The following is a 226,419-nucleotide window of genomic DNA, read 5'->3' as shown; positions in this document are numbered from 1 at the left end:
GGCTCAGTTCCATGAACGGGCGCTCCTTACCCCCAGATTCGCAACAAGCCTAACGAAGCTAACAGTGTGATATGAATCAGACAAGTGCTGGCGATATGAATTTTCCTCCTGAGGCAGCGGCGAGCTTTATGCCGCCGCGCGCCCTGCGCAATCCGCATCTGCAGACGGTGCTGCCGCGTCTGGTGCGCCGTCGCCTGCTGCTACGTCCGCACTGGCAGCGCCTCGACCTGCCGGACGGCGACTTCGTCGATCTCGCCTGGAGCGAAGAGCCGCAGCAGGCGAGCCATAAGCCGCGCGTGGTGCTGTTTCACGGCCTTGAAGGCAACTTCCATAGTCCTTACGCTCACGGGCTGATGCACGCCTGCCAGCGTCAGGGCTGGCTCGGCGTGGTGATGCACTTTCGCGGCTGCAGCGGCGAGCCGAATCGCCTGCATCGCATCTATCACTCCGGCGAAACCGAAGACGCCGCCTTTTTTCTGCGCTGGCTGAAAACGCGCTGGGGCGATGTGCCAACCGCTGCGGTGGGCGTCTCGCTCGGCGGCAATATGCTGGGCTGCCTGCTCGGCAGGCTGGGCGACGCCGCGCCGCTCGACGCCGGGGTCATCGTCTCGGCGCCGCTGCTGCTGGAGCCGTGCAGCCTGAAGCTGGAACAGGGCTTTTCACGCTTTTATCAGCGCTATCTGCTCGATCAGCTGAAAAAGAACGCCGAGCGCAAGCTGCGCGTCTGGCCGGGCACGCTGCCGGTGGATCTGTCGCAGCTCAGGGCGCTGCGTCGCCTGCGCGACTTTGACGACGCCATTACCGCCCGCGCCCACGGCTTTCTTGACGCGGGCGACTACTACCGTCGCGCCAGCGCCATGCCGCTGCTGAAAAATGTGCGCAAACCCTTGCTGATCATCCACGCGAAAGACGATCCTTTTATGACTGACGAGGTGATCCCACAGCCGGATCGGCTCTCAGCCAGTACCACCTATCAACTCACGCCCTATGGCGGACACGTTGGCTTTGTCGGCGGCACGCTGCGTCAACCGCAGATGTGGCTCGAGCAGCGTGTGCCGCAGTGGCTTACACAGTGGCTCTCATCATGATTATTCCCTGGCAACAGCTCGATCCCGATACCCTGACCAACCTGATTGAAGCCTTTGTGCTGCGTGAAGGCACCGACTATGGCGAGCAGGAGCGCAGCCTGGCGCAAAAGGTGGCGGACGTGCGCCGCCAGCTGGAGCGCGGCGACGTGGTGCTGGTCTGGTCGGAACTGCATGAAACCATCAACATCATGCCGCGCAGCGAATTCCGCGGCTGATGCGCCAACGCGCTTTTCGTGTTAACAATGCTCATCGCCCGACTTCACAGGGAGCTTTTCCATGTCAGCACGACACCCGATTATTGCGGTAACCGGCTCCAGCGGTGCCGGCACCACCACCACCAGCCTGGCGTTTCGTAAAATTTTCCAGCAGCTCAATCTGCACGCCGCCGAGCTGGAGGGCGACAGCTTCCACCGCTATACGCGGCCGGAAATGGATATGGCTATCCGCAAGGCGCGTGATTTAGGGCGCCACGTTAGCTATTTCGGCCCGGAAGCCAACGACTTTGGCCTGCTTGAACAGACCTTTATCGACTACGGCAATACGGGCAAAGGCCAGTCGCGCAAATATCTGCACACCTACGACGAAGCGGTGCCCTGGAATCAGGTGCCGGGCACGTTTACGCCGTGGCAGCCGCTGCCGGACAATACCGACGTGCTGTTTTACGAAGGGCTACACGGCGGCGTGGTGACGCAGCAGCATAACGTGGCGGAAAAAGTCGATCTGCTGGTGGGTGTGGTGCCGATCGTCAACCTGGAGTGGATCCAGAAGCTGGTGCGCGACACCAGCGAGCGCGGCCACTCGCGCGAGGCGGTGATGGACTCGGTGGTGCGCTCAATGGAGGATTACATTAACTTCATTACGCCGCAGTTTTCGCGCACCCATCTTAACTTCCAGCGCGTCCCGACCGTGGATACCTCCAATCCGTTCGCCGCGCGCGAAATCCCGTCGCTGGACGAGAGCTTCGTGGTCATTCACTTTCGCGGGCTGGAGAATATCGACTTCCCTTACCTGCTGGCGATGCTGCAGGGCTCCTTTATTTCGCATATCAATACGCTGGTGGTGCCGGGCGGCAAGATGGGGCTGGCGATGGAGCTGATTATGGCGCCGCTGGTGCAGCGGCTGATGGAAGGCAAACAGATCGCCTGACCAAACAATGAGTAGACGGCTCATAAGCGTAAAACGCGGGCGAGATGGGCAGAAGAGCAAAGCGTCCCGCGACAGGGATGTCGCGGGCCGAGCGAGCATGGATGCCTTGAGCGACGTTGCGATCGGCCCCTCTCACCCGCGTGAGCACCTTGCCAAAAAGTTTACGTTTTACAGCGCGACCACTTCGTAGCTGTGGGTCATCTCTACGCCCTTGCCCAGCATTAACGCCACCGAACAGTACTTCTCCGCCGAGAGATCCACCGCGCGCGCCACCGCTTTATCGCTCAGCGCCTTGCCGGTCACCACGAAATGCAGATTGATATGGGTAAACAGGCGCGGCGCCTCTTCACGACGCTCCGAGGTGAGTTTCACCTCGCAGTCCACCACATCGTTACGGCCTTTTTGCAAAATAGAGACCACGTCGATGGCGCTGCAGCCGCCCGCGGCCATCAGCACCATCTCCATCGGACTGGGCGCTTTATCGCCCGAGTTGCCGTCCATCAGGATCTGATGCCCTGACGACGACTCACCGAGAAAGGTTAATCCTTCGACCCACTTCACTCTTGCCTGCATGTTTCCACCTCAAGAATAGCCCGTTTGCCGCCAGAGTACGCGTTCGCCTGACAAACAGCAATCCAGAGTAATCCCCCCTCTGCTGAAGCGAGACAACAGAAGACAGTCGGCAAAAGCTGTGCTACAAACAGTGCTGAAAATAGTTCGTTCTGTTAAGGACGAAGACGGGACACATCAAGCGCCTGGCGCAAAATAAGGCCCGAATAATCTCCTTCAGGAGAAACGCTTGAAGCTTTCATCGCCTGGCAGGGATTAATCCCCCCGCGTTTTGGGCACGATTACAATAGAGGATAATAGCGAATGGTTCTCGGCAAACCGCAAACAGACCCTACACTCGAATGGTTCCTGTCCCATTGCCATATTCACAAATATCCATCCAAAAGTACGCTGATTCATCAGGGTGAGAAGGCTGAAACCCTCTACTACATCGTGAAAGGTTCCGTTGCGGTGCTGATCAAAGATGAAGAGGGCAAAGAGATGATCCTCTCTTACCTGAATCAGGGTGATTTTATCGGTGAGCTTGGCCTGTTTGAAGAAGGTCAGGAGCGCAGCGCCTGGGTACGTGCGAAAACCGCGTGCGAAGTAGCGGAAATTTCCTACAAGAAATTCCGCCAGCTTATCCAGGTGAATCCGGATATTTTAATGCGTCTCTCTTCGCAGATGGCGCGCCGTCTGCAGGTTACATCGGAAAAAGTGGGCAATTTAGCTTTCCTCGACGTGACCGGACGTATTGCACAAACCCTGCTTAACCTGGCGAAGCAGCCAGACGCCATGACGCATCCCGACGGCATGCAAATCAAAATTACTCGTCAGGAAATTGGCCAAATCGTTGGTTGCTCGCGCGAAACCGTGGGCCGCATTTTGAAAATGTTGGAAGACCAGAATCTGATTTCCGCACACGGCAAAACCATTGTCGTTTACGGCACCCGCTGATTTCCTCTCATACACGGCGTGATGTCACCGTTACGCCGCTACTGCTTTTAGTGAAGTGATGTGGCGCCGAATCATCTATCACCCCGAAGTTAACTATGCCCTGCGGCAGACGCTGGTGCTCTGCATTCCGGTGGCGCTCGGCTGGTTATTCGGCGATCTGCAAAAAGGGCTGCTCTTCTCTCTGGTTCCCGCCTGCTGCAACGTGGCGGGCCTGGATACGCCCCATAAACGCTTCTTCAAACGTCTGATCGTCGGCGGCTCGCTGTTCGCGCTCGGCAGCTTTCTCATCCAGCTATTAACCCTGAAAGGGGTACCGCTGCCTGCGGTGCTCTTTGCCCTGCCGCTGCTGCTGGGCGTCACCGGCGAAATCAGCCCGCTGCACGGCCGTCTGCTCTCCGGCACGCTGGTGGCGGCCATCTTTACCCTGAGCCTGATCGGCCGCATGCCAATCTATGTGCCACCGCTGCTCTATATCGGCGGCACGCTCTGGTACGGACTCTTTAACTGGTTCTGGTTCTGGCTCTGGAAAGAGCAGCCGATGCGCGAAACCCTGAGCCTGATCTACCGCGAGCTGGCGGACTACTGCGACGCGAAATATACCCTGCTGACCCAGCTTACCGACCCGGAAAAGGCGCTGCCGCCGCTGCTGGCGCGCCAGCAGAAAGCGGTCGATCTGATCAATACCTGTTATCAGCAGATGCATATGCTCTCCGCCAGCCGCGACAACAGCCATAAACGTCTGACGCGCGCGTTCCAGGTGGCGCTCGACCTGCAGGAGCATATCTCCGTCAGCCTGCATCAGCCGGAAGAGGTGCAGAAGCTGGTAGAGCGCAGCCATGCGGAAGCGGTGATCCGCTGGAACGCCAAAATCATCTCGGCGCGGCTGCGCGCGCTGGCCGACGCCATTCTCTACCATCAGTTGCCGAGTCGATTCGATATGGATAAGCCGCTCGGCGCGCTGGAGAAGATCGCCCGCCAGCATCCCGACAATCCCGTGGGCCACTTCTGCTCCTACCACTTCAGCCGCATCGCGCGCGTGCTGCGCACGCAAAAACCGCTCTATCAGCGTGACCTGATGACCGATCGCCAGCGCCGCCTGCCGCTGCTGCCCGCGCTGCGCAGCTATCTTTCGCTGAAGTCCGCCGCGCTGCGCACCGCGGCGCGCTTCGCCGTGATGCTGATGTTCGGCAGCGCGCTGGCGCTGCTGTTCGATATTCCCAAACCCTACTGGATCCTGATGACCATTATGTTCGTCAGCCAGAACGGCTACAGCGCCACGCGGGTGCGCATCCAGCACCGGGCGCTGGGTACCTTTGCCGGCCTGGCGATCGCCGCCGCCTCGCTGCGTTTCGCGGTGCCGGAATCGCTGGTGCTGCTGTTTATGCTGATAGTGACGCTGGTGAGTTATCTGGTGACGCGTAAATATTACGGCTGGTCGATGATCGGCTTTACCGTGACGGCGGTTTATTCGCTGCAGCTATTGTCGCTGAACGGCGCGCAGTTCTTGCTGCCGCGTCTGATGGACACGCTAATGGGCTGCCTGATCGCCTTCGGCGGTATGCTGTGGCTGTGGCCGCAGTGGCAAAGCGGGCTGCTGCGTCAAAACGCCCACGACGCGCTGGAAACCTATCAGGATGCGCTGCGGCTGCTGCTGGGGCCGGAGCAGGAGGCGAAGAAGCTGGCCTGGCAGCGCATGCAGGTCAATCAGGCGCATAACGCGCTCTTCAACTCGCTCAACCAGGCGATGCAGGAGCCGGGCTTCAACGCCCAGTACCTGAAAGATATGCGCCTGTGGGTGACGCACAGCCAGTTTATCGTCGAGCATATCAACGCCATGACCATCCTCGCCCGCGAGCACACCATGCTGACGCCGGACCTGGCGCAGCGCTATCTGCAGTCGTGTGAAGTGGCGCTGCAGCGCTGCCAGCAGCGGCTGGAGTATGACGGACCGGGATCGCAAACTAACGTGATGGCGGGCGTAGAGAACCTGGATGAAGGGCCGACGACGATTCTGGAGCAGCATGTGAAGCGCATTCTGGAGCATCTTAACGTGATGCATACCATCTCGTCGCTGGCGTGGAGCCAGCGGCCGCACCATGGCCGCTGGCTCATCAGACATTTGCGGAAAGGATAGTCAGGCGGTCAACGCGCGTTCTACCGCACGGGCGAAGCGCGCCATGCCCTCTTCGATATCGGTGGGCTCAATCACCAGCGACGGCGCGAAACGGATCACGTCGGTGCCCGCCACCAGCACCATCACGCCTTCCGCCGCGGCGGCGTTAAGGATGTCGCGCGCCTTACCGGCGTGCTGCGGCTTTAGCGCCGCGCCGATCAGCAGCCCTTTGCCGCGAATCTCCGAAAAGAGATCCCGCTTCGCGTCGAGCGCCTTTAGCGCGGCGACGAACTGCTCGCGACGCGCCTGAACGCCTTCCAGCACCTCCGGCGTATTGATCACGTCCAGCGCCGCTTCCGCAACCGCGCAGGCGAGTGGATTGCCGCCATAGGTGGTGCCGTGTACGCCCGGCGACATGGTTGAGGCGATCTCGTGAGTGGTCAGCATGGCGCTGACCGGGAAACCGCCGCCCAGCGCTTTGGCGGTGGTAAGAATATCCGGCGTCACGCCGTAGTGCTCACAGGCGAAGAGCTTGCCGCTGCGCCCCATGCCGCTCTGCACCTCGTCCAGCACCAGCAGCGCCTGATGCTTATCGCACAGCGCGCGCAGCCCCTGCATAAACTCTGGCGTCGCGGGCATTACGCCGCCCTCGCCCTGAATCGGCTCGACCACAATGGCGCAGGTATGATCGTCGATAACCGCTTTTACCGCCTCAAGATCGTTGAAAGGAACGTGCACGATATCCGCCGGTTTTGGCCCAAAGCCGTCAGAATATTTCGGCTGTCCGCCGACGGAAACGGTAAACAGCGTGCGGCCGTGAAACGCATTGTGGAAGGCGATAATTTTGCTTTTGAACGGGCTGTGGCGCTGGCAGGCGTAGTAGCGCGCCAGCTTGAAAGCCGCCTCGTTCGCTTCCGCGCCGGAGTTGGCGAAGAAGACGCGATCGGCGAAGGTGGCGGCGATAAGCTTGCTGGCAAGGCGCAGCGCAGGCTCGTTGGTGAAAACGTTACTCAGATGCCACAGGGTTTCGCCCTGCGTTTTCAGCGCCTCGACCAGCGCCGGATGACAGTGTCCCAGCGCCGTAACGGCGATGCCGCCGGAAAAGTCGATATACTCTTTGCCCTGCTGATCCCAGACGCGGCTGCCCTTGCCTTTGACCGGCACGAACTGCGCGGGTGCATAAACAGGCAAAATGACGTTATCGAACGTTTCCCGAGTTACCGCAATTTTCTCCGCTGCCATCGACGACCACCTTTGATTATTTATTGAGCCAAAGTGAAATAATAGTCATAAAATATGCATAATAAATCATCTGAAGGCAAACATAACTTCAGGATTCAAGAAAATTACGCAGCAGCTGGTGCCCTTGCTCGCTCAGAATGCTTTCCGGATGAAACTGCACCCCTTCCAGCGCCATTTCACGATGGCGAAAGCCCATGATCTCATCCGGTTCGCCCTCTCTCAGGCTCCAGGCGGTGATCTCGAACGCGTCAGGCAGTGAGTCCCACGCCACGATCAGAGAGTGGTAGCGCGTCACGGTCAGGGGATGGTTAAGGTTGCGGAACACACCGCGCTGGTTGTGGGCAATTGCAGAGGTTTTGCCGTGCATCGCCTGGCGGGCGCGCACGATGCTTGCGCCATAGGCCTGGGCGATCGCCTGGTGGCCCAGGCAGACGCCGAGCACCGGAATGCGCCCGGCAAAGTGGCGGATCGCCGCCATCGAAATGCCTGACTCGTCGGGCGTACAGGGCCCTGGCGAAATCACCAGATGCGACAGCGGCAGCGCCGCCATCTCTTCCAGCGTGATGGCGTCGTTGCGTACTACGCGCACCTGCGCGCCAAGCTCGCAGAAGTATTGATAAAGATTCCAGGTAAAGGAATCATAGTTGTCGATAAGCAGCAGCATAGTCCGTCCTGACTGAGAAAACCGCTGCTATTCTACGCGTTTTACAGGCTGGCGCGACTCACGACGCGGGCAAAGAGCGCCTCCAGCGGCGCCAGATCGCCGTCTGCACCCGCCTGACTGGCCTGGTGCCACTCTGCTGGCTCAACCTTCTGCCAGTCGAGAAAATAGCCGGCATGCAGCGCCAGCTGCTCGAAGAAGATGCGCTGGGTGCGACCGTTGCCTTCGCGGAACGGATGCAGCATCGCGATTTCGCAGTAGTAGTGCGCGATACGCGCCGCGAAATCCGCCTCTTCCAGATTGCGCAACCCCTCCTCCTCTTCCAGCGCGTCCATCAGCGCATTGCCCTCTTTTTCGATGTACTCGAAGTGGCAAAACGGCGTGTCGTCGCGCCAGATATCAATAGTGCGCAGCTCGCCCGCCCAGGCGTAGACATCCTGGAACAGCGTGCGGTGAATATGGCGCAGGAAAGGCAGGCCGATGGTGGCCGGTCCTAGTTCAAGCGTGGCGAGGCGCGCGGCGCTGAACGCCAGCTCCGCCTTGCGCAGTTGCGCGGCGTCGTGAATATCCAGACGGTTTTTTAGCACGTCGTCGTTCTGCCACAGATAGGGATCGCGGGCAACGCTGCTATTCGGCACCATACTGCCTCCTCAGCGAATCGAGTCGCGCTTCGGCCGCGTTAGCCTGTTCGTAAGCGCTGGCAGGCTCCGCCAGGGTTAAGCCATCCAGCCGACAGCTGGCCTGATAGCTGGCGATGCGTCGCTGCTGCCAGAGCGTATTTTTCTGTTTATCGGTGAGTTTGTTTGCCATGCCGCCTCCTGCTCAGGGTTGTCCACACTCTCGAAGCTGAGTATAGGAGCAAATTTTCCCTTTGCCGGAGACGGGCAAGGCGAGGCCGCCAGGGGATAGCGGCGCTAAAGGTCAGGGCAAGACTTTGGCGGAAAGGATAACTACAGGTTTTACCGGCACATTTTGATAAGGGCCGACATCTTTAGTCGGGACCTGGGCGATTTTATCCGCCACGTCCATTCCTTTCACAATTTTACCAAATACCGCGTAGCCAAAGTCGCGCTGGCCATGATCAAGGAAAGCGTTATCGGCGACATTCAGAAAGAACTGGCTGGTAGCGCTGTCTTTATCGGCGGTGCGCGCCATAGAGATGGTGCCGCGCAGGTTGCGCAGGCCGTTATCCGCTTCGTTTTTGATTGGCGCATTGGTCTGTTTCTGCTGCATATCAGCGGTAAAACCGCCGCCCTGCACCATAAAGCCCGGTATTACGCGGTGAAAAATCGTATTGTTATAAAAACCGCTGTTGACGTAGTCGACGAAGTTTTTCACCGAAACCGGCGCTTTTTGATTATTGAGTTCGAGTTCGATATTACCGGCGGACGTGGTGAACAGGACGTGCGTATCGCCCTTAGCAGCCAGCGCCGAGGCGGAAACGGATGAGAGCGCAAACAGGGCGACCGCCGCTGTAAGAGTACGTTTAAGCATGAATGAGTCCTTACCTTGGAGAGCAGCTTTTAACGACACTGATTGTAAAGAGCATAAAATACAAGAGCTAGCCTTTTACCGTTATTTACGCACGGGTTGCTCAAGCTGGCACTCTCGCCCGCGCAAACGTTTACGTGACGCAAATCACATTATGAATGAAATATGAAAACTGATTTTCAGTCTTTATTTATTAAGATCACAGTTCCGTTTACACTTTCTGACAGTTTTACGCCGCCCTCTCTGTTTTCCACAGGTTCAAAACATGACAAATCGTAATCGTATCGGGCTTACCTGGATAAGCTTTTTCTCGTACGCGCTGACCGGCGCGCTGGTGATCGTCACCGGCATGGTCATGGGCGACATCGCGAAGGATTTTCAGCTGCCGATTGAGAGCATGGGAAATACCTTTACCTTCCTTAACGCTGGCATTCTGGTCTCGGTCTTTCTGAACGCCTGGCTGATGGTTATCGTGCCGCTGAAGCGCCAGCTGATTTTCGGCTTTATTCTGATGGTGCTGGCGGTGCTGGGCCTGATGACCAGCCGCGATCTCTCTGTCTTCTCGCTCTGCATGTTTGTGCTGGGCGTCGTCAGCGGCATCACCATGTCGATCGGCACCTTCCTGATCACCCATCTGTATGAAGGCCGTCAGCGCGGTTCGCGTCTGCTGTTCACCGACTCCTTCTTCAGCATGGCCGGCACGCTCTTTCCAGTGCTGGCTGGCATCCTGCTGGCGCGCGCGCTGCCATGGTATTGGGTCTATGTCTGCATCGGGATTATCTACGTCGCCATTTTCATTCTGACGCTGTGCGTCGAGTTCCCGGTGCTGCGCAAACCGGAAAACAGCCCGACGGTGGAGAGAGAGAAATGGGGCGTCGGCGTGCTGTTTCTCGCCGTGGCCGCGCTCTGCTACATCCTGGGCCAGCTCGGTTTTATCTCCTGGGTGCCGGAGTACGCCACCAAAACCATGGGCATGGATATCGCCAGCGCGGGCCAGCTGGTCGGCAACTTCTGGACCGCCTATATGGTCGGCATGTGGGTCTTTAGCTTCCTGCTGCGCTTCTTCGATCTGCAACGCATCCTGATGGTGCTGGCCGGTCTGGCGACGCTGCTGATGTACTGGTTCGTCAGTACCACAGACGCCAGCATGCTGCGCTGGGTGATCATGATTCTGGGCTTCAGCTCCAGCGCCATCTACACCACCATTATTACGCTCGGCTCGCTGCAGACCAGAGTCTCCTCGCCGAAGCTGGTGAACTTTATTCTTACCTGCGGCACGGTCGGCACCATGCTGACCTTCGTGGTGACCAGCCCGATTGTGAAGCAAGGCGGCGTCCATGCCGCGCTGCTGACGGCGAACGGTCTCTACGCCGTGGTGTTCGTGATGTGTGTGCTGCTGGGCTTTGTTACCCGACACCGCCAGCATGGCCACGTGATGCACTGATGAAGAGGGCGGCGCAGGCCGCCCTTTTTTTAGTAAATCGAATAACTTACAAAAAATGCTTCATAAACAGCAATATACCTCAAAATAGGTATACGGAAACGCGCTTGATGTATATCAATATGGGCTAAAAACGGCGCGCTATTGTAGCCTCAATTCCCGCAATTTTGAGGCAAGCATGAGCAAGCACAATGTCGTCGTTATCGGTAACGGCATGGTTGGGCATCGCTTTATTGAGGAGCTAATCGACAAAGCCGACCCCGGCCAGTTTGCATTAACCGTCTTCTGTGAAGAGCCCCGCGTCGCCTATGACCGCGTTCACCTTTCCGCCTACTTCTCTCACCATACCGCCGAAGAACTCTCTCTGGTTCGCGAAGGCTACTATGAAAAACATCAGGTCAATCTGCTGCTGGGCGAGCGCGCCATCACCATCAACCGCGAAGAGAAGCTGATCCACTCCAATACCGGCCGCGCGGTGCGTTATGACACGCTGATTTTCGCCACGGGATCCTACCCCTGGATCCCGCCGATTAAGGGCGCGGAAGGGGCCGACTGCTTCGTCTATCGCACCATCGAAGATCTCAACGCCATCGAAGCCTGCGCGCGCCGCAGCAAACGCGGCGCGGTAATCGGCGGCGGCCTGCTCGGCCTCGAAGCGGCGGGCGCGCTGAAAAATCTTGGCGTGGAAACCCACGTGATCGAGTTCGCGCCGGTGCTGATGGCGGAGCAGCTTGACGTCCAGGGTGGCGAGCAGCTGCGTCGTAAAATCGAAGAGATGGGCGTGCAGGTGCACACCAGCAAAAATACCCGTCAGATCGTGCACCACGCCGCGGGCGGCAAAACGCTGGCGTTCGCCGACGACAGCGCGCTCGACGTGGACTTTATCGTCTTCTCCACCGGCATACGTCCGCAGGACAAGCTGGCGAAGCAGTGCGGTCTGGCGCTCGGCCAGCGCGGCGGCATCGCCGTGGACGACCGCTGCCGCACCAGCGATCCGGCGATCTACGCCATCGGCGAGTGCGCCGCCTGGCAGGATCGCGTCTTCGGCCTGGTGGCGCCGGGCTATAAGATGGCGCAGGTGGCGAGCGACGTCTTAACCGGCCGCGACAGCACCTTTCAGGGCGCCGACATGAGCGCCAAACTCAAGCTGCTCGGCGTGGACGTCGGCGGCATCGGCGATGCGCACGGTCGTACGCCGGGCGCGCGCAGCTACGTCTGGCTGGATGAGAGCCGTTCCATCTACAAACGCCTGATCGTCAGCAAAGATAACAAAACCCTGCTCGGCGCGGTGCTGGTGGGCGATACCCGCGACTACGGTAATCTGCTGCAGCTGGTACTCAACGCCATTCCGCTGCCGGAAAATCCAGAGGGGCTTATCCTGCCTGCCGGCAGCGGCGAGAAGCCGGTAATAGGGGTCGATTCGCTGCCGGATAGCGCGCAGATCTGCTCCTGCTTTGACGTCAGCAAAGGCGACATTATCAAAGCGGTTCAGGGCGGCTGCCATACCGTCGCCGCGCTGAAGAGCGAAACCCGCGCCGGTACCGGCTGCGGCGGCTGCCTTCCGCTGGTGACGCAGGTGCTTAACGCCGAGCTGAGCCGTCAGGGCATTGAGGTCAACAACCACCTCTGCGCTCACTTCCCCTACTCGCGTCAGGAGCTTTATCACCTGATCCGCGTCGAGGAGATCAAAACCTTCGACGCGCTGCTGGCGAAGTATGGTACCGGCTACGGCTGCGAAGTCTGTAAACCTACGGTGGCGTCACTGCTGGCGTCATGCTGGAACGACTTTGTGCTGGCGCCGCAGCATACGCCGCTGCAGGACAGCAACGATCTCTTCCTCGGCAACATCCAGAAAGACGGCACCTACTCGGTGATCCCGCGTTCGCCCGGCGGAGAAATCACGCCGCAGGGCCTGAAGGTGATTGGCGAGATCGCCGAACGCTACAACCTCTACACCAAAATTACCGGCTCGCAGCGCATCGGCCTGTTCGGCGCGCAGAAAGACGATCTGCCCGCTATCTGGTCGCAGCTTATCGCCGCGGGCTTTGAAACCGGCCAGGCCTACGCCAAAGCGCTGCGCATGGCGAAAACCTGCGTTGGCAGCGCCTGGTGTCGCTACGGCGTCGGCGACAGCCTTGGCTTCGGCATCGCGCTGGAGAATCGCTACAAAGGCATCCGTACGCCGCACAAAATGAAGTTCGGCGTCTCGGGCTGCACGCGCGAATGCGCCGAGGCGCAGGGCAAAGATGTCGGCATTATCGCCACGGAAAAAGGCTGGAACCTTTACGTCTGCGGCAACGGCGGCATGAAGCCGCGCCACGCCGATCTGCTGGCGGCCGACCTCGATAGCGATACGCTGATCGCCTACCTTGACCGCTTTATGATGTTCTACATCCGCACCGGCGATCGGCTGCAGCGCACCTCGCTGTGGCTGGAGAGCATGGAAGGCGGTATCGGCTATCTGCGCAGCGTGATCGTTGACGACAAGCTGGGCATCAACAGCAAGCTGGAGGCGGAGCTGAGCGAATTGCGCGCCCAGGCGCGGTGTGAATGGAAAGAAGCGGTAGACGATCCCGCACAGCAGGCGCGCTTCGCGCACTTTATCAACGCGCCGCTGCGCGACCCCAACGTGCAGATGGTGGCCGAACGCAGTCAGCATCGTCCGGCGCGGCCGGAAGAGCGCATCGCCGTCACCCTGATCGAGGAGAGCGAAGTATGAGCCAGTGGACGCCCGTCTGCGATCTGCAGCAAATTTTGCCCGCTACCGGCGTATGCGCGCTGGTAAATAACCAGCAAATCGCCATTTTTCGGCCGCGCGACGATGGCGAGCTGTTCGCCATCAGCAATATCGATCCCTTTGCCCAGGCCAGCGTGCTGTCGCGTGGCATTATCGCCGAGCATGAGGGCAGCCTCTGGGTGGCCAGTCCCCTGAAGAAACAGCGTTTTCGCCTCAGCGACGGCTGCTGTATGGAGGATGCGTCGCGCTCGGTCGCCGCTTACCCCGTTCGCGTCAACGCGGGCAAGGTCGAGGTTTGCGCCTGATCCTCTTCTCGCCCTGATGTAGGCTACGCCGCCGACGCCCCGCGCGTCGGCGCCCTGCCCCTCTTCTCGCTTTCAGGATGCGCTATGGACTACTTTCCCCTTTTTTGTCGCCTGCAGGGCAAACGCTGTCTGCTGGTAGGCGGCGGCGACGTCGCCGAACGCAAAGCGCGGCTGCTGCTGGCCGCCGGCGCCGATCTGCATGTCGGCGCACTGCACTTTTCCCCAGCGTTCCAGCAGTGGGCCGAGCGCGGCGAGCTGATGCTGATGCCGGGGGCATTCAACGACGCCTGGCTGGATGCGTGCTGGCTGGTGGTCGCCGCTACCGATGATGACGCCGTGAATCAGCAGGTGGCGCAGGCTGCTGACGCGCGCCGTATTTTCTGTAATCTGGTGGACGCGCCGGAGCAGGCCAGCGCCATTATGCCGTCGATTATCGACCGTTCGCCGCTGATGGTGGCGGTCTCCTCCGGCGGCTGCGCACCGGTGCTGGCCCGCCTGCTGCGCGAAAAAATCGAGGCGATGCTGCCGCAGCACCTCGGCCAGCTGGCGTCGCTGGCGGACACGCTGCGCGCGCGCGTTAAGCAGCGTTTCGCCTCGATGGCGCAGCGACGCTTTTTCTGGGAGCGCTTTTTCACCAGCGATCGGCTGGCGCAGACGCTGGCCAACGGCGACGGCGCGCGCGCGGAGCAGCTGGTCGACGGGTTATTCAGCGAGGCGCTGCCCGCTCGGGGCGAGGTGACGCTGGTCGGCGCCGGGCCGGGCGACGCGGGGCTGCTGACGCTGAAAGGACTGCAGCAGATCCAGCAGGCGGACGTCATTGTCTACGACCGGCTGGTCTCCGAGGAGATCCTTAACCTGGTGCGCCGCGACGCGGAGCGCATTTTCGTCGGCAAGCGCGCCGGACACCACTGCGTGCCGCAGGCGCAGATTAATCAGCTGCTGCTGGAGCAGGCGCAGCGCGGCAGGCGCGTCGTGCGGCTAAAGGGCGGCGATCCCTTTATTTTCGGCCGCGGCGGCGAGGAGCTGGAGGCGCTGGCAGCGCATCATATTCCGTTCAGCGTGGTGCCAGGCGTCACGGCGGCGTCAGGCTGCTCGGCCTACAGCGGCATTCCGCTGACGCATCGCGATCATGCCCAGAGCGTGCGGCTGGTGACCGGACATTTGCAGCAGAAGAGTTCGCTGGAGTGGGAGAAGCTGGCCGCTGAGCAGCAGACGCTGGTGTTCTATATGGGGCTGTCACAGGCGCCGCATATTCAGCAGCAGCTGATGCGTCACGGCATGCGCGGGGATATGCCGGCGGCGCTGATTGAGAACGGCACCAGCACGCGACAGCGCGTGGTGACCGGCACGCTGGATCGGCTCAGCGAGCTGGCGCAGCAGGTCGAGAGTCCGTCGCTGATGATTATCGGCAGCGTGGTGTCGCTGCGCGATCGGCTGCGCTGGTTTTAAGCCGGCTGCGGAAAGCAGAAATAAAAACGGCGGGTTCAAACCCGCCGTTTATGTCAGTCACCTTCGCTACCGTTTCAGGGCGCGGCAACAAAGCCAATCGCTTCGTACACCTTCTTCAGCGTCTCCTGCGCACGCTCACGCGCTTTCTGCGCGCCGTCGCGCATCACCTGCTCGAGGAAGGCTTCATCGTTGCGATAGCGGTTGTAGCGCTCCTGAAGCTCAGTGAGCATGCCCGATACCGCATCCGCCACCGCGCCTTTCAGGTGGCCATACATCTTGCCTTCGAACTCCGCTTCCAGCTCGGCGATGGTTTTGCCGGTAACGCCGGAAAGGATATCCAGCAGGTTCGAGACGCCCGCTTTCTCTTTGACGTCGTAACGCACCACCGGCGGCTCTTCGGAGTCGGTCACGGCGCGCTTGATCTTCTTCACCACCGACTTCGGATCTTCCAGCAGGCCGATAACGTTATTGCGGTTATCGTCCGATTTGGACATCTTGCGCGTCGGCTCCAGCAGCGACATCACGCGCGCGCCCGATTTTGGAATAAACGGCTCAGGTACGCGGAAAATATCGCCGTAGAGCGCGTTAAAGCGCTGCGCGATATCGCGGCTCAGCTCAAGGTGCTGCTTCTGATCTTCGCCTACCGGCACCTGATTGGTCTGGTAGAGCAGAATATCTGCTGCCATCAGCACCGGATAATCGAACAGGCCTGCGTTAATATTCTCTTCATAGCGCGCCGACTTATCTTTGAACTGCGTCATGCGGCTCAGCTCGCCGAAATAAGCGTAACAGTTCAGCACCCAGCTCAGCTGAGCATGTTCCGGCACGTGCGACTGCACGAAGATCGTGCTCTTGCTGGGATCGATGCCGCAGGCGAGATAGAGCGCCAGCGTATCCAGCGTCGCCTTGCGCAGCGCCGCCGGATCCTGACGAACGGTGATAGCGTGCAGATCGACGATGCAGTAAATGCAGTGGAAATCGTCCTGCATCTGCACCCACTGACGCAGCGCACCCATATAGTTGCCAATGGTAAGTTCGCCGGACGGCTGTGCGCCGCTGAAAACAATGGGTTTGCTCATACTTGTGTCCTGATTAGTGCAGCCCGAGGAGGGGCAAAAGTTCATCAAAAGAGTCGAGGGTCAGGTCAGGCTTGCTGTCGGCGATCGGTTCGCCGTAGTTGTAGCCGTAGGTCATGGCGACATTGGGTACGCCAGCGGCCTGCGCCGCCTGAATGTCATTGCGTGAATCGCCGACGAACAGCAGCTGATTCGGCAGCACGCCGAAGCGGCCCAGCACCAGAAAAATCGCGGCCGGATGCGGTTTCTTCACGATAACGTCATCGCCGCCGACAACCAGCGTAAACGCCTCGGCGATGCCGAGCGATTCCAGCAGCGGCGCGACGAACGGCGTCGGTTTGTTGGTGACGATCGCCAGCGGCAGCCCTTTGGCATGCAGCGCCAGCAGCGTCTCTTTCACCTGCGGAAACAGCGTGCTGCCCGCCTCTACCGTCGCGGCGTAGTGTTTGTCGAACAGGGCGCGCGCGTCGCGCTGTTGATCGGGCTGCGGCTCCCGACCCAGCGCCCAGGTCAGCGCGCGCGACATCATCACGTCTGCGCCGTTGCCGATCCAGGTCGAGGCACGCTCCACGCCTGCCGGCGGCAGCTGCAAGTCAGCCAGCGCAAGGTCAATCGCCTGCGACAGGCCGGGCGCGCTGTGCACCAGGGTTCCGTCGAGATCGAACGCCAGCGCGCGTATATCAGTGAAATGAGCCATTAACCTTCTCCAGTTCGTGACGCATTTCATCAATCACTTTCTTGTAGTCGGGATGGCCGAAAATCGCCGAACCGGCGACGAACATATCGGCACCGGCGGCGGCAATCTGCGCGATGTTGTCAATTTTGACGCCGCCGTCCACTTCCAGACGAATGTTGTAGCCGCCGTGATCGATGCGCCTGCGCGCTTCGCGCAGCTTATCGAGCGTGCCGGGAATAAAGGACTGGCCGCCGAAGCCCGGATTGACCGACATAATCAAAATCACGTCGAGCTTATCCATCACATAATCGAGATAGCTCAGCGGCGTTGCCGGATTGAATACCAGGCCCGCTTTGCAGCCGTGCTCTTTGATCAACTGCAGCGTGCGGTCAACGTGCTCGCTCGCTTCGGGATGAAAGGTGATATAGCTGGCGCCGGCTTTGGCGAAGTCCGGGATCAGCGCATCGACCGGCTTAACCATCAGATGTACGTCAATCGGCGCGGTAATGCCGTAGTCGCGCAGCGCTTTCAACACCATCGGCCCCATTGTCAGATTGGGAACGTAGTGATTGTCCATCACGTCGAAATGCACCACGTCGCCGCCGGCGGCTAACGCTTTTGCGGTATCTTCACCCAGGCGGGCAAAATCCGCCGACAGGATTGAAGGGGCCAGCAAATATTGTTTCATCCGATTCTCCCAATGTTGTGCGCCAGCCTTGCGGCTGACGTAATGCCTGGTCGCGGACGAAACAGACTAGCAGTAAAGTGCCAGCAGTTCGTCAACCTGTGTGCGACCCGTTATGCTTCGGCTGATAGAACGCCGCGCTTTCACCACGTGTAATACTGCATCCTGATACCAGAGACGCGTCAGAGCGGTATCGTGATTAGAGATCAGAACCGGTATGCGGCTCTCAACCGCCAGTCGTGACGCCAGCTCCGCCAGATGCTGCTGCTCGCGCATACTAAAGCTGTTGGTATGATAAGCCGTAAAATTGGCCGTCGCCGACAGCGGCGCGTAGGGCGGATCGCAATAGACCACCGAACCCGCCTGCGCATTGGTCAGGGTAACATCGTACGATTCGCAGACAAAGGTCGCCTTTTGCGCGCGCTCGGCGAACCACAGCAGTTCCGCTTCTGGAAAATAAGGTTTGCGATAGCGGCCGAAAGGCACATTGAACTCGCCGCGCAGATTATAGCGACATAAGCCGTTGTAGCCGTGACGGTTGAGATAGAGAAACAGCAGCGCGCGCTCGTAGGGGTCGCGGCTGGCGTTAAAGGCGATGCGGCGCTGGTAGTAGCACTCCGACGTATTGCCTTCCGGCGAAAAAAGTCGACGCGCATCCTCAATAAAGGCCGCGCTGCGGTGCTTAACGATGTTGTAGAGATTGATCAGGTCGCTGTTGATATCCGCCAGATGGTAGCGCTCATAGTCGGTGTTAAGAAACACCGAACCCGCGCCGACAAAAGGCTCAATCAGACAGTCGCCTTGCGGCAGATGACGACGGATATCCTCCATCAGAGGATATTTGCCTCCTGCCCATTTCAGGAAAGCGCGATTTTTCTTCATGCTGTCGTGGTTATACATCTTATTGTGGAGCTGTGGCGGACCGACAGCAGAACGGCGCTTATCAACGGGGCCGGCTTAACCGGCCCCACATAGTTTACTGGCTGGCTTCTTTCTTAACCTGACTTACGGGCTTCACCCAGGGGTTCTGCGCGCGAACTTCTGCGGGCAGCGAGGCAACGGCGCGTCGTGCATCTGCCGAGGTGGCATAAGAGCCGCTCACCAGCACGTACCACGGCTGGCCGTTGCGAGTGGTTTTATAGACGTGATAGCCGCTGAGATTCTGTTTCTTTGCCCAGGCGTTCAGGCTCTCCGCGCGCGAGGCGCCGCTCAGCTGCAGCGTGTAGTTGCCGCCTGGCACCGATTTCGCTGCCGCGCCGTTGCCGGTCGTGCTGCTGGCTGCCGTGCCGCCGCCTGTCGCACCGTTAAGAGCAGGACGCGCTGGCGTGGTATGGGTGCGGCTTTCGCTGGCCGTCGGACGGCTGGCGGTCGACGATTTATGTGCCGGTTCGCGCGACGTGTGCGTCGCGGGACGCTGCGTGGTCGGGCGCGTCGCCGCAGGCGCGCTAATGCTGCCGTTGCCGGCGCTGCCGCTGACGGTTGCAGGCGCGGTCGGCAGCGAACTGCCGCCCTGCGCGGCGCTGTCGACCTGCTGCTGCTGATTGGTCAGCGCGCTGTTGAGATCGCCTGGCAGGGTGACGCGCTGCTGGCTGGCTGGCGCTTCTGCCGGCGCCGCCTGGGTCGGTGTAGAGGAGACTGGGGGCATAGAGACGTCGCGCGACGTCGTACTATCGGTCGGCGCGCTGTTTGCGGTCGCGCCTTCAGCCGGCGCCGTCTGGCCGCCGCTCATTGGCGTCGAGCCGGAAAGATCGATGCTTTTTTCGCCGCTGCTACCGCCGGATGCCGGCGCGTTAGCCGCCTCTTTGCCTGCCGCCGGTTTGCTTCCGTCCGGACCTTTCAGTGCCGATCCAATGCCGAGCACCAACAGCAGCAGCACCAGAATGCCGATACCCATCATCATATGCTGGCGCGAAACCGGCACTTTAGGGGCGGAAGCCGTCTTACGCGGGCGCGAGGGACGGCGGTCGCTGGCGTCAGGTTTTAACTCGTCTTCCGGTTTAAACTCATCCATTTTGCCTCCTCCGTAAAGCGGCATTCGGCCATGCGCACCCCGCGCGCCGCGTCACCACTTAACTGCTTATGTTCAGGGTTTCTGACAGTCGTTAATCGCAGCCAGCACCATATCATGCGCCACGCCGCCACGCACTTCGGAGCGGCCTAACGCCAGCGGCAGCACCAGCCGCAGCTCGCCTGCCAGCACCTTTTTGTCGCGCAGCATATGCGGCAGATACGCTTCCGCCGTCATGCTTTCCGGGCCGTGCACCGGCAGACCCGCGCGCTGCAGCAGTGTGATAATCCGCTGCGTGTCGGCCTCGCTGAACTGGCCCAGACGCTGCGCCGTGCGCGCCGCCATGACCATGCCCGCCGCGACCGCTTCGCCGTGCAGCCAGTTGCCGTAGCCCATATGCGCTTCGATAGCATGGCCGAAGGTATGCCCCAGGTTCAGCAGCGCGCGCAGACCATGTTCGTGCTCGTCGGCCGCGACAACCTCCGCTTTAAGCTCGCAGCAGCGGCGAATGCACCAGGCAGTCGCCTGTTCATCCAGCGCCAGCAGCGCATCGAGATTTTGCTCCAGCCAGCTAAAGAACTCGCCGTCCAGAATAATGCCGTATTTGATCACTTCCGCCAGACCTGAAGCAAGCTCGCGCGGCGGCAGCGTGCGCAGACAGTCGGTATCGATCACCACCGAAGCAGGCTGGTAGAAGGCGCCGATCATGTTTTTGCCTAACGGATGGTTGACGGCCGTTTTGCCGCCAACCGAAGAATCGACCTGCGACAGCAGCGTGGTGGGCACCTGAATAAAGCGCACGCCGCGCTGATAGCTGGCGGCCGCAAAGCCGGTAAGATCGCCGATCACGCCGCCACCCAGCGCGATAAGCGTGGTGTCGCGACCGTGCGGCTTTTGTAGCAACGCGGTAAAGACATCATCCATCACGGCCAGCGTTTTGTACTGCTCGCCGTCGGGTAGAATCACCTGGTCCACTTTAACGCCTGCGGCCGTTAGCCGCGCCGAAAGCCGATCAAGATAGAGCGGCTCCAGCGTCTGGTTGGTGACCAGCATTGCATTATCGCCCGCTTTTAGCGGCCAAAAAGAAGCCGGATCCTTGAACAGTCCGGCGGCAATGGTGATGGGATAGCTACGCTCTCCCAGTGAGACGGTGATCTTCTCCATGATGCTCGATACCTGTTACTGAGCCTTTCGGCGTTAGATCAGTTTTTTTCCAACATGTGGATAATCTGGTTGGCCACCACTTTCGCACTTTGATCGTCAGTACGAATGGTGACATCCGCGATCTCTTCATAGAGCGGGTTGCGCTCGCCCGCCAGCGCTTCAAGCACTTCACGCGGCGGCGAATCAACCTGCAGCAGCGGACGCTTTTTATCGCGTTGCGTGCGTGCCAGCTGTTTCTCAATGGTGGTTTCAAGATAGACCACGACGCCGCGGGCGGAGAGACGATTGCGTGTTTCTCGAGATTTGACGGAACCGCCGCCGGTCGCCAGGACAATGCCCTGCTTTTCGGTCAGCTCGTTAATGATTTTTTCTTCGCGGTCACGAAATCCAGCTTCGCCCTCGACGTCAAATACCCAGCCCACATCCGCTCCGGTACGTCGCTCAATTTCCTGATCGGAATCGAAAAATTCCATATTGAGTTGCTGAGCTAACTGACGACCAATAGTGCTTTTGCCGGCACCCATCGGCCCAACCAGAAAGATATTGCGTTTCTCTGCCATTTTGTCGGTATTACTAAGAATTCGTTGATGATACCCCGCGTTCAGCGATATTGCTGGCGGGACAGGAACTGAGACCTCATGAGCGTTAGCAAGAGTCAGACGAAAAATTATCTCAACACTCAAGGGCGTTTGGCAACCGAATAAATCGCCCTCCGGCATTCCCCTCGCGGGGCCGGTGTGCGATATGCGAAACGATGCGCATTAGCGCTGCGCTTTTTACGCGCCGCCTACAGAAGAGATATCTGACCCTGACGGATACGCGCCGTCGGGACGGTTACAGCGTTCTAAAAATCGCTAAACCTTGTAAGCTAATTCCTGTCCTGCGTCAACGCAGTTGGCACTGGGGAGCGCATTTTCCGGTTTATCCGGCGGAAAGCGCTGCTTCCCTGACCAATCGCGGCGTAATGAAGATGACCAGCTCGCGTTTTTTATTTTCCGCGGTCTGATGGCGAAACAGCGCGCCCAGCAGTGGGATTTGACCCAGCACCGGCACGCGACTTTCGCCCTGGCTGCGCTGCTGCTGAAAAATGCCGCCCAGCGCCAGCGTTTCGCCATCTTTCAGCGTGACCTGGGTTTCCATCTCCTGCTTATCAATAGAGAGGACGCTGCTGTCGCCGCTCTGCACCACGCGGCCCGGCACGTTCTGGCTGATGCGGATTTTTAACTGGATACGCCCGTTGCCCAGCACATTGGGCGTGACTTCCATGCCCAGCACCGCCTCTTTAAATTCGATCGTGGTTGCGCCACTGTTACCCGCCGACACCTCATAGGGAATTTCGCTGCCCTGTTTGATCATCGCTTTCTGCTGGTGCGAGGTGAAGAGACGCGGGCTGGCGATAATCTCGACCTGGTTCTCCTGCTCCAGCGCGCTGAGTTCCAGATCGAGCAGCCGACCGCCGACCCGCGCCAGCGTCACGCCTGCGGTGATCCCCGGCGAACTGACCGCCAGCGGAATCGCCAGCCGGGGATTGCGCAGCGCGTCGGTTACGGCGTCCGCCCCTGCTGGCAGGTTCCAGTTCACGCCGAGCTCCCGCAGCGTCTCTTCGCTGATGGTGACGATATGCGCCGCCAGCTCTACCTGTTCGAGCGGCACATCCAGCGCCCGCAGCCAGCGTTCGGCATCGCTGAGCGCCGCTGGCGTATCGCGCAGCAGCAGCGCGTTGGCGCGCGCGTCGAGGGTGACGCTGCCGCGCGGCGTCATCAGCGCCTGCCGCTCGCCCTGAAAGCTGCGGTAAACCTCCGTCGCACTGGCGTAGCGCAGCGTGACGGCGCGCAGCGCCAGCGGCTCCTGCTGCGCGCTGACCGCCTGCGCCTGCTGCTCTTTTAGCTGGCGCCAGCTGTCAGGGTAAACCAGCAGCACATTCTCCTCTTCCACCACGGTAAGCTCTGCCAGCCGCGTCACCAGCGACAGCGCCTGCCGCCAGGGCAGGTCGTCGAGGCGCAGCGACAGCCGGCCCTCCACGCCTGGCGCGATTAACAGATTCACATGCTGATAATCCGCCAGCGCCTGCAGAATACGCTCGACCGGCGCGTCGTCGAAGTTGAGGCTGAGCCGCTGGCCCTCTCTATCGTCGTTGAGATTGTCAGTGGCCTGGACGGGCGCGAGCCAAAGGCTCGCCAGCAGTAAGAGTGTCATCCTGAGCATGGGCGCTTCCTTTAAGAGAAAGAGTGACGAACTGCGGCGCACAGCCGCTGCCTGCGGTGAGCGTCAGGCTGCGAGGCGCCATCGCGCTCAGTCGCCAGCCTGGCAGCGGAAGGCGCTCCGCTGCCGCAATTTTGATGATCTCCCCCTGTGGGGAGGTCAGCCAGGCACGCAGGCGCGGCGCACGCCCCAGCACCCCCTGCAGCCGCCAGCCGGTTAGCGCGGCTGGCGGCTCACACCGGATCTCCGGCGGCGGCTGAAACGGATCGCGCGGCGCGGCATAAAGCGTGGCCGCCGCCAGCCAGAGCAGCAGCCACTTAGCGCGCATCGTCGCTCTCCAGCCAGAGCGTTGCCTGCACCTTTCCCTGCCGCGCCTCCAGCAGAAAACGTGTCGGAAACGAGACGGTGGTGCGCGCCAGCTCGGCAAACAGCGGCAGGAACTGCTCCCACGCCAGCAGCAGCGTCAGGGTGCGCGGCTCTGTTTCGGGCTGCCATGCCAGCAGCTGGCTGCCGCGCGCCGCCAGAACGGCGTCAAGCGGCACGGCGCGGAAGGACGTCTCAGACTGACGCGCGCTATCGGCCAGCTGCGCGCGCAGCAACGCCTCATCAGGCAGCGCATTAAGCTGCGCCTGCTGCTGCTGATACTTCTGCTCAAGCCGGGCAATATCGGCGCGCAGCGCCTGTTGCGCTAACTGCTGCGGCCGCAAAAGCAGTAGCCAGAGCGCCAGCGTCGCTGCGGCAAAGCACGCCGCTACTATGCCGATCTGTTGGCGCAGCGGCAGATGCAGCCAGCGCTCCAGCGCGCTATTCATCCGCCATCTCCTCAAGATGCGCGTACAGCGTAAAGCGATAGACGCCGTTCGGCTGGCGCTCAACGTTGCCCTGCCGCACCCTGGCGACGAGCGCCGCCTCGTTAAGACGCCGCCGCAGTTCGCCTATCGCCCGCACCTCCTGCGCGCGCCCCTCAATGCGCAGCTGCGTCGGCATTTTCTCTACGCGCTCCAGCCAGACCGGCTGCGGCAAAAGCAGCGGCAGCGCCTGCCAGAACCGGTGCCAGCGCATCAGGTCGTCGACGTGACGCTGCGCGCGCCGCCACGTTGCCTGCTGCACCGCCAGCTGCTGCTGCAGTTCGCGCCGCTGGCTAATCCGCTGCGCCATCGCCGTCAGCGCGTGATGCGTCTCGCTCTGGGCGCTGAGCAGATGCTGGCTGACGCGCTCAAGACGCCATCGCGCGAATGCCGCCGTCAGCGTCAGCGCCAGCAGCAGCGTCGCCGTCAGCGCCAGCACGGCGCGCCGCTGGCGGCGCAGACGCGCATACCGCCACGGCAGCATATTCACCGCGATCATCAGCTATCCTCTGGACGCAGCGCCAGCCCGGCGGCAATGCAAAACGCCGCTTCCTGCTGGGGCAGCGGCGGCTGGCGATAAGCGAACAGGCTAAACGGTGAAAAAGAGAAGAAGGCCTCGGGCAGCAGACAGGGCGACGGCGCGCAGCCGAACAGCGCGCTGGCCTGCGGGAAACAGCGCTGCCTCACCTCCTCGGGCGCGGTCTCTATACTGGCGCTGCCGACCACGTTCTCGCTGGCGCGGCTGTACCAGAGCCACTGCGCGTCGTGACCGATCAGCAGCGCGGCGTCATCATTCAAGCCTGCGGCGCGCGCCGCGAGCGCCAGCGCATGGGTCGTGAGCTCAAAAACCGCCGGTCGCAGCGCGCTCTGCCGCAGCGGCGTCAGCCATCGGGTGATGACCTCTTGCCGGGCGGCGGTCACGTAAAGCTGGCGGTCCGCTTCGCTGGCGCGATAGTCGAGCGCCAGCGCTTCCGGCTCGACCGGAAAGAGCCGCTGCGCCGCCGCCGTTACGTAACGTCCCAGCGCAGGCTCCTGCAGATGCTGGCTCGGTAGCGCCAGCGGCCGCTGCAGCACCAGCTGCGCAGGCAGACCGACGCGCAGCGAATAGCGCTGCGGCAGCTGCTTTTGCAACGTGCGCAGCGCCACCTGTAATTCAGGCGAAGATTGCAGCACGCCGTTTCTTAACGTATCTTGCGGCAGCCCTTGCTGCCACCAGCGGCACAGCTGCCAGCCGCCGCGCCGGCGCTGTATAGCGAGAGCGCAGAGCTGCGTATTCTGAATATCCAGTCCGACTTGCCATGTCTGAAAAGCCATGCGCGCGATCTCCTTATCTACAGGGGTAAAAGGACATATCAAAGCGTCTGGCTTGCCTTTATACTACCGCGCGGTTGTTTATAAACTGCTCAAACGACAACAGATGGGAAACTCCAGGTGAAGTTCGTAAAGTATTTATTAATCCTTGCAGTGTGTTGCATCTTGCTGGGAGCTGGCTCGATTTATGGTTTGTACAAATATATAGAGCCGCAGCTCCCCGACGTTAACACGCTGAAAGATGTGCGCCTGCAGACGCCCATGCAGGTCTACAGCGCGGATGGTGAACTGATCGCCCAGTACGGCGAGAAGCGTCGTATTCCGCTGACGCTGCAGCAGATGCCACCCGAGCTGATCAAAGCCTTTATCGCTACGGAAGACAGCCGTTTCTATGAGCATCACGGCGTCGATCCGGTGGGCATTTTCCGCGCCGCCAGCATCGCGCTGATGTCCGGCCATGCTTCTCAGGGCGCGAGCACCATTACGCAGCAGCTGGCGCGTAACTTCTTCCTGAGCCCTGAGCGCACGCTGATGCGCAAGATCAAGGAGGCATTTCTCGCCATTCGCATTGAGCAGCTGCTGAATAAAGATGAGATCCTCGAGCTCTACCTGAACAAGATTTATCTCGGCTATCGCGCCTATGGCGTCGGCGCCGCCGCACAGGTTTACTTCGGCAAGCCGGTAGACCAGCTTTCGCTGAGCGAAATGGCGATGATCGCCGGTCTGCCGAAAGCCCCCTCTACCTTTAACCCGCTCTACTCCCACAGCCGCGCGCTGGCGCGTCGCAATGTCGTGCTGTCGCGCATGCTGGATCAGGGCTACATCACCCAGCAGCAGTTTGATGAAGCGCGCAGCGCGCCGCTGGAAGCGAGCTATCACGGCCCGGAAATCGCCTTCTCGTCACCTTATCTGAGTGAAATGGTGCGCCAGGAGATGGTGAAGCGCTACGGCGACGGCGCCTACAACGACGGCTACAAGGTCTATACCACCGTGACGCGTCGTCTCCAGCAGGCGGCGCAGGAGGCGGTACGCAACAACGTGCTGGCCTACGATATGCGTCACGGCTACCGCGGGCCGACCAGCGTGCTGTGGAAAGTGGGCGAGCCCGCCTGGAGTCAGGAGCAGATCCTGAAAGCGCTGAAACCGCTGCCGGTTTACGGGCCTTTGTTGCCTGCCGTTGTTACGCAGGCCAGCAGCGACGAGGCGACCGCGATGCTGAAAGATGGCACCAGCGTCTCGCTGGGCCTCGCTGGCGTACGCTGGGCGCGCGCGTTCAAGTCAGATACCGTGCAGGGCCCAACGCCGAGAAGCGTGACGCAGGTAGTACAGACGGGTCAGCAGATTTGGGTGCGTAAAGTCGGTGACGGCTGGTGGCTGGCGCAGGTGCCGGACGTCAACTCCGCACTGGTGTCGCTCGATCCGCAGACCGGCGCGGTGCGCGCGCTGGTCGGCGGCTTCGACTTTAATCAGAGCATGTTCAACCGCGCCACCCAGGCGCTGCGTCAGGTCGGCTCGAACATCAAGCCGTTCCTCTACACCGCGGCGATGGACCGCGGTCTGACGCTGGCCTCGATCCTGAACGACGTGCCGATTTCGCGCTGGGATGCGGGCGCGGGCGCCGACTGGCGACCGAAAAACTCGCCGCCTACCTATGATGGTCCGATTCGTCTGCGTCAGGGATTAGGTCAGTCGAAAAACGTGGTGATGGTGCGCGCCATGCGTGCCATGGGCGTCGATTACGCGGCAGAATATCTGCAGCGCTTCGGCTTCCCGGCGCAGAATATCGTGCATACCGAATCGCTGGCGCTCGGCGCAGCGTCGTTTACGCCGATGCAGGTGGCGCGCGGCTACTCCGTGATGGCGAACGGCGGCTTTTTGGTCGACCCGTACTTCATCAGCAAGATCGAGAACGAGCAAGGCGGCGTTATTTTCGAAGCGAAACCGCGCATCGCCTGCCCGCAGTGCAATCTGCCGGTGATCTACGGCGAAACCCGCAAGGCGCTGGCGCTGAACGAGGAGAGCGTAGAAAACGTCGCGACCTCCGATCAGAACCAGAACCAGCCAGCGCCGCAGCCCGCGCTGGAGCAGGTTCCTGCTCAGCCGCAGCCCGATGGACAGGAGTATGCGCCGCATGTGATCAACACGCCGCTGTCGTTCCTGATCAAGAGCGCGCTTAACTCTAACATCTTTGGCGAACCGGGCTGGATGGGCACCGGCTGGCGTGCGTCGCGCGATCTGAAGCGCAACGATATCGGCGGTAAAACCGGCACCACCAACAGTTCTAAAGACGCCTGGTTCTCCGGCTACGGTCCCGGCGTAGTGACCTCGGTGTGGATTGGCTTTGACGACGCGCGCCGCGATTTGGGCCGCAGCACGCTGTCGGGCGCGATCCCTGACCAGATTTCCGGTTATGAAGGCGGCGCAAAAAGCGCGCAGCCGGCGTGGGATGACTATATGAAGAGCGCGCTGGAGGGCGTGCCGGAGCAGCCGCTGACGCCGCCGGACGGCATCGTCACGGTGACCATCGACCGCAGCACCGGCAAGCTGGCCAACGGCGGCGGCAATACGCGCCAGGAGTACTTCATCAACGGCACGCAGCCGACGGAATACTCGGTGCACGACGTCGGCACTACCATTATGGATAACGGCGAGAGCCACGAGCTGTTTTAAGCCCTGCCGTAAGTAGCAAAAAAGGCCGACATCGCTGTCGGCCTTTTTATTTTGGAATGTGCTAACGCGGGTGAGATGGCCCGATCGCAAAGACGCAAAAAGCGGCATCCCTGCCAGCTCGTCCCGCGACATCCCTGTCGCGGGACGCTTTGCTCTTCGGTCCATCTCACCCGCTTGCGAGCTTTAGAGCTGTCTGTAAAAGTCAAAGCCCTGCCAGTTTCAGGCAATGTCGTACCCGTTAGTAACGCAGTCGCCCCTGCTGCACCAGCCACTCGCGCACCAGGAAGAGCGCGCTGACGTTGCGCGCCTCGCGGAAATCGGGCTCCTGCAGCAGCGCCAGCAGGTTCTCCAGCGGCCAGCGATGCTCGATAAGCGGCTCCGGCTCGTCGCCCTCCAGCCGTTCAGGATAAAGCCCTTCCGCCACCACGATATTCATCTTGCTGGAGAAGTAGGAAGGCGCCATGGTCAGCTTGCTGAGAAACTCCAGCTTCTCCGCGCCGAAGCCGACCTCTTCTTTTAGTTCACGGTTTGCCGCCTCGAAAACGGTCTCGCCGGGATCGATCAATCCTTTAGGAAAGCCCAGCTCATAGCTCTCCAGCCCAACCGCGTACTCCTGAATCAGCACAACCTCATTATCGATAATCGGAACAATCATCACCGCTTCGCGCTCAGAGGGCTTCATGCGCTCGTAAACGCGGTGCGCGCCGTTGCTAAAAGCGAGATCGACGGATTCAACGGTAAACAGCCGCGAGCGCGCCACGGTTTCCACTTTGAGGATGTCGGGTTTCTTTAACGGGTTCTTCATATCAGCCTCAGACGTTCAACGCCGCGCGGTGCGGTAAAAAATTTAGCTTACCTGACCACAGCCGTTTGTGCGACAGCGAGTTTAGCGCTGGCCGCGGACGCCGCGCCCAGTCAGGCCTTCTCAGATGCGGCTGCGCTAGTTAACGCTTTTGCAATAAGTCAACGCCACGCGGTAAAATTCAGAAAAGACCGATGTTTAATTCAGATTCTGCCGGTTAACATTCGGACAAGGAATGCTGCATTAACTTCTAATTTAATGATTTTGCGCGTTATTTCCTCTGGCATTTAGCTTGTCAGAACAGTTTATTCCCGCCAAAATTGTCTTAAATAACAGTTCTATCTGGGAGCATTAGTCCAAAGTGAAGGCAGGATTTTGGCTGCATTGAACAACGCATGAGCACAATCCTTATTGTACTGGTCATCGTGCTGGTCTGCTCAGGTCTGGCAGGTATCGGCTTTTGGTACGCTATGCGGCATCGTCCGCCATTGGCGAAACCGCTGCCCTTTATTAGCCCGCCCTGCCGCAAACTCACCGACGACGAACGTCGCGCGGTGGAAAAATACGTCGCCTCGCTTGCGAAGCAGTCGCGTCCTGCCGTACCCGGTGAAAAACATCCCATTTTCGACAATCTGACGCTCACCGCGCAGAGCAACAACGTCTATCCCGTCACGCGCGCCATTACCCGCTATGGCCTGTCGACCGACGATGCCCACAAGTGGCGCTACTACCTTGACGAAGTAGAAGTGCATCTGCCGCCGCACTGGGAACAGTATATAACCGATGAGAATTACGTTGAGCTGATCCGTACCCAGACGATTCCGCTGGTGATCTCGCTTAACGGCCACTCGCTGGTCAACTATGGCACCGACCAGCCGTCGCTGCCGGCGCTGGTCCATCCCGGCTCGACCAACGCCTCGATACGCAAAGAAGAGAGCGAAAACGTCGAGCTGCTGCAGGTGCGCAAGGAGACGCTGGAAGAGTATCAGCTGACGCGGCCGGACGGCACGCGCGAGGCGGTGACCATCACCTTCGCCTTTCTGCTCTTTTTTATCTGCCTGCTGGTACCCGCCGCGCTGATGGGATGGCTGGCGCTGCTGGGCTGCGCCATGATCGGTGCCAGCGTCTGGTCACTGTTTCACATTCCCGCGCAAAAGCGCATGCGTGACATACACTGCCTGCGCGGCGCGCCCAAGCGCTGGGGCCTGTTCGGCGAGTCGAACCAGGAGCAGAGCAATATCACGCTGGGCATTATCGATCTCGCCTATCCGCCGCACTGGCTACCCTATGTGGCGCACGATCTCGGCCAGACCACCGATGTCGAAATCTACCTCAACCGCCAGGTGGTGCGTCAGGGCCGCTTTTTATCGCTGCAGGACGAAGTACGTAACTTTCCTATCCAGCGCTGGCGCAAAAACGTTGTGCTGTCCTGCGGCTCGCTGTTGGTGATGGCGCTGCTGATTAGCTGGATCCCGCTCAGCATGCCAATCAAGCTGAGCCTGGCCTGGATCAAGGGCACCGAGAGCCTTGAGGTGAACGAGGTAGATAAGCTGGCGGCGCAGCCGCTGCACGTCGGCGATATTTTGAAAGTGAACGGCACCGGCATGTGCGCCGTTCCCGATAACTACCAGAGCAACCGCAGCTACGCCTATATGCCGTTCGACTGTTCGGCCGTCTACTGGAACAACGCCTCGCCGCTGCCCCAGCCGCAGTCCGATATCATCGATAAAGCCTCGGCGCTGCTGGAGGCGACCACGCGCCAGCTGCATCCGGAAACCAATACCGATCCCAAGCTCAACCCGCAGCTCGCCTCGGCGATTCAAAAATCGGGCATGATCCTGCTGGACGATTTTGCCGACCTGGTGCTGAAAACGCAGGATCTCTGTAGCCAGCAGCAGGACTGCGTGCGGCTCAAAAACGCGCTGGTGAATCTCGGCAACGCTAAAGACTGGGATACGCTGGTGCGCCGCGCCGACTCCGGGCAGCTGAACGGCATGAACGTGCTGCTGCGGCCGGTCAGCGCCGAAGCGCTGGAAAACCTGGTCAATACCGCGACCTCCAGCTTCTTCTACCGCGAGACGCGCCGCGCCGCCGAAAACCTCAACAGCCCGCCGCCGGGCGGATTCCTTATCGTTAGCGACGAAGGGCGCCAGCTGGTGAATCAGCCGCAGCCGACGGTCTCGCTGTTCGATCTTGATGCGCCATCGCAATGGCGCGAACTACAGCGCCTCTCCGGCATGCTGCTGCACACGCCATTCAGCGCCAGCGGCATTATCACCGGCCTGTCGGTAGACGCCAACGGTACGCACCATATCGCGCTGCACAACGAGCCGGATGCGATGGCGATGTGGCGCTACCTCGGCACCACCCTGCTACTGGCGGTGCTGCTGACCTGCTCGCTGGTAAACGCCCTGCTTGCACTGCGCCGTATCCATCGCAACCGTCAGCGCATGGCGAATATCCAGCAGTACTACGACAAGTGCTTCAACCATAATCTCAGCACCATGCAGAGCGTGCGCTCGATGTTCTGACGCCGCGACGCCGCCCGGCCCGTTCCGCCAGCGCCCTGCCCTCTCCCGCCTCTTTCTGTGCTACCCTGTCGCCCGCTTTTTATCGGAGAACCTGCCTGATGACGCTGAACTGGGCGCAAATCGATACCGTGCTGCTGGATATGGACGGCACGCTGCTGGACCTGGCGTTCGACCGCCATTTTTGGCTGGAGCATGTGCCGCTAACGCTGAGCGAAACGCGCGGCATTACACTGGCGGAGGCAGAGGCGCTGATCGCCGGAAAGTACCAGGCGGTGGCGCATACGCTAAACTGGTATTGTCTGGACTACTGGGCGGCGGAGCTGGCGCTGGATATTCGCGCCATGACCTATGCGAAGCGTAGCCTGGCGGCGATGCGCGAAGATACGGTGCCCTTTTTGCAGGCGCTGCGTCGGGCGGGAAAACGCACCATTCTGCTGACCAACGCCCATCCCTATAACCTGGATATCAAACTGGCGCAGACCGGCCTTGCGCCGCACCTTGATTTATTACTTTCCACCCATACCTTTGGGTATCCGAAAGAGGACCCGCGCTTGTGGCAGGCGGTGGAGCAGCATACCGGATTTGATCGTCCGCGAACGCTGTTTATTGATGACAACGAGACCATTCTCGACGCGGCGAAAAGCTGGGGCATCGGCTGGTGTTTAGGCGTCAGCAACCCCGACTCCGGGCGTCCCGATCAGGTCTTCCAGCGTCACGCGGCGGTCCGCGACTATCGCACCCTGTGCAGCGCGCTGGCGTAAACGGGAGCAGCAATGAAAGAGAAAAGCAGCGAAGGCGTGCGCCTCGACAAATGGCTCTGGGCGGCGCGCTTCTACAAAACGCGCTCGCTGGCGCGCGACATGATTGAAGGCGGCAAAGTGCACTACAACGGCCAGCGCAGCAAGCCGAGCAAGCTGGTCGAGATCGAGGCGGAGCTGACGCTGCGCCAGGGCAACGACGAGCGCACCGTGATCGTCACCGCGCTCAGCGATAAGCGCGGTCCGGCCGAGGTGGCGCAGCAGCTCTACAGCGAAACCGCCGCCAGTATTGAAAAACGGGAAAAGGTGGCGCTGGCGCGTAAAATGAACGCGCTCACCATGCCGCATCCCGATCGCCGCCCCGATAAAAAAGAGCGCCGCGATTTGATGAAATTTAAATTAACGGGCGACGACCAGGCCTAGCCCCAACGAGAGAAAATTTATGTCTGTACAAGATCAACTGCATCGTTACCTGTTTGAGAATGTGGCCGTGCGCGGCGAGTTGGTGAATGTCAGCCACACCTGGCAGGAAATCATCAAAAACCATGACTATCCGGCCCCGGTGCAGACGCTGCTCGGCGAGCTGCTGGTCGCGACCAGCCTGCTGACCGCCACGCTGAAATTCGACGGCGACATCACGGTGCAGCTGCAGGGCGACGGCCCGCTCTCGCTGGCGGTCATCAACGGCAATAACCGTCAGGAGCTGCGCGGCGTCGCGCGCGTGAAGGGCGAGATTCCAGCGGACGCCACCCTGAAAAGCATGGTCGGCACCGGCTATCTGGCGATCACCATTTCGCCAGAGAAAGGCGAGCGCTATCAGGGCGTGGTAGGCCTGGAAGGCGAAACGCTGGCCGCCTGCCTGGAAGACTATTTTATGCGCTCCGAGCAGCTGCCGACCCGTCTGTTTATTCGCACCAATGAAAAAGGCGCCGCGGGCATTCTGCTGCAGGTGCTGCCGGCGCAGGATACCCAGACCGAAGACTTCAACCACCTGGCAACGCTGACCGAAACCGTGAAGAGCGAGGAGCTGATCGACCTGCCGGCGACCGACGTCCTGTGGCGCCTCTATCATCAGGAAGAGGCGACGGTATTTGACCCGCAGCCGGTAAGCTTTAAGTGCACCTGCTCGCGCGAACGCTGCGGCGAAGTGCTGAAAACCCTGCCTCAGCACGAGGTCGACGAGATCATCGAAGAGGATGGCCAGGTCGATATGCACTGCGACTACTGCGGCACGCACTACGTCTACGACGCGGTCGATATTGCGGCGATCCGCAAAGGCGGCGCGGAAGGCGAAAACAGCGACAGCATCCACTGATTTATCTCCGGGCGGCCTCGCCGCCCTTTTCCCTCCCCGCGATATCCCCTTAATTTACAAAGTAAAATAACTCTTTTTCGCTAACTTTAGTTTCAAAAGCGGCACTTTTTACTGCTTAACGCGCTCTGGTTCGCATTTCTGACGGACAACGCTTTTTCCATCGGCTCAGAAGAGTACACTGCGCGCGATCGTGCATCCGCCCAGCAGCACGCAGACGGCTTGCGCGGCACCTATAACTATTCGCCTGTGCAGTACCAAAACGATTTAAGGAGCAGTCACATGCGCGTTACCGGCCTGACCTCGCAAGATCTTGCCGCTTTGGGCATCGAGGGCACCACCGAAGTGGTCCACAACCCCGATTTCGATACGCTGTTTACCGAAGAACTCCGTCCCGAGCTGGAAGGTTATGCGCGCGGCACCCTGACGCAAAGCGGCGCGGTGGCGGTCGATACCGGCATTTTTACCGGTCGCTCGCCCAAGGATAAATATATCGTCCGCGACGACACCACCCGCGACACGCTGTGGTGGAACGATCAAGGAACAGGCAAAAACGACAACCAGCCGCTCTCCCAGGAGACCTGGCAGCAGCTAAAAGCCTGCGTAACCGAGCAGCTTTCCGGCAAGCGCCTGTTTGTGGTCGACGCGTTCTGCGGCGCTAACGCCGATTCACGCCTCAGCGTGCGCTTCGTCACCGAAGTGGCCTGGCAGGCGCATTTCGTCAAAAACATGTTTATTCAGCCGAGCGAAAGCGAGCTGGCCGCCTTTAAGCCTGACTTTGTGGTGCTGAACGGGGCGAAATGCACTAACCCCAACTGGCAGGCGCAGGGGCTGCATTCGGAAAACTTTGTGGCGTTCAACCTGACCGAAGGGATGCAGCTGATCGGCGGCACCTGGTACGGCGGCGAGATGAAGAAAGGGCTGTTCGCCGTGATGAACTACCTGCTGCCGCTGCGCGGCATCGCCTCGATGCACTGCTCGGCCAACGTTGGCAAAGCGGGCGACGTGGCGGTGTTCTTCGGTCTCTCCGGCACCGGCAAAACCACGCTTTCCACCGATCCGGAACGCCAGCTGATTGGCGACGACGAGCACGGCTGGGACGACGACGGCGTTTTCAACTTCGAAGGTGGCTGCTACGCCAAAACCATCAAACTCTCTAAGCAGGCCGAGCCGGAAATCTACCGCGCTATCCGTCGCAATGCGCTGCTGGAGAACGTCGTGGTGCGTGAAGACGGCAGCGTCGATTATGACGACGACAGCAAGACCGAGAACACCCGCGTCTCCTACCCGATCGATCATATCGACAATATCGTCCGTCCGGTGTCGAAAGCGGGCCACGCGAAGAAAGTGATTTTCCTGACCGCTGACGCCTTCGGCGTGCTGCCGCCGGTGTCGCGCCTGACGCCTGAGCAGACGCAGTATCACTTCCTCTCAGGCTTTACCGCCAAGCTGGCGGGCACCGAACGCGGCGTGACCGCGCCGACCCCGACCTTCTCTGCCTGCTTCGGCGCCGCGTTCCTGACGCTGCACCCGACGCAGTATGCCGAGGTGCTGGTGAAGCGCATGCAGGCCGCGGGCGCGCAGGCGTATCTGGTCAATACCGGCTGGAACGGCAGCGGCAAACGTATTTCGCTGAAGGATACGCGCGCCATTATCAATGCGATTCTGGCGGGTGAACTGGACGACGCTGAAACCGAGACGCTGCCGGTGTTTAACCTGCAGGTGCCGAAGGCGCTGGGGCAGCTCGACGCCGCCACGCTCGATCCGCGCAGCAGCTGGGAAAGCGACGAGAAGTGGCTGGGAGCGGCGCGCGATCTGGCGCAGCGCTTCATCACCAATTTCGAGAAGTATACCGACAATGCGGCGGGCGCCGCGCTGGTTAAAGCTGGTCCGGTACTGTAAGCCTTCGGGCGCGGCGATTGCCGCGCCCGCTTGCTGTTCAGCTCTGCGCCGCGCCGTTACTGCTCGGCGCACTCTGCTCTATAAGCGGCAGCCAGGCGCGAATGCGCAGTCCACCGCGCTCGCTCTCGCCAATCTCCAGCGATCCCTGATGCGCATCGATAATGCGCTGCACAATCGCCAGCCCAAGGCCGGTGCCGCTGGTGCTGCGCGCGCTGTCGCCGCGGACAAAGGGCTGTAGCAGATGCGTCAGCTGTTCTGGCTTGATGCCCGGACCGTCATCCTCGACCTGAAACCACGCGCGATGCAGTTCGCGCCCGCTGCTCACTTTGATCCAGCCGTTGCCGTAGCGCGCCGCGTTCACCACCAAATTCGCCACCGCACGCTTGATCGACAGCGGATTGATATCCAGCATCAGCTCTTCCGGCATGACGGCGTTCTCAATCTCGCGCTCGTAGCCGCTTTCGGCCGCCACCACTTCGCCCAGCACGCTGTTGAGATCGGCGCGCTCGGTCTGCATCTCCTGGCCGGTGCGCAGATAGTCGATGAACTGCTCAATGATGGCGTTGCACTCTTCGATATCTTTATTAATCGACTCGGCAAGGTAGCCATCCTCTTCGCCCATCATCTCGGTGGCCAGACGAATGCGCGTCAGCGGCGTGCGCAGATCGTGGCTAACGCCCGCCATGAGCAGCGTGCGGTCGTCCGCCAGCTGCTTCACGCCAGCGGCCATCTGGTTAAAGGCGCGCGTCACCGAACGCACCTCCGAGGCGCCATACTCGCGCAGCGGCGGTGGAATGATGCCCTTGCCGACCTGCAGCGCCGCGTGCTCCAGATCCACCAGCGGCCGGTTCTGAATGCGGATAAACAGCCAGGCGCCGCCAATCGCCAGCAGCATAATCGCCAGCGTGTAGCGGAACAGCGGCGAGAAGTCGCCCTGATGAATTTCCGTCAGCGGCACGCGCACCCAGATATCAGGCGACAGCCAGGTTTTCAGCCAGACCACCGGCGAGTTTTTATTCACCTCGACGCGCACGTCGGTCGGCCCGCCAAGCTGCTGGCCCATCTGCTCGCTCAGGAACTCATAGTGCTGCGCCCAGCGCAACCCGCTCTCTTCGGCTGCCGCGTTGGTATAAAGCGAAATCCCCAGCTCGCGGTAGATCTCACGGCGAAACGCGGGCGGCACTTCCAGCTGCGTGCCATCTTCCAGCTGCAGCCGGTCGGTCATCAACATGCGCACTTCATACGCCAGCACCTTGTTGAACTGCTGCAGGCTGGGAAGAATGGCGAAGTTGAGCACCACCAGATAGGTCGTTACCAGACTGACGAACAGCAGGGTCACGATCAACAGCAGGGTGCGGGCAAACGAACTGCGAGGCGAGAAGCGCAGTCGCCTCATGCTTTAGAACCGTCCGGCACAAATACGTAGCCCAGGCCCCAGACCGTCTGGATATAGCGCGGATGCGCCGGGTCCTCTTCCACCATGCGGCGCAGGCGCGAGATCTGCACGTCGATAGAGCGCTCCATTGCGCTGTATTCGCGTCCGCGCGCGAGGTTCATCAGCTTGTCGCGCGACAGCGGTTCGCGCGGGTGGCTGACCAGCGCCTTCAGCACGGCGAACTCGCCGCTGGTGAGCGGCATCGGCTCATCTTCGCGGAACATCTCGCGCGTGCCGAGGTTCAGCTTGAACTTGCCGAAGGCGATTACCGCCTCTTCCTGCGAAGGGGCGCCCGGCAGCTCGTTGGCCTGACGACGCAGCACGGCGCGAATGCGCGCCAAAAGCTCGCGTGGGTTGAACGGCTTAGGAATATAGTCGTCGGCGCCGATCTCCAGCCCAACGATACGATCGACCTCTTCGCCTTTCGCCGTCACCATAATGATCGGCATCGGATTGCTCTGGCTGCGCAGACGACGGCAAATCGACAGGCCGTCTTCGCCCGGCAGCATCAGATCCAGCACCATCAGGTGAAAGGATTCACGGGTCAGCAGACGATCCATCTGCTCGGCGTTGGCGACGCTGCGCACCTGAAAGCCCTGCTCGGTGAGATAGCGTTCCAGCAGCGCACGCAAACGCATATCGTCATCAACGACCAGAATTTTGTAGTTCTCTTGCATTTTCTACTCCCAAAGGCGCCATTGCCTGAGCCGATATTGTTAAAAAAAGTTGTCTGTCTGTGACAGTCATTAATGGTTTATATTCTAGCCGAAATTGTTACAAAGCATATTAAACAGGAGCTTATCTTTAATTTTATCGCTGCCTTCTGGGCAAAAGCACATTCTTAAGCGGTGTTTGATACCGTTACGGCAAATCTGAAAGTCAGACGTTTTTTCTTGTCACTGGCGGCCGCAAAATGACGGCCAGGATGAATCAAACTTGCAGATCAACCAGTTAACGCGCAATTTGACTTTAGCGCCATTCGCCGCCTGACATAGCGGCCACAATTGCAGCCAGCCCAGCTGAGCGACAGCATAAAATATCCTCTTTTGCGCGCCGCGCCGCAGGCTTCTCTCGGATTTGCGCTATTTTTTTCTTCATTCAGGCCATTTAAAAATAAAGCCTCATAAATCAATCAGTAAAGCTACCTTTCCGCTTTATGTGAATTGCACCACACTGCTTTCACTCGCTTCACTACAGGGAAAGCAATAATGAAAAAAACGTTGTTAGTGCTGGGTGCGCTGGCCACCCTCGTTCTGAATCCGGCGTTTGCGGCGACCGCAACTGGCGAAGCTGCTGGCGCGCAGGCGTCGACCACCGCGCAGGGCAACTCTAACGCTATCGGCGTCGGCGCCGTGGCTGCGCTGCTGGGCGTAGCGCTGGCGACCGCTGGCGGCGGCGACAAAGGCACCTCCTCTTCCACCACCACCTCAACCGTGGCGGGAAAATAACGATTTAGGCCATTTTCTCTTTCTGTACCTGCCCCTTTCGCCACCGGGGAACGACACAAAGGGTTTTCACCGTTGAAAACCTGTTCCCCGACTCTTTTTTGCCGCGCCTGCTTTGCTTTACACTGCCTGCTTTTACGCTTCCGAGTCGCTACGCATGAAAACCCGACTGATCACCCGTGAAGGCTTTGACAAGCTGAAGGCCGAGCTCGACTATCTCTGGCGCGAAGAGCGTCCTGAAGTGACGAAGAAAGTAACCTGGGCCGCCAGCCTCGGCGATCGCAGCGAAAACGCCGACTACCAGTACAACAAAAAACGCCTGCGCGAAATCGATCGCCGCGTACGTTATCTGACAAAAAGCCTTGAGTCGCTGCGCATCGTCGACTATTCGCCGCAGCAGGACGGCAAGGTTTTCTTCGGCGCCTGGGTAGAGGTAGAAAATGACGAGGGCGAGGTCAAACGCTTTCGCATCGTCGGCTATGACGAGATTTTCGGCCGCAAAGACTATATCTCTATCGACTCGCCGATGGCGCGAGCGCTGCTGAAAAAAGAGCCGGGCGACGCCGTGACGGTAGAGACGCCGCTGGGCCCCGCGCTCTGGTACGTCAATGAAATTTCCTATCCTGACGCCTGATTCAGAATATCGCTGAAAGCCAGCCCCATCGCTGGCAATTTCACTTTCCAGTCCGTATAACTGTCCCCTGATTTTTAACCCTGTAAGCAAGACAGAATCGATGATGAAAGATCTCAGCCACATTATTGCCAGTGAGCTGCAGGCGCGTGCGGAGCAAGTTGAAGCCGCCGTGCGTCTGCTGGACGAAGGGAACACCGTGCCGTTTATCGCACGCTATCGTAAAGAGGTGACCGGCGGTCTGGACGACACCCAACTGCGCCAGCTGGAGACGCGTCTCGGCTACCTGCGCGAACTGGAAGATCGCCGCCAGTCGATTCTGAAGTCCATTGACGATCAGGGCAAACTCACCGACGAACTCGCCAGCGCCATTAATGCCACGCTGAGCAAAACCGAACTCGAAGACCTCTACCTGCCCTATAAAGTCAAGCGCCGCACCCGCGGCCAGATCGCCATTGAAGCCGGCCTGCAACCGCTGGCCGAGAGCCTGTGGCAGGATGCGTCGCAGGATCCCGAACAGCTGGCTGCGCAGTATGTCGATGCCGATAAAGGCGTCGCCGACGTGCGCGCCGCGCTGGACGGCGCGCGCTATATCCTGATGGAGCGCTTCGCCGAAGACGCCGCGCTGCTGGCAAAGGTGCGCGACTACCTGTGGAAAAACGCGCATCTGGTGTCGCGCGTGGTGGAAGGCAAAGAGCAGGAAGGGGCGAAATTCCGCGACTACTTCGATCACCACGAGGCGCTGCACAGCGTGCCGTCGCACCGTGCGCTGGCGATGCTGCGCGGCCGTAACGAGGGCGTGCTGCAGCTCTCCCTGAATGCCGATCCGCAGTTCGACGAGCCGCCGCGCGAAAGCTACGGCGAAACGCTGATCGCCGAGCATCTCAACCTGCGCCTCAACGGCGCGCCGGCCGACGCCTGGCGCAAGGCGGTGGTGAGCTGGACCTGGCGCATCAAGGTGATGCTGCACCTGGAGACGGAGCTGATGGGCACGGTGCGCGAGCGCGCCGAAGACGAAGCGATCAACGTATTCGCCCGCAACCTGCACGATCTGCTGATGGCGGCGCCGGCGGGCATGCGCGCCACCATGGGCCTCGATCCCGGCCTGCGCACCGGCGTGAAGGTTGCGGTGGTGGACGCCACCGGCAAGCTGGTCGCGACCGATACCATCTATCCACATACCGGCCAGGCGGCGAAAGCCGCTACCGTGGTCGCCGCGCTCTGCGCGAAACACCAGGTCGAACTGGTGGCGATCGGCAACGGCACCGCCTCGCGCGAGACCGAACGCTTTTTCCTCGACGTGCAGAAACAGTATCCGCACGTGACAGCACAGAAAGTGATCGTCAGCGAAGCGGGCGCGTCGGTCTATTCCGCCTCGGAGCTGGCGGCGCTGGAGTTTCCGAACCTCGACGTCTCGCTGCGCGGCGCGGTCTCTATCGCACGACGCCTGCAGGATCCGCTGGCGGAGCTGGTGAAAATCGATCCGAAATCGATCGGCGTCGGCCAGTATCAGCACGACGTCAGTCAGAGCCAGCTGGCGAAGAAGCTGGACGCGGTGGTGGAAGACTGCGTAAACGCCGTCGGCGTCGATCTCAATACCGCCTCGGTGCCGCTGCTGACGCGCGTCGCCGGTCTGACGCGCATGATGGCGCAGAATATTGTGAGCTGGCGCGACGAAAACGGCCGCTTCCAGAATCGCCAGCAGCTGCTCAAGGTGAGCCGTCTCGGCCCCAAAGCCTTTGAACAGTGCGCGGGCTTCCTGCGCATTAACCACGGCGACAATCCGCTCGACGCCTCGACGGTACACCCGGAGGCCTACCCGGTGGTGGAGCGCATCCTGGCGGCGACCGAGCAGGCGTTACAGGATCTGATGGGCAACCCCTCCAGCCTGCGCAACGTTAAGGCGGTCGACTTTACCGACGACCGCTTCGGCCTGCCGACCGTCACCGACATTATCAAAGAGCTGGAAAAACCGGGCCGCGACCCGCGTCCTGAGTTTAAAACCGCGCAGTTCGCCGAAGGGGTTGAAACCCTTAACGATCTGCTGCCGGGCATGGTGCTGGAGGGCGCAGTGACCAACGTCACCAACTTCGGCGCCTTTGTCGATATCGGCGTGCATCAGGATGGTCTGGTGCATATCTCCTCGCTGTCGGACAAGTTTGTCGAGGATCCGCATCAGGTGGTGAAGGCGGGCGATATCGTGAAGGTGAAAGTGCTGGAGGTCGACCTGCCGCGCAAACGTATCGCGCTCACCATGCGTCTGGATGAGCAGCCGGGCGAGGGCAACGCGCGCAGCAGCGCCCGCAGCGCGCCGCGCGACGGTGCACGTCCGGCCAGCGGCGCGAAGCCGCGCGCGCGTCAGAACAGCCAGCCCGCAGGCAACAGCGCGATGGGCGATGCGCTGGCGGCGGCGTTCGGTAAAAAACGCTAAACCCTGCGCGCGCCCGACCGATTCCGGGTCGGGCGCGCGTAGCCTGCTCTGTAAAGTTGAAAATCCCTCTCTTAACGCTACGCTGAAAACACGCCTGCATAAAAAACAACCCGGGACGTGGCACCCAATTCGCGATGGAAACGATCACAGCGCTGCTCGATAAAATCTATGCCGATACCTTTCCTCAGGCGGCGCGTGCGCGTCTGCTGAGCCATATCGCCGCCGCGCGCGACGCGATTAAGCTGCCGCGCAAGGCGCACTGGGATGAACAGGACGTGGTGCTGATCACCTATGCCGATCAGTTCCGCGAAGCGGAGGTGCCGACGCTGCAAAGCTTCTCCCGCTTTTACCAGCAGCATCTGCAGTCCACCTTTCCGCTGGTGCATCTGCTGCCCTTTTTCCCCTACTCGTCCGACGACGGCTTTTCCGTCATCGATTACCATCAGGTCAACCCGCTGTGCGGCGACTGGCCGGATGTCGCCAGGCTGCATCAGGAAACGCGCCTGATGTTCGACTTCGTCTGCAACCATATGTCGGCGCACAGCGCCTGGTTCAAACACTATCTGGCGCGCGATCCCGGCTGGGACGACTTCTTTATCAGCATGCCCCCCGCCACCGATCTCAGCGGCGTAACGCGGCCGCGCACCTCGCCGCTGCTGACGCCGTTCGAGATGGCGAACGGCGAAATGCGCTTTATCTGGACCACCTTCAGCGCCGATCAGATCGATCTTAACTTCGGCAACCCCGAGGTGCTGATCCGCATGGTAGAGGTGCTGCTCGACTACCTGCAAAAAGGGGCGGACTATGTGCGCCTTGACGCCGTCGGCTATATGTGGAAAACGCCCGGCACGCGCTGCATCCATCTGGAAAAAACCCATTTGCTGGTGAAGCTGTTCCGCGCCATTGCCGACCTGGTCGCGCCCGGCACGGTGATCATCACGGAAACCAACGTGCCGCATAAAGACAACGTCAGTTATTTCGGCGACGGGCATGACGAAGCGCAGATGGTCTATCAGTTTTCCCTGCCGCCGCTGGTGCTGCACGCTATCCATTCCGGTTCCGGACGCGCGCTGCGCCAGTGGGCGGGCGCGCTGGAGCATGGCAACGGCACCACCACCTTCTTTAACTTTCTCGCATCGCACGACGGCATCGGGCTCAATCCGGCGCGCGGCATTCTCTCCGAGGTGGAGATTGTGGCGCTGGTGCGCGATCTGGCGCTGGAAGGCGCGCTGGTCTCCTATAAAAACAATCCCGACGGCACCACCAGCCCCTATGAGATCAACGTTACCTATCTCGACGCCCTCAATCATCAGAACGACGATGACGACACGCGCCTGCGCCGCTTTCTGCTGGCGCACGCAATCCTGCTCGCCTTCCCCGGCGTGCCCGCTATCTATATTCAGAGCATCCTCGGCTCGCGCAACGACTACGAAGGGGTAAAAGCCGCGGGCCACAACCGCGCCATCAACCGCCAGAAATTCGACCTGAAGATGATTGAGGCGGCGCTGGCAGACGGCGACAGCCTGCGCCATGCCATCTATACCCACCTCAGCAGGCTCATCCAGCTGCGCACGCGCCAGCCCGCTTTTCATCCCGATAACCCGATGAGGCTCTACGACAGCGACAACGCGCTACTGGTGATGAGGCGTCACGATCCGCAGCAGGAGGATGGCGGCCTGCTGTGCGTGTTTAATCTGAGCGCAAAAACGGTGGAGATGACGCTGCCGGAAGCGCGCCTTTTTCAGGATGTGATTACGGATAAGAAAATTGATGGCACCCAGCCACTTACGCTGGATGCCTGGCAGTTTGTCTGGCTGCGTAGCTGATTACTTATAAACTTCCGCGGTGGCGCTGAATTTGCCGTGTTCACGGCCCGCGATCACCAGGAAGTATTTGCCTCCTTTTTCATCAGCCTGCTTAGAAAGCTCGCGTTTGGCGTCCATCGGCGAGGTGGTTTCCGCCGTGGTATTCACCGTACCGATCTTCTGGAGATTCATTTTTTTCACTTCTTCTTTGGTCACTTCCTTGGCCGCAACCGCCGAAAACGACACTGCGCCCATTACCATTGAAGCGACAACCCATTTCATCACCTTCATTACAGTACCCCTCATTTATTTCCGTTATGTGAGATGTAAGCAGACGCTGGATGCGTCAGGCGAGATGGAACGGCATCATCCTCTCCCTGGACAATTCACATCATTAAGCGGCCATGCCTACCCGAAAAGTATTGTCGCTGATAAAAAAATTGCCAGCCTTGTGCCCGGTTTAGCGGCAAAACTCCTGTCTGAAATCAAGAATATGCTGGCAGAAGGCGTCCGGATGCGAAATAAAGGGCGCGTGCGCGGCTTTTTCCATCACTATGGAAGGCGAAGCGGGCAGCGCGGCGTCGAGCAACGAGGCGACATGACGCGGTACCAGACCGTCCAGCGCGCCATAGAGACGAAGAAAGGGTACCGCAAGCTGCGGCAGTCGATCGCGCAGGTCGACCTCGCGCAGGATCGCCAGCCCGCCGTCCAGCACCGCCACGGGCGGCATCGGCTGCGCCAGCACCACCTCTTTCAAGCGGCGCGCGTCCTGCCGCGCGCTGTCGGTGCCCAGCGTCTGCAGCGCCAGGAAGCGCTCGACGGTGCGCTGGAAATCGCTGTTAAGCTGCGCGCGAAAGGTTGCCAGGGTCTCTGGCTTGATGCCTGGCCACGCCTCGCCAGCGGTAAAACAGGGCGAAGAGGCGACGCTTATCACGCCTGCTATCCTCTGCGGCGCCAGCAGCGCCAGCTCGGTCGCCACCAGCCCGCCCAGCGACCAGCCCAGCAGCAGCGCGCGCGGCGGCAAATGCGGCAGCAGCCGCTGCGCCATCTCCGCCAGCGAAAGCGCGCCAAACCCCTGACTGCGTCCATAGCCCGGCAGATCGACCAGGTGCAGGCGAAAATGAGGGCTGAGTCGCGGCACGATGCTTTGCCACACTTCGGCGTTCAGGCCCCATCCGTGCAGCAGCACAAGATCGACATTCCCTTCTCCGCAGGTGTGCCAGTAGAGCGAGGTCATCAGTTACTATCCCGTAAAAAATTAAGGAGGTGGCTATGCTACCAATGCCCGCCCTCTGTTGGCTATGCCATCTGCCGCTGCACATCGCGGTGCATGGATTATGCAGCGTCTGCCTGCGCGCGCTGCCGCCGCTGCCAGTGCTCTGTCCGCGCTGCGGCCTGCCGGCCGGATCGCCCCGCGTTGCCTGCGGCCGCTGTCAGCGCTCGCCGCCCGCCTGGCAGGCGCTGGTCTGCGTCAGCGGCTACCAGCCGCCGCTGCGCCGCTGGGTGCATCAACTGAAGTTTTCCCGCATAACCGCACTCAGGGTGATGCTGGCGCGTCTGCTTTTGCTAAGCTGGCTGAACGCTCGCCGCACGCGCGGGCTGGTACGCCCCGATTTGCTGCTCTGCGTGCCGCTGCATAAAAGTCGTGCCTGCCGACGCGGCTACAACCAGGCGGCGCTGCTGGCGCAGCCGCTGGCGCACTGGCTGGGCTGCGAATTCCGCGACGGCATCCGCCGCAGGCGACGCGGCGCGCTGCAGCACCGGCTGCGCGCCTCGCAGCGTCGCAGCAACGTGCGTGGCGCCTTCCGCCTTGAAATGGCCGTGCGCGGGCGCCATATCGCACTCATAGACGATGTGGTGACAACGGGCCATACCGTGGGAGAGATCGGCCGCATTTTGCTGGCGCACGGCGCGGCCAGCGTACAAATCTGGTGCCTGTGCCGTACCTTGTAGAGCGTCGGTGATGGGCGTATTATAACCAACTAAATTAGTCAACTATTGAGCAATTGCCATGATCCGAATTACAGACTCTGCCCAGGAGCACTTCGCTAAACTGCTGTCAAAACAGGAAGATGGCACCCAGATTCGCGTATTCGTCATTAACCCGGGTACGCCAACCGCCGAGTGCGGCGTCTCTTACTGCCCGCCGGATGCGGTAGAAGCGACCGACACGGAGCTGAAGTTCGAGAAGCTTTCAGCCTACGTTGACGAACTGAGCGCCCCTTACCTCGAAGACGCCGAAATCGACTTCGTTACCGACAATCTCGGTTCGCAGCTGACGCTGAAAGCGCCGAACGCCAAAATGCGCAAAGTCTCCGATGATGCGCCACTGGCGGAGCGCGTTGAGTATCTGCTTCAGGCGCAGATTAACCCGCAGCTGGCCGGTCACGGCGGTCGCGTGTCGCTGATGGAGATTACCGACGACGGTTTCGCCATCCTGCAGTTCGGCGGCGGCTGTAACGGCTGCTCCATGATCGACGTCACCCTGAAGGACGGCATCGAGAAAGAGCTGCTGGCCGCTTTCCCGGACCTGAAAGGCGTGCGCGATATCACCGAGCACCAGCGCGGCGAGCACTCCTACTATTAATCGCCCGGCGCGCGACAGTGAGCGACTGTCGCGCGCCGTTCGCTACTTCCCTTTACGCGTCTGACTCACCGCCTTCAATAGCTTTATCACCGCTTTATCCGTAAAGATCGCCTCCAGCGGCTGCGCCAGCTTGCGTCGCCAGTTAGGATATTGATCAACGGTGCCCGGCACGTTTACCGGTGTGGTCATGCCTGTCCAGTCTTCGGGCTGCAGCCCCAGTAGTGCGCTGCCGGTTGCCGCGAGAAATTTATGCATCGCCAGATTAAGCGCGGGCGTCATCGCCAGCTTGTCCGCCTGACGTGCGCTGCGCGCCGGCATTGCGCCCGCCTGATGCAGCGCATCCAGTAGCGCCTGTTTCTGTTTCGCGCGCTGCTCATGCAGCGATTTCAGCACCGCTTTGCTGGGATAGAGCTTGAGCTTTTCGCCTAACGCGAAGTCGCCTGCGTCCCAGAAGCCGGCCAGCGTCGGCAGATCGTGCGTGCTGGCGCTGGCGATCGACTGACGCGGGTAGTCGCCGGGCAGGCGATAACTGCCGTCGCGCTGCTGCTCGAACCACATCACCTTCCATGAGAAAACGCCGCTGGCGCGCAGCAGGCCGACGATTTCCGGCGGCACCGTGCCGAGATCTTCGCCGATAACCATGCAGCGATGCCGCTGGCTCTCCAGCGCCAGAATGCCCAGCAGGTCATGCACCGGGTAGCTGACGTAGGCGCCTTTATCGGCCGTCTCCCCTTTTGGCACCCACCATAGCCGCAGCAGCGCCATCACGTGGTCAATGCGCAGCGCGCCGCAGTCGCGCATATTGGCGCGCAGCATGTCGATAAAAGGCTGATAGCCGCGCGCGCGCATCACGTGCGGATCCATGGGCGGCAGGCCCCAGTTCTGTCCCAGCGGTCCGAGGCGATCCGGCGGCGCGCCAACCGACGCCTCCAGCCGGTAGAGCTCAGGATCGTGCCAGGTCTCCGCGCTACCTTCCGCCACGCCCACCGCCAGATCGCGATAGAGCCCCACCGTCATCTTCAGCGCCTGGCTGCGCGCCCAGCACTGCGCGAACTGGGTTTGCGCCAGCCACTGCAGCCACTGCCAGAAGGCGATCTCTTCTTCATGCGTTTCGCACCAGCGCTGCACGTCAGGCGTCTGGCTGTTGCGCCAGCTTTCCGGCCAGGCGGGCCAGCCCCAGGCGTCTGCATCTTCGGCGCTCCGCTCCGCCTGCAGGCCGTCGTACGCCGCCTGATAGCGCAGGCTGTCGCCGCCGTCGCGCACAAACGTGGCGAACGCCTGCCGCGGCGCCTCATCTTCTGCGCGCAGGCTGAACTGCGCCCAGGCGTGACGCAATGCGGCGAGCTTTAGCGCCATCACCGTCGCGTAATCGACAAACTCGCTCTCGCGCGCTTTTGCCAGCGCGCGCTGCGTTTTCGCCGCTTTCCACCACTTTTGCGCCGCCGCGCTCTGCTGGAAATCTTCCAGCTGCGCCACGCTGATATAGATAATGTTCAGCCAGCGGCGCGACGAGGGACTGTAAGGACTGGCGAAATCGGGCGTCGCGGGATAGAGCGCATGCAGCGGATTGAGCCCGACAAAGTCACCGCCCTGCTGCGCCACCTGCTCCAGAAGCTGCTGCAGATCGCCAAAGTCGCCGATGCCCCAGTTATCGGCGGATCGCACGGTATAGAGCTGCACCAGCGCTCCCCAGCGCTTCTCACCGTTGCGCAGCGGCACAGGTAGCCAGCAGCGGCGCGGCGTCAGAATGATGCGTGTCTGCCACTCTTTTTTGCCTTTGCTCAGCGTCAGCTGGTGATAGCCGTGCCCGAGCGGCGACGGCAGCATAAAAGGCTCGCCTGCCTCCAGTTCGCCGCTAAACTCGCGGCCCTTTTCGCTGCGCAGGCGCCACTGATAGCGGCCGCGTCCTTCCGGGTTAAGCTGGCGCGTTGTGCCGCCGCTAAAGACCTGCACCGGGGGCAGCGGCGCGCCCTTCTCTTTTCTGGCGTCGCCCATGACCGCCAGCAGCGCCGTTTTAGTTTCGTCGCTGATGGCTTCCGGTTCGCCTTTGGCGTTGGTGTAGGTGAGGGATATTCCGGCGGCGACTGCCGCGCGATCCAGTGCGCTCTCTTTCATGCTCTCCCCTTAGCGTCTTGATGCAAAGCCGTTGAGTTGCGGTGTGATAACGGTTTGCCCACAGGCAAACTGAGCATTAAGTAAAGACGGCAGTGGGGAAAAAATCGACAGGAAACAAAGAAAAAGGCGGGTTTTGAAATCAGCGAGCGCTATAGCCTTAGTTAAGGCGATACCGCTCGCGACAGCTTAAAGATTAACGGTGCTCACTCAGCAGAGTTCGAGTTGAACCTCGTGCTGTTCGATCACTTTCATAATGCTGGCGGGCGGCTGCTTGTCGGTATAGAGCTGGTCGATAAGCCCCATATTGCCGAGATTGACCATCGCGTTGCGGCCGAACTTAGAATGGTCGACCACCAGCATCACGCAGCGTGAATTTTCGATAATGGCGCGCTTGGTGCGCACCTCGTGATAGTCAAACTCCAGCAGCGACCCGTCCATATCAATGCCGCTGATGCCGAGAATGCCGTAATCGAGGCGGAACTGAGAGATAAAGTCGAGCGTCGCTTCGCCCATAATGCCGCCGTCGCGCGTGCGCACCTCGCCGCCAGCGATGATCAGTCGAAAATCGGGCTTGCTCATCAACAGCGTCGCCACATTGATATTGTTGGTCACCACGCGCAAGTTTTTATGATTCAGCAGCGCATAGGCCACCGCTTCTGGCGTGGTGCCGATATCGATAAATAAGGTTGCGCCGTCTGGAATTTCACTGGCGACGCGTTCGGCGATGCGCGCTTTCTCCGCCGACCACATCATCTTACGCTCCTGCCAGGCGGTATTTTCAGAGCTGGAAGGCAGCGCCGCGCCGCCGTGATGACGCTGAATTTTATTCTGATCGGCGAGGTCGTTAAGATCGCGGCGGATGGTTTGCGGGCTTACCTCAAAATGTTCTACCAGCTCTTCGGTACTGACATATCCCTGACGCCGGACCAGATCGATAATGGCGTCATGACGTTGCGTCTGCTTCACATTACTCTCCTGTTTTCTTTTTTTATCCGGCGCTAACGGCGCCGCACTGCACGGGTATCGACAAACGCCATCGCCAGCCCGACCAGCAGACCGGCGACGTGAGCGCCATTGGCAATAGCGAGCCCGAACGCGCCATACCAGCCGATCACCAGCCACACGATAGCAAAACCAATCAGTCCGCGTTCCAGATAGACGCCGCTCTCAGGGTCACGCTCGCCGCGCAGCCAGCAGTAGCCCATCAGCGCATACACCACGCCCGACAAACCGCCAAACCAGATGCCGCTGAATTTCGCCTGTACGAAGCCACTGAGCAGCGCTGAAATCAGCATAATCACAAACAGCTTGCCGCTGCCGAGCCGCTTCTCTACCGCGCCGCCGAGATACCACCACCACATCAGGTTAAACAGGATATGCAGCAGTGAAAAGTGGAGCAGCGCATGGCTGAACCAGCGCCAGGCCTGAAAATACTGGCCTGGGCCATCCGGCCAGCTCAGCCACAGCAGCACCCTTTGATCGCCAAAGATCTGCATCAGGATAAACACTGCGATACAGGCGAAAAGCACGGTCATGGTAAGCGGGCCAGCGCGATCGCGAATATTGCCCCACAGATTGCTGCGCTCGTAGCGCAGGCCACTTTTGGTGTCGCCGGTATGCCAGCTGGCGGCCTGATAGCGAGGGTGGTCCGGCTGGCGCACAAACTGTTGAAGTTCGTTTTCGACCATTTCAAGTCGGCTCTCGTCATCGAGCAGAATGACGTAGTGACCATCCTGCTCGATGCGCAGCGCGACGCCGCGCGTCGCCATATAGTCGACGAACGCCTGCGCCATGCGCGGGTTAGTAAACTGGGTAATGCGCACCATTAATCACTCTCCTTGTTCATCGGGCGCGGCTCACTCGCCGCCGGCGACAACCTGGGTCGGAAACGCGGCGCGCCAGGCGTCGAAGCCGCCGTCGATGCTGTAGGCGGCGCTGAAGCCCTGGCTCAGCAGATACTGTGCGGCGCCTTTGCTGCTGTTGCCGTGGTAGCACATCACCAGTACCGGCAGCTCCCGGCTGGCGCTGGCCAGAAAGTCGTTGAGGTTGCCGTTGCTCAGGTGCAGCGCGTTTTCCGCATGGCCGAGCGCAAAGCTCTGCGGATCGCGGATATCGACCAGCTGCGCGCCTTGCGCCAGATGCTCGCTGGCCTGCTGAACGTTAATGCATTCGAAGGTTTCCATGATTCTCTCGTTAGGACGACACAATTAGCGCCTAGTGTAACCCGATAAGCAGCCTCAATAACCTGACAAAGTATCCGGGTTTGTATTTATTTCTCAGCAGGAATGTTAGCTATATCACGCAAAAATGTTTTTAGCGCGTTAAACACTGGCATCAATGTTGGTTTGCGACTATGATTATGCTCGAAAACGAACATTAATGAACTATTCCGAACATCGGAGGAGATGACGTGGAAACCAAAGACCTGATCGTGATCGGCGGCGGCATCAACGGTGCCGGCATTGCAGCAGACGCTGCAGGACGCGGCCTGTCAGTGCTGATGCTGGAGGCGCGGGACCTGGCTTGCGCGACCTCTTCCGCCAGTTCAAAGCTGATTCACGGTGGCCTGCGCTACCTCGAACACTATGAATTCCGTCTGGTCAGTGAAGCGCTGGCCGAACGTGAAGTGCTGCTGAAGATGGCGCCGCATATCGCTTTCCCGATGCGCTTTCGTCTGCCGCACCGCCCGCATCTGCGCCCGGCATGGATGATTCGCGCCGGCCTGTTTTTATATGACCATCTGGGCAAGCGCACCAGCCTGCCGGGGAGCAAAAGCCTGCGCTTTGGCGCGGATTCAGCCCTCAAGCCGGAGATTACGCGCGGATTCGAATATTCTGACTGCTGGGTAGATGATGCTCGCCTGGTGGTATTGAACGCGCAGGAAGTGGTAAAGCGCGGCGGCGACGTGCGCACTCGCACTCGCGTAACGCGCGCCTGGCGTGAAAACAACCTGTGGACGGTGGAAGCGGAAGATGTCGACAGCGGCAAAACCTATACCTGGCGCGCCAAAGCGCTGGTGAACGCGGCGGGCCCGTGGGTGAAACAGCTGTTTGACGACGGCCTGAAGCTGAAATCGCCGTACGGCATTCGCCTGATCAAAGGCAGCCATATCGTGGTGCCGCGCGTACACAACGAGAAGCAGTCCTACATCCTGCAGAACGAAGATAACCGTATCGTGTTTGTTATTCCCTGGATGGATGACTTCTCGATTATCGGCACCACTGACGTCGAGTACAAAGGCGATCCGAAGAACGTCAAAATTGACGACAGCGAGATCGACTATCTGCTCAAAATCTACAACAGCCATTTTAAAAAGCAGCTGGTGCGTGACGATGTGGTCTGGAGTTATTCTGGCGTGCGCCCGCTGTGCGATGACGAATCCGATTCGCCGCAGGCGATCACCCGCGACTACACGCTAGACGTGCGCGACGACAACGGCCAGGCGCCGCTGCTGTCGGTGTTTGGCGGCAAGCTGACCACCTACCGCAAGCTGGCAGAGCATGCGCTGGAGAAGCTGGTGAAGTATTTCCCCAACGCTGGTCCGGCATGGACGAAAAATTGCGTGCTGCCGGGCGGCGATATCGCCGGTACGCGTGAAGATTACGCCGCCAGCCTGCGTCGTCGTTATCCGTTTATTACCGAAGGCATGGCGCGTCACTTCGCCCGCACCTACGGCAGCAGCACCGAGACGCTGCTCGACGGCGCGACGCGTATTGAGGATCTGGGTGAGAACTTCGGCCACGACTTTTATGAAGCCGAGCTGCGCTATCTGGTGCAGAACGAGTGGGTGCGCGAGCTGGATGACGCTATCTGGCGCCGCACCAAGCAAGGCATGTGGCTGAACGAGGCGCAGCAGGCGCGCGTAGCAGAGTGGCTGGCGACGCACAGTCAGAAGCCCAGCCTGTCGCTGGCGAGCTAAATAAGTTTAACGGGGCCTCGGCCCCGTTTTTTTTTGCCTGCTGCGCAGGCAGGGCGCTGAGTGGGTTCCGCCCGCCAGACGGGTTGGCCTGCTGCGCAGGCGGGGCGCTGAGCGGGTTCCGCCCGCCAGACGGCTCAGGTTCGCTGCGCGAACTTGCTCTGAGCGGGTTCCGCCCGCCAGGCGGGTTAGCCTGCTGCGCAGGCGGGGCGCTGAGCGGGTTCCGCCCGCCAGACGGTTCAGGTTCGCTGCGCGAACGTGCTCTGAGCGGGTTCCGCCCGCCAGGCGGCTCAGGTTCGCTGCGCGAACGTGCTCTGAGCGGGTTCCGCCCGCCAGACGGCAGGGAGTTTCAGCCGCTCCGCTGCTGGCGTGCGTGTTAAGGGGCTCGCCAGCCCCTTAACAATCCCCGCTTCCGGCAGCCTCCACGCCGCGCTTCGCGCGGTGCCTTCGTTGCTTACGTCGGCCGCACGGACCGCGCGCGCCTCAGCGTGTCGGATGCCTCTGACACTGCCCCGCCTGTGGTTTCCTTATTTTTTTATTAACGACTGCGTCGTCTGAGCACATGACCCATGCTTTCAGCGACAAAGTTGCGCCTTTAAGAATCAGAACGTGCAGCAGGGGTTTTGGGGGCCATCGCAGCCGCTGAGCGGAGGAAGGATTTCAGGACGAGCGGCAGGGATGCCGCGAAGAGGCTGGCATGAGCCATGGATGGCGAATCCAGCCGGTCCGTCAGAAATCCTGCCGGAGCGAAGGGACCCGCGCAGCGGGCGGGTGAGCTGGCCCGGGGCGCGGGTGCAGGGCCGGCGCCCACCGGCCCTGCTCGGTCGCCCGCTGCGGGCGAAATGAAACTGTCCGCCTGTCAGGCGAACGAAACCCGCGCCTCAGCCAGGCAAACAAAACCCGCACCGCCGCCAGGCGAATTAACCTGCGCAGCAGGCAGCCCCGCCTTCGGGCGGAAGCCCGCTCAAAGCCTCACAGGCTTAATATGCCAAATCTCATCCGCATACTCCTGGATGGTTCGGTCAGAAGAGAAATACCCCATATTGGCGATATTCAGCGCCGCGCGGCGCTGCCACTCTTCCGGCTTGCGATAGAGCTCATCCACCTCATCCTGGGTATCCACATAGCTGCGGTAATCTGCCAGCAGCTGATAGTGGTCGCCAAAGTTCACCAGCGAATCGAACAGATTGCGGTAGCGGCCGGGCTCCTGCGGACTAAAAACGCCGGAGGCGATCTGCGTCAGCACCTGATGCAGCTCAGCATCCTCTTCGTAATATTTACGCGGGTTGTAGCCGCCGCTGCGCAGCGCTTCTACCTGCGGCGTAGTATTGCCAAAAATAAAAATATTCTCCTCGCCGACATGCTCCAGCATCTCGACGTTGGCGCCGTCCAGCGTACCGATGGTCAGCGCGCCATTGAGTGCGAACTTCATATTGCTGGTACCGGATGCCTCGGTGCCGGCCGTGGAGATCTGTTCAGAAAGATCCGCCGCCGGAATAATGATCTGCGCCAGGCTAACGCTGTAATTCGGAATAAACACCACCTTCAGCTTGTTCTTCACCTGCGGATCGTTGTTGATCACGTTCGCTACGTCGTTGATCAGGTGAATAATATGCTTAGCGGTGGTGTAGGCCGATGCCGCTTTGCCGGCGAAGATATTGACGCGCGGCACCCAGTCGCGGCCGGGATCGGCTTTGATGCGGTTATAGCGCGTAATCACATGCAGCACGTTCAGCAGCTGACGCTTATATTCATGGATGCGTTTGATCTGCACGTCGAACAGCGCGTGCGGGTCCAGCACGATATCCATGTTTTTCGCCACCCAGTCCGCCAGTCGTCGCTTGTTGTCGAACTTGGCATCAGCCACCTTCTCGATAAACGCCGGATAGTCGATCTGCTGGTTGAGCTCGGCAAGCTGACTAAGATCGGTGCGCCAGGTGCGGCCAATCTCTTCGTCCAGCAGCTCCGACAGCGCCGGGTTGGCCAGCGCCAGCCAGCGACGCGGTGTCACGCCGTTGGTCTTGTTGCAGAACCGACCAGGAAACAGACGTGCGAAATCCGCGAACAGCGACTGCACCATCAGGTTGGAGTGGAGTTCGGAGACGCCGTTGACTTTGTGGCTTACCACTACCGCCAGCCACGCCATGCGAATGCGGCGCCCGTTATTCTCGTCAATGATCGAGATGCGCGACAACAGATCCCAGTCGTCCGGGTAGTACTCCTGAATGGTCTTCAGGAAGTAGTCGTTAATCTCGAAAATAATGCCGAGATGGCGTGGCAGGATCTTGCCGATCATCTCCACCGGCCAGGTTTCCAGCGCCTCGCTCATCAGCGTATGGTTGGTATAAGAGAAAACCTGGCAGGTCACTTCGAACGCATCGTCCCAGGTGAATTTGTGCTCGTCGATTAACAGACGCATCAGCTCTGGAATCGCCAGCACCGGGTGGGTGTCGTTAAGGTGGATAGCGATCTTGTCCGCCAGATTGGACCAGGTTTTGTGCATCTGCCAGTGGCGGTTGAGGATATCCTGCACCGTGGCGGAGACCAGGAAATACTCCTGACGCAGACGGAGCTCGCGTCCCGAATAGGTGGAATCGTCGGGATAGAGCACGCGCGAGACGTTTTCCGAATGGTTTTTATCCTCTACCGCGGCAAAGTAGTCCCCCTGGTTGAATTTGCCCAGGTTGATTGCGTTACTCGCCTGCGCGCCCCACAGGCGCAGCGTATTCGTGGCGTCGGTGTCGAAGCCGGGGATGATTTGATCGTACGCCATGGCGACAATCTCTTCGGTTTCCAGCCAGCTAACCTTCGCGCCTTCATGCTGGATGCGGCCGCCAAAGCGGACTTTATAGCGCGTGTTGTAGCGCTGGAACTCCCAGGGATTGCCATATTCCAGCCAGTAATCGGGCGACTCTTTCTGCTCGCCGTCGATGATATTTTGACGGAACATGCCGTAATCGTAACGGATGCCGTACCCGCGTCCCGGCAGGCCCAGCGTAGCGAGTGAATCGAGAAAACAGGCAGCCAGGCGTCCGAGGCCGCCATTGCCAAGGCCGGGATCGTTCTCTTCTTCCATCAGGTCGGCCAGATTTAATCCCATCTCGTCCAGCGCCTGATTGAGATCGTCATAAATGCCCATCGCCATCAATGCGTTGCCTAACGTCCGGCCCAGCAGAAACTCCATCGACAGGTAGTAGACCTGACGGACATCCTGCGACAGCTGCGCGCGGCTGGAGCGCAGCCAGCGCTCCACCATGCGGTCGCGCACCGCCAGCAGCGATGCGTTGAGCCAGTCATGCTGGTTCGCCACGGAGGGATCCTTGCCGATGGTGAACATCAGCTTATAGGCAATCGAGTGTTTCAGCGCTTCGACCGTTAGTGTCGGCGACGTATAGGTGAAAGGAGCATTCATATCAGTTATCCCAGTCTCTGATTACAGCAAACGTTGGTAAAGATCGCGGTAGGCCTGCGCGGCCACTTGCCAACTGAAATCCATTCCCATCGCCTGTCGCTGAACGTAACGCCAGAGAGAAGGCCGCGACCACAAGACAAAAGCACGCCGAATCGCCCGCAGCAGCGACCAGGCGTTGCTGTCTTCAAAACTGAATCCGCTGGCGATGCCGTCAGCCAGGTTCTCCAGCGAGCTGTCGTTAACCGTATCGGCCAGGCCGCCCGTGCGGCGCACCAGCGGCAGCGTGCCATATTTTAGGCCGTAGAGCTGCGTCAGACCGCAGGGCTCAAAGCGGCTCGGCACCATAATGACGTCCGCGCCGCCGACGATGCGGTGCGAGAAGGCCTCGTGATAGCCAATCTGCACGCCGACGCTGCCGGGATGCTCCGCCGCAGCGGCGAGAAAGCCCTGCTGCAGCTCGGCGTCACCCTGTCCGAGAAGCACCAGCTGACCGCCCTGCGCCAGCAGGCCAGGCAGCGCCTCCAGCACCAGGTCCAGCCCTTTTTGCCGCGTCAGACGGCTGATGACGGCGAAAACAGGGACGCTGTCGTCGACCTTCAGCCCCATGGCGATTTGCAGCTGCCGTTTGTTCTCGGCCTTAGCTTCCAGCGTGTCGCGGTTATAGCGCGCGCTGAGCAGCAGGTCGTGCGCCGGATCCCAGATGCCGGGATCGACACCGTTCAGAATGCCGCTGAGACGCCCTTCGCGCAGCCGCTGCTCCAGCAGCGACTCCATGCCATAGCCGAACTCCGGGCGCGTAATCTCATGCGCGTAGGTCGGGCTGACGGCAGTGACGTGATCGGCGTAAAAGAGGCCCGCTTTCAGGTAGGAAATCTGCCCATAGAACTCCAGCCCGTGCATGGCGAAGAAATCTCTCGGCAGCTGGATTTCGTCCAGATGGCGCGCGTTGAACAGCCCCTGATAGGCCAGGTTGTGGACGGTAAACACCGACTTTGCCGGACGTCCGCGCGCCTCCAGATAGGCGCAGGTCAGACCCGCATGCCAGTCGTGCGCATGAACGATATCGGGCCGCCAGTAAGCGTCCAGCCCGCTGGCGATTTCACACCCCATCCAGCCCAGCAGCGCGAAGCGCAGATAGTTATCTACATAGGCGAACTGCGACGTATCGTGATACGGGCTGCCGGGTCGATCGTAGAGCGACGGCACGTCGATCAGATAGATGCCGACGCCGTTGAAATGACCAAACAGCAACCGCGTTGGACCGGCGAAAGTCTGCAGCTCGGCCACCACCTCCGTTTCGGGGATCCCTTTAAGCAGATCGGGAAAAGCGGGCAGCAACACCCGCGTGTCCGTACCATCCGCAATCTGCGCCTGCGGCAATGCCCCAACAACATCAGCCAACCCGCCGGTTTTTAGCAGCGGAAAAAGTTCTGAACAGACATGTAAAACCTGCATCCTCGGCCTCTTAATAAGTGATCGGGCGCGATCCTCGCGTCGATTATATGGTGCTTTTTATCGTTGACGGCTACGCGCTGGCCAGCCTGGCAAGCATGGCGCGTGTGACCAGAACGATCCCCTCTTCTGAACGGTAAAACCGACGACTGTCCTCGTCAGGATTCTCTCCTATCACCATGCCTTCTGGCAGCACGCAGGCGCGGTCAATCACGCAACGACGCAGGCGGCAGGATCGTCCCACCACCACGTCCGGCAGCAGTACGGCGGAATCGATATTGCAAAACGAGTTAACGCGCACGCGTGGAAACAGTACCGAGTTCACCACGACCGAGCCGGAGATGATAGTGCCGCCAGAAATCAGCGAATTCATCGTCATGCCATGGCTGCCCGAACGGTCCTGCACGAACTTAGCGGGCGGCAGCGGCTCCATATGGGTGCGGATCGGCCAGGTATGGTCATACATATCCAGCTCCGGCGTCACCGACGCGAGATCAAGGTTTGCGCGCCAGTAGGCTTCCAGCGTCCCTACATCACGCCAGTAGGGCGTCGAACTTTCATCCTGCTGTACGCAGGAGAGCGTAAACGAATGGGCATACCCTTCGCCGCTCGCCACCACTTTCGGCAGAATATCCTTGCCGAAGTCGTGGTTAGAATTAGGCGCCTGCAAATCTTCTTCCAGCAGCTGATAGAGATAATCGGCGTTAAAGACGTAAATCCCCATACTGGCCAGCGCCTGCGTATCGTCGCCGGGCATGGCGGGCGGCTGCGGCGGCTTCTCTACAAAGTCGATCACTTTATTGTTTTCATCCACGGCCATCACGCCAAAGGCGGTCGCTTCATGCAGCGGCACCGGCAGGCAGGCGATGGTGCACTTCGCGTTAGCATCGACGTGGTCGAGCAGCATGCGCGAATAGTCCATTTTATAAATATGATCCCCAGCCAGAATCACGATGTACTGCGCCTGATAGCGGCGAATAATGTCAAGGTTCTGGGTCACGGCGTCTGCGGTACCGCGATACCAGTGTTCAGTGGACGTGCGCTGCTGCGCCGGCAGCAAATCCACAAATTCGTTCATCTCTTCGTTGAAGATAGACCAGCCGCGCTGAACGTGCTGCGTTAGCGTGTGCGACTGGTACTGCGTTATCACGCCGATGCGGCGGATACCTGAGTTAATGCAGTTTGAAAGCGCAAAGTCGATGATGCGAAACTTGCCGCCGAAATGCACCGCTGGCTTAGCGCGTTTGGCGGTCAGGTCTTTCAGGCGCGTACCTCTTCCCCCGGCGAGGATCAGCGCAACCGTCTGTGTAGGGAGCTGGCGGGCCAGCATCAGGTGATCGGTTCTGTCTAACTTAACCATGTCTGACTCCTTATGATTGCTTCTGGAACACGCACACGCCGTGTGCGGGACCATGCCAGACAGTCGACAAAATGGGGTTGTCATCCCCGGCGAAAGGAGGAACGGCACGCCATTCTCCGTCTGGTAAGGCGATGTCACTCACCGAATCCGTGGCGTTTATTGTTATTAACCAGCGGCCGGAGAGCAGAATCTGCATTCTGTGCGCCTTCTGCTCCCACTCCTCTCGCTGCAGTGGTCTGCCGCTGGCATTGAACCACTGCACATTGCCGTCGCCCTCTTGCCACCAGCGATCGGCGGTTAACGCCGGGATCTGCTGACGCAAACGGATAAGGGCGGCGGTAAAATCCACCAGGCTGCTCTCTTCTTCCTGCCAGTCAAGCCAGGTCAGGATGTTGTCCTGACAGTAGGCGTTGTTGTTGCCGTGCTGGCTGTGCCCGCGCTCGTCGCCAGCAAGCAGCATCGGCGTGCCCTGCGCCAGCAGCAGCGACGCCAGCAGCGCATGCGTGCTCAGGCGACGGCGTTCAATTACGTCGAAGCTGGCGCGCAGCCCTTCTACGCCGTGGTTGTCGCTAAAATTGCTGCTGCTGCCGTCGCGGTTATCCTCGCCGTTGGCCTGGTTATGCTTATGGTTAAAGCTCACCACGTCGCGCAGCGTAAAGCCGTCGTGCGCGGTGATCAGATTAACCGCGGCGTGCGGCAGGCGGCCGTCGCGCTGGAACAGATCGCTGGAGGCGGCAAAGCGGCGCGCGAACGCGCCGTTGCTGACGTCGCGATGCAGCCAGAAGCGCCGCATATCGTCGCGAAAATGGTCGTTCCACTCGGCGAACAGCGGCGGAAAGTTGCCGACCTGATAGCCGCCTGGCCCAATATCCCAGGGTTCAGCGATCAGCTTGACCTGCGAGAGCAGCGGGCAGGCTTTAATCGCCTCGAACAGCGGCGCGTGCGCTGAAAAATCGGGCGTGCGCCCCAGCACCGGCGCCAGATCGAAGCGAAAACCGTCGACGTGGCAGACGCGCACCCAGTAGCGCAGCGCCTCCAGCGCCCAGTTCATCACCTCAGGATCGCTGAGATTCAGGGTATTACCGCAGCCGGTCCAGTTTTCATATTCGCCCTGCGGGCTCAGCCAGTAGTAGCTGGCGTTATCGACGCCGCGCTGCGACAGCGTCGGGCCGATCTCCTCCAGCTCGGCGGTGTGGTTGAACACCACGTCCAGCAGCACTTCGATGCCCGCCGCGTGCAGGTCTTTCACCGCCTGCTGAAACTCCTGCAGAGGCGACGCGCCCTCCTGACCTGAGGCGTAGCGCGGATCGACGGCCCAGAGCGCAAAGGGGTTGTAGCCCCAGTAGTTGCTTAAGCCGAGGCGCTGCAGGCGCGGCTCGCTGGCAAAATGGGCCACCGGCAGCAGCTCCAGCGCGGTGACGCCGAGATGGCGCAGGTAATTCACCATAACAGGATGGCCGAGGGCGGCGTAAGTCCCGCGCAGCGATTCCGGAATTTCCGGATGCCGCTGCGTCAGCCCACGCACGTGCGCCTCGTAAATAACCGTGTTGCCCCAGGGCGTGCGCGGGGCGATATCGCCTTCCCAGTCGAACTCCTCCGCCACGACCAGCGATTTAGGCGCCACGGCGGCGCTGTCCTGCTCGTCAGGCTGCGCAATGCCGCCGTAGAGACGCGGGTCGTCTGTTACCTCGCCCTCAACCGCGCGGGCGCAGGGATCGACCAGCAGCTTGGCGGGATTAAAGCGGTGCCCGCGCTCTGGTGCCCAGGGACCGTGAACGCGAAAGCCGTAGCGCTGGCCCGGTTTGAGCGCGGCCACGTAGCCGTGCCAGATATCGCCGGTACGCGCCGGAAGATCGTAGCGTCGCTCTTTGCCCTGGTCGAACAGGCAAAGCTCAACGCGCGCGGCATGCCGGGAGAAGAGCGTAAAGTTAACGCCCTTGCCGTCGTAACTGGCGCCTGGCGGCTCAGCACGTCCCGGAAGCAGCGTCATTCCGCCTCCTTCACCAGCCAGATTGTCGCCAGGGGCGGCAGCGTCAGCGACAGCGACTGCGGTCGGTTGTGGCTGGCGATCTCATCGGTATGCACCACCGGATTGCGCGTATCGCTGCCGTGATAGCTGTGCTGGTCGGTGTTGATCACTTCGCGCCAGTTCCCCGCCTGATTCACGCCGAAGCGATAGTTGTGGCGCGGCACCGGCGTAAAGTTGCTGGCGACAATAATCTCGTTGCCGTCGCGGTCGCGGCGCACAAAGACGAAGACCGAATTTTCGCGATCGTCGACCACCAGCCACTCAAAGCCGGCCGGGTCGAAATCGAGCTGATGCATCGGCGCATAGTGCCGATAGGTGTGGTTAAGGTCGCGCACCAGCCGCTGCACGCCGTGGTGCCAGTTATCGGCACCCTCCAGCAGATGCCAGTCAAGGCTGACGTCGTGATTCCACTCTTTGCCCTGCGCGAACTCGCCGCCCATAAACATCAGTTTTTTGCCGGGGAAGGCCCACATCCAGCCGTAGTAGGCGCGCAGGTTGGCGAACTTCTGCCAGGGGTCGCCCGGCATACGATCAAGCAGCGACTTCTTGCCGTGCACCACTTCGTCGTGCGAGAGCGGCAGCACGAAGTTTTCGGTGTAGTTGTACATCATGCCGAAGCTCATCAGGTCGTGATGATGGCTGCGGTAGACCGGATCGAGCTTCATGTAGTCCAGGGTGTCGTGCATCCAGCCCAGGTTCCACTTATACCAGAAGCCGAGGCCGCCCGATTCTGGCGGGCGCGACACGCCGTCGAAATCGGTGGACTCTTCGGCGATGGTGACGGTGCCTGGCGCGGCGCGTCCCAGCGTGCGGTTGGTGTAGCGCAGGAAGGCGATAGCTTCGAGATTCTCGCGGCCGCCGTAGTGGTTCGGCACCCACTCGCCCTCGGCGCGGCTGTAGTCACGGTAGATCATCGAGGCCACGGCATCGACGCGCAAACCATCGATGCCGCAGCGCTCCAGCCAGTAGAGCGCGTTGCCCGCCAGGTAGTTGCTCACTTCGCGGCGGCCATAGTTGTAGATCAGGGTATTCCAGTCCTGATGATAACCTTCACGCGGATCGCTGTGCTCGTAGAGCTCGGTGCCGTCGAACTTCGCCAGACCGAAATCATCGCTGGGGAAGTGGCCCGGCACCCAGTCGAGCAGCACGTTCAGGCCCGCTTCGTGCGCGGCGTTGATGAAATAGAGGAATTCATCGCGCGTGCCGAAACGGCGCGTCGGCGCATACATGCCGAGCGGCTGATAGCCCCAGCTGCCGTCGAAGGGGTGTTCATTGATCGGCAGCAGCTCGATATGGGTGAAGCCCATCTCTTTAACGTAGGGCACCAGCTGCTCCGCCAGCTCTTTGTAGCTGAGCCAGAAGTTGTTCTCGGTGTGGCGGCGCCATGAGCCGAGATGCACCTCATAAACAGATATCGGCGCGTCAAACGCGTTGCGCGCCTTACGCTCTTCGGCCATCTCGACCTTCGGCGGCAGGCCGCAGATCATCGAGGCGGTTTGCGGCCGCATCTGCGCCTCAAAGGCGTAAGGGTCCGCTTTAATACGCAGCTGGCCGCTGTTATCGACGATTTCAAATTTATAGAGCTGGCCGTTATAGGCGCCCGGCACAAACAGCTCCCAGATGCCCATTTCGCGGCGGAAGCGCATGGGATGGCGGCGGCCATCCCAGAAGTTAAAATCGCCGACCACCGAGACGCGCTGCGCGTTAGGCGCCCAGACGCTAAAGCGCGTGCCGTGCACGTCGTCAATCACCGCACCGTGCGCGCCCAGGGTTTCGTAGGGGCGCAAATGGGTGCCTTCCGCCAGCAGCCAGGCGTCCATCTCCTGCAGCAGCGGCCCGAAGCGATAAGCGTCGTCGATGAGATTCTGCTGCCCGTGCCAGTTCACCGCCAGCTGATAGCGAAACATATTCTTGCGGCGCGGCACCACCGCGCTGAAAAAGCCGCGCGGATCGAGACATTTCAACTGGGCGACTTTGCGCCCGGTGTTGGTTTCAATTACCCATACTTCCGAAGCGTCGGGCAGCAGCGCCCTGACTTCCAGCCCGTTGGCTGTCTGGTGCATCCCCAGCAAAGCGAAGGGATCGGCGTAATTCCCCGCAAACAGGGCGTTGATCGCCAGGCGATCGGGAAGCTCTGACATGACTTTCTTCCTGTGATTATGTGGCAGGCGAAATGAACGCGGCTATGCCACGCATCAGGTGCGCTGCTCTTCATTGAGCCATGCGTACAACGGCAGAGAAAGGAAACCGCTCCGTGGTAAATAACTTTGCCGTGTACAACAACTATTCAGTGCGAAATGCAAAACAGTCAACAACCGGCACATCATTGTTAAATCATAGCTTGGGCTTGCAGGTTGCCAGCCCGGAAAGCGAAAAATTATTGGCGGGGAGGTAAAAAAGGGAAGCCGATCACTTACAGACGGTAAGTTGTTTGACTTATTTCAGAATAATCAGGCAAAAGGCCGGGAAGATCCCGGCCTCGCTTAGTTTTTTCTGTTAGTCGACCAGCAGTCGCAGCATGCGGCGCAGCGGCTCGGCGGCGCCCCATAGCAGCTGATCGCCCACGGTAAAGGCGGAGAGATAGTCCGGGCCCATATTGAGCTTGCGCAGGCGGCCGACCGGCGTGGTCAGCGTGCCGGTCACCGCCGCAGGCGTCAGCTCACGCATGGTCAGCTCGCGGTCGTTAGGCACCACTTTCACCCACTCGTTGTGGGACGCCAGCAGCTGTTCGATTTCCGCCAGCGGCACATCTTTTTTCAGCTTGAGGGTAAACGCCTGGCTGTGGCAGCGCAGTGCGCCGACGCGCACGCAGAGGCCGTCGACCGGAATCGTTTTTTGCGTGCCGAGGATCTTGTTGGTTTCCGCCTGGCCCTTCCACTCTTCGCGGCTCTGGCCATTGTCGAGCTGCTTGTCGATCCACGGGATCAGGCTGCCGGCCAGCGGCACGCCGAAGTTATCGGTCGGCAGCGTGCCGGAGCGGGTCAGATCGGTGACGCTGCGTTCGATGTCGAGAATGGCAGACGCCGGATCCTGCAGCGAAATGGCGACGTGGTTATGCAGCATGCCCATCTGGGTCAGCAGTTCGCGCATATGGCGCGCGCCGCCGCCGGATGCCGCCTGGTAGGTGGCGACAGAGGCCCACTCCACCAGATCCTGAGCAAACAGGCCGCCCAGCGACATCAGCATCAGGCTGACGGTGCAGTTGCCGCCAACAAAGGTGTTGATGCCTTTGTCGAGGCCCTGACGAATCACCTGGTGGTTCACCGGATCGAGAATAATGATGGCGTCGTCTTTCATGCGCAGCGTTGAGGCCGCGTCAATCCAGTAGCCCTGCCAGCCGCTGGCGCGCAGCTTCGGGTAGACTTCACTGGTATAGTCGCCGCCCTGACAGGTAATAATGATATCCAGCGCCTTGAGCGCTTCGATATCAAAGGCATCCTGCAGCGCACCGGTGGACTTGCCGCCAAACGTCGGCGCAGCCTGTCCCAGCTGCGAAGTGGAGAAGAAGACCGGATTAATAACGTCAAAATCGCGCTCTTCGCTCATGCGCGACATCAGCACAGAGCCGACCATACCGCGCCAACCAATAAAACCTACATTCTTCATTTTCTGTCCATCTCAGTCAGCGATAGCGGCCGACCTGCTTACCGAAGGGAAGAACGGAATGGGTTTTCACTCCGCTCTGCGTCATAAATGGATTTACCTGTGACCAACAACTCTACAAAATGCAGCTTTTCTGGCAAGTGAATTAATTCGATTGTGCCAACTTTTTCAGCAGCGTGGCTAATAACCTCGCGTCGGGATGAAAGGAATAACCACAAAAATGACTGAAATGATCTCTGCGACCATTTTACTGCTGCTCATCATGGATCCGCTGGGCAACCTGCCAATTTTTATGTCGGTGCTCAGGCATCTGGAGCCAAAGCGGCGGCGCGTGGTGCTGATCCGCGAAATGCTGATCGCGCTGGTGCTGATGCTGCTGTTTCTCTTTGCGGGCGAACGCATTCTGACGTTTCTTAATCTGCGCACCGAAACCGTCTCGATTTCTGGCGGCATCATCCTGTTTCTTATCGCCATCCGCATGATTTTCCCATCGGGCGAAAGCAGCACCAGCGGCCTGCCCGCGGGCGAAGAGCCCTTTCTGGTGCCGCTGGCGATCCCGCTGGTCGCCGGCCCGTCACTGCTCGCCACGCTAATGCTGCTGTCGCATCAGTATCCTAATCAGATGGGGCATCTGGTCGGCGCGCTGCTGATCGCCTGGGGCGTTACGGTAACGATTCTGCTGCTGTCGGGGCTGTTTTTACGCCTGCTGGGCGACAAGGGCGTCAACGCGTTAGAGCGTCTGATGGGGCTAATTTTGATTATGCTGGCGACGCAGATGTTCCTGGACGGCATCCGCGTCTATCTGAAATTATGATGTAGCGCAAAGCGCGGGCGGGTTAACAGACCTGTTCTTTATGTGGTTTTGTCTTGATTAACTTTCAGCTTCGTATTCTTGCGCGGCTACGAATGACTTCATACCAGGACAACACCATGAAAAACAACCCACCCGCCCAGCCTTCGCGCCGCGCTATTTTGAAAAAGACGCTGGCGGTTTCCGCGCTGTCGGTGACCGGCGTCGGCACGCTGGCGCTGCCAACCCTCTCTTTCGCCGCTTCGCTCAGCAAAGAGCAGCGCGACGCCATGACGCCGGATGCGGTCATCGCCCATTTCAAACAGGGCAACCTGCGCTTTCGTGAAAACCGCCCGGTAAAGCATGACTACCTGGCGCAGAAGCGCAACAGCATTGCCGGACAGTATCCGGCGGCAGTGATCCTGAGCTGCATCGATTCGCGCGCGCCCGCTGAGATAGTGCTGGACGCCGGTATCGGCGAAACCTTCAACGCGCGCGTCGCCGGTAATATCAGCAACCGCGATATGCTCGGCAGCATGGAATTCGCCTGCGCCGTTGCTGGCGCGAAGGTGGTGCTGGTGATGGGACATACGCGCTGCGGTGCGGTGCGGGGTGCGATCGATAACGCAGAGCTGGGCAACCTGACCGGCCTGCTGGAGGAGATTAAGCCGGCCATTGAGAAAACCGTCTACAGCGGCGAACGTAGCGGCAGCAACGACGCGTTCGTCGACGCCGTAGCGCGGAAAAACGTTGAGCTGACCATCGACAGCATTCGTAATAACAGCCCGGTGCTGAAGCAGCTGGAAGAGCAAAAAAAAATCAAAATTGTCGGCAGCATGTACCACCTGGCGGGCGGCAAAGTTGAGTTTTTCGAGGCGTAAGCGAGAAGCCGTCACGCAGGCGTGACGGCGTTGATTTTACGACAGCAGCTGGAAGGCGATCATGCCGACAAGGGCACCGACGGTGCCGAGGATGGTCTCCATCAGCGTCCAGGTCTTCAGGGTTTCGCCTTCGGTGGCGCCGGTAAAGCGGCCGAACAGCCAGAAGCCCGCATCGTTAACGTGGCTGATGATGATGGAGCCGCCGCCGATGCAGACAGAGAGCGCCGCCAGCTGCGCGCCGCTGTAGTGCAGCGGCTCGATAACCGGCATCACCAGCCCGACCGTGGTGAGGCAGGCAACCGTGGCCGACCCCTGGATGACGCGCACCGCGCCGGACAGGATAAAGCAGGCCAGCGCGACGGGGAGCCCCGCGCCGGTCAGCGCATGGCCCAGCACCGGGCCGACGCCAGAATCGACCAGCACCTGCTTGAACACCCCGCCCGCGCCGATCACCAGCAGAATAATGCCCGCAGGCTGCAGCGCGCTGCCGCACACCTGCATCACCTTCTCTTTGTCCATGCCCTGGCGGTAGGCCAGCCCGTAAATCGCCACCAGACAGGCGATAAGGATCGCCGTAAAGGGATGGCCGATAAACTCCAGCCACTCGTACAGCGAGGAGCCCTGCTCGGTAACGCGCGCGCCGATGGTTTTCAGCCCCACCAGCATCAGCGGAAACAGGATCAGCGCCAGGCTGAAGCCAAACGACGGCAGCTTCGCCGCGTCAACGTCCGGCTGGTTATCTTCTGGCGGCGCGCTAAAGGTCACGTGACGCGCAATCAGCGAACCGAACAGCGGACCGGCGATCAGCATGCCGGGAATAGCGGCGCACAGGCCGAGCAGGATCATCCAGCCAAAGTCGGCATGCATCTGCGAGGCGAGCAGCATCGGCGCCGGGCCCGGCAGCAGAAAGGCCGCCGACGCCGCCACGCCGGCAAACAGCGGGATCACCAGCTTCACCAGGTTATCGTGGGTGCGGCGCGCCACGGCGAAGGCGATGCTGATCAACAGCACCACCGCCACCTCGAAGAAGAGCGGCAGCGCACAGATCAGGCCGGCGATGCCCATCGCGTAGTGGGCGCGGCTTTCGCCAAAGGTTTTCAGCATACGGATGGCAATCTGATCCACCGCGCCCGTCTCATGCAGAATTTTGCCGAACATCGCGCCCAGCGCGACGACGATAGCGAGGAAGCCCAGCGTACCGCCCATGCCTTTCTGCATGGTGTCCGCGATCTTGTCCAGCGGCATGCCGGAGCAGAGGCCTGCGCCGATCGACACCAGCATCAGCGCGACGAAGGCGTGCATACGCGCTTTCATCACCAAAAAAAGCAGCAGCAGGACAGAGCCTGCTGCGGTTAAAACCAGTGTTGCGGTACTCATGACTAACCCTTGTTGATGGCTTTCCCGATAGCCGCAACCGTAGCCGCAACAACGTCGTCAACTGAATGATTGATATCAACCGCCAGTACGTCCGGCTCGTCTGCGCCGGGCTCTTCCAGCGTGGCAAACTGCGTCACCAGCATCTGCGGTTTAAAGAAATGGCCTTTGCGCGCCTTCAGACGCGATTCGATGGTGTCGAAATCGCCCTTGAGGTAGATAAAGCGCAGGTTATCGTTGCCCTGGCGCAGAATATCGCGGTAACGCTTTTTCAGCGCGGAACAGACGATAATAGAGATCGCCTGGGTACGCTGCATGGCGAACGCGGCGTCGTTGAGAGCCTGTAGCCACGGCTGACGATCGTTGTCATCCAGCGGATGGCCGTCGGCCATCTTTAAAATATTGGCGCGCGGATGAAGAAAATCGCCGTCGAGAAAGGCGGTATTGAGCTGGTGGGAGACCTGGTTAGCGACAACGGACTTTCCGCTGCCTGAAACGCCCATCAGAATAAAGACGTGATGCGACGAGGATTGAGTAGTCATTTTTCTGCTCCGGCAGGTAAATTCGCCAATGTTACCGATAACAATGCTGGTTGCCATTGTGTGAAGCCCACTACAGGCTGGCAACCCTGTTTAGCCGAAAAAGCACGAAAGTGTGAACTGACTCATAAAAATGCCCGATTCAGATGCTGCCGCCTTCGCTGATGTCGAAGCCGATATCCAGCGGCGCGGAGACGCTGAAATCGCCGCTGATACGTGCCAGCAGCATGGTGGCCGCTTCGCGTCCCATGCGTTCGCGCGGCGTCAGGACGGTCGCCAGCTGCGGCGTCACAACCTGACTAATATCATGGCCGTGAAAGCCAGCGATCGCCATTTGCGACGGGACTTTTAATCCCTGGCGCTGGCATTCGAACATCGCGCCGACCGCCAGGTCGTCATTGGTACAGAACAGGCTGTCGGTTTGCGGATAGCGACGCTGCGCCTCGCACAGCAGCATCCCGCCTGCGCTGAAGGAAGAAGCCTCTTCCATCATTACGCTGCGCGGCTCCAGCCCCGCTTCGCGCATCGCTTTTTCGTAGCCCTGCTGCTTCTGCAGGGTGCGCTCATCAAGACGCGCGCCCAGGTAAACCGTATGGCGATGCCCTTTGCGCAGGATAGCGTGCGTCATCTGCCGCGCCGCCTCAACGTTATCGAAGCCCACCGCCATATCGAGGCACGGCGAAACGCTGTCCATCATCTCAATTACCGGAATGCCCGCCACTTCCAGCATGCGCAGCGTCGCGGGCGTATGGGTACGCTCGGTGAGAATGACGCCGTCGATGTTCCAGCCCAGCAGCGAACGCAGCTGCAGCTCCTCTTTTTGCGGGCTGTAGCCGAAGTGAGCAACCAGCGTCTGATAGCCCGCCTCATCGGTCACCGCTTCAATACCGCGCAGCACGTCGGCGAACACCTGGTTGGTCAGCGAGGGGAGCAGCACGCCGATGGCGCGGCTGGTGGCGTTGGAGAGCATATCCGGCGCGCGGTTGGGGATATAGCCCAGCTCATCAAGCGCGACGGCAATCTTGTCGCGCAGCGCCGCGGAAACCTGCTCAGGATTGCGCAGATAGCGGCTGACGGTCATTTTCGTTACGCCGACACGATCGGCAACGTCCTGTAATACCGGTCTTTTTTTCTTCATCGTATGCGCCCAGGGTCACAATTACGACGAGTCTATCACTATTCAGCGGGAGAATTGTAAACCGGGCGCGACTGTGCGCGCCCCGTCACCGCTTAAACCGGCGGCAGATCGAACAGCAGCACTTCGGCGTCGCTGCTGGCTTCAATCGTCAGGCTCGCCTCATCCCAGACGGCAAACGCGTCGCTGGTGCGGGCAGTTTCGCCGTTAACGCGGATCTCGCCTTTGACCACCTGCACCCAGACGCGGCGGCCGGTTTCGATAGCGACCTCATCTTTTTCGCCCGCGCTGAAGACCCAGCGCGACAGCGTCATATCCTGATAGACCTTAAGCGATCCTTCACGGGCGTCCGGCGTCAGCACAAACTGACGTCCTTTTACGTCCGGGAAGCGGCGCTGGGCGTAACGCGGTTCGATGCCGGTACGCTCTGGAATAATCCAGATCTGGTAAAGATGCAGCGGGTCGCTGCTGCTGGCGTTGTATTCAGAGTGGCGCACGCCGGTGCCCGCGCTCATGATCTGAAATTCGCCCGCCGGAATCTGCTCTTTATTCCCCATGCTGTCCTGATGCTCGACGGTGCCGGAGAGCACATAGGTCAGGATCTCCATATCTTTGTGCGGGTGCGTGCCGAAGCCCTGCCCGGCCGCGACGATATCTTCGTTAATGACGCGCAGCGCTGAAAAGCCCATAAAATTTGCGTCGTGATAGCTGGCGAAAGAGAAGGTGTGCCAGCTTTCCAGCCAGCCGTGGTTCGCGTGGCCGCGTTCGTCTGCTTTGCGTAGGTAGATCATGTTCAGTTCTCCTCAATGTTTTAGAACAGTCTGAACCTGAGGCGAACCTATTGATAGCTGAAAAACTTCACGCCTCTGTTCAAAAAAGATGAACAAGCGCCTCACGCATGATGAGCAGAGCTGAAGAATGCGGCAGGTAAAAAAAAAGCCAGCACCCGAGCTGGCTAAGTCATACTGGAAGCAATGTGAGCAATGTCGTGCTTTCCGGTTTGTCTGAGGACGCCCCGAGAACGCATCGCAATAATAATCATTATCATTCGCGTCTGTAAAGCCTTTTGTGATCTTTTCTGTTGATTATTAATAAGATTTCCTTGATGTTTGAAAGGGTTTTCCCGTCAACGCAAGGAGAAGGATGATGAGCGAGATTGTGGTGCGACACGTTACGCCTGAAGATGCTGCCGCCTTAATGCATATTTACAGCCAGCCGGACACCATGGCGAATACGCTACATCTGCCGCTGCCTTCGCTGCAAAAATGGCAGCAGCGGCTAAGCAACCTCTCTCCAGCGGGACATTCGCTGGTCGCCTGCATTGAAGGAAAAGTGGTTGGCCAGCTGACGCTGGAGGTTCTCGCGCCTGCGCGCCGTCGCCACTGCGCCACGCTGGGCATGGGCGTCGATGAAGCGTATCGCAACCGCGGCGTCGGCAAAGCGCTGCTCGGCGCGGCGGTCGATCTTTGCGACAACTGGCTGCAGGTCACGCGCATGGAGCTAACGGTATTCGCCGACAATCCCGCCGCCATTGCCCTCTACCGCCATTTTGGCTTTGAAGTAGAAGGCACGGCGAAGGCTTTTGCTATGCGACAGGGCGAGATGATCGATACGCACTATATGGCGCGGCTGAAATAGCAAACGGGGCCAGCCTGGCCCCGAAATGTTAATATCCCGCGCTCAAATCCCCTGGCGTACGCGGATCCGATGCGCCATAAAGCGTGCCGTCCGGCCCAATCATAATGCTCTGCGTGCTGCCCATCGCTGGCAATACCTTCACATGCTGCCCCTTATTCTCCAGCAGGCGCAGCGTGTCCGGGCTGAACCCCTTCTCAACGCGCAGCTGATCCGGCAGCCACTGATGGTGGAAGCGCGGCGCATTGGTCGCCTCTGCGACGTTCATCCCGAAATCGACGCTGTTTACCACCATTTGCAGCACGGTGGTAATAATGCGGCTACCGCCCGGACTGCCGGTCACCAGCCAGGTTTTGCCCCCTTTCGCCACGATAGTCGGCGACATTGAGGAGAGCGGACGCTTGGCGGGCTGTACCGCATTCGCTTCACCGCCGACCAGTCCGTAGACATTCGGCGTGCCCGGCTTGGCGGAGAAATCATCCATCTCGTTGTTCAGCAGGATGCCGCTGTTGCCTGCGACGATGCCGCTGCCGAAATTGGTGTTCAGGGTATAGGTCACCGCGACCGCCGTGCCCTGCTTGTCGACGACCGAAAAGTGCGTGGTCTGGTTGCTCTCATAGGGCTCCAGCTTGCCGGGCTTAATCTCGCTCGACGGACGCGCTTTCGCCACGTCAATCTGCTGCGCGATCGACTTCGCGTAGGCTTTGCTGGTGAGCGCCTGCCACGGCACTTTGACAAAATCGGGATCGCCAAGGTACTCCGAGCGGTCGGCATAGGCGTATTTTTCCGCTTCGGCGATCACCTGCATCGCGTCGGCACTGCCAAAGCCCATTTTCGCCAGATCGAAGTTTTCCAGAATATTCAGGATCTGCACGATATGGATCCCGCCGGATGAGGGGGGCGGCATGGAAAAGACCTCATAACCGCGATAGGTGCCGCTGATTGGTTTACGCTCGACGGCGCGGTAGGCCGCCAGATCCGCTTTGCCGATCAGGCCGCCGTGCTGCGCCATCTCGCTGGCGATCTCGTCGGCGATTTCGCCTTTATAGAAAGCGTCCGGCCCCTGCTGCGCAATCAGCTGCAGGCTGTGGGCGAGATTCTTCTGCACCAGGCGATCGCCCTTCTGCCACGGCGTGCCGTCGGGCTTAAAGAAGATTGCCTTGCTGTTGGGATGCGCCAGCAGCACCTCCTTGCCATAGGTTTTCAGATCGTCTGCCAGCGCGTCGTTGACCAGATAGCCTTCGCGCGCCAGCTTAATTGCTGGCGCCAGCAGCGTGCTGAGCGGCAGCGTGCCATATTTTTGCGCCGCCAGCGCAAAGCCTGCCACGCTGCCGGGCGTGCCCGAGGCGAGATGCGAGGTGAGCGACAGCTTGCTGTCAGCGTTGCCCTGTTTATCGAGGAACATATCGCGCGAGGCGCGGCCCGGCGCCATTTCGCGGAAGTCGATAGAGGTGGCGCGGCCGGATGCGGTGCGCAGCAGCATAAAGCCGCCTCCGCCCAGGTTGCCCGCCTGCGGATGCGTCACCGCCAGCGCGAAGCCGACGGCGACGGCGGCATCCACCGCGTTGCCGCCCTGGCGCAGAATATCCACGCCAACCTGCGTCGCCAGCGCATCCACCGAGGCGACCATGCCGTTCTGCGCCCTGACGGGATGAAAGGTATCATCCTCAACGCCATAAGAGACGGGCGGCGCGCTGGCGGGCGCGGCGGCGTCAGCGGCGCTGACAACCGTTAAACTCATCATTACCGCCCAGCCAAGCTGGCGTATATTTCCTCGCATCATCATCCACCCTTTTCAGTTGTTTACATTTGTTATTACGCAGGCAAGTGTTTACATATACAGCAAAAAAATAACATCTAAGTCAAATTCGGTGCGTTCCTGGGGGAGAAGTTTGTGAGGTTGCTAAACTTAAAGAAGTTGCGGCCGGGCGCATCAGACGATGGCGAGGCCGCCTTGACGGAGGAAGTCACATGAAAAAATGGTTAATCGTCTTTGCCGCGCTGCTGCCACTCAGCAGCATGGCCAATATGCTGAACAACACGAATCAGCCTAATCAGCCGGGCTACAACCCAAGCCAGCAGCGCATGCAGACGCAGATGCAGATCCGGCAGCAGCAGCAGCAGAGCAAACTGCAGCAGGATCAGCAGCAGCAGACGCAGCAGATACAACGCAAAATGCAGGAACAGCGCAGCAGCGCCCAGCAGCGCGTTATCAACACGCAGCCGGGTCAGCAGCAGAACCGTAATTAACGAAAGTCGGGGCCGATAATGTCGATGCGATCGGTACAGATGGCGTCGACGCCCCATTTCAGCAGGGTACGCGCCCGCTCTGGGTCGTTTACCGTGTAGACGAGAATATGCAGGCCGGCGGCCTTCAGCGCCGCGACGCGTTCGGCGTCGAGCAGTTTATGGTTAAGGTGAATCGAGACGCACGCCAGCGCAGCGGTTTTGCGTTGCCACGCCTCATCCCATTCATCAAGCAGCAGGCCGCGCGGCAGATCCGGCTCCGCCTGCATCGCCGCCTCCAGCGCCACGTAAGAGAACGACGACAGCAGCGGCGCGGTCATCTCCTGCCACAGCGTTTTCGCCGCATGGGCGATGGCGCGACCGGTTTCCGCCTCGCTGCCGGTAGTGGGTTTGATTTCGATATTCGCCATCATGCCGTACCGGCGACAGCGCGCCGCCACGTCGGGAAGCCGCGCCAGCGGTTCGCCGTCGAACGCCTTGCCGAACCAGCCGCCCGCATCGAGCTGCGCCAGTTTTTCCCACGGCAGCTCACCCGCGACGCCCCAGCCGCTGCTGGTGCGATCCAGCGTGTCGTCGTGCAGCAGAAAAATCTGCTTATCCTGCGACAGCTTCGCGTCGAACTCGATCATGGTATGGCCCCACTTCGCGCCGACGTCGATCGCCGCCAGGGTATTTTCCGGGGCCAGTTTGCCGCCGCCGCGGTGGGCAACGATATGAGGATAGGGCCAGTTGTATGTGCTCATTCCAGACGCTTTCCGGTCGTTGAATCGAAATAGTGTAACGCATCCGACGGCAGATGCAGCCACAGCGTGCTGCCCGCCTGCGGGCGTTCGCTGTGCGGCAGACGCACCACCAGCGGCGTCTCGCCGATGCGCCCGTGCGCCAGGTTGTCCGCGCCGAGCAGCTCCAGCGTCTCGACGCGCTGCGGAATGCCCTCGCGCTCGCGCGGGCTGATGCGCACATGTTCGGGACGGATGCCGAGCGTCACGGCACGATTCGCCCACTTCGCCTTGATCTCGCCGAGCGGCAGAGAGTAGGAGTGGTCGATATTGAAGCGCGTGCCGTCGCTGCCGATCTGGCCGTCAATCAGGTTCATCGCCGGCGCGCCGATAAAGGAAGCGACGAACTGGCTGGCGGGACGCTCGTAAATCTCTACCGGCGTGCCGATCTGCTCGACAAAGCCCTTGTTCAATACCATCACGCGCTGCGCCAGCGTCATCGCTTCGACCTGATCGTGCGTGACGTAAAGGCTGGTGGTTTGCAGGCGACGGTGCAGCTGCTGCAGCTCCAGTCGCATCTGCACACGCAGCCGCGCGTCCAGGTTGGAGAGCGGCTCGTCGAACAGAAACACCGAGGGCTCGCGCACGATGGCGCGGCCCATCGCCACGCGCTGGCGCTGGCCGCCGGAAAGCTCGCGTGGACGGCGGCTCAGCAGCTGATCCAGCTCCAGGCTGCGCGCCGCCTCCAGCACGCGCAGGCGGATATGCTCTTTGCTCATGCCGCGGATCTTCAGCCCATAGGCCATATTCTCCTCGACCGTCATATGCGGATAGAGCGCGTAGTTCTGAAACACCATCGCGATGCCGCGATCTTTCGGCTCCAGCTGGGTGACGCGTCTGTCATCGATATAGATATCGCCGGAGGTGACGCGCTCCAGCCCGGCCACCATGCGCAGCAGCGTCGATTTTCCGCAGCCGGAGGGGCCGACCATCACCATAAATTCGCCGTCGTTGACGGTGACGTTGAGCGGCTGAATGATTTGATTCTTGCCGTCGTAGGACTTGGTTACCGCCTGAAGGGTTACGCCTGCCATGCTTATTTCTCGCTCTCGACCAGGCCACGCACGAAGGCACGCTGCATGACCAGCACCACCACTACCGGTGGGATCAGGGTTAATAACATTGCCGCCATCACTTCGTTCCACTGCGTCGGCGATCCGCTGGTGGAGATCATACTTTTGATCCCCGCCACTGCGGTGCTGAGCGAGGCGTCGTTGACGATCAGCAGCGGCCAGAGATACTGGTTCCAGCCGTAGATAAAGGTGATGACGAACAGCGCCGCGAGGTTGGTTTTCGACAGCGGCAGCACGATGTCCCAGAAGAAGCGCAGCGCGCTGGCGCCGTCGATGCGCGCCGCCTCGATCAGCTCATCCGGCAGCGACATAAAGAACTGGCGGAACAGAAAGGTCGCCGTGGCCGATGCCATCAGCGGCAGCGTCAGGCCGCTGTAGCTGTCGAGCATATTGAGATCGGCGATCACCTGCACGGTAGGGAAAATACGCACCTCGACCGGCAGCATCAGCGTAATGAAAATCAGCCAGAAAAAGAGCGTGCGCAGCGGAAAGCGAAACCAGACCAGCGCAAAGGCGGAGAGCATCGACACCGTAATTTTGCCGACGGTAATACCGAACGCCATAATCAGGCTGTTGAGCAGCATCAGGCTAAACGCCGGGCCGCTGCCGTTAACCCCCTGGGTCCAGATGCGCGAGACGTTCTCCCACAGGTGGGTGCCAGGTATGAGGGTCATCGGCACCTGATAGACCGCCTCGTTATCCAGCGTGGCGGCAACGAAGGCGACGTAGAGCGGAAAAAGAATGGTGAGCACGCCCAGCACCAGCAGCGTGTGGCTGAAGATATCCAGCCCGCGACGGTTTTCAATCATTGGTACTGCACCTTACGCTCAACGAAGCGGAACTGAATCACGGTCAGGCCAATCACCAGCAGCATCAGCACCACCGACTGCGCCGCCGATGAAGAGAGATCCAGTCCGGTAAAGCCTTCGCGATAGATTTTGTAGATCAGCGTGGTGGTGGCCTGCACCGGCCCGCCGCCGGTCGCGGCGTCGATAACCGGAAAGGTATCGAAGAAGGCGTAGATCAGGTTCACCACCAGCAGGAAAAAGCTCACCGGCGTAATCAGCGGCAGCGACAGATTGAAGAAGCGGCGCACCGGCCCGGCGCCGTCGATCGCTGCGGCCTCCACCAGCGATTTCGGAATCGACTGCAGCGCGGCGAAAAAGAAGAGAAAGTTGTAGCTCATCTGCTGCCAGATCGAGGCGACGACAATCAGGAACATCGCCTGGCCGCTGTTCTGGGCATAGTTCCAGCTATAGCCAAGCTGGTTGAGAAAGTGGCTAATCAGGCCGAGGCCGGGATTGAACAGAAACATCCACATCACCGCCGCAACCACCGGCGCCACCGCGTAGGGCAGCAGCAGCAGCGTCTGGTAGAGCTTGCGCAGCCGGATAACGTAATCCACCAGCGCCGCCAGCAGCAGCGACAGCACCATGCCGCACACCGTGACCAGCGTGCTGAACACGATGGTGGTCCAGAAGGCGTCGAGATAGTAGCTGTCCTGAAACAGGCGCCTGAAATTGTCCAGGCCGACAAAGGTGCTGGAGAGGCCGAAGGGATCGAGGTTTTGCAGCGAATACCACAGCGCTTCGCCCGCGGGCCAGAGGAAAAAGATAGCGGTAATCAGCAGCTGCGGCAGCACCAGCAGATAGGGCAACAGACTGGTGCGAAACACCGGGCGAGATGAAGACATAGCGTACTCTGTCTGAGAAAGAGAACAGGGCCAGCAGCGCCGGCCCTTTTAACGTCACAGGTTACTTCACCTGCTGTTCAAAGCGGCGCAGCAGTTCATTGCCGCGTTTCACCGCGCTATCCAGCGCGGCCTGCGGCGTCTGCTTGCCGGTCCAGACGCCTTCCAGCTCTTCGTCAACGATGGTGCGAATCTGCGGCATATTGCCCAGGCGCATACCTTTGGTGAACGGCAGCGGATCTTTGTTCAGCATCTGACGTGTTGCGATATCCGCGCCAGGGTTCTTGTCGTAGAAGCCCTGCTGCTTGCTCAGCTCGTAGGCGGCGGTGGTAATCGGCAGGTAGCCGGTTTTCTGATGCCATTCAGCGGCGATTTCCGGCTGCGCGAGGAACTGCATAAATTCCGCGACGCCCTTGTAGGTGTTGGCGTCTTTGCCTTTCATTACCCACAGGCTGGCACCGCCGATAATGGCGTTCTGCGGCGCGTTCGGCACCGTATCGTCATAGGGCATCATGCCGACGCCGAAGTTAAATTTGGCGTAGTGTTTGATATCCGCCAGCGAACCTGAAGAGGCGGTGGTGATGCCGCAGTCGCCGTTATAGAACTTGGCGGTGGATTCGTCTTTACGGCCGAAGTAGGTGAAGTCGCCTTTCTTGTTCATCTCCTCCAGCATCTGGATATGACGCACCTGCACCGGCTTGTTGAACTCCAGCACCGCATCGGTGCCGTCGAAGCCGTTGTTTTTGCTGGCGACCGGCAAGGCGTGCCAGGCACTGAAGTTTTCGATCTGGATCCAGCCCTGCCAGCCGCTGGCGTAGCCGCAGCTCATGCCTGCCTTACGCAGCGCGTCGGCATCTTTCGCCAGCGCCTGCCAGGTTTTCGGTGGCTGATCCGGGTTCAGGCCCGCTTTTTTAAAGGCGTCTTTGTTGTAGTAGAGCACCGGCGTGGAGCTGTTGAACGGCTGAGAGATCAGATGGCCGCTGGCGTCGCTGTAGTAGCCCGCCACGGTCGGCACAAACTGTTTTTCATCGAAGGGAATGCCCGCGTCCTGGAAGACCTGATGCACCGGCACGATCGCCTTCGACGCCATCATGGTGGCGGTGCCGACTTCATAAACCTGCAAAATGGCCGGCGCTTTGCCGGTACGCACCGCTGCGATGCCTGCCGCGAGGCTCTGCTCGTAGTTGCCTTTATAGGTCGGCACGATTTTATAGTCGGGATGCGCCTGGTTGAAACGTTGCGCCAGCGAGTCGACCTCTTTGCCTAACTCGCCCTCCATTGAGTGCCAGAAAGGAATTTCAGTGGCGGCCAGCGCGTTGCCGCTGATGGCCAGGCCCAGAACCGCACTCATCAGGCTTTTTTTATAAGTAAAGACAGACATAGAGTTTTCCTGTGCAGGTAGGTACGCGCGATATCACGCATTTTTTGTTCGCGAAGTAACATGACACGGGAAAATGACGGATTAATAACAGCGAGATGACAGCCGGATGACGGCCAGATGAAGGAGGTTTTATCTAAATTGTGTTATCGCACCACAGCCAAAGGCCGTCGGCGGCGCAGCCAGTTCGGCACCGGCCAGCGCGCACCATCCGGAGCGTACTAAAGTACGTGAGGAATGCGAGCACTGCCCGGCGTCGAAATGGCAAGTAAGCCAGGCCTAAGCACCCAAATAAGCGCTGCGGACGGCTTCGTTGGAGAGCAGAGCTTCCCCCGTATCTTCCAGCACCACGTGCCCGTTCTCCAGCACATAGCCGCGATCCGCCAGCTTCAGCGCCTGGTTAGCGTTCTGCTCCACCAGAAAGATGGTCATCCCCTCTTTGCGCAGCTGCTCGATGGTATCGAAGATCTGCTGGATAATAATCGGCGCCAGCCCCAGGGAGGGCTCGTCCAGCAGCAGCAGACGCGGCTGGCTCATCAGCGCGCGGCCGATCGCCAGCATCTGCTGCTCGCCGCCGGACATGGTGCCCGCGCGCTGGATTTTACGCTCCGCCAGACGCGGAAAGAGCGCATAAACGCGCGCGATGCGCGTCTGATACTCCTGACGGCTGGCGAAAAAGCCGCCCATCGCCAGGTTCTCCTCTACCGTCATGCGCGAAAACACCCGGCGCCCCTCCGGCACGATAGCGATCGCCTCGCGCATGATGCGCGCGGTTTGCCAGTCGGTAATGATTTTGCCGTCGAAGGTAATGCTGCCCTGGGTGGCGCGCGGCTCGCCGCACAGCGTGCCGAGCAGCGTGGTTTTCCCCGCGCCATTGGCGCCGATCAGCGTGACGATTTCGCCCTGGCTGATATGCAGGCTGACGTTGTGCAGCGCCTGGATCTTGCCGTAGTGCGCGCTAACGTTGTTAACGGATAACATTGGATTTGCCATGTTACGCCTCTCCTAAATAGGCTCGGATCACATCCGGATTATTACGCACCTCTTCCGGCGTGCCGTTGGCCAGCGGCGTACCCTGGTTCACCACATAGATTCGGTCGGAAATGCCCATCACCAGCTTCATATCATGTTCTATCAGCAGGACGGACACCTTGTGCTCGCCGCGCAGTTCGGCGATCAGCTCATCCAGCTCGTGCGTCTCTTTCGGATTCAGCCCGGCCGCCGGTTCGTCCAGCATCAGGATCTCCGGACGCGTCACCATGCAGCGCGCAATCTCCAGACGGCGCTGCTGACCGTAGGCCAGATTGCCCGCCTGGCGATTGGCCAGATCGAGCAGCCCGATACGCTCCAGCCAGGTGGCGGCGCGATCCAGCGCCTCGCTCTCGCCGCGACGAAACGCCGGGGTTTTGAACAGGCCTGAGAAGAGGCCGCTTTTCAGATGCTGATGCTGCGCCACCAGCAGGTTCTCGATGACCGTCATCTCACGGAACAGGCGAACGTGCTGAAAGGTGCGCACCACGCCCATGCGGGCGATCTGCTGGCCGGGCATGCCTTCCAGATGCTGCTCGCGCAGCTTAATGGTGCCGCCGGTCGGCTTGTAGAAGCCGGTCAGGCAGTTGAAGACGGTGGTCTTTCCCGCGCCGTTGGGACCGATCAGCGAGACGATCTCCTGCGGGCGCAGCTCCAGCGCCACGTTATTGACCGCCAGCAGGCCGCCGAAGCGCATCATCAGGCCTTCAACGGCTAATAAAGGCTGACTCATGCCTGCTCTCCTTGTTTCTGCTTCAGTTTCAGGTGCGGACGCTTCATCGGCAGCAGCCCCTGCGGACGCCAGATCATCATCAGCACCATCAGGCCGCCCAGCACCAGCATGCTGTATTCGTTCAGATCGCGCATCAGCTCGCGCGACACCACCAGCAGGATAGCGGCGAGGATCACGGCGAACTGCGAGCCCATGCCGCCCAGCACCACAATCGCCAGCACGAAGGCGGATTCGACAAAGGTAAAGGATTCCGGGCTGACAAAGCCCTGGCGCGCGGCGAACAGCGTGCCGGCGAAGCCAGCGAACGCGGCGCTAATGGTAAAGGCGGTCAGCTTGATGCGCGTCGGGCTCAGGCCGAGCGAGCGGCAGGCGATCTCATCTTCACGCAGCGCTTCCCACGCGCGGCCCAGCGGCATGCGCAGCAGGCGGTTAATCACGAACAGCGTCAGCGCCACCAGCAGCAGCGCCACCAGATAGAGGAAAATCACGCGGTCGCTGGGGTCATATTTCAGGCCGAAAAATTCGTGGAAGGTGCTCCAGCCGCCCTCGGAGACTTTACGGCCGAACTCGAGGCCAAACAGCGACGGCTTAGGGATCTGCGCGATGCCGTTGGGACCGCCGGTCAGCGCAGTGTTGTTCAGCAGCAAAATGCGCACGATTTCGCCGAAGCCGAGCGTGACGATCGCCAGATAGTCGCCGCGCAGGCGCAGCACCGGGAAGCCCAACAGCAGCCCGAACAGCGCCGAGACGATGCCCGCCAGCGGCAGACACTCCCAGAAGCCGAGGCCGAAGTAGTGATTCAGCAGCGCGAAGGTGTAGGCGCCGATAGCGTAGAAGCCGCCGTAACCAAGCACCAGCAAACCTGACAGGCCGACCACCACGTTGAGCCCGAGGCCGAGCATCACGTAGATCAGCGTCAGCGTGGCGATGTCCACCGCACCGCGCGAGACGAAAAAGGGCCAGGCGACCGCGACGACGATCAGCGCCAGCATAAACAGCTTCTGCTTCGGCGTGGAGCCGTCGATGCCGGGCAGCACCAGCGCCGGACCGGAGATCTTTTTCAGGCCGCGCTGCCAGAACGGGCGCAGCAGCTGAAAGAGAAAGACCACGCCGCAGCCGACGAAAATCCAGTTCCAGCGCACGTCGCCAGCGCTCTGCACCACCAGACGCGTGCCGTCGAGGCCGAGACGCATGCCCATAAAAAAGCTGGCCAGCACCAGCAGCATCAGGGAGGAGAGCAGCGCATTGATAAAGGAAGATTTCATACTTTCTCAACCTCCGGGCGGCCCAGAATGCCGGTCGGCATCACCAGCAGCACCACGATCAGCAGCGCAAAAGAGACCACGTCTTTATATTCGGTGCTGAGATAGGCAGAAGTCAGCGCTTCGGCGATGCCGAGCACCAGGCCGCCAATCATCGCGCCGGGAATGCTGCCGATACCGCCCAGCACCGCGGCGGTAAAGGCCTTCATGCCGGCCATAAAGCCGATAAAGGGGTTAATTGAGCCGTAGAACTGGCCGAGCAGCACGCCCGCCACCGCCGCCATCGCCGCGCCAATCACGAAGGTGAGCGAAATCACGCGGTCGGTATTGATGCCGAGCAGGCTCGCCATTTTCAGATCTTCGGCGCAGGCGCGGCAGGCGCGGCCCATACGCGAATAGCGGATAAACAGCGTCAGCGCCAGCATCGCCAGGAAGGTCACCAGCCAGATGACGATCTGCATGGTGGAGACGGTGGCGGCAAAGCCGTTGCTCTCGCCCAGCGTCCACTGGCCGGTAATCAGGCTCGGCAGCGCGAGGTCGCGCGAGCCCTGCGTCAGGCTGACGTAGTTCTGCAGGAAGATCGACATACCGATGGCGGAGATCAGCGCGATCAGGCGCTTCGACGATCGCACCGGCTTATAGGCGACGCGCTCGATGCTCCAGCCGTAGGCGCTGGAGATCAGGATCGCCATCACGAAGCCGGCGGCAATCATCAGCCAGCCGGTGTCGATGCCCATCATCATCAGGGCGGCAATCACGATAAAGGAGACATAGCTGCCGATCATATAGACCTCGCCGTGGGCGAAGTTGATCATGCCGATGATGCCGTAAACCATGGTGTAACCGATGGCGATCAGCGCATAGGTGCTGCCGAGGGTGACCCCGTTAAGCATCTGCTGTGTGAAATAAAGAAACTGCTCGGACATAGTGAAGACCTGCATAAGAACGGGAAAATCCCCTGCCGACGCGGCAAGGGATTGGTCTGTCGATGGAACATTACTTAACTGCGGTTGAAGAACCGTCTTTGTGCCATTTGAATACGCCGAACTCGAAGCCTTTCAGATCGCCTTTCTGATCCCAGCTCAGGTTGCCCATCACTGTCGGCACCGGCTCGCCGCCCTTCAGGTTTTTCGCAATCTCTTCCGGCTCGTCGCTCTTGCTGCGCTCAATGCCAGCCGCCAGCGACTGGATCGCCGCATAGGTGGTCCAGACGAACGGACCGGTCGGATCCTTGCGGTTCTGCGCGCTGTTGGTCTTGATAGCATCGACAATCGCCTTGTTCTCCGGCAGCTGGTCATAGCGCTTCGGCAGCGTTACATAGATGCCTTCCGAGGCGTCGCCCGCGATATTGGAGAGCGAGGCGTTGCCCACGCCTTCCGGTCCCATAAAGCCGGCGTTCAGGCCAGCCGCTTTCGCCTGGCGCAGAATCTGGCCCATTTCCGGGTAGTAACCGCCGTAGTAAACGAAGTCGACGTTCTCTTTCTTCAGGCGCGCGATCAGCGTAGAGAAGTCTTTATCACCCGCGGTAATGCCTTCAAACAGCACCACGTTGCCGCCTTTCGCCTTCAGGGTTTTCTGCACCGATTCCGCCAGGCCCTGGCCGTACTGCTGCTTGTCATGCACCACGGCGATACGTTTAGGCTTGATTTGGTCGAGAATATAGTTTGCCGCGGTCGGCCCCTGATCGGAGTCCAGGCCGGTGGTGCGCATAATGGTTTCGTAACCGCGGGCGGTCAGCTCCGGCGCGGTAGCGGCCGGGGTAATCATCAGCACGCCTTCGTCGTTATAGATGTCGGACGCAGGCTGAGTAGAAGAGGAGCAAAGATGGCCGATAACGTACTTGATGCCGTCGTTGACGACCTTGTTCGCCACCGCCACCGCCTGTTTCGGGTCGCAGGCGTCGTCATACTCCACGCCCACCAGCTTATTGCCGTTTACGCCGCCTTTGGCGTTGATATCCTTAATCGCCTGCGCGGCGCCGGTGAACTGCATATCGCCATACTGCGCGACCGGGCCGGTTACGGCACCGACGATAGCGATTTTGATGTCGTCAGCCAGAGCGGCGTGGCTCATCGCCAACGCAACGCAACCCGCCAGTAATGCGCGGCCTTTACTCATTTTCATGCGGACTTCCCCATCTTGTTGTGTCTGTGATTTGTGGTTTGCTTTTGCTACCGGATAAAGCTGAAAAATGATGTTTATGAATGATTTAGCGAACTTTTCCGGTATTTTTTGGTAATAAGGCTTTATTTTTCAGGTTATTAAACAGGAAGTTTCTTCTGTAAATCAACTGACACATTGGGAAATAGCCAGCTGAAACAGCATAATCATCTGGTTGTTATGCAGGCTCATCCGCTATTTCTCCAGCGCGTTATGCTGGCTTTTACGCCGCTTATTGTTCTTTATCTCCTCTATCCTGGCATCCAGACCATCTTTTGACCTGTTTTCAACTTAAAAAAGTGACGGCGCTCTGACTGTCTAAATTCGCTACACTATGCCCTTTCGACTAGTACAGGTGTTTGTTATGAAACTCACTATTCTGCGCCTGACCACGCTGAGCGCGCAGGACCGCATCGACCTTGCGAAAATCTGGCCAGATGAGGAGATCGCTGCGCTGGAGAGCAGCCTGAACGAAAATGTTCGCCTTTATGCCGCCCGTTTTAATGCGCGGCTGCTGGGTGCCTTAAAGCTGACGCTCGTGGGAACCCAGGGGACTATTTCACAGCTGGAGGTGCGCGAGGTGACGCGCCGTCGCGGCGTAGGGCGTTATCTGTTGGAAGAGACGCTTGCACAAAATGGCTCGGTCTCAAGCTGGTGGGTGGCGGACGAAGGCAGCGCGAATCAGGGCGAGCGCGCGGCGTTTATGCAGGCCTGCGGTTTTCGCGCGCAGGCGGATGGCTGGGTGAAATAGCGGGCAAAAAAAAGGGCGACTCGCGTCGCCCGTTTTTGCCGTTCCGTTATGCCTCAATTGCCATGCGGAGTTTTTTCATGGCATTTTTTTCCAGCTGCCGTACGCGTTCGGCCGACACGCCGTAGCGATCTGCCAGTTCCTGCAGCGTGGTTTTGTTATCTTCATCCAGCCAGCGGGCGCGGATGATATGTTGGCTACGCTCGTCGAGGCCCTGCATCGCATCGCTCAGCTTATCCGCCGCGTGCGATTCCCAGTTATCCTCTTCGATGCCGTCGGCAAAGTCTGACGTTTTATCCTGCAGATAGAGCACCGGCGCCATCGCTTTGCCTTCGCCGCTCTCATCGTCGGCAGACATATCGAAGGTCATATCCTGCGCAGCCATACGCGATTCCATTTCACGCACGTCTTTGCTGCTTACGCCCAGTTCACGCGCCACCATCTCGACTTCGTCCTGATTGAACCAGCCCAGACGCTGCTTGGTTTTACGCAGGTTAAAGAACAGCTTGCGCTGTGCTTTTGTGGTAGCGACCTTCACGATACGCCAGTTGCGCAGCACGTATTCGTGAATCTCGGCTTTAATCCAGTGCACGGCGAAAGAGACCAGGCGCACGCCCACTTCAGGATTAAAGCGACGCACCGCCTTCATCAGGCCGATGTTCCCTTCCTGAATCAGGTCCGCCTGAGGCAGGCCGTAACCGGAATAATTACGAGCGATATGAACTACAAAGCGCAGGTGAGACAGGATCAGCGTTTTAGCCGCATCCAGATCGCCCTGGTAATGCAGCCGTTCAGCCAGCGCTTTTTCCTCTTCTGCCGACAGCATCGGCCAGACGTTGGCGGCCCGAACATAAGATTCCAGGTTGCCAAGAGGAGCAATAGCTAAAGTTTGCATTTCTTTGGTCATTCAAACCCTCACAATGATGATTAAGTTGCTGCGTCTTCCCTTTGAGCAGACGTTACCTTAAGTCAACGCCGGGGAAAATCCGAAAGCAATCTGTGCTACTTAGAGTAGCCAAGTTATCCACAAGTTCAATTATAGCAGTGAATATTTTACACACAGATGACGAGACGGGAAGAGAGGGAAGTTCCTCTGCGCCCGGATCGTCGGCAGCAGAGGAACATTATACCAAAAAAACGTTGCAGGCGGTTACTGGGGCGTAAAACGACGTAAATGTTGCACCGTCGCCAGCCAGGCGGCGATCCAGCCGATGATCGCGGCGATCAGCAGTAGCAGCACCCCTTCGTCCCACGAGAAGCCTTCCAGCGAGAAGGTGGTGCCAAACACCTGCGCTACCTGTGCCACCACCGACTGCAGACGCAGCACCAGCACCTCAGAGAGGATCAGCGACAGCACCGCCCCGCTTAAGCCAAGCAGCGCGCCGCCGTAGAGGAACGGGCGCAGAATAAAGCCGTCGGTGGCACCAATCAGCTTCTGTACGTTAATGGTATCGCGCCGCGCGAAGATGCTAAGCCGCACGCTGTTGCCGATCACCAGGAACACCGCGACAATCATCAAAATGCCGATCATCGACGCGACCTGGCCCACCAGCCCGGTCAGCGCCGCCAGTCGGGCAAACCAGCTGTCGTCCATGCGCACTTCGTCGACGCCCTGCACTTTCGCGACGCTGTCGCGCAGGTTCTGCATGGTGTCAGAATTCTGGAAGTTAAGCTTCGGCGTAATAATCGCCACCGCCGGCAGCGGATTCTGCTCCAGCATATCCATCGCGCCGCCAAAGCCCGACCAGTTGCGGAACTCGTTCAGCGCCTCTTCTCGCGTCAGGTAGTTGACGTTATCCACGCCGTCGACCTGCTTGAGCTGCGCCACCACGTTTTCCGCGGCGGTATCGTCCAGCGTTTTCGACAGATAAACCGTCAGCTGCGGCGCGGGATACCACTGCGTCGCCGCCTGGCTGACGTTTTTCCACACCATATAGCAGACGCTGGGCAGCGTCAGCGAGATGGCGATCACCATCACCGTCAGGAGCGTCGCCAGCGGCTGGCGATACATATCTGACAGAGTGCCGCGCCACGCGTAGCGCCACTGTTCCTGCCAGCCGCCCTTCAGCGCTTTGCTTTTAGACGGCGCTTTCGCTTTAGGCGCAGCGGGGCGCTTGTTGCGTTTATTGACCATCGTGGCCTCCATGCAGGCGTCCCTGATTGAGCGTCATGACGCGATAGCGTCGCCGCGCGATCAGCCCGCTGTCGTGCGTCGCCATCAGTACGGTGACGCCTACGCGGTTAAACTCTTCGAACAGACGCAGGATATCTTCCGACAGCGCGTCGTCCAGGTTGCCGGTCGGTTCGTCCGCCAGCAGCACGGCGGGCTTGTTCACCACGGCGCGCGCAATGCCGACACGCTGCTGTTCGCCGCCGGAGAGCTGAATCGGAAAGCTTTTCGCTTTATCAAGCAGGCCAACTTTATCCAGCGCCGCTGAGACGCGGCGGCGAATATCTTCGCCGCTGGCGCCGGAAATAATCAGCGGGATGGCGACATTGTCGTAAACCGAACGATCCATCAGCAGGTGGTGATCCTGAAAGATCATGCCGATCTGGCGACGGAGGAACGGCACCTCGCTGTGGCGCAGCCGTGAAATATCGTGACCGCTGAACCAGATTTGGCCCGCGCTCGGCCGCTCGATGCCACAAATCAGCTTCAGCAGGGTACTCTTACCGGCGCCGGAATGGCCGGTCAGGAACGCCATTTCGCCCGGCCGCAGATGAAAATCTACCCCCTGCAGCGCCTGACGCCCGCCGAGATATGCCTTACTGACCTCTTCAAAGCGAATCATCCCAATTAGTCCTCTCGGGCAAACAGTGCCTCAATAAAATCTTCGGCCTTGAAGGGCCGTAAATCTTCTATGCCTTCCCCGACGCCGATATAGCGAATCGGGATGCCGAACTGATCGGCCACCGAGAAGATCACGCCGCCTTTCGCCGTACCGTCCAGCTTGGTCAGGGTAATACCGCTCAGGCCGACCGCTTCATGGAAGAGTTTCGCCTGGCTGATGGCGTTCTGGCCGGTGCTGGCGTCGAGGGTCAGCATCACTTCGTGCGGCGCCTCCTCGTCCAGTTTTTTCATCACGCGGGTGATTTTCTTCAGCTCTTCCATCAGGTGCGATTTGTTCTGCAGACGACCAGCGGTATCGGCGATCAGTACGTCAACGCCGCGCGCTTTCGCCGCCTGAATGGCGTCGAAGATCACCGAGGCGGAATCCGCGCCGGTATGCTGCGCCACCACCGGAATATGATTGCGTTCGCCCCACACCTGCAGCTGCTCCACGGCCGCCGCGCGGAAAGTATCGCCCGCCGCCAGCATGACCGATTTGCCCTGCGCCTGATACTGGCGCGCCAGCTTGCCGATGGTTGTGGTTTTGCCGACGCCGTTGACGCCGACCATCAGGATCACAAACGGCCCTTTGCCGCTGACGTCGAGCGGCGCGTCTACTTTCGCCAGAATGCCCGCCATTTCCGCTTTCAGCAGGCCGTAGAGCGCTTCCGCGTCGCGCAGCTGTTTGCGGTTCGCCTGCTGCGTCAGGTTAGTGATAATGCGGCGCGTGGTCTCGACGCCGACGTCGGCGATCAGCAGCTGCTCTTCCAGCTCTTCAAACAGCTCATCGTCGATTTTTTTGCCGCGGAACAGGCTGATAAAGCCGGAGCCGAGGTTCTGGCGCGTTTTGACCAGGCTGCGCTTCAGGCGCGCGAAGAATCCCTCTTTGGTGGGACGTTCCTGCTCCTGGGAGAGAATTGGCGCAGCGGCGAGCGGCAGATCGCTGACGGTGTCCTGCACCGCTTCGTCGGCAACCGTTGCCTCAGCCTCTTCTTCGGCGATGATCTCTTCCGCCACGTCATCCTGCGGCGCTTCTGCCAGCGCCAGCGCCGCCAGCGCTTCATCATCCAGCGGCTGCTCTTCTTCTGGCAGCGTTTCCGGCAAGAGCTCGTCTGCGACAGGCGTTGGCGCCAGCTCCGGCTCCTCTTCCGGAACGATCTCCTCCAGCGGCGCGATAATTTCCGCGTCCTGTGCTTTCTGGACGACCGCTTCCGCTTCTGGCTCTGGGGCAACGCGCTCTTCCTCGGCCTGCGCAGGTGCTTCGCGCTGCGCCTCGGCGACCTGTTCGGTCAGCTCGACGGTATGCGCCGCCTCGGTTTCCGCCTGCGCCAGCGCAGGCTCATCAGGCTGCTGCTCAGACGCTTCAGCAGGCTGTTGTGTCTCTTCTTCTTTGCCAAATCCCAGCCAGGAAAAAAAGCCACGTTTTTTCTCTTTTGCCATTGTGTGACGACACTCCTCGATGGCTTAATCCCGGTCGCTCGCTGTTCCCAGGGGATAAAAATTAGCTCTGGTTTTTACCGCCGAAAGGGCGAAAAACAGCAGAATTATGTATGACTTCAGCAACTCACTAGTCTAACACTTTCCAGCCAGCGCACCACAGCACCCTTTTTTACCGTTTCTTCTCACTCGTTCGCCCGTTAAACTACGCAACAAATTATGACGAGTTGTGAGCAAGATGAGTAAAACCCCTCGTAGCACAGGCGCTGCCGGACAAATCCGCATCATCGGCGGTCAGTGGCGCGGACGCAAACTGCCGGTGCCCGACAGCGCCGGACTGCGCCCCACCACCGATCGCGTTCGTGAAACCCTGTTTAACTGGCTGGCGCCGGTGCTGCAGCAGGCGCGCTGCCTTGACTGTTTTGCCGGTAGCGGCGCGCTCGGCCTGGAGGCGCTGTCGCGCTTTGCGGGTTCGGTGACGCTGCTGGAGCTGGAACGTCCGGTGGCGCAGCAGCTGGAGAAAAATGTAAACACCCTGCGCGCCAGCGACGCGCAGGTGATCAACGTCAATACCCTCAACTGGCTGGCCGCCTCCGGCGAGCCATACGACGTGGTATTCGTCGATCCGCCGTTCCGTAAAGGGCTGCTGGAGCAGACGCTGCAGCTGCTGGAACAGAATGGCTGGCTGGCGGACGAGGCGATGATTTATGTTGAGAGCGAAGTCGAGCACGGCGCGCCGCCGGTGCCCGCTAGCTGGGCGCTGCATCGCGAGAAGATCGCCGGACAAGTGGCGTATCGTTTATATCACCGACAACAAGAGACATCCGATGTTGCTTAATTTAGGCCGCCTGTTAATGCTGTGCGTCTGGGCTTTTTTACTTTTTAACCTGGTCGATCCCTACCCTAAACCGCTGCGCTATTTTATCCACGTCGCGCTGTTCTTTATGATCCTGATGCACGGGCTGCAGCTGACGCTGCTGCGCGCCACCCAGCCGAAGGATGCGCCGCCAATTGATCGCTGGACGCAAACCAAAATCTTTCTGTTCGGCGTGTTTGAACTGCTGGCGTGGCAGAAGGCCAATTTTCCGAAGAAGAAGTGAAACAGCGGGCTGAACAGCTTACAAGGTCTGCAAGCGGGTAAGACGAACCGAAGAGCAAAGCGTCCCGCGACAGGGACAAAAGCGCCGGGAGCGCTTTTGAACAACGTGTAACGTTGGCCCGGTGACGGGCGCGCCTCAGGGATGAGGTGCGTACTCGCGCGGGCCGAGCTGGCAAGGATGCCGCTTTTGCGTCTTTGCGATCGATTCGTCTTACCCGCGCTGGCCACTTTATCAAAATCCGCAGTTTTACTGCGCCGGCGTAAAGCTGACGAAGCGCGATCCCTGCATCTTCAGCTCGCCCTTCGCGCCGGTATCCATCTGGTTGTAGTCGCGCTCGCCCACAATCGCCTTAATATCGCTGGCGCCGTTCAGGGGATGGAACCAGGCTTCGTAGCGCATCTCTTCCCCCGCAATCACTTCGCGCTGGCGCGAGCGCCGGTTGGGCGACGGGTACTCCCGCTTGGTCTTGACCTTCACCATTAGCGTGCGCACCGGCGAGGCGTCGTTCACCGCCGCCTCGCGCCGCTGCTTGATAAACTGGCGCGTCGCCAGCACGGCGATAACGGCCAGTACGATAAAAAAGAGTAGCGGTGGTTTGCTCATGGTTTTTTCTCGTCTCGTTAAGCTCTGGAAAGCAGTGCGGGTGAAGCATACAACCAGAGTTGCCTGATTGTCACATTGTGAGGCCGTAACCTAAACTGAGATCGACTTATTGGGAATTTTCACCATCTGATGGACAGGTTGTCCTTAAGGGAGCAGCAATGCTTTGGTCATTTCTTGCCGTACTCTTCTCCGGTTGGCTCTATGTTGACGCATCCTATCGCGGCCCGCAGTGGCAGCGCTGGCTCTTCAAACCTATTACGCTGTTGCTGATGGTGGGCTGGGCCTGGCAGGCGCCGGTGCTGAAACCGACCGATTACCTGATTATCGCCGGACTGCTCGCGACGCTGGTCGGCGACGCGCTGCTGCTGCTGCCGCGCCAGCAGATGCTCTACGCGCTGGGGGCCTTCTTCCTCTCTCACCTGCTGTACACCATCTGCTTCGCCGCCGGCATGACGATGACCTTTTACTGGCCGATTCCGCTGACGCTGCTGATTATTGGCGCCATCACTATCGCGACCATCTGGAACCGCCTGGAGACGCTGCGCTGGCCGATCTGCACGCTGATCGGCATGACGCTGGTCATGACCTGGATGGCCGCCGAGCAGTATCTCTTCCGTCCCACCGACGACAGCTTCACGCTGGTAGTGGGCGCAAGCCTGCTGCTGCTGGCCAATATCGTCTGGTTCGTCAGCCACTATCGCCGCCGTTTTCGCGCCGACAGCGCTATCGTCGCCGCCTGTTACTTTGCCGGGCACTTTATGATTGTCCGCTCGCTGTGGCTTATCTGATGTAAAACCGGCCTTGACTCTGGAGTCGACTCCAGAGTGTAGGATGCAGTAGCGGGCGGGATCGCCCGTCCGTTACTGGAGGTTTTATGCAGCAACATCATCACGAACACGCCTGCGGCTGCGGCCGCTCTTGCCACACGCATTCCGCCACTAAACCGCTATGCGCCCTGCCTGGCGCGGCGTCTGCACGCCTGAACATCCGTGCCGCTTCACCTGTTCAGCCAGCCTGCGGGGGCGGTTGCTGCGAGGCGGACGGCAGCCCTGGCGAGGAGAGACATGCCGGCGACAGCGACGAAGAGAGCGACAGGCAAGGGCAAGGCGGCTGGCACCTGAGCTGGCGCGTCAGCGGCATGGACTGCCCCAGCTGCGCCCGTACCATTGAAACTGCCGTTGCCCAGCTGCCGCAGGTGCGGCAAACGCGCGTTGTATTCGCCAGTGAAAAGCTGCTGGTTGAGGCCAGTGCCGATGTCTCCGCCGCCGTAGAACAGACCGTTAAGCGCGCCGGATTTACCCTGGCCAGCGAGGCAACCGCTCCACCCGCCGCCTCCCGCTGGCGCGATAACCGCGCCATCATCGTGCTCGCTCTCCTGATGCTCGCCAGCTTTACGCTAAGCCAGTTTGCGCCGCGCTGGGGTGACGGGCTGTTTATCCTTACGACGCTGACTGGCCTGTGGCCGGTGGCGCGCAGCGCATGGCGACGCGCCCGCAGTGGCTCGCCCTTTACTATCGAAACGCTAATGAGCGTGGCTGCCGCCGGGGCGCTGCTGATCGGTGCCCATGCCGAAGCGGCGATGGTGCTGCTGCTGTTCCTGCTGGGCGAACGCCTGGAAGCTTTTGCCGCCGCGCGCGCGCGCAGCGGCGTGACGCAGCTGATGGCGCTACGCCCGGAAAACGCCACGCGCCTTAACGGCGACAGGCGGGAGAGCGTGGCGCTGGCGGCGCTGCGCCCTGGCGACGTTATCGAAGTGGCGGCAGGCGGACGCCTGCCGGTAGACGGCCGCCTGCTGAGCGACGAGGCGAACCTGGATGAAAGCGCACTCACCGGCGAATCGCTGCCGGTCACGCGTGAAAAAGGGGATGCGCTGCTGGCGGGCGCCACCAGCGTCGATCGCCTGATTCAGCTAGAGGTAACCTCTGAACCGGGTGCCAGCGCCATCGACCGTATTCTGACCCTGATTGAAGAGGCGGAGAGCCACCGCGCGCCGGTCGAGCGCTTTATCGATCGCTTCAGCCGTCTCTATACCCCGCTGATTATGCTGCTGGCCGCGCTGGTGATGGTGGTGCCGCCGCTGCTCGGCTTTGGCGGCTGGCTGCCGTGGATCTACAAAGGTCTGACGCTGCTGCTGATCGGCTGTCCCTGCGCGCTGGTGATCGCGACGCCCGCTGCGATAACCTCCGGCCTCGCCGCCGCCGCGCGTCAGGGGGCACTGATTAAGGGCGGCGCGGCGCTGGAGCGCCTCAGCCAGATACGCGCCATCGCCTTCGACAAAACCGGCACCCTGACGCAGGGCAAACCGCAGGTTACCGGCGTACTCCGCTTCACCTCCGCCTCGCAGGATGAGCTGCTGGCGCTAGCGGCCGCGGTGGAACAGGGCTCGACGCATCCGCTGGCCGCGGCGATTGTCGCGGCCGCCAGCGAGCGACAGCTGACCCTGCCCTCGGCCAGCCAGCAGATGACGCTGGCGGGCAGCGGCATCGCCGCGCAGGTCGAGGGCGCGCAGATCGCGCTGCTGTCCCCCGGCCGCGTCGACGCCTTGAGCGCCGCGCAGCGCACGCAGATCCTGCAGCAGGAAGAACAGGGGCAAACGCTGGTGGCGATCCTGCGCGACGGCGAACCGCTGGGCGCGCTGGCGCTGCGCGACAACCTGCGCGCCGACGCACGCGACGCCCTGGCTGAGCTGAAAAGAATGGGCATTGAGAGCCTGATGCTCACCGGCGACAACCCGCGTGCGGCAGCGGCGATCGCTGGCGAACTCGGCATCGACTTTCGCGCTGGCCTGCTGCCTGGCGACAAGGTCGACGCCATTCGCGCGCTAAGTCAGCAGCGCCCGCTGGCAATGGTCGGCGACGGCATTAACGATGCGCCCGCGATGAAGGCGGCCACAATCGGCATCGCCATGGGAAGCGGCAGCGATATTGCGCTGGAGACCGCCGACGCCGCGCTGACGCGCGATGCGCTGCCGCTGCTGCCGTCACTGGTGGCGCTTGCGCAGCGCACGCGTGCCACGCTGCGGCAAAATATCGCCATTGCGCTGGGGCTGAAGGCGCTGTTTCTGGTCACTACGCTGCTGGGCCTGACCGGCCTCTGGCTGGCGGTGGTCGCCGACTCCGGTGCAACGGCGCTGGTGACCGCTAACGCGCTGCGGCTGCTGCGCGCGCGTCGCAGGTAGCGGGCGCGACGATCAGGCGCCGAGGCCCTTCTGGATCAGGTAGTGATAAGGCAGGGTGTCGGTCTGCTGCGCCAGCAGGCGATGCTCCATAAAGCGGCAGAAGCCGGGAATGTCGCGCGTGGTGGCCGGATCGTCGGCGATAATCAGCAGCGTTTCTCCATCCTGCATGGTGCGGACCGTTTTGCGCACCATCATTACCGGCTCCGGGCAGCGCAGGCCCAGGGCATCCAGCTGATGATCGGCGTGGGAGAAGTTGTCGCTCATAAATCACTCGGTTCTAAACAGGGGGCGCTCATTTTAACGCGGCGCCCCGCAGACGCAAGACGAGAACGATTGCGTTAAAATTAACCATTGCGTAAATAGCACAACGCGGTAATATGCCGCGGTTTTTTAACGTTGACACCGTCGCGCGGGCTCAGCTTTGCGCGGCAATGGGTTCCCTCACCCCAATATGAAAAAGGTCCACTATGATCGCATTTTCTCTGCGTCAGCGTCAGCACGCGCTGGTCTGGCTCTCTCTGTTTCATCTGCTGGTGATTATCTCCAGCAACTATCTGGTGCAGCTGCCGGTATCCATTTTCGGCTTCCATACCACCTGGGGCGCATTCAGCTTTCCGTTTATTTTTCTGGCGACCGACCTGACCGTGCGCATTTTCGGCGCGCCGCTGGCACGCCGCATTATCCTCGCGGTGATGATCCCGGCGCTGTTTGTCTCCTATCTGGTCTCCAGCCTGTTTTACCAGGGCCAGTGGCAGGGCCTGGCGGCACTGCATAACGTTAACCTGTTCGTGGCGCGCATCGCCTGCGCCAGCTTTATGGCCTATGCGCTGGGTCAGATCCTCGACGTTCACGTCTTTAACCGCCTGCGCCAGCTGCCGCAGTGGTGGGTGGCGCCTGCTGCTGCCATGTTCCTCGGCAATATCAGCGATACGCTCGCCTTCTTCTTTATCGCCTTTTATAAGAGCACGGACCCGTTTATGGCCGCGCACTGGGTTGAGATCGCGCTGGTGGACTACAGCTTTAAAGTGCTGATCTGCGTGGTCTTCTTCCTGCCCGCCTACGGCGTGCTGCTCAATGCGATGCTGAAACGTCTGGCGGAGCGCTCGCAGCGCCCGCAGGTAAATTTCGGCTAACCGGCGATAGAGCCTTTCGCAATGACCCGCTAAGATCTTCTGACAATCGGGCGGTTGCTTTTGCCGCCTGATTCGAGTTGTATGAACGCCTTACTGGAATCAAATAAAGGGATTCAGATGCGAAACTTAGTGAAATATGCGGGTATTGGCTTACTGGTGCTGGGCCTGGCGGCCTGCGATCAGAAGAAAGATGACGCCACCGGCAGCAACGGCACCAGCGCCAGCCAGTCGGCGCAGAACGTCACGCTGATGGATGGCAAGCTGAGCTTCTCGCTGCCGGCAGGCATGTCGGACAAGAGCGGCAAACTGGGCAACCAGACGACCAATATGCACGTTTACGCCGATGAAACCGGCGCGCGCGCCGTGATTGTTATCGCAGGCGAGGCCACCAACGAAGGGCTGGATGTGCTGGCGCAGCGTCTGGAACAGCAGCAGCGCAACCGCGACCCGCAGCTGCAGGTCGTCTCCGACAAAGCGATTACCCTGAAAGATCAGCCTGCACAGCGTCTGGACAGCGTCGTCTCCGCCAATAACCAGACCTCATGGTCCTCAGTGATTCTGGCGAAGGTCGACGGCAAACTGCTGACGCTGCAGATTACGCTGCCAGGTGATAACCAGCAGCAGGCGCAGAGCGATGCGGACAGCATCGTTCAGAGCATCACGCTGAAATAAGCTATTGAAATGAAAACGACGGGATTGTTCCCGTCGTTGAGGTGAACTGCATTGTGCTGACGCGGGAGGCATAAACCGATCGCAAAGTCGCTTATGCATCCATGCTCGCTCGGCCCGCGCCTTCCCTGCCGCGGGACGCTTTGCTCTTCGGTTTATGCCTCCCGCTTTTTAAGCTTTAGAGCCGTCTGTATAAAAAGCCCGCGACTAACCGCGCGCAGCGCGCCAGTAGCCGATCAGCCGCAGATAGTTGCCCTTCACCTTCTCTACCAGCGCCGTATCATCCAGCTCGCCCTGCAGCCACTGGCGCGACGGCTGGCCGAAAATAGTGCGCCCGACCGCAAAGCCTTTCACCCAGGGCGCCTGCGCCGCCGCGGCGAAACCCGCCTTCAGCTGCTCTTCTGGTGCATCAAGCCCCAGCAGCAAAATGCCGCGACAGTAGGGATCCTGCTGCTCGATCAGGCCGCTAATCGCCTGCCAGCTCTCCGCCGACAGCGGCGGCAGCTTCCACCAGTCGGGCTTAATGCCCAGCTGATAAAAGTGGCTAAGCATGGTGAGGTAGTGAGCCTCGTCACGATCGGGATTGCTCTCTGGCAGAATCACCTCAAGCAGCAGTTCATGTCCGCTCTTGTTGCAGCCTTTCCAGACGTCCAGAACCAGCTCGTCCTGCTCTTTGCGCATCTCGGCGCTGTCGTGCGGATGGTAGAACACCAGACATTTCACTACGTGCTCGGCGGGCCAGTCGATCAGCTGCGAGCCGATATTGCCATGTTCCAGCCGCAGCGGCCGCGAACTGGGCAGCTCAATGGGACGGCCGATCCACCAGCCTCTGCCGGTAATGGCGTTCAGCGCTTTCTGCCCGTAAGTGGTATCGGCCAGAATACCGCTCTTGCTCTCCAGGCCCGCCTCAGACGCCGCCTCTTCAGCCGCCTTCAGCAACAGCACCTTCAACGCCGGGATCTTGCTCTCATCGACGCCCGCCTCGTGCGCCATATCGGCCAGCTGTTTGCGATGGTCGAAGGCGAAAACGTTCAGCTCTGGCCACTGCTGCTTGCGCGTGGTCACGCGATGCAGATGGTTAAGACGGGGATCGAGATCGGGGCGTTTCACCTCGCGGTCGCGGCTGAGAAAATCGTCCAGTTCCGCTTTGGTCGGCATCGCCGGCGCGCAGCCGTGACGCGATACCACCAGCGCACCGCAGGCGTTAGCGTAGCGACACGCCTGCTCCCAGCCCTCGTCATTAAGCCAGCCGCGCAGCAGCCCGGACATAAAGGCGTCGCCCGCACCCAGCACGTTGAGAACCTCGACCCGCACGCCGCTGTGCAGGCGCGTCTGCTCCCAGCTGTCGGGGATGTCGCCCTCGAACACTACGCAGCCCAGCGGACCACGCTTGCACACCAGCGTCGCCTGCGTCGCCTGGCGCACGCTTTTTAGCGCCGCCAGCGTATCGGTGCTGCCGCCCGCGATATGGAACTCCTCTTCTGTGCCGACAATCAGGTCGAAATAGTGCAGCACTTCCTGCAGCTGGCGCGTCACCTGCTGCGATTCGATAAAACGCGTTTCGCCGTCGCCGAGCGAGGTAAGCCCCCACAATACCGGGCGATAATCGATGTCGAGCGCGGTGCGCAGGCCGTTGCGCTTCGCAATATCGAGCGCTTTCAGCACCGCGGCGCGCGTCTGAGGATGCGACAGATGGGTGCCGGTCACCGCTACCGCGCGCGACGCCTTAATAAACTCTTCGTCGATATCTTCCGGCACCAGCCCCATATCGGCACAGTTATCGCGGTAGAAAATCAGCGGAAAGCTCTCTTCATCTTTGATGCCGAGGATCACCAGCCCCGTCAGGCGCTGCTTATCGGTAATCAGTCCCTCGGTATTACACCCCACGCGATTCAGCTCTTCGCGCAGAAAGCGGCCGTTGTGTTCATCGCCTACGCGCGCCAGCATGGCTGACTTCAGCCCCTGAATCGCGGTGCCATAAGCGACATTGCCGGAGGAGCCGCCGAGATATTTGGCAAAGGAGCTCATATCCTCCAGCCGCGCGCCAATTTGCTGACCATAAAGGTCGACGGCGATGCGTCCAATACAAATCACATCAAGCCGCTTCTGTTGTGTACTCATACCTGTTTTTTCCTTCTGTGATAAGCAGACACGCGGGCCAGAAAGTCGACATCCCGGCGTGCGTCTGGTTTTTGCCCTTGCCAGACTGACGATAAAGCGAGTATGAGGAATAAAAATTCCAAACACAATATGAAATGAAACGTACATCGCGATTTTGTGAACCAGGTAAAACTCTGCATTGGCCGCGCATTATGCACGCCATATTTACGCTGTTTCACCCCGTTTCAGGGCTACGCGGCCTGTGGGGCCAGATGAGCCAGGCGGAATGGAAGCCGCTGAAATAGAATGAAATTATCCATATCCTCCGCTTTTCTCACTTCATGTTTCACTCAGCCTCTCGCTGTTCGCGCTGAGAAGCGCATTTCACGGTTAAATTTGATCTCAATCGCAAAATGAAATGTTTCTTCTGTAATCGTATTTTATGAAAAATATATTTGTTTATAATCGCTTCACGTTTCAGTTACCTGCGGTCGCTTTTGCGATACGCCACGTCGCTGACCTGCTACCAGGTTGCAGCATGTAGAGGAAAAGCATATGGCCACCATCAGAATGACCACCGCACAGGCGCTGGTTAAGTTTCTTGATAATCAATACATTAATGTCGATGGCGTGGAAACGAAGTTCGTAAAAGGCCTCTTCGCTATCTTTGGTCACGGCAACGTGCTGGGACTGGGTCAGGCGCTGGAGCAGGATAGCGGCGATCTGACCGTTTATCAGGGCCGTAACGAACAGGGTATGGCGCATGCCGCAATGGGCTTCGCTAAACAATCTCTGCGCCGCCAAATTATCGCCTGTAGTTCGTCGGTCGGACCGGGTGCCGCCAATATGATCACCGCGGCGGCCACCGCCACCGCTAACCGCATTCCTCTACTGCTGCTGCCTGGCGATGTCTTCGCGACGCGTCAGCCCGATCCGGTGCTGCAACAGATTGAGCAGAGCCACGATCTCAGCATCAGCACCAACGACGCCTTCCGCGCCGTAAGCAAATACTGGGATCGCGTCAGCCGTCCTGAGCAGCTGATGACCGCCTGCATTAACGCGCTGCGCGTGCTGACCGATCCCGCTGAAACCGGCGCGGTGACCCTCGCGCTGCCGCAGGATGTGCAGAGCGAAGCCTGGGACTTCCCGGACTACTTCTTCCAGAAACGCGTACACCGTCTCGATCGTCGCCTGCCGACCGCCGCGCAGCTAAACGACGCGCTGGCGCTGATTAGCCGCAAGCGTAAGCCGATGATCGTACTGGGCGGCGGCGTGAAATATTCCGAAGCGGGCGAGGCGCTGCGCCAGTTTGCCGAACGCTATCAAATCCCCTTCGCCGAAACTCAGGCGGGCAAAGGCACCATCGTCTCTGACCATCCGCTCAACGTTGGCGGCGTGGGCGAAACCGGCTGCCTGGCTGCCAACCTGTTGGCGAAAGAGGCGGATCTGGTGATTGGCGTCGGCACGCGCTACACCGACTTTACCACCGCATCAAAATGGATCTTCCAGCATCCGGAGGTCAGCTTCCTTAACGTTAACGTCAGCAACTTCGACAGCTACAAGCTCGACGGCGTGCAGTTGCTGGCAGACGCGCGCGAGGCGCTTGTCGCGCTGGAGGCGGGGCTGGCGGATAAAAACTACAGCAACGACTGGGGCGATCAGATCGCGCAGGCGCAGAGCAAACTGCTGAAAGAGACGCAGCGCGTCTATCAGGTGGAATACAGCGGCGACGGCTTTATCCCGGAAATCGCTGACCATATCGATCGCGACGCGGTGTTCGCCGAATTCAATCGCCTGACCCAGTCGGTGCTTACCCAGAGCCGCGTGCTCGGCACGCTAAACGAGCAGCTCCCAAAGGATGCAGTGATTGTCGCGGCAGCGGGCAGTCTGCCGGGCGATCTGCAACGCGTCTGGCGCACCCGCGACTACAACTCGTACCACGTTGAGTATGGCTACTCCTGCATGGGCTATGAGGTTAACGCCGCGCTGGGCGCGAAGCTGGCGCAGCCGAATCGTGAGGTTTACGCGCTGCTGGGCGACGGCTCTTTTATGATGCTGCACTCCGAGCTGGTCACCTCGATTCAGGAGCGCACCAAGATCAACGTGGTGCTGTTCGACAATATGACCAACGGCTGCATCAACAACCTGCAGATGGAACACGGCATGGACAGCTTCAGCACCGAGTTCCGCTTCCGCAACCCGGAAGGCGGCAAGCTGGACGGCGGCTTCGTGCCGGTGGACTTCGCCGCCATCGCGGCGGGCTACGGCTGCAAAACCTGGCGCGTTACCACGCTGGAGCAGTTGCAGGTCGCGCTGGAAGAGGCGCGTCAATCGCCGGTTTCAACGCTTATCGACATCAAGGTGCTGCCGAAAACCATGGTGCACAAATATTTCAGCTGGTGGCACGTCGGCGTAGCGCAGGCTTCCACCTCTGAACGCACGCAGGCGGTGGCGGAGAAGCTTAACGCTCACCTCGACCAGGCGCGCAAATACTAATATTCCGGCCGGAACCGCCGGCCCTTTATTTCTCGCTATGAACCCTACAGGTGTAATTATGACTTTGAAACTTGGCGTTATCGGTGCCGGCGCAATCGGCCAGGAACATATTCGTCGCTGCAATAATGTCCTGCAGGGGGCAAAAGTAGTGGCGGTATCGGACATCAACGTGGATGGCGCGCGCGCCGCGCTGCAGCGCCTCAATATCGAGGCGGAGGTCTACGCCGATGGCCATCAGGTGATTAATTCACCAGAAGTCGACGCGATTCTGGTGACCTCCTGGGATCCGACGCATGAAGAATTTACGCTCGCGGCCATCGCCGCTGGCAAGCCGGTGTTCTGCGAAAAACCGCTGGCGATGAGCGCGGAAGGCTGCCGTCGCGTGGTGGATGCAGAAATCCAGCACGGCAAGCGTCTGGTGCAGGTCGGCTTTATGCGTCCGTACGACGCGGGCTACCGTGCGCTGAAAAAAGTGATCGTCGAGGGCGGCATCGGCGAGCCGCTGATGCTGCACTGCGCGCACCGTAACCCTGCGGTGCCAGAGAGCTACACCACCGATATGGCGATCACCAACACGCTGATTCATGAGCTGGACGTGCTGCGCTGGCTGACCAACGACGACTATAAGAGCGTGCAGGTGGTCTTCCCGCGCGTGACGTCGAAGTCGCATGCGCGCCTGAAAGATCCGCAAATCGTGCTGTTCGAAACGCAAAAAGGGGTGCGTATCGACGTCGAGATCTTCGTTAACTGCGCCTATGGCTACGATATCCAGTGCGAAGTGGTCGGCGAAACCGGCATCGCGAAGCTGCCGGAGCCCGCCTCGGTGCAGATGCGCAGCGAAGCCAAACTCTCCACCACCATTCTGACTGACTGGAAAGATCGTTTTATTGAGGCGTATGACGTTGAGCTGCAGGCCTTTATCAACGACGTGAAGGCGGGCGACCTGACTGGCCCATCCGCCTGGGACGGCTTCGCCGCCTCGGTAGCCGCCGACGCCTGCCTGAAAGCGCAGCAGAGCGGCGCCATTGAGCCGGTAGAAATGCCGCCGCGTCCCGCCTTCTACGACAAGAAATAAGCGTTTCCCTCTTCTTGCGGGCGGCTGTGGCCGCCCTGACCCGTCAGGATTAAACAGATGAACAAAGAAAATGTAAAACTGGCCATCGCGCCGATCGGCTGGACCAATGACGATATGCCGGAGCTGGGCAAAGAGAACACCTTTCAGCAGACGGTGAGCGAGATGGCACTGGCGGGCTTTACCGGCAGCGAAGTCGGCAGCAAATATCCGCGCGATCCGGCGGTTCTGAAGCCGATGCTCGACATCCGCGGCATCGAGATTTGCAACGCCTGGTTCAGCACCTTTTTCGCTAACGGCGACAAAGCGAAAACCATCGACGAATTCGTCAACCACATGAATTTTCTGCACGCCATGGGCGCACGCGTTATCGGCTGTTCCGAGCAGAGCAAAAGCATCCAGGGCACCACGCTGCCGGTGCTGGAGCAAAAGCCGATCTTCACCGACGAAGAGTGGCGCCTGACGGCCGAAGGCTACAACGAACTGGCGGAGATTGCCGCGGCGAAAGGGATGCGCGTGACGCTGCACCATCATATGGGCACCGGCATTCAGACCGTGGAAGAGATCGACCGCTTTATGGCGCTGACCAATGACAATGTCGGGCTGCTCTACGATACCGGGCATATCTACTACTCCGAAGGCTCGCAGCAGGCGATGCTCGACGTGCTGCAGAAATATCTGCCGCGTATTTTTCACGTTCACCTGAAAGATGTCCGCGACGAGATTGTCGCCGAAGTACGCGACAACCACCTCTGCTTCCTCGACGGCGTGAAGAAAGGCACCTTTACCGTACCGGGCGACGGCGTTATCGACTTTAAGCCGGTGTTTAAGATACTGGAGGATTACGGCTATAAGGGCTGGATGGTGGTCGAAGCCGAGCAGGATCCGGCGCTGGCCAATCCCTTTGAATATGCGGTAAAAGCGCGCAAATATATTCGCGAGCACGCCGGGCTGTAACGTCGTTCACCGGCCCCTCCTGCACGCTTCACTGCCGTGCAGGAGGGGCCGTTCTGCTTTTTCGCCTGCTTTTCACCGCTATTCCCACCCCATTCCCTGCATTATGTGAGGTAATTCATAAACCGATGAAATAAACCCCGCGGTGGGCGCAAACAAATGAAATTTTCCATCCATCTGGTACTATAGCGCTCATTATCCAGCCATTTTTCCTTTTTTGACGGGCCGAAGTAATGACTAATAACCCTACTCAACTCTCCCTGTTACAGGATGATATTCGTCGCCGCTACGAAACGCTGAGCAAGCGCCTGAAGCAGGTGGCTCGTTATATTCTCGACAACAGCAACAGCATCGCCTTTGATACGGTGGCCTCTATCGCCGCGCAGGCTGACGTGCCGCCGTCGACGCTGATTCGCTTTGCCAATGCGTTCGGCTTCAGCGGCTTCAACGAAATGAAACAGGTTTTTCGTCAGCACCTGATGGAAGAGACGGTCAACTATACCGAGCGCGCGCGCCTGTTCCGCCAGACCGCCACCGATGACGCCGCCATCTCACCGGAAAGCCCGGCGGAGATCCTGAATGTCTTTACGATGGTCAATAGTCAGGCGCTGCAGCAGCTGGCGATGCAGGTCAATCCCGACCAGCTCAACAAAGCGGTACAGCTGCTGAACGAGGCGGAGAATATCTATGTTATCGGTCTGCGCCGCTCGTTTAGCGTCGCCTCCTATCTGGTTTACGCGCTGCGCCATCTCGAACGTCGCGCTTTCCTCATCGACGGCCTGGGCGGCATGTTCACCGAGCAGCTCAGCCTGGTGAACCCGAAAGATGTGGTTATCGCTATCAGCTACTCGCCGTACGCGCGCGAAGCGGTAGAACTGGTGGAGTTGGGCGCGAAGCGCGGCGCGCATCAGATTGCCATTACCGACAGCCAGGTCAGCCCGCTGGCGGCCTTCAGCGACGTTTGCTTTGTGGTGCGCGAAGCGCAGGTGGACGGGTTCCGTTCGCAGGTCGCCTCGCTCTGCCTGGCGCAGACGCTGGCGGTGTCGCTGGCGTTGAATAACGTCAGTGCTTAAATCCGATACTTAGCATGAAAAAAGGGCAACCCTGAGGTTGCCCTTTTTCATTTCTGTATCTCACCGCGGCTAGCCGCGCGGATAGCTGTCGCTGTTTACCCAGGCGTGATCTTTCTCCCAGGTAAATTTCCACAGCCGCACCGGGCCGGCCATGACGTTCAGATAGTAGTTGTTGTAGCCGGCAATGGTCGCCACCGGATGGTAGCCGCGCGGCACGGTCACGACGTCGCGGTTATAGGGCGCCATACACTCATCAAGCGAGCGGTCGTCAGTATAGACGCGCTGCATGGCGAAGCCCTGCTCTGGCTCGAAACGGTGATAGTAGGTCTCTTCCAGATAGGTTTCGTTTTCGCTGTTTTCTTCGTCGTGCTTGTGGCTCGGATAGGAGCTGGTATCACCTTCGTTGGTATAGACCTCAACCACCAGCAGGCTATCAGCCGGTTTGTCGTCGGGCAGAATGTTGTGCACCAGCCGCTGATTGCGCCCCTTGCCGCGCTGCTCGACACCCACATCCGCTGGCGCAATCAGGCGCGCCGGCAGATTGCCCTGGCCAGGGGCGTTGCAGACCGCCAGCTCCAGGTCGCTGTCGGCGACGATTTCCACCTCGTCATTATGCGGCACATATACCGAATAAGGCGGCACGCGCTCGAACGGCGACATCCGCTTGCCGATGCCGGGAAAGTCAGCATGGCGCGTTTTCACCGAGGCGAGTCCCGCGACCAGCACCAGGCACAGCTCTTTATCGCCGCTGCTCAGGCGCAGCGTGTCGCCTTTCTTCAACAGATAGGCGTCAAAACCGACATAGCGCCATCCCGCGCTTTCCGGGGTGACGTGCTGGATGCGGCCGCTGGCGTCCGGCTGCTGCGCTTTTGCAAGAAAAGACATCCCACTCTCCTTTTTCAATCTGCAAACAAGCCGCTACAGGCGCGTCTCTGCAGGCCTGTAGCGGTAATGATGGCGTGATGGATTTAGCTCAGGGTCGGCATGCTGAATTCCGAGACCGTCTGCTGACCGCTCGGCCAGCGCGCCGTGGCGGTTTTCATGCGGGTATAGAAGCGCACGCCGTCCGGCCCGTGCACGTTGAGCGCGCCAAACACCGAACGCTTCCAGCCGCCAAAGCTGTGGAACGCCATCGGCACCGGTACCGGTACGTTGACGCCGACCATGCCCGCTTCCACATCCTGCACAAACTCGCGCGCGGTATTGCCGTTGCTGGTGAAGATGGCGCTGCCGTTGCCGAACTCATGGCTGTTGACCAGCTGCAGCGCGCTGGCATAGTCCGGCGCGCGCATAATGCTCAGCACCGGCCCGAAAATCTCTTCGCGCCAGATCGTCATCTCCGGCGTCACGTTGTCGAACAGCGTGCCACCAATGTAGTAACCTTCCGCATGACCCGGCACCTGGAAGTTGCGGCCGTCGACCACCAGCTTCGCCCCCTCCTGCTCGCCCTTGTCGATATAGCCCAGCACCTTTTTCTGGTGCGCAGCGGAGACGACCGGCCCCATCTCATTCTCTTCCGCGCCCTGCTTGATGCCAGGCCCGACGCGCAGCGCGTTAATCAGCGGCGTCAGGCGCGCAATCAGTTTGTCGGCGGTGTCGTCGCCGACCGCGACCACCACCGGCAGCGCCATGCAGCGCTCGCCGGCCGAGCCGAATGCGCCGCCCATAATGGCGTTGACCGTCGCATCGAGATCGGCATCCGGCATAACGATGGCGTGGTTTTTCGCCGCGCCGAACGCCTGCACGCGCTTGCCGTGGGCGCTGGCGGTTTTGTAGATATGCTCGGCGACGCCGGACGAGCCGACGAAGCTTACCGCCGCAATGCGCGGATCTTTATAAAGCTGCTCAGCATCTTCGTTAGAGGAGTGCACCACGTTGAAGACGCCGTCCGGCAGACCCGCCTCTTTTAGCAGCTCGGCCATGCGCACCGCCGCCGACGGATCGAGCGCCGGTGGCTTAAGCACGAAAGTGTTGCCGCAGGCGAGCGCGATAGGGAACATCCACAGCGGCACCATCGCCGGGAAGTTAAACGGCGTAATGCCCGCTACCACGCCCACCGGCTGCATCAGCGAATAGCTGTCGACGCCGGTGCCGACGTTAGCGGAGTATTCACCTTTAATCAGATGCGGAATGCCGCAGGCGAACTCCACGACTTCCAGCCCGCGCGTCAGCTCACCCTGCGCGTCCGACCAGACTTTGCCGTGTTCGGAGACAATCAGTTCAGCCAGTTCGTCGCGATGCTGCTCCATCAGCGCCTTGAAGTTAAACAGGACGCGGGCACGGCGCAGCGGCGAGGTTTTCGACCAGGCGGGAAAGGCTTCGTGCGCGATTTTAATCGCTTCGGCGACTTCCGCGCCGGTGCTCTGGGTAAGCTCGCGCGCCACTTTTCCGGTCGCCGGGTCATAGACAGGGATGGTTTCGTTGCTGGCGCTGTAGGTAATCTGACCGCCAATGAAGTTTCCTGTGATGTTCATTTCATAGCCTCTTAAGAAGTGTGAGTTCCCTGCAGAGCCTCAGCGTGACGCCACGCTGTCTGATCAGGCAACACCGAAAGCATGCTATGAAGCTATTACAGTGAAATAAATTTTTCAAATGAAAGTTTTTGAAAAATTCCCTTTTAGCGGCATGGATCGCATTTTTCCTGATGGCATAAAAAACCGCGCGCTGTAAGGGCGCAGAGTGCGTGTTGCCAGGCGGTTCAGGCACAATTTCCTGTTAACCGGAAGGGGCAAAAACGGCTCGGCAGGGACGGAAAATGAAATTATTGAGAGGCAGATCTCAACCTTTGCATTCCATAATTCACTATTTATGAAATAAATGTTTTCTTTGCCGTCAGCTTATTCCCTTATCTCTTGCATCGCCACAGGAGCCGCAGCATGGCCATCGATCCGACCCGTTTCTGTATTAACCGTAAAATTGCGCCGAACCTTTCTTTAGAAGCCTTTTTCCAGCTCGTTCAGCGCCTGGGCCTGAACAAGGTGGAACTGCGTAACGACATGCCGAGCGGAAAGGTGTGCGACGACCTGACCTATGAGCAAACCCGCGACCTGATCGCGAAATACAACATTGAGGTAGTGACGATCAACGCCCTCTACCCCTTCAACCGCGTGGATGAGGCGCTACTGGCGAAAGCGGACGCGCTGCTGCGTGACGCCCAGGCGATTGGTGCCCGCGCACTGGTCATGTGCCCGCTGAACGAAGGCGTCGAGATTACGCCGGAAGAGACGCTGACAGCGCTGCGCACGCTGGCGCCGCGCTTTGCGCAGCATGGCGTTCAGGGCCTGGTCGAGCCGCTGGGCTTTCCGGTCAGTTCGCTGCGCTCGGCGGTACAGGCACAGCAGCTGATCCGTGACGCGCAGGCGCCGTTTAAGCTGGTCATCGACACCTTCCACCACCATCTGTATGAGCATGCCGAGCAGGAGTTCCCTGCGGAGATCGACGTTGAGATGATTGGCCTGGTGCACCTTTCCGGCGTGGAAGACAGGCGCGCCACCGCAGAACTTACCGATGAAGAGCGCATTATGCTGAGCGACCGTGACGTGCTGAACAGCGTGGCGCAGGTGAAACGTCTGGAGATGCTCGGTTATAAAGGCGTCTACGCTTTTGAGCCCTTCTCATCCGAGCTTAACGGCTGGAGCCCTGCTGAGATTGAGCGCCAGATCCGCCACAGCATCTCGCTGCTTCAGGCCTGACTATCACGCGGCGGGCTCTTCGTCCGCCGCGTTGCCCTACCCTTATCTGTGTCTTGCGACACGTTTTTGGCCTCGGTCGGAGGCCGCTTTTTTAACCTTCCTTCGCCTCTTCCGACGCCATCGGCAGCCGACGCGCCAGCCGCAGCGTGCAGAACAGCCCCAGACAGACCAGCAGCGCCGTCAGCAGATAGACCAGCGGCACGCCCGCAAAGCTCATGATAAAGCCCGCGATCGGGCCGGTAATCCCCAGTGCTAAATCCATAAAGGCGGTGTAGGTCGCCAGTGCGCTGCCCTGGTTCGCCTGCGGCACCGCTTTTACCGCCACTACGCCAAGCGCCGGAAAGATCAGCGAAAAACCGGCGCCGGTTAGCAGCGCGCCGGTTTTCGCCATCCAGGGATCAACCGCGCCCGCCACCAGAAACAATCCGACCGCCTCGACCGCCAGACAGGCGGCCGCGACGCGCAGCCCGCCGAAGCGGTTAATCGCGTTGGGAAAGAGCAGCCGCGCGCCGACAAAGGCGGCGCTAAACAGCGTCAGTGCGAAGGCCGCGCCGTCCCAGCCTTTCGCCTGATAGAAGAGCGTAATAAAGGTGGCGATAACGCCGAAGCCCGCCGATCCCATCGCCAGAATCAGACCGAAGCCGTAAATCTTGCCGAGCACGTCGCGAAACGGCAGCGGCCGCGCGCGGCTGCCCTTTACCGCCGGACGCGGCAGCGCCAGCGCGATCGCCAGCGCGCAGATGGCGATAATGACCACGGAGAGCAGCAGCAGCCCACCCTCCCGATAGATCATGACGCCCAGCGGCGCGCCCAGCGCCATCGCGCCATAGGTACAGATGCCGTTCCACGAGATGACGCGACCAATATGCAGCGAGCCGACCCGCGCCACGCCCCATAGCGAGGTGCCGGTACCGGTAAAACTCTGGCCGACGCCGAGGATCACGCGTCCTGTGCAGAGCAGTATCAGGCTGGCGACAGGCGAAGCGGCCAGCCAGGTCGCCAGCAGGTAGCAGAGACCGCTGAGCAGCACGCCCACCAGCCCCAGCACCACAATGCGCTTCGGCCCCCAGATATCGGCGTAGCGCCCGGCATGAGGACGGCTCAGCAGCGTTGCCACATATTGCAGGCTGATGACGACGCCCGCCCAAAAGGCGCTGTAGCCGAGCTGGTCATGCACCAGGCCCGGCAGCACCGCCAGCTGCAGGCCAATAGTGAGATAGCTGGCGAAGTTATAGATCACAATGGAGATAATCAGCAGGGTTAAGCCGATCCCCTTATGAGCGGGTTCCGCTGCAGGTTGGTCTGGCATGACAAAGTGCGCTCGTGGTTGACTGAATTTACTCTACAGCTTGCCACCATAAGGAGAATATTTCGAGCCGCCGCCGCATCCGGGAGGCAGGTTTAGTCATCGGCTGTCATTGATGCTCCTGAGTTTTCAGCTGCGCGTCACCGCTCTTACGCGGAGATCATCAACATCGGCGGGCTTGCCGCCGTCAGAGAAGCGATCGGTAACGACATCCTGACCACGGTAAAAAAGTCTGATTATCGCTGCGCTTTTATTGAAGAATCAGGCGTTTAATTACCATTCAGCTACACTACTCTCTGCGGTCTGGCTTTACGGGAGAGGGAATGAGCGAACCACTGCAGGAAAAAATAGGGCAAAATATTCTGACTAAGCTGGCTATGCTGGTGATTATTCTCGCCGGGATCCGTGCTGCCTCCGATATTATGGTGCCCTTCTTACTGGCTGCTTTTTTTGCCATCGTGCTCAATCCTATCGTCACCTTCCTGATGCGGCGTGGCTGGCGACGCGGGTTAGCGATCACGGTGGTCATCACGGTGATATTTATCGTCATTTTGCTGCTGGTGGCGGTGCTGGCCAGTTCGGTCAGCGAATTCTCCGATCTCTATCCGCAGCTGCGCGCCACGCTGGAGCAGAAGATGAGCGTGGTGCAGCACCTGGCGTCAGGCATCGGCATTCACGTTTCCACCACTACGCTGGTGCAGCGCTTCGATCCCAATATGCTGATGTCGTTCGCCACCGTCGCGCTGACGCAGTTCTCCGGCATGATGAGTAATTTCGTGCTGCTCATTCTGACCGTGGTCTTTATGCTGTTCGAAGTGCATCACCTGCCCTACAAGATGCGTAACGCGTTGACCAATCCGCAGATCCGCATTGCCGGGCTGCACCGGGCGCTGAAAGGCGTAACGCATTATCTGGCGCTAAAGACCCTGATCAGCCTGATTACCGGTGTGTCGGTATGGGGCTGCCTGTTTCTGCTTGATATTAAATTCGCGCTGCTGTGGGGCGTAGTGGCGTTTATTCTTAACTACATTCCCAATATCGGCCCGATCATCGCAGGCATCCCGCCGGTGCTGCAGGCGCTACTGCTCAACAGCCCCTACGACGCAATGCTGGTGGCGGCGCTGTTTACCGCGATTCATATGGTGTTCGGCAATATGCTGGAGCCGCGCGTGATGGGGCGCGGCCTGGGGCTCTCGACGCTGGTGGTGTTCCTGTCGCTGATTTTCTGGGGCTGGCTGCTTGGTCCGGTCGGCATGCTGCTCTCGGTGCCGTTGACCAGCATCACGAAAATCCTGATGGAGACCACGCCGGGCGGCAGCCGACTGGCGATTATGCTCGGCGCCGGCCGTCCTAAACGACATAAAATCTAGCCCAGCAGACGCCGCTTCACCTGCGCCAGATGGCTCTCCATCGCGGCGCGCGCGGCGGCGGCGTCGCCTGCGTGGATAGCCGCGGCGATCTGCTGATGGTCGCGGTTCATCTCATCGGTAAAGGCGTTATCGGCAAAATGACGCTCCAGCCGCCGGAAGCGCGCGCTGTCGCGCTTGTTCCAGAGAAACTCCATCATCTCACGCAGCACCTCATTGCCGCTCATTTCACTGATCAGCAGATGAAAGCCCTTGTCCTGCTCGAGAAAGTCCGCGTCGTTGGCGCGGTAGCGCAGCAGCGTATCGGCCAGCGCGCGCAGCTGTTCGCGCTGCGTCGGGGTGCCATTGCGCGCCGCCATCTCCGCCAGCATCCCCTCGAAAGCGAGACGCGCCTGCAACAGATCGTCCAGGCTGTAATCTGCCTCCGCTGCGGGCGTGCTGGCGGACGGCAGCGGCTGCATCGCGAAGACGCCGTTGCCGGTGCGAATATCTACCCAGCCGGTCATCTCCAGCGCAATCAGCGCCTCGCGCACTGAGGAGCGGCTGACCCCCAGCTGCTTTGCCAGCTCGCGCTCCGGCGGCAGCGCCGCGCCTGGGGCAAACTCGCCGCGTTGAATGCTTTCCATAATCGCACTGGCGATCTGGCGATAGAGACGTTCTGTTTTTAGCACAGGCAGCGCCATGTTTTTTCTCCTGTCAGCAGCGGTGCAGCGTAGCACAGGCCGCGCCCCCTTTCCGACAGACGCAATTCACTGCGCTGCGATCGCGATCACGGCCTTTCGCGTCAGGCTAGCATACTCTTGGCCCAGCGGCCTGACCACTGGGCCAAATTTGCGGCTAAGGAGTAAAAATGGAACATACATGGCGCTGGTATGGCCCCAACGATCCGGTTTCGTTAGACGACGCGCGGCAGGCGGGCGCGACCGGCATTGTGACCGCGTTGCACCATATCCCCAACGGCGATGTCTGGCCGGTGGAGGAGATTAAAGCGCGTCAGGCGCTGCTGGCGGAAAAAAATCTGGTCTGGTCGGTGGTTGAAAGCATTCCGGTGCACGAGGCGATCAAGACGCAGCGCGGCGACTATCAGCGCTATATCGCCAACTATCAGCAGTCGATACGCAACCTGGCGGCCTGCGGCGTCGAGACGGTGTGCTACAACTTTATGCCGGTGCTCGACTGGACGCGCACCGATCTCGCCTGGACGCTGCCGGACGGCGCCAAAGCGCTGCGCTTCGACGCTGACGCCTTCGCCGCCTTCGAGCTGCATATTTTGCAGCGCCCCGGCGCACAGCAGGATTATTCAGCGGCGGAGCAAGAGACGGCCGCACGCTGCTTCGCCGCCATGAGCGATGAGGATAAGGCGCTGCTGACGCGCAATATTATCGCCGGCCTGCCAGGCGCGGAAGAGGGTTACACGCTGGATCAGTTCCGCGCGCAGCTGGCGCAGTACGACGGCATTGATAAAGCGACGCTGCGCGAACATATGGCGCTCTTCCTGCGCGCCATCGTGCCGGTCGCCGAAGAGGTCGGTATTAAGCTGGCGGTGCACCCGGACGATCCGCCACGCCCGATTCTCGGCCTGCCGCGTATTATCTCCACGGAGGAGGATATGCAGTGGCTGAAAGAGACGGTAGACAGCCTGCACAACGGCTTCTGCTTCTGCACCGGCTCTTACGGCGTGCGTGCCGATAATAACCTGACGCAGATGGCGGCGCGGTTCGCAGACCGCATCAACTTTATCCATCTGCGCGCCACGCAGCGCGAAGCCAACCCCAACAGCTTCCACGAGGCGGCCCATCTGGCGGGTGATGTCGATATGGTGGGCGTGATCAGGGTAATTCTGGCGGAAGAGCAGCGCCGCCGCCGCGCGGGCGAGAAACATGCGATCCCGATGCGTCCCGATCATGGCCATCAGATGCTCGACGACCTGCACAAGCGCACCAATCCAGGCTATTCGGCGATAGGTCGCCTGAAAGGACTGGCGGAGCTGCGCGGCGTCGAGCTGGCGCTGCGCCAGACGCTGTTCAACGATTAATATCGGCAACACAGGGCATGGGCGACACCACGCCGCCTTTTGCCCTGTTACTGCGGAAACAGGCTCCGGTCGGTAATCGCCGCCACATCCACCTTATTCGGCAGAATTTTCAGCTCGCTGAAGAGATCCGACACCTTCTGCACTTTTTCGATATCTTCAGGCGTGACGCCGCGAATGCCGTGAGAAATACGCGCGGTGATCTTCTCCGCGTCGGCCGGCGGCAGACGCGTCAGCTGCGCATATACCTGGTTGTACTCCTCTTTATGGGCCAGCGCCCAGGCACGCGCTTTCGCCAGCCGCTGGGCGAAATCGGCGATCGCCGCACGCTTGCCGGGATCCTCCAGCGACTGCTGGGTGGCGGTCACGAACGACAGCGCGGTGGTCAGCCCTTTGCCGTCGCGCAGCAGCCGCGCGCCGTGCTGTTCAGCAATGCCGAGATAGGGATCGAAGGTCGCCCAGGCGCCAATCTGCCCGGAATTAAAGGCGGCGCTGGCGTCGGTCGGCAGCACAAAGCGTATCGGCACGCTGTCGCGCGGCACCTCTGCTTCGCCCAGCGCCGCATAGAGCAGATGCTGCGAGATGCTGCCGCGCGCCGAGGAGACCACGACCTCCTTGCCTGCCAGATCCTTTACGCTACGCACTGGCGAATCAGCGGGCACGATCAGTCCATTCGACCCGGCGTCGCCGACGTTGGTGGCGATGATTTTCAGCGGCACGCCGCCGGATGCCGCCATCAGCACCGGCAGATCGCCTGCGTAGGAGGTATCAACCGCGCCGGCGCGCTGCGCTTCGAACAGCGGCGCTGCGCCCTGAAAGTTAGCCCAGCGATAGCGCCAGGGTGCATCCTTCAGCACGCCAGAGGCCTCCACCAGCGAACGCAGATTACGCGCCTGGTCGCCCAGCACCAGCGTGACCTCGCTGAGATCGGGCGCCGCCTGCGCCATGGCGCTGGCGCTCAGCAGCAGCGCCGCCGCAAAGGCTTTAAGTCTGTTCATGGCGGCTCCTTACAGGGCGTTGCGGCTAAGCTGACGAATATAGGCATCCCAGTGCAGCTGATACTTTTTGTTGCGGATGCTGCTGTCAAACGCCTGCGCCGCCTTTTCCGACACCGCGTCCGGCAGAATAATCAGCTCCGCGCCGCCCGACTGCGCGGCCAGCTGCGCCTGGCAGGCGCGTTCGAGATAATAGAGGTTATAGAACGCTTCTTCGATGCTGCCGCCAGCGGTCAGCAGACCGTGGTTGCGCAGAATCAGCGCGTTAAGGCTGCCGAGATCGTTGACGATGCGCTGCTGCTCGTCGAGATCGAGCGCGATCCCCTCGTAGTCGTGGTAGCCGACGCGCCTGTGAAAACGGGTGCTGTGCTGCGAAATCATCAGCAGGCCGCCCTTTTGCGCCGACACGCCGATGCCCGCCGCCGTGTGGGTATGCAGCACCGCATGCGCATCCGGTCGGGCGCGATGAATGGCGCTGTGGATCACAAAGCCGGCTGGGTTGATCCCGAGCCCGGTAGGATCGTCAATGATATTGCCGTCGATGTCGATCTTCACCAGCGTTTCCGGCTGGATCTCGTCAAACGTCTGGCCGTAGGCGTTAATCAGGAAGTGCGGCCGATCGCCCGGCACGCGCAGCGAAAAGTGGGTGTAGATATGGTCGGTCCAGCGCAGCTTCGCCGCCAGATGATAGGCCTGCGCCAGCCTGACGCGCGCCTGCCATTCCGCGTCAGAAATACGCTGTTGAAGAGAAGAAGATGCCAAAGTTGCCGTACTCATAGACGCCTCTTTTATGCGGTTCAGTATGGCGTCACTGTTACACAGCGTTTTTGCCCCTAGGAAATGCCAAAAGCGGCATAACAAAGTCAATAAATGCAAAGTGCGGTCGATACTTGATCTGTATCACCTGCTCTCCTGAGCAAAACGCTACCCTGCACGGCCTGAGGGCGTGTTATGCTGCGTTGATTACATTCGCACCTCCTCACCAGCCGCTTAACATTCAGAGGAATTCGCGGTGCAGCCGTTAAAACGAAAACGCGACTACGCAAGAATAGTAATTATTTTGTCCGGGGTGCTGCCCTTGCTGCTCGGCATCCTGTTCACGGCTATCGACGCGCGGCACACCGTCCAGCAGCAGCAGATTAACGCCGCCAATACCCTGCTCTCGCAGGCGGAAAAAATGAGCGACAGCGCCTGGGATATGATCACCTGGCTACGCCGCTTTCATTATCAACCCTGCAGCCAGTTCGAAGATGAACTGCAGCGCGCCGGCAACCTCAACGCCTATTTCCGGGCTATCGGCAAGCTGGAAGGGGTGAAAATCACCTGCTCCTCAGCCTACGGCATGAACCCCGGCTCGTTAAGCGACATGATGCTGCGTGCGCCGCCGGTGACCGGCAAAGCCTGGTGGAGCCTCTCTCTTACCGGCACGGCAGGCGTCCCGCAGCGTCCGGCGGTGATTTTCGTGCGGCAGCTGGCAGATTCCGAGGGTTTCTGGGCAATTATTGACGGCCAGTACCTGATGGACTTTATGAGCGCTATCGGCAAAACGCGCGGCTATCGGTTAAGCATGCGCTTTAGCGATGGCGCGCCAATTACCATCGGCCAGTCGACGCCGCCCCACGCCAGCCTGTTTAGCGCCCAGATTTATCACGCGCAGTCAATGCGCTATCCCATCAGCGTAACCGTTGAGACGCCCGGCGCAGAGATCATGCACGCCTGGCGCCAGGTGACCTTTATTTTCCTGCCGATGACGGCCATCCTTTCTATTCTGCTAATGGTGCTGACCGCCAACTGGCTGCAGCGTCGTATCTCCTGGCGCGATGAGATCCGCCGTGCCATTAATGCGCGCCGCTTTTCGGTCTGCTACCAGCCGGTTTATAAAAACGACACTGAGCGCTGTTCCGGTGCTGAAGCATTGCTGCGCTGGACGCTGCCGAACGGCGACGCGGTGCGGCCTGATATTTTTATCACCGCCGCCGAAGCGGAAGGCATGATTGTGCCGCTGACGCGTCATCTGCTCGACCTGATCGCCGAAGATGTTCAGCAGTGGCAGGTCGAGCCAGGCTTTCATATCGGCATCAACGTGGCGGCCGAGCATCTGCAACACCCCGCCTTTGTGGAAGATATGCTTAACTTCGCCGATAAAATTAAGCGGACGTCGCTGCAAATCACCCTCGAACTGACCGAGCGCAGCCTGATTAAAGACGGCGAAGATGTGGCGAGAAAACTCGATCGTCTGCGCGCCGACGGGATGAAGGTGGCGATCGATGATTTCGGCACCGGGCACTGCTCGCTCAGCTATCTGCAAACCTTCTCGCTGGACTATCTGAAAATCGATCGCGGCTTTATCAACGCTATTGAATCGCTGTCGGGCGAAACGCCGGTGCTGGATGCCATTATCGCCCTCAGCCATAAGCTGAAGCTGGAGGTGCTGGGCGAAGGGGTGGAGACCAGAATGCAGTACCTCTACCTGCGCCAGCGCGGCGTGACCTTTATTCAGGGCTACTATTATGCTTTACCCCTGAATAACCGCGCGTTCATCGCCTGGCTCGCAGAGCATGCGCATCAGCCGATGCCCACAGAGGACGTTGACGATGCTCAACTGCACCCTTCTTGACGACTACCAGAACGTCGCCCTGTCGCTGGCCGACTGGACGTCACTGCAGCCCGCCGTGCAAACCCGATCGCTTCAACAGCCTGTCGCCGACGACGACGCGCTGATCGCCGCGCTGGCCGACAGCGATATTATCGTGGCGATGCGTGAGCGCACGCCGCTCACCGCCGCCCGTCTGGCGCGCCTGCCGCGGCTAAAGCTTATTGTGACCTCCGGCATGCGCAATGCCGCTATCGATCTGGAGGCCTGCCGCGCGCGCGGTATCGCGGTATGCGGCACAGAAAGCAGCAGCGCGCCGCCGCTGGAGTTGACCTGGGGTTTGCTGCTGGCGCTGGCGCGTCATATCGTACCCGAGAATCAGGCGCTGCGCAGCGGCGGCCCCTGGCAGCAACATCTCGGCATGGGGCTGGAAGGCAAAACCCTGGGGCTGATTGGCCTGGGCAAAATCGGCGGCGGTATGGCGAAAGTGGCGCAGGCGTTCGGCATGCGGGTGTGTGCCTGGAGCCAGAACCTTACCGCCGAGCGCGCGGCAGCGTGCGGCGCAACGCTGATGCCGTCGCTTGCGGCGCTGCTGGCGGCGAGCGACATTGTGTCGCTTCATCTGGTGTTAAGCGCGCGCACGCGTCATCTGCTCGACGCCGCCGCGCTGGCGCAGATGAAGCCAGGCGCGCTGCTGGTAAACACCGCGCGCGCGGGTCTGGTGGATCAGCAGGCGATGATCGCCGCCCTGCGCGCGGGCCAGCTGGCGGGCGCCGCGCTGGACGTGTTCGACGTCGAACCGCTACCTGCCGATCATCCGCTGCGGCAGCTGCCGAACGTACTGGCGACGCCCCATCTCGGCTATGTCGCCGACAGCAACTACCGGCGCTATTTCACCCAGGCGGTCGAGGATATCGCCGCCTGGCTGCAGCATCAGCCGCTGCGATCGCTGCTTTAGCGCGACCTTCTGGCGCAGAGGCCGAAGATTTAACCGAAGCGTGACGGCCATATCTCCTTCTCTTTGCGCTAAACGCCGCAAATTTTGCAAAAAACAGCGGCGCGAAGCCGCTTTTTACCGCCTTTTCAGGTGGCATTTCAATCTACTATCGTCGGCAAAAAAGGCCGCTACCAGACCAAACATGACAAATATCATCGAAAAACGGTATACTCTGCCACTAGTCGCAATAATTTCAACACTAATTATTGCGCATAGTAGCCAGTGGAAAATTCTGCCGAACGGCTATGCTTAAATTTTCTCAATGCCGCGGACTGTCTCGTTCCACCGGTTCGCGACCTTGAGGACTTTCATGTGCTATTACAGGGTAACTCTATGAAACTACGTAGGAAGCGTGTCAAACCTATTGGGCTGGATGACGTCACGATTATCGATGACACCCGTTTGCGCAAAGCCATTACCGCTGCGTCGCTGGGCAACGCGATGGAATGGTTCGATTTTGGCGTATATGGCTTTGTCGCCTATGCGCTGGGTAAGGTCTTTTTCCCGGATGCCTCGCCAGGCGTACAGATGATCGCCGCTCTCGGTACCTTCTCTGTTCCCTTCCTGATTCGTCCGCTGGGCGGCCTCTTTTTCGGTATGCTGGGCGATAAATACGGTCGCCAGAAGATTCTCTCTATCACCATTGTGATTATGTCGATCAGTACCTTCTGTATCGGCCTCATCCCTTCCTACGCCTCGATTGGCATCTGGGCGCCGATTCTGCTGCTGCTCGCCAAGATGGCGCAGGGCTTCTCGGTGGGCGGCGAATATACCGGCGCCTCAATCTTCGTTGCCGAATATTCGCCCGACCGCAAGCGCGGCTTTATGGGCAGCTGGCTCGACTTCGGCTCTATCGCCGGCTTCGTGCTCGGCGCAGGCATCGTAGTGCTGATCTCGGCGATTATCGGCGAAGCGAAGTTTATGGAATGGGGCTGGCGCCTGCCGTTCTTCCTCGCGCTGCCGCTCGGCATTATTGGTCTTTATCTGCGCCACGCGCTGGAAGAGACGCCAGCCTTCCAGCAGCACGTTGACAAGCTGGAGCAAGGCGACCGTGAAGGTCTGCGCGACGGCCCGAAAGTGTCATTTAAAGAGATCGCCACTAAGCACTGGAAAAGCCTGCTTGCCTGTATCGGCCTGGTGATCGCTACCAACGTCACCTACTACATGCTGCTGACCTACATGCCGAGCTATCTGTCGCATAACCTGCACTACTCGGAAGATCACGGCGTGCTGATCATTATCGCGATTATGCTCGGCATGCTGTTTGTGCAGCCGGTAATGGGGATGCTCAGCGACCGTTTCGGCCGTCGCCCGTTTGTTATTATCGGCAGCATCGCCCTGCTTATCTTCGCCATCCCGGCCTTTATGCTGATTAACAGCGGCGTGCTGGGACTGATTTTTGCCGGTCTGCTGCTGATGGCGGTCATCCTGAATGCCTTTACCGGCGTGATGGCGTCGTCGCTGCCAGCCATGTTCCCGACGCATATTCGCTACAGCGCGCTGGCAAGCGCCTTTAACATCTCGGTGCTGATAGCCGGTCTGACCCCGACCCTCGCCGCCTGGCTGGTGGAAACCACCAATAATCTCTATATGCCAGCCTATTACCTGATGGTGGTGGCAGTGATCGGTTTGATTACCGGCATCTATATGAAAGAGACGGCGAACAAACCGCTGCGCGGCGCGACGCCTGCGGCATCTGACCTCGACGAGGCGCGTGAAATCCTGCAGGAGCACCACGACAACATCGAGCAGAAGATCGAAGATATCGACGAGGAGATCGCTCGTCTTGAGGCGAAGCGTAAGAATCTGGTGCAGCAGCACCCCGACATCAACGAGTAATCCGTTTAAAGCCCGCCGCCCGGCGGGCTTTTTTTTACGCCGCACACAATCTTCATACTCGCGCGTTAAAAGGAGTAGACTAACGCTACTTTTTTCACCTGCGTAAGAATGAATATGTCTGACTTTTCTCTGATCCAGCGTCCAAGAAGGCTGCGCTCCAGCCCGGCGATGCGTGAACTCTTCCAGGAAACCTCCCTCAGCCTGAACGATCTGGCGCTGCCGATTTTCGTTGAGGAAGGCGTTGACGACTATAAAGCGATTGAAGCGATGCCGGGCGTGATGCGCATTCCGGAAAAGCGTCTCGCCTATGAAATCGAGCGCATCGCCAAAGCGGGTATCCGCTCGGTGATGACCTTCGGCATCTCACACCACACCGACGCCACCGGCAGCGATGCCTGGAATGAAAACGGCCTGGTGGCGCGCATGTCGCGCATCTGCAAAGAGACGGTGCCGGAAATGATCGTTATGTCCGATACCTGCTTCTGCGAATATACCAGCCACGGCCACTGCGGCGTGCTGTGCGATCGCGGCGTCGATAACGATGCGACCCTGATCAATCTCGGCAAGCAGGCGGTGGTTGCGGCGGCGGCGGGTGCTGACTTTATCGCGCCGTCGGCGGCGATGGATGGTCAGGTCAAGGCGATCCGCCAGGCGCTGGACGCGGCGGGCTTTACTCAGACCGCCATCATGTCCTACTCCACCAAGTTCGCCTCCTCCTTCTACGGCCCGTTCCGCGAAGCAGCCGGCACCGCCCTGAAAGGCGACCGCAAAACCTATCAAATGAATCCGATGAACCGCCGCGAAGCGATTCGCGAGTCGCTGATCGACGCGGCCGAAGGCGCGGATTCGCTGATGGTGAAACCGGCTGGTGCCTACCTCGACGTGCTGCGCGAGATCCGCGACCGCACCGAGCTGCCGCTGGCGGCGTACCAGGTCAGCGGCGAATACGCCATGATCAAATTCGCCGCTCAGGCGGGCGCGATTGACGAGCGCAACGTCGTGCTGGAGAGCCTGGGTGCAATCAAGCGTGCCGGTGCCGACCTGATTTTCAGCTACTTCGCCCTCGACCTGGCAGAACAGAAAATCCTCTGATCGCCACAGCATCCTGCCGCCGCCACGGCGGCAGGAGAGCTTTTGGTCACTCAGCGTTAGCGCTGCGCTAACGCCTCAATCAATGTCTGATTAAATTTGGCCGGCGACTCCATCTGCGGCGCATGCCCCATGCCTGGGAACTCAATCAGGCGCGCGCCAGGAATGCGCTTCGCCGCTTCTTTGCCCAGCACCTCATAGTGCCCCAGCGTTGCCTTCACCTCTGGCGAGGCGATATCGCTGCCGATCGCGGTGGTATCGGCGGTGCCAATCATCAGGGTGGTCGGCACTTTCAGATCGCCAAATTCGTAAAATACCGGCTGGGTAAAAATCATGTCGTAGATCAGCGCCGAGTTCCACGCCACCTTCTTATGTCCAGGACCGGCGTTCAGGCCCGCCAGCATATCGACCCATTTGTCATACTCCGGCTTCCACTGGCCGCTGTAGTAGGTCTGCTGCTCATACTTTTTAATGCCCGCCGCGTCGAGCTTCAGCTCACGCTGATACCACTGATCGACGCTGCGCCAGGGCGCGCCTTTGGCTTTCCAGTCCTCCAGCCCAATCGGATTCACCAGCACCAGCTGCTGCGTCCCGGCGGGATACATTAGCGCATAGCGCGTGGCGAGCATGCCGCCGGTAGAGTGGCCGACGATCACCGCTTTCTTTATGCCGAGATGCGCCAGCAGCTGATGCGTGTTGTCTGCCAGCTGCTGGAAGCTGTACTGATAGTTTTCGGGTTTACTGGCGCTGCAAAAACCGATCTGATCCGGCGCGATGACGCGATAGCCTGCCTGGCTCAGGGCGCGTATGCTCTCTTCCCATGTTGCACCGCAGAAATTTTTGCCGTGCAGCAGCACTACGGTCTGGCCGTTAGCGTGACTTGTCGGTTTGACGTCCATATAGCCCATGCTGAGCGGCTGCTGCTGAGAAGAGAAGTTGAAGCGCTCAAGCGGGAATGGATAGCGAAAGCCTTCCAGCTGCTCGCCGTATAGCGGGGCGGCTACAGCGGGCGCAGCGCTAAACAGGGTTATCGAGGCGAATAAGGCAAGAAGCGGTTTTTTCAGGCCAGAGGTCGGATACATGCGATGATCTCCATATGAGCAAAAGAGCGGCAGTGTGACACGCGTTAAAGACGCTCGTATTGTTATGCGGTGTCATAAATGATTTTTGTAAAAGAAGCGTAGTGGGCGCTGCACCATTTTGCCCGCAGGCAAGACGCATAAAACAGGCCAGCCTCCAGCCAGTGTCGCAATCGTTATTGAGAAAATCTAAATATTCCCGGCAGCTCGCCAAAAATAAGTTACGTATATTTATTTCTTTTGTTTATTTTTCACAACTTAAAAACAACACACCTCTCTTTTTGATAAAAAACCCATATATCGCTCCTCTTGCAAAAAAATAAACATGCATTTTCTGATACTTCTTTACCCAAGCGGGGCATAGCGAAAGATTAAAATCCCTACACTATGCGCACGTGTTTGATGAGGTGGATTATGCGAGAGAAAAAATATAACGAAGAGGTCATTGATAGCGTTACCGAGTGGATTAACAATCATCTCGATCAGCGGCTCAGTATTGATGATATTGCGGAAAAAGCGGGCTATTCAAAATGGTATTTACAAAAGCTTTTTGCCCGCTGCCGCAATGAGACGCTGGCGCGCTATATTCGTAAGCGAAAGCTGGCTGACTGCGTACACGCCTTAAAAAGCAGCCACACCCCGATAATTACGCTGGCGATGAAGTATCATTTCGAAAGCCAGCAGTCATTTACGCGATCCTTTAAGCAGGTAATGGGCTGTACGCCTTACGTCTGTCGTAAGCGTCAGCTCGATCCTGACATCCAGGCGCGGCTGGAAGGCCATATTAATCCCTGCGAGCTTTGTCGACAGGCGCAGCCCGCCGTCAACACCCACAAACGTTTTATCTCTTCGCGTCTGGATGTTCGCAATATCGACACCGGCGAGACCCGTAATGGCCTGCGTTGAATTTTGCCATTACCGCACGAAATAAAGGGTGGCTGCCGCGCCCTTTATTTCTCTACTCGTCGTCCGGCGTATAATATTGCACGCCAATCTTAATGCGTTCACGCCCGTTGGCGACGCGGTGACGATTGCTGTCGCGTAGCGAATAGATACAGCCGCAATACTCCTGCTGATAAAAACGCTCGCGCTTGCTGATTTCGATCATGCGCGCCGATCCGCCGCCCTTACGCCAGTTGAAATCCCAGTAGATCATATCGGGATAGCGATTTGCGGCGCGCGCGCCGCAGTCGTTGATCTGCTGCATGTTCTTCCAGCGCGAGATGCCAAGGGAACTGGTGATGACCGGGAAGCCATGTTCATGGGCATAGAGCGCGGTGCGTTCGAAACGCATGTCGAAACACATGGTGCAGCGTTCGCCGCGCTCCGGCTCCCACTCCATGCCTTTTGCGCGCTCAAACCAGTTATCGCGATCGTAATCCGCGTCGACAAAGGGCACGCCGAACTGCTCAGCGAAGCGGATATTCTCCTCTTTGCGCAGCTCGTACTCTTTCAGCGGATGGATATTGGGGTTGTAGAAGAAGATGGTGTAATCGATACCGGATGCCAGCATCGCCTCCATGACCTCGCCCGAACAGGGCGCGCAGCAGGAGTGCAACAGGACTTTGTTGTGGCCACCAGGCAGCGGCAGCGGCTTACGTTGAAGGGATTGCGACATATTACCTCCTTGTCAGACTATGCCGCGAGTGTAGTGTTTCGCCGATGCAGATGCAAAAAAGGCGCTTACGCGCCCTGATTTACCACTGCAAAAGCTGTCCAGCGTAGTCCACATAGTGATGACCACCGCGTCCGCGATAAGCCTCCAGCTGCTGCACCAGCCCTTCGCCGCTCTGCTCGACCGTGACCGGCGCGGAGTCACCGCCCATATCGGTTTTCACCCAGCCCGGATGCAGCGACAGCAGCGTCGCGTTATGCTGCTGAATCTGCGGCAGGAGGGCGCGGCTTAGCATATTGAGCGCCGATTTGCTGGCGGAGTAGATGGGCATCGCCGCCGTGTCGTTTTCGTTCAGGCTGCCGAGAATCGAGGTGGTGAAGCCGATGACGCCGTTCTGCTTCGCCAGCAGCGGCAGCAGCGCTTCCGCGCTGCGCACCGGCGCGATGGCGTTGGTCAAAAACAGCTGCGCCAGCTCTTCGTCGCTGCTCTGCAGCAGATTCTGATGCGACGGGCCGGAAATGCCGGCGTTGATCAGGATCGCATCGAAGGTTTCGTCTTTTAGCCGCTCCGCCAGCTGGCGCACCTCCTCCTGATGGGTCATATCCAGCGCGTGCCACTGGGCGTCCGCCTCCGGGGCGCTGCTGCGGAAGGTGGCCGTGACCTGCCAGCCCCTGGCCGCCAGCGCTCTGACCACCGCCAGACCGATACCGCGCGAGGCGCCGATAACTAATGCTTTGCCTGCCATATCCATTCCTCTCTGATTAAGTGACTTAAACAGCTTATAGCCGAATGCGCAATTAAGCGCGGCAAGCGCACGAGGTGTAAAAAAAGGCGGCCTGTTTCGCCGCCTTGCTGATTTAGTGCACTGCCATCTGCTCGGGGAGCTTCAGGAGCTTGCGCTTGCCTGCAACCTCGTCGGCCTTCACCGGCGTTGCGGCGTTGCCCCAGCTGTTGCGGATATAGGTCGATACCGCCGCAACCTGCTCGTCCGTCAGCTTCCAGGCGAAACTCGGCATCGCGCCGCTGGTCGGATTGCCCTGCGTGACCGCGCCGCGCCCACCCTGCAGCACCGTGGTGATGATGGAGGAGGCGTCGTCTGCCAGTAGCCCTGGGTTATTCGCCAGGCTGGCGGCCAGGTTCGGGATCCCTTTGCCGTCGCTGTTGTGGCAGGCGCTACAGTTGGCGCTATAGACATTCTCACCCATTTTCATCTGTGCGCTGTCGCGGGCCTGCGGTGCCGGCAGCCGCGTCGCAGAGGCGGGCTGCGCTTTCAAATAGGTCGCGATGGCGCGCAGATCGGCGTCGCTCAGATACTGCGTCGAGTTGGTGACCGCTTCCGCCATCGGGCCGGACGCCACGGCGACATGGTTACTGCCCAGCTTCAGATAGTCGACAATCTGTGCGTTGCTCCAGCGTCCGATGCCAACATCGCGATTCGACGTCAGGTCCGGCGCATGCCACTCACTGAGGTTGCTGCCCTGTAAATAGTCACCGGTATCGCCGCCGAGCAGGTTCTTCGGCGTATGGCAGGCGCCGCAGTGTTCCAGCCCCTCGACCAGATAGGCGCCGCGGTTAAACTCGGCGGACTTGCCTGGATCGCTTTCGAAGCCGCTGTTGCGGAAGAAAAGCAGATTCCAGCCCATCATCGCCAGACGGATGTTATAGGGAAAGCCCAGGTTGGTTTCCGGTACCTGATAATGCACCGGTTTTACCGAGCGCATATACATCCACAGGTCATGCATATCCTGATCGCTGACCTTCACGTAGGCGTTGTAGGGCATCGCCGGATAGAGATGCTCGCCCTCTTTGCCTTTACCGTGCCGCACCGCCCGGTAGAAGTCGCGTTCGGTCCAGTTGCCGATGCCCGTCTCTTTATCCGGCGTAATGTTGCTGGCGAAAATGCCGCCGAACGGCGTGCTGATTGAGTAGCCGCCCGCGAAGGCCTCTTTGCTGCCCGGCGCGGTATGGCACGCCACGCAGTCGCCTGCAATGGCGATATATTTGCCGCGCGCCACCGCAGCGGCATCCGCTGCCGCGGGCGGCTGGCTGGTCAGCGTCTGGTTATCCGCCACCTCATCGGCAGAGGTATCGCCGTTCTGCCACAGCAAACCGGCGGCGATAGCGCCTGCGATGACCACCGCGCCGCCTGCAAGGGTTCTCTTTTTCATATCACACCTTTACCAGTGGGCCGGGGTTTTTCAGGTAGCGATCGATAATCGCCTTCGCCGTCCAGAGGCTAAGCGCGCCGATGGTACCGGTTGGGTTGTAGCCTGCATTGTTAGGAAACGAGGAGGCGCCGAGCACAAACAGGTTGTGCATATCCCAGCTCTGCTGATAGCGGTTAAGGACGCTGGTTTTCGGATCGGTGCCCATCACCGCGCCGCCGATGGTGTGGTCGCTGGCGAAGTTGTAGGGCGAATATTTGCCTGCCGCCGAGTTGGTGCCGATAACGGTTTTCGCCCCCATCGCCTTCCCGATTTCGACGCTTTTCTCTTCGATAAACTTCGCCGAACGGCGGTCGTTTTCGTTGTAGTCAAACGTGACGCGCAGCAGCGGATTGCCGTTGTCGTCTTTGTATTCCGGGTCGAGATCGAGGTAGTAATCTTCGTGCGAGAAGCTGGTACCCTGGCCGAAAATAAAGGTGGCGTTCTGGAAAGCGTGGGTATACGCCTTTTTCCACGCCTTGCCCCAGCGCGGGGTGCCCGGCGGCAGTGCGTCAGCGTTGCCGATAGGACGCGCGCCGCGCGCCACCACCAGAATGCCGGCGCCACCGATAAAGTCTTTGTCGCTGTGGTCGAAGTTATCGCCATTCCAGTCATCAACCTGCTGCGAGAGCGCGCCTGCGCCGATAAACTGGTTAAGGTATTCATCTTCGAAAAACAGGCTGGCGCCGGAGACAGTCTGGAAGCTGTAAGCGCGTCCCACCGTGCCGGTTTTGGTTTCCGGATCGTAAGGCTGGCCGATTTTCGACAGCAGCAGCAGGCGCACGTTCTGCATCTGAAACGCCGACAGGATCACCATATCGGCAGGCTGCACCCACTCTTTTTTATTCTTGTCGATATAGGTGACGCCGGTGGCAGTTTTGCCGTCTTCGGCCTTATTTACGCGTACCACGGCGGAATCGGTCAGCACGGTAAAGTTTTCGCGCTGCATCAGCGCCGGGATCACGCAGGCGTTCGGGCTCGATTTGGAGAAGTTGCCGCAGCCGTAGTAGAGGCAGTAGCCGCAGTAGGTGCACGGCCCCATGCGCACGCCGAGCGGATTCACGTAGGCGCGCGATGTTTGTCCGGCGGGCACCATAAAAGGATGCTGGCCAAGGGATTTCGCCGCATCGCGGAACAGATCGGTCAGGCGCGTGCTCTCCAGCGGCGGCAGCGGATAGTCGCTGCTGCGGTTGCCTTCGAACGGGTTGCCGTCAGGCACGATTTCGCCGTTAAGCCTGCCCGCTTTACCGGAGACGCCAGCGATTTTCTCAAATCGATCGTAGAACGGTTCCAGCTCATCGTAGGTAACGCCCCAGTCCTGCAGGATCAGGCCTTTAGCTATCTTCTCTTTGCCGTAGCGCGCGACCGTCTGGGTATAAGGCTGCAGATCCCACGGCGTAAAGCGCCATGCCATGCCGGCCCAGTGCGTGCCGGAGCCGCCGACGTTATAGCCCAGCTCGTTCAGGTTCCATTCGCGCGTTGGCAGCGCAGTTTCCGAACGGTTGTTACGGAAGGTGGTGGTCTCTACCGCAGGCGGCAGCAGCATGCTGCGGCGGGTATCCCAGCGCAGTTCGTCGGTATCGACAGAGGGGGGGAAATCGGTGGCGGTTTCAAACCAGGGGCCGCGTTCGATAGCGACCACATTCAGGCCGGCGCGCGTCAGCTCTTCGGCAATCAACGAGCCGCACCAGCCCAGGCCGACGATTACGGCGTCAGCTTTCGGACGAATATTTTGCATGTGTTAACTCACTGCTCAGTCAGACTGAAGAGTCAAAGGGTGTTATCAATCAGGCTGGTCGGGATGATGTTGAGCTTCTTCCCTTTTTTGCCAATCAGGTCGCGGAAGTCATAGCGTGCACCAGGAAAACCAATCATTTTCCAGCTCGCCATCTCTTTGTTGCCGCCGTAAATAGGGTCGGACAAAAAGCCTTCGCGTACGTTCTGCAGCAGCAGCTCGAAGAGGACTTTGGTCTCTACCTCCGCGCCCAGATCGATCTGGTTCGCCTCCATACGGCGCAGCAGATCGTCCTGCTGGTCGCCACTTAGCGCAACAAAGGTTTTACCGAAGGTTTTGGACGTGTATGCATCAAGCGCGGCGAGACCCTGCCGGTAGCGCTGCGCGGGCGTCAGCGGCGACTGCGGTCCCTGCTCAGGGGTGCCTTTGACAAAGCGTCCCAGGCGATAGATCGCCACTGCGTTGCCGTAATCGCCCGCCAGCTGGCGATCGATAAAGGTGGCGCAGCCCGCCTCTTTGCCGCTGATGCTTAGCTCGTCAGCGGGAATAAAGCGTTCAGCGATAGCGCCAACGGTGTCGAATTCATGCTGCGTCAGATACTGCAGGCCGCCTTTACGCGGCACAGGCGGCGTACTGACTTTGCCGGGTTCCCAGGGTTGCCCGCCCTGCACGGTTTCCGCTTTTGCCACAGGCAGCGACGAGGCTACCCCCAGGGCGGCCACGGAAGTGAGAAACTCTCTGCGTTTCATATTTTCCCTGCCAAGAAATTGATCACATTAACTGCATTCATTTAATTAACGGAGAGGAAACCATACCAGGTAAACTATTTCGGGCATGGCAATCTCCTGCGCGCCTTTTATCCGGCGACAGCGTTATTTTTTTATTATGCGCTCTGCTCATCGGCGGAAAGCTTTGTTCCGTTCAGAGGCTGGTTGTTAATACAAAAAATCGCTATCAATCAATTAACAACAAAATAATCATAATTTTTTAACCTACTTTCGGAAAGCGCAGCGTTGATGTAAAGCCATCATCCGTCGGCATAAAACTATTTTTTTCAGTAAGTTAAACCGCACATTTCTGGCGGCGTTATCAACGTACATGCTGAAGGAGTGCTGAAATAACGCTCGTTACGTTAGATCGGCGTTTTATTCGCTGCATTTTTCGCCAGAATTAACATGCGTTAACTGCGACATAAAATTTCATTAAATCAGGCTAGCGCAACGGTTAGCACACTTATTAAAATAGCGATCCTGTTTAACAGACGCCAGCCGGTAAAACGGCGCCCGTGTAAAGTACGCAGCGGTAACGGCATGACAAATAACGTTATGCCTGGAGTAATAATGAAAAAACTCACCCTTGAGATGGTGGCAAAAATAGCGGGCGTCGGCATCGCAACCGTTGATCGGGTATTAAACGAACGCGGCGGTGTATCCCCGGAGACGACGCGCAAGGTATTAAAAGCGGCGCGCGATATTGGCCTTAAGCGATTACTGCCGGAGGAGTATCGTCATCCCTGGCAGGTAGAGGTGTTTCTCAGCAATAACGGCTCCTCGTTTTTCCAGCAGCTGGTGCGCTATTTTGGCGAGGCGGCGGGCGAACTGGGCTATCGGCGTATTACGCTGCACAAAACGCTGGTCGCGGAGTCACAGCCGGACAAGCTGGCGCAAAGCATTATCGCCCGCAGCAGCACCCGCGATGGCATCATCGTTTTCGGCCATGACTACCCGCCCATCTATCGCGCGCTGGCGCTGTGCCGCAGCCGCGGCGTGCCGGTTATCACCATCGTAACCGACCTGCCCGACGCGGATCGCCTCTGTCACGTCGGCATCGATCAATACCAGGCCGGTCGCACCGCGGGTTTGCTGATGAGCAAGATCGTACATCAGCCGGGCGATATTGTGATGGTGAGCGGCCGCTTCGATTACTGGGCGCACCGTCAGCGTATCGCGGGGTTTCGCGAGGTCATGATGCAGCGCGCGCCGCAGCGTCATCTGCGCGAAGTGCTGTTCGGCCTCGATCAGCGCGACACCATCCGCACGCTGCTGGACCAGAGTCTGTCGCAGTCGCAGCATGTAGCGGGCCTGTATAACACCGGGATGGGCAACAGCGAAGTGAGCGAAACGCTGCGCGCCCATCAGCTTCTTGGTCAGTGCGGCTATATTACCCACGAGCTTTATTCAATTACGCGTCAGCTGCTGCGTCATGATGAGCTGGACTTTGCGCTGGATCAGAACGCGCAGCAGCACGCGCGTCTGGCGATCGAGCTGCTGCTGCGTCATCTGGAGAGCGGCTATCAGCCCGATATCTATCAAGACGGCAACGTCGCCCTGCGGCTGTTTACGGCGGAGAATGTGGCGTAAAGGAGCCTTCAATCTCCATCGGCACGCCGTCGTGATGCGTCATCGCCAGCGAACTGGCGCTGGCCGGGTCAAATAGCGACAGACTCTCTATCTGGTCCACCATCAGCACTTTACGGAACGCCATGGCGTTTTTCGGTTCGGAAGTGAGCGTAATGCCGTGCTCGGCATACCAGCGGCTGTAGTTATGTTCAATCGACATGCTGAGCGTTTTGCTGTCGCGATAGCCGCTGAGCATAGGAATAATCACGATGTTCGCGGTGTTCTCATACTCAAAGGTGGCGGCATGCACCATACCGATATAGATGCGGCGCGACTTAAGCGTGATCCACGCCAGCTCGCCCTCTTGCATGCACTGGTAAAGCAGCTGCTCAACGCCGTTGGATTTAGAGAGCTGCTGATAGAGATCCTGCCGTCCGCTACTGTTAAGACGCGCACTTTCCGACCAGTTAGAGCGATACATGCAGAACAGCACCGCGAAGGCGAGCATCACCACGACCGGCGCCTGGATGCCAAGAAAGCTCCAGTTCATAAACTCCATCTGCCAGCGTAGATGCTCGCCGGGTATTATCTGCAGCGCATTGGCCAGACTGGAAACAAGCAGCAACAGCAGCCAGACGATAGCCGTCGCTAACATCCCTTGCAGTACGAAGATACAGCCGTAGAGCGCCACCAGGAAATAGACATCCCAGCCGATACTGCGCCGGACCTTGAACCGACTGGAGAGATCGCGGCTGGTGTACCAGTAGCCGCAGACCATAAGCACCATGAATATCGCCGTACCCATCTTAAACTCCTTTTAGCGTTTCGACGTGGCGGGCGAAATCCTCATGCACTTCCTCACTCAGCACGTTTACCGAAGCGTTGCCGTCCTCATCAATGATGATGCGCTCGCCGTCGGCGATGGATTCATTCAGATCCTGACGTGACATGCCTCTGATAAAGCTCTCGGGGCTGGAAAACAGGGAACGCATAAAGGTGAGCATTGGGGGCGGATCTCCTTTGTGGTAAATCAGAAGTATGAAATCGGGGCGGCAAACGCGCCAGGCGGATTAGTCTAAAAGTGTTGCGAGTCAGCTAATTAGCGAAGCGGCAGAAGGAGAGCAAGCCGGTAAAGTGATAGGAAATTTTATTTTTTATCCCAAGCCTGTTTATAGCAAGAAGCAATGTAAGGCGTAAGAAAACAGTCTTTTCGAAGAATATTACATTTATGAATGGATAGGATGCTCACCTTCAACCCATCAACCTTACATTTCCTATCCATTTGATTTAACAAGCAAAAGATAATTAAACACGTTAAGTATTGTTGACTACTATTGAATTGATTTAGAGGAAATTTAATAAATTACAAAGCGCATAATAAACATGACACTAATTCTGTTAATTCACTCTCATATAACATTTATCTTGTTCAAAAAAGTTAAAAATTCAATTCATTTTTTTCGTAAAAGCTGCGCCCTCGTAAAAAAATGTAACTTCAGCAAAAAAAAGATAACAAGAATTGTTAAAACTGAACAAAATCAAAATATTTTCATAAATTTGAAGCAATCATTTCTAAATCCCAACTGCTAGATTTTGACATAAAAAGGATAAAACCCCACAAAGAAAAAACACACAATATTAAATGCTAGCATTAGAATTGTTACAATATTAAATATGGGTAGCTATTTATAATCATGACTTAACACATAAAAATTAAAAGTCTTACGTAAGGTGACAGCCTTTATTTACTTAACTTGTTGTATTTTATTGAATTTAACAAAATCACACAGAATTGACAAACAGAAATAATTCAATTAAAAATAAGCAATAACGATTGCTGACTTACGGTGCGTCTTTTTTATGGATGATCACACTCTATTATGCGATTTTTAACTTACTTGGTGTTAACTGTATAAAAAAGAAAGTTCCTTTAAAAATCAAATGCACTCATCACAACAAATGGTGAATTATGGATATCATTGAAAATCTTAGCGCGCTTGCAAAAAAAATCAGGCAACAATCCTCTGTTATTAAAACAGAGGAAGCGACTAAAAGTGCTTTTGTTATGCCTTTCATAAATCAGGTACTGGGTTATGATGTTTTTGATCCGACAGAGGTTATACCCGAATTTGTTTGCGATGTAGGAACAAAAAAGGGCGAAAAAATTGATTATGCCATTTTAAAAAATGGAGACATCCAAATACTTATCGAATGTAAAAAAATAGGCGAGCCACTTAACATTAACCATGCATCGCAGCTATTTCGCTATTTCCACGTAACAAACGCGCGCATTTCTATTTTAACAAACGGTCAAACTTATAAATTTTTTACCGATCTTGACGCGCCAAATAAAATGGATGAAAAGCCGTTCCTTGAGTTAGATTTGCTGGATATTGATGAACATCTGGTACCAGAATTGGTAAAGCTAACTAAAAGCGCATTTGATGTTGAATCAATTGTTAATGCAGCAGGCGAACTAAAATATATCAGTCAAATAAAAAAACTCATATCAATACAGTTTAATAATCCTGAAGAAGAGTTCGTTCGACTTTTCGCATCGAAAGTTTATGAAGGAATGATGACTCAAAAGGTTAAAGAACTATTTTTAAACCTTACCAAGAAAGCGGCAACCCAGTGGTTAAACGATCAAGTAAATGAAAGACTTAAATCAGCGATAAGCGGCACATCCATTCAAAGCACAACTGACATTAACACCTCAAACCTACCGTCTGTAGAAGAGGATAAAGAAAGTACTTTAATTGTTACCACTGAAAAAGAGATTGAAGGATTTCATATTGTTAAAGCAATCATAAGGAAGATAATTGAGCCAGACCGAATTAACTACCGCGATACACAAAGCTATTTTGGAATTTTAGTTGACGATAATAATCGCAAACCTGTTTGTCGCCTTCACTTCAACCGAAGCCAGCTATACATAGGCATTTTCGATATCGATAAAAAAGAAACACGCCATCCCATAGCCAACCTTAATGATATCTATAATTTTACTGATTCGTTAAGAGCAACAGCAAAAAATTATGTTTAATCAAGTTTATCAAGGCCAAATATATTTTTGGCCTCCTTCATTCAAATCTTACAGCGCCTGCGCGCACGCCCAGGCTGAACTCCATGCCCACTGGAAGTTATAGCCGCCCAGCCAGCCGGTCACATCCACCACCTCGCCGATAAAATAGAGTCCCGGTACGTCGCGGGCTTCCATCGTCTTCGACGAGAGCAGCGTGGTATCAACGCCGCCCAGCGTCACCTCGGCGGTGCGATAGCCTTCTGTGCCGTTGGGCTGCACGCGCCACTGGTGCAGCGTCTGCGCCAGTTCGGCCTGCTGCTTGCCGTTAAGCTGCTTCAGCGTGACGTCCGGCACCTGCCCCAGCTCCTGCAACACCTCTACCAGCCGTTTCGGCAGCAGCTTCGCCAGGCTATTTTTCAGGCTCAGATTGGGATGCGCCTGGCGCTGCGCATTGATGAATTCTTCTATCGAGGTGGCGGGCGACAGGTTAACGGTAACCTGCTCGCCCGGCTGCCAGTAGCTGGAAATTTGCAGCACCGCCGGACCAGACAGGCCGCGGTGGGTGAAGAGCATCGCCTCTTTGAACAGGGTGCCGTCCTGCGCCTCAATGGTGGTATCGAGCGCCACGCCGGAGAGCGTCTGTAGCCGCTCCAGCAGCGGCTTATGCAGGGTAAAAGGCACCAGGGCGGCGCGGGTCGGATATACCTTTAGACCGAACTGCTCGGCAACCTTATAGCCGAACGGCGTGGCGCCCAGGCCCGGCATCGAGAGACCGCCGCTGGCGATCACCAGCTTTTCCGCCTGCACCGTCGCGCCGTTGAGCTGCAGCGTATAGCCCGACGCTTCGCGCGCCACGCTCAGCACTTCGCTGCGCAGGCGCAGCGTCACCTTGCCCTTTTCACACTCCGCCGTCAGCATATCGACAATCTGCGCCGCCGAGTCGTCGCAGAACAGCTGCCCCAGCGTCTTTTCGTGATACGCAATGTTATGACGGTTAACCAGATCGATAAAATCCCAATGGGTGTAGCGCGCCAGCGCGGACTTGCAGAAGTGGGGATTGTGCGACAGATAGGCGGTCGGATCGGTATACATATTGGTGAAGTTGCAGCGCCCGCCGCCTGACATCAGGATCTTGCGCCCGGGCTTTTTGCCGTTATCCAGCAACAGCACGCGTCGGCCTCGCTGCCCGGCCTGCGCCGCGCAAAACAGTCCCGCCGCGCCGGCACCGATAATAATAACGTCAAACTTTTCCACTGCCTTTGTCCCGCCTGTTTTCAGAGGCGCTGATTGTAGAGGTCTGCTCTGCATGACGCCAGCGTCAAAAAATTGTCGTAATTATGTCATAATGTAACCAGTTCATTTTACGGCACTTTTAGGCGAAACCGGGCAGCTTGATACATTCTCAAGTCAAAACAAGGCTATATTTTGCTTTCCCATACCCTGCGTTGTCGCAGATAATGCGCCGCGCTCATGTCCTCAAAATGGCGTAATCTGTATGCTACATTTGTTCGCTGGTCTTGACCTCAGTACCGGCCTGTTATTGGTTCTTGCCCTGCTGTTTGTATTGTTCTATGAAGCAATCAACGGCTTTCACGACACGGCCAACGCAGTTGCCACGGTGATCTATACCCGCGCAATGCGCGCGCAGCTTGCTGTGGTGATGGCGGGCGTATTTAACTTCCTTGGCGTTCTGCTGGGTGGCTTAAGCGTCGCTTACGCTATCGTGCATATGCTTCCTACCGACCTGCTATTAAATGTTGGCTCTGCGCACGGGCTGGCGATGGTCTTTTCCATGCTGCTGGCAGCGATTATCTGGAACCTCGGCACCTGGTATCTCGGTCTGCCGGCCTCCAGTTCGCACACGCTGATTGGCGCCATCATCGGCATCGGCCTGACCAATGCGCTGATGACCGGCACCTCGGTAATCGACGCGCTGAACATCCCTAAAGTCATCAATATCTTTCTGTCGCTGATTCTGTCGCCGATTGTCGGTCTGATCATCGCAGGCAGCCTGATTTTCCTGCTGCGTCGCTACTGGAGCAGCACCAAAAAGCGCGCACGCATCCATATGACGCCCGCTGACCGCGAAAAAATCGACGGCAAGAAAAAGCCGCCGTTCTGGACGCGTATCGCTCTGATCGTGTCGGCAATCGGCGTCAGCTACTCGCACGGCGCTAACGATGGTCAGAAAGGCATCGGCCTGATTATGCTGGTGCTGATTGGCGTCGCGCCGGCAGGTTTCGTGGTCAATATGAACGCCAGCGGCTACGACATCACGCGCACGCGCGACGCGGTCAATCACCTCGAACAATATTATCAGCAGCACAGCGAGGCGCTGACGCACATCGTTCAGATGGCGCCGCCTGCCCTGCCGACGCCGGAAGAGACGGCGTCCGGCCCGAAAGAGTTCCACTGCGACAGCGCCCGTGCGCTGCAGGCGGTGCAGCGCGCACAGGGCCTGCTGAATACCAATCTGCAAAGCTACGAGCAGCTTAGCGTCGAGCAGCGCAGTCAGATGCGTCGTCTGCTGCTGTGCATCGCCGATACCGCCGACAAGGCGGCCAAGCTGCCGGAAACCAGCGCCGACGATAAACGCTTCCTCGGCAAGCTGAAAACCGATCTGCTGGGCACCATCGAGTATGCGCCTGTATGGATCATCATGGCAGTCGCGCTGGCGCTGGGCATCGGCACCATGATCGGCTGGCGCCGCGTCGCCACCACCATCGGCGAGAAGATTGGTAAAAAAGGCATGACCTACGCGCAGGGTATGTCGGCGCAGGTTACCGCGGCGGTTTCCATCGGTATCGCCAGCTATACGGGCATGCCGGTTTCGACCACGCATATTCTGTCGTCGTCAGTCGCGGGTACCATGCTGGTAGACGGCGGCGGGCTACAGAGCCGCACCATCAAGAATATCGCCATGGCGTGGGTCTTTACGCTGCCGGTCTGTATTGTGCTGTCAGGCAGCCTCTACTGGCTGGCGCTGAAGCTGGTATAAGCCACGCACAAAAATCAAGGGCGACGCAGGTCGCCCTTTTTTATTGCTAGTGCCAGATCGCCAGACAAATCAGGCTGAGGATCACTAACCCGCACAAGGCGCTGGTTAAGATGAACTGACCGCGCACCCGCTCGCAGCGACGAATAAACTCCTCGTCATGATGGTCGAGATAACGTTTTGCCCAGATATAACGCACCAGCCGCACCTGCTTGCTCGGCTGACCGTGCGAGGTAAAAAAGCCAGCCCCGTCGACATACTGATAGAGTAAGGGATCGCAGCCTCGCAGCACCGCCAGCAGCGCGCGCAAAGAAGAAAAGTAGCGCGCCATATTCACAATACACACCACACAAAGAGCCCAGAAAAGCGCGATAGTGCTGATCATATTTCCCTCCCAGCTGGAGCCGCGGAGACGGAATGGAGCGCGGCTGCGCTTCATGCTCCACGGGAAAAGCCGACCACTGAATGACCTGAACAGATCTCTGTTTTTTAGCAAGCTTACGCGGTCGGCACCTGAGAAGTCCCACCGTTAATTTGTAGTGTAGGAGAAGTTTTAAACTCTTTTCCAGCGATGATTTTCGTTCGCCGCGAGCGAAAAAGGCGCTAAGCCTTGATCTTATTCACAACCGAAGCGCGTACAGCAGCATTTGTTAACCGTCGCCGCTATACTAAAGACATAACAACTATCTGTCGGGAACGCCGACAGGGCAACTGGTGACACATATCGCCCGTTCGCGTAAAGGATTGCGCAGGCAATGACGCGAGAGGAAGACAGGTCGCCATCCTGAATCTTGTGAAAGGAGTTATATCATGGCTTATAAACATATCCTGATTGCGGTAGACCTTTCTCCCGAAAGCCAGCTGCTGGTGGATAAAGCCGTCTCGCTGGCGCGCCCCTATGACGCCAAAATTTCGCTGATTCACGTCGACGTGAACTACTCCGATCTCTACACCGGCCTGATTGACGTCAATCTGGGCGATATGCAGAAGCGTATCTCGGAAGAGACCCACACCGCGCTGCGTGGGCTGTCGGATGCGGCAGGCTACCCGATTAGCGAGACCCTGAGCGGCAGCGGCGATCTCGGCCAGGTGCTGGTCGATGCGATTAAAAAATATGATGTGGATTTAGTGGTGTGCGGCCACCATCAGGATTTCTGGAGCAAGCTGATGTCGTCGGCGCGCCAGCTGATTAACACCGTGCATATTGATATGCTGATTGTTCCGCTGCGCGACGCAGAAGACGAATAACTGCTGCGAAAAAAGCCGGCGCGAGTCGGCTTTTTTTAGCCGTTGAGCCAACGCTTCCCCTGCGCTATATCCGCTTTTATCGTTTCCCTTTCGCCTCTCATGACGTAAAAGTCTGCCTTTTTAAGGCGCTCAGCGCCGCCAAAACCCCTGTTCTGTTTCATTGCCAGAACGTTCAGCCGCCACTAGCCTCCAGCCAGAAAGCCCTCGTTATTTTCATGACAACATCAGCCCGCTATTAATAGCCGCCTGGTTAATTGACGATGTGTGGCAGGCGGGCGATTATCAATATTTTACTATATGCAAAATAGCGGACGCTTATTATATTCAATCTGCTTTGGCTGCTGCATAAGCGGCAGTTCGGGCATAATTAAATGGCTTAACCACTTGATAAGGATATTGATGATGAGAGAAATTAACCAGAATGAAATTGCTGCGGTAAGCGGTGCAGGCCTGAATGAATTTATTGGAAACGTCAATGAAGCGCTGACCCAGGTGTCGACTTTGCTCGACAGCACGGTAAAAACGCTAACGGAAACCGCCGATATTGGTCGGGAAATTGGCCTTTCTTATAAAGCTTTTGGCCTGAGCGTTGCAAAAGGTTTCCTCGCCTCTTTTTCAAGCTTCCTGACCAAACTGGCGTCCTGATTTAATTTCAAAACTGCAGCGCACCTGAAATTAAATAAAATTAAGCTCAACCGCTAAACGCGTGCCCGATGCTGTATCAGGCACGCTTTTTTATTTAGGGCAATCTGAGCTTTATATTTGCCGGTCGAGCGGCGGATAAATATCGAAGCGATGACTTTTAGTCACCACCGCCGACTGCGTTGCGACCCCCGCCAGCGGCGGCGCATAGTCGGGGCGCTTCACCACGATACGCTTCTTTGCCAGACGGCGCGCCGGCGCCAGCAGCGCATCGGCATCCTCGTCAGCACCGACCAGCGACTGAAACACCCGCATCTCTTTTTTCACCATCGCGCTCTTCTGCCGGTGGGGATACATCGGATCGAGATAGACCACGTCCGGCGCAGGCGTAATCTCGCCGAGCGCCTGCGCGCTGGGCGCATGGATCAGGGTCAGCCGCTCGCGCAGCCAGCCGCCAATCTCCGCATCCTGATAGCCGCGCTGCAGGCCATCATCCAGCAGCGCCGCCACGACCGGATGACGCTCCAGCATGCGCACGCGGCAGCCAATCGCCGCCAGCACGAAGGCATCGCGCCCTAAACCGGCGGTCGCATCTACCACGTCCGGCAGATAACCACTCTTCACGCCAACCGCTTTTGCCACCGCCTCGCCGCGTCCGCCGCCAAAGCGGCGACGGTGCGCCATCGCGCCAGAGACGAAGTCGACAAAAATGCCGCCCAGCTTCGGCTCGTCACGCTTGCGCAGTTCAAGATGCGTCGGCGTCTGCACCAGCGCCAGTACGCAGCCTTCGTCATGCTCCAGCTGCCAGCGCTGCGCCAGATGCGACAAGGCGCCGTCTCCGGCGCCCGATTCATCAATCAAACAGATCTTCACTGCAGCCGTTATCCCTTGATGCCGTAATGGTCCAGCATCGCATCCAGCTGCGGCTCGCGGCCGCGGAAGCGTTTGAACAGCTCCATTGGCTCTTCCGAACCGCCGCGCGTCAGGATGTTGTCGAGGAACGACTGACCGGTCTGGCGGTTAAAGATGCCCTCTTCCTCGAAGCGCGAATAGGCGTCTGCCGCCAGCACGTCTGCCCAAAGATAGCTGTAGTAGCCCGCCGCATAGCCGCCTGCGAAGATATGGCTAAAGGCGTGCGGGAAACGGCCCCATTCCGGGCTCGGCACCACCGCCACTCGCTTTTTCACTTCGCGCAGGGTTTCGAGGATCTGTGCGCCTTTCGCCGGATCGAACTCGGCGTGCAGGCGGAAATCGAACAGGCCGAACTCCAGCTGGCGCAGGATAAACAGCGCCGCCTGGTAGTTCTTCGCCGCCAGCATTTTGTCGAGCAGCGCTTCCGGCAGCGGTTCGCCGGTTTCATAGTGGCCGGAAATAAAGGCCAGCGCCTCGGGCTCCCAGCACCAGTTCTCCATAAACTGGCTCGGCAGTTCGACCGCATCCCAAGGCACGCCGCTGATGCCGGAAACGCCCGGGGTTTCGATGCGCGTCAGCATATGATGCAGACCGTGACCGAATTCGTGGAACAGCGTGGTGACTTCGTCGTGAGTAAACAGCGCGGGCTTGCCGTTCACCGGACGGTTGAAGTTGCAGGTGAGATAAGCGACCGGCTTCTGCAGCGTGCCGTCGGCTTTGCGCATCTGGCCGACGCAGTCATCCATCCAGGCACCGCCGCGCTTGTGCTCACGCGCGTAGAGGTCGAGATAGAAGCTGCCGCGCAGTTCGCCGCTCTCATCGAACAGATCGAAGAAGCGCACGTCAGGATGGTAAACATCGACGTCGGTACGCTCTTTGGCGGTGATGCCGTAAATGCGTTTAACCACCTCAAACAGGCCGTTAACGGCGCGCGCTTCCGGAAAGTAAGGGCGCAGCTGTTCGTCGCTGATGGTGTAGAGATGCTGCTTCTGTTTTTCGCCGTAGTAGGTGAGATCCCACGGATTCAGTTCGCTGACGCCGTACTCTTTTTCAGCGAAGGCGCGCAGCTGCGCCAGCTCTTTTTCCGCCTGCGGACGGGCACGTTCCGCCAGATCGTTCAGGAAGTCGAGCACCTGCGACGGGTTTTCCGCCATCTTGGTCGCCAGCGATTTGTCGGCGTAGGAGTCGAAGCCCAGCAGCTGCGCCAGCTCGTGACGCAGCGCCAGCTCTTCCGCCATGATCGGGCCGTTGTCCCATTTACCGGCGTTCGGCCCCTGATCGGAGGCGCGCGTCGAATAGGCGCGGTACATCTCTTCGCGCAGTGCGGCGTTGTCGCAGTAGGTCATCACCGGCAGATAGCTTGGAATATCCAGCGTCAGCAGCCAGCCTTCCTGATTTTTGGCTTCGGCCTGCGCTTTCGCCGCTGCCAGCGCGCTTTCCGGCATGCCGGAGAGTTCGCTTTCGTCAGCGATCAGTTTGCTCCAGCCCATGGTTGCGTCCAGCACGTTGTTACTGTAGACGGAGCCCAGCTCAGAAAGACGCGCGGCAATCTCGCCGTAACGCTGCTGCTTCTCTTTATCGAGGCCAATGCCGGAGAGCTCAAAATCGCGCAGCGCATTATCGACCGCTTTCTGCTGCGCCACGTCGAGCGCGGCGAAGCTCTCGCCCTCTTTCAGATCGCGATAGGCCTGGTAGAGCCCTTCATGCTGGCCAACCCAGGTGCTGTATTCGGAAAGCAGCGGCAGCGTCTGCTCATAGGCCTGACGCAGCTCCGGGCTGTTTTTCACCGAGTTAAGATGGCTGACCGGCGAGAAAATGCGGCCGAGACGGTCGTCGACCTCAGCCAGCGGCTGCACCAGGTTATCCCAGGTGTAGGGCGCGCCCTGCGCCACCACCTTCTCCACCGCCGCGCGACATTCGTTCAGCGCCTCGGTCACGGCAGGCACCACATGCTCAGGCTGAATGGCGGAGAAAGGCGGCAGCGTAAAAGGCTGGAGTAATGGATTGGTCATAGCGCAGTCCTTGTTCAATGTATGGGGCGCGCGAGGCGCGCAACGCAATCTTACTAACATGCGGTTAAGTGTAGCGAAAATCAATGCCAGCCAGGCTGCGCCGCGAAGAAACGTGTCGGGCAGGCAGGTGACGGAGAATCGGCCAGCATTTTTTGCCTTCAGCAGGTATAATCCCGCTTACTTGCAGTACGCCTTTTTACGCCAACGCGGAATCCCCACTGTTATGCTGAGCTATCGCCACAGTTTTCACGCCGGCAACCATGCCGACGTGCTGAAACACACCGTACAGAGCCTGATCATCAGCGCGCTGAAAGAGAAAGAAAAGCCGTTCCTCTACCTCGACAGCCATGCCGGCGCAGGCCGTTATCTGCTGAGCGGCGAGCACGCCGAGCGAACCGGCGAGTATCTGGAAGGCATCGCCCGCATCTGGCAGCAGCCGGACGCGCCGGAGCTGCTGAAGCCCTACTTCAACGCGATTCGCGACCTGAACCCCAACGGCACGCTGCGCTACTATCCTGGCTCGCCGCTGATCGCGCGCCACCTGCTGCGCGCAGAGGATAAGCTGCAGCTTACCGAACTGCACTCCAGCGACTACCCGCTGCTGCGCGGCGAGTTTCTGAAAGACAGCCGCGCCCGCGTCGAGCGCGCCGACGGCTACCAGCAGCTGAAGGCGAAACTGCCGCCGCCGACCCGCCGCGGCCTGATCCTGATCGATCCTCCCTACGAGCTGAAAAGCGATTATCAGGCGGTGGTAAAGGCGATCCATGAGGGCCACAAGCGCTTCGCCACCGGCGTTTATGCGCTCTGGTATCCGGTGGTGCTGCGTCAACAGATCAAGCATATGCTGCGCGATCTCGAGGCGACCGGCATCCGTAATATTCTGCAGATCGAGCTGGCGGTGCGTCCGGACAGCGATCAGCGCGGCATGACCGCATCGGGCATGATCGTCGTCAACCCGCCGTGGAAGCTGGCGCAGCAGATGAACGAGCTGCTGCCCTGGCTGCACCAGAAGCTGGTGCCTGCCGGAACCGGCCACGCCACCGTGACACAGCTGGTGCCGGAATAAGCTACAGCGTAAACACCGCCAGATCCTGTGCCAGCTCGGTATTCGGAAATATTGAGCGGCACTCCTCCAGCAAACGCGGCATGTCGCGCGGCAGATAGCGCGAGCTGAAATGTGTGGCGATCAGGCGCTTTGCACCCGCCTCTTTCGCCACCTGCGCCGCCTGTAGCGTCGTGGAGTGGCCGCGCCCGTTGGCCTTCTCCTGCAGGGCCGCCTCCAGCGTTGCTTCATGCACCATCAGATCGACATCGGCCGCCAGCTGCAGCGCCATCGGCGTCGGCGCGGTATCGCCGAAAATCGCCAGGGTTTTGCCTCGGGTCGCCGGACCGAGATAGTCCGCGCCGTTGATCACCCGTCCATCCTCCAGCGTGACGCGCTCTCCCGCTTTTAGCTGCTGATACCACGGCCCGCGCGGCACCCCCTCTTCTTTCAGGCGAGCGGCATCGAGAAAGCCCGGCTTATCGTGCTGCTCGATGCGGTAGCCGAAGCAGGTCAGCGGATGCACCAGCGGCCAGGCGCTGACGCGGAATTCACCGTCGTCGAGCACCGGCCCCGCTTCAATCTCGACGATTTCCAGCGGGTAGTCGGTATAGGAGCCGCTGAGCGACAGCGCGGTGTCGACAAAGCGCCGGATGCCTTCAGGTCCGTAAATGGTCAGCGGCTCGGTAATGCCGCCCATGGAGCGACTGGTGAGCAGACCGGGCAGGCCGAAAATATGATCGCCGTGCAGATGAGTAATAAAGATTTTGTTCATGCGCCCTGGTCTGAGCGGCGAACGCATATACTGAAGCTGCGTCCCTTCGCCACAGTCGAAGAGCCAGGTGTCGCCGCGCGGCGAATAGGTAAAAGCAATGGAGGTGACGTTGCGTTGCAGGCTGGGCGCGCCGCCGCCGGTGCCAAGAAATGTAAGCTGCATGCTATGCTTCCCTGTCAGTGAGAGGAGAATTCAACCCTATTACAATCATAGGCGCAATCTTTGCGCCGTCTCGCCTCTCAGCGTTACAATCCCGACCAACTCTTGCAACCGGATGGACACACCATGACACGACATTATGACTACCTCGCCATTGGCGGCGGCAGCGGCGGCATCGCTTCGATTAACCGTGCTGCCATGTATGGCCAGAAGTGCGCTCTGATTGAAGCCAAAGAGCTGGGCGGCACCTGCGTGAATGTGGGTTGTGTTCCGAAAAAAGTGATGTGGCACGCGGCGCAGATCGCCGAGGCGATCCATCTCTACGGTCCGGATTACGGCTTCGATACCACGGTAAACCACTTCGACTGGAAGACGCTGGTAAAAAACCGCAGCGCCTATATCGATCGCATTCACACCTCGTACGATAACGTACTGGGCAAAAACAGCGTCGACGTCATCAAGGGCTTCGCCCGTTTTGTCGACGCCCATACCGTGGAAGTGAACGGCGAGCGCATTACCGCCGACCATATTCTGATCGCCACCGGCGGCCGTCCGAGCCATCCCGACGTGCCAGGCGCGGAATACGGCATCGACTCTGACGGCTTCTTCGAACTGGACGCGCTGCCAAAGCGTACCGCGGTCATCGGTGCGGGCTATATCGCCGTCGAGCTGGCGGGCGTGGTTAACGCGCTGGGTTCCGAAACGCATCTGTTCGTGCGCAAGCACGCGCCGCTGCGCAGCTTCGATCCGCTGATCACCGACACGCTGGTGGAAGTGATGAACGCCGAAGGCCCGACGCTGCACACCCACGCCGTGCCGAAAGCGGTTGTGAAGAACGCCGACGGTAGCCTGACGCTGCAGCTGGAAGACGGGCGCGAGCAGACCGTCGACTGCCTGGTGTGGGCCATCGGCCGCGAACCGGCGACTGACAACCTGAACCTGGCGGTGACCGGCGTGGCGCTGAATGAAAAAGGCTATATCAAGGTCGATAAGTATCAGAATACCAACGTCGACGGTCTCTATGCGGTCGGCGACAATACCGGCGCGGTCGAGCTGACGCCGGTCGCGGTCGCGGCGGGTCGTCGTCTTTCAGAGCGCCTGTTCAATAATAAACCTGACGAGCATCTCGATTACAGCAACGTGCCGACGGTGGTGTTCAGCCATCCGCCAATCGGCACCGTTGGCCTGACTGAACCGCAGGCGCGCGAGCAGTATGGCGACGATCAGGTGAAGGTCTATAAATCTTCATTTACTGCCATGTATACCGCCGTTACGCAGCACCGCCAGCCGTGCCGCATGAAGCTGGTCTGCGTTGGCGCAGAGGAGAAGATCGTCGGTATTCACGGCATTGGTTCCGGCATGGACGAGATGCTGCAGGGCTTTGCGGTGGCGTTAAAGATGGGCGCGACGAAGAAAGATTTCGACAATACCGTGGCGATCCATCCGACGGCGGCGGAAGAGTTTGTGACAATGCGCTGATTCAGCGCGGAGAGAGGGGCCAGCGGATGCTGGCCCTAAGCGTAGTGGCGAAACGTTATTTATCAGGCTGGCTGAATGCGGTTCAGCTCTTCTTCCGTCAGCCCGGTGGCCTGCATAATCGTCTCGCGCGGCATGTTCATTTTCAGCAGGCTGCGCGCAACTTCCATTTTCCCTTCAAGCTTGCCTTCGAGCTTGCCTTCAAGCTCACCTGCTTTGCGGCCTTCTTGCCTGAGCTGTTCTGCAATGGTCATCAGTGCGTCCTCCTGTTGCGGTATCCGCTGTGCCAGGCGGGCAAAGGTGCAGCATCTGTGGTGATATCAGGCTGACTGGGCGCGATTCAGCTCCTCTTCAGTCAACCCCGTAGCCTGCAAAATTGCCTCACGTGTCAGCTTCATTTTTAGCAAGCTGCGCGCCACCTCCATTTTCCCTTCGAGCTTACCTTTAAGCTCACCTTCTTTGCGGCCTTCCTGCCTGAGCTGTTCTGCAATGGTCATCAGTGCGTCCTCCTGTTGCGGTATCCGCTGAGCCAGTTCGCGGACAAAGGCGCTGGCGTCTGCGGTTTCGCCTGCCTGAACAATATAGTGTACCAGCGATATTATCTGTGATGAAGAGAGCCAGCCCGCCAGCAAAACTGACGCCAGTCTGTCCATCACCTCCGACAAATCGCGCTGATGGATATGTTTTTGCAGCAGGGTAAGCGCGGCCATGCTGCGATGCTCGGCTATCTCATCGTCAGCGATAACAGTAACGTCTACCAGCGGAAAAGGATTGCTATAAACCTTTTCCGCCAGCGTCGGATCGCTGAACGCATCCAGCCAGCGGGTAGAGAACGGATACGGGCTGCGCTTACCGGCGTAAAACAGCAGCGGAACCACCAGCGGCAGTCTCTTGTGCCCTGCATCAAGGTGACGTTTCATCGCAGCCACCGCATAGCGCAGCAGCCGAAACGCCATATGCCTGTCCGGCGTCGACTGATGCTCAATAAGGACATGCACGTAGCTGTCATCACCGCTGGTGGTTTTCAGGCTGTAGAGCACATCGCTGAAGTACGGACGCAGGTCATCCTCAACAAACGAGCCGGACTCCAGCTTCAGCGTACTCAGGTCGCATATAGCGCGTAGCGTCGCCGGAAGATGAAGCTCCATAAAATCGCGCGCAACATCTGGCTGGCTGAGAAACTGCCGGAAGGTAGCATCGTGCGGGGTCGGCGTACTGTTTTTCTTCTTCATCTTTCCTGACTCTGAAAAAAACATCTCCAGAGCCTGACACAGCTGAAAAACAGTGTCATTAGCGAGACCGGTAAGTCACAGATAATAAAGGGCAAAGGCCCAATGCTGAACCTTCGCCCAATCGTTATTTATGCTGTAAAAATCAGGCCTGACGCGCCGGCGCTTTATGCACCATGGTGTAGGCGTAATCGACGCCCATGCCATATGCGCCGCTGTGTTCGCGCACCAGATCCATCACCGCGTCATAGGTCTCTTTACGTGACCAGTCGCGCTGGTACTCAAGCAGCACCTGCTGCCAGGTGACCGGGATGGCGCCAGCCTGCACCATACGCTGCACCGAGCGCTCATGAGCGTCGACGCTGGTGCCGCCAGAGGTGTCCGTCACCACATAGACTTCATAGCCCTCTTTCATGGCCATCAGCGCCGGGAACGTCAGACAAACTTCCGTCCAGAGCGCAGAGATAATCAGCTTCTTGCGTCCGGTTTTCTCTACGGCCTCAACGAATTTCGCATCTTCCCAGGAGTTCATCGAGGTACGTTCAATCGGCTTCGACTCTGGATGGACCGCCAGCAGTTCCGGCCAGATATAGCCGCTAAAGCTTTCGGTTTCGACCGAGGTGTAAATCACCGGCACGTTAAAGATTTTTCCGGCCTTGGCCAGGGCGACGGTATTATTTTTAAGCTGCTGGCGATCGATATTTGCCACGCCGAAAGACATCTGCGGCTGGTGGTCGATAAAAATCAGGGTCGAGTTTTGCGGGTCCAGCAGGTCGAATTTAGACATGATCTTATTCCTCTCAAGGGTTTGCGATGTTGTGTTTCCGTTGAGATGAACTTTACGCAGGCGGGCTGTTAAGAGATAACGGAAAGAATTTTACAAGTTATTAAAATTTATTTTAGAGAGTTGATAGAAAAGGTTTTTTCTCAGCCTTTTGGAAAAATCGGCATCGGGAAAGCGGCATAAACACGTTGGCGGCGAAGGAGACAATCAGCCGCCGGATACTGGCCCGATCAGCTGAGGCGGTCGAGCCAGCGCGCGTAGGCCTGATCCCACAGGGCGGCAGGCGTACCCGCCTTGCCAAGGCCGAAGCCGTGGCCGCCGCGGCTGATCTCAATCAGCTCCACCGGCACGCGGTTGCGTCGGCAGGTATCGCGCATCAGCTCAGTGTTATACGGATTAGAGACGGGGTCATCCTCCGCCTGCGCCAGAAAGGTAGGCGGATAGCTGCGCGTCACATAGTTCTGCACCGACCAGTTCGCCTCTTCTGCCGGCGTCGCGCCGTTGCCCACCAGAATGCGGTGCGTGGTGGTATGGGTATAGGGCGCTTCCAGGGTAATCACCGGATAGATCAAACCGACGCTGTCGACTTTCGGCACCACCTGATCCAGCTCATCCTGCGGATCATAGGAGCGGAAATCTGGACGCGCCGCCGCCATGCCGAGCAGATGCCCGCCGGCGGAGAATCCCAGCACGTGCACTTTACGCTCCAGCGAACGCACCAGGCGAATGGCGCGCTGCGCATCCTGCAGCGGCGCGAGATGGCCCGCCTGCCACTTCTCTTCCGGCAGGCGATAGCTCAGCACATAGGCGGTATAGCCGTTGCTGTTGAGCCAGCGCGCCACCGGCCAGGCCTCGCGCCCCATGCCGATAAACTTATAGCCGCCGCCCGCCGCGATCAGCACCGCTTCGCCGTTGGGATTTTCCGGTTTAAACCGCTGGATGGTCGGGCTGACAATATTCGACCAGGAGCCGTATTTGTTAACGCGCAGCGGCCCAGACGGCCCGCCGCCGCCCGGCGGCTCGTCCGGCCACAGGGGAATGACCTCATCACGGGCAAAGAGTTTGCCTGCGGTCATGGAAAGAAGGAGGGCCCCGGAACCCAAAAGAAAGTGTCGACGCGTGATCATGATGCCCGTTGAGTCAATGCCAGTCGCTGATTCAGACGCGCCTGTCTATGGCGGCGCTGTTATTATGTGACGCATATCAATTGCTGGCGATTATGTACGCAATTCGGCACAAAATGCCACAAAAAAACGCGCCCTGAGGCGCGTTTGTGCAGCATAAGCAGGCGGCTTAATCTTCCTGCTGAAACTGCGTCATCACCGTTTGCTCGCAAAGCTGCTCGTCGGCGCGGAGTTTGCCGCGCTCATCTTCGCCCAGCTGCAGCCAGGCGTTCGCCACTTCGTTAGCAATATCTTCATCAAACTCCGGCTGATTCATGGCGCTGGAAGATTTGCTCATCGCGGTATAGCTCTTCATTTTCTGCACGTAAGCATCCGCTGTGCCGACCTGGGTCTCCCCGCTGACGATATGGCACAGCTTGCTAGCATAGACGTTCTCCTGCGGGATATTGGTGTCATCGTCAGCGGCCAGCGCAGCGGATGACGCCAGCATCCCCAGTAGAATCAATAACGGCTTTTTCATATTCACTCCTGTTTTAGTCGGGTGACGGTCTACTCATCGTTCTGCCGGGCGGAAAGGCGCGCCGAGCGCCAGTTCAGCAGCGGCGTGACCGTCACGCCATGAATGACAATGCTGCACACCACCAGGGTCAGCGCCATATCAACCATTGTTTCGGCCTGTTGTCCCGCCATGCCGTGTACCCAGGCGAAGGCGATGTAGTTAATACTGCCGATACCGCGAATTCCCAGCCAGCCGATCAGCAGACGGCGCACCGGCGGAATGCCGCAGCGCAGCGTCGTCAGCCAGACCGCCAGCGGGCGCACCACGATGAATAATGCCAGTCCCAGCAGGATGCCGTCGAGGTTCCAGTGGTGGGCCAGCGTCACGCCCAGCACCACCATCATCGCCGCCGCCAGCAGCCGCTCAATCGTATCACCAAACGAGAGCGCGTCGCTGACCACCAGCCCGACCGATTTCACCATCCCGCCGCTTTCACCCGCGTGCTCCAGGCGGTTGTTGGGATTGACCAGCGCCTCGGCGGGCAGCACCCGCTGCTCTTCGCTCAGCTCTTCCGGCGGGTAGGCTTTAAACACGCGCAGTTCGGCGCGACGCAGCCCGACACCGGCGGCAAAGGTCGCCAGAAAGCCAGACGCCCCGATGGTTTCGGCTGCCGCATAGCTCAGGGCAATCAGCGCCAGCGCGAGAAAATCATTGGGCGCCACGTCGCCGTGCGCGCTGCGCAGCCGCGTCGCCAGCAAACCCACAAGGCGGCCAAACAGAAAGCCGAGCGCCAAACCGGCGCCGATGCCCCAGATCACCTCAACCGCCGTCCAGTGTCCAATGCTGCTCCAGGTGAGGCTTTCGCCGTTAAACAGCAGCAGCGCCAGGACCAGCAGCGGCAGCGCCGATCCATCGTTCATGCCCGCTTCGCTGGAGAGCGCCACGCGCAGCGCATCGTCGTCGCGCGCGTCGTTAACGGAAATCAGGCTCGCCAGCACCGGGTCGGTCGGCGCGACAATCGCGCCGAACGCCAGCGCCAGCGGCCAGTCAAAGCCTACAAGCCAGTGCGCCAGCAGCGTCATACCGCCGACCGTCAGCAGCATTGCCGGAAAGGCGAGCCGCATACCGAGGCGCCAGCTGTGCGCGCGCAGCGGCAGGCGCAGCTTCAGCCCGGTGATAAACAGCGAGGCCGCCATGGTGATTTCAGTGATATGCGCGGCGGCTTCCGAATGTTTCAGAATATCGATCTGCACGACGTCGAACACCCAGGGTCCGCAGAGGATCCCGGCTAACAGGTAAAGCCCAAACGACGTCACCGGCCCGCGATGGATCCATCCCGACGCCAGCGACATTAATAACAGAAGGCAGCCGGTGGCCGCCATCCAGCCAAGAAAGTTCATAACGCTCCGTTTTCCCTGAAGATTATGTTTAATCCTGGCACAAGAGCGCAAAAGCGGGATCAGTTCTTCAGGTGCCGGCTCGCCAGGCGAAGCGCGAAACTGGCGGCGCCAGCCAGCGTGGCGAGGGTCACGACGCCGTTCCAGCCCCAGCGCGCCAGCGCCAGACTGCCCAGCGCGGCGCCGGTCGCCATGCCGATAAACACCACGGTAAACAGCAGCGCGTTAAGGCGACTGCGCGCTTCCGGCGCCAGGCTATAAACCAGCGTCTGGTGCGCCACCAGCGTGGCCTGCACGCCTAAGTCAAAGCCGATGGTGCTGAGCACAATCAGCGCCAGCTGGGCAGGGATCGGCAGCGCAGGCAGCAGGAACATCAGCGCGAAGGAGACGGTGACCAGTCCAGCGCCGACGATGGTGACGCGTGCCGGTCCGATACGGTCGGCGATGCTGCCCGCCAGCGGCGCGGCCATTGCGCCTGCCGCGCCTGCCAGGCCGAAGGCGCCAGCCACCGCGCTGTCGAGGTGGAAGCGGTCGCTGAGCATCAGCGCCAGCGTCGACCAGAAGGCGCTAAAGCCGACCGACAAGAGTCCCTGCGCCAGCGCCGCACGGCGCAGCGTCTGATGATGCTGCCAGAGATGCGCCAGCGACAGCAGCAGACGCGGGTAGCTGACCGAGGTGCCAGGCGTAAAGCGCGGCAGCGCGCGCCACAGCGCCAGGCTGATGAACAACACCATTGCCGCCGCCAGCCAGTACATGGCGCGCCAGCCGAAATACTCCGCCACCACGCCGCTCACTACGCGCGACAGCAGAATGCCCACCAGCAGGCCGGTCATCACCGTGCCAACCGTTTTGCCGCGGCTGCGCTCGGGCGCCAGCGTGGCGGAGGCGGGCACGATATCCTGCGCCACCGTCGCCGTCAGGCCGGTGGCGAAGCTGGCGATCAGCAGCGCATTCAGGCCGCCGGAGAAGCCACACAGCAGCAGCGCCGCGACCAGCAGCAGCCCCTTAATCAGGATAATGGCGCGGCGATCGTGACGGTCGCCCAGCGGCGCCAGCAGCAGAATGCCCAGCGCATAGCCCATCTGCGTCAGCATCGGCACCATACCGACCGCGCCGACGCCGACGTTAAACTGTTTGCCGATGATATCCAGCATCGGCTGGCTGTAGTAAATCGAGGCCACGCTCAACCCTGCGCCTGCGGCAAGGGTAAAGACCAGGGGACCGGGCAACCTTTCGACCGGGCTGGCCACAACGCTATTTATTGCTGACATGATCATCTTCTCCACGGGGGTATGGCGCTTAGTAAAGCGGAATGCCGCCATACGCGGTAGACTGGTAAAAGACAAAACTGTTATGCGTGGTACGTATGAACACCCTATCCAGTCCCGATCGCATCGAACTGATGCAGACATTTATCCGCATCGTGGAGAGCGGCAGCCTGTCGGCAGCGGCCGCGCAGCTCAACACGACGCAGCCCACCATCAGCCGTCGGCTGCAGGCGCTGGAGCAGCGGCTTGGGCTAAAGCTGATCATGCGCACCACCCACGCGCTCAAGCTGACCGACGACGGCGAGCGCTGCTACGCCCATGCGCGCCAGCTGCTGGCGACCTGGCACGCGCTGGAGGATGAGCTGACCCACGCCAACGACGAGCCGGTCGGCACGCTGCGGGTGCGCGCGCCGCACGCCTTTGGCCAGGATCAGCTGGTCGCACCGCTGGTGGAATACCTGATGCGCTACCCGCGCCTCAACGTCGAGTGGATGCTCAACGATCGCACGCCCGACTTTATCGCCGAGAATGTCGACTGCGCGATTCAGGTCGGCGCGCTGAACGATCCCGCTATCGTGGCGATTTTACTGGCGGAAGTGCCGCGCATCGTGGTGGCCTCGCCGGATCTGCTGGCGCGGCACGCGCCGGTTGACACCGTGGCGCAGCTGGCGACGCTGCCCTGGCTGGCGCTGACCAGCTTTTACCGCAATGAGATTGCGTTACAGCGGCTTGAAGACGGCCAGCCGGTCAATATGGCCATTGCGCCGCGCCTGAGCAGCGACAGCCTCTACGCGGTGCGCAAAGCGGCATTGATGGGCATGGGCGCGGCGATTATGTCGTCGTGGGTGGTGCAGGAGGATTTGGCGCGCGGCGAGCTGGTGCAGCTCACGCCTGAGTGGCAGGCGCCGCCGCTGCCGGTCTGGCTGACCTATCCCTGGGCGAGCTACTACCCGGCGCGATTGCAGAAGTTTTTCGAGATGGTGCGGGAAGTGATGCCCCGACTGACCGGCACGCGGCCAGCCGGGACGTTTAAGCGCTAAGAGGCGCAGCCGCCTCTTAGTCGTTATGCGGACTTCTTCTCGTTTTTCGACATATTGTCCAGCCAGCCCATTACAAAGGCGGACAGCACAAAGGTCAGATGGATAATCACATACCACATCAGCTTGTCGTTCGGCACGTTGCGCGCTTCCATAAACACGCGCAGCAGGTGGATTGAGGAGATGGCGACAATCGAGGCCGCGACTTTGTTTTTCAGCGAGCCGGAATCCATCTTGCCGAGCCAGCTCAGCTTCTCTTTATGGTCGTCGATATCGAGCTTAGAGACGAAGTTCTCATAGCCCGAGAGCATCACCATCACCAGCAGGCCGCCCACCAGCGTCATATCGACCAGCGACAGCAGCAGGAGGATCAGATCGTTTTCCGCAATGCTGAGAATATTGGGCAGCAGGTGAAAAATTTCTTCGAAGAATTTAATCGTCAGCGCCAGTAACCCCAGCGAAAGTCCAATGTAAACCGGAGCCAGCAGCCAGCGCGACGCATACATCAGGTTTTCGGTAAAACGTTCCATAATTTCCCACAGGTAATCAGACAGGTGAGGCAGTATAACCCATCCTCTGTGAAGTTATTTCAGCGCCTCTTCAGAAATTTCAGGCGCGGGCGGCAGCGGCAACGAGAGGCGAAAAGCCACGCCGCCCTCGCTGCGGTTCTCCGCCCAGATGCGTCCGCCGTGGCTTTCGACGATGGTTTTACAAATTGCCAGCCCCAGCCCGACGCCCGGCACCGACGACTCTTTATCGCCGCGCGCGAACTTGTCGAAGATACGCGTCAGGTCTTTGTCGGCGATGCCCGGCCCGTTGTCCCATACCGCCATCTCCAGCCGCTCGCCGTCGCGCCAGGCGCGAATGCCGCGCTGCGCGCCGTTGCCCGCGTATTTCAGGCTGTTCTCGATCAGGTTGGTCAGCACGCGCTCCAGCAGCGCGCTGTCGCCTTTGATCAACACCAGCTCCGACGGCAGGTCGAGCGTGACGCCGTGCCCTTGCAGCGACGGCGCCATGCTGCTCAGCGCGCCGCCGATCACTTCATCCAGCGCCAGCCACTCTTCGCGCAGGTTCAGTCCGCCCGACTGGATGCGCGCCATATCGAGCATATTGCTTACCAGCCGGATGGTGCTCAGCGTCTGCTCGCGGATCTGGTTCGCCTGCGTGACATACTTCGACTCTTCGCTGGCCAGGTCCAGCATCAGCATCTCCGCCTGGCCAAACAGCACGGTCAGGGGCGTGCGCAGGTCGTGCGACAGGGCAGAGAGCAGCGCGTTGCGCAGCTGCTCGCGCTCCGCCGACAGCCGCGACGCCGCCTCACTCTGCGACAGCGCCATGCGCTCCAGCGCGTTGGCAATCAGCACGGTAAAGGTCTCCACCAGCCGCTGCTGCTCCGGGATCATCAGCTGGCGCAGGTTCTGCGGCTCCACCACCAGCAGCCCGCGGCAGTGCGCGCCGCTCTTTAGCGGCAGGATCTGGTACGGCACGGCAGGCAGCGTATCGGTGCCCGCGCCGGCGGGCTGGCCTTTGCTGTAGCTCCATTTGGCGATGGCGCGGTCCGGCTCGCTGCCCGGCGTCGCCGCCCCCGTCGCCACCAGCTCGCCCTGCTCGTCCGGCAGCAGCAGCAGGCTGCGCGCCTGCAGCGTGACCTCGATAACGCGCTGCGCGGTAGCGGCGATATCTTCAGGCGTCAGCGCGCTGCCCAGCGACTTCGCCATCTCGTAGAGGTGACGCGCCCGCTGCTCGCGGTAGCGCGCCACGCGCGCCTGATAGCGCACGCCAGCGGTCAGGTTGCCGACAATCACCCCCACCGCCAGCATCACCGCGAAGGTCACCAGATACTGCAAATCGGAGACCGCCACCGTGCCGGTCGGCGCGACGAAAAAAAGGTCAAAGGCGAGAATATTCATCACCGTGGCGATCACCGACGGCCAGCGCCCGTAGCGCAGCGCGATAATCACCACCGCCAGCAGGTAGATCATCACGCCGTTGGCGGTATCGAAACCGGCCAGCAGCCAGCGCCCGGCGGCGGTCACGATAATGCAGAGCAGCAGCGCCATCAGCACGCCGCGCAGCGGCAGGCGCCAGCGGTCGCCGCCGACGCGCGCGTCCGCTAACGTCGAGGCCTCGGCGGCAGGCTCGTCGAGCGCCACCACCAGCAGATCGAGATCCGGCCCCAGCTTGCCGAGGCGCGTGGCGAAGCTGTCGCGATGCCAGCGCCGCAGCGGGCGACGGCCGGTGACGATTTTGCCCAGGTTATGTTCGCGCGCGTAGCGCAGCACCGCCTGCGCCTCGTCGGGATCGGAGAGCGTGGCGGTTTCGGCGCCCAGCTCCTGCGCCAGCTGCAGGGTTTTCAGAATGGCGCGCCGCCGCGCTTCCGGCAGCCGGTTCAGGCGCGGCGTCTCCACATAGACCGCGTGCCACTCGCTGCCGAGCCGCGCCGCCAGCCGCGCGGCGGTGCGCACCAGCTTTTCGCTGCCGGAGTCGTCGCCGATGCAGAGCAGAATGGCGTCGCGCGTGTGCCAGACGCGGTCGCGGCCCTGCTGGTCGCGCCAGGCGCGCATCTGATCGTCCACGCGGTCGGCAGTGCGCCGCAGCGCCAGCTCGCGCAGGGCGAACAGGTTGCCTTTGCGAAAGAAGTTTTCGATAGCGCGCTCGGCGCGATCGCCGACGTAAACCTTGCCCTCCTTCATGCGCTGGCGCAGATCGTCCGGCGGCAGATCCACCAGCACCACCTCATCGGCGCTGTCGAAAAAGGGATCGGGAACGGTTTCGCGCACGCGAATGCCGGTGATGCCGCCCACGACGTCGTTAAGGCTTTCAAGGTGCTGCACGTTGACGGTGGTGATCACGTCGATGCCCGCGTCCAGCAGCTCGTCAATATCCTGCCAGCGCTTGGGGTGGCGCGATCCCTGCACGTTGGTGTGCGCCAGCTCGTCCATCAGGATCACCGCCGGATGGCGCGCCAGCGCCGCGTCAAGGTCGAACTCGGCATGACGCGAGCGGCCGGTGGCGCGCCGCGGCAGCAGCGCCAGCCCGCGCAGCAGGCTGGCGGTCTCTTCCCGACCGTGCGTCTCTACTACGCCGATCAGCACGTCGAGCCCCTGCGCGCGCAGCCGCTGCGCCTCCTGCAGCATGGCGTAGGTTTTGCCTACGCCCGCGCAGGCGCCGAAGTAGATTTTCAGCTTGCCGCGATGGCTGTCGGCCTGCTGCAACAGCAGCGCGTCGGGATCGGGGCGTTCGCGTTCGTCGTTCATTACGTCCTTCAGGGTTGCGTCAGCGCATCCAGCGCCAGGTTAAGCCGCAGCACGTTGACGGTGGGATCGCCGCTAAAGGCGAGCAGCGGCCGCTCCGTGTTGGCATCGATTAACTCCTCGACCGCTTTCAGCGGCAGCTGACGCGCGGTGGCGACGCGCGGCGCCTGCCAGTGCGCGGCGGCGGGCGATATCGCCGGATCCAGGCCGCTGGCCGAGGCGGTCACCAAATCGACCGGCACCGCCTGCGGCGAGAGCGGATTGGCGGCACGCAGCGCGGCGACGCGTTCCGCCACCGCCTTGTCCAGCGCCGGATTGCTTGCCGCCAGGTTGCTGCCGCTCGACGCCAGCGGATTATAGGGCGCGTCGCCGGTCGCCGACGGCCGCCCCCAGAAATAGCCGGGTCGGGTAAAGTTCTGGCCGATCAGCGCCGAACCGCGCTCTTCGATCAGCGAGCCGTTGGCCTGGACCGGAAAAAGCCACTGGGCCAGGCCGGTAGTAAGTAAAGGATACCCCACGCCGGTGATCAGGGTGAGCAGCAGTAAAACTAACATTGCCGGACGTAACTGACTCATTTTTTTCTCCTTACGCCAGACCCAGCAGCACCAGCAGCAGGTCGATGGCTTTAATGCCGATAAAGGGCACCAGCAGCCCGCCCAGGCCGTAGATCAGCAGGTTGCGGCGCAGCAGCGCCGCGGCGCTCAGCGGCCGGTAGCTCACGCCCTTCAGCGCCAGCGGGATCAGGAAGACGATCACCAGCGCGTTAAAAATCACCGCCGAAAGAATTGCCGACGCTGGCGAATGCAGATGCATGACGTTCAACAGGTTGAGCTGCGGGTAGGTCGCCGCGAAGGCGGCCGGAATAATGGCGAAATATTTGGCGACGTCGTTGGCGATGCTGAAGGTGGTGAGCGAGCCGCGCGTCATCAGCATCTGCTTGCCGATATGTACCACCTCCAGCAGCTTGGTGGGGTTGGAGTCGAGATCCACCATGTTGCCCGCCTCTTTCGCCGCCTGGGTGCCGGAGTTCATCGCCACCGCCACGTCAGCCTGCGCCAGCGCCGGGGCGTCGTTGGTGCCGTCGCCGGTCATCGCCACCAGCCGGCCTTCCGCCTGATACTGGCGGATCAGCGCCAGCTTCGCTTCCGGCGTCGCTTCCGAAAGAAAGTCGTCGACGCCCGCTTCCGCCGCGATCGCCGCCGCGGTCAGCGGGTTGTCGCCGGTGATCATTACGGTTTTGATGCCCATCTTGCGCAGCTCGGCGAAGCGCTCTTTGATACCGCCCTTCACAATGTCCTTGAGCGCTACCACGCCCAGCACCTTCGCCCCTTCCGACACCACCAGGGGCGTGCCGCCCGCCCGCGCCACCTCTTCCACCAGCGCGTTAACCTCCGCCGGGAAGTGGCCGCTGTTGGCTTCGATATGGCGTTTCACCGCGTCCACCGCGCCTTTGCGGATCAGCCGGTCCTGCACGTTGACGCCGCTCATGCGCGTCTGCGCCGAGAAGGGAATAAAGCTCGCGCCCAGGCTGTTAAGGTCGCGCTCGCGCAGGTTAAAGCGCTGTTTCGCCAGCACCACGATGCTGCGCCCCTCGGGCGTCTCATCCGCCAGCGAGGCGAGCTGCGCCGCGTCGGCCAGCTGCTCTTCGCTAACGCCCGGCGCGGGCAGAAACTGCGTCGCCTGGCGGTTGCCAAGCGTAATGGTGCCGGTCTTGTCCAGCATCAGCACGTCGACGTCGCCCGCCGCCTCGACCGCGCGACCGCTGGTGGCGATGACATTAGCGCCCAGCATGCGGCTCATGCCCGCCACGCCGATGGCGGAGAGCAGGCCGCCGATGGTGGTCGGGATTAAACAGACCAGCAGCGCCACCAGCACCGTGACGCTGACCGGCGCGCCGCCCCACGCCGAGAAGGGCCAGAGCGTGACGGTCGCCAGCAGAAACACGATGGTCAGCGACACCAGCAGAATGGTCAGCGCGATCTCGTTGGGCGTTTTCCGCCGCTTCGCCCCTTCCACCATGGCGATCATGCGGTCAAGAAAGGTCTCGCCAGGATTGACGCTGCACTGGATCACCAGCCAGTCGGAAAGAATGCGCGTGCCGCCGGTGACCGAGGCGAAATCGCCGCCCGACTCGCGGATCACCGGCGCAGATTCGCCGGTGATGGCGCTCTCGTCCACCGAGGCGCCGCCCTCGAGCACTTCGCCGTCGCAAGGGATGATATCGCCCGCCTCCGCCAGCACGATATCCCCTTTGCGCAGGCTATCGGCCGAAACCTGCTGCCACTGGCCGCCATGGTGCGGCTCAGACAGCTTTTTCGCAAAGCTGGTTTTTTTGACCCCTTTCAGGCTGCTCGCCTGCGCCTTGCTGCGCCCTTCCGCCAGTGCTTCGGCGAAGTTGGCAAACAGCACGGTGAACCAGAGCCAGAGGGCGATGGCGCCGGTAAAGCTGGCGCGGCCGTCGAGCCAGCCGCCCGCCATGCCCAGCGCCAGCAGCGTAGTCAGCAGGCTGCCGAGCCAGACCACGAACATCACCGGATTGCGGAACTGCACGCGCGGATCCAGCTTTTTCAGCGCGTCGGCCAGCGCGACGCGCATCAGTGCGCCGTTCAGCGCCTGTTCTTGACGACTCATGAGTGCGTACCCTGAAGAAGTTGCAGATGCTCGGCGACGGGACCCAGCGCCAGAGCGGGAATAAAGGTCAGTGCGCCCACCAGCAGCACCGCGCCGATCAGCAGCGCGATAAACAGCGGGCCGTGCGTCGGCAGCGTGCCGTTGCCCACCGGCTGCGCCTTTTTCACCGCCATGCTGCCCGCCAGCGCCATCACCGGAATGATGATGCCGAAGCGGCCGACCAGCATGCAGAACGCCAGCAGCAGGTTCCAGAACGGCGTGTTGGCGCTCAGCCCCGCAAAGGCGCTGCCGTTGTTATTGGCGGCGGACGAGACGGCATAGAGCACCTCGCTAAAGCCGTGAATGCCGGGATTCGCCATGCCTGCGCGGCCCGCGTCGGTCATCATCGCCAGCGCGGTGCCGAGCAGCACCAGCGTCGGCGTCACCAGAATCGCCAGCGCGGTCATCTTCATTTCGCGCACGTCGACCTTTTTGCCGAGGTATTCCGGCGTGCGGCCGATCATCAGGCCCGCGATAAACACCGCCAGCACCACGAAGAGCAGCATGCCGTAGAGGCCCGCGCCAACGCCGCCGAACACCACTTCGCCCAGCTGCATCAGCCACATCGGCACCATGCCGCCCAGCGCGGTGAAAGAGTCGTGCATCGCATTCACCGCGCCGCACGACGCCGCAGTGGTGATCACCGCAAACAGGCTGGAGTTAAGAATGCCGAAGCGGGTCTCTTTGCCTTCCATGTTGAGGGCGCTGTCGGCGCCAAGCGCCAGCAGATGCGGATTGCCCTGCGTTTCCGCCCACATCACCGCCACCACCGCGACGACGAACATCAGCGACATCGCCCAGAGCAGCATATGGCCCTGGCGACGGTCGCGCACCGCATAGCCGAAGGCGAAACAGAGCGCCGTGGGGATGAGAAATATCGCCAGCATCTGCACGAAGTTGGTCAGCGCGTTGGGGTTCTCGAACGGATGCGCCGAGTTGACGTTGAAGAAGCCGCCGCCGTTGGTGCCCAGCATCTTGATCGCCTCCTGCGACGCCACCGGCCCCATCGCCAGCGTCTGCTGCGCCCCTTCCAGCGTGGTGACGGTATGGTACGGCAGGAAGTTCTGAAGGCTGCCCTGGCTGACGAACAGCAGCGCCATCAGCAGGCTGATCGGCAGCAGCACGAAGAGCGTAATGCGCGTCAGATCGCGCCACGCGTTGCCGAGCGAATCGGTGGCGCGGCTGGCGAAGCCGCGGATAAGCGCGAACGCCACCGCGATGCCGGTCGCCGCCGACACGAAGTTCTGCACCGTCAGGCCGACCATCTGGCTGAAGTAGCTCAGGGTGCTCTCCCCGGCGTAGGACTGCCAGTTGGTATTGGTGACAAAGCTCACCGCGGTATTGAGCGCCAGATGCCAGCTCAGCGCGGGCAGCTGCTGCGGATTGAGCGGCAGCCGATCCTGCAGCAGCAGTATCGCCGTCAGCAGCAGCAGGCCGAGCAGGTTAAACAGCAGGATCGCCAGCAGGTAATGCGGCCAGCGCATGGTCGGCGCCTCTGCGCCGAGCAGACGCCAGAGCGGACGCTCGACGCGCGGCAGCACCGGCTTATCGGCGATCAGCGCGGCCAGCCCGCGTCCCAGCGGCTGCGCCAGCGCCATTAACGCCGCGAGAAAGACGGCAATCAGTAAAAACGCATTGGCGGCCATCAGAACGCCTCCGCATTCAGCAGGGCATAGATCAGGTAGCCCAGTAACAAAAACACCAGCACGATGCCGGTTATCACGCCCACGCTCACAGCGACCTCCAGAGGGATCAGGGTTTCGCGTTAGCCTGCGCGCATCGGTATAAAGAAGCGGTTAAATTGCGTATAGCGGGCGTAAAAAAGTTATAAAAATGGCTGAAAAACAGGCAGATGACCGGGCGCTGCCGCCTTTTTTAGTTATAAAAACCCGGCGGCACATCGCAATGGTCCCGTCGCCATTGTGAAGGCGACTGAGATTCATTATCATTTCGATTTCCTGACGAAATCATTGTGATGCGTTTTCTTTTTTGTCTGATGCTGCTGCTGTGCAGCGGCGGCGCCGTTGCCAAATCGATCGTCGATATCACCGGCCAGCGCGTGACCCTGCCCGATCGTCCCCAGCGCGTCATCCTGGGCGAAAGCCGCATGCTCTATACCCTGGCGCTGATCGTGCCCGGCAACCCGGCGGCGCGCATCGCAGGCTGGCCGGCGGATATGGCGAAGTACGATCCGCAAAGCTGGCGCCAGTTCACCACCGCCTTCCCGGCGATCAAGGCGGTGCCGCAGCTCGGCACCGGCGCGCTGCGCGACCTCAATCCCGAACAGGTGCTGAAGCTCAGGCCCGATCTGATTATCCTGCCGCGCCTCGCGAAAAGCGGCGCGGAAGAGGCGCATTTCCGCCAGCTGATGCAGCAGGTCAATATCCCGGTCATTTATGTCGACCTGCGCGTTGATCTGCTTAACAACACGGTGCCGAGCCTGAAAATTCTGGGCGAGGTGTTCGACCAGCCGCAGCGCGCGCAGGCGTTTATCGATTTTTATCAGCAGCATATGGATAAGGTGCGCGCCCGGCTGGCGAGCTATCAGGGCGCAAAAACCCGCGTGATGCTGCATCTGCATCTGGGCCGCCGCGACACCTGCTGCACCACGGCGGTCAACGGCAATCTCGGCCAGCTGCTCGCCTTTGCCGGCGGCGACAATATCGCCGCCGGCGCGGTAAAAGGCGTGTTCGGCGAGATCAACCCTGAACAGGCGCTGGCCCAGCCGCCGCAGGTCTATATCGCGACCGGCATGGCGGATGCAGACAACGACAAGACCCTACAGCTCGGCCCGGAAGTCGACGCCAATCGGGCCGCCGCCAGCCTGCAAAGGCTGCTTGCCGCGCAGCCGGTTCTCAGCCAGCTTGAGGCGGTGAAAAACCACCGCGCGTACGGCCTGTGGCACAACTTTTATCTCAGCCCGTGGCACGTGGTGGCGGTAGAGTGCTTCGCAAAAGCGCTCTATCCGCAGCTTTTCGCCGACCTCGATCCGCACCGCACGCTTGAACAACTTTATCAGCGCTTTCTGCCGCTGAATTTATCAGGGACCTTCTGGAGCCAGCTACCGCCATGAAACACCTCTCTTCTCTTCTGCTGGGCGGCACGCTGCTCTCCGGCAGCCTGCACGCGCAGGAAACCACGCTGCTGGTCACGCAGGATGCAGCCTCGCAGGAAGATGGCTACCAGCCGCACAGCAGCGTAACCGCCACGCGCGCGCCAGCAAAGATTATCGACACCCCGCAGAACGTTACCGTGGTGCAGCAGCAGGTGCTGCAGGACAGCGGCGCACAGGATCTCAACGACGCGGTAAAATTTGTCAGCGGCATCACCCAGGCCAATACGCTGGGCGGCACGCAGGATGCGCTGATCAAGCGCGGCTTCGGCGATAACCGCGACGGCTCTATTCTGCGCGACGGCGTGCGCTCGATTCAGGCGCGCAACTTCACCCCCACCAGCGAGCGCGTCGAGGTGCTGAAAGGCCCCTCTTCCATGCTCTATGGCATGAACGAGCCGGGCGGCCTGGTCAACGTCATCAGCAAGAAGCCGCTGCTGACGCCGCAGGCGCATCTGGAGGGCCGCTACAGCAGCTTCGGCGGCGGCGGCGGACAGCTCGACGTCACCGGCCCGCTCGGCACCAGCGGCTTTGCCGGACGGCTGATCGTCGATCACGACGAGACCGACTACTGGCGTAATTTTGGCCGCACGCGCCAGACGGTGGTTGCGCCGTCGCTGATGTGGTTCGGCGAGAGCACCACCCTGCGCGTCGCCTGGGAACATATGGCGTACCTGGTGCCGTTCGATCGCGGCACGGTGATCAATCCCAAAACCGGCAAGCCGGTGAACACGCCGCGCGAAACGCGCTTTGACGAGCGCTTCAACGCCACGCGCGGCGATCAGGATACCCTGACGCTGGCTGCCGATCGCATCCTCAACGACAGCTGGACGGCGCATCTCAACTACAGCTTTACGCGCAACACCTACAGCGACCATCAGGCGCGCGCCACCGCCTTCAACGCCGATACCGGCGTGCTGACGCGTCAGGCCGACGCCACCGGCGACGCACAGAGCCGCTCGCAGATGGTGCAGCTGACGCTCAACGGCGACGTCGACTGGGGCCGCGTCAATCATCAGCTGCTGGCGGGATTCGATTACGAAGCTGACCGCACCTTCCGCGGCGATATGCTGCGCGGCAAGAAAAATAGCCGCTTCAATATCTGGCATCCGGTGTATGACGAGATGTCATCCAGCTCCACGGTGAGCGCCGCCGACAGCGATCAGCGCGAGAATATCGACAGCCGCGGCCTCTTTTTGCAGGATGCCATCCGCCTGACGCCGAACTGGCTGCTGCTGGGCGGCCTGCGCTACGACAGCTTCGACGTGATGGCGGGCAAAGGCCGTCCGTTCGTTGCCCGTACCCGCAGCTCCGACAGCCGGCTGGTGCCGCGCGCGGGCGTGGTTTATAACCTCAACGGCTGGTCGAGCCTTTACGCCAGCTACACCGAATCCTTTAAGCCCAACTCCTCTATCGCCACCGAGATCGGCGCGCTGCCGCCAGAGCTGGGCAAAGCCTGGGAAGTGGGCGGCAAGATCGATCTGCCCAATGGCGTGACCGGCACGCTGGCGCTGTTCGATATTCAGAAGCGCAACGTGATAGTGGATGAGCTGGTGGATGGCGAGAGCGTCACGCGCACCGCCGGGAAGGTGCGCTCGCAGGGCGTCGAGCTGGATCTGGCGGGCAAGCTGACCGACTCGCTCAGCCTGGTGGGCAGCTACGCCTGGACCGACGCGCGCGTCACCGCCGATCCGGCAAATAACGGCAACGCCATGAGCAATACCGCGCGCCATACCGCCGCGCTGTTCCTGACCAACGACTTCGGATCCACCGGCCTGCTGGCGGCGGACGATCTGCGCGCTGGCGTCGGCGCACGCTACGTCGGCCGCCGTCCCGGCGATGCGGCCAACAGCTTTTATCTGGACGACTACACGGTGGCGGACGCTTTTGTCGCCTGGCAAACGCCGCTGAACGGCTATCGCCTGAAGTGGCAGGTCAACGTCAATAACCTGTTCGATAAAACCTATTACCCGTCCAGCGGCAACAATCTGCGCGTCGCGGTCGGCGAGCCGCGCGAAGTTGTGCTGCGCGCCAGCGTCGATTTTTAGCTTGCCAGCGCCCAGACGCGATTAAGGTCGGCGTTTTGCCACAGCGGACTCTCTTCTGCGCCGATAATGCTGTCGGTGCAGAAGCTGTCGCCAAGATCGACGCGTTCCGGCCTGACTTCACGCTGCGCATGCAGCGACCAGAAGGCGTGCACCACTGGTTTCAGCAGCGATTGCTCGCCCGCCTTGACCACCAGCGCGACGCGCCCCGATGCCAGCCGCACCAGCGAGCCTACGGGATAAATGCCAATAGCGCGCACGAAGGTGTGCAGAATATGCGGGTCGAAATGGCCGCGCCAGTTCAGCATGTTGTGCATCGCCTCTGCGGGCGTCCAGCCCTTACGGTAGACGCGCGTCGAGGTAAGCGCATCATAAACGTCGCACACCGCGGCTATACGCGAGTAAAGGCTAATCTCCTCTCCCTTCAGCCGGTGCGGGTAGCCGCTGCCGTCAATCTTTTCATGGTGGTGCAGCGCGATATCGATCAGATCGGCGTCGGCGTTCGCCTCAATCAGCATCTGCGCCCCCGTTACAGGATGCTGACGCATGACTTCAAACTCCTCATCGCTGAGCTTGTCTGGCTTGTTAAGGATTTCCAGCGGTATGGCCGCCTTGCCGACGTCATGCAGTAGCCCGCCCATGCCGACGCGCCGCACCTGTTTGTCATCCAGCCCGAGCTGCTGCGCCAGCGTAATCATCAGCCCGCAAACCGCCATAGAGTGCAGCCAGGTGTAATCATCATGGTTTTTGAGGCGCGCCACGCTCAGCAGCGCGGTCGGTTCGCGCCGGATAGAGCCAGCGATTTCATCCACCAAATCCAGCATGCCCGCCAGGTTGAGACGATGGCCGAGACGCGCCTCATTGAACATCGCCATCACCTGCGTTTTACCCTGCTGGAAAATCTGCTGCGCCTGGTCCAGCTCCTGGAAAAAGGGGGTGCGCTCGACAGGTTTTTTATTCGCCGACGACGCGGCAGGCAGCTGCACCGATCGATTCAGATCGATCCAGAGCCGCAGGATCCCTTCATTGCGCAGCGTCGCGATCTGCCGTGGATCGGTGACCAGCATCTGATTGTGAATGCGTTTATCTTTAATCCACCAGACGTCGAGCTTATGGATAAACATCCCTGGTCGCAGCTCGTCGACGGTGATCTGTTTAATCACGATATCTCTCCTAAAAGATCGCTCCTGGTAGAGAGGTATCGGCAAATGATCAAATTTTCTTCAGTGAGAATGCAGTGGTCAGCGCAGCGCGCCGACCTGCGGAAACCTTAGATTGCCTTGATGCCGTGCGTCGCTTTTTGCGCCTCGCGCGCCGCTTCTGGCGTCTGAGTTTCACCGACGCGCACGATTGGCCCCATCACGAACAGGAACAGCAGCGCGGCGACCACGCAGTGCGCGCCAACAAATCCCAGCCCGATGCTGTAGCTGCCGGTCAGCCCGACAATCACGCCGAACAGCAGCGGCGTGACGAAGCCGGCAATATTGCTGACGCCGTTGAATATGCCGCCAGCCAGGCCGACCGCCTCTTTCGGCGCGGTATCGCTAATCACCGTCCAGGTGCCGGCGCCCGCTGCTACGCCTTTACCGAAGAAGGCGAAAGACATAATGGCGATAATACCGAGGTTGCTCGGGATCACCGCCGCCATCACCAGCGACGCCGCCATCAGCATGCCGATGATAAACGGCGTTTTGCGCGCCCAGGAGAGGCTCCAGCCGCGTTTAATCAGCATATCGGAGATATAGCCGCCGCTGATGCCGCCGAGAAAACCGAACAGCGCGGGCGCGATGGTGGCGAATCCGGCGTCCATAATATTCATGCCGCGCGCCTGCACCAGGTAGATTGGAAACCAGGTAATAAAGAAATAGCTTAGCGCGATGGTGCAGTACTGACCGAGATAGGCGCACCAGAGCATGCGGCTGGAGAGCAGCGTTTTGAACATCTTTTTATTCAGCGCGGGTCGCGCCTTCAAAGTGTGGGGCGCATCAATATCCACCAGCGCCCCGCCCTCGACGATATAGTTCAGTTCGCTTTCTGAGACGCCGGGATGTTTGCGCGGCTCGCGCATATAGGCTGCCCAGACGAACACCGCCAGCACGCCGATGCCGCCCAGCACGAAGAAGGGCCACTCCCAGCCAAAGCGCGACACCAGCCAGCCGGAAAGCGGGGAGAAAATAGCCACGGCAAAGTACTGCGCCGTACTGAACAGCGCGGAGGCGCGACCCCGTTCCGCACCGGGGAACCACATAATTACCACGCGCGCGTTCGCCGGGAAGGCGGGCGCCTCTATCAGCCCCAGCGCAAAACGCAGCGTAAACATCAGTACCAGCGCGGCGGTCATGCCGCCTGCCAGCTCGCCGACAAAGCCCATCGCAATGGTGGAAAGTGACCAGAGCGCCAGCGTGATGCCGTAGATTTTTTTCGCGCCGAAGCGGTCGAGCAGCAGGCCGCCGGGGATCTGGCCGATCACATAGGCCCAGCTAAATGCGGAGAGGATCAGGCCGAGCTGGATCGCCGAGAGTCCAAACTCATCTTTTATCGCCGATCCGGAGATTGACAGGATCGAACGGTCAGCATAGGCCACCACAGAAAGAAACAGGATCAGGCAGAGGATCCAGATACGCACGCGGGTGGGCCGCGCGGCAGAGTGCGCTGTTGTCATCAGGTGAATTCCTTAAAAAGGAGGCGTACCGCCCCGGAAAAAATGATCAGGAATACCGCGTTGAACGCCCTGTGGAGGAAATATAGGTAGCAGGCGAAGGGTTGGTCATTGGGCGAGTGGTGAAATCATGCGCGCTATCTGGCACTGATTTTGGCAGCCTTCACAACGCAGCTTGCGGCGCCGCACATAAGCGGCAAAAACGTCGGCTGGCACATAGGGAATGTGCGCCAGCTCCAGGAAATCATGGCGCGCTGCGCTATGAAACGCAGCGGCCTGCGTGCGTGACCGCAAAATCACTTTTAGCGTCTTGTCAGTTTCTCGGCCACCAGAGAGCATGTTTATCACCTGCAATGCAGGATTTGGCGCAGCAAACAAGAAGCGCATTCATCCTGCACCGATCCCCCTTATCACCAGAGCATTGTTAGTGATGAATAACTATTCTAAAATTACGCATTGTACGGTATTGAACCGTACAAAAAAGCGATCCGGCAGGGCGGATTTGTTCAGTAATCGGTTCTCAGCGTTGTGGGACGGGAGAAGTCAGATGGGCGCTTCAGCTAAATCAGAGCGTATGGAATTACGGATAAGTGCGGACGATAAAAAAGAGATTGAGGTGGCCGCGCAGCTGAGCCGCGTCAGCGTTTCGCAGTTTATCGCCGATTCCGCGCGCGCGCGGGCCGAGAGCGTGATCGACGAACACAAGCGCATCCGCCTGACGGAAGAATCCTTTATTGCCGTAATGGACGCGTTAGAAAACCCGCCGGAACCCGCTGAACGTCTACGTCGTGCGGCGGCTATCAGCAGAAAGGACTCTACCTGGGAATGGAAACGGTAAAACTAAAAATTATCCGCTTTTCGCCGCAGATGCCTCTCAACGTCGAGAATTTTAACTGTGGCCGTCCGGCATTAAACGAATTTTTGCAAAAACACCTGGCAGCGCAGCACCGGCAAAATGTTCTTAAAGCTTATCTGCTGGTTACCGACGATCCCGTGCCTGAAGTGATGGGCTATTACACGCTGTCTGGAGGCAGTTACGCCCGAGCCGCTGTGACGCGCGCCTTTCAAAAACAGGCCGCCCCCTACCATGAGACTGTCTGCATTATTATTGGCCGTTTGGCCGTCGATCAACGCATCGCTGGAAAAGGATTTGGCACCCAGCTGGTGCTGGATGCGCTACGCGTTGCTTACGCTGCGGCTGATGCCGTCGGTATTTACGCCGTGATGGTAGAAGCCAAAGATGATCAGGCCGCTGGTTTTTATCGGGAGGCGATGCGCTTCATTCCGCTCAAAACCGAGGACGGGAAACTGAAGTTCTTCTTCCCCGTCGCCAGCATCGCGCCGCTACTGTGAATAACTGTCGCGCAGCATCGCCATCAAAATAATATCGTGATAGTCGCCGTCGCGCAGGCAGGCCTTACGGCGTACGCCTTCCTGCTCGAAGCCGAGGCGCTGATAGAGCCGCCGCGCGCGCGCGTTGTCGTGAAAGACCTCCAGCTCTACGCGCGTCGCACCCAGCCAGTTGAAGGCGTAATCCAGGCCAGCGCGGATTAAACGTTCGCCAATGCCGCGTCCGCTGAAAGCGGGATCGACGCCGATGCCGAAGCTCAGCCCGTGCCGGGTGCGCGGCCGGTTTTCAATGAACAGCGTCAGTTCGCCGACCATCTGCCCCTCCAGCTCCGCAACAAAACCGATATAGCCTTCGCTATCCATACGTTCGAATTTTTTCTGCCATGTCGCCACGCTGGGAAACGGCAGCTGTGTGGTCCAGCGATAGACCTCAGGCTGGCTGTAAAGACGCTGATACCCAGCGGCATCGCTGGGCTCGCGACCGCGAATGGTCAACTCCATATCGGTAATCCCTTTTAAGTTGCACTAAGCTGTTTACTCTCCCCAGGCGTAAAGAGAGTGGTTATGTTGTATCGCCGTTTCGAACGTTTTATCAATATTTTTCAGGATGCTCCATCCGATTCGCCGCCGGGCCGCATTGGCGCCTTCTATTTTTACTATCTGCGTCAGGTATGGCCAAGCTTCGCGGCGCTGCTGGTGGTGGGGCTGGGATCGGCGCTGATCGAGGTGGCGCTGTTCAGCTACCTCAGCCGCATTATCGACCTGGTCAACGGCGCGACGCCCGCCACGCTGTTCGCCGAGCACTGGCCTGTTCTGCTGTGGATGGCGTTTGTCGCGCTGATCCTGCGCCCGGTCTTTATCGCGCTGCACGATATGCTGGTGCATCAGAGCATTAATCCCGGCATGACCAGCATGATCCAGTGGCAGCAGCATAACTACGTGCTGCGCCAGAGCCTGAACTTCTTTCACAGCGACTTCGCCGGGCGCATCGCCCAGCGCATCACCCAGACTGGCAACGCACTGCGCGACTCTGCGGTGCAGCTGGTCGACGCCATCTGGCACGTGCTGATCTACGCGATTACCTCGCTGGTGCTGTTTGCCGAGGCGGACTGGCGGCTGATGATCCCGCTGGTCATCTGGATAGTCGCCTATGTCGCCTCGCTGCGCTTCTTCGTGCCGCGCGTGAAGGCGCGCTCCGTGGTGGCGTCGCAGGCGCGATCGAAGCTGATGGGCACCATCGTCGACGGTTACACCAATATCTCGACGATCAAGCTGTTTGCGCACCACGATCTGGAAAAGCGCTACGCGCGCGACGCGCTGCAGGAGCAGACCGAAAAAAACCAGCGCTTGAGCCGCATGGTCACCAGCATGGACGTGACGCTCTCCTCGCTTAACGGCCTGCTGATCGTCTCAACCTCCGGCCTCGCGCTCTGGCTGTGGAGCCAGTCGCTGATCAGCGTCGGCGCCATCGCGCTGGCGACCGGCCTGGTGGTGCGCCTGGTTAATATGTCAGGCTGGATTATGTGGGTGGTGAACGGCATTTTCGAGAATATCGGCACAGTGCAGGACGGCATCAACACCATCGCCCAGCCGCTTAGCGTGCAGGACGCGCCGCAGGCGAAAGCGCTGAAGGTGACGCGCGGCCAGATCCGCTATGAGGACATCCGCTTTGACTACGGCGGCGGTCATCAGGTGATTAACCGTCTTAACCTCCATATCAAACCCGGCGAGAAAATCGCCCTGATCGGCCCTTCCGGCGCGGGCAAGTCAACGCTGGTGAATCTGCTGCTGCGCCTCTACGACCTGAACGGCGGCCGCATCACTATCGACGATCAAAATATCGCCGAGGTGACGCAGGCGAGCCTGCGCGGCCAGATCGGCATGATCACCCAGGATACCTCGCTGCTGCACCGCTCCATTCGCGAGAACCTGCTCTACGGGCGTCCTGACGCCACCGAAGAAGAGCTGCAGGCGGCGATTCGCCGCGCGCGCGCCGACGAGTTTATTCCGCGCCTTTCCGACGCTGAAGGGCGCACCGGGCTGGACGCCCACGTCGGCGAACGCGGCGTGAAGCTCTCCGGCGGCCAGCGCCAGCGCATCGCCATCGCCCGCGTGCTGCTGAAGGATGCGCCGATCCTTATCATGGATGAGGCGACCTCGGCGCTCGACTCCGAGGTGGAAGCGGCGATTCAGGAAAGCCTGGGGACGCTGATGGAGGGCAAAACGGTGATCGCCATTGCGCACCGTTTGTCGACTATTGCCAAAATGGATCGCCTGATCGTGCTGGATAAAGGTCATATCGTCGAGATGGGCAACCACAGCGAGCTGCTGGCGCACAACGGCCTCTATGCCCGACTGTGGCGCCACCAGACCAGCGGGTTCGTCGGCGACCACTAATCGCCGCGTCGATACGGCAAGGCGTCGCGCGCCTCATCGGCCCAGGCGCGCACGCCTTCTCGCTCTTCCTGCAGAAAATCCGCCACCGCATCGCGCAGGCCGGGATGCGTCAGATAGTGCCAGGAGGTGGTGAGCTGCGGCTCAAAGCCGCGCACCAGCTTATGTTCTCCCTGCGCACCGGCGTCGAAACGCTTCAGGCCCGTGGCGATGGCGTAGTCCATGCCCTGATAGAAGCAGGTTTCGAAATGCAGGCGATCGAACTCCGCCAGGCAGCCCCAGTAGCGGCCATACAGCGTTTCGTCATCCACCAGACAGAACGCCATCGCCGCCGGCTGCTGCTGCAGATGCGCGATCGCCACGCGAATGCTGTGCGGCATGCGCGCCGCCAGCAGGCTAAAAAAGCTGCGCGTCAGGTAGGGCCGCTGGCCGCGCACCGCATAGGTGTTGGCGTAGCAGGTATAGACGAAATCCCACTGATCCTCGCGCAGCTCGTCGCCGCGATACCAGTTAAATTCAAAGCCGCTCTGCGCCACCAGCTCGCGCTCTTTGCGCAGCTGTTTGCGCTTGCGCGACATCAGCGTGTCGAGAAAGTCCTGAAAATCGCGGTAGCCGCGGTTGTGCCAGTGATACTGGCAGCCAAGCCGCATCAGCCATTCCGGCTGCTGGCGCAGCAGCGCGTCGCCGGACGCGTTGGTAAAGTTGATATGGGCGCTGCTCAACCCCTGCTGATGCAGCGTCTCGGGCAGCGCGGCGAGCAGCTGCGCGGCAGCCTGCGCGTCGCCCAGCAGGCGCGCGCCGGTCACCGGGCTGAAGGGAATGGCGCCCAGCCATTTCGGATAGTAGCGAATGCCCGCGCGCTGGCAGGCGTCCGCCCAGGCGTGATCGAAGACATATTCGCCCCATGAGTTGCGCTTGCGGTAGCCGGGTAGCGCCGCACGCAGCGCGCCCGCTTCCCGCCACAGCAGATGATCCGGCTGCCAGCCGCTTTCGGCGCGCACGCTGCCGCTCTCCTCCAGCGCCAGCAGAAAGGCGTGGCGTAAAAAGGGCTGATCGTCGGGCAGCAGCGCGTCCCATTCAGCGGCGTCGACATCCGCCAGCGAAGCAAGGTGAAGCAGAGACATGCAGAACTCCAGGCCAAAACGGGCGAAAAACAAGTCAAGCAGGTTTTGCCGCGCAGCGAAAGGGCGACGGCACCTAATGTGAAGCGACGAAGCGCGCGTCTGGCCGGGCGACATCCAGCGTCTGCCACCCGCGCACCGGCCTGAAAGCAACGTTGCCGAAGGGAAGTGCATCACGCGTTCAACCGACGGCTAAAAGCCTGTACATTGGCGTTTTCATCTGCAGGAACGCCCTATGGATCGGCTTGATTGCGACCGCATGTTCGTCGCGGTACTGGAGCTGGGCAGCTTTGTCGCCGCGGCGGCGCGGCTCGGCGTCAGCAGCGGCCAGGCCTCAAAGCTGGTGTCGAAGCTGGAGCGGCAGCTCGGCGTGCAGCTGGTGAAGCGCAGCACGCGCGCGCTGTCGCCTACCGACGTCGGCCTTACTTACTACGAACAGGTTAAAACGCTGCTTGATGCCTTTGACGCCCTCGACGTCAGCGTACGCGAAAGCGCCGGGACCCCGAGCGGCCGGCTGAAAATCAGCGCGCCCGTGACCTTCGGCAGCGTGATGCTCTCGCGCGTGCTGGCCGCCTTCGCCAGACGCTATCCGCTGATCGAGCTGGACGTCAGCTTTTCCGATCGCATGGTCAGCATCGTGGACGAAGGCTTCGATATCGCCGTACGCATCGGCAACCTGAGCGACAGCAGCCTGATTGCGCGCCGCCTGGGGGAAATAGCGGTGCGGCTCGGTGCTTCGCCGCGCTATCTGCAGCAGTACGGCGCGCCGCAGCACTGGCGCGCCATCAGCGATCATCAGTGCATTACCGACACCAACTTCCGCGACCCCTGGAACTGGCCGTTCGTCAGCGAAACGGGCGAGACGGTGACCGTGCCGGTGCGCGGCCGTCTGCGCCTGGGCAATACTGAAGCCTGCCTGCAGGCGGCGCTCGCCGGACTGGGGATTGCCCGGCTGCCCGACTTTATCGCGGCTCCCGCGCTACAGCGCGGCGATATCGTGCCGGTGCTGACGCGCTACGACGTGCCGCCGCTCGGGCTGTTCGCGCTCTATCCCGCCGCACGCCATCTGCCACAGCGCACGCGGCTGCTGGTCGATTTTCTGGCGGATCACTTTGCGCGTTTCCCGCCCGGCCGATCCCTTCCAGAATGGAAAGAATGATTGTCGTTTTGCCCCGATTATCAGCCGTCAGGAGGCGTAATAAGCTGCTGCTTATATCAGCATGAGGAGCAGCGCCATGTTAGTCAGAGGTAAATGGAGTGCGGAGTGGCATCCGGTTCAGGCCACGGATAAACAGGGCGGTTTCGTGCGCCAGACGTCGAGTTTTCGCCACTGGATCAGCAGCGACGGCAGCACCCCCTTTGCCGCCGAGCCGGATCGCTATCACCTCTATGTGGCGCTGATCTGCCCCTGGGCGTCGCGCGCGCTCATCGCCCGCAAGCTGAAAGGGCTGGAGTCGGTTATCAGCGTATCGGTGGTTGAGCCGCAGCTTGGCGAGCAGGGCTGGCGCTTCGGCGACTTCCCCGGCGCGGATCGCGACACCCTTAACGGCGCGCGCTATCTGCACGAGCTCTATACCCGCGCCGATGCCGATTTTACCGGACGCGCCACCGTGCCGGTGCTGTGGGACAAGCAGACGCAAACCATCGTCAATAATGAGTCGGCGGATATTGTCCGCATGCTGAACAGCGGCTTCGGCGACCTCGCCGATAACCGTATCGATCTCTTTCCCGCCGCGCTGCGCGACGACATTGACGCGCTGAACGCCGCGCTCTATCCGCGCCTGAATAATGGCGTTTACCGCGCCGGTTTCGCTACTACTCAGCTCAGCTATCAGCAGGCCTACAGCGAGGTGTTCGAGCAGCTCGGCGAGCTGGAAACGCGGCTGGCAGACGGCCGTACCTTTCTGTTCGGCGAGCGCGTTACCGAGACGGATATTCGCCTTTTCGTGACGCTTATCCGCTTCGACGTCGCCTATTACGGCCTCTTCAAGTGCAATCAGCGCCGGGTGCGCGACTATCCGTTGCTCCACCGCTATTTGAAGAGCATGCTGTCGATTTCCGGCGTGCGCGAGACGGTAAATATCGAGCACATCAAACAGGGCTACTATTCTATTAAGGCGCTCAATCCCAACGGGATCGTGCCGGCCGGCCCGGATATGAGCGAGTATGGTTTTTAAGGAGAAACGGATGGCGAAAGCGTTAGTGATTTTTCTGCATGGCGTTGGCAGCAACGGCGAGGATTTAGCGGCGCTGGGTCGCCACTGGGCGCCGCTGTTGCCAGATGTCATCTTCGCCGCGCCCGATGCCCCCTTCCCTTTTCCTCATGGCGCAGGCTTTGAGTGGTTTAGCCTCGACGGCGTGACGCCGGAGAACCGTCCGGCGCGGGTGCGCGCCGCGCGCGACAGCTTCGACGCGACGTTGAAGGCGATTCTCGCGCGCCACGGGCTGAGCGACCAGTGGGACAACGTCGTGCTGGTCGGCTTTTCGCAGGGATCGATCATGGCGCTCGACGCGCTGGCGTCAGGACGCTTTCCGCTGGCGGGCGTGGTGGCTTTTTCCGGCCGGCTGGCGTTTGACGAGCCGCTGTCGCCTGCGGTTCAGACCCCTGCACTGCTGATCCACGGCCATGCCGACGCGGTCATCCCGTGGCGCGAGAGCGAGTCAGCCGCGCAGCGCCTCAAAGCCGCTGGCGTACCCCTTGAGCTTCAGCTTGAACCCAGGACGGAGCACACCGTTTCCGCGCAGGGCGCGATGCGGGCCGCCGCGTTTATCGCCCAGTGCCTTCAGGATTAAGGCCAGAAGCGCCGTAGCGCGGCATACGCCTGTCGCGCCGCCTCATGCGGCGGCAGGCGCTTCAAATCGTCATTAAACACCTCGATACCAACTGGTCCCTGATAGTTCGCGCTTTTCAGCTTATCGACAAAGCTGTCAATATCGATAATGCCCGCGCCGGGCAGCTGGCGCTGATGTTTCGCCAGCCTCATGATCGCCTCTTTATCCTGCGGCGAAGGCTGAAGCGCCATATCGCACAGCTGCACTTCATAAATTCGCTCGGCGGGGATCCCGTCGAGATGCGAGGCGTCGCCGCCCAGCGCGCAGATATGAAAGAGATCGACCACCAGACCGATATTGGGCTGATCGAGACGCTGCAGCCGCTCCCAGGCTTTCGGCAGCGTATTATCGACGCTGCACCACGCCATCGGCTCATACATGATGCGCATATCAAAGCGCGCGGCCTCGGAAGCCAGCCAGCGTAGATCTTCATCAATTTGCCCGGCAATGCAGTCTTCGCGCGTGGTGGCAGGGGCCTGAAGGGTGTCACAGCCCAGCGCCTGCGCCATCTCGATAAACTGGCGCAGCTCCTCCCGTTTTTGCCAACGCAGCTCGCCGGGCGCGCCGGTAAAGTCGCGCAGCACCTGCAGGTTGGTGAAGCCCGGCCCCTGCTGCGCCAGCTGCGCTGCGCCCTGCCGGGAGGCTTCGACATCTTCACGCCAGATTTCGACCTGATCGAAGCCAGCGTCGCGCGCCGCCTGAAGTTTCTCTTCGGTATTACCGCTTAACAGCACCAGGTTAAGGAATGCAGGTTGAGTCATGAACGTCCTCCTTAATTGTCCGGAATAATCGGTTGCAACCGCGGCGGAATGTTTCTGCGGCCGGTATTTGCCCTTAGCCGAGAAAATTTACCAGCGCGAAGCCGGCAAAGGTCATCAGCAGCGATCCAGCGACGTGCGTCAGCACGCTGGTCATCGCCCACAAATACTTACCTGATTGTAGCAACATGAGAATTTCTGCCGAAAAGGTTGAGAAGGTCGTCAGACCGCCACACAGGCCGGTGACGATCAGCAGCTTCCAGGCGGGGTCGAGCTGGGGATTTTTGACAAACCAGGCCAGTGCGGCGCCGATAATAAAGCCACCTGCCAGGTTCACCAGCAGCGTGCCCGGCGGCAGGCTGGGAAAGAGCGCGTTAAAGCGCAGCGAGATAAGCCAGCGCAGCGTACAGCCTGCAGCGCCGCCCAGCATCACGGCGAACAGCGACTTCAACATGATTAACTCCTGTAGTCAGCGATCGCGCAGGGAGGTGGCGGAGAGAGCAGTAGCCTGACACACCAGCAACGCCTGCGAGAGGATTCGGGTTGATGTCAGGCGTCATCAGCCGCTGGGAGCGCCAGCTGGCGGTTGGGAAAGGTGGAACGCCATCACCTTAAGGCGTTGATAATACGATGAGGCACAGGGAGAGACAAGCGGGTCAGACGTGCAGCAGACGGCGGAAGAGCAGATTCTGGAGGCTTTGCCGCGGCGAGAGCAGCACATGCACGAAAACATCCGGCAGCGTCAGCGAATAGAGGATGCGATAGCCGCCGCTGGTAAAGCATTCGCGATAGCGGCTAATGCCCAACGCCAGCAGCTCGCTACAGATCGGACAGCCTTCAGGAAAGATTGCCACGCGCTGCTCGAACTCATCCAGCGCGCGCCGAATCAGCGCTGTGGGTTCATTGCCTAATCTGCGCTGAAAAGCGGCGATCTCTTCGATGCTGAGACGCACGGTGGGGAGATAAATAAAGGTCAGTTCAGCATCCTGCCGGGACATTGTTTACCTCACAGATTCGAGAGAAGCTCATCGCGCGTCATGCCGCGCTCTTTTTGTTTATCCTCTTCGGAAAGCGCCAGCAGACGAAGTAGCGCCAGAGTGTCGTCGCGCTGCTGTCTATCGGCCCATGACTCGATAACATAGGCCGGGTTGCCGTTTTGCGTCACCAGGATAGGTTCGGAAACGTCGAGCGACGCCGCATTTCGCTTAATATCACTGATAGTCTGAATTTTCATCACTGCCTCCGCGGTTGTTGAACCAAATTTAGACTGATAAAAAACCATGAGCAACATTTTTGTTGCTTTTTCAGGCAATACGCTACGGGAGAAGTGATGCGCACCTTGATTTTCGATACCGATATCGGCGTAGATGACGCCTTTGCGCTGGCCTACGCGGCGCGCACGCAGCGGCTGCTGGGCATCACCACGGTGTTCGGCAACGTGGCGGTGGGACAGGCGGTGAAAAACGCCCGGCTGTTTTGCGAAAAGATGCAGATCGACGCGCCGGTCTACCGCGGCTGTTCGCGCCCGCTGGCGCTGCCGTTCAGCGAACCGGCAACGCTGCACGGCGAAGATGGCTTAGGCGACGCCTTTGCCAACGCCTGTAGCGACGCGGCGCCGGGCGCGGTGCAGTTTATTATCGACAGCGTGCGCGCCCGGCCGCACGACATTACGCTGGTGGCGATTGGCCCGCTGACCAATATCGCCAGCGCCATCAATCAGGCGCCGGACATTATTCCGCTGGTGAAAGAGCTGGCGATCATGGGCGGCGCGTTCGGCACCGACGGCCACAGCGGCAACGTGACGCCTTTCGCCGAGTTCAATATCTGGAAAGATCCGCACGCCGCCGATCAGGTGCTCAGCTCGGCGCTTAACATCGTGATGCTGCCCCTCGACGTAACGCACAAGGTGTTGATCAGCGCTGAGGAAATTGAGCAGCTTAACCAGCCGGTGCTGAGCGCCATCGTGCGGCCCTATCTTGCCTATAGCCTGCAAAAAGAGGGGTTCGACGGCATGGCGCTGCACGACACGCTGGCGATCGCCTGGCTCTGCCAGCCCGAGGCGTTTCAGCTAAGCGAAGGCCCGCTGCGCGCGATCACCGAGGGTATCGCGCGCGGGCAGACGGTGCGTAAGCTGAGCGCGCTGGCGTCGCGAGAGGATCCGTTTCGCCAGCTCCCTGCCCAACGCGTGGCACTGGGGGTGGACGCCGCGCGGGTGCGCGACCACTTCTTCCGCACCCTTAGCGATCGAAGTGAATAACGCCTTTTATCAGCTCGCGGTTGTTAATCACCTGCGGCTCGAAGCTTTCCGCCAGCGTAGAGAAAGCGAAGTGCGCGTTGAGCATCATCGCGGCGCGCAGCTGGCCGCTCGCCATCAAATCGCGCACGCGATCGAAGTCTTCGCGCGTCGCGTTGCGGCTGCCCATTAGCGTGGTCTCTTTTTTGTGGAACTCGCTGTCCGGGATCACCAGATCGCCCTTATGCAGGCCCACATAGACCACGGTGCCGCCGTGCCGCATCAGGTTGACCGCGTTATTCATCGCCGCCGGACTGCCGGTGGCGTCGAGCACTTTTAGCGCCAGCCTGCCGTTGAACTGCGCGCGCAGCGCGTCGTAAAAGTCGTCGTGCGCCGGATCAAGCGCCGCCAGGCCCAGCTCTCTGGCAACGTGCGCGCGGCGAAACGCGCTGGTGTCCGCCACCACGACGTTCGCGCCCGCTGCCGCGGCGATCGCCGCCACGCCCAGGCCGATCGGCCCCGCCCCCACCACCAGCACATCGTCGTCCGCGCCGACGCTTGCCCGGCGCACCGCGTGCGCGCTGATGGCGAACGGCTCAATCAGCGCGGCGGCCTCCGGCGCCACCTCTTCTACCGGCAGCAGGTTGCCAGCCGGCACCGCGAGGTAGTCGCAAAAGCCGCCATCCTGATGCACGCCGATCACGGAAATCTGTTCGCAGCAGTTGGTTTTGCCGCTCTGGCAGGCATCGCAGCGCAGACAGGAGAGATAGGGGATCAGCGCCACGCGCTGGCCCGGCTCAACGCCCGTCGCGCCTTCGCCCAGCGCGACCACTTCGCCGCACAGCTCATGTCCCAGCACGCGCGGATAGCTGAAGAACGGCTGATTGCCCGCCCAGGCGTGGATATCGGTGCCGCAAATGCCGGCGGCGATAATTTTAATCAGCGCCTCACCGGCGGCCGGGGCAGGCCGCTCGCGCGTGGCCCAGATCATGTTCTTTGGTTCAGCGATGACCAGGCTTTTCATTGTCGTCATGGGAATTCTCCTGTTGTTCTGCCGCAGTTATGACGAATTGATCACACACCGGCTGTTTTGCCCGCGCGATCTGTGAGGCACGACGTTTTTTTTGGGATTTGAATGGTTTTTAATAAATAAAAAACCGGAGATCGCCCGTGAGCCGCAACCTGAATCTGCGCCAGAACGTGATTAATCAGATGCTGGAGGGGATCGCCCAGCGCCATATCCGTTCGCCGCTGCCTGCTCAGGCCGCGCTGGCGGAGATGTTCAATATCAGCCGCACCACGGTGCGCCATACGCTGCACTATCTGGCGCAGCGCGGCGTGCTGGAAAAAGTGGCCGGAACCTATGTGATCGTGCGGCAGCCGCAGGAAGAGGATGGTTTCAGCGAGCTGACCTCGCCGATTGAGCAGCAGGCGAGCCAGTTCGAGCAGGCGTTTTTCGAGATGATCAACCAGCGCCAGCTCGCGCCCGGCGACGCTTTCAGCGAGCTACAGCTGGCGCAGCGGGTGAAGGTCAGTCCGGTGGTGGTGCGCGAGTTTCTGCTGCGCTTTATGCGTTACGATCTGCTGGAGCCGGTCAGGCGCGGTCGCTGGCGCATGAAGAAGTTCACCCTGGACTACGCCGACAAGCTGTTCGAGCTGCGCGAAATGCTGGAAACGCATGCGCTGACGCGCTTTCTCAACCTGCCGCCGCAGGATGAGCGCTGGATTCAGGCGCGCGACCTGCTGGATCGCCACCGCGCCCTGCGCGATACCATCGCCAGCGACTACCGCCAGTTCGCCGCGCTGGATAAAGAGCTGCACTCGCTGATCCTCTCCGCCGCCAATAATCCCTTTTTCAACCACTCGCTGGAGATTATTTCCGTTATTTTTCATTCCCATTACCAGTGGGACGAGCGCGATCTCAAGCAGCGTAATATCGTGGCGCTGGAGGAGCATATGGCGCTGCTCTCCGCGCTTATCGGCCGTCAGGACGTCGATGCGCTGCTGGCGCTGCATAACCATCTGGCCACCTCCCGCTCGTCGATGGCACGCTCGATCCAGCAGTACAATTAAAAACCGATTAAAAACCGCAAAGCATTAGCTCCCGCACGAATCAGAAACATCTTCGCAACATTACGGCTGCATTACTTCTAGTCTCGACAGCAACTCATAGCGGCCGCCTGCCGCTATGTCCTTAGCTGTCTGATAACGATAACGACCCCGCTACGGGAGTATGCCATGGAAAATACCTCAACCCGCGACGCGAAAAAGCCGGCCGCTGGAACGCCGCCAGAGCAGGAGTATGTGCCGGCGCGCAGCGACATCGTGCGTTCGCCGCGCATTCGCAAGATTCAGATCACCGCCATGCTGCTGCTGCTGTTCGCAGCCATCATTAACTATCTCGACCGCAGCTCGCTCTCGGTCGCCAACATGACCATTCGCGAGGAGCTGGGGCTGAACGCCACCGAGATCGGCATGCTGCTCTCCGCCTTTTCGCTGGCGTATGGGCTGGCGCAGCTGCCCTGCGGCGCGCTGCTGGATCGTAAAGGCCCGCGCATTATGCTCGGCCTCGGCATGTTCGTCTGGTCGCTATTTCAGGCGGCCGCCGGGCTGGTGCATAACTTCACCCAGTTTATTCTGGTGCGCATCGGCCTCGGCATCGGCGAAGCGCCGATGAACCCGTGCGGCGTGAAGGTGATCAACGACTGGTTCAACATCAAAGATCGCGGCATGCCGATGGGCTTCTTTAACGCCGCCTCAATGATCGGCCTGTCGGTGGCGCCGCCGGTGCTGGCCGCGATGATGCTGGCGTTCGGCTGGCGCGGCATGTTTATTATCATCGGCGTACTCGGCATGTTTCTGGCGATTGGCTGGTATCTGATTTATCGCGACCGCGACAACAACAAGCTCAGCGCGGAAGAGATCCACTATTTGCAGGCGGGCAGCGTGGCGTCGCGTAAAGAGCCGCTGAGCTTCGCCGAATGGCGCGGCCTGTTCAAGCAGCGCACCATGTGGGGCATGATGATCGGCTTTAGCGGCATCAACTATACCGCCTGGCTTTATATTGCCTGGCTGCCGGGCTACCTGCAGTCGACCTACCATCTGGATCTGAAGAGCACCGGCCTGCTGGCGGCAATTCCGTTCCTGTTCGGTGCGGCGGGCATGCTGCTCAACGGCTACGTGGTGGATGCGCTGGTGCGCCGCGGCTTCGACGCGGTGAAAACCCGCAAAGTGTGCATTATCTCCGGCATGCTGCTGTCGGCGGCCTTTACCGCCTTTGTGACGCGCGCCACCGATACCACCAGCGCCGTTACGCTGATTGGTATGGCGCTCTTCTGCATCCACTTCGCGGGCACTTCCTGCTGGGGGCTAATCCACGCCAACGTGACGGCGCGCATGACCGCGTCGGTCGGCAGCATCCAGAACTTCGCCAGCTTTGTCTTCGCCTCGTTCGCGCCGGTCATTACCGGCTGGGTGCTGGATACCACGAAGTCGTTCAGCCTCGCGCTGATGATCTGCGCCGGTATCGCCGTGGTGGGCGCCCTCGCCTATCTGGTGCTGGTGCGTAAGCCGATTACCGACGGCGTATAGCGGTAAAGCAGCCGGGCGCCCGCCCGGCTAGCTCAGCTTATGCAGCGTCACGCCGTGGCGCGCGCCGTAGCGCTCAATACCGGAAATAACCTTCTCTACGCTCAGCGGCGGCGGCGGCGCGAAAAGCGGCGCCCGCGCCCGCAGCGCCGCATCAAAGTGCGCGAAAGCGGCCAAATCATGCGGATAGCGCTCAGTATCAACGCCGACGAAGGCCCCCTCATTTATCGCGCGATCGAGCAGTGCCTGCCAGCGCTCGAGCGGCGCCAGTCCGATGCTCTCCGTCCCGGTTGAATAAAGCAGCATATCGATATCGCGATAGCGCGGCTGCCGGTCGAGGAAGCGCGCCAGCGAGGCGGCGGAAGGCTCGGCGCCCGACATCAGCCAGAACGGAATGGCGTGCTGACGCATGGCGCACCAGGGATCCATCAGCAGATAGCTGCCCACCGACAGGCGCGTCGCGTTGATGCCCGCCGCCAGATACCAGTCGCGGTAGATCTCCGCCACCACGAAGCTCAGCGCCTCAGGATCCTGATAGCGTATTTCCATCAGCTGCCAGCCCTGATCCGCCGCCAGCTTTTTCAGCGGCGACTTCAGGTATTCGTCCAGCCCCCACTCCGCTTCCGGCACGCGATCGGTAGGCGCGGGCGCCTGCCACCGATCGCGATCGCTGCCGTAACGCGCCAGCAGTTCCGCTACGCGTCCGCTGCCCTGCAGATACTCCTTCTCCGCTGCGCCGCCCAGCGCGCCGAACTGGAAAAAAGAGCGATCGCTGGTGCGCGTTACCGGCCACTGCTGGGTGCAGTGGCTGATAAACAGCGTACTTTTGCCCGGCAGGCTGCGCATCAGGAACTCATTGAAGGCGAGCGGCAGCGCGCGCAGCTTCAGGTGGAAGTAGCGCAGTCTGTCGAGCATCAGCCGGTCCTGATTGGGATCCTGGATCTGATGCACCGCCAGACGCGGCCACGCGGCCAGCAGCGCCGCCGCCACCGCTTTGCCCTGCTCAAAGCCCGCCTGAGCGTCGTCGGGATCGCTGTGCGGCGCACGCACCGGACAGAGAAAGGTTTGCGGCAGCCAGGGCGCGCCCGCCGCCGCGGCCAGATGGGTCAGCGCGCCGTTCGACGAGCCGATAAAGGCGGCGGGATAGTCGCGCTCCGGATATTCGCTCACCATCCATTCGGCGATGCCTTCGAGATCGAGATCGCCCGCCTGCGATTCCGTGATGCCTTCCGCCATGCCGCCGACGGCGTAGCCCCACTCTCTCAGCCGGGTCGGCAGGCGGTCGAGCGACGGCAGCAGGCGATCGCGCATCGGCGACGCCTCGGCGTCGTCGACCGGCTTATCATGCAGCGTGTGGGCCAGCGCCATCAGCATGGCGGTGGCGGAATCGAAGCGGGCGATGCCTTTAGGCAGTTTACTCATCCTGATTCTCCTGCTGAATGCGCGTCAGAAAGGGACGGATAGCGTGGCGAAAGCTCCACGGATAGACATAGTGCAGCGTATGGGTGCCGCCGCGCAGCGTCAGCACCTCGCCGCGCGGCATCAGCGCGCCCAGCTCCTCGACCCAGCGCGCGGGCGACACCGTATCGCGCGAGCCGCGCAGCAGCAGCGTCGGCGCGTTGATATAGGGCAGACGATGCTCAATGCGGTCCTGCAGCAGCAGCCGATGGGTTTTCAGCGCGCGCCACAGGCCCGCTTTGGCCAGATCGACGTGCATCAGCGACGTGGAGGGGCGATGGCGTTCGAGACGGCTATTGCGCCAGCCGCGCCACGCCTGACGCAGCAGGCTGCGCGCGTGGCGATCCACCGTCGGGCCCTGGAAAACCAGCCCGGCCACCGCTTCGGGATGCCTGACGGCCAGCGCGGCGAGCACCTGACAGCCGGAGGCGCTGCCGATCCAGATCGCGCGCGTCATCTCGTTATGCTGCAGCCACTGCCAGAGCGCATCGGCCTGCTCTTCCACCGACAGCGCAGGCGCCGATGCGGGCAGGACGCTGGCGCCGAAACCGGGCAGATCGGGCACCAGCACGCGATAGTTGTTGCTCAGCGCCAGCGCCAGCTCCTCCATCGCGCGTCCCGACATCACCAGCTCGTGCACCAGCACCAGCGGCAGGCCGGGCGCGTCGTGGGGCGTCACGCGCGTAAACATGCGCCACTCGCCAACCTGTTGAAAATAACCGGCCAGCCCGGCGTGATGGCTGCGCGGCGATACGGGCGGCGTCTGTTTTAACCGCCGCCACTGCTGAACGCCCCACCAGGTTGCCGCTGCGCCCAGCCCTAGCCCGGCCAGCAGCGCGCCGCTTTTCCAGCGCGTCGGTTGTTCCTTACGCCTCATTACCCGCTCCTGAATATGGTTGTGTCACTTCAGTGTAGGCGGCGAAATCGTGACCAGCAGGCGAGGCGGGAGAAAGTTATCGTCAGGGACGCGCCAGCCGCGCCTCGCACTGCTGGGCGATCTCCCACAGGCGATGGCGGATAACCTGCTTCAGGTGCAGCGTAGACTGCGACTGCGGGCGATCGCGACGGCTGATAAGCATCACTTCAAACGGCAGCGGCTGCGCGACCGGCAGCAGCGTCAGCTGATCGGCGTAGCGACAGGCGGTAAAAAGGTCGACCACGCCAACGCCGCCGCCCGCCAGCACCATATCGGCGATAACCGAGTAGGTTTTAATCGAGAGCGACACGGCCGGATAGAGCCGCTTGTCGTACAGCGCGCGGTGCAGCACGCGGCCAAGCGGATCCTGCGCCTGCATCAGCAGCAGATTATTGGCGCACAGCCACTCCAGCGACACGGGCTCTTCGCGGCTGAGATGGGGAGGCAGCAGCGCCACCATTGAGGAGTGGAAAAGCGGCTCCGCCAGCAAATCCGCATCGACCTGCTGACCAAACACCAGCGCAAAATCGAGCTGGTCGTCAAGAATGTTGCGGCACAGCGTGGAAAAATGCTCGGTCACCAGCTCGACGTTGACCGCCGCCGCCTGATGCCGATAGCGCACCAGCGCGGGCGCCATCACCATCTGACCAAAAGCGTGCGCCGCGCCGACGCGCACTCTCTGCTCTTCGCCGCGCCGCAGCTGATCCGCCAGCTGGTTAACCGCCTGAAGGCGATGGTAAAGCGCGTCGATTTCAGGCAGCAGTCGCCCTCCTTCAGCGGTGATCACCAGCCCTTGCGCGCGCCGTTCGAACAGCGCAAAACCCAGCTGCTGCTCGGCATGATTGAGCACGCGGCTGACGTTAGGCTGCGACACGTTGAGCAGCCGCGCCGCGCCGCTGATGCTGCCCGCCTGAACGATCGCCTGGAAAACTTCAATATGACGCAGACGCATGGTTATTCGCCCCAGGTCGCTTCCAGCACGCGCAGCCAGTTGCCATAGCAGATTTTATGCAGCAGCTCAGCGCTATAGCCGCGCGCCGCCAGCGCGGCCACCAGCCGGGGAAAGCCCGCGACGTCGCGAAAATCGTCCGGCATGGTGGCGCCGTCGAGATCGGAACCGAAACCCACGCCATCTTCACCGACCTTGTCGAGAAGATACTCAACGTGGCGGACAATTTCCTCCAGGCTGGTCGGCGCGTCGCGCCTGCCGTCTTCGCGCAAAAAAGGCACGGCGAAATTCACTCCGACAAAGCCGCGCGTCTCGGCGATCGCCGCCAGCTGGCGATCGGTAAGGTTGCGCGACTGGGCGCTGAGCGCGTGGGCGTTCGAGTGGCTCGCCACCAGCGGCGCGTCGCTAATGGCGGCAGTGTGCCAGAAGCCTTTTTCATCCATATGGGAGAGATCGACCAGAATGCGGCGCCGGTTACAGTCGCGCACCAGCTGTTTGCCCGCGTCGGTCAGCCCGTTGCCGATATCGGGCGACGACGGAAAGCGAAAGGGTACGCCTTCGCCGAACTGGTTAGGGCGGCTCCACAACGGCCCCAGACTGCGCAGGCCGCTGGCGTACAGGATATCGAGCAGTTCGCCCTCGACATCCAGCGCCTCGGCGCCCTCAATATGCATCACCACCGCCAGCCTGTCGCGGGCCATAGCGTCGCGAATATCACGCACGCTGCGGCAGATTTTAATCTGCGCCGGCGCGGCCTGCTCGATGCGCAACAGCAGCGCCAGCATGGCGAAGGTGGCATCGCGCGCGGTGGCGTTCGCCTCATCGGAGAGAGAAACAGGAAGTGGCGCGCTTCTTGCAGCAGTGCCATCGTCCGCGACGGCGCGCGAGGCGCGCCCTGGCGCCCAGGCAGCGAACAGGCCGCCCACCATCTTGCCCTGGCGCAGGCGCGGAAAATCGAGCTGGCCTGACGCGGTGCCCTGCAAAAACGCGTTGACCGCGTCGGGGCGGTGGTGCTGCCACAGCCGACAGAGCACGTCGTTGTGACCATCGAATACGGGAATATCCGGCCACGCCTGATGATGATTTTCCGACATTTTTTAGATTCCGTTGGCAAAGGGTATTGCACAAAAGCGGCATGCAGGCGGCACGGGCGCACCAAAACAGAGCAGGCGTTTTATGCGGCGTAAAGAGCAATCATTAATCTCCCGCATCCGGACGCATGTCAAGATAAATAACCGGCTAATTTTGTTTTTTATTTTTAATAATCAATAACCTGGAGTGTAAATGGTCACCAGAAGACGCTTTATCGCAGGCTGCGCTGCCGCGCCAGTTTTATCCTCGCTAAGCTTCAATCCCGCCTTCGCCGCCGCGCCAGCCGGCATGCTGGTCATGGCGATGCAGCTCGACAATATGACCAGTCTCGACCCGCATGAAAGCTTTGAAGCGACGGGCGGCCAGATCTGCGGCAACCTTTACCAGAAGCTGGTGCAGCCCGATCCGCAGCAGGCGGATAAGATTATCGGCATGCTGGCGCAAAGCTGGGAGGCGAACGGCGACAGTACGGTATTTACTTTCCGCCTCGATCCAGCAGCAAAGTTCGCCGACGGCACGCCGGTGACCGCCGAGGATGCGGCCTTTTCCATCGAGCGCATCGTCAAGCTGGACAAGAGCCCGGCCTTTATCATTAACCAGTTCGGCTTTACCAAAGAAAATGTCGCCAGCAAGGTAACGGCGAAAGATGCCCATACCCTGGAGATGACGCTGGGCGCGCCCGCCTCAGAATCCTTCCTGCTCTACTGCCTCTCCGCCACGGTCGGCAGCATCGTGTCGAAAAAAGCCTGTCTCGCCAACCAGCAAAACGGCGATCTCGGCAACGCCTGGCTGAAGCAGCACAGCGCCGGCTCCGGCGCCTTCACGCTGCGCAGCTGGAAAGCGAGCGAAACGGTAATTCTGGAGCTGAGCCCGCAGTACGCTGGCAAGAGCACGATCAGGCGCGTCATCCTCAAGCATATCGCCGACCCCGCCGCGCAGTCGCTGATGCTGCAAAAAGGCGACGTGGACGTCGCCTACGATCTCACCACCGAGCAGTTAAAACCGCTGCAGTCCAGCAGCGAGGTGACGCTGGTGAAGCAGCCGCTCTCCGCCATCATGCTGATGTCCTGCAATACCACCCATCCGCTGCTGCAGAAGCCGCAGGTGTGGCAGGCGCTTAAGTGGGCGATCGACTACGACAGCATTCAGAAAAATATTCTGTCGCTGACCTACAACGTGCATCAGAGCTTTTTACCTTCCGGCTTTCCGGCAGCGCTCGACGACACCCCTTTTCATCGCGATGTCGATAAAGCGAAGGCGCTGCTGGCGGAAGCGGGTTACCCGGAGGGCTTCGAAATCACCCTTGACCACTATTCGATGCAGCCCTATCCCGATATCGCCCAAGCGATTCAGACCCAGCTCGGCGCCATCGGCATCAAGGTGTCGTTGATCGCCTCGGAGAACCGTCAGGTGCTGACAAAGATGCGCGCGCGTCAGCATCAGCTGGCGATCACCTCGTGGGGCGCGGACTACTTCGATCCGAACTCCAATACCGAAGCGTTCTGCGTCAATAGCGACAACAGCACCAACGCGCGCAACCGCACTCTGGCATGGCGCTGCGGCTGGTCAGACGACGAATTTAACCAGCTCACCGCGCAGGCGCTGCACGAAAGCGACCCGGCGCAGCGCCTTGCGCTGTATGAAAAAATTCAGCAGCAGCATCGGGAAAAGAGTCCGTTTATTTTTATGATGCAGCAGATTCAGACCACCGCCTGCGCGAAGAGCCTCTCTGATGTACATATGACCGTACTGGAGCAGTGGCCTTATCAGCAGGTGAAAAAAGCGTGACGGCCGCGGCAAAACGCGGCGCCAGCGCGCTGGGCAGCCTGCTGCTGACGCTGTTCGGCCTGACGGTGCTGACCTTTTTTATTGGTCGGGTAATGCCGACCGATCCGGTGCTGGCGGCGGTTGGCGACAACGCGCCGCAGTCGGTAGTGGAGCGCGCGCGCGCGGAGATGGGGCTGGATCAGCCACTCTACGTGCAGTTCGGCCACTATCTCATCCAGCTGCTGCATGGCGACCTGGGCCGTTCCGTGCTGACGTCAAACAGCGTGACCAGCGATATCGCCCGTTTTTTTCCGGCCACCATGGAGCTGGCGACGGCGGCGATCGTCATTGCCGCGCTGATCGGCATTCCCCTCGGCGTCTGGGCGGCGGTGCGCCAGGGCACCTGGCTCGATCAGACCATCCGCGTCATCTGCCTGGCGGGCCATTCGCTGCCGGTATTCGTGCTGGCGCTGCTCAGCCTGCTGCTGTTCTACGCCGTGCTCGGGATTGCGCCGGGGCCAGGGCGGCAGGACATCATCTGGCAGGATATGATCCCGCAGGTTACCGGATTTCTCACCATCGATTCGCTGCTGGCGGGCGAATATGACGCCTTCCGCGACGCGCTGGCGCACATGGCGCAGCCGGTCTGCATCCTCGCCTACTTCAGCATGGCCTACATCACGCGCATGACCCGCACCTTTATGCTCAACGCGCTCAGCGGCGAATTCGTGATTACCGCGCGCGCCAAGGGGCTGTCGTCGCGCCGCGTCATCTGGCGTCACGCGTTTCCAACGGTCGCGGTTCAGCTGATTACGGTGCTGGCGCTGACCTATGCCGGGCTGCTGGAGGGCGCGGTGGTGACGGAAAATGTCTTCGCCTGGCCGGGCCTCGGTCAGTATCTCACCACCTCGTTAATGAACGCCGACATGAATCCGGTGGTGGGCGCCACGCTGCTGGTCGGCACGGTTTACGTGCTGCTCAATCAGCTCGCCGACCTTCTCTATCGACTCTGCGATCCACGGATAAAATAATGTTTATTTCACGTAACTGGCTGCTGGCCGATTCGCCGACCAACCGCCGCCAGGCGGTTTGGGGCCGACGCTATCGCCTGTGGCTCAACCTGCGCGGCAATCCGCTGGCGACAGGCGGTATGGCCGTTATTCTGCTGATGCTGCTGCTGGCGATCGCCGCGCCGCTGCTGACGCCTTACGATGCCGGCGCGCAGCATCTGGAAAACCGTCTGGCGGCGCCGTCCGCCGCGCACTGGCTCGGCACGGACGAGCTTGGACGCGATCTCTGGACGCGCATTATTTACGGCGGCCGCACCACGCTCGGCATGGTTATCGCCGTCGTGGCGCTGACCGCCCCGCTCGGCCTGCTGATTGGCTGTATCGCCGGCTATCTCGGCGGCATCGTCGATAAGGCGCTGATGCGCGTCACCGATATTTTTCTCGCCTTCCCGCGCCTGATCCTGGCGCTGGCCTTCGTTGCCGCGCTCAAGCCGGGCGTCGAGAGCGCGGTACTGGCGATCGCCCTTACCGCCTGGCCGCCTTATGCCCGGCTGGCGCGCGCGGAAACGCTGCAGTTTCGCCACAGCGACTTTATCGCCGCCAGCCGCCTGACCGGCGCCTCGCCGCTGCGCATTATTCTGCGCCACATTATGCCGCTCTGCGTGCCGAGCCTGATCGTGCGCGTCACGCTCGATATGAGTTCTATCATCATTACCGCCGCCAGCCTGGGTTTTCTCGGCATGGGCGCGCAGCCGCCGTCGCCGGAATGGGGAACCATGATCGCGACCGCGCGCCGCTTTCTCTTCAGCGAGTGGTGGGTGCCGCTGATGCCGTGCATCGCGATCTTTGTCACCTCGCTGGCCTTTAACTTTCTCGGCGACGGTCTGCGCGACGTCCTTGATCCCAGGGAGCGCTAAATGCTGGTGGAAATTGAGAATCTACGCATCGCCTTTCGCAGCCGCGCGGAAAGGTTCGAGGCGGTGCGCGGCGTCAGTTTTAGCGTCGGCAAAGAGAAATTCGCTATCGTCGGCGAGAGCGGGTCAGGCAAATCGCTCACCGCGCGCAGCCTGATGCAACTGCTGCCGGGCAACGCCGAGGTCAGCGCCGACGCGCTGCGTTTTGACGGTATCGACCTGCGCGGCGCCAGCGAAAAAACGCTGCGGCAAATCCGCGGCGGACGCGTCGGCTTTATTCTGCAGGATCCGAAATATTCCCTTAATCCGGTGATGACTATCGGCCAGCAGATCGCCGAGGCCTGGCGCGAGCACAAGGGCGGCAGCAGAAAAGCGGCGATGCAGGCGGCGATCGGCCTGCTGGAGCAGGTGAAAATTCGCGACGCCGCCGCCGTGGCGCTGCGCTATCCGCATGAGGTGTCCGGCGGCATGGGACAGCGCGTGATGATCGCCATGATGCTGGCGCCCGATCCCGAACTGCTGATCGCCGATGAGCCCACCAGCGCGCTCGACGCGACGGTGCAGGCGGAGATTCTGCGCCTGATCGACGACCTGGTGTCGGCGCGCGGCATGGGACTCATTCTTATCAGCCACGACCTGCCGCTGGTGTCGCACTTCTGCGATCGCGTGGCGGTGATGTACGCCGGACGTATCGTCGAGCAGCTTGACGCCCGGCAGCTGCACCAGGCGCAGCATCCCTACACGCAGGGGCTGCTGGCCTGCCTGCCGTCGCTGCGTCACCCGCGCGCGCGCCTGCCGACGCTGCAGCGCGACGACGCATGGCGCGATTAGGAGAGAGCTATGTTTGAAATCAACAATCTGGACGTCAGTTTCGGCGCGCACCGCGCCGTTAAAGCGGTCACTTTCCAGGTAGGCAGCGGCGAGAGTTTCGGCATGGTGGGCGAAAGCGGCTCCGGCAAATCGACGGTGCTACGCGCGCTGGCGGGACTGAACAACGACTGGCGCGGTGAAATCCGCTTCGGCGGCATGGCGCTAAGCGCCCGGCGCGGCCGCCCTTTTTTCCGTCAGGTGCAGATGGTATTTCAGGATCCCTACGGTTCGCTGCATCCGCGCCAGACCATCGACCGTATTTTGCACGAGCCGCTGCTGGTGCATCGCCTCGATCGCGCCGAGCAGCGCATCAGCCAGGCGCTGAGCGATGTCGGCCTGCCCGCCGCCGCGCGCTTCCGCTATCCGCATCAGCTTTCCGGCGGGCAGCGCCAGCGCGTGGCGATCGCCCGCGCGCTGATCGCCGAACCAGAGGCGCTGCTGCTGGATGAGCCGACCTCCGCGCTGGACGTTTCCGTTCAGGCGGAAATCCTCAATTTGCTGAGCGATCTGCGCAGCGCGCGCAATCTTACCTATATTCTGGTGACGCATAATCTGGCGGTCGTCGCCCATCTTTGCCAGCGTATCGGCGTGATGCAGCATGGCGAAATGGTAGAGCAGCTGAGCGCGGACGATCTGCGCGCGCGGCGAATTCATCATCCGCATACCGCGCAGCTTTTCGATTTGAGCATTGGACTGGAGGAGCCGGCATGACGCTGGAGTGGCAACGGGCGGCAGCGATCGCCGATGAGCTTGTTCAGGGCTGGCGGCAGCCCGGCGCGCCGGGCGGCGCGATAGTGCTGTTCGACGCGCGTCAGGTGCATTCGGCGCACTGCGCCGGACTGGCCGATTTAGCGCAGCAGACGCCGTTTACCCTCGACAGCGTGGTGCGCTTCGCCTCCATTACCAAACATCTTTTCGCTGCGCTGGCGACCGGGCCGGGACGCCGCTATCTGTCGCCTGACGACAAACTGGCGGATCATCTGCCGCAGCTGCGCGGCGCCAACGGCCAGGTCACCGTGCGACAGGCGCTGGATATGTCGAGCGGGCTGCCGGATCTGCGCGAAACGCTGTCGCTGATCGGGCTGTCGGTCTACAACGCCACCACCGACGCCGATCTGCTGGCGTTTCTCGCCGCAGAGAGCGAGCTGAACTACCCGCCCGGCAGCGAAATTTCTTACACCAATACCGGCTATCGGCTGGTGGAGGAGGCGCTAAAAGCGAAAGGGGTGCGTTTCGACGCGCTGCTGCAGCACTATATCTGTCGGCCGCTCGATATCAGCCTGACCGCGCCGGAAACCTGGTTCGACGTGGTGCCCGGTCTGGCGCCAGGCTACTGGTTCGACGGCCGCCGCTGGCAGCTCGCCAGCGCCGGCCTTCATCTCTCCGCCTCCGGCAGCGTCGCCGGCAGCCTGCGCCATCTGACGCGCTGGCTGCAGGCGCTGCTGAGCGACAGCGGCCCCGGCGCGGGCGTGCTGCGGCGCCTCAGCGCGCCGCGCCTGCTGGCGGACGGGCGCGTCAGCGGCTACGGGCTGGGTCTGGCCAGCACGCAGATCGGCACCCAGACGCTGTTTGGCCACGGCGGCTCGCATGCGGGCTATAAAAGTTATTTCCTGCTGCATCCTGAACGCCAGGCGGGCGTGGCGCTGGTGGCGAACCGCGAAGATGTCGCCACCTCTGAAGGCGCGCTGCGCGTGATGGCGGCGCTGCTTAACCGCACGCTGCCGGAGAAAGGACACGATCTCGCGCCCGGCCTCTATGTCGGGGAACACGAGGCGGAGTGGCTGGAGATCGCTGGCGACGCGGCGACCTGGCTCGGCGCGAGCGAAACGCTGTGGCGCGGCGGCGCGCAGGGCGAGGCGCGTTCGCTCTCCAGCACCTTTCCGCTGCGGCTGCGCCAGCAAGGCATGGCCATCGACGGCGAGATCGGCCATGCGCCGCGCCGCTTTGTGCCGGCGCAGCCCGACGGCGCCAGCCTGCAGGCGATGCAGGGACGCTGGTTCCTGCCGCAGTGGCGTAGCGAACTGGTGATTGAGGGCGAGAGGCTAACGATGGGCATCGGCCCGGCGGCGATTGTCGCTGGCCTGCAGTCGCTGAGCGGCGACCGCGTGCTGGCGACCGCGCAGGACGGTCCCTGGCAAAAGCGCTTTATGCTGAAGCGCGACGGCAACCGGCTGCGTCTGCTGCTTAACCGCAGCCGGGTGGTGCAGTTTACGCGATAACGTTGCGCAGCCTGCCGATCTTCTCAATCTCCACTTCCACGACGTCGCCGCTGAACATAAACAGCGGCGGCGTGCGCTTCTTACCGACGCCGCCCGGCGAACCGGTGAAAATGACGTCGCCCGGCGAAAGCGGACTGAAGGCGGAGATGTACTCAATAATATTCGCGACGCTGTGCACCATGCTGCCGGTGGTGTCGTTCTGCACTTCGCGCCCGTTAAGGAAGGTTTTGATCCCCAGCGTCTGCGGGTCGCCAGTCGCCTCAGCCGTGGTCATCCAGGGGCCAAAGCCGCCGGTCTGCGGCCAGTTCTTCCCGGCGGTAAACCAGGTAAACTGCATGTCGCGCACTGTCGCATCCATAAAACAGCTGTAGCCTGCCACGTAGCTCAGCGCCTCATCGGCTTTCACCTTATGTGCCGGTTTGCCGATGATCACCGCCAGTTCGCCTTCGTAGTCGAATTCGCTGGTGGAGGCGGGCTTCATGAGCGGCTGCTCATGGCCGGTCAGGGAGTCGGCGAAGCGGATAAACAGCGTCGGCGCGTTCTGGGTTTCTGAGAACTCTTTACGCTTATCGGCGTAGTTCATGCCGACGCAAAAAACCTTACCGGGGTTGTCAATCACCGGCAGAAAACGCAGCGCGTCGAAGGCATAGTCGGCAGGTCGATCGCCAAACGCCGCGAGATCCGCCAGCGAGGAGCGCTGCAGGAAGGTTTTCAGATCCGGGCACTGCGCGCCCATGCGCGTGCCGACATCCACCACGCCATTTTCCTTTACGATGCCGAAACTTTTAATGCCCTGGTCTGGAAGATAAAAACTGCAAAGCTGCATTACTGCCTCGTTGTTATAGATAAATTCGCGCGCAGGTTAGCAAAAGATGAGATGAAAATCGTACAAACTTCCGCTCATCCGATGACATAGCGTTTAATTTTGTGTCGACGCCAGATAAGAGAAGGCGCTGAGCAGGCTGACCAGCGTCGCCATGCGCTCCGCCTGGTAGCCGACCGTGATGGCGTCGAGGCGCGCAACGTCGGGTATCAGGCAGAAAAGATCCGCCAGCACCGGCCTGCTCGCCTGCAGCGTCAGCCTGTAGGGCTCGCTCAGAGAGGCGACGCACGCCCTGGGCGCGCGTGATACCGCGCGCGCTGACGCTTCGCGAATGCGCTCCCGCGCCGCCTGCGGGCTGAGCGATTCGGCGCAGGTGTGGGAAATCGCGCGCTTGACGCAGACATATTCCGCCTCGGGGTGGCGTTCGGCGATCCACTGCTGCAGGCAGTCGTCGCCGCTCACCAGCCACAGCGGCGTGCCCTGTTCCGCCGCCGCCGCCGCGTAAATATCGCTTTCGCCCACCACGCGATCGTCGATCAATATGCGCCAGAAGGCGCGGCCGTTGATGGTGTGCGCCAGCACGCCAGCCTCTCCTGCCGCGCTGTGATAGCCGATCAGCATCAGGCCGTCGAAGCGCTGCTGTTCCAGCCCTTCCACCATCGAGAGCGCGCGCGGTTTGCCCTGCACCAGGCGTGCGCGCGCATCCATCTGCGCGGCGCGCAGGTTGGTCATCTGCGCATGGCTGTCGGCGACCACGACTTCGGTGGCGCCTGCGGCGAAGGCGCCGTCGATCGCCGCGTTAACCTCCTGCTCCATCAGCTCGCGCGCCAGCTGCCACTCGGCGTGGCCGGGCGCGCACTGTTCAGGACGCATTACGCCCGCGACGCCTTCGATATCGGCCGAGATAAAGATTTTCACGGTGTGACTCCTGCAAGGCGGTCCAGCACATCGCTGAGCGCCGGACGATGGTGGCTGCGAAAGCCGGTAACGGGCTGCGCGCTGAGCAGCGCGTCCAGCACCGCATGTTCGGTAGCGTCGGCTGCCGCCGATAGCATCGGCTCCAGCGCGGCGTCCGGCGGCGGTTGCGGCACGGGCCGGGTAGAGAAGGCGATGGCGATGTCGCCAGAGCCGTGCCCCCAGTAGCTGCCAAGGCGTCCCAGGCCAGCGCCGGCGCGCTTCGCCACGCGCGTTAGCTGGCGCGCGTCGAGCGGCGCGTCGGTCGCCATCACGATAATAATGGAGCCGGCGTCGCGCTGCGGCGTCAGCGACGGCAGCAGCGGTGCGATCTGCTCGCCAAGGCGCACACCATCCAGCGTCAGCGCCTCCAGCGCGCCGAAGTTCGCCAGCACCAGTACGCCCAGCGTGGCGTTAAGGCCGTCAATGCGGCGCGAGGCGCTGCCGATGCCGCCTTTCAGGCTGAAGCAGCTCATGCCGCGTCCTGCGCCGACGCTGCCGCGCGCGAAGTCGGCGTCGGCGTCGTCGAGAGCGGCCTGCGCCATCGCTTCGGTCACCGCCATCGCCTGAATATCGTTGAGCCAGCCGTCATTGCACTCCAGCGCCAGCGGGTTGACCGTGGGCAGCGCGCGTCCCAGCTCCGGGTTGATGCGGATCGCCGCGCGCGCCAGAGTGGTGAATAGCGTGCCGACCGCCAGCGTATTGCTGAGCAGAATCGGCGTCTGCAGCACGCCCAGCTCGGCGACCTGCACCAGCCCGACCGGCTTCGCAAAACCGTTAAAGACCGCCGTACCGCACGGCAGCGGCTGGGCGAAAAGGTTCTCTCCCGGCGGCACCACCGCCGTCACGCCGGTTTGCCGCTCGTCGCAGTCCAGCGTGTAGTGCCCGACGCGCACGCCGGGCACGTCGCTGATGCGATTAGTCGGACCACAGATACCGCGCGGCTGCCCAAGGCGGCGCGTGGCGCGCCAGCGCTGCAGCAACAGCGCACATTGTTGTTGGTGAAAGTCCATCTTTAGCTCTTGAGTTTAGGATCCAGCGTGTCGCGTAGCGCATCGCCTAACAGGTTGAACGCCAGCACCGTCATAAAAATCGCCAGGCCGGGAAAAACGCTGACGTGCCACAGCCCCGCCATCATCATGCTGCGGCTCATGGCGAGGATATTGCCCCATTCCGGCACGTCGGGCTCCGGGCCGAGGCCGATGAAACTCAGGCCGGCGGCGGTGAGGATACTGGTGCCGATGCGCATGGTGAAGTAGACAATCACGTTCGGCAGCGTGCCGGGAAGAATATGCCGCAGCAGGATCACCCGGTCCGGCGCGCCAGCGCAGCGCACCGCCTCAACATAAGCGGCCTGTTTTAACGACAGCGTCGAGGCGCGGACGATGCGCGCGAAAACCGGCACGCTGAATACCGCCACCGCGATAATCACGTTATTGAGGCCGGGGCCCAGTATCGCCACCACCGCAATCGCCAGCAGCATGCCGGGAAAGGCGAAGAGCACGTCGGCGCCGCGCATAATCAGCATATCGACCCAGCGCCCATAGTAGCCCGCCAGCAGACCAAGCACGATGCCCGCCAGCATGCCGAGCGTTACCGACACTACGCCGACGTAGAGCGAAATACGCGCGCCGTAGATAATCCGGCTTAGCACGTCGCGCCCCAGCTCGTCGGTCCCCATCCAGTGCGCGCCTGACGGCGGCACAGAGAGCGCCGTCCAGTCCGGCTCCATGGGATTCCAAGGCGCCAGCCAGGGCGCGAAGAGCGCGATCAGCACCAGCAACAGCACGAAACCGCCCGACGCCAGCGCCAGCGGATTGCGCGCAAAAGCGTGCAGGAAGTCGCGCCACGGCGAACGGATTGCCTCGCTGTCGACGGTAGTTAGCGTCTGCTGGCTCATTTGGCCCCCTGGCTGAGACGAATTGCCGGATTGACCACTGCATAGAGCAGATCCACCAGCAGGTTGATCACAATAAATTCAAATACGAACAGCATCACCAGCGCCTGAATCACCGGCTGGTCCTGCGCTTTGATCGACTCAATCAGCAGCCAGCCCAGTCCCGGCCAGTTGAAGACGCTCTCCACCACGATAGAGCCGCCGAGCAGAAACCCGAACTGCAGGCCCAGCATAGTGATCACCGGAATCAGCGCGTTGCGCATCACATGTTTCCAGGTGACGCGCGCAGCCCGCAGCCCTTTGGCGCGCGCGGTGCGCACATAATCTTCCTGCGCCACCTCAAGAAACGCCGAGCGGGTAAAGCGCGCCATCACCGCCGCGACCGATGAGCCAAGCGTAATGGCGGGCAGGATGATATCGGCAGGCTGGTTAAAGCCGCTGACCGAGAAGAGGCCGAACGGCATGGCGACGAACTGGATCAACAGCAGGCCAAGCCAGAATGCCGGCATCGAAATGCCGCCGACCGCGGCGCTCATCAGCGTCCAGTCCAGCCAGCCGCCGCGCCGCAGCGCCGCCGTGACGCCCACCACCAGTCCCAGCGCGACGGACCAGACGAATCCCGCCAGCGCCAGCCACAGCGTCGGCATAAAGCCTTTGCGAATCACCTCCAGCACCGGCTGTTGGGTGCGGTAGGTGACGCCTAAATCGCCGCGCAGGATACCGCCCAGCCAGTTTACGTACTGCTGCGGCAGCGGATCGTTCAGGCCGAGATGCTGACGCGCCGCCTCAACCGCCTCAATCGGCGCGTCAGGTCCGGCGTAGATACGCGCCGGATCGCCGGGCAGCAGCTTGATAAAGCCGAAGACCAGCAGCGAAACCACCAGCAGCACCGGAACCATCTCCAGCAGCCGACGCAGGATGTATGCGAACATAACCTTCCTTTTTGCAGTGCCGTTCGGCGTTATTTAAAAGCGGCCTGATTAAAGAGCAGATTGCCGTCCGGCAGCATCGATACGCCGCTCAGCTTCGCCGTTTTGCCGACCAGATTGTCTGGCGTGCCGAGGAAGGCGACAGGCGCATCTTGCCACAGCAGCGTCTGCGCGTCGGCGTAGGCGGTCGCGCGCTTCGCCGGCTCGGCGGTCGCCAGACCGCCAGCGATCGCCTTATCCACCGCCGGATTGCTGTAGTAGGAGACGTTGTATGAGGTCGGCACCCAGGATTCGCTGGCGAACAGCGGACGCAGCGCCCAGTCGGCATCGCCGGTCGATGTAGACCAGCCGCCGTAGTAGAGATCGTACTCGGCCTGTTTGGGATCCTTTACGCCCCACAACCTGGCGTTGCGCGTGCCGGAATCCATCGGCGTCACGGCGACGCGAATGCCGACGGTCGCCAGCTGCGCCTTAAGGAACTGCGCGGCGCGGACGCTGGCGGTAGCATTGGTGCACCAGAGCTTAAGATCGAGGCCGTTCGGATAGCCCGCCGCCGCAAGCAGGGCTTTCGCCTCTTCCGGCGCGTAGCGATAGTTCGGCGCGCGCTGTTTTTGATAGAACTGCACCCCGGCAGGGATCGCCGAGGTGGCGGGCGTGCCCATTCCGGCAAACCCCACTTTCAGCCACAGCTCGCGGTTGATGGCGTAGTTGATCGCCTGACGTACGCGCACGTCAGCCAGCGGCTTGTGCTGAGTATTGATCGCCATGTAGTAGAGATAGATGCTGGGATCGCGCTGGATCGCCAGCCTGCTGTCGCTCTGCACCGCGCCGGTAAGATCGGACGGCAGCGGATAGATCGCGTCCACCTGGCCCGACTTCAGCGCCGCAACCCGCGTGGCGTCTTCCGGGCTGGGCGAGAAGATCACGCGATCCACCTTCGGCCAGCCCTTGTTCCAGTAGCCGTTGAATTTCGTCAGCGTCACCGCCTTGCCAGGCTGCCACTCCACAAAGGTAAAAGGCCCGGTGCCGACCGGATGCAGACGCAGCTGCGCCTCGTCGGGAAAGGCGTTGAGCACCGTCGGGCTCCACATCACCGCCGACGGGTGCGCCAGGGTGTTGATAAAGGCGCCGAAGGATTCGCTGAGGTCGATTTGCACTTTATTGGGTGCCAGCACGGTGACGCTTTTGATCATGCGGTAAAGGCTATTGCGCTTCAGGCCATTTTTCTGGTCGGCAAGCCGATCAAGGTTAGCCTTCACCGCGTCGGCGTTAAAGGGCGTGCCGTCCTGAAAGGTCACGCCGTCGCGCAGGGTCAGCGTGAACTGCGTGGCGTCGTCGTTGCTGGTATAGCCCGTCGCCAGCCAGGGCGTCAGCGCCATTTTGGCGTCGAACTGGAACAGGCGCTCAAAGATCCCGCTCTGCACCGAATAGCTGATGTTGTCGGAGGTATCATGCGGGTCGAGTCCGGTGATATCGGCGTACATCGAAATACGCAGATCCTGCGCCTGCGCGACGCTGGCCAGAGAGAGCGCGACGGCGAGAGAGGCGCGGCGGAAAAATGGCTTCATAAAGGCTCCTGGTATTGATGAATAGAGGCAATTAATGCTCTTCGGCGACCCAGTGGCTGGGCGCAACCTGGCGATAACGATGTTTACTCACCGTCTCTTTTACGCTGCGTACAGGCGACGGGATCTCTCCGTCGTCGAAACGGCGCGCCGGGCGGTTACGCGGGTCGACCACCGGCACCGAGGCCAGCAGGCGCTGCGTGTAGGGATGCTGAGGCTGATTAAACAGCGACTGCCGCGGGCCGATTTCAACAATCTGGCCGAGATACATCACCGCCACGCGGTTGGCGATGCGTTCGACTACCGCCATGTCATGCGAGATAAAAATCCAGGCGACACCGGTCTGCCGCTGCAAATCCATCATCAGGTTGATGACCTGCGCCTGAACCGACACGTCAAGCGCGGAGACCGCTTCATCGGCAATAATAATTTTGGGTTTAAGCGCCATGGCGCGGGCGATGGCGATACGCTGCCGCTGGCCGCCGGAGAACTCATGAGGATAGCGGCGCGCGTGTTCCGGCAGCAGGCCGACGCTTTCTAACAACGCATCGACCTGCGGCGTCGCTTCGTCGAGCGAGCGCACCAGGCCGTGCAGCAGCAGCGGCTCCGCAATGGTGAAGCCCACGGTCAGGCGAGGGTTGAGCGACGCGTAGGGATCCTGAAACACCATCTGGATTTCACGCCGCAGCGGCTGAAACTGCGCCTCTTTCAGGCTGGCGATTTCGCGGCCGGCGAACAGAATGCTGTCGGCGTCGCCGTCGACCAGTCGCATCAGGGCGCGGCCGGTGGTCGATTTGCCGCAGCCGCTTTCGCCGACGATTGCCAGGGTCTCTCCCGGCCAGAGGGCGAAGTCGATCTGCTCGACCGCATGCACGCGATGCGTCAGCGCGGAAAAAATGCCGCTGCGCACGGGAAAGCGCACGGTCAGGCCGCGCACGTCGAGCAGTGGTTTCTCTTCGTAACGCGCGGTGATATGCGCCTCCTCGGCTGGCGCGTCGCCACGCAGCAGCGGAAAACGCTGCGGCCAGCGCTGGTCGCGCATGTCGCCAGGTTTCGGCACCGCCGCCAGCAGCGCGCGGGTGTAGTCATGCTGCGGCGCGGCAAAGATCGCCTCTACCGGCCCCTGCTCGACGACGTTGCCGCGATACATCACCACCACCCGATCCGCCACTTCGGCGACCACGCCCATGTCATGCGTGATAAACAGCACCGCCATTCCTTTTTCACGCTGCAGCTCGCGCAAAATATGAAGAATGCGCGCCTGCACCGTGACGTCGAGCGCGGTGGTCGGTTCGTCCGCAATCAGCAATTGCGGGTCGCACGCCAGCGCCTGCGCAATCATCACGCGCTGGCGCATACCGCCGGAAAGCGCGTGCGGAAAGCTTTTCATCACCCGATCGACGTCGGCGATGCGCACCTGACGCAGCAGCGACCGCGCGCGCGCCTGCGCGTCGGCGTCGGAGCAGAGCTGATGGTCGCGCAGCGCTTCGGTGAGCTGGTCGCCCACGCGCAGCACCGGGTTGAGCGAGGTCATCGGCTCCTGAAAAATCATCGCCATCTCGCGTCCGCGCAGCCTGCGTCGCTGCTCCGCGCTAAGCCGACTGAGATCACGCGTTTCGCCCGTGCGATCGCGAAAGCGGATCGCGCCGCCGTCGATGCGCGCCGACGCGGACAGCAGACCCATAACCGCCAGCGAGGTCACCGATTTCCCCGACCCGCTTTCGCCGACCACCGCGACGATTTCACCCGGCTGAATGGCGAAAGAAACGTCGTGCAGCGCCTGATGCGCGCCGCTGCGTCCGCGGAAGCTGACGCTGAGATGCTCTATCGCCAGCACCGGCGCGCCGTCCGACCCGGCAACGCTGGCGGCGTCACTCAGGCGAGAAATATCCGTCATCGTTGCTCCATATGCGTTTACAGCCAGATGCGGCCTTGTGAATAGGAAAGGAAAGGCGAACTGTCCGCCGCCAGCCAGATGGGGCCATCCAGATCGACATGCTCTGCCTGCGGCGTGACCAGCAGCGCCGCTTCCATCGCCAGCGAAGAGCCGAGCATGCAGCCCACCATCAGCCGCATGCCCTGCTTTTTCGCCTCCTCGACCATCGCCAGCGCCTCCGTCAAACCGCCGCACTTGTCGAGCTTGATGTTGATCATCTCGTAGCGATCGCGCAGCGCGGCGATATCGCCGCGCGTGTGGCAGCTTTCGTCAGCGCAGAGCGGGATGGGATGGGCGATATGCTGCAAGACGGCATCTGCGCCCGCCGGCAACGGCTGTTCGATCATCGCGATGCGATAAGGCCGCAGCGCGGCAAACAGCGGCGGCAGCTCCAGCCCGCTCCAGGCTTCGTTGGCGTCGACGATCAGCGTCGCGTCAGGCGCGACGGCGCGGATAGCCGCGACTTTTTCCACAATCGCTTCGCGGTCAAGCTTGATCTTGAGGAGCAGCGCGCCGCGTGACACCGCGTCCTGCGCCGCATCAGCCATCTTCTCTACGCTGTCGAGGCTGAGGGTTTCAGCGGTGACGACTGACGGCGGCGCGCTCAGCGCGGCCTGCTGCCACAGCGTCTTTTTCGCCCGCGCGGCGTCCAGCCGCCACAGGGCGCAATCGAGCGCGTTACGCGCCGCACCGGCGTTGAGCTGCGTTTGCAGCGCCTGGTGACTGAGGCCCGCTTCGATCGCCTCTTTCATCGCGTTAAGCTGGGCGTGGACGCTCTCGACGGACTCGTTGTAACGCGGCGTCGGCGTGCATTCGCCGTGACCGATAAAGCCGTCCTGCTCCAGCGTGACGCGGATCACCGCCACGGCGGTGCGGGTGCCGCGCGCGATGGCGAAAGGCCGCGCCAGCGGCAGCGTGAGGAGTTCAGTCAGCATGCGGCGCATCTTAGCCTCGCTCTTTTAACAGCGTAGCGATCGCATCAATGCCGAAACGCACCGGATCCGTCGCCGGCACGTCGAAGGTTTCGCTGAGCTGCGTGCAATAGTCGCGCGCTTCTTCTTCGCTGAAGTTAGAGGTATTAATCGCGAAACCAGCCAGCTGCGGGTTGTCGCTGGTGACCTGCGCCGCGCGCAGATTGGCTTCCACACACTCCGCCAGCCCCACCATCGGCTGATGAGGCAAATGACGCATATGAGGCCGCCCCATCTCATGACACATCACCAGCCAGTGCGGCTGCGCGCCGTGGATTAACCCCATGCTGACGCCTGCGTAGGAGGGATGAAACAGCGAGCCTTGCCCTTCAACGATATCCCAGTGGTCGTCATCATTAGCTGGCGATAACGCCTCCGCGGCGCCGGCGATAAAATCGGCGATGACGGCGTCAATAGCGATACCTTCGCCAGCAACCAGAATGCCGGTCTGGCCGGTAGCGCGAAAGTCCGCCTTCATGCCCTGCGCGCGCATCGCGGCTTCCAGCGCCAGCGAGGTGTACATTTTGCCGACCGAGCAGTCGGTTCCGACGGTTAACACCCGTTTTCCGCTGCGCTTTTTGCCGCTGCCGACATTAAGTTTCGGCCGCATATGACGGATATCGAACAGCTCGACGCCGTGCGCCTCTGCCAGCGCCACCAGCTCCGGCTCGTCTGCCAGACGATGATGCAGGCCGCTCGCCACGTTCATGCCTGCTTTGATGGCGGCGATAACGCTTTCCAGCCAGTGCTGCGGCAGATAGCCGCCCGCGTTAGCGGTGCCGAGCACCAGCGTTTTCGCGCCGCGCGCCCTGGCCGTAGCGATGTCCAGCTCTTCAAGGCCCAGGGAAACGGTACAGCCCGGCAGACGAATTTCGCCAACGCACTGTTCGGGCCGCCATACCTGAATGCCGCGCGCGGTTTTAGCAGCCAGCGGATCGGTGACGTCGCCAAGAAATAGCAGATAGGGTTGCGGGATAAGCATGATGCGTTCTCTTTCAGACAGGGTTGAGGGTCTGAAACGCACTATTTCACGGTTGGGAAAGCGGGACGAATGCTTGTTTAGCTGCTGGCTATAACCTGCGGCTATAGCGAAAAGCTGAGCTTATGACAGCGACTGAATCGACGCTTTATAGCGGAAAAGAGGCGCAGAGAGGGAAAGAAAAAGCTATGGCGTGAGGGCATCACGGCGCGCTGGCTGCCGTGATTGCCTCAGACGGTATAGAGCGTGAATTATCAGTACATCGCGCCTGGCGGGACATATTTGAAGGTTTCGACGTAAGCGCGGAAAACATATTTCACTAAGCGTTTCATAGAGTACCTGATTCAAAATTTGTTGAAGAAATGCAGCGAAAGTATAGCTTCCGTGCATTTTTCAGGCAATAAATTTTGAACCAGATCACAAAAAACAGATTAACGGGCCAGTAGCGGCTTCAGGAGAAGAGGTTGAGATGCTGAATGAGGATGGTGCAGCCAATCGAAATCAACACCACACCGCCGAGCACTTCTGCCCATTTACCCAGCACCGGTCCGACTAAACGTCCCACCAGCACGCCGGTGGTCGCCATGATGGTGGTCGCCATGCCGATGGTCAGCGCGGTGGCGATAATATTGACCTGCAGAAAGGCCAGGCCTACGCCGACGGCCAGCGCATCAAGGCTGGTGGCAACCGCCGTGGCTGCCAGCACCATAAAGCCGTGACGCTGCGGCGCTTCACACGGCTCTGCCGTCGCCGTCTGGCGAAAACCTTCCATCATCATGCGCCCGCCGAGAAACGAGAGCAGGAAGAAGGCGACCCAGTGATCCCAGGCCATCACATAGCGGCTGGCGGCAAGACCGGCAGCCCAGCCGATCAGCGGCGTCAGCGCTTCAATGGCGCCAAAAATCAGGCCGGTGCGCAGCGCCTCTTTGAATCCGGGACGATGCAGCGCAGCGCCTTTACTCAGCGCTGCGGCAAAGGCATCCATCGACATGCCGAAGGCAAGGATCAGAGTTGCGATAAAAGTCATAATGGCCAGTGTCAGGGTAAAAAGCGTTCAGACGCCCGCTTTTTGCCGCAATAACGGTTCAGTCTGGTAAAAGTGCGCGCAGTCTATCACGCATCATGCCTGATAAAAAGACAATAAAATCATGGGTTTAAGTATAGCAAAGGCTATAACTTTTATCGTTCGCTATGTTTTGCCGCTAAGTTAATGGTACTTAAGCCTTTTCTCAAGGCGCAATGCGCCCTTCAGGCGTGTGGCCGCCTCGGGGATTGAACCCTGGCGGAGATTGCCGGAAAATGGCCGCGCTGATTAATGCGGAACCTGCTAATGAAAAATCCTTTTGAATCTCTGATTATCCCCGGCGGCATCTTGCTGCTTGGCTTTCTCTCTGCGCTGCTGCTGCCTGCGCCCAATTTTGGTCTGACGATGGCCAGAAGCCTGACTCAGCGGCTGCACCTGCAGGACATCAACCAGCTTTACACCCTCATCTTCTGCGTCTGGTTTCTGCTGCTGGGCGTGGTGGAGTTCTGTGCGATCCGTTTTATCTATCGCCGCTGGTTTCGCTCGTAATGCGCTGCCCGCCGCTGCGGCTATGGGCCGAGCGCGGGCTGGCAGCACTCACAAAAATGTAACATTACTTTTACAGAATCGGCTGAAAAACCCCTCGTCGTGAAAAATTCTTTATCAAGCCATTTTTCATTAACCGATTAAAATCAAAAACTTATAATATAAGCCACTTTTTGCCCTTCTCCATGCAATGCACTACTTTCGTGCGTTTACGCAACATCATATCCGGTTAACCTGCTAATTTTTCGATAAAAAATCCCTTATGGCCGCCCGCCTGAGATGATTAATTCTTATGCTGAATCATTTCTGCATTTAAAAAATAAACAAATGTTTAATTCAGAGGCGAGAATGTTATATTCAACAGACAAAGCATAACGTGCAGTTAACCTGCATCCCGCTTAAACGAACCTGTGTCTTAACCTTTGAGAAATAGCGCAACGCGCTCCCCAGAAGCGCGACTATTTCGCCTGCGAACCTGTTGAGCATCAGGTCAACAGAGAGAGGAGATGTCGCCTCATGAGCAAAACAGCTGTAAACCTTACGCTCGCAACGAGCGCCGTTGGCATGGAAAAACCGCAGATGTCCGAGCGTAAAGATGTTGATGTGCTGCTGATTGGCGCAGGCGTCATGAGCGCGACGCTGGGCGCCTGGCTGCAGGATCTGGAGCCCGACTGGACCATTGAAATGGTCGAGCGTCTCGGGAGCGTGGCGGAAGAGTCCTCCAACGGCTGGAATAACGCCGGGACCGGCCATGCCGCGCTGGCGGAGCTGAACTATACGCCGTTAAAGGCGGATGGCAGTATCGACATCAGCAAGGCGTTAGCCATTAATGAATCCTTCCAGGTTTCCCGTCAGTTTCTGGCCTGGCAGGTTCAGAAGGGCCGCCTGCACTCGCCCGAACGCTTTATCAACAGCACGCCGCACATGAGTTTTGTCTGGGGCGAAGAGAATGTGGCTTTCCTGCGTAAGCGCTACCAGGCGCTGCAGAAAAGCACGCTGTTCCGCGGCATGGCCTACTCCGAAGATCCGCAGCAGATTGCCGAGTGGATCCCGCTGGTGATGAAAGGACGCGATCGCCGCCAGAAAGTCGCGGCGACCTGGACCGAGATGGGCACAGACGTCAATTTTGGCGAAGTGACGCGTCAGCTGATCGCTTCGCTGGAGAAGCATCCCGGCTTCCGCCTGCGTCTGCGTCAGGAAGTGCGCGACCTGAAGCGCCTGAGCGACGGCCGCTGGCAGGTGACGCTGCATTCGCTGGCCACGGGCGAGAGCCGCGTGTTAACGGCGAAAAACGTCTTTATCGGCGCGGGCGGCGCGGCGCTGCCGCTGCTGCAGAAGAGCGGCATTCCGGAAGTCAGCGGCTACGCCGGTTTCCCGGTCGGCGGCTCCTTCCTCGTGACCGAGAACCCGGACGTGGTGCGCCAGCATATGGCGAAGGTCTACGGCAAAGCCTCCGTCGGCGCGCCGCCGATGTCGGTGCCGCACGTCGACACGCGCGTGCTGGACGGCAAAAGAGTGCTGCTGTTCGGCCCGTTCGCCACCTTCTCCACCAAATTTCTTAAGCAGGGTTCGCTGCTCGATATGTTCGGTTCGATGAACAGCGGCAACCTGCTGCCGATGATGAACGTCGGGCTGAAGAATTTCGATCTGGTGAAATATCTGGTCGATCAGGTGCTGCAGAGCGACGCCGACCGCATGGACGCGCTGCGCACCTATGTGCCGGACGCGCATCCCGACGACTGGCGTCTGGTGACCGCCGGCCAGCGCGTGCAGATCATTAAGAAAGAGGCCAAAGAGGGCGGCGTGCTGCGACTCGGCACCGAAGTCGTCACCTCGGCAGACGGCTCGATTTCCGCCCTGCTCGGCGCCTCGCCCGGCGCGTCGACCGCCGCGCCGATTATGCTGGAGCTGATGGCGAAAGCCTGGCCGGAGCAGATGGCGTCGACAGAATGGCAGAACCGCATTCGCGCGGTGGTGCCCTCCTGGGGCCGCAAGCTCAACGGCGACGTGACGCTGACGGAGAAAGTGCTGGCGGATACCAGCCGCGTGCTGAAACTCGCCTATGCGCCGCCGGTGACGCCGAACGCCGCCAACGACGAAGCGCGCGAGACCGCGCACGTTGTCGGCAAGTAATACGGTTTTGCTGATAAAAGCCTCGCTGATGCGGGGCTTTTTTGTTTTTCGCTGCGATACCTGAACAGGGAGTGTCAACCGATCGCAAAGCGGTAAATACGCCCCCCCTGCCAGCCCGTCGCCTGGTCGAGTCGCGCATTCTCTATTAGGGTTAATGGAACGCTTTTTTCCTTCACCTTTCGCTAACCAGGAGAATGCCCGATGTCAGATTTGACCGCTGCCAGTGAGTTACGCCTGCTGGATCGCTACTGGCGCGCCGCCAACTACCTTTCCGTCGGGCAGATTTACCTGATGGCGAATCCGCTGCTGCGCGAGCCGCTTCAGCCGGAACATATCAAGCCTCGTCTGCTGGGGCACTGGGGCACCACGCCCGGCCTCAACTTTATCTACGCGCATCTTAACCGCATCATCCGCCAGCGCGACCTGAATATGATCTATATCTGCGGCCCTGGCCACGGCGGGCCCGGCATGGTGGCCAACACCTGGCTGGAGGGCAGCTACAGCGAAATTTATCCGCACGTCAGCCAGGATGCCGAAGGCATGCAGCGTCTGTTTAAGCAGTTTTCGTTTCCCGGCGGCATTCCGAGCCACGCCGCGCCGGAAACGCCGGGATCGATTAACGAAGGCGGCGAACTCGGCTATTCGCTGTCGCACGCCTTTGGCGCCGCCTTCGATAATCCGGATCTCATCGTGCCCTGCGTCATTGGCGACGGCGAGGCGGAGACCGGCCCGCTGGCGTCGAGCTGGCACGGCATTAAGTTCCTCAATCCCCAGCGCGACGGTGCCGTGCTGCCGATTCTGCACCTTAACGGCTACAAAATTGCTAACCCTACTATCCTGGGACGCGCCAGCGACGACGATCTGCAGCAGCTGTTCCGCGGCTACGGCTACGAGCCGCTGTTCGTCAGTGGGCATGAGCCGGAGAAGATGCATCAGCTGATGGCGGATACGCTGGAGCACGCCTTTGATCAAATCGCCGCTTACCAGCAGGCGGCGCGCGCGGGCGGTGAGCAGGAAGGCGTTCCACGCTGGCCGATGATTATTATGCGCAGCCCCAAAGGCTGGACCGGCCCGCAGGAGGTTGATGGCAAAAAGGTTGAAGATTTCTGGCGCGCCCATCAGGTGCCGGTCGCCGCCTGCCGCGAGGACGCGGGACATCGCCAGATTCTGGAGCAGTGGCTGCGCAGCTATCAGCCAGAAGAGCTGTTCGACGAACAGGGTCGATTGAAGCCGGAGCTGCGCGCGCTGGCACCGCAGGGCGATAAACGCATGGGCGCCTCGCCCTACGCCAATGGCGGTCTGCTGCGCCGCGAGTTGAATACCCCCGATATCCGCGAATTCGCCCTTGACGTCAAAGAACCTGGCTCACAGCTGGCGCAGGCTACCGAGCAGTTTGGCCGCTACCTGACGGAGATTTTTGCGCGCAACCAGCATAACTTCCGCCTGTTCGGCCCTGATGAAACCGCCTCGAACCGCCTGACGCCGGTCTTTGACGTCACCAGCCGCACCTGGATGGAGCCGGTGAAGCCCTACGACGAGCAGCTGGCGCGCGATGGCCGCGTGATGGAAATCCTCAGCGAACACCAGTGTCAGGGCTGGCTTGAGGGCTATCTGCTGACCGGCCGTCACGGCCTGTTCAACTGTTACGAAGCCTTTATCCATATTGTCGATTCGATGTTCAATCAGCACGCCAAGTGGCTGAAGGTGACGCGCAAGCTCGGCTGGCGCAAGCCGGTCTCTTCGCTGAACTATCTGCTCTCTTCGCACGTCTGGCGCCAGGATCACAACGGCTACAGCCATCAGGATCCTGGCTTTATGGATCACGTCGCCAATAAAAAAGCGGATATCGTCCGCATCTATCTGCCGCCGGACGCCAATACGCTGCTGTGGGTCGGCGATCACTGCCTGCGTACCTGGGACCGCATCAACGTTATTGTGGCGGGCAAGCAGCCGTCGGCGCAGTGGCTGGATATGGAGAGCGCCATCGCACACTGCGAGGCGGGCATGGGCGAATGGCGCTGGGCGGGCACCACGCCGGAAGGCGAAGAGCCGGACGTGGTGATGGCGTGCGCCGGCGACGTGCCGACGCTGGAGACGCTGGCGGCGGTGGATCTGCTGCGCGGCTATCTGCCCGACCTGCGGATCCGCGTGGTGAACGTGGTCGACTTGATGGCGCTTCAAACGCAGGAGCAACATCCGCACGGCAAAAGCGAGGAGGCGTTTGACGCGCTCTTTACGCTCGACAAGCCGGTGATCTTCGCCTTCCACGGCTATCCGGCGCTGGTGCATCGTCTCACCTGTCAGCGCAGCAACCATCGTAATTTCCACGTGCGCGGCTTTAACGAAGAGGGCACCACCACCACGCCGTTCGATATGACCGTGCTGAACGAGCTGGACCGCTATCACCTGGCGCAGGAGGCGATCCTGCGCGTGCCTGGCCTGGCGGATCGCCATCCGGAACTGCTGGACGATTTGCAGGAGCGCATCGCCGAGCATCATCGCTACGTGCGGGAATATGGCGAGGATGTGCCGGAAGTGCGCGGCTGGAAATGGCCGTCGGAAACCGGTGCTGGCGCGCCCGATTAACGCAGGGCGCCCGCCAGCATCCATAACGTGGTGGCGACCAGCGACAGCGCCATGACGCCGTTGAAGAGACGACGCTTCCACGGCGTCTGCAGATGCAGGCCCAGCCGATCGCCCAGCGCCGCCCAGATGAAAACGCAGGGCAGGTTGACCAGCGCGAAGCCGAGCATCACCGGCAGCAGCCCGCTCTGTGCGCTCCACAGCAGCGCCACGTTGGTCGCCATCAGCCAGGCTTTGGGATTGACCGCCTGAAAGGCGATGGCACCGGCGACGGTCATCGGCCGCGCCTTTTCCCGCTGGGTCGGCGCGCCTGCCCGCCACAGCTTCCACGACAGCCAGAGCAGGTAGGCGCAGCCCGCCAGCGTCAGCGGCAGCCGGACGGCACTCATCCAGCTCAGCAGCCACTCCAGCGCCAGCACCGCCAGCGCGGTTTGCAGCAGACAGCCCAGCAGCACACCGGAGATCATCGGCAGCGTGCGCCGCAGGCCGAAATTGACACCGGAGGTCGCCAGCAGCAGGTTGTTGGGACCAGGCGTGATGGACATCACGGTGACGTAGCTGAAAAAAGCGGGATCGAGCATGGCGGCGTTCTCGTTTATTAAACAGAACCCTATGCTAGAACGCGAAAAGGATTGGTAACAGAGACACAAAATCACTATTGTCATGGTTACAGTTCTTAATTTTAACTATTGTACCCATGACTTGCGGAGGCTTTTGTGTCCCTTTCTCCTTCAGCCGATCGGCCGCTCTATTATCAGCTTGCAGAGAGCTTCGCCGAGGCGATTCATCAGGGCACGCTGAAGCCCGGCAAGCGTCTGCCTGCCATTCGCCGCGTGGCGCAGACCCATCAGGTCAGCATCAATACCGTACTGAACGCCTGGCAGCTACTGGAGGATCGCGGCCTTATCGAGGCGCGTCCGCAGTCAGGCTACTATGTGCGCAGCGTGCTGCCCGCCCTGACGCAGCCGGTTCCGCATCGCGCCCGCATCAAAGATCCGAGCAGCGAAAAGCTCGATCTTATCGAGCAGGTGTTCGCAGCGCAGAACCATCCCGACTACGTCAATATTTCGCTGGCCTGCCCGCAGGATGGCGAGCTCTATCCGTCGGCGCGCCTCGCGCGCATTACCGCCTCGCTGCTGCGACGCAATCCCGATTTGATCGGCCGCTATGCGCTTCCGCCTGGTAGTGAGCGCTTACGGGAGGAGATTGCGCGCCGCGCGCTGCATGCGGGCATGTCGCTGACCAGCGACGCGATCACCCTGACCCACGGCTGTATGGAGGCGCTGCAGCTGGCGCTGCGCGCGGTGACGCAGCCCGGAGACTGCGTCGGGCTGGAGTCGCCGACCTACTTTTTCCTCTTTCCGCTGCTGGCGTCGCTGGGGCTGAAGGCGCTGGAGATTCCGACCGATCCGCAGCACGGCCTTTCGCTCGACGCGCTGGAGATGCTGCTGCAGGAGAAGCGCATCCAGGCGCTGATCGCCATGCCGAGCGCGCAGAATCCGCTGGGCTGCTGCATGTCGCGCCAGAACAAGCAGCGCCTGGCAAAGTTAGTAAATACTTACAACATTCCGCTGCTGGAAGATGGTCTCTATGACGAGCTGCAGTTCGACTGGCCGCTCTCGCCTACCGTTAAGTCGTTCGATTCAGAGGGCTGGGTGATTTACTGCACCAGCTTTACCAAGACGGTGGCGCCGGACTTTCGTATCGGCTGGATCGCCGCCGGCCGCTTCCATGAGGCGATTGCGCGTCTGAAGGCGGTCTCCTCTATGGCGGAGTCCCGGCTGCTGTCGGAGACGCTGGCGGAATTCCTCGCCAACGGCGGCTACGATCACCACCTGCGCACGCTGCGCCGCCGCTACGCCGCCAATATGGATGAGGCGCGCGGCCTGATCGCCCGCTATTTTCCGCAGGGGACGCGCGCCACGCTGCCGCGAGGCGGCTTTGTTTTTTGGGTCGAACTGCCGGAACAGGTGGATACGGTGGCGATGTTCCATCGGCTGCTGCAAGAGCAGATCTGCGTGACGCCGGGCGCGCTCTATTCGCTGAGCGAACGCTACAATCACGCGCTGCGTCTCTCCTGCTGCTATCCCTTCGACGAGCGCTATAGCTGGGCGCTGAAGCGCACCGGCGCGATCGCCTGCGAGCTGGCGGGCCTGGCGCCCGGGCTCGATCAGGGTTTGCCGTTGCGGCCCCAGACCGTGTAGGGATGACGCTCGGTCAGGCGTTCGTAGTAGTTACGCACCGCAGGCAGGCTGGGATGATCCAGCGGGGTTTCATACCAGCGGTTGACCGCCAGCCCGACGCCGATGTCCGCCAGGGTGAAGTTGCGGCCCGCCACATAGCGTCCGGTTTTCTCCAGCTGCTGGTTGAGGATGCCCATGGTGTGCGCCCAGCCTTTGCAGGCCGCCGCCAGCAGACGCGGATCCTGATGCGCCGGCGAGTTGCGCACCAGCGACATAAAAGCGTAGCGCCAGGAGGTGTTGAGTTCGGTGGATTGCCAGTCCATCCATTGATCGACCGGCGCGCGGGCGCGCGGGTTTTGCGGATAGAGCCAGTCGCCTTCATAGGCGTTGGCGAGATAGCGCAGGATGGCGTTCGACTCCCACAGCACAAAGTCGTCGTCGATTAATACCGGGATTAAGGCGTTAGGATTGAGGGCAAGGAATTCCGGCTTGCGCAGCGAGTCAGGCTCGGTGCCCCACTCTTCGCGTTCAAAGTCGAGATCCAGTTCGTCGCAGAGCCAGAGCACTTTACGCACGTTGATTGACGAGTCGCGCCCAAGAATTTTCAGCATAACGGTCTCCTGCAGGAATTGTTAACATATTGATAACCCTGTCAGGCCATAAACGCAAATGTCGGGCGTGGAAATGCCCTGTTGAGAAAGGAGCAATAATGAACGTCGCCTTTAAGCAAGTAGATGTCTTTACCTCGTCCGCGTTTAACGGCAATCCGCTGGCGGTGATTATGGATGCGCAGGGCCTGAGCGACGCCCAGCTCCAGACCATCGCCCGCTGGACGAATTTGTCTGAAACCACGTTCGTGCTGCCGCCGCAGCATCCCGAAGCTGACTATCGCGTGCGCATCTTTACCGTCGAAGGCGAGCTGCCGTTTGCCGGGCATCCGACGCTGGGTACGGCGCATGCGCTGCTGGAAGCGGGCTGGCCGACGAAAAATCCCGGCAAGATGGTGCAGGAGTGCGGCGTCGGCAACGTGACGGTCAGCATCGACGCCGAGGGTTCGCTGGCGTTTGCCGCACCGGATGCGACTATCACGCCCTTCACCGACGCCCTGATGGGCAATGCGCTCGGCTGCGAGCTGTTCGACACCACGCACACGCCCGCCGTGGTCGATATGGGCATCCGCTGGCTGCTGGTCCCGATGATTAGCGCCGAAGCGGTGCTGGCGATTCAGCCCGCCGTCAGCGATCTGCAGCGCCTGATCGCCCACGCGGGCGCGACCGGCGTGATGCCGTTCGGCCCGCTGCCGCACGGCGAGAGCGAGCAGTATGAAGTGCGCGGCCTGCTGGTGGAGAACGGCAGCCTGACGGAAGATCCCATTACCGGCAGCGCCAACGCCTGCCTGGCGCGCTATTTTGCCGCGCAGGGCCAGATGCGGGATTATCGCACCCGCCAGGGCACGGCGATCCGGCGCCAGGGGCGCGTGTCGGTGCGCTACGAAGGCGACCAGATCTGGATTGGCGGCAAGACCGTCACGGTGATTGACGGCACCATCAGGCTGTCGCCATAACGCTGCCGGGCAGGTGACATAAACCCGTCGCAATGTTCAGGGCGTCTCTGCTCGCCCAGCGCGGCAGAGACACATTTGCTTATAACGCCTGGCCGCCCGATGCCTCGATGCGCTGCGCCGTGATCCAGCCGGTTTCTTCGCTGAGGATAGCGCAGATGGCGTCGCCGATATCGTCCGGCTGTCCGACGCGCCCCAGCGCGGTAAGCGCCGCGATAGTGTCGTTAATCTCTTTGTTATCGCGCACGCGCCCGCCGCCGAAGTCGGTCTCGATGGCGCCCGGTGCCAGGATATTGACGCGAGTGCGGCGTTCCCCCAGCTCTTTCGCCTGATACCGCGTCAGCACCTCCATCGCGCCTTTGACGGAGGCGTAAGTCGCCGAGCCGAGATAGGTCATGCGCGTCAGGCCGCTGGAGATATTTAAAATGCGCCCGCCGTCGTTGATCAGCGGCAGCAGTTTCTGCGTCAGGAAATAGGGACCTTTGAAGTGAACGTTAACCAGCGCGTCGAACTCCTCCTCTGTGGTCTCGCTAAATGGCTTATAGTGACCATGTCCGGCGTTGTTGATTAAATAATCAAAGCGCTCGCGCTGCCATGCCGTTTCCAGCGTCTGTTTGACCTGTGCGGCAAAGTCGCTGAACCGGCTGCTGTCGCCGACATCCAGCCGCAGCGCGGCCGCGCGGCCGCCCAGCGCTTCGATGGCTTTTACCACCGCCTGCGCCTCTTCATCATGGCTGCGGTAAGTAAAAAGGATATCAACGCCCTTTTCGGCCAGTTTTAGCGCCGCATTTTTGCCTAAACCACGGTTGGCGCCCGTAATCAGTGCAATTTTATTACTCATGTTTCGATCCTGTTGCAAAATTGAACACCAAATCAGGATATTCCCCAGTAATTGATCTATAAATGCCTGGAAATACGCAGCACTGTTTCATTTACAACAACAATTGGTGAACAACATGGACAAAATTCACGCAATGCAGGTTTTTGTGCGGGTGGCGGAAATGGGCAGTTTTACCCGTGCGGCGGAGAGCCTGGGCCTGCCGAAAGGCAGCGTGTCGCGCCAGCTGCAGGCGCTGGAAAATCAGATGGGCACGCGGCTGCTGCATCGCACCACGCGCCGCGTGCAGCTTACCCAGGATGGGCTGGTCTATTACGATCGCTGTCTGGATCTGCTGTCGATGATCGACGATATGGACAGCCTGTTTCAGCACGATCCCGCTACGCTGAGCGGCAAGCTGCGCGTCGATATGTCAGTGGCGATGGCGACCGGCTTTATCCTGCCGCGTCTGCCGGAGTTTTTGCAGCACTACCCCGGCGTGGAAATCGAACTCAGCAGCAGCGACCGCATGGTGGATGTGATCCGCGAAGGCTTTGACTGCGTAATTCGCGTCGGCGAGCTAAAGGATTCCGGCCTGATCGCGCGAAAAATCGGCACCTATACCTTGATTAACTGCGCCAGCCCTGGCTACCTTTCCCGCTTCGGCATGCCGACGCGGCTGGAGGAGCTCTCGTCGCACGCCATGGTGCACTACACGCAGCAGCTCGGCCAGCCCTCGCCCGGCTTTGAGTATTTTGACGGCAGGCAGTGCCACTACGTGCAGACCGGCGGCGTCGTGACGGTCAACAGCACGGAAACCTATCGCGCCGCCTGCCTGGCGGGGCTGGGCATTATTCAGGTGCCAGCGATGGGTATCTACCCGCTGCTGGAGTCTGGACAGCTGGTGGAAGTGCTGCACGCCTTCCCGGCGAAGCCGATGCCGATCTCTCTGCTCTACCCTCATCGGCGCAATGTGGCGCGGCGCGTGCGCGTGTTTATGGAGTGGCTGAGTCAGGTGTTGCAGGAGTATGTCACCTGAGCGGCTATAATTGCCTTTTCAAGTAAAGCAGGATGATAACTGTCTATGACGGACAAACAGGAAAACCCGACCAGTTCCGAGCAACCTAAGCCGCTGATCGATATTCAGACCGGCAACAAAACTGTTGATGGCTCGATTCGTCGCGTATCGCGTTTTGCAGCCTGGTTTCAGGCGATTCCGGCAGTGGCGCACTTTATTCGCGCGCTGGAGCGCTTTAACGATCGTCTGGGCAGCCAGTTTGGGGCGGCTATTACCTACTTCTCGTTTTTGTCGCTGATTCCGATCCTGATGGTCTCTTTCGCCGCCGTGGGGTTCGTGCTGGCATCGAACCAGGATCTGCTGTCGGATCTGATCAATAAGATCGTTAACAGCATCAGCGATCCTACGCTCGCCACCACGCTGAAAAATACGGTGAACACCGCTATCCAGCAGCGCGCCACGGTCGGCATCACCGGTTTGCTGCTGGCGCTCTACTCCGGCATCAACTGGATGGGCAATTTGCGCGAAGCGGTGCGCGCCCAGTCGCGCGACGTCTGGGAACGCAAGCCGGACGATCAGGAGAAGTTCTGGAAAAAGTATCTGCGCGACCTGATTTCGCTGATCGGCCTGATGCTGGCGCTGGTGATTACCCTTTCGCTGACCTCTATCGCTGGCGCAGCGCAGGCGGCGATTGTCAACGCGCTGGGGCTGGCGGATATCGAGTGGCTGCGCCCGGTAATGACCGCCATCGCGCTCTCGATTTCGATTATGGCCAACTATCTGCTGTTCCTGTGGATTTTCTGGATCCTGCCGCGCCACAAGCCGCGCAAGAAAGCGCTGTTTCGCGGCACGCTGCTGGCGGCTATCGGCTTTGAGATCATCAAGTTCGTGATGACGCTGACGCTGCCGAAGCTGGCCACCTCGCCTTCCGGCGCAGCCTTCGGCTCTGTGCTTGGGCTGATGGCGTTCTTCTACTTCTTCGCCCGTTTGACGCTCTTCTGCGCCGCCTGGATTGCTACTGCGAAGTATAAAGACGATCCGCAGATGCCGGATTCGCGCCGCGCCTCGCGTCATCAGGTGTAATAAAAGGTTACCGGCAGCGGAAAATTTCCCCCTTCGGCTATTTTTTAATCATCCAGCAGGATGAATAGCTGAAGGGTCACTTTTATTTCCCCCTTTTATAGAGATTCTCGCTGCAAAAGGCGGGCTTCTCCCTGCCTTAATCCGCGCATTCCAGTACGACACAAATTATTCACTTTTTCGCCGAAAAAGCCCGTTCTGGCGCGGTTTATCAGCGTTGAATGCGGCATGCCAGGTGCGTAATATTCCTGGTCTCTATTTACAATTAAGAAACAGTTATGCAAGCCTCCATCACAGAACCCCTGAAAAAGTCACAAGACGAAACGCCGGTCAATTCGCGCGGCAAGGTCGTGGTGGCCTCGCTGGTCGGCACCGCCATCGAATTCTTCGATTTCTATATCTACGCCACGGCGGCGGTGATTGTCTTTCCACATATTTTCTTCCCGCAGGGCGACAATACCGTGGCGACGCTGCAGTCGCTGGCGACCTTCGCTATCGCCTTCGTGGCGCGCCCGATCGGCTCCGCCCTTTTCGGCCACTTCGGCGACCGCGTGGGCCGTAAGGCGACGCTGGTGGCCTCGCTGCTGACGATGGGCGTCTCTACCGTAATTATCGGCCTGCTGCCGGGCTATCAGTCGATTGGCGTTGCGGCGCCGCTGCTGCTGGCGCTGGCGCGCTTTGGCCAGGGGCTCGGCCTCGGCGGCGAATGGGGCGGCGCGGCGCTGCTGGCGACGGAAAATGCGCCGGCGAAAAAGCGCGCGCTCTACGGCTCTTTTCCGCAGCTCGGCGCGCCGATCGGCTTCTTCTTCGCCAACGGCACCTTTCTGCTGCTCTCCTGGCTGCTGACCGACGAGCAGTTTATGCAGTGGGGCTGGCGCGTGCCCTTTATTCTCTCGGCGGTGCTGGTGATTATCGGCCTCTATGTGCGCGTGTCGCTGCACGAAAGCCCGGTGTTCGCGAAGGTGCAGAAAGAGAAGAAGCAGGTGCGGGTGCCCATTGCTGCGCTGTTGAGCAAGCATCTCACCGCGACCATTCTCGGCACCTTTATCATGCTGGCGACCTATACGCTGTTCTACATTATGACGGTCTACTCGATGAGCTACGGCACCGCGCCGGCGCCTGCGGGCCTCGGCTTCTCGCGCAACAGCTTTCTGTGGATGCTGATGATGGCGGTGATCGGCTTCGGCGTCATGGTGCCGATCGCCGGTCTGCTGGCGGATCGCTTTGGCCGCCGTAAGACCATGATCACCATTACGCTGATGATTATCGCTTTCGCCTTTTTGTTCCCGGCAATGCTCGGTTCCGGTTCGCAGGCGCTGGTAATGGCCTTTCTGCTGCTCGGCCTGAGCGTGATGGGGCTGACCTTTGGTCCGATGGGCGCGCTGCTGCCGGAGCTCTTCCCGACCGAAGTGCGCTATACCGGCGCCTCTTTCTCCTACAACCTGTCGTCGATTCTTGGCGCCTCGGTTGCGCCCTATATCGCCACCTGGCTGAACGCCCACTACGGCTTGCAGGCGGTAGGCTACTACCTGGCATCCATGGCGGCGCTGACGCTGATTGCGCTCATCGCCTGTAAAGAGACGCGCCATCAGACGCTATACGAAGCGGTGTAAGCGAAATCAGGAAACCCGGCTAAGGCCGGGTTTTTTGTCATGGTATAGTTCCTGCTGTTTCGGTATGCAGGAAAAGAATGATGGCAACGGCAGCGCACCTGATTAGCAATAACCTTCCCAGCGTTAAACAACTTCAGTGCTTTCTTGCCGTCGCATACGAGCTCAATTTCCGGCGTGCCGCCGAGCGTCTCAACATGACTCAACCACCCCTGACGCGTCACATCCAGAGCCTGGAAGCGCTGCTCCACCAGCCGCTCTTTAGCCGCAGCACGCACGCGGTGAGCCTGACCGAGGGCGGGCGCGCGCTGGTCCCCAGAGCGGAGCGAATTCTTGCCGATCTTGACGCCCTCAGCGCCGGTTCTCTTTCCCGCCCGCATCGTCTGCGCATTGGGCTCACCCGCACGCTGGACTTTACGCGCATACCGCCTGTCGCCGCGCGGCTGGCGCAGCTGGATGCCGGCGACGAAATCGACTCGCCCGATCTGACCTCTGCCCGGCTGCTGCAGTGTCTGGCGCAGAACCGGCTCGATCTGGTGCTGACCGGAGAGAAAGGCGCTGGCGAGCATGAGAACGTCCGCTATCACTGGATCTGCCGTGAGCCTCTGCTTATCGCACTGCCAGCCTCGCATCCCGCCAGCCGACAGCCGCAGGTTTCGCTCGACGCGGTCAGCGATCTGCCGCTGTTCTGGTTCGCCAGGCGCGCCAATCCCGCCTTCTTTGATAAGTGCAAACAGGTTTTCGCAAAGCTGAAGACGCCGCTGAAAAAGATCAACGAGCCCTACGACTCGCTGACGATGCTGGCGCATATCGCCCGCGGCAAAGGATTCGCCCTGCTACCGCAGTCAAAGTGCGCCTTTAATCAGGCAGGATTGTGCTACCGGCCGCTGCGCGGCGACCAGGCGCAGCAGCTGCATATCGACGTTTACGCCGCCACGCGCCGCGACGACGCGCGTCCGGCGCTTCTTCAGGCGCTGGAGAAGCTCAGCAACGGCGCGCCCTGATACCTTTTCAGCATCACAAAAACGGCAATTCCCTGCTGCTGCGCCTGGTGGAAGAATCAGACCAGGACAACAGGAGGCATGATGAAAACCCGTTACTTAGCAAAAAACCTGGAGGTCAGCGCCATCGGCTACGGTGCGATGGGCCTGAGCGAATTCTACGGCGCGGCGGATGATGCGCAGTCGCTGCGTGTTTTACACAAACTTATCGAGCTGGACCAGACCTTTATCGATACGGCGGATCAGTATGGCCGCGGCCACAATGAGAGGCTTATCGGGCAGTTCCTGGCCGGGCTGGATAGCGCCACGCGCGGCAAAATGAAAGTCGCGACCAAGTGCGGCATCGAGCGCGCGGCCGATGAGGCTTACAGCCGCACCATCAACAACCAGCCGGACTATATTACCCGCTGCTGCCACGCCTCCCTGAAGCGGCTTGGCGTCGAGCGCATCGACCTCTTCTATCTTCATCGCGTCAGCCAGGCGACGCCGGTTGAAGAGAGTATGGCGTGCCTGAGCGGCCTGGTGAAAGAGGGAAAGATAAACCATATCGGGCTGTGCGAAGTCTCGGCCGCCACGCTGCGCCGCGCGCACGCCGTGCATCCTGTGGCCGCCCTGCAGACGGAATATTCGCTCTGGACGCGCGACGTTGAGGAGGCGATTCTGCCAGCGGTTAAGGCGCTGGATATCGGGCTCGTCGCCTACTCGCCGCTGGGCCGCGGTTTTCTGACCGGCAAATACCTCCGCAACAGCGACTTCGCCGAAGGCGACTTCCGTAAAAACAACGGGCGCTTTCAGCAGGAGAGCCTCGATCATAATGCCGCGCTGCTGAACGCAGTGCGGCCGCTGGCGGAGAAGTACCGCTGCACGTCAGGCCAGATCGCGCTCGCCTGGCTGCTGGCGCAGTACGCTAAGCTGGTGCCGATCCCCGGCACCAAACAGATCGGCTACCTGGTGGAAAATGCGCAGGCAGCAGAGATAGCGCTGGAAGAAGCGGACGTGGCGCTGCTCAACACGCTTCACCAGCGCGTTCAGGTACAGGGCGCGCGCTATACCGAGGAAGGCATGAAGGGGGTAAATGCCTGATGTGAAAAACCCCGGCAGGCCGGGGTTTTTTAGTGCTGAATAAAGTGGCGCGCCTGGCTTAGCTGGCGACAGCGATACGCTTCATATCGGTCATATAGCCGCGCAGTTTACGGCCAACCGCTTCGATCGGATGCTGGCGAATCGCTTCGTTGACGTCGCGCAGCTGCGCGTTATCTACCTGCGTGCCTTCGATCGCTTTACCCAGGTCGCCCGGCTGCAGCGTGGTCATAAACTCTTTCAGCAGCGGCACCGCGGCGAAGGAGAAAAGATAGTTGCCGTATTCTGCAGTGTCGGAGATGACCACGTTCATTTCATACAGACGCTTACGCGCGATGGTATTGGCAATCAGCGGCAGCTCGTGCAGCGATTCATAATAGGCGGACTCTTCGATAATACCCGCGTCGACCATGGTTTCGAACGCCAGCTCAACGCCCGCTTTCACCATCGCCACCATCAGAACGCCTTTGTCGTAGTACTCCTGCTCGTCGATTTTGCCGTCAAACTGCGGCGCGGTCTCAAACGCGGTTTTGCCGGTCTCTTCGCGCCAGGTCAGCAGGTTTTTATCGTCGTTGGCCCAGTCAGCCATCATGCCGGATGAGAATTCGCCGGAGATGATATCGTCCATGTGCTTCTGGAACAGCGGCGCCATGATCGCTTTCAGCTGCTCTGACAGCGCATAAGCACGCAGTTTCGCCGGGTTAGAGAGGCGATCCATCATCAGGGTGATGCCGCCGAACTTCAGGGATTCGGTGATGGTTTCCCAGCCGAACTGGATCAGTTTTTCGGTGTAGGCCGCATCATGACCTTCCGCCACCAGCTTGTCGAAGCAGAGCAGTGAGCCCGCCTGCAGCATGCCGCACAGAATGGTCTGCTCGCCCATCAGGTCGGACTTCACTTCCGCAACGAAAGAGGATTCCAGCACGCCTGCGCGGTCGCCGCCGGTGGCCGCGGCCCAGGCTTTGGCGATCGCCATGCCTTCACCTTTCGGATCGTTTTCCGGATGCACCGCGATCAGCGTTGGCACGCCGAAACCGCGCTTGTACTCTTCGCGCACTTCGGTGCCCGGGCATTTCGGCGCCACCATTACCACGGTGATGTCTTTACGGATGGTTTCGCCCACTTCAACGATATTGAAGCCGTGCGAGTAGCCGAGCGCCGCGCCGTCTTTCATCAGCGGCTGTACCGCCTGCACCACCGCAGAGTGCTGTTTGTCCGGCGTCAGGTTAACCACCAGGTCGGCCTGCGGAATCAGCTCTTCATAGGTGCCGACTTTGAAGCCGTTTTCGGTAGCCTTGCGCCAGGAGGCGCGCTTCTCGGCGATCGCTTCGGCGCGCAGCGCATAGGAGACATCCAGACCGGAATCACGCATGTTCAGGCCCTGGTTAAGGCCCTGCGCGCCACAGCCCACGATGACCACTTTCTTCCCTTTCAGGAAGCTGGCGCCGTCGGCGAATTCATCGCGCGCCATAAAGCGACATTTGCCTAACTGCGCTAACTGGTTGCGCAGATTCAGTGTGTTGAAGTAGTTAGCCATGGGGCACTCCGGTCAGATGTTGTGTTTGTTTTTGTCCTGTAACGGCGTAACAAGCAGCGCCGCGAATGACCCCATCATATGACAGGAAATCCGTTGCTTAAATTGATATATTAGCAAGGTTACATTGCAATATTTGCAACACTACTTTCGAGGTTAAGGCGTATGGATTTACGAGATCTGAAGCTGTTTCTTCATCTGGCTGAAAGCTGCCACTTCGGCCGCACCGCGCGCGCCATGCATGTCAGCCCCTCAACGCTCTCGCGCCAGATCCAGCGCCTTGAAGAGGATGTGGGGCACGCGCTGTTTCTGCGTGATAACCGCACCGTTGCCCTGACGGAGGCGGGCGAACGCCTGCGCCAGTTCGCGCAGCAGACGCTGCTGCAGTATCAGCAGCTGCGCCACGTGATGGATCTTAACGGTCCGTCGCTGAGCGGCGAGCTACGCCTGTTCTGCTCGGTGACCGCCGCCTATAGTCATTTGCCGCCGATTCTGGATCGCTTCCGCGCCGAGCATCCGCAGGTAGAGATCAAGCTGACCACCGGCGACGCCGCCGACGCCATTGAGATGGTACAGTCCGGCGAGGCGGATCTGGCCATCGCCGGGCGGCCCGAGTCGCTGCCTGCCAGCATCGACTTTACGCCGCTGGGACTCATTCCGCTGGTGCTGATCGCGCCGGCGCTGCCCTGTCCGGTGCGCAGCCAGGCGACGCAGCCGTCGCCCGACTGGGCGCAGATTCCGTTTATCCTGCCCGATCAGGGCCCGGCGCGGCGCGGCATCGATCTCTGGTTTCGACGTCGTCGCATCCCCAATCCGCAGATTTACGCCACGGTTTCCGGTCATGAGGCGATTGTATCGATGGTGGCGCTCGGCTGCGGCATCGCGCTTTTGCCGGACGTGGTGCTGGAGAACAGCCCGGAGCCGGTGCGCAATCGCGTGCTGACGCTGGAGAACGTGGAGTCGGTGGCGCCGCTGGAGCTGGGCGTCTGCGTACAAAAAAAGCGGCTCGGGGAGCCGCTGATTCACGCCTTCTGGCACCTGCTGTAGCTACTGCCCGGCGAGGAAGAAGCGGAACGCCGGGTTGTTGGCTTCATCGTGGAAGTCGTAACCCAGCTCGGTGAGATGCGACTCAAAGCGCGGCTCATTGTCGCCGATTTCAAAAGCCGCCAGCACGCGGCCATAATCGGTGCCGTGGCTGCGGTAGTGGAACAGCGAAATGTTCCAGTGGGTGCCGAGCGTTTGCAGAAACTTCAGCAGCGCCCCTGGCGCTTCGGGGAATTCGAAGCTGAACAGGCGCTCGCGCAGCGGCTTCGACGGGCGTCCGCCGACCATATAGCGCACGTGCAGCTTCGCCATCTCGTCGTCGGAGAGATCCACCACCTGATAGCCGCCCTGCGTAAGCTGGCTGATAATCTCGCCGCGCTCCTCCAGCCCGCGCGTCAGGCGCACGCCGACGAAAATGCAGGCGTTATCCGCATCGGCGTAGCGATAGTTGAATTCAGTCACCGCGCGTCCACCCAGCGTCTGGCAGAACTTCAGGAAGCTGCCCTGCTGCTCCGGAATGGTCACCGCCAGCAACGCTTCGCGCTGCTCGCCCAGTTCGCAGCGCTCAGAGACGTAGCGCAGGCCGTGGAAGTTGACGTTGGCGCCGGAAAGAATATGCGCCAGCCGCTCGCCTTTGATGTCGTGCTGCTGGATATATTTCTTCATGCCCGCCAGCGCCAGCGCGCCTGACGGCTCCGCTATGGCGCGCACATCTTCAAACAGATCTTTCATCGCCGCGCAGATGGCGTCGCTGTCGACGGTAATGATGTCGTCGAGATACTCCTGGCACAGGCGGAAGGTTTCGCTGCCGATGCGCTTCACCGCCACGCCTTCGGCAAACAGCCCTACGCGCGGCAGATCCACCGGCTCGCCCGCGTCGAGCGCCGCCTTCAGGCAGGCGGAGTCTTCCGACTCCACCGCGATCACCTTGATTTGCGGCATCAGCTGTTTGATCAGCACCGCCACGCCCGCCGCGAGGCCGCCGCCGCCGACTGGCACGAAGACGCGATCGAGATGCGCGTCCTGCTGCAGCAGCTCCATCGCCAGCGTGCCCTGACCGGCGATCACCGCGGGATGATCAAACGGCGGCACGAAGGTGTAGCCCTGCTGTTCCGCCAGCTCAATCGCTTTGGCTTTCGCCTCGTCGAAGTTAGCGCCGTGGAGATAAGCCTCACCGCCAAATGCGCGCACCGCATCTACCTTGATGTCCGCCGTGGTCACCGGCATCACAATCAGCGATTTGATGCCGAGCCGGCTGGCGGAGAGCGCCACGCCCTGCGCGTGGTTGCCGGCCGACGCCGTTACCACGCCGCGCGCTTTCTGCTCTTCGTCTAGTCCGGCGATCATCGCGTAGGCGCCGCGCAGCTTGAAGCTGTGCACCGGCTGCCGATCCTCGCGCTTCACCAGGATGGTGTTGCCGAGACGCGATGAAATTTTTTCCATTTTTTGCAGCGGCGTCACCTGTGCGACTTCATACACGGGCGAGCGCAGCACGGCGCGCAGATATTCTGCTCCGCAGGGCGACGCAGGTAGCGGTTGAGCCTCAGCCATCGGTTAGCCTCCCAGCTTGCTCTTGTCGCGCACCGCGCCTTTGTCGGCGCTGGTGGCGAGCGATGCGTAGGCGCGCAGCGCGAAAGAGACCTGACGCACGCGGTCGTGCGGCGTGTAGGCCGCGTCACCGCGCGCCTCTTCCTCTTCGCGACGCGCATGCAGTTCGTTGTCCGGCACCGCCAGCTTGATGCCGCGGTTCGGGATATCGATCTCGATGATGTCGCCATCTTTCACCAGCGCGATGGTGCCGCCGTTGGCCGCTTCCGGCGAGGCGTGGCCGATCGACAGACCGGAGGTGCCGCCGGAGAAGCGGCCGTCGGTGATCAGCGCGCAGCTTTTGCCGAGGCCCATCGATTTCAGATAGGTGGTCGGATAGAGCATCTCCTGCATGCCCGGTCCGCCTTTCGGCCCTTCGTAACGGATAACGACCACGTCGCCCGCCACCACTTTGCCGCCGAGGATCGCCTCGACCGCGTCATCCTGGCTTTCGTAGACTTTCGCCGGGCCTTTAAAGGTCAGGATCTCTTTATCTACGCCAGCCGTTTTAACAATACAGCCATCTTCGGCGAGGTTGCCGTAGAGCACCGCCAGACCGCCATCCTGTGAGTAGGCGTGCTCACGGGTGCGGATACATCCCTCGGCGCGGTCGTCGTCCAGCGTATCCCAGCGGCAATCCTGCGAAAAAGCCTGGGTGGTGCGGATGCCCGCAGGACCAGCGCGGAACATATCCTTCACTGCCTGGTCTTTGGTCAGCATGATGTCGTACTGATCCAGCGTCTCACGCATCGTCTGCTGCAGGATATTACGGACGCTGGTATCGATCAGTCCGGCGCGATCCAGCTCGCCGAGAATGCCGATAACGCCTCCTGCGCGGTGCACGTCTTCCATATGATATTTCGGGGTGCTCGGCGCTACTTTGCAGAGCTGAGGCACCTTGCGCGACAGGCGGTCGATATCAGAGATATTGAAGTCGATTTCGCCCTCTTGCGCGGCGGCCAGCAGGTGCAGCACGGTGTTGGTGGAGCCGCCCATGGCGATATCCAGCGTCATGGCGTTCTCAAAGGCCGCTTTGGTGGCGATGTTACGCGGCAGCATGTTCTCGTCATCCTGCTCGTAATAGCGTTTGGTCAGGCTCACGATGCGCTTGCCCGCGTTGATAAACAGCGCTTTGCGGTCGGCGTGGGTCGCCAGCAGCGAGCCGTTGCCCGGCTGCGACAGGCCCAGTGCTTCGGTCAGGCAGTTCATCGAGTTGGCGGTGAACATGCCGGAACAGGAGCCGCAGGTCGGACAGGCGGAGCGTTCGATCTGCTCGCTGTCAGCATCGCTCACGTTCGGGTTGGCGCCCTGAATCATCGCGTCGACCAGGTCGAGCTTGATGATCTTATCGGAGAGCTTGGTTTTCCCCGCTTCCATCGGCCCGCCGGAAACGAAGATCACCGGAATATTGAGGCGCAGCGACGCCATCAGCATTCCCGGTGTGATTTTGTCGCAGTTGGAGATGCAGACCATGGCGTCGGCGCAGTGCGCGTTAACCATATATTCCACCGAGTCGGCGATCAGCTCGCGCGACGGCAGCGAATAGAGCATGCCGCCATGGCCCATGGCGATACCGTCATCCACCGCAATGGTGTTGAACTCTTTCGCTACGCCGCCCGCCGCTTCGATCTGCTCGGCGACCAGCTTGCCGAGATCGCGCAGGTGAACGTGGCCCGGCACAAATTGGGTGAATGAGTTGACCACGGCGATAATCGGTTTGCCGAAATCGGCGTCGGTCATTCCTGTGGCGCGCCACAGGGCACGGGCACCCGCCATGTTGCGGCCATGTGTGGTGGTGGCGGAACGGTACTTAGGCATGCTCTGTTTACTCCAGTCTGTAAATGACGCGGGCACAACGGCGCCCGCGCGACTCTCTTGTTATGGGTTAACCTGATCCAGCCAGCCATATTTATCTTCGGTTTCGCCAGTGAACAGGCCGAAGAAAGCTTTCTGGATTTTTTCGGTTACCGGGCCGCGTTTGCCTTCACCGACCTGAATGCCGTCAACGCTGCGTACCGGGGTGATTTCTGCGGCGGTGCCGGACATGAAGATCTCGTCAGCCAGATAGAGCGATTCACGCGACAGCACCTGCTCGCGTACTTCAATGCCCATATCCTGCGCCAGCTTGATGATGGCGTCGCGGGTAATGCCCGGCAGTGCGGAAGAGGTAAACGGCGGGGTAAACAGAATGCCGTCTTTTACTTCAAACAGGTTTTCGCCTGCGCCTTCAGAGATATAGCCGTTGGTGTCCAGCGCGATGCCTTCCTGATAGCCGTAACGACGCGCTTCGCTGCCCACCAGCAGAGAGGAGAGATAGTTGCCGCCCGCTTTCGCGGCGGTCGGCAGGGTGTTTGGCGCCACGCGGTTCCATGAAGAAACCATCGCGTTGATGCCGTTTTCCAGCGCTTCTGCACCCAGATATGCGCCCCACGGGAAGGCGGCGATGATGACGTCGGTGGTATAGCCGTCCGGCGGGTTCACGCCCAGACCGACATCGCCGACAAAGGCCAGCGGACGAATGTAGGCGCTTTTCAGGTTATTGTCGCGCAGTACTTTACGCGTCGCTTCCATCAGCTCTTCTACGCTGTATTTCAGCGGGAAACGATAAATCTTCGCCGAGTCGTGCAGACGCTGCATGTGTTCACGGTGACGGAACACCACCGGACCTTTGTGCGAGTCGTAGCAGCGCACGCCCTCAAACACAGAAGTGCCATAGTGCAGCGCGTGAGACATGACGCTGACCTTGGCGTCTTCCCACTTGACCATCTCCCCGTTGAACCAAATAAAGTCAGCTTTCTTCGTGCTCATTCTTATTTCCTTTCACGACCAGGCGTGGATTTGTTGTGATGTTTGTTGCTGGATTTCGACATTAGCGACATCCATTAATTTGCTTAACTGTGAAGACAGTAAATCGACTGAACGCTGGCTGGCAACGGTCATTTCGATATTAATGTTCTCGCTGTTGGCCGCCGCGCCCATGTTCATGGCGCAGACCTGGAAACCGCGATGGCGGACGACGCGTAAAATGCGCTCCAATATTTCAGGGCGAAAGCGAGCTTCGATAGACAATTGGTGCTGGTTCATACGGTTTTCTCCATCATGTTTGCGTTGCTGGCGCCAGGCGGCACCAGTGGCCAGACGTTTTCATGCTCATCAATCGCAACATGCAGGAAGTAAGCACCTTCACTGTTCAGCAGAGCATCAAGGGCGGCGTCGACCTCGTCTTTACGGCTAATCCGCTGGCCTGGGATATCAAAAGCGCTGGCCAGCGTCAGAAAATCGGGGTTGTCGGTCAGAATGGTTTCGCTGTAACGACCGTCAAAAAAGAGTTGCTGCCACTGGCGGACCATACCGAGACGCTGGTTATCGAGCAGCAGGATTTTCACCGGCAGTTTTTTACGTTTGATGGTGCCCAGCTCCTGGATATTCATCATGATCGAGCCATCTCCCGATACGCAGATCACAGTGTCATCGGGACGGGCAACCTGCGCGCCGACTGCAGCCGGCAAGCCGAAGCCCATGGTGCCCAGACCGCTGGACGTGATGAAATTCTCCGGCGCGTTGAAGTCCATATGCTGCGCGGTCCACATCTGGTGCTGGCCGACATCGGTGGTGACAACGGTACTGGCGGGTTTGCGATCGGAAAGCTGTTTTAGCAGCAGCGGCGCGTAGATCGCCTCGCCGGGATGATCGTAGCGCCAGCTAAATTCCGCTTTCATCGCCTTCACCTCTTCGCGCCAGCCGGCGATCTGCATCGGCATGCTCAGCGCAGGCAGGATCTGATTCAGATCGCCCTGCAGCGAGACGTGCGCGCGGCGCAATTTATTCAGCTCGGCCGGATCGATATCAATGTGGATGACGCTGGCGTGCGGCGCAAAAGTATCGAGCTTGCCGGTGACGCGATCGTCGAAGCGCGCGCCGACGGCAATCAGCAAATCGCAGGACTGAACGGCCAGGTTCGCGGCTTTGGTACCATGCATGCCCAGCATGCCGAGGTACACCTCGCTTTCGCTATCGGCGCTGCCGAGACCTTTTAGCGTGGCGACCATGGGAATGCCGGTCTCCTGCGCCATGGCGCGCAGCGCGGGCACCGCCTGCGCCATACCGACGCCGCCGCCGATATAGAGCATCGGCTTGTGCGATTGCGCCATCAGCGCGCGCGCCGCTTCGATATGCTGCGGTGAATGGGCGAATGTCTCTTCAACCGGCAGCAGATGAGGGGTCAGCTCGCCGCTGGCGATTTGAATATCTTTCGGGATATCGACCAGCACCGGACCAGGACGGCCTGACTGGGCGATTGCGAAGGCTTCCGCCATGACGGAAGGCAGCTCATCCAGCGACTCAACCAAAAAGCTGTGTTTGGTGCAGGCCAGCGACAGGCCCAGCACGTCAATCTCCTGAAAGGCGTCGGTGCCGATAAACGCCGAGGAAACCTGACCGGTGATCGCCACTACCGGTACCGAATCCATCATCGCGTCGGCCAGGCCAGTGATTAAGTTTGTCGCGCCAGGGCCCGAGGTCGCGATGCAGACGCCGGTTTTTCCGGTCGCGCGAGCATAGCCGATTGCCGCGACTACTGCCCCTTGCTCATGACGACACAGTAGGTGTTCCACGCCGCCATCGTAGAGCGCATCGTACACTGGCATGATAGCGCCGCCCGGATAGCCAAATACGGTGTCGACACCCTGCGCGCGTAAAGCCTGAACTACCCACTGTGCACCTGTCATGGTTATTCTCCTGTATCCTTAGGGGAACAACAGAATTTTATGCTACTGCTCATTGTTTGCTCCTCGGTAATTCGCTGATATTTGCACTGGTCAAAAAAAAACCCCCGGACCTTTCGGCGCGGGGGTTTTTGGAATTCCAGGCTTGATTTTTAAGCCTTTCTTTCTCCAGGCGTAGCCCCGCACGGTGGGTTAATAATCACCACCACGCTAATCACGACTAGGCTAATCACTTGTAGAAGGGCTTTCATCTGTTGTCTGTTTTTTCGTTTGTTCGAAGTAATACCTACAGAGTTATCACAGATAGAGGTGCGATGACAACTTTTTCCATCGCTTTTTTTTATGGCTGCTACGAAGATAAATAGATATCTGGCTGTAATCCAACGCTTATTTCATATGTGACAAATATTCATCACGACCGTGGCGCAATAATCAAGTCTGATATTTGTTAAGCGGCTTCGAAAAAAATGCACACGGGTGAACACTCCATCACTTTGCTGCGAACGCTCCCGAAAGAGGAACTTTTTGGTCTCGCGGCCATCTTTCGGTGTCGCCATAATCGCCGCATTAAGGAGCGGTTATGACATTGTCCAGAGTTCTTACCCGAGCGGCGATAGGCGTAGAGGCACCGCTGGTCACCATAGAAGCACATATCAGCAGTGGCCTGCCCGCGCTGACGCTGGTTGGTTTACCTGAAACCACGGTGAAAGAGGCGCGCGAACGGGTGCGTAGCGCCATCATTAACAGCGGCTTCAGCTTTCCGGCAAAGCGCATCACTATCAATCTGGCGCCAGCCGACCTGCCTAAAGAGGGCGGACGTTACGATCTGCCAATGGCTCTTGCGATTCTCGTCGCGTCTGAACAGCTTCCTGAGGCAAAACTGGCGCAGCATGAGTTCGTAGGCGAGCTTGCGCTCAACGGCGCGCTCTGCGGCGTTCAGGGCGCGATTCCGGCCGCGATGGCGGCAATGCGGGCCGGACGGCAGCTGATCCTCTCTTCGGAGAATCAGCAGGATGCTGGCCTGATTCAGCATGGCGATACGCTGGTCGCCGCCCATCTACTGGAGGTCTGCGCATGGCTGCAAAATCAGGGCGAGCTTGCGCGCGCTCATTCGCAGCAGGATCGATCTGAAGAACAGACGGAAGACCTGAGCGACATTATCGGTCAGGAGCAGGGACGTCGGGCGCTGGAGATTACCGCAGCGGGCGGTCATAACCTGCTGCTGATTGGCCCTCCCGGTACAGGCAAGACCATGCTGGCTACACGGCTGCCCGGCATTATGCCACCGCTCAGCGACGCAGAAGCGCTGGAGTGCGCCGCTATCGCCAGCCTGGTAGATAAGGTCAGGCTGCAAAGAGCCTGGCGTAAGCGCCCTTTTCGCTCGCCGCATCATAGTGCGTCGCTTTATGCGCTTATCGGCGGTGGATCGCTGCCCCGGCCTGGAGAAATTTCACTGGCGCATAACGGCGTGCTGTTTCTGGATGAGCTGCCCGAATTTGACCGGCGCGTGCTGGATGCGCTGCGAGAGCCTATCGAGTCCGGCGAAATTGCCATCTCCCGCGCCCGCGCAAAAGTGACTTATCCGGCGCGCTTTCAGCTGATCGCCGCCATGAACCCAAGCCCTACCGGACATTATCAGGGGCAGCATAACCGCTGTTCGCCGCAGCAGGTGCTGCGTTATCTGAGTAAACTTTCCGGGCCTTTTCTTGATCGCTTCGACCTGTCGATTGAAGTACCGTTGCTGCCGAGCGGGATGCTGAGTCGGCGTCCTGAGGCAGGTGAGAGTTCAGCCAGCGTCGGTGAGCGGGTGATAAAGGCGCGTGCGCGGCAAATGGCGCGCGCCGGCAAGATTAATGCGCATATGAGTAACGTTGATATCAAGATGTGGTGCGATATCGCCAGAGAGGATGCGGAGTGGCTGGAAGAGGTGCTGAATCAGCTAGGCTTATCAGTACGTGCATGGCAGCGCATTTTAAAGGTGTCGCGGACGATTGCCGATCTGGCGGGTGAAGAGAGAATTTTACGGAGACATCTGCAGGAGGCGGTCGCTTATCGCAGCATCGATCGGTTAATGATTCATCTGCACCGCAGCCTGGAATAAAAAATGGGGCAGCTTGCCCCATTTTGTTTAGTCATCGCTGTCGCTGTAGTCTTCAACCGTATCCATTTGCGGCTTGCCACCTGAGAGCGTATGAAAACGTTTCGGGCGCTTAATGCGGGCGGTATATTTAGACCATACGCGCTCAGCTTCAGTTTGCGGCTCACGCAGACCACGACATACTTCTAAGAAAAGACGCTCTTCTTCCGTAGTCGGCTCACGCTTTGCTAAATCGAGTTCATTAAAAGCGAAACCATGACGTTCCAGCAATTGGGCTTCTTTAATGGTGAAATCACCATGCCGCGAGAAACCGCGCGGATAATGTTTGTTATCAAAGAAACGATTTGTGGTTGAGAAGCTTTCCGCCATCTTACACGCTCCTGATTCTCTTATGGCCGAGCTATTAATGGCGCGGAGTATTAGATAGGCTTGACAGAGTGTAAAACAAAACATTTAAATCTATACGACAAACATTTTTTGGGAGAAGGCTGTGGATACGGAATTACTGAAAACTTTCCTGGAAGTGAGCAGAACTCGCCATTTTGGACGGGCTGCAGAAGCACTTTACCTCACACAGTCCGCCGTCAGCTTTCGCATCCGTCAGCTGGAAAATCAGCTGGGCGTTAACCTTTTTACTCGCCATCGCAATAACATACGGCTGACATCGGCGGGAGAACGTCTTTTGCCCTATGCGGAAAGCCTGATGAGCACATGGATGATGGCGAAAAAGGAGGTTTCGCATACGCAGCAGCACCACGAGCTGTCAATAGGGGCCAGCGCGTCGCTCTGGGAGGCCTACCTGACGCCGTGGCTGCAAACCCTGTATGAGAACCGGGAGAGCCTGCATCTTGAAGCGCGGGTGGCGCAGAGGCATCTTCTGGTTAAGCAGCTTCATGAGCGCCAGCTGGATCTGCTGATCACGACCGAAGCGCCGAAGATGGATGAGCTGACCAGCCAGCAGATCGGCCATATCTCTCTGGCACTATTTCGGGCGCGTAAAACAGAGAAGCGAGAGAGATACGACTACATCAAGCTGGAATGGGGCGCGGACTTTCATCAGCATGAGAGCTATTTGTCAGGCGGCGATGATGTTCCGGTGTTAACTACCACTTCAGCGCACGTAACGCGAGAGCTGCTTTATACCACAGGCGCCTGCGCATTTTTGCCAGACTACTGGCATAGCCTGTATAGCGACCTTGTGGTGATCGCTGATACGCCGGTGGCGGTGCGTCCCTTATATGCGGTGTGGCTGCAGAACAGCGATCAGCAGGCACATATTCGACAGCTGCTCAAGTTTCCGGTACTGGCGCGCTGATATTGCAGGCTTAAACGGTGAAGAGGCTGACGCTGTCGGCCTTTTTTGATCTTTTTGCCAAATAGAAAGCAAAAAAAATCCTTTGCCGAAGCAAAGGATTCTTTTTTCTGGCAGGGGCGGAGGGACTCGAACCCCCAACACCCGGTTTTGGAGACCGGTGCTCTACCAATTGAACTACGCCCCTAAAGAGGGTGGCGGTGCGGACGGGACTCGAACCCGCGACCCCCGGCGTGACAGGCCGGTATTCTAACCGACTGAACTACCGCA

Annotated in this window: 207 protein-coding genes, 1 tRNA gene and 1 riboswitch (1 of these 209 only partly in view); of the genes, 83 read left to right on the top strand and 125 right to left on the bottom strand. The window is 60.2% G+C overall.

Features of this window, described 5'->3' with window-relative positions; translation table 11 throughout:
• Window positions 1-13: the start of a LysE family translocator gene (locus ACR6A7_RS10820; protein WP_434124858.1), read on the bottom strand. Its footprint begins 590 nt before the window's first position; 13 of the gene's 603 nt are visible here — the first part of the coding sequence; the start codon lies at window positions 11-13; the stop codon falls past the left edge of the window.
• A gap of 58 nt (window positions 14-71) precedes the next feature.
• Here ACR6A7_RS10820 and ACR6A7_RS10815 point away from each other — a divergent pair, with 58 nt between their 5' ends.
• The 3 genes from ACR6A7_RS10815 (at window position 72) to ACR6A7_RS10805 (ending at window position 2,234) form a co-directional block, all read left to right on the top strand.
• A complete protein-coding gene (locus tag ACR6A7_RS10815) occupies window positions 72-1,088 on the top strand; it encodes a hydrolase (protein WP_434124857.1) in 1,017 nt (338 codons plus the stop codon).
• Complete coding sequence (locus ACR6A7_RS10810) at window positions 1,085-1,303, top strand: YheU family protein (protein ID WP_033753035.1); 219 nt, start codon at window positions 1,085-1,087, stop codon at window positions 1,301-1,303. Before ACR6A7_RS10815 ends, ACR6A7_RS10810 begins: the two co-directional genes overlap by 4 nt.
• Window positions 1,304-1,364: 61 nt before the next feature.
• Window positions 1,365-2,234, top strand: a complete 870-nt coding sequence (locus ACR6A7_RS10805) for a phosphoribulokinase (protein ID WP_434124856.1) — start codon at window positions 1,365-1,367, stop codon at window positions 2,232-2,234.
• Window positions 2,235-2,402: 168 nt separating this feature from the next.
• On the opposite strand, the gene ACR6A7_RS10800 is transcribed toward ACR6A7_RS10805, so the two are convergent.
• A complete protein-coding gene (locus ACR6A7_RS10800; protein ID WP_081136613.1) occupies window positions 2,403-2,807 on the bottom strand; it encodes an OsmC family protein in 405 nt (134 codons plus the stop codon).
• Between the two features lie 300 nt (window positions 2,808-3,107).
• Between ACR6A7_RS10800 and crp the strand changes: the two genes are divergently transcribed.
• Complete coding sequence (gene crp / locus ACR6A7_RS10795) at window positions 3,108-3,740, top strand: cAMP-activated global transcriptional regulator CRP (protein ID WP_000242758.1); 633 nt, start codon at window positions 3,108-3,110, stop codon at window positions 3,738-3,740.
• Window positions 3,741-3,798: 58 nt separating this feature from the next.
• Window positions 3,799-5,874: a YccS/YhfK family putative transporter gene (locus tag ACR6A7_RS10790; RefSeq protein WP_434124855.1), complete on the top strand. Its 2,076-nt coding sequence runs from the start codon at window positions 3,799-3,801 to the stop codon at window positions 5,872-5,874.
• Here the strand turns inward: ACR6A7_RS10790 and argD are convergent, their stop codons facing one another.
• The 5 genes from argD to ppiA all read right to left on the bottom strand — a co-directional run bounded on the left by argD (window position 5,875) and on the right by ppiA (window position 9,250).
• A complete protein-coding gene (argD, locus tag ACR6A7_RS10785; RefSeq protein ID WP_434124854.1) occupies window positions 5,875-7,095 on the bottom strand; it encodes a bifunctional acetylornithine/succinyldiaminopimelate transaminase in 1,221 nt (406 codons plus the stop codon).
• Between the two features lie 88 nt (window positions 7,096-7,183).
• Window positions 7,184-7,759, bottom strand: coding sequence for an aminodeoxychorismate synthase component II (locus tag ACR6A7_RS10780; RefSeq protein ID WP_434124853.1), 576 nt, complete (start codon window positions 7,757-7,759; stop codon window positions 7,184-7,186).
• Window positions 7,760-7,800: 41 nt separating this feature from the next.
• Window positions 7,801-8,397: a putative adenosine monophosphate-protein transferase Fic gene (locus tag ACR6A7_RS10775; RefSeq protein ID WP_434124852.1), complete on the bottom strand. Its 597-nt coding sequence runs from the start codon at window positions 8,395-8,397 to the stop codon at window positions 7,801-7,803.
• On the bottom strand, window positions 8,384-8,566 hold the full coding sequence (locus tag ACR6A7_RS10770) for a YhfG family protein (protein WP_434124851.1): 183 nt from the start codon (window positions 8,564-8,566) through the stop codon (window positions 8,384-8,386). The genes ACR6A7_RS10775 and ACR6A7_RS10770 overlap by 14 nt, the downstream gene beginning before the upstream one ends.
• Window positions 8,567-8,677: 111 nt before the next feature.
• Window positions 8,678-9,250, bottom strand: a complete 573-nt coding sequence (gene ppiA / locus ACR6A7_RS10765; protein ID WP_048781616.1) for a peptidylprolyl isomerase A — start codon at window positions 9,248-9,250, stop codon at window positions 8,678-8,680.
• A 262-nt stretch (window positions 9,251-9,512) separates the two neighbouring features.
• On the opposite strand from ppiA, the gene tsgA reads away from it, so the two are divergent.
• The 4 genes from tsgA (at window position 9,513) to cysG (ending at window position 15,179) form a co-directional block, all read left to right on the top strand.
• Window positions 9,513-10,691, top strand: a complete 1,179-nt coding sequence (gene tsgA / locus ACR6A7_RS10760) for an MFS transporter TsgA (protein WP_434124850.1) — start codon at window positions 9,513-9,515, stop codon at window positions 10,689-10,691.
• A gap of 175 nt (window positions 10,692-10,866) precedes the next feature.
• Window positions 10,867-13,407: a nitrite reductase large subunit NirB gene (gene nirB, locus ACR6A7_RS10755; RefSeq protein ID WP_434124849.1), complete on the top strand. Its 2,541-nt coding sequence runs from the start codon at window positions 10,867-10,869 to the stop codon at window positions 13,405-13,407.
• A complete protein-coding gene (gene nirD / locus ACR6A7_RS10750) occupies window positions 13,404-13,730 on the top strand; it encodes a nitrite reductase small subunit NirD (RefSeq protein WP_434124848.1) in 327 nt (108 codons plus the stop codon). Before nirB ends, nirD begins: the two co-directional genes overlap by 4 nt.
• A gap of 84 nt (window positions 13,731-13,814) precedes the next feature.
• Window positions 13,815-15,179: a siroheme synthase CysG gene (cysG, locus tag ACR6A7_RS10745; protein ID WP_434124847.1), complete on the top strand. Its 1,365-nt coding sequence runs from the start codon at window positions 13,815-13,817 to the stop codon at window positions 15,177-15,179.
• Window positions 15,180-15,253: 74 nt separating this feature from the next.
• Here the strand turns inward: cysG and trpS are convergent, their stop codons facing one another.
• The 12 genes from trpS to pilM form a co-directional block, all read right to left on the bottom strand.
• Complete coding sequence (gene trpS / locus ACR6A7_RS10740; RefSeq protein WP_033753076.1) at window positions 15,254-16,258, bottom strand: tryptophan--tRNA ligase; 1,005 nt, start codon at window positions 16,256-16,258, stop codon at window positions 15,254-15,256.
• Window positions 16,259-16,271: 13 nt separating this feature from the next.
• Window positions 16,272-16,952: a phosphoglycolate phosphatase gene (locus ACR6A7_RS10735; RefSeq protein WP_434124846.1), complete on the bottom strand. Its 681-nt coding sequence runs from the start codon at window positions 16,950-16,952 to the stop codon at window positions 16,272-16,274.
• On the bottom strand, window positions 16,936-17,619 hold the full coding sequence (rpe, locus tag ACR6A7_RS10730) for a ribulose-phosphate 3-epimerase (RefSeq protein ID WP_033753082.1): 684 nt from the start codon (window positions 17,617-17,619) through the stop codon (window positions 16,936-16,938). The genes ACR6A7_RS10735 and rpe overlap by 17 nt, the downstream gene beginning before the upstream one ends.
• A 66-nt stretch (window positions 17,620-17,685) precedes the next feature.
• Entirely contained in the window at window positions 17,686-18,498 is an 813-nt protein-coding gene (gene dam, locus ACR6A7_RS10725; RefSeq protein WP_434124845.1) for an adenine-specific DNA-methyltransferase, read from the bottom strand.
• Between the two features lie 94 nt (window positions 18,499-18,592).
• On the bottom strand, window positions 18,593-19,627 hold the full coding sequence (locus tag ACR6A7_RS10720; RefSeq protein ID WP_434124844.1) for an SPOR domain-containing protein: 1,035 nt from the start codon (window positions 19,625-19,627) through the stop codon (window positions 18,593-18,595).
• Between the two features lie 72 nt (window positions 19,628-19,699).
• Window positions 19,700-20,788: a 3-dehydroquinate synthase gene (gene aroB, locus ACR6A7_RS10715; RefSeq protein WP_434124843.1), complete on the bottom strand. Its 1,089-nt coding sequence runs from the start codon at window positions 20,786-20,788 to the stop codon at window positions 19,700-19,702.
• A 38-nt stretch (window positions 20,789-20,826) separates the two neighbouring features.
• A complete protein-coding gene (aroK, locus tag ACR6A7_RS10710; protein ID WP_033753090.1) occupies window positions 20,827-21,348 on the bottom strand; it encodes a shikimate kinase AroK in 522 nt (173 codons plus the stop codon).
• A gap of 361 nt (window positions 21,349-21,709) precedes the next feature.
• On the bottom strand, window positions 21,710-22,993 hold the full coding sequence (hofQ, locus tag ACR6A7_RS10705; RefSeq protein WP_434124842.1) for a DNA uptake porin HofQ: 1,284 nt from the start codon (window positions 22,991-22,993) through the stop codon (window positions 21,710-21,712).
• Complete coding sequence (locus ACR6A7_RS10700; RefSeq protein ID WP_434124841.1) at window positions 22,932-23,318, bottom strand: HofP DNA utilization family protein; 387 nt, start codon at window positions 23,316-23,318, stop codon at window positions 22,932-22,934. The genes hofQ and ACR6A7_RS10700 overlap by 62 nt, the downstream gene beginning before the upstream one ends.
• Entirely contained in the window at window positions 23,308-23,802 is a 495-nt protein-coding gene (locus tag ACR6A7_RS10695) for a HofO family protein (RefSeq protein ID WP_434124840.1), read from the bottom strand. Before ACR6A7_RS10695 ends, ACR6A7_RS10700 begins: the two co-directional genes overlap by 11 nt.
• Window positions 23,795-24,337 carry a PilN domain-containing protein gene (locus ACR6A7_RS10690; RefSeq protein ID WP_434124839.1) on the bottom strand — a complete coding sequence of 181 codons (543 nt, stop codon included), beginning with the start codon at window positions 24,335-24,337 and terminating at the stop codon, window positions 23,795-23,797. The genes ACR6A7_RS10695 and ACR6A7_RS10690 overlap by 8 nt, the downstream gene beginning before the upstream one ends.
• Window positions 24,337-25,152: a pilus assembly protein PilM gene (pilM, locus tag ACR6A7_RS10685; RefSeq protein ID WP_434124838.1), complete on the bottom strand. Its 816-nt coding sequence runs from the start codon at window positions 25,150-25,152 to the stop codon at window positions 24,337-24,339. The genes ACR6A7_RS10690 and pilM overlap by 1 nt, the downstream gene beginning before the upstream one ends.
• A 117-nt stretch (window positions 25,153-25,269) precedes the next feature.
• On the opposite strand from pilM, the gene mrcA reads away from it, so the two are divergent.
• Window positions 25,270-27,819 (top strand): peptidoglycan glycosyltransferase/peptidoglycan DD-transpeptidase MrcA, encoded by a 2,550-nt coding sequence (gene mrcA, locus ACR6A7_RS10680; RefSeq protein ID WP_434124837.1) that lies wholly within the window; start codon window positions 25,270-25,272, stop codon window positions 27,817-27,819.
• Window positions 27,820-28,057: 238 nt separating this feature from the next.
• Here mrcA and nudE read toward each other — a convergent pair whose 3' ends face one another.
• Complete coding sequence (gene nudE / locus ACR6A7_RS10675; RefSeq protein WP_434124836.1) at window positions 28,058-28,624, bottom strand: ADP compounds hydrolase NudE; 567 nt, start codon at window positions 28,622-28,624, stop codon at window positions 28,058-28,060.
• A gap of 392 nt (window positions 28,625-29,016) precedes the next feature.
• Between nudE and ACR6A7_RS10670 the strand changes: the two genes are divergently transcribed.
• From ACR6A7_RS10670 to pckA, 5 genes are all read left to right on the top strand, one after another.
• A complete protein-coding gene (locus ACR6A7_RS10670) occupies window positions 29,017-31,152 on the top strand; it encodes an intracellular growth attenuator family protein (protein ID WP_434124835.1) in 2,136 nt (711 codons plus the stop codon).
• Window positions 31,153-31,250: 98 nt separating this feature from the next.
• The gene (gene yrfG / locus ACR6A7_RS10665) at window positions 31,251-31,913 is read left to right on the top strand and encodes a GMP/IMP nucleotidase (protein ID WP_033792598.1); all 663 of its coding nucleotides are present in this window, start codon (window positions 31,251-31,253) and stop codon (window positions 31,911-31,913) included.
• A 12-nt stretch (window positions 31,914-31,925) separates the two neighbouring features.
• Window positions 31,926-32,333 carry a ribosome-associated heat shock protein Hsp15 gene (hslR, locus tag ACR6A7_RS10660; protein ID WP_434124834.1) on the top strand — a complete coding sequence of 136 codons (408 nt, stop codon included), beginning with the start codon at window positions 31,926-31,928 and terminating at the stop codon, window positions 32,331-32,333.
• 19 nt (window positions 32,334-32,352) lie between these two features.
• Entirely contained in the window at window positions 32,353-33,225 is an 873-nt protein-coding gene (gene hslO, locus ACR6A7_RS10655) for an Hsp33 family molecular chaperone HslO (RefSeq protein ID WP_033753113.1), read from the top strand.
• 279 nt (window positions 33,226-33,504) lie between these two features.
• Window positions 33,505-35,124, top strand: coding sequence for a phosphoenolpyruvate carboxykinase (ATP) (gene pckA / locus ACR6A7_RS10650; RefSeq protein WP_434124833.1), 1,620 nt, complete (start codon window positions 33,505-33,507; stop codon window positions 35,122-35,124).
• A 37-nt stretch (window positions 35,125-35,161) separates the two neighbouring features.
• Here pckA and envZ read toward each other — a convergent pair whose 3' ends face one another.
• Both envZ and ompR read right to left on the bottom strand, forming a co-directional pair.
• Window positions 35,162-36,520, bottom strand: coding sequence for a two-component system sensor histidine kinase EnvZ (gene envZ, locus ACR6A7_RS10645; protein WP_434124832.1), 1,359 nt, complete (start codon window positions 36,518-36,520; stop codon window positions 35,162-35,164).
• Window positions 36,517-37,236: an osmolarity response regulator transcription factor OmpR gene (ompR, locus tag ACR6A7_RS10640; protein ID WP_001157751.1), complete on the bottom strand. Its 720-nt coding sequence runs from the start codon at window positions 37,234-37,236 to the stop codon at window positions 36,517-36,519. The genes envZ and ompR overlap by 4 nt, the downstream gene beginning before the upstream one ends.
• Window positions 37,237-37,767: 531 nt before the next feature.
• Here ompR and yjbE point away from each other — a divergent pair.
• From yjbE to ACR6A7_RS10620, 4 genes are all read left to right on the top strand, one after another.
• Complete coding sequence (gene yjbE / locus ACR6A7_RS10635; protein WP_434124831.1) at window positions 37,768-38,007, top strand: exopolysaccharide production protein YjbE; 240 nt, start codon at window positions 37,768-37,770, stop codon at window positions 38,005-38,007.
• Window positions 38,008-38,161: 154 nt separating this feature from the next.
• Window positions 38,162-38,638: a transcription elongation factor GreB gene (greB, locus tag ACR6A7_RS10630; RefSeq protein ID WP_048781651.1), complete on the top strand. Its 477-nt coding sequence runs from the start codon at window positions 38,162-38,164 to the stop codon at window positions 38,636-38,638.
• Window positions 38,639-38,738: 100 nt separating this feature from the next.
• Entirely contained in the window at window positions 38,739-41,066 is a 2,328-nt protein-coding gene (locus tag ACR6A7_RS10625) for a Tex family protein (protein ID WP_434124830.1), read from the top strand.
• Between the two features lie 134 nt (window positions 41,067-41,200).
• Window positions 41,201-42,892, top strand: coding sequence for an alpha-amylase family glycosyl hydrolase (locus ACR6A7_RS10620; protein ID WP_434124829.1), 1,692 nt, complete (start codon window positions 41,201-41,203; stop codon window positions 42,890-42,892).
• On the opposite strand, the gene ACR6A7_RS10615 is transcribed toward ACR6A7_RS10620, so the two are convergent.
• Window positions 42,893-43,162, bottom strand: coding sequence for a YdgH/BhsA/McbA-like domain containing protein (locus ACR6A7_RS10615; protein ID WP_033753138.1), 270 nt, complete (start codon window positions 43,160-43,162; stop codon window positions 42,893-42,895).
• Between the two features lie 169 nt (window positions 43,163-43,331).
• Window positions 43,332-44,108, bottom strand: a complete 777-nt coding sequence (gene bioH / locus ACR6A7_RS10610; protein ID WP_434124828.1) for a pimeloyl-ACP methyl ester esterase BioH — start codon at window positions 44,106-44,108, stop codon at window positions 43,332-43,334.
• Between the two features lie 35 nt (window positions 44,109-44,143).
• On the opposite strand from bioH, the gene gntX reads away from it, so the two are divergent.
• Together gntX and nfuA are read left to right on the top strand one after the other, a co-directional pair.
• Entirely contained in the window at window positions 44,144-44,824 is a 681-nt protein-coding gene (gene gntX / locus ACR6A7_RS10605; protein WP_434124827.1) for a DNA utilization protein GntX, read from the top strand.
• Between the two features lie 58 nt (window positions 44,825-44,882).
• The gene (gene nfuA / locus ACR6A7_RS10600; protein ID WP_434124826.1) at window positions 44,883-45,458 is read left to right on the top strand and encodes a Fe-S biogenesis protein NfuA; all 576 of its coding nucleotides are present in this window, start codon (window positions 44,883-44,885) and stop codon (window positions 45,456-45,458) included.
• A 42-nt stretch (window positions 45,459-45,500) separates the two neighbouring features.
• On the opposite strand, the gene malQ is transcribed toward nfuA, so the two are convergent.
• From malQ to glpE, 4 genes are all read right to left on the bottom strand, one after another.
• Window positions 45,501-47,573 (bottom strand): 4-alpha-glucanotransferase, encoded by a 2,073-nt coding sequence (gene malQ, locus ACR6A7_RS10595; RefSeq protein ID WP_434124825.1) that lies wholly within the window; start codon window positions 47,571-47,573, stop codon window positions 45,501-45,503.
• A gap of 207 nt (window positions 47,574-47,780) precedes the next feature.
• Complete coding sequence (locus tag ACR6A7_RS10590; protein WP_434124824.1) at window positions 47,781-48,539, bottom strand: DeoR/GlpR family transcriptional regulator; 759 nt, start codon at window positions 48,537-48,539, stop codon at window positions 47,781-47,783.
• A 32-nt stretch (window positions 48,540-48,571) separates the two neighbouring features.
• Window positions 48,572-49,396 (bottom strand): rhomboid family intramembrane serine protease GlpG, encoded by an 825-nt coding sequence (gene glpG, locus ACR6A7_RS10585; RefSeq protein ID WP_434124871.1) that lies wholly within the window; start codon window positions 49,394-49,396, stop codon window positions 48,572-48,574.
• A 33-nt stretch (window positions 49,397-49,429) separates the two neighbouring features.
• Window positions 49,430-49,756 (bottom strand): thiosulfate sulfurtransferase GlpE, encoded by a 327-nt coding sequence (gene glpE, locus ACR6A7_RS10580; RefSeq protein WP_216492936.1) that lies wholly within the window; start codon window positions 49,754-49,756, stop codon window positions 49,430-49,432.
• 227 nt (window positions 49,757-49,983) lie between these two features.
• On the opposite strand from glpE, the gene glpD reads away from it, so the two are divergent.
• Complete coding sequence (gene glpD / locus ACR6A7_RS10575; protein WP_434124823.1) at window positions 49,984-51,492, top strand: glycerol-3-phosphate dehydrogenase; 1,509 nt, start codon at window positions 49,984-49,986, stop codon at window positions 51,490-51,492.
• A gap of 961 nt (window positions 51,493-52,453) precedes the next feature.
• Here glpD and glgP read toward each other — a convergent pair.
• The 6 genes from glgP to asd all read right to left on the bottom strand — a co-directional run bounded on the left by glgP (window position 52,454) and on the right by asd (window position 63,348).
• Entirely contained in the window at window positions 52,454-54,901 is a 2,448-nt protein-coding gene (gene glgP, locus ACR6A7_RS10570; protein ID WP_434124822.1) for a glycogen phosphorylase, read from the bottom strand.
• A gap of 21 nt (window positions 54,902-54,922) precedes the next feature.
• Window positions 54,923-56,356, bottom strand: coding sequence for a glycogen synthase GlgA (gene glgA, locus ACR6A7_RS10565; RefSeq protein ID WP_434124821.1), 1,434 nt, complete (start codon window positions 56,354-56,356; stop codon window positions 54,923-54,925).
• Window positions 56,357-56,426: 70 nt separating this feature from the next.
• The gene (gene glgC / locus ACR6A7_RS10560) at window positions 56,427-57,713 is read right to left on the bottom strand and encodes a glucose-1-phosphate adenylyltransferase (RefSeq protein ID WP_434124820.1); all 1,287 of its coding nucleotides are present in this window, start codon (window positions 57,711-57,713) and stop codon (window positions 56,427-56,429) included.
• A 10-nt stretch (window positions 57,714-57,723) separates the two neighbouring features.
• Window positions 57,724-59,703 carry a glycogen debranching protein GlgX gene (gene glgX / locus ACR6A7_RS10555; RefSeq protein WP_434124819.1) on the bottom strand — a complete coding sequence of 660 codons (1,980 nt, stop codon included), beginning with the start codon at window positions 59,701-59,703 and terminating at the stop codon, window positions 57,724-57,726.
• The gene (gene glgB, locus ACR6A7_RS10550) at window positions 59,700-61,883 is read right to left on the bottom strand and encodes a 1,4-alpha-glucan branching enzyme (RefSeq protein ID WP_434124818.1); all 2,184 of its coding nucleotides are present in this window, start codon (window positions 61,881-61,883) and stop codon (window positions 59,700-59,702) included. Before glgB ends, glgX begins: the two co-directional genes overlap by 4 nt.
• Window positions 61,884-62,238: 355 nt before the next feature.
• On the bottom strand, window positions 62,239-63,348 hold the full coding sequence (asd, locus tag ACR6A7_RS10545; protein ID WP_434124817.1) for an aspartate-semialdehyde dehydrogenase: 1,110 nt from the start codon (window positions 63,346-63,348) through the stop codon (window positions 62,239-62,241).
• Between the two features lie 217 nt (window positions 63,349-63,565).
• On the opposite strand from asd, the gene ACR6A7_RS10540 reads away from it, so the two are divergent.
• A complete protein-coding gene (locus ACR6A7_RS10540; protein WP_434124816.1) occupies window positions 63,566-64,159 on the top strand; it encodes a YhgN family NAAT transporter in 594 nt (197 codons plus the stop codon).
• A gap of 116 nt (window positions 64,160-64,275) precedes the next feature.
• Window positions 64,276-65,016, top strand: coding sequence for a carbonic anhydrase (locus ACR6A7_RS10535; protein WP_434124815.1), 741 nt, complete (start codon window positions 64,276-64,278; stop codon window positions 65,014-65,016).
• Between the two features lie 36 nt (window positions 65,017-65,052).
• Here the strand turns inward: ACR6A7_RS10535 and gntU are convergent, their stop codons facing one another.
• The 4 genes from gntU to ACR6A7_RS10515 all read right to left on the bottom strand — a co-directional run bounded on the left by gntU (window position 65,053) and on the right by ACR6A7_RS10515 (window position 68,855).
• Window positions 65,053-66,393: a gluconate transporter gene (gene gntU, locus ACR6A7_RS10530; RefSeq protein WP_434124814.1), complete on the bottom strand. Its 1,341-nt coding sequence runs from the start codon at window positions 66,391-66,393 to the stop codon at window positions 65,053-65,055.
• 2 nt (window positions 66,394-66,395) lie between these two features.
• A complete protein-coding gene (gntK, locus tag ACR6A7_RS10525) occupies window positions 66,396-66,932 on the bottom strand; it encodes a gluconokinase (protein ID WP_434124813.1) in 537 nt (178 codons plus the stop codon).
• Window positions 66,933-67,071: 139 nt separating this feature from the next.
• Window positions 67,072-68,067 (bottom strand): gluconate operon transcriptional repressor GntR, encoded by a 996-nt coding sequence (gene gntR, locus ACR6A7_RS10520; protein ID WP_434124812.1) that lies wholly within the window; start codon window positions 68,065-68,067, stop codon window positions 67,072-67,074.
• Window positions 68,068-68,159: 92 nt separating this feature from the next.
• Window positions 68,160-68,855, bottom strand: coding sequence for a pirin family protein (locus ACR6A7_RS10515; RefSeq protein ID WP_434124811.1), 696 nt, complete (start codon window positions 68,853-68,855; stop codon window positions 68,160-68,162).
• 355 nt (window positions 68,856-69,210) lie between these two features.
• Here ACR6A7_RS10515 and ACR6A7_RS10510 point away from each other — a divergent pair, with 355 nt between their 5' ends.
• Window positions 69,211-69,702: a GNAT family N-acetyltransferase gene (locus tag ACR6A7_RS10510; protein WP_434124870.1), complete on the top strand. Its 492-nt coding sequence runs from the start codon at window positions 69,211-69,213 to the stop codon at window positions 69,700-69,702.
• Between the two features lie 28 nt (window positions 69,703-69,730).
• Here ACR6A7_RS10510 and ggt read toward each other — a convergent pair whose 3' ends face one another.
• Window positions 69,731-71,485: a gamma-glutamyltransferase gene (gene ggt / locus ACR6A7_RS10505; protein WP_434124810.1), complete on the bottom strand. Its 1,755-nt coding sequence runs from the start codon at window positions 71,483-71,485 to the stop codon at window positions 69,731-69,733.
• A 185-nt stretch (window positions 71,486-71,670) separates the two neighbouring features.
• Here ggt and ACR6A7_RS10500 point away from each other — a divergent pair, with 185 nt between their 5' ends.
• A complete protein-coding gene (locus ACR6A7_RS10500; RefSeq protein ID WP_434124809.1) occupies window positions 71,671-71,949 on the top strand; it encodes a DUF2756 domain-containing protein in 279 nt (92 codons plus the stop codon).
• Here ACR6A7_RS10500 and ugpQ read toward each other — a convergent pair.
• From ugpQ to ACR6A7_RS10450, 10 genes are all read right to left on the bottom strand, one after another.
• Entirely contained in the window at window positions 71,946-72,689 is a 744-nt protein-coding gene (gene ugpQ, locus ACR6A7_RS10495; RefSeq protein ID WP_434124808.1) for a glycerophosphodiester phosphodiesterase, read from the bottom strand. The genes ACR6A7_RS10500 and ugpQ overlap by 4 nt on opposite strands.
• Window positions 72,686-73,759, bottom strand: a complete 1,074-nt coding sequence (locus ACR6A7_RS10490) for a sn-glycerol-3-phosphate import ATP-binding protein UgpC (protein WP_434124807.1) — start codon at window positions 73,757-73,759, stop codon at window positions 72,686-72,688. The genes ugpQ and ACR6A7_RS10490 overlap by 4 nt, the downstream gene beginning before the upstream one ends.
• Before the next feature lie 2 nt (window positions 73,760-73,761).
• A complete protein-coding gene (gene ugpE / locus ACR6A7_RS10485) occupies window positions 73,762-74,607 on the bottom strand; it encodes a sn-glycerol-3-phosphate ABC transporter permease UgpE (RefSeq protein ID WP_434124806.1) in 846 nt (281 codons plus the stop codon).
• Window positions 74,604-75,491 carry a sn-glycerol-3-phosphate ABC transporter permease UgpA gene (ugpA, locus tag ACR6A7_RS10480; protein WP_434124805.1) on the bottom strand — a complete coding sequence of 296 codons (888 nt, stop codon included), beginning with the start codon at window positions 75,489-75,491 and terminating at the stop codon, window positions 74,604-74,606. Before ugpA ends, ugpE begins: the two co-directional genes overlap by 4 nt.
• A gap of 61 nt (window positions 75,492-75,552) precedes the next feature.
• Complete coding sequence (gene ugpB, locus ACR6A7_RS10475) at window positions 75,553-76,869, bottom strand: sn-glycerol-3-phosphate ABC transporter substrate-binding protein UgpB (RefSeq protein WP_434124804.1); 1,317 nt, start codon at window positions 76,867-76,869, stop codon at window positions 75,553-75,555.
• Window positions 76,870-77,145: 276 nt separating this feature from the next.
• A complete protein-coding gene (gene livF / locus ACR6A7_RS10470) occupies window positions 77,146-77,859 on the bottom strand; it encodes a high-affinity branched-chain amino acid ABC transporter ATP-binding protein LivF (RefSeq protein WP_434124803.1) in 714 nt (237 codons plus the stop codon).
• 1 nt (window position 77,860) lies between these two features.
• Window positions 77,861-78,628: a high-affinity branched-chain amino acid ABC transporter ATP-binding protein LivG gene (gene livG / locus ACR6A7_RS10465; RefSeq protein ID WP_434124802.1), complete on the bottom strand. Its 768-nt coding sequence runs from the start codon at window positions 78,626-78,628 to the stop codon at window positions 77,861-77,863.
• Window positions 78,625-79,893, bottom strand: coding sequence for a high-affinity branched-chain amino acid ABC transporter permease LivM (locus ACR6A7_RS10460; RefSeq protein ID WP_434124801.1), 1,269 nt, complete (start codon window positions 79,891-79,893; stop codon window positions 78,625-78,627). The genes livG and ACR6A7_RS10460 overlap by 4 nt, the downstream gene beginning before the upstream one ends.
• Window positions 79,890-80,816: a high-affinity branched-chain amino acid ABC transporter permease LivH gene (livH, locus tag ACR6A7_RS10455; protein ID WP_434124800.1), complete on the bottom strand. Its 927-nt coding sequence runs from the start codon at window positions 80,814-80,816 to the stop codon at window positions 79,890-79,892. Before livH ends, ACR6A7_RS10460 begins: the two co-directional genes overlap by 4 nt.
• Before the next feature lie 70 nt (window positions 80,817-80,886).
• A complete protein-coding gene (locus ACR6A7_RS10450) occupies window positions 80,887-82,014 on the bottom strand; it encodes a branched-chain amino acid ABC transporter substrate-binding protein (protein WP_434124799.1) in 1,128 nt (375 codons plus the stop codon).
• A gap of 400 nt (window positions 82,015-82,414) precedes the next feature.
• Between ACR6A7_RS10450 and panM the strand changes: the two genes are divergently transcribed.
• Window positions 82,415-82,801, top strand: coding sequence for an aspartate 1-decarboxylase autocleavage activator PanM (panM, locus tag ACR6A7_RS10445; protein WP_434124798.1), 387 nt, complete (start codon window positions 82,415-82,417; stop codon window positions 82,799-82,801).
• A 46-nt stretch (window positions 82,802-82,847) separates the two neighbouring features.
• Here the strand turns inward: panM and rpoH are convergent, their stop codons facing one another.
• The 4 genes from rpoH to ftsY all read right to left on the bottom strand — a co-directional run bounded on the left by rpoH (window position 82,848) and on the right by ftsY (window position 87,068).
• Complete coding sequence (gene rpoH / locus ACR6A7_RS10440) at window positions 82,848-83,705, bottom strand: RNA polymerase sigma factor RpoH (protein ID WP_033753215.1); 858 nt, start codon at window positions 83,703-83,705, stop codon at window positions 82,848-82,850.
• A 243-nt stretch (window positions 83,706-83,948) separates the two neighbouring features.
• Window positions 83,949-84,932: a permease-like cell division protein FtsX gene (gene ftsX / locus ACR6A7_RS10435; protein ID WP_434124797.1), complete on the bottom strand. Its 984-nt coding sequence runs from the start codon at window positions 84,930-84,932 to the stop codon at window positions 83,949-83,951.
• On the bottom strand, window positions 84,922-85,590 hold the full coding sequence (gene ftsE / locus ACR6A7_RS10430; protein WP_123800667.1) for a cell division ATP-binding protein FtsE: 669 nt from the start codon (window positions 85,588-85,590) through the stop codon (window positions 84,922-84,924). The genes ftsX and ftsE overlap by 11 nt, the downstream gene beginning before the upstream one ends.
• A gap of 5 nt (window positions 85,591-85,595) precedes the next feature.
• Window positions 85,596-87,068, bottom strand: a complete 1,473-nt coding sequence (gene ftsY, locus ACR6A7_RS10425; protein ID WP_434124796.1) for a signal recognition particle-docking protein FtsY — start codon at window positions 87,066-87,068, stop codon at window positions 85,596-85,598.
• 235 nt (window positions 87,069-87,303) lie between these two features.
• Here ftsY and rsmD point away from each other — a divergent pair, with 235 nt between their 5' ends.
• Window positions 87,304-87,903, top strand: a complete 600-nt coding sequence (gene rsmD, locus ACR6A7_RS10420; protein WP_434124795.1) for a 16S rRNA (guanine(966)-N(2))-methyltransferase — start codon at window positions 87,304-87,306, stop codon at window positions 87,901-87,903.
• Complete coding sequence (locus ACR6A7_RS10415; protein ID WP_033753227.1) at window positions 87,893-88,165, top strand: DUF1145 family protein; 273 nt, start codon at window positions 87,893-87,895, stop codon at window positions 88,163-88,165. The genes rsmD and ACR6A7_RS10415 overlap by 11 nt, the downstream gene beginning before the upstream one ends.
• 246 nt (window positions 88,166-88,411) lie before the next feature.
• On the opposite strand, the gene ACR6A7_RS10410 is transcribed toward ACR6A7_RS10415, so the two are convergent.
• Window positions 88,412-88,768: a DUF2500 domain-containing protein gene (locus tag ACR6A7_RS10410; protein ID WP_216492955.1), complete on the bottom strand. Its 357-nt coding sequence runs from the start codon at window positions 88,766-88,768 to the stop codon at window positions 88,412-88,414.
• 158 nt (window positions 88,769-88,926) lie between these two features.
• Here ACR6A7_RS10410 and ACR6A7_RS10405 point away from each other — a divergent pair, with 158 nt between their 5' ends.
• Window positions 88,927-89,556 (top strand): lysoplasmalogenase, encoded by a 630-nt coding sequence (locus tag ACR6A7_RS10405; protein WP_434124794.1) that lies wholly within the window; start codon window positions 88,927-88,929, stop codon window positions 89,554-89,556.
• 86 nt (window positions 89,557-89,642) lie between these two features.
• On the top strand, window positions 89,643-91,946 hold the full coding sequence (locus tag ACR6A7_RS10400; protein ID WP_434124793.1) for a zinc/cadmium/mercury/lead-transporting ATPase: 2,304 nt from the start codon (window positions 89,643-89,645) through the stop codon (window positions 91,944-91,946).
• A 12-nt stretch (window positions 91,947-91,958) separates the two neighbouring features.
• Here ACR6A7_RS10400 and tusA read toward each other — a convergent pair whose 3' ends face one another.
• On the bottom strand, window positions 91,959-92,210 hold the full coding sequence (gene tusA, locus ACR6A7_RS10395) for a sulfurtransferase TusA (protein ID WP_033753239.1): 252 nt from the start codon (window positions 92,208-92,210) through the stop codon (window positions 91,959-91,961).
• 203 nt (window positions 92,211-92,413) lie between these two features.
• Here tusA and ACR6A7_RS10390 point away from each other — a divergent pair, with 203 nt between their 5' ends.
• Window positions 92,414-93,079 carry a 7-cyano-7-deazaguanine/7-aminomethyl-7-deazaguanine transporter gene (locus tag ACR6A7_RS10390; protein WP_434124792.1) on the top strand — a complete coding sequence of 222 codons (666 nt, stop codon included), beginning with the start codon at window positions 92,414-92,416 and terminating at the stop codon, window positions 93,077-93,079.
• Between the two features lie 117 nt (window positions 93,080-93,196).
• Window positions 93,197-93,751, top strand: a complete 555-nt coding sequence (locus tag ACR6A7_RS10385) for a DcrB family lipoprotein (RefSeq protein ID WP_033753537.1) — start codon at window positions 93,197-93,199, stop codon at window positions 93,749-93,751.
• Between the two features lie 204 nt (window positions 93,752-93,955).
• Here the strand turns inward: ACR6A7_RS10385 and ACR6A7_RS10380 are convergent, their stop codons facing one another.
• Complete coding sequence (locus tag ACR6A7_RS10380) at window positions 93,956-95,869, bottom strand: bifunctional 5-dehydro-2-deoxygluconokinase/5-dehydro-2-deoxyphosphogluconate aldolase (RefSeq protein WP_434124791.1); 1,914 nt, start codon at window positions 95,867-95,869, stop codon at window positions 93,956-93,958.
• A gap of 534 nt (window positions 95,870-96,403) precedes the next feature.
• On the opposite strand from ACR6A7_RS10380, the gene iolD reads away from it, so the two are divergent.
• From iolD to ACR6A7_RS10360, 4 genes are all read left to right on the top strand, one after another.
• Entirely contained in the window at window positions 96,404-98,344 is a 1,941-nt protein-coding gene (gene iolD, locus ACR6A7_RS10375) for a 3D-(3,5/4)-trihydroxycyclohexane-1,2-dione acylhydrolase (decyclizing) (protein ID WP_434124790.1), read from the top strand.
• Between the two features lie 58 nt (window positions 98,345-98,402).
• Window positions 98,403-99,419: a bifunctional inositol 2-dehydrogenase/D-chiro-inositol 1-dehydrogenase gene (gene iolG, locus ACR6A7_RS10370; protein ID WP_434124789.1), complete on the top strand. Its 1,017-nt coding sequence runs from the start codon at window positions 98,403-98,405 to the stop codon at window positions 99,417-99,419.
• A gap of 57 nt (window positions 99,420-99,476) precedes the next feature.
• The gene (gene iolE, locus ACR6A7_RS10365; protein ID WP_434124788.1) at window positions 99,477-100,373 is read left to right on the top strand and encodes a myo-inosose-2 dehydratase; all 897 of its coding nucleotides are present in this window, start codon (window positions 99,477-99,479) and stop codon (window positions 100,371-100,373) included.
• Between the two features lie 230 nt (window positions 100,374-100,603).
• Window positions 100,604-101,443: a MurR/RpiR family transcriptional regulator gene (locus ACR6A7_RS10360; protein ID WP_434124787.1), complete on the top strand. Its 840-nt coding sequence runs from the start codon at window positions 100,604-100,606 to the stop codon at window positions 101,441-101,443.
• Between the two features lie 69 nt (window positions 101,444-101,512).
• Here the strand turns inward: ACR6A7_RS10360 and iolB are convergent, their stop codons facing one another.
• The gene (gene iolB / locus ACR6A7_RS10355; protein ID WP_434124786.1) at window positions 101,513-102,328 is read right to left on the bottom strand and encodes a 5-deoxy-glucuronate isomerase; all 816 of its coding nucleotides are present in this window, start codon (window positions 102,326-102,328) and stop codon (window positions 101,513-101,515) included.
• 83 nt (window positions 102,329-102,411) lie between these two features.
• A complete protein-coding gene (locus ACR6A7_RS10350) occupies window positions 102,412-103,917 on the bottom strand; it encodes a CoA-acylating methylmalonate-semialdehyde dehydrogenase (protein ID WP_434124785.1) in 1,506 nt (501 codons plus the stop codon).
• A gap of 402 nt (window positions 103,918-104,319) precedes the next feature.
• Here ACR6A7_RS10350 and ACR6A7_RS10345 point away from each other — a divergent pair, with 402 nt between their 5' ends.
• A complete protein-coding gene (locus ACR6A7_RS10345; RefSeq protein ID WP_434124784.1) occupies window positions 104,320-105,135 on the top strand; it encodes a TIM barrel protein in 816 nt (271 codons plus the stop codon).
• Window positions 105,136-105,226: 91 nt separating this feature from the next.
• On the opposite strand, the gene ACR6A7_RS10340 is transcribed toward ACR6A7_RS10345, so the two are convergent.
• Entirely contained in the window at window positions 105,227-106,444 is a 1,218-nt protein-coding gene (locus ACR6A7_RS10340; RefSeq protein WP_434124783.1) for an MFS transporter, read from the bottom strand.
• Between the two features lie 320 nt (window positions 106,445-106,764).
• On the opposite strand from ACR6A7_RS10340, the gene ACR6A7_RS10335 reads away from it, so the two are divergent.
• Window positions 106,765-107,811, top strand: a complete 1,047-nt coding sequence (locus ACR6A7_RS10335) for an AI-2E family transporter (protein WP_434124782.1) — start codon at window positions 106,765-106,767, stop codon at window positions 107,809-107,811.
• Here the strand turns inward: ACR6A7_RS10335 and ACR6A7_RS10330 are convergent.
• Window positions 107,808-108,491 carry a FadR/GntR family transcriptional regulator gene (locus ACR6A7_RS10330; RefSeq protein ID WP_434124781.1) on the bottom strand — a complete coding sequence of 228 codons (684 nt, stop codon included), beginning with the start codon at window positions 108,489-108,491 and terminating at the stop codon, window positions 107,808-107,810. The two genes, ACR6A7_RS10335 and ACR6A7_RS10330, sit on opposite strands and share 4 nt — an antisense overlap.
• A 167-nt stretch (window positions 108,492-108,658) precedes the next feature.
• On the opposite strand from ACR6A7_RS10330, the gene uxuA reads away from it, so the two are divergent.
• Window positions 108,659-109,843, top strand: a complete 1,185-nt coding sequence (gene uxuA, locus ACR6A7_RS10325) for a mannonate dehydratase (RefSeq protein WP_434124780.1) — start codon at window positions 108,659-108,661, stop codon at window positions 109,841-109,843.
• Between the two features lie 47 nt (window positions 109,844-109,890).
• Here the strand turns inward: uxuA and ACR6A7_RS10320 are convergent, their stop codons facing one another.
• On the bottom strand, window positions 109,891-110,838 hold the full coding sequence (locus ACR6A7_RS10320) for an ABC transporter substrate-binding protein (protein WP_434124779.1): 948 nt from the start codon (window positions 110,836-110,838) through the stop codon (window positions 109,891-109,893).
• A 9-nt stretch (window positions 110,839-110,847) separates the two neighbouring features.
• Window positions 110,848-111,612 (bottom strand): class II aldolase/adducin family protein, encoded by a 765-nt coding sequence (locus tag ACR6A7_RS10315; RefSeq protein ID WP_434124778.1) that lies wholly within the window; start codon window positions 111,610-111,612, stop codon window positions 110,848-110,850.
• 235 nt (window positions 111,613-111,847) lie between these two features.
• On the opposite strand from ACR6A7_RS10315, the gene ACR6A7_RS10310 reads away from it, so the two are divergent.
• The 4 genes from ACR6A7_RS10310 to hemB all read left to right on the top strand — a co-directional run bounded on the left by ACR6A7_RS10310 (window position 111,848) and on the right by hemB (window position 117,356).
• Window positions 111,848-113,452 carry an EAL domain-containing protein gene (locus tag ACR6A7_RS10310; protein WP_434124777.1) on the top strand — a complete coding sequence of 535 codons (1,605 nt, stop codon included), beginning with the start codon at window positions 111,848-111,850 and terminating at the stop codon, window positions 113,450-113,452.
• Window positions 113,430-114,386, top strand: a complete 957-nt coding sequence (locus tag ACR6A7_RS10305) for a D-2-hydroxyacid dehydrogenase family protein (protein ID WP_434124776.1) — start codon at window positions 113,430-113,432, stop codon at window positions 114,384-114,386. Before ACR6A7_RS10310 ends, ACR6A7_RS10305 begins: the two co-directional genes overlap by 23 nt.
• Before the next feature lie 372 nt (window positions 114,387-114,758).
• Window positions 114,759-116,264 (top strand): glycine betaine/L-proline transporter ProP, encoded by a 1,506-nt coding sequence (gene proP / locus ACR6A7_RS10300; RefSeq protein WP_434124775.1) that lies wholly within the window; start codon window positions 114,759-114,761, stop codon window positions 116,262-116,264.
• 114 nt (window positions 116,265-116,378) lie between these two features.
• Window positions 116,379-117,356, top strand: coding sequence for a porphobilinogen synthase (gene hemB / locus ACR6A7_RS10295; RefSeq protein ID WP_434124774.1), 978 nt, complete (start codon window positions 116,379-116,381; stop codon window positions 117,354-117,356).
• A 56-nt stretch (window positions 117,357-117,412) separates the two neighbouring features.
• Here hemB and ACR6A7_RS10290 read toward each other — a convergent pair whose 3' ends face one another.
• Window positions 117,413-118,435 carry an alpha/beta fold hydrolase gene (locus ACR6A7_RS10290; protein ID WP_434124773.1) on the bottom strand — a complete coding sequence of 341 codons (1,023 nt, stop codon included), beginning with the start codon at window positions 118,433-118,435 and terminating at the stop codon, window positions 117,413-117,415.
• 411 nt (window positions 118,436-118,846) lie between these two features.
• Between ACR6A7_RS10290 and ACR6A7_RS10285 the strand changes: the two genes are divergently transcribed.
• Window positions 118,847-119,338 (top strand): helix-turn-helix domain-containing protein, encoded by a 492-nt coding sequence (locus ACR6A7_RS10285; protein ID WP_434124772.1) that lies wholly within the window; start codon window positions 118,847-118,849, stop codon window positions 119,336-119,338.
• Window positions 119,339-119,390: 52 nt separating this feature from the next.
• On the opposite strand, the gene ACR6A7_RS10280 is transcribed toward ACR6A7_RS10285, so the two are convergent.
• The 5 genes from ACR6A7_RS10280 to ACR6A7_RS10260 all read right to left on the bottom strand — a co-directional run bounded on the left by ACR6A7_RS10280 (window position 119,391) and on the right by ACR6A7_RS10260 (window position 124,735).
• Entirely contained in the window at window positions 119,391-120,050 is a 660-nt protein-coding gene (locus ACR6A7_RS10280; RefSeq protein ID WP_434124771.1) for an epoxyqueuosine reductase QueH, read from the bottom strand.
• Between the two features lie 79 nt (window positions 120,051-120,129).
• A complete protein-coding gene (locus tag ACR6A7_RS10275) occupies window positions 120,130-120,798 on the bottom strand; it encodes an SDR family oxidoreductase (RefSeq protein WP_434124770.1) in 669 nt (222 codons plus the stop codon).
• A 106-nt stretch (window positions 120,799-120,904) separates the two neighbouring features.
• Complete coding sequence (locus tag ACR6A7_RS10270) at window positions 120,905-122,215, bottom strand: c-type cytochrome (protein WP_434124769.1); 1,311 nt, start codon at window positions 122,213-122,215, stop codon at window positions 120,905-120,907.
• Window position 122,216: 1 nt separating this feature from the next.
• Window positions 122,217-123,989, bottom strand: coding sequence for a GMC family oxidoreductase (locus tag ACR6A7_RS10265; RefSeq protein WP_434124768.1), 1,773 nt, complete (start codon window positions 123,987-123,989; stop codon window positions 122,217-122,219).
• 32 nt (window positions 123,990-124,021) lie between these two features.
• Window positions 124,022-124,735, bottom strand: coding sequence for a gluconate 2-dehydrogenase subunit 3 family protein (locus ACR6A7_RS10260; RefSeq protein WP_434124767.1), 714 nt, complete (start codon window positions 124,733-124,735; stop codon window positions 124,022-124,024).
• Window positions 124,736-125,326: 591 nt separating this feature from the next.
• Here ACR6A7_RS10260 and ACR6A7_RS10255 point away from each other — a divergent pair.
• Window positions 125,327-126,346, top strand: a complete 1,020-nt coding sequence (locus tag ACR6A7_RS10255; protein WP_434124766.1) for a LacI family DNA-binding transcriptional regulator — start codon at window positions 125,327-125,329, stop codon at window positions 126,344-126,346.
• On the opposite strand, the gene ACR6A7_RS10250 is transcribed toward ACR6A7_RS10255, so the two are convergent.
• The gene (locus tag ACR6A7_RS10250) at window positions 126,324-127,130 is read right to left on the bottom strand and encodes a hypothetical protein (protein WP_434124765.1); all 807 of its coding nucleotides are present in this window, start codon (window positions 127,128-127,130) and stop codon (window positions 126,324-126,326) included. The two genes, ACR6A7_RS10255 and ACR6A7_RS10250, sit on opposite strands and share 23 nt — an antisense overlap.
• 1 nt (window position 127,131) lies before the next feature.
• Complete coding sequence (locus ACR6A7_RS10245; protein ID WP_033753308.1) at window positions 127,132-127,329, bottom strand: hypothetical protein; 198 nt, start codon at window positions 127,327-127,329, stop codon at window positions 127,132-127,134.
• A gap of 965 nt (window positions 127,330-128,294) precedes the next feature.
• Between ACR6A7_RS10245 and ACR6A7_RS10240 the strand changes: the two genes are divergently transcribed.
• Entirely contained in the window at window positions 128,295-129,371 is a 1,077-nt protein-coding gene (locus tag ACR6A7_RS10240) for a type I restriction endonuclease (protein WP_434124764.1), read from the top strand.
• A gap of 48 nt (window positions 129,372-129,419) precedes the next feature.
• Here ACR6A7_RS10240 and ACR6A7_RS10235 read toward each other — a convergent pair whose 3' ends face one another.
• Window positions 129,420-130,604, bottom strand: coding sequence for a BaiN/RdsA family NAD(P)/FAD-dependent oxidoreductase (locus ACR6A7_RS10235; RefSeq protein ID WP_434124763.1), 1,185 nt, complete (start codon window positions 130,602-130,604; stop codon window positions 129,420-129,422).
• A 241-nt stretch (window positions 130,605-130,845) separates the two neighbouring features.
• Here ACR6A7_RS10235 and pitA point away from each other — a divergent pair, with 241 nt between their 5' ends.
• Complete coding sequence (gene pitA / locus ACR6A7_RS10230) at window positions 130,846-132,348, top strand: inorganic phosphate transporter PitA (protein WP_434124762.1); 1,503 nt, start codon at window positions 130,846-130,848, stop codon at window positions 132,346-132,348.
• A gap of 46 nt (window positions 132,349-132,394) precedes the next feature.
• Here the strand turns inward: pitA and uspB are convergent, their stop codons facing one another.
• Window positions 132,395-132,730 carry a universal stress protein UspB gene (gene uspB, locus ACR6A7_RS10225; protein WP_033753315.1) on the bottom strand — a complete coding sequence of 112 codons (336 nt, stop codon included), beginning with the start codon at window positions 132,728-132,730 and terminating at the stop codon, window positions 132,395-132,397.
• A 425-nt stretch (window positions 132,731-133,155) separates the two neighbouring features.
• Here uspB and uspA point away from each other — a divergent pair, with 425 nt between their 5' ends.
• Together uspA and ACR6A7_RS10215 are read left to right on the top strand one after the other, a co-directional pair.
• Window positions 133,156-133,593, top strand: a complete 438-nt coding sequence (gene uspA / locus ACR6A7_RS10220) for a universal stress protein UspA (RefSeq protein ID WP_033753318.1) — start codon at window positions 133,156-133,158, stop codon at window positions 133,591-133,593.
• 399 nt (window positions 133,594-133,992) lie between these two features.
• Complete coding sequence (locus ACR6A7_RS10215) at window positions 133,993-134,238, top strand: hypothetical protein (RefSeq protein WP_434124761.1); 246 nt, start codon at window positions 133,993-133,995, stop codon at window positions 134,236-134,238.
• A 111-nt stretch (window positions 134,239-134,349) separates the two neighbouring features.
• Here the strand turns inward: ACR6A7_RS10215 and rsmJ are convergent, their stop codons facing one another.
• Window positions 134,350-135,108, bottom strand: coding sequence for a 16S rRNA (guanine(1516)-N(2))-methyltransferase RsmJ (gene rsmJ, locus ACR6A7_RS10210; protein WP_434124760.1), 759 nt, complete (start codon window positions 135,106-135,108; stop codon window positions 134,350-134,352).
• A gap of 8 nt (window positions 135,109-135,116) precedes the next feature.
• Entirely contained in the window at window positions 135,117-137,159 is a 2,043-nt protein-coding gene (gene prlC, locus ACR6A7_RS10205; RefSeq protein WP_434124759.1) for an oligopeptidase A, read from the bottom strand.
• A gap of 223 nt (window positions 137,160-137,382) precedes the next feature.
• On the opposite strand from prlC, the gene ACR6A7_RS10200 reads away from it, so the two are divergent.
• Window positions 137,383-138,225 (top strand): 23S rRNA (adenine(2030)-N(6))-methyltransferase RlmJ, encoded by an 843-nt coding sequence (locus ACR6A7_RS10200; RefSeq protein ID WP_434124758.1) that lies wholly within the window; start codon window positions 137,383-137,385, stop codon window positions 138,223-138,225.
• Between the two features lies 1 nt (window position 138,226).
• On the opposite strand, the gene rnz is transcribed toward ACR6A7_RS10200, so the two are convergent.
• Window positions 138,227-139,138: a ribonuclease Z gene (gene rnz, locus ACR6A7_RS10195; RefSeq protein ID WP_434124757.1), complete on the bottom strand. Its 912-nt coding sequence runs from the start codon at window positions 139,136-139,138 to the stop codon at window positions 138,227-138,229.
• 123 nt (window positions 139,139-139,261) lie between these two features.
• Between rnz and gorA the strand changes: the two genes are divergently transcribed.
• On the top strand, window positions 139,262-140,614 hold the full coding sequence (gene gorA, locus ACR6A7_RS10190; RefSeq protein WP_434124756.1) for a glutathione-disulfide reductase: 1,353 nt from the start codon (window positions 139,262-139,264) through the stop codon (window positions 140,612-140,614).
• A gap of 62 nt (window positions 140,615-140,676) precedes the next feature.
• Here gorA and ACR6A7_RS10185 read toward each other — a convergent pair whose 3' ends face one another.
• The 7 genes from ACR6A7_RS10185 to ACR6A7_RS10155 form a co-directional block, all read right to left on the bottom strand.
• The gene (locus tag ACR6A7_RS10185) at window positions 140,677-140,865 is read right to left on the bottom strand and encodes an Rpn/YhgA-type helix-turn-helix domain-containing protein (protein WP_434124755.1); all 189 of its coding nucleotides are present in this window, start codon (window positions 140,863-140,865) and stop codon (window positions 140,677-140,679) included.
• Window positions 140,866-140,931: 66 nt separating this feature from the next.
• A complete protein-coding gene (locus ACR6A7_RS10180; protein ID WP_434124754.1) occupies window positions 140,932-141,843 on the bottom strand; it encodes an Rpn family recombination-promoting nuclease/putative transposase in 912 nt (303 codons plus the stop codon).
• A 142-nt stretch (window positions 141,844-141,985) separates the two neighbouring features.
• Complete coding sequence (locus ACR6A7_RS10175; protein ID WP_033753334.1) at window positions 141,986-142,627, bottom strand: hydrolase; 642 nt, start codon at window positions 142,625-142,627, stop codon at window positions 141,986-141,988.
• A gap of 227 nt (window positions 142,628-142,854) precedes the next feature.
• The gene (locus ACR6A7_RS10170; RefSeq protein WP_434124753.1) at window positions 142,855-143,751 is read right to left on the bottom strand and encodes an alpha/beta hydrolase; all 897 of its coding nucleotides are present in this window, start codon (window positions 143,749-143,751) and stop codon (window positions 142,855-142,857) included.
• 166 nt (window positions 143,752-143,917) lie between these two features.
• Window positions 143,918-144,268, bottom strand: a complete 351-nt coding sequence (locus ACR6A7_RS10165; protein WP_434124752.1) for a hypothetical protein — start codon at window positions 144,266-144,268, stop codon at window positions 143,918-143,920.
• Between the two features lie 29 nt (window positions 144,269-144,297).
• Complete coding sequence (locus ACR6A7_RS10160) at window positions 144,298-145,647, bottom strand: cation:proton antiporter (RefSeq protein WP_434124751.1); 1,350 nt, start codon at window positions 145,645-145,647, stop codon at window positions 144,298-144,300.
• 59 nt (window positions 145,648-145,706) lie between these two features.
• Entirely contained in the window at window positions 145,707-146,915 is a 1,209-nt protein-coding gene (locus ACR6A7_RS10155) for an MFS transporter (RefSeq protein WP_434124750.1), read from the bottom strand.
• Window positions 146,916-147,010: 95 nt separating this feature from the next.
• On the opposite strand from ACR6A7_RS10155, the gene ACR6A7_RS10150 reads away from it, so the two are divergent.
• Entirely contained in the window at window positions 147,011-147,952 is a 942-nt protein-coding gene (locus tag ACR6A7_RS10150; RefSeq protein WP_434124749.1) for a LysR family transcriptional regulator, read from the top strand.
• A 23-nt stretch (window positions 147,953-147,975) separates the two neighbouring features.
• Here the strand turns inward: ACR6A7_RS10150 and ACR6A7_RS10145 are convergent, their stop codons facing one another.
• The 6 genes from ACR6A7_RS10145 to kdpF are packed head-to-tail and all read right to left on the bottom strand — an operon-like array spanning window position 147,976 to window position 155,608.
• Window positions 147,976-148,479, bottom strand: a complete 504-nt coding sequence (locus ACR6A7_RS10145) for a TIGR00645 family protein (RefSeq protein WP_033753356.1) — start codon at window positions 148,477-148,479, stop codon at window positions 147,976-147,978.
• Between the two features lie 54 nt (window positions 148,480-148,533).
• On the bottom strand, window positions 148,534-151,206 hold the full coding sequence (gene kdpD, locus ACR6A7_RS10140) for a two-component system sensor histidine kinase KdpD (RefSeq protein ID WP_434124748.1): 2,673 nt from the start codon (window positions 151,204-151,206) through the stop codon (window positions 148,534-148,536).
• Window positions 151,207-151,214: 8 nt separating this feature from the next.
• Window positions 151,215-151,778, bottom strand: coding sequence for a potassium-transporting ATPase subunit KdpC (gene kdpC, locus ACR6A7_RS10135; protein WP_434124747.1), 564 nt, complete (start codon window positions 151,776-151,778; stop codon window positions 151,215-151,217).
• A 10-nt stretch (window positions 151,779-151,788) separates the two neighbouring features.
• Window positions 151,789-153,834, bottom strand: coding sequence for a potassium-transporting ATPase subunit KdpB (kdpB, locus tag ACR6A7_RS10130; RefSeq protein ID WP_434124746.1), 2,046 nt, complete (start codon window positions 153,832-153,834; stop codon window positions 151,789-151,791).
• Complete coding sequence (gene kdpA / locus ACR6A7_RS10125; protein WP_434124745.1) at window positions 153,831-155,519, bottom strand: potassium-transporting ATPase subunit KdpA; 1,689 nt, start codon at window positions 155,517-155,519, stop codon at window positions 153,831-153,833. Before kdpA ends, kdpB begins: the two co-directional genes overlap by 4 nt.
• Window positions 155,519-155,608: a K(+)-transporting ATPase subunit F gene (kdpF, locus tag ACR6A7_RS10120; RefSeq protein WP_033753373.1), complete on the bottom strand. Its 90-nt coding sequence runs from the start codon at window positions 155,606-155,608 to the stop codon at window positions 155,519-155,521. The genes kdpA and kdpF overlap by 1 nt, the downstream gene beginning before the upstream one ends.
• 240 nt (window positions 155,609-155,848) lie before the next feature.
• Between kdpF and ACR6A7_RS10115 the strand changes: the two genes are divergently transcribed.
• On the top strand, window positions 155,849-156,946 hold the full coding sequence (locus ACR6A7_RS10115; RefSeq protein WP_434124744.1) for an ABC transporter substrate-binding protein: 1,098 nt from the start codon (window positions 155,849-155,851) through the stop codon (window positions 156,944-156,946).
• Window positions 156,943-159,033, top strand: coding sequence for a TonB-dependent siderophore receptor (locus ACR6A7_RS10110; protein ID WP_434124743.1), 2,091 nt, complete (start codon window positions 156,943-156,945; stop codon window positions 159,031-159,033). Before ACR6A7_RS10115 ends, ACR6A7_RS10110 begins: the two co-directional genes overlap by 4 nt.
• Here ACR6A7_RS10110 and ACR6A7_RS10105 read toward each other — a convergent pair.
• The 3 genes from ACR6A7_RS10105 to ACR6A7_RS10095 form a co-directional block, all read right to left on the bottom strand.
• Window positions 159,030-160,193: an HD-GYP domain-containing protein gene (locus ACR6A7_RS10105; RefSeq protein ID WP_434124742.1), complete on the bottom strand. Its 1,164-nt coding sequence runs from the start codon at window positions 160,191-160,193 to the stop codon at window positions 159,030-159,032. The two genes, ACR6A7_RS10110 and ACR6A7_RS10105, sit on opposite strands and share 4 nt — an antisense overlap.
• A gap of 107 nt (window positions 160,194-160,300) precedes the next feature.
• Window positions 160,301-161,692: an MFS transporter gene (locus tag ACR6A7_RS10100; RefSeq protein ID WP_434124741.1), complete on the bottom strand. Its 1,392-nt coding sequence runs from the start codon at window positions 161,690-161,692 to the stop codon at window positions 160,301-160,303.
• 105 nt (window positions 161,693-161,797) lie between these two features.
• Window positions 161,798-162,028 (bottom strand): hypothetical protein, encoded by a 231-nt coding sequence (locus ACR6A7_RS10095; RefSeq protein ID WP_434124740.1) that lies wholly within the window; start codon window positions 162,026-162,028, stop codon window positions 161,798-161,800.
• Between ACR6A7_RS10095 and ACR6A7_RS10090 the strand changes: the two genes are divergently transcribed.
• A complete protein-coding gene (locus tag ACR6A7_RS10090) occupies window positions 162,027-162,527 on the top strand; it encodes a type II toxin-antitoxin system TacA family antitoxin (RefSeq protein WP_434124739.1) in 501 nt (166 codons plus the stop codon). The two genes, ACR6A7_RS10095 and ACR6A7_RS10090, sit on opposite strands and share 2 nt — an antisense overlap.
• Window positions 162,515-163,042 (top strand): GNAT family N-acetyltransferase, encoded by a 528-nt coding sequence (locus ACR6A7_RS10085; RefSeq protein ID WP_434124738.1) that lies wholly within the window; start codon window positions 162,515-162,517, stop codon window positions 163,040-163,042. Before ACR6A7_RS10090 ends, ACR6A7_RS10085 begins: the two co-directional genes overlap by 13 nt.
• On the opposite strand, the gene ACR6A7_RS10080 is transcribed toward ACR6A7_RS10085, so the two are convergent.
• On the bottom strand, window positions 163,034-163,540 hold the full coding sequence (locus ACR6A7_RS10080) for a GNAT family N-acetyltransferase (protein WP_434124737.1): 507 nt from the start codon (window positions 163,538-163,540) through the stop codon (window positions 163,034-163,036). The genes ACR6A7_RS10085 and ACR6A7_RS10080 overlap by 9 nt on opposite strands.
• Window positions 163,541-163,603: 63 nt before the next feature.
• Between ACR6A7_RS10080 and ACR6A7_RS10075 the strand changes: the two genes are divergently transcribed.
• Window positions 163,604-165,436, top strand: coding sequence for an ABC transporter ATP-binding protein (locus ACR6A7_RS10075; RefSeq protein WP_434124736.1), 1,833 nt, complete (start codon window positions 163,604-163,606; stop codon window positions 165,434-165,436).
• On the opposite strand, the gene ACR6A7_RS10070 is transcribed toward ACR6A7_RS10075, so the two are convergent.
• A complete protein-coding gene (locus ACR6A7_RS10070; RefSeq protein WP_434124735.1) occupies window positions 165,433-166,557 on the bottom strand; it encodes a GNAT family N-acetyltransferase in 1,125 nt (374 codons plus the stop codon). The genes ACR6A7_RS10075 and ACR6A7_RS10070 overlap by 4 nt on opposite strands.
• A gap of 232 nt (window positions 166,558-166,789) precedes the next feature.
• On the opposite strand from ACR6A7_RS10070, the gene ACR6A7_RS10065 reads away from it, so the two are divergent.
• The 3 genes from ACR6A7_RS10065 (at window position 166,790) to ACR6A7_RS10055 (ending at window position 169,347) form a co-directional block, all read left to right on the top strand.
• Window positions 166,790-167,713 carry a LysR family transcriptional regulator gene (locus ACR6A7_RS10065; protein ID WP_434124734.1) on the top strand — a complete coding sequence of 308 codons (924 nt, stop codon included), beginning with the start codon at window positions 166,790-166,792 and terminating at the stop codon, window positions 167,711-167,713.
• Between the two features lie 76 nt (window positions 167,714-167,789).
• Window positions 167,790-168,731 carry a glutathione S-transferase family protein gene (locus ACR6A7_RS10060; RefSeq protein ID WP_434124733.1) on the top strand — a complete coding sequence of 314 codons (942 nt, stop codon included), beginning with the start codon at window positions 167,790-167,792 and terminating at the stop codon, window positions 168,729-168,731.
• A gap of 10 nt (window positions 168,732-168,741) precedes the next feature.
• Window positions 168,742-169,347, top strand: a complete 606-nt coding sequence (locus tag ACR6A7_RS10055; RefSeq protein ID WP_434124732.1) for an alpha/beta hydrolase — start codon at window positions 168,742-168,744, stop codon at window positions 169,345-169,347.
• On the opposite strand, the gene ACR6A7_RS10050 is transcribed toward ACR6A7_RS10055, so the two are convergent.
• From ACR6A7_RS10050 to ACR6A7_RS10035, 4 genes are all read right to left on the bottom strand, one after another.
• On the bottom strand, window positions 169,344-170,147 hold the full coding sequence (locus ACR6A7_RS10050; protein ID WP_434124731.1) for a sugar phosphate isomerase/epimerase family protein: 804 nt from the start codon (window positions 170,145-170,147) through the stop codon (window positions 169,344-169,346). The two genes, ACR6A7_RS10055 and ACR6A7_RS10050, sit on opposite strands and share 4 nt — an antisense overlap.
• Window positions 170,148-170,220: 73 nt before the next feature.
• Window positions 170,221-170,598 (bottom strand): fluoride efflux transporter CrcB, encoded by a 378-nt coding sequence (gene crcB, locus ACR6A7_RS10045; protein ID WP_033753408.1) that lies wholly within the window; start codon window positions 170,596-170,598, stop codon window positions 170,221-170,223.
• 89 nt (window positions 170,599-170,687) lie between these two features.
• Window positions 170,688-170,764: riboswitch (Fluoride riboswitch) on the bottom strand.
• Between the two features lie 36 nt (window positions 170,765-170,800).
• On the bottom strand, window positions 170,801-171,142 hold the full coding sequence (locus ACR6A7_RS10040) for a type II toxin-antitoxin system RelE/ParE family toxin (RefSeq protein ID WP_434124730.1): 342 nt from the start codon (window positions 171,140-171,142) through the stop codon (window positions 170,801-170,803).
• Between the two features lie 8 nt (window positions 171,143-171,150).
• On the bottom strand, window positions 171,151-171,378 hold the full coding sequence (locus tag ACR6A7_RS10035) for a type II toxin-antitoxin system Phd/YefM family antitoxin (protein WP_048783245.1): 228 nt from the start codon (window positions 171,376-171,378) through the stop codon (window positions 171,151-171,153).
• 96 nt (window positions 171,379-171,474) lie between these two features.
• Here ACR6A7_RS10035 and ACR6A7_RS10030 point away from each other — a divergent pair, with 96 nt between their 5' ends.
• Window positions 171,475-172,401, top strand: coding sequence for a nucleoside hydrolase (locus ACR6A7_RS10030; protein ID WP_434124729.1), 927 nt, complete (start codon window positions 171,475-171,477; stop codon window positions 172,399-172,401).
• On the opposite strand, the gene ACR6A7_RS10025 is transcribed toward ACR6A7_RS10030, so the two are convergent.
• Window positions 172,382-173,410 carry a zinc-binding alcohol dehydrogenase family protein gene (locus tag ACR6A7_RS10025; RefSeq protein WP_434124728.1) on the bottom strand — a complete coding sequence of 343 codons (1,029 nt, stop codon included), beginning with the start codon at window positions 173,408-173,410 and terminating at the stop codon, window positions 172,382-172,384. The two genes, ACR6A7_RS10030 and ACR6A7_RS10025, sit on opposite strands and share 20 nt — an antisense overlap.
• Window positions 173,411-173,547: 137 nt before the next feature.
• Here ACR6A7_RS10025 and ACR6A7_RS10020 point away from each other — a divergent pair, with 137 nt between their 5' ends.
• Both ACR6A7_RS10020 and ACR6A7_RS10015 read left to right on the top strand, forming a co-directional pair.
• Window positions 173,548-174,450 (top strand): GntR family transcriptional regulator, encoded by a 903-nt coding sequence (locus ACR6A7_RS10020; protein ID WP_434124727.1) that lies wholly within the window; start codon window positions 173,548-173,550, stop codon window positions 174,448-174,450.
• A 165-nt stretch (window positions 174,451-174,615) separates the two neighbouring features.
• Window positions 174,616-175,968, top strand: a complete 1,353-nt coding sequence (locus ACR6A7_RS10015; protein WP_434124726.1) for an MFS transporter — start codon at window positions 174,616-174,618, stop codon at window positions 175,966-175,968.
• Window positions 175,969-175,995: 27 nt separating this feature from the next.
• Here the strand turns inward: ACR6A7_RS10015 and ACR6A7_RS10010 are convergent, their stop codons facing one another.
• From ACR6A7_RS10010 to ACR6A7_RS09995, 4 genes are all read right to left on the bottom strand, one after another.
• Window positions 175,996-177,387 (bottom strand): hypothetical protein, encoded by a 1,392-nt coding sequence (locus tag ACR6A7_RS10010; protein WP_434124725.1) that lies wholly within the window; start codon window positions 177,385-177,387, stop codon window positions 175,996-175,998.
• The gene (locus tag ACR6A7_RS10005) at window positions 177,380-178,300 is read right to left on the bottom strand and encodes an alpha/beta fold hydrolase (RefSeq protein WP_434124724.1); all 921 of its coding nucleotides are present in this window, start codon (window positions 178,298-178,300) and stop codon (window positions 177,380-177,382) included. The genes ACR6A7_RS10010 and ACR6A7_RS10005 overlap by 8 nt, the downstream gene beginning before the upstream one ends.
• A gap of 82 nt (window positions 178,301-178,382) precedes the next feature.
• Window positions 178,383-179,291 carry a LysR family transcriptional regulator gene (locus ACR6A7_RS10000; RefSeq protein ID WP_434124723.1) on the bottom strand — a complete coding sequence of 303 codons (909 nt, stop codon included), beginning with the start codon at window positions 179,289-179,291 and terminating at the stop codon, window positions 178,383-178,385.
• A 2-nt stretch (window positions 179,292-179,293) separates the two neighbouring features.
• Window positions 179,294-180,382 carry a dipeptidase gene (locus ACR6A7_RS09995; protein ID WP_434124722.1) on the bottom strand — a complete coding sequence of 363 codons (1,089 nt, stop codon included), beginning with the start codon at window positions 180,380-180,382 and terminating at the stop codon, window positions 179,294-179,296.
• A gap of 190 nt (window positions 180,383-180,572) precedes the next feature.
• Between ACR6A7_RS09995 and ACR6A7_RS09990 the strand changes: the two genes are divergently transcribed.
• Genes ACR6A7_RS09990 through ACR6A7_RS09965 form a run of 6 tightly spaced genes read left to right on the top strand, consistent with a single transcriptional unit; the run spans window position 180,573 to window position 187,160 of the window.
• Window positions 180,573-182,168: an ABC transporter substrate-binding protein gene (locus ACR6A7_RS09990; protein WP_434124721.1), complete on the top strand. Its 1,596-nt coding sequence runs from the start codon at window positions 180,573-180,575 to the stop codon at window positions 182,166-182,168.
• Window positions 182,165-183,178: an ABC transporter permease gene (locus ACR6A7_RS09985; RefSeq protein WP_434124720.1), complete on the top strand. Its 1,014-nt coding sequence runs from the start codon at window positions 182,165-182,167 to the stop codon at window positions 183,176-183,178. The genes ACR6A7_RS09990 and ACR6A7_RS09985 overlap by 4 nt, the downstream gene beginning before the upstream one ends.
• Complete coding sequence (locus tag ACR6A7_RS09980; protein WP_048783263.1) at window positions 183,178-184,074, top strand: ABC transporter permease; 897 nt, start codon at window positions 183,178-183,180, stop codon at window positions 184,072-184,074. Before ACR6A7_RS09985 ends, ACR6A7_RS09980 begins: the two co-directional genes overlap by 1 nt.
• On the top strand, window positions 184,075-184,902 hold the full coding sequence (locus tag ACR6A7_RS09975; RefSeq protein WP_434124719.1) for an ABC transporter ATP-binding protein: 828 nt from the start codon (window positions 184,075-184,077) through the stop codon (window positions 184,900-184,902).
• 9 nt (window positions 184,903-184,911) lie between these two features.
• Window positions 184,912-185,652, top strand: a complete 741-nt coding sequence (locus ACR6A7_RS09970; RefSeq protein WP_434124718.1) for an ABC transporter ATP-binding protein — start codon at window positions 184,912-184,914, stop codon at window positions 185,650-185,652.
• Window positions 185,649-187,160, top strand: a complete 1,512-nt coding sequence (locus tag ACR6A7_RS09965; RefSeq protein ID WP_434124717.1) for a serine hydrolase domain-containing protein — start codon at window positions 185,649-185,651, stop codon at window positions 187,158-187,160. The genes ACR6A7_RS09970 and ACR6A7_RS09965 overlap by 4 nt, the downstream gene beginning before the upstream one ends.
• Here the strand turns inward: ACR6A7_RS09965 and ACR6A7_RS09960 are convergent.
• From ACR6A7_RS09960 to mntP, 11 genes are all read right to left on the bottom strand, one after another.
• Window positions 187,150-187,986 carry a fumarylacetoacetate hydrolase family protein gene (locus ACR6A7_RS09960; RefSeq protein WP_434124716.1) on the bottom strand — a complete coding sequence of 279 codons (837 nt, stop codon included), beginning with the start codon at window positions 187,984-187,986 and terminating at the stop codon, window positions 187,150-187,152. The two genes, ACR6A7_RS09965 and ACR6A7_RS09960, sit on opposite strands and share 11 nt — an antisense overlap.
• A gap of 93 nt (window positions 187,987-188,079) precedes the next feature.
• Window positions 188,080-188,901, bottom strand: coding sequence for a M55 family metallopeptidase (locus tag ACR6A7_RS09955; RefSeq protein ID WP_434124715.1), 822 nt, complete (start codon window positions 188,899-188,901; stop codon window positions 188,080-188,082).
• Complete coding sequence (locus ACR6A7_RS09950; RefSeq protein ID WP_434124714.1) at window positions 188,898-189,950, bottom strand: P1 family peptidase; 1,053 nt, start codon at window positions 189,948-189,950, stop codon at window positions 188,898-188,900. The genes ACR6A7_RS09955 and ACR6A7_RS09950 overlap by 4 nt, the downstream gene beginning before the upstream one ends.
• A gap of 2 nt (window positions 189,951-189,952) precedes the next feature.
• Complete coding sequence (locus tag ACR6A7_RS09945; protein WP_434124713.1) at window positions 189,953-190,837, bottom strand: ABC transporter permease subunit; 885 nt, start codon at window positions 190,835-190,837, stop codon at window positions 189,953-189,955.
• On the bottom strand, window positions 190,834-191,766 hold the full coding sequence (locus ACR6A7_RS09940; protein WP_434124712.1) for an ABC transporter permease: 933 nt from the start codon (window positions 191,764-191,766) through the stop codon (window positions 190,834-190,836). Before ACR6A7_RS09940 ends, ACR6A7_RS09945 begins: the two co-directional genes overlap by 4 nt.
• Before the next feature lie 29 nt (window positions 191,767-191,795).
• Complete coding sequence (locus ACR6A7_RS09935) at window positions 191,796-193,331, bottom strand: glutathione ABC transporter substrate-binding protein (protein ID WP_434124711.1); 1,536 nt, start codon at window positions 193,329-193,331, stop codon at window positions 191,796-191,798.
• A 31-nt stretch (window positions 193,332-193,362) separates the two neighbouring features.
• A complete protein-coding gene (locus ACR6A7_RS09930) occupies window positions 193,363-195,225 on the bottom strand; it encodes an ABC transporter ATP-binding protein (RefSeq protein ID WP_434124710.1) in 1,863 nt (620 codons plus the stop codon).
• Between the two features lie 17 nt (window positions 195,226-195,242).
• Window positions 195,243-196,208, bottom strand: a complete 966-nt coding sequence (gene dgcA, locus ACR6A7_RS09925; protein ID WP_434124709.1) for an N-acetyl-D-Glu racemase DgcA — start codon at window positions 196,206-196,208, stop codon at window positions 195,243-195,245.
• A gap of 1 nt (window position 196,209) precedes the next feature.
• Entirely contained in the window at window positions 196,210-197,217 is a 1,008-nt protein-coding gene (gene dgcN / locus ACR6A7_RS09920; protein ID WP_434124708.1) for an N-acetyltransferase DgcN, read from the bottom strand.
• 251 nt (window positions 197,218-197,468) lie between these two features.
• Window positions 197,469-197,546, bottom strand: coding sequence for a stress response protein AzuC (gene azuC, locus ACR6A7_RS09915; RefSeq protein WP_120457375.1), 78 nt, complete (start codon window positions 197,544-197,546; stop codon window positions 197,469-197,471).
• A 119-nt stretch (window positions 197,547-197,665) separates the two neighbouring features.
• The gene (mntP, locus tag ACR6A7_RS09910; RefSeq protein ID WP_048783280.1) at window positions 197,666-198,241 is read right to left on the bottom strand and encodes a manganese efflux pump MntP; all 576 of its coding nucleotides are present in this window, start codon (window positions 198,239-198,241) and stop codon (window positions 197,666-197,668) included.
• Between the two features lie 303 nt (window positions 198,242-198,544).
• Between mntP and ACR6A7_RS09905 the strand changes: the two genes are divergently transcribed.
• From ACR6A7_RS09905 to ACR6A7_RS09895, 3 genes are all read left to right on the top strand, one after another.
• The gene (locus ACR6A7_RS09905) at window positions 198,545-198,787 is read left to right on the top strand and encodes a DUF1158 domain-containing protein (RefSeq protein ID WP_434124707.1); all 243 of its coding nucleotides are present in this window, start codon (window positions 198,545-198,547) and stop codon (window positions 198,785-198,787) included.
• Between the two features lie 513 nt (window positions 198,788-199,300).
• Window positions 199,301-200,917: a malate dehydrogenase (quinone) gene (mqo, locus tag ACR6A7_RS09900; protein ID WP_434124706.1), complete on the top strand. Its 1,617-nt coding sequence runs from the start codon at window positions 199,301-199,303 to the stop codon at window positions 200,915-200,917.
• A gap of 201 nt (window positions 200,918-201,118) precedes the next feature.
• Complete coding sequence (locus ACR6A7_RS09895) at window positions 201,119-203,503, top strand: phosphoketolase family protein (protein ID WP_434124705.1); 2,385 nt, start codon at window positions 201,119-201,121, stop codon at window positions 203,501-203,503.
• On the opposite strand, the gene ACR6A7_RS09890 is transcribed toward ACR6A7_RS09895, so the two are convergent.
• Window positions 203,500-204,081, bottom strand: a complete 582-nt coding sequence (locus tag ACR6A7_RS09890; protein WP_434124704.1) for a LysE family translocator — start codon at window positions 204,079-204,081, stop codon at window positions 203,500-203,502. The two genes, ACR6A7_RS09895 and ACR6A7_RS09890, sit on opposite strands and share 4 nt — an antisense overlap.
• A gap of 135 nt (window positions 204,082-204,216) precedes the next feature.
• On the opposite strand from ACR6A7_RS09890, the gene ACR6A7_RS09885 reads away from it, so the two are divergent.
• Window positions 204,217-205,704 (top strand): aminotransferase-like domain-containing protein, encoded by a 1,488-nt coding sequence (locus tag ACR6A7_RS09885; protein WP_434124703.1) that lies wholly within the window; start codon window positions 204,217-204,219, stop codon window positions 205,702-205,704.
• On the opposite strand, the gene ACR6A7_RS09880 is transcribed toward ACR6A7_RS09885, so the two are convergent.
• Complete coding sequence (locus ACR6A7_RS09880) at window positions 205,671-206,294, bottom strand: glutathione S-transferase family protein (RefSeq protein ID WP_434124702.1); 624 nt, start codon at window positions 206,292-206,294, stop codon at window positions 205,671-205,673. The two genes, ACR6A7_RS09885 and ACR6A7_RS09880, sit on opposite strands and share 34 nt — an antisense overlap.
• A gap of 98 nt (window positions 206,295-206,392) precedes the next feature.
• Between ACR6A7_RS09880 and ACR6A7_RS09875 the strand changes: the two genes are divergently transcribed.
• Window positions 206,393-207,247, top strand: coding sequence for a PhzF family phenazine biosynthesis protein (locus ACR6A7_RS09875; protein WP_434124701.1), 855 nt, complete (start codon window positions 206,393-206,395; stop codon window positions 207,245-207,247).
• Window positions 207,248-207,326: 79 nt separating this feature from the next.
• Here the strand turns inward: ACR6A7_RS09875 and ACR6A7_RS09870 are convergent, their stop codons facing one another.
• Entirely contained in the window at window positions 207,327-208,085 is a 759-nt protein-coding gene (locus ACR6A7_RS09870; RefSeq protein ID WP_434124700.1) for an SDR family NAD(P)-dependent oxidoreductase, read from the bottom strand.
• A 115-nt stretch (window positions 208,086-208,200) separates the two neighbouring features.
• On the opposite strand from ACR6A7_RS09870, the gene ACR6A7_RS09865 reads away from it, so the two are divergent.
• From ACR6A7_RS09865 to ACR6A7_RS09845, 5 genes are all read left to right on the top strand, one after another.
• Complete coding sequence (locus tag ACR6A7_RS09865) at window positions 208,201-209,100, top strand: LysR family transcriptional regulator (RefSeq protein ID WP_434124699.1); 900 nt, start codon at window positions 208,201-208,203, stop codon at window positions 209,098-209,100.
• 45 nt (window positions 209,101-209,145) lie between these two features.
• On the top strand, window positions 209,146-210,162 hold the full coding sequence (gene yhjD / locus ACR6A7_RS09860; RefSeq protein ID WP_434124698.1) for an inner membrane protein YhjD: 1,017 nt from the start codon (window positions 209,146-209,148) through the stop codon (window positions 210,160-210,162).
• Window positions 210,163-210,437: 275 nt separating this feature from the next.
• Complete coding sequence (locus ACR6A7_RS09855; RefSeq protein WP_434124697.1) at window positions 210,438-211,772, top strand: MFS transporter; 1,335 nt, start codon at window positions 210,438-210,440, stop codon at window positions 211,770-211,772.
• Window positions 211,773-211,852: 80 nt separating this feature from the next.
• Window positions 211,853-212,773 carry a LysR family transcriptional regulator gene (locus ACR6A7_RS09850; protein ID WP_434124696.1) on the top strand — a complete coding sequence of 307 codons (921 nt, stop codon included), beginning with the start codon at window positions 211,853-211,855 and terminating at the stop codon, window positions 212,771-212,773.
• An 81-nt stretch (window positions 212,774-212,854) separates the two neighbouring features.
• A complete protein-coding gene (locus ACR6A7_RS09845; RefSeq protein ID WP_434124695.1) occupies window positions 212,855-213,853 on the top strand; it encodes an aldo/keto reductase in 999 nt (332 codons plus the stop codon).
• A gap of 58 nt (window positions 213,854-213,911) precedes the next feature.
• On the opposite strand, the gene ilvC is transcribed toward ACR6A7_RS09845, so the two are convergent.
• Window positions 213,912-215,387, bottom strand: a complete 1,476-nt coding sequence (gene ilvC / locus ACR6A7_RS09840; RefSeq protein WP_434124694.1) for a ketol-acid reductoisomerase — start codon at window positions 215,385-215,387, stop codon at window positions 213,912-213,914.
• Between the two features lie 162 nt (window positions 215,388-215,549).
• Between ilvC and ilvY the strand changes: the two genes are divergently transcribed.
• Window positions 215,550-216,431 carry an HTH-type transcriptional activator IlvY gene (ilvY, locus tag ACR6A7_RS09835; RefSeq protein WP_033753498.1) on the top strand — a complete coding sequence of 294 codons (882 nt, stop codon included), beginning with the start codon at window positions 215,550-215,552 and terminating at the stop codon, window positions 216,429-216,431.
• Here ilvY and ilvA read toward each other — a convergent pair whose 3' ends face one another.
• From ilvA to ilvL, 6 genes are all read right to left on the bottom strand, one after another.
• The gene (ilvA, locus tag ACR6A7_RS09830; RefSeq protein WP_434124693.1) at window positions 216,432-217,979 is read right to left on the bottom strand and encodes a threonine ammonia-lyase, biosynthetic; all 1,548 of its coding nucleotides are present in this window, start codon (window positions 217,977-217,979) and stop codon (window positions 216,432-216,434) included.
• Window positions 217,980-217,982: 3 nt separating this feature from the next.
• The gene (ilvD, locus tag ACR6A7_RS09825) at window positions 217,983-219,833 is read right to left on the bottom strand and encodes a dihydroxy-acid dehydratase (protein WP_434124692.1); all 1,851 of its coding nucleotides are present in this window, start codon (window positions 219,831-219,833) and stop codon (window positions 217,983-217,985) included.
• Between the two features lie 60 nt (window positions 219,834-219,893).
• A complete protein-coding gene (locus tag ACR6A7_RS09820; RefSeq protein ID WP_434124691.1) occupies window positions 219,894-220,823 on the bottom strand; it encodes a branched-chain amino acid transaminase in 930 nt (309 codons plus the stop codon).
• Between the two features lie 12 nt (window positions 220,824-220,835).
• Window positions 220,836-221,099 carry an acetolactate synthase 2 small subunit gene (gene ilvM / locus ACR6A7_RS09815; RefSeq protein ID WP_033753506.1) on the bottom strand — a complete coding sequence of 88 codons (264 nt, stop codon included), beginning with the start codon at window positions 221,097-221,099 and terminating at the stop codon, window positions 220,836-220,838.
• Window positions 221,096-222,742 carry an acetolactate synthase 2 catalytic subunit gene (gene ilvG, locus ACR6A7_RS09810; RefSeq protein WP_434124690.1) on the bottom strand — a complete coding sequence of 549 codons (1,647 nt, stop codon included), beginning with the start codon at window positions 222,740-222,742 and terminating at the stop codon, window positions 221,096-221,098. The genes ilvM and ilvG overlap by 4 nt, the downstream gene beginning before the upstream one ends.
• Before the next feature lie 149 nt (window positions 222,743-222,891).
• Window positions 222,892-222,990: an ilv operon leader peptide gene (ilvL, locus tag ACR6A7_RS09805; protein ID WP_084882286.1), complete on the bottom strand. Its 99-nt coding sequence runs from the start codon at window positions 222,988-222,990 to the stop codon at window positions 222,892-222,894.
• Window positions 222,991-223,319: 329 nt separating this feature from the next.
• On the opposite strand from ilvL, the gene ACR6A7_RS09800 reads away from it, so the two are divergent.
• On the top strand, window positions 223,320-224,840 hold the full coding sequence (locus ACR6A7_RS09800) for a YifB family Mg chelatase-like AAA ATPase (protein WP_434124689.1): 1,521 nt from the start codon (window positions 223,320-223,322) through the stop codon (window positions 224,838-224,840).
• A gap of 27 nt (window positions 224,841-224,867) precedes the next feature.
• Here ACR6A7_RS09800 and ACR6A7_RS09795 read toward each other — a convergent pair whose 3' ends face one another.
• Window positions 224,868-225,206 carry a MaoP family protein gene (locus ACR6A7_RS09795; RefSeq protein WP_103796201.1) on the bottom strand — a complete coding sequence of 113 codons (339 nt, stop codon included), beginning with the start codon at window positions 225,204-225,206 and terminating at the stop codon, window positions 224,868-224,870.
• 121 nt (window positions 225,207-225,327) lie between these two features.
• Between ACR6A7_RS09795 and hdfR the strand changes: the two genes are divergently transcribed.
• Window positions 225,328-226,152: an HTH-type transcriptional regulator HdfR gene (gene hdfR, locus ACR6A7_RS09790; RefSeq protein ID WP_434124688.1), complete on the top strand. Its 825-nt coding sequence runs from the start codon at window positions 225,328-225,330 to the stop codon at window positions 226,150-226,152.
• Window positions 226,153-226,260: 108 nt separating this feature from the next.
• On the opposite strand, the gene ACR6A7_RS09785 is transcribed toward hdfR, so the two are convergent.
• Window positions 226,261-226,336 (bottom strand) — tRNA-Trp (locus ACR6A7_RS09785).
• Window positions 226,337-226,419: the final 83 nt, after the last annotated feature.

It is taken from the genome of Pantoea phyllosphaerae (assembly GCF_051025595.1).
Classification (GTDB): Bacteria; Pseudomonadota; Gammaproteobacteria; order Enterobacterales; family Enterobacteriaceae; genus Pantoea.
The sequence above is the reverse complement of the archived record's forward strand: the minus strand, read 5'-3'. Positions and strand labels throughout refer to the sequence as shown.

Bases quoted from the DNA above. Each gene is read 5' to 3' on its own strand.
- ACR6A7_RS10815 (WP_434124857.1), top strand. From the start codon at position 72: ATGAATCAGACAAGTGCTGGCGATATGAATTTTCCTCCTGAGGCAGCG.
- ACR6A7_RS10810 (WP_033753035.1), top strand. From the start codon at position 1,085: ATGATTATTCCCTGGCAACAGCTCGATCCCGATACCCTGACCAACCTG.
- ACR6A7_RS10805 (WP_434124856.1), top strand. From the start codon at position 1,365: ATGTCAGCACGACACCCGATTATTGCGGTAACCGGCTCCAGCGGTGCC.
- ACR6A7_RS10800 (WP_081136613.1), bottom strand. From the start codon at position 2,807: ATGCAGGCAAGAGTGAAGTGGGTCGAAGGATTAACCTTTCTCGGTGAG.
- crp (WP_000242758.1), top strand. From the start codon at position 3,108: ATGGTTCTCGGCAAACCGCAAACAGACCCTACACTCGAATGGTTCCTG.
- ACR6A7_RS10790 (WP_434124855.1), top strand. From the start codon at position 3,799: ATGTGGCGCCGAATCATCTATCACCCCGAAGTTAACTATGCCCTGCGG.
- argD (WP_434124854.1), bottom strand. From the start codon at position 7,095: ATGGCAGCGGAGAAAATTGCGGTAACTCGGGAAACGTTCGATAACGTC.
- ACR6A7_RS10780 (WP_434124853.1), bottom strand. From the start codon at position 7,759: ATGCTGCTGCTTATCGACAACTATGATTCCTTTACCTGGAATCTTTAT.
- ACR6A7_RS10775 (WP_434124852.1), bottom strand. From the start codon at position 8,397: ATGGTGCCGAATAGCAGCGTTGCCCGCGATCCCTATCTGTGGCAGAAC.
- ACR6A7_RS10770 (WP_434124851.1), bottom strand. From the start codon at position 8,566: ATGGCAAACAAACTCACCGATAAACAGAAAAATACGCTCTGGCAGCAG.
- ppiA (WP_048781616.1), bottom strand. From the start codon at position 9,250: ATGCTTAAACGTACTCTTACAGCGGCGGTCGCCCTGTTTGCGCTCTCA.
- tsgA (WP_434124850.1), top strand. From the start codon at position 9,513: ATGACAAATCGTAATCGTATCGGGCTTACCTGGATAAGCTTTTTCTCG.
- nirB (WP_434124849.1), top strand. From the start codon at position 10,867: ATGAGCAAGCACAATGTCGTCGTTATCGGTAACGGCATGGTTGGGCAT.
- nirD (WP_434124848.1), top strand. From the start codon at position 13,404: ATGAGCCAGTGGACGCCCGTCTGCGATCTGCAGCAAATTTTGCCCGCT.
- cysG (WP_434124847.1), top strand. From the start codon at position 13,815: ATGGACTACTTTCCCCTTTTTTGTCGCCTGCAGGGCAAACGCTGTCTG.
- trpS (WP_033753076.1), bottom strand. From the start codon at position 16,258: ATGAGCAAACCCATTGTTTTCAGCGGCGCACAGCCGTCCGGCGAACTT.
- ACR6A7_RS10735 (WP_434124846.1), bottom strand. From the start codon at position 16,952: ATGGCTCATTTCACTGATATACGCGCGCTGGCGTTCGATCTCGACGGA.
- rpe (WP_033753082.1), bottom strand. From the start codon at position 17,619: ATGAAACAATATTTGCTGGCCCCTTCAATCCTGTCGGCGGATTTTGCC.
- dam (WP_434124845.1), bottom strand. From the start codon at position 18,498: ATGAAGAAAAATCGCGCTTTCCTGAAATGGGCAGGAGGCAAATATCCT.
- ACR6A7_RS10720 (WP_434124844.1), bottom strand. From the start codon at position 19,627: ATGGATGAGTTTAAACCGGAAGACGAGTTAAAACCTGACGCCAGCGAC.
- aroB (WP_434124843.1), bottom strand. From the start codon at position 20,788: ATGGAGAAGATCACCGTCTCACTGGGAGAGCGTAGCTATCCCATCACC.
- aroK (WP_033753090.1), bottom strand. From the start codon at position 21,348: ATGGCAGAGAAACGCAATATCTTTCTGGTTGGGCCGATGGGTGCCGGC.
- hofQ (WP_434124842.1), bottom strand. From the start codon at position 22,993: ATGCTCAGGATGACACTCTTACTGCTGGCGAGCCTTTGGCTCGCGCCC.
- ACR6A7_RS10700 (WP_434124841.1), bottom strand. From the start codon at position 23,318: ATGCGCGCTAAGTGGCTGCTGCTCTGGCTGGCGGCGGCCACGCTTTAT.
- ACR6A7_RS10695 (WP_434124840.1), bottom strand. From the start codon at position 23,802: ATGAATAGCGCGCTGGAGCGCTGGCTGCATCTGCCGCTGCGCCAACAG.
- ACR6A7_RS10690 (WP_434124839.1), bottom strand. From the start codon at position 24,337: ATGATCGCGGTGAATATGCTGCCGTGGCGGTATGCGCGTCTGCGCCGC.
- pilM (WP_434124838.1), bottom strand. From the start codon at position 25,152: ATGGCTTTTCAGACATGGCAAGTCGGACTGGATATTCAGAATACGCAG.
- nudE (WP_434124836.1), bottom strand. From the start codon at position 28,624: ATGAAGAACCCGTTAAAGAAACCCGACATCCTCAAAGTGGAAACCGTG.
- ACR6A7_RS10670 (WP_434124835.1), top strand. From the start codon at position 29,017: ATGAGCACAATCCTTATTGTACTGGTCATCGTGCTGGTCTGCTCAGGT.
- yrfG (WP_033792598.1), top strand. From the start codon at position 31,251: ATGACGCTGAACTGGGCGCAAATCGATACCGTGCTGCTGGATATGGAC.
- hslR (WP_434124834.1), top strand. From the start codon at position 31,926: ATGAAAGAGAAAAGCAGCGAAGGCGTGCGCCTCGACAAATGGCTCTGG.
- hslO (WP_033753113.1), top strand. From the start codon at position 32,353: ATGTCTGTACAAGATCAACTGCATCGTTACCTGTTTGAGAATGTGGCC.
- pckA (WP_434124833.1), top strand. From the start codon at position 33,505: ATGCGCGTTACCGGCCTGACCTCGCAAGATCTTGCCGCTTTGGGCATC.
- envZ (WP_434124832.1), bottom strand. From the start codon at position 36,520: ATGAGGCGACTGCGCTTCTCGCCTCGCAGTTCGTTTGCCCGCACCCTG.
- ompR (WP_001157751.1), bottom strand. From the start codon at position 37,236: ATGCAAGAGAACTACAAAATTCTGGTCGTTGATGACGATATGCGTTTG.
- yjbE (WP_434124831.1), top strand. From the start codon at position 37,768: ATGAAAAAAACGTTGTTAGTGCTGGGTGCGCTGGCCACCCTCGTTCTG.
- greB (WP_048781651.1), top strand. From the start codon at position 38,162: ATGAAAACCCGACTGATCACCCGTGAAGGCTTTGACAAGCTGAAGGCC.
- ACR6A7_RS10625 (WP_434124830.1), top strand. From the start codon at position 38,739: ATGATGAAAGATCTCAGCCACATTATTGCCAGTGAGCTGCAGGCGCGT.
- ACR6A7_RS10620 (WP_434124829.1), top strand. From the start codon at position 41,201: ATGGAAACGATCACAGCGCTGCTCGATAAAATCTATGCCGATACCTTT.
- ACR6A7_RS10615 (WP_033753138.1), bottom strand. From the start codon at position 43,162: ATGAAGGTGATGAAATGGGTTGTCGCTTCAATGGTAATGGGCGCAGTG.
- bioH (WP_434124828.1), bottom strand. From the start codon at position 44,108: ATGACCTCGCTCTACTGGCACACCTGCGGAGAAGGGAATGTCGATCTT.
- gntX (WP_434124827.1), top strand. From the start codon at position 44,144: ATGCTACCAATGCCCGCCCTCTGTTGGCTATGCCATCTGCCGCTGCAC.
- nfuA (WP_434124826.1), top strand. From the start codon at position 44,883: ATGATCCGAATTACAGACTCTGCCCAGGAGCACTTCGCTAAACTGCTG.
- malQ (WP_434124825.1), bottom strand. From the start codon at position 47,573: ATGAAAGAGAGCGCACTGGATCGCGCGGCAGTCGCCGCCGGAATATCC.
- glpE (WP_216492936.1), bottom strand. From the start codon at position 49,756: ATGGAAACCTTCGAATGCATTAACGTTCAGCAGGCCAGCGAGCATCTG.
- glgP (WP_434124822.1), bottom strand. From the start codon at position 54,901: ATGAATGCTCCTTTCACCTATACGTCGCCGACACTAACGGTCGAAGCG.
- glgA (WP_434124821.1), bottom strand. From the start codon at position 56,356: ATGCAGGTTTTACATGTCTGTTCAGAACTTTTTCCGCTGCTAAAAACC.
- glgC (WP_434124820.1), bottom strand. From the start codon at position 57,713: ATGGTTAAGTTAGACAGAACCGATCACCTGATGCTGGCCCGCCAGCTC.
- glgX (WP_434124819.1), bottom strand. From the start codon at position 59,703: ATGACGCTGCTTCCGGGACGTGCTGAGCCGCCAGGCGCCAGTTACGAC.
- glgB (WP_434124818.1), bottom strand. From the start codon at position 61,883: ATGTCAGAGCTTCCCGATCGCCTGGCGATCAACGCCCTGTTTGCGGGG.
- asd (WP_434124817.1), bottom strand. From the start codon at position 63,348: ATGAAGAATGTAGGTTTTATTGGTTGGCGCGGTATGGTCGGCTCTGTG.
- ACR6A7_RS10540 (WP_434124816.1), top strand. From the start codon at position 63,566: ATGACTGAAATGATCTCTGCGACCATTTTACTGCTGCTCATCATGGAT.
- ACR6A7_RS10535 (WP_434124815.1), top strand. From the start codon at position 64,276: ATGAAAAACAACCCACCCGCCCAGCCTTCGCGCCGCGCTATTTTGAAA.
- gntU (WP_434124814.1), bottom strand. From the start codon at position 66,393: ATGAGTACCGCAACACTGGTTTTAACCGCAGCAGGCTCTGTCCTGCTG.
- gntK (WP_434124813.1), bottom strand. From the start codon at position 66,932: ATGACTACTCAATCCTCGTCGCATCACGTCTTTATTCTGATGGGCGTT.
- gntR (WP_434124812.1), bottom strand. From the start codon at position 68,067: ATGAAGAAAAAAAGACCGGTATTACAGGACGTTGCCGATCGTGTCGGC.
- ACR6A7_RS10515 (WP_434124811.1), bottom strand. From the start codon at position 68,855: ATGATCTACCTACGCAAAGCAGACGAACGCGGCCACGCGAACCACGGC.
- ACR6A7_RS10510 (WP_434124870.1), top strand. From the start codon at position 69,211: ATGAGCGAGATTGTGGTGCGACACGTTACGCCTGAAGATGCTGCCGCC.
- ggt (WP_434124810.1), bottom strand. From the start codon at position 71,485: ATGATGATGCGAGGAAATATACGCCAGCTTGGCTGGGCGGTAATGATG.
- ACR6A7_RS10500 (WP_434124809.1), top strand. From the start codon at position 71,671: ATGAAAAAATGGTTAATCGTCTTTGCCGCGCTGCTGCCACTCAGCAGC.
- ugpQ (WP_434124808.1), bottom strand. From the start codon at position 72,689: ATGAGCACATACAACTGGCCCTATCCTCATATCGTTGCCCACCGCGGC.
- ACR6A7_RS10490 (WP_434124807.1), bottom strand. From the start codon at position 73,759: ATGGCAGGCGTAACCCTTCAGGCGGTAACCAAGTCCTACGACGGCAAG.
- ugpE (WP_434124806.1), bottom strand. From the start codon at position 74,607: ATGATTGAAAACCGTCGCGGGCTGGATATCTTCAGCCACACGCTGCTG.
- ugpA (WP_434124805.1), bottom strand. From the start codon at position 75,491: ATGTCTTCATCTCGCCCGGTGTTTCGCACCAGTCTGTTGCCCTATCTG.
- ugpB (WP_434124804.1), bottom strand. From the start codon at position 76,869: ATGTCTGTCTTTACTTATAAAAAAAGCCTGATGAGTGCGGTTCTGGGC.
- livF (WP_434124803.1), bottom strand. From the start codon at position 77,859: ATGGCAAATCCAATGTTATCCGTTAACAACGTTAGCGCGCACTACGGC.
- livG (WP_434124802.1), bottom strand. From the start codon at position 78,628: ATGAGTCAGCCTTTATTAGCCGTTGAAGGCCTGATGATGCGCTTCGGC.
- ACR6A7_RS10460 (WP_434124801.1), bottom strand. From the start codon at position 79,893: ATGAAATCTTCCTTTATCAATGCGCTGCTCTCCTCCCTGATGCTGCTG.
- livH (WP_434124800.1), bottom strand. From the start codon at position 80,816: ATGTCCGAGCAGTTTCTTTATTTCACACAGCAGATGCTTAACGGGGTC.
- ACR6A7_RS10450 (WP_434124799.1), bottom strand. From the start codon at position 82,014: ATGAAAATGAGTAAAGGCCGCGCATTACTGGCGGGTTGCGTTGCGTTG.
- panM (WP_434124798.1), top strand. From the start codon at position 82,415: ATGAAACTCACTATTCTGCGCCTGACCACGCTGAGCGCGCAGGACCGC.
- rpoH (WP_033753215.1), bottom strand. From the start codon at position 83,705: ATGACCAAAGAAATGCAAACTTTAGCTATTGCTCCTCTTGGCAACCTG.
- ftsX (WP_434124797.1), bottom strand. From the start codon at position 84,932: ATGGTCAATAAACGCAACAAGCGCCCCGCTGCGCCTAAAGCGAAAGCG.
- ftsE (WP_123800667.1), bottom strand. From the start codon at position 85,590: ATGATTCGCTTTGAAGAGGTCAGTAAGGCATATCTCGGCGGGCGTCAG.
- ftsY (WP_434124796.1), bottom strand. From the start codon at position 87,068: ATGGCAAAAGAGAAAAAACGTGGCTTTTTTTCCTGGCTGGGATTTGGC.
- rsmD (WP_434124795.1), top strand. From the start codon at position 87,304: ATGAGTAAAACCCCTCGTAGCACAGGCGCTGCCGGACAAATCCGCATC.
- ACR6A7_RS10415 (WP_033753227.1), top strand. From the start codon at position 87,893: ATGTTGCTTAATTTAGGCCGCCTGTTAATGCTGTGCGTCTGGGCTTTT.
- ACR6A7_RS10410 (WP_216492955.1), bottom strand. From the start codon at position 88,768: ATGAGCAAACCACCGCTACTCTTTTTTATCGTACTGGCCGTTATCGCC.
- ACR6A7_RS10405 (WP_434124794.1), top strand. From the start codon at position 88,927: ATGCTTTGGTCATTTCTTGCCGTACTCTTCTCCGGTTGGCTCTATGTT.
- ACR6A7_RS10400 (WP_434124793.1), top strand. From the start codon at position 89,643: ATGCAGCAACATCATCACGAACACGCCTGCGGCTGCGGCCGCTCTTGC.
- tusA (WP_033753239.1), bottom strand. From the start codon at position 92,210: ATGAGCGACAACTTCTCCCACGCCGATCATCAGCTGGATGCCCTGGGC.
- ACR6A7_RS10390 (WP_434124792.1), top strand. From the start codon at position 92,414: ATGATCGCATTTTCTCTGCGTCAGCGTCAGCACGCGCTGGTCTGGCTC.
- ACR6A7_RS10385 (WP_033753537.1), top strand. From the start codon at position 93,197: ATGCGAAACTTAGTGAAATATGCGGGTATTGGCTTACTGGTGCTGGGC.
- ACR6A7_RS10380 (WP_434124791.1), bottom strand. From the start codon at position 95,869: ATGAGTACACAACAGAAGCGGCTTGATGTGATTTGTATTGGACGCATC.
- iolD (WP_434124790.1), top strand. From the start codon at position 96,404: ATGGCCACCATCAGAATGACCACCGCACAGGCGCTGGTTAAGTTTCTT.
- iolG (WP_434124789.1), top strand. From the start codon at position 98,403: ATGACTTTGAAACTTGGCGTTATCGGTGCCGGCGCAATCGGCCAGGAA.
- iolE (WP_434124788.1), top strand. From the start codon at position 99,477: ATGAACAAAGAAAATGTAAAACTGGCCATCGCGCCGATCGGCTGGACC.
- ACR6A7_RS10360 (WP_434124787.1), top strand. From the start codon at position 100,604: ATGACTAATAACCCTACTCAACTCTCCCTGTTACAGGATGATATTCGT.
- iolB (WP_434124786.1), bottom strand. From the start codon at position 102,328: ATGTCTTTTCTTGCAAAAGCGCAGCAGCCGGACGCCAGCGGCCGCATC.
- ACR6A7_RS10350 (WP_434124785.1), bottom strand. From the start codon at position 103,917: ATGAACATCACAGGAAACTTCATTGGCGGTCAGATTACCTACAGCGCC.
- ACR6A7_RS10345 (WP_434124784.1), top strand. From the start codon at position 104,320: ATGGCCATCGATCCGACCCGTTTCTGTATTAACCGTAAAATTGCGCCG.
- ACR6A7_RS10340 (WP_434124783.1), bottom strand. From the start codon at position 106,444: ATGCCAGACCAACCTGCAGCGGAACCCGCTCATAAGGGGATCGGCTTA.
- ACR6A7_RS10335 (WP_434124782.1), top strand. From the start codon at position 106,765: ATGAGCGAACCACTGCAGGAAAAAATAGGGCAAAATATTCTGACTAAG.
- ACR6A7_RS10330 (WP_434124781.1), bottom strand. From the start codon at position 108,491: ATGGCGCTGCCTGTGCTAAAAACAGAACGTCTCTATCGCCAGATCGCC.
- uxuA (WP_434124780.1), top strand. From the start codon at position 108,659: ATGGAACATACATGGCGCTGGTATGGCCCCAACGATCCGGTTTCGTTA.
- ACR6A7_RS10320 (WP_434124779.1), bottom strand. From the start codon at position 110,838: ATGAACAGACTTAAAGCCTTTGCGGCGGCGCTGCTGCTGAGCGCCAGC.
- ACR6A7_RS10315 (WP_434124778.1), bottom strand. From the start codon at position 111,612: ATGAGTACGGCAACTTTGGCATCTTCTTCTCTTCAACAGCGTATTTCT.
- ACR6A7_RS10305 (WP_434124776.1), top strand. From the start codon at position 113,430: ATGCTCAACTGCACCCTTCTTGACGACTACCAGAACGTCGCCCTGTCG.
- proP (WP_434124775.1), top strand. From the start codon at position 114,759: ATGAAACTACGTAGGAAGCGTGTCAAACCTATTGGGCTGGATGACGTC.
- hemB (WP_434124774.1), top strand. From the start codon at position 116,379: ATGTCTGACTTTTCTCTGATCCAGCGTCCAAGAAGGCTGCGCTCCAGC.
- ACR6A7_RS10290 (WP_434124773.1), bottom strand. From the start codon at position 118,435: ATGTATCCGACCTCTGGCCTGAAAAAACCGCTTCTTGCCTTATTCGCC.
- ACR6A7_RS10285 (WP_434124772.1), top strand. From the start codon at position 118,847: ATGCGAGAGAAAAAATATAACGAAGAGGTCATTGATAGCGTTACCGAG.
- ACR6A7_RS10280 (WP_434124771.1), bottom strand. From the start codon at position 120,050: ATGTCGCAATCCCTTCAACGTAAGCCGCTGCCGCTGCCTGGTGGCCAC.
- ACR6A7_RS10275 (WP_434124770.1), bottom strand. From the start codon at position 120,798: ATGGATATGGCAGGCAAAGCATTAGTTATCGGCGCCTCGCGCGGTATC.
- ACR6A7_RS10270 (WP_434124769.1), bottom strand. From the start codon at position 122,215: ATGAAAAAGAGAACCCTTGCAGGCGGCGCGGTGGTCATCGCAGGCGCT.
- ACR6A7_RS10265 (WP_434124768.1), bottom strand. From the start codon at position 123,989: ATGCAAAATATTCGTCCGAAAGCTGACGCCGTAATCGTCGGCCTGGGC.
- ACR6A7_RS10260 (WP_434124767.1), bottom strand. From the start codon at position 124,735: ATGAAACGCAGAGAGTTTCTCACTTCCGTGGCCGCCCTGGGGGTAGCC.
- ACR6A7_RS10255 (WP_434124766.1), top strand. From the start codon at position 125,327: ATGAAAAAACTCACCCTTGAGATGGTGGCAAAAATAGCGGGCGTCGGC.
- ACR6A7_RS10250 (WP_434124765.1), bottom strand. From the start codon at position 127,130: ATGGGTACGGCGATATTCATGGTGCTTATGGTCTGCGGCTACTGGTAC.
- ACR6A7_RS10245 (WP_033753308.1), bottom strand. From the start codon at position 127,329: ATGCTCACCTTTATGCGTTCCCTGTTTTCCAGCCCCGAGAGCTTTATC.
- ACR6A7_RS10240 (WP_434124764.1), top strand. From the start codon at position 128,295: ATGGATATCATTGAAAATCTTAGCGCGCTTGCAAAAAAAATCAGGCAA.
- pitA (WP_434124762.1), top strand. From the start codon at position 130,846: ATGCTACATTTGTTCGCTGGTCTTGACCTCAGTACCGGCCTGTTATTG.
- uspB (WP_033753315.1), bottom strand. From the start codon at position 132,730: ATGATCAGCACTATCGCGCTTTTCTGGGCTCTTTGTGTGGTGTGTATT.
- uspA (WP_033753318.1), top strand. From the start codon at position 133,156: ATGGCTTATAAACATATCCTGATTGCGGTAGACCTTTCTCCCGAAAGC.
- ACR6A7_RS10215 (WP_434124761.1), top strand. From the start codon at position 133,993: ATGATGAGAGAAATTAACCAGAATGAAATTGCTGCGGTAAGCGGTGCA.
- prlC (WP_434124759.1), bottom strand. From the start codon at position 137,159: ATGACCAATCCATTACTCCAGCCTTTTACGCTGCCGCCTTTCTCCGCC.
- ACR6A7_RS10200 (WP_434124758.1), top strand. From the start codon at position 137,383: ATGCTGAGCTATCGCCACAGTTTTCACGCCGGCAACCATGCCGACGTG.
- rnz (WP_434124757.1), bottom strand. From the start codon at position 139,138: ATGCAGCTTACATTTCTTGGCACCGGCGGCGGCGCGCCCAGCCTGCAA.
- gorA (WP_434124756.1), top strand. From the start codon at position 139,262: ATGACACGACATTATGACTACCTCGCCATTGGCGGCGGCAGCGGCGGC.
- ACR6A7_RS10185 (WP_434124755.1), bottom strand. From the start codon at position 140,865: ATGACCATTGCAGAACAGCTCAGGCAAGAAGGCCGCAAAGCAGGTGAG.
- ACR6A7_RS10180 (WP_434124754.1), bottom strand. From the start codon at position 141,843: ATGAAGAAGAAAAACAGTACGCCGACCCCGCACGATGCTACCTTCCGG.
- ACR6A7_RS10175 (WP_033753334.1), bottom strand. From the start codon at position 142,627: ATGTCTAAATTCGACCTGCTGGACCCGCAAAACTCGACCCTGATTTTT.
- ACR6A7_RS10170 (WP_434124753.1), bottom strand. From the start codon at position 143,751: ATGATCACGCGTCGACACTTTCTTTTGGGTTCCGGGGCCCTCCTTCTT.
- ACR6A7_RS10165 (WP_434124752.1), bottom strand. From the start codon at position 144,268: ATGAAAAAGCCGTTATTGATTCTACTGGGGATGCTGGCGTCATCCGCT.
- ACR6A7_RS10160 (WP_434124751.1), bottom strand. From the start codon at position 145,647: ATGAACTTTCTTGGCTGGATGGCGGCCACCGGCTGCCTTCTGTTATTA.
- ACR6A7_RS10155 (WP_434124750.1), bottom strand. From the start codon at position 146,915: ATGTCAGCAATAAATAGCGTTGTGGCCAGCCCGGTCGAAAGGTTGCCC.
- ACR6A7_RS10150 (WP_434124749.1), top strand. From the start codon at position 147,011: ATGAACACCCTATCCAGTCCCGATCGCATCGAACTGATGCAGACATTT.
- ACR6A7_RS10145 (WP_033753356.1), bottom strand. From the start codon at position 148,479: ATGGAACGTTTTACCGAAAACCTGATGTATGCGTCGCGCTGGCTGCTG.
- kdpD (WP_434124748.1), bottom strand. From the start codon at position 151,206: ATGAACGACGAACGCGAACGCCCCGATCCCGACGCGCTGCTGTTGCAG.
- kdpC (WP_434124747.1), bottom strand. From the start codon at position 151,778: ATGAGTCAGTTACGTCCGGCAATGTTAGTTTTACTGCTGCTCACCCTG.
- kdpB (WP_434124746.1), bottom strand. From the start codon at position 153,834: ATGAGTCGTCAAGAACAGGCGCTGAACGGCGCACTGATGCGCGTCGCG.
- kdpA (WP_434124745.1), bottom strand. From the start codon at position 155,519: ATGGCCGCCAATGCGTTTTTACTGATTGCCGTCTTTCTCGCGGCGTTA.
- ACR6A7_RS10115 (WP_434124744.1), top strand. From the start codon at position 155,849: ATGCGTTTTCTTTTTTGTCTGATGCTGCTGCTGTGCAGCGGCGGCGCC.
- ACR6A7_RS10110 (WP_434124743.1), top strand. From the start codon at position 156,943: ATGAAACACCTCTCTTCTCTTCTGCTGGGCGGCACGCTGCTCTCCGGC.
- ACR6A7_RS10100 (WP_434124741.1), bottom strand. From the start codon at position 161,692: ATGACAACAGCGCACTCTGCCGCGCGGCCCACCCGCGTGCGTATCTGG.
- ACR6A7_RS10090 (WP_434124739.1), top strand. From the start codon at position 162,027: ATGTTTATCACCTGCAATGCAGGATTTGGCGCAGCAAACAAGAAGCGC.
- ACR6A7_RS10095 (WP_434124740.1), bottom strand. From the start codon at position 162,028: ATGCTCTCTGGTGGCCGAGAAACTGACAAGACGCTAAAAGTGATTTTG.
- ACR6A7_RS10085 (WP_434124738.1), top strand. From the start codon at position 162,515: ATGGAAACGGTAAAACTAAAAATTATCCGCTTTTCGCCGCAGATGCCT.
- ACR6A7_RS10080 (WP_434124737.1), bottom strand. From the start codon at position 163,540: ATGGAGTTGACCATTCGCGGTCGCGAGCCCAGCGATGCCGCTGGGTAT.
- ACR6A7_RS10075 (WP_434124736.1), top strand. From the start codon at position 163,604: ATGTTGTATCGCCGTTTCGAACGTTTTATCAATATTTTTCAGGATGCT.
- ACR6A7_RS10070 (WP_434124735.1), bottom strand. From the start codon at position 166,557: ATGTCTCTGCTTCACCTTGCTTCGCTGGCGGATGTCGACGCCGCTGAA.
- ACR6A7_RS10065 (WP_434124734.1), top strand. From the start codon at position 166,790: ATGGATCGGCTTGATTGCGACCGCATGTTCGTCGCGGTACTGGAGCTG.
- ACR6A7_RS10060 (WP_434124733.1), top strand. From the start codon at position 167,790: ATGTTAGTCAGAGGTAAATGGAGTGCGGAGTGGCATCCGGTTCAGGCC.
- ACR6A7_RS10055 (WP_434124732.1), top strand. From the start codon at position 168,742: ATGGCGAAAGCGTTAGTGATTTTTCTGCATGGCGTTGGCAGCAACGGC.
- ACR6A7_RS10050 (WP_434124731.1), bottom strand. From the start codon at position 170,147: ATGACTCAACCTGCATTCCTTAACCTGGTGCTGTTAAGCGGTAATACC.
- crcB (WP_033753408.1), bottom strand. From the start codon at position 170,598: ATGTTGAAGTCGCTGTTCGCCGTGATGCTGGGCGGCGCTGCAGGCTGT.
- ACR6A7_RS10040 (WP_434124730.1), bottom strand. From the start codon at position 171,142: ATGTCCCGGCAGGATGCTGAACTGACCTTTATTTATCTCCCCACCGTG.
- ACR6A7_RS10035 (WP_048783245.1), bottom strand. From the start codon at position 171,378: ATGAAAATTCAGACTATCAGTGATATTAAGCGAAATGCGGCGTCGCTC.
- ACR6A7_RS10030 (WP_434124729.1), top strand. From the start codon at position 171,475: ATGCGCACCTTGATTTTCGATACCGATATCGGCGTAGATGACGCCTTT.
- ACR6A7_RS10025 (WP_434124728.1), bottom strand. From the start codon at position 173,410: ATGACGACAATGAAAAGCCTGGTCATCGCTGAACCAAAGAACATGATC.
- ACR6A7_RS10015 (WP_434124726.1), top strand. From the start codon at position 174,616: ATGGAAAATACCTCAACCCGCGACGCGAAAAAGCCGGCCGCTGGAACG.
- ACR6A7_RS10010 (WP_434124725.1), bottom strand. From the start codon at position 177,387: ATGAGTAAACTGCCTAAAGGCATCGCCCGCTTCGATTCCGCCACCGCC.
- ACR6A7_RS10005 (WP_434124724.1), bottom strand. From the start codon at position 178,300: ATGAGGCGTAAGGAACAACCGACGCGCTGGAAAAGCGGCGCGCTGCTG.
- ACR6A7_RS10000 (WP_434124723.1), bottom strand. From the start codon at position 179,291: ATGCGTCTGCGTCATATTGAAGTTTTCCAGGCGATCGTTCAGGCGGGC.
- ACR6A7_RS09995 (WP_434124722.1), bottom strand. From the start codon at position 180,382: ATGTCGGAAAATCATCATCAGGCGTGGCCGGATATTCCCGTATTCGAT.
- ACR6A7_RS09990 (WP_434124721.1), top strand. From the start codon at position 180,573: ATGGTCACCAGAAGACGCTTTATCGCAGGCTGCGCTGCCGCGCCAGTT.
- ACR6A7_RS09980 (WP_048783263.1), top strand. From the start codon at position 183,178: ATGTTTATTTCACGTAACTGGCTGCTGGCCGATTCGCCGACCAACCGC.
- ACR6A7_RS09975 (WP_434124719.1), top strand. From the start codon at position 184,075: ATGCTGGTGGAAATTGAGAATCTACGCATCGCCTTTCGCAGCCGCGCG.
- ACR6A7_RS09970 (WP_434124718.1), top strand. From the start codon at position 184,912: ATGTTTGAAATCAACAATCTGGACGTCAGTTTCGGCGCGCACCGCGCC.
- ACR6A7_RS09965 (WP_434124717.1), top strand. From the start codon at position 185,649: ATGACGCTGGAGTGGCAACGGGCGGCAGCGATCGCCGATGAGCTTGTT.
- ACR6A7_RS09960 (WP_434124716.1), bottom strand. From the start codon at position 187,986: ATGCAGCTTTGCAGTTTTTATCTTCCAGACCAGGGCATTAAAAGTTTC.
- ACR6A7_RS09950 (WP_434124714.1), bottom strand. From the start codon at position 189,950: ATGGACTTTCACCAACAACAATGTGCGCTGTTGCTGCAGCGCTGGCGC.
- ACR6A7_RS09945 (WP_434124713.1), bottom strand. From the start codon at position 190,837: ATGAGCCAGCAGACGCTAACTACCGTCGACAGCGAGGCAATCCGTTCG.
- ACR6A7_RS09940 (WP_434124712.1), bottom strand. From the start codon at position 191,766: ATGTTCGCATACATCCTGCGTCGGCTGCTGGAGATGGTTCCGGTGCTG.
- ACR6A7_RS09935 (WP_434124711.1), bottom strand. From the start codon at position 193,331: ATGAAGCCATTTTTCCGCCGCGCCTCTCTCGCCGTCGCGCTCTCTCTG.
- ACR6A7_RS09930 (WP_434124710.1), bottom strand. From the start codon at position 195,225: ATGACGGATATTTCTCGCCTGAGTGACGCCGCCAGCGTTGCCGGGTCG.
- dgcA (WP_434124709.1), bottom strand. From the start codon at position 196,208: ATGCGCCGCATGCTGACTGAACTCCTCACGCTGCCGCTGGCGCGGCCT.
- dgcN (WP_434124708.1), bottom strand. From the start codon at position 197,217: ATGCTTATCCCGCAACCCTATCTGCTATTTCTTGGCGACGTCACCGAT.
- azuC (WP_120457375.1), bottom strand. From the start codon at position 197,546: ATGAAACGCTTAGTGAAATATGTTTTCCGCGCTTACGTCGAAACCTTC.
- mntP (WP_048783280.1), bottom strand. From the start codon at position 198,241: ATGACTTTTATCGCAACTCTGATCCTTGCCTTCGGCATGTCGATGGAT.
- ACR6A7_RS09905 (WP_434124707.1), top strand. From the start codon at position 198,545: ATGAAAAATCCTTTTGAATCTCTGATTATCCCCGGCGGCATCTTGCTG.
- mqo (WP_434124706.1), top strand. From the start codon at position 199,301: ATGAGCAAAACAGCTGTAAACCTTACGCTCGCAACGAGCGCCGTTGGC.
- ACR6A7_RS09895 (WP_434124705.1), top strand. From the start codon at position 201,119: ATGTCAGATTTGACCGCTGCCAGTGAGTTACGCCTGCTGGATCGCTAC.
- ACR6A7_RS09890 (WP_434124704.1), bottom strand. From the start codon at position 204,081: ATGCTCGATCCCGCTTTTTTCAGCTACGTCACCGTGATGTCCATCACG.
- ACR6A7_RS09880 (WP_434124702.1), bottom strand. From the start codon at position 206,294: ATGCTGAAAATTCTTGGGCGCGACTCGTCAATCAACGTGCGTAAAGTG.
- ACR6A7_RS09875 (WP_434124701.1), top strand. From the start codon at position 206,393: ATGAACGTCGCCTTTAAGCAAGTAGATGTCTTTACCTCGTCCGCGTTT.
- ACR6A7_RS09870 (WP_434124700.1), bottom strand. From the start codon at position 208,085: ATGAGTAATAAAATTGCACTGATTACGGGCGCCAACCGTGGTTTAGGC.
- ACR6A7_RS09865 (WP_434124699.1), top strand. From the start codon at position 208,201: ATGGACAAAATTCACGCAATGCAGGTTTTTGTGCGGGTGGCGGAAATG.
- yhjD (WP_434124698.1), top strand. From the start codon at position 209,146: ATGACGGACAAACAGGAAAACCCGACCAGTTCCGAGCAACCTAAGCCG.
- ACR6A7_RS09855 (WP_434124697.1), top strand. From the start codon at position 210,438: ATGCAAGCCTCCATCACAGAACCCCTGAAAAAGTCACAAGACGAAACG.
- ACR6A7_RS09850 (WP_434124696.1), top strand. From the start codon at position 211,853: ATGGCAACGGCAGCGCACCTGATTAGCAATAACCTTCCCAGCGTTAAA.
- ACR6A7_RS09845 (WP_434124695.1), top strand. From the start codon at position 212,855: ATGAAAACCCGTTACTTAGCAAAAAACCTGGAGGTCAGCGCCATCGGC.
- ilvC (WP_434124694.1), bottom strand. From the start codon at position 215,387: ATGGCTAACTACTTCAACACACTGAATCTGCGCAACCAGTTAGCGCAG.
- ilvY (WP_033753498.1), top strand. From the start codon at position 215,550: ATGGATTTACGAGATCTGAAGCTGTTTCTTCATCTGGCTGAAAGCTGC.
- ilvA (WP_434124693.1), bottom strand. From the start codon at position 217,979: ATGGCTGAGGCTCAACCGCTACCTGCGTCGCCCTGCGGAGCAGAATAT.
- ilvD (WP_434124692.1), bottom strand. From the start codon at position 219,833: ATGCCTAAGTACCGTTCCGCCACCACCACACATGGCCGCAACATGGCG.
- ACR6A7_RS09820 (WP_434124691.1), bottom strand. From the start codon at position 220,823: ATGAGCACGAAGAAAGCTGACTTTATTTGGTTCAACGGGGAGATGGTC.
- ilvM (WP_033753506.1), bottom strand. From the start codon at position 221,099: ATGAACCAGCACCAATTGTCTATCGAAGCTCGCTTTCGCCCTGAAATA.
- ilvG (WP_434124690.1), bottom strand. From the start codon at position 222,742: ATGACAGGTGCACAGTGGGTAGTTCAGGCTTTACGCGCGCAGGGTGTC.
- ilvL (WP_084882286.1), bottom strand. From the start codon at position 222,990: ATGAAAGCCCTTCTACAAGTGATTAGCCTAGTCGTGATTAGCGTGGTG.
- ACR6A7_RS09800 (WP_434124689.1), top strand. From the start codon at position 223,320: ATGACATTGTCCAGAGTTCTTACCCGAGCGGCGATAGGCGTAGAGGCA.
- ACR6A7_RS09795 (WP_103796201.1), bottom strand. From the start codon at position 225,206: ATGGCGGAAAGCTTCTCAACCACAAATCGTTTCTTTGATAACAAACAT.